The 230,686-nt window shown below is 59.0% G+C and carries 201 protein-coding genes, 6 tRNA genes, 3 rRNA genes and 1 pseudogene (2 of these 211 running past the window's edge); 155 read left to right on the top strand and 56 right to left on the bottom strand.

Annotated elements, in window-relative coordinates:
- Positions 1–893, bottom strand: the 5' portion of a protein-coding gene (locus ACMTA2_RS29800) for an alpha/beta hydrolase family protein (RefSeq protein ID WP_413792923.1). The gene continues 100 nt to the left of window position 1, outside the view; only the first 893 of its 993 coding nucleotides appear in the window; its start codon is at positions 891–893; the stop codon falls past the left edge of the window.
- Between the two features lie 74 nt (positions 894–967).
- Between ACMTA2_RS29800 and ACMTA2_RS29795 the strand changes: the two genes are divergently transcribed.
- From ACMTA2_RS29795 to trpE, 10 genes are all read left to right on the top strand, one after another.
- Positions 968–3,364 carry a PAS domain-containing sensor histidine kinase gene (locus ACMTA2_RS29795; protein ID WP_413792922.1) on the top strand — a complete coding sequence of 799 codons (2,397 nt, stop codon included), beginning with the start codon at positions 968–970 and terminating at the stop codon, positions 3,362–3,364.
- 111 nt (positions 3,365–3,475) lie between these two features.
- Complete coding sequence (locus tag ACMTA2_RS29790; RefSeq protein WP_003206156.1) at positions 3,476–4,105, top strand: response regulator; 630 nt, start codon at positions 3,476–3,478, stop codon at positions 4,103–4,105.
- A gap of 344 nt (positions 4,106–4,449) precedes the next feature.
- Positions 4,450–5,574: an ABC transporter ATP-binding protein gene (locus tag ACMTA2_RS29785; protein ID WP_413792920.1), complete on the top strand. Its 1,125-nt coding sequence runs from the start codon at positions 4,450–4,452 to the stop codon at positions 5,572–5,574.
- A gap of 49 nt (positions 5,575–5,623) precedes the next feature.
- Entirely contained in the window at positions 5,624–6,667 is a 1,044-nt protein-coding gene (locus ACMTA2_RS29780) for an ABC transporter substrate-binding protein (protein ID WP_413792919.1), read from the top strand.
- Positions 6,668–6,868: 201 nt separating this feature from the next.
- Positions 6,869–8,116, top strand: coding sequence for an ABC transporter permease (locus ACMTA2_RS29775; RefSeq protein ID WP_413792918.1), 1,248 nt, complete (start codon positions 6,869–6,871; stop codon positions 8,114–8,116).
- A 14-nt stretch (positions 8,117–8,130) separates the two neighbouring features.
- A complete protein-coding gene (locus ACMTA2_RS29770) occupies positions 8,131–8,955 on the top strand; it encodes an ABC transporter permease (RefSeq protein ID WP_413792917.1) in 825 nt (274 codons plus the stop codon).
- A gap of 203 nt (positions 8,956–9,158) precedes the next feature.
- Positions 9,159–10,307 (top strand): iron-containing alcohol dehydrogenase, encoded by a 1,149-nt coding sequence (locus ACMTA2_RS29765; RefSeq protein ID WP_413792916.1) that lies wholly within the window; start codon positions 9,159–9,161, stop codon positions 10,305–10,307.
- A 78-nt stretch (positions 10,308–10,385) separates the two neighbouring features.
- Positions 10,386–11,060 carry a ribulose-phosphate 3-epimerase gene (gene rpe / locus ACMTA2_RS29760; RefSeq protein ID WP_060740371.1) on the top strand — a complete coding sequence of 225 codons (675 nt, stop codon included), beginning with the start codon at positions 10,386–10,388 and terminating at the stop codon, positions 11,058–11,060.
- A complete protein-coding gene (locus tag ACMTA2_RS29755) occupies positions 11,057–11,875 on the top strand; it encodes a phosphoglycolate phosphatase (protein WP_413792915.1) in 819 nt (272 codons plus the stop codon). Before rpe ends, ACMTA2_RS29755 begins: the two co-directional genes overlap by 4 nt.
- A 70-nt stretch (positions 11,876–11,945) precedes the next feature.
- A complete protein-coding gene (trpE, locus tag ACMTA2_RS29750) occupies positions 11,946–13,427 on the top strand; it encodes an anthranilate synthase component I (RefSeq protein WP_413792914.1) in 1,482 nt (493 codons plus the stop codon).
- A gap of 126 nt (positions 13,428–13,553) precedes the next feature.
- On the opposite strand, the gene estP is transcribed toward trpE, so the two are convergent.
- The gene (gene estP, locus ACMTA2_RS29745; protein WP_413792913.1) at positions 13,554–15,461 is read right to left on the bottom strand and encodes an esterase EstP; all 1,908 of its coding nucleotides are present in this window, start codon (positions 15,459–15,461) and stop codon (positions 13,554–13,556) included.
- A 411-nt stretch (positions 15,462–15,872) separates the two neighbouring features.
- On the opposite strand from estP, the gene ACMTA2_RS29740 reads away from it, so the two are divergent.
- The 4 genes from ACMTA2_RS29740 to ACMTA2_RS29725 are packed head-to-tail and all read left to right on the top strand — an operon-like array spanning position 15,873 to position 19,063.
- Positions 15,873–16,466, top strand: a complete 594-nt coding sequence (locus ACMTA2_RS29740; RefSeq protein WP_413792912.1) for an aminodeoxychorismate/anthranilate synthase component II — start codon at positions 15,873–15,875, stop codon at positions 16,464–16,466.
- A 9-nt stretch (positions 16,467–16,475) separates the two neighbouring features.
- Positions 16,476–17,525 (top strand): anthranilate phosphoribosyltransferase, encoded by a 1,050-nt coding sequence (gene trpD / locus ACMTA2_RS29735; protein WP_413792911.1) that lies wholly within the window; start codon positions 16,476–16,478, stop codon positions 17,523–17,525.
- Positions 17,522–18,358, top strand: coding sequence for an indole-3-glycerol phosphate synthase TrpC (gene trpC, locus ACMTA2_RS29730; protein ID WP_413792910.1), 837 nt, complete (start codon positions 17,522–17,524; stop codon positions 18,356–18,358). The genes trpD and trpC overlap by 4 nt, the downstream gene beginning before the upstream one ends.
- Positions 18,359–18,361: 3 nt before the next feature.
- A complete protein-coding gene (locus tag ACMTA2_RS29725) occupies positions 18,362–19,063 on the top strand; it encodes a lipoate--protein ligase family protein (RefSeq protein ID WP_413792909.1) in 702 nt (233 codons plus the stop codon).
- On the opposite strand, the gene crp is transcribed toward ACMTA2_RS29725, so the two are convergent.
- Positions 19,060–19,704, bottom strand: coding sequence for a cAMP-activated global transcriptional regulator CRP (gene crp / locus ACMTA2_RS29720; RefSeq protein ID WP_413792908.1), 645 nt, complete (start codon positions 19,702–19,704; stop codon positions 19,060–19,062). The genes ACMTA2_RS29725 and crp overlap by 4 nt on opposite strands.
- Before the next feature lie 234 nt (positions 19,705–19,938).
- Here crp and ACMTA2_RS29715 point away from each other — a divergent pair, with 234 nt between their 5' ends.
- Positions 19,939–20,361: an OsmC family protein gene (locus ACMTA2_RS29715; RefSeq protein WP_042730268.1), complete on the top strand. Its 423-nt coding sequence runs from the start codon at positions 19,939–19,941 to the stop codon at positions 20,359–20,361.
- 133 nt (positions 20,362–20,494) lie between these two features.
- Here ACMTA2_RS29715 and coq7 read toward each other — a convergent pair whose 3' ends face one another.
- The 6 genes from coq7 to hemJ form a co-directional block, all read right to left on the bottom strand.
- Positions 20,495–21,142: a 2-polyprenyl-3-methyl-6-methoxy-1,4-benzoquinone monooxygenase gene (coq7, locus tag ACMTA2_RS29710; protein ID WP_413792907.1), complete on the bottom strand. Its 648-nt coding sequence runs from the start codon at positions 21,140–21,142 to the stop codon at positions 20,495–20,497.
- A 75-nt stretch (positions 21,143–21,217) separates the two neighbouring features.
- Entirely contained in the window at positions 21,218–21,556 is a 339-nt protein-coding gene (locus ACMTA2_RS29705; RefSeq protein WP_072389633.1) for a histidine triad nucleotide-binding protein, read from the bottom strand.
- 84 nt (positions 21,557–21,640) lie between these two features.
- Entirely contained in the window at positions 21,641–22,429 is a 789-nt protein-coding gene (locus ACMTA2_RS29700) for an SDR family NAD(P)-dependent oxidoreductase (protein WP_413792906.1), read from the bottom strand.
- A gap of 62 nt (positions 22,430–22,491) precedes the next feature.
- Positions 22,492–23,451 carry a DUF805 domain-containing protein gene (locus ACMTA2_RS29695; RefSeq protein WP_413792905.1) on the bottom strand — a complete coding sequence of 320 codons (960 nt, stop codon included), beginning with the start codon at positions 23,449–23,451 and terminating at the stop codon, positions 22,492–22,494.
- Between the two features lie 50 nt (positions 23,452–23,501).
- Positions 23,502–24,470 (bottom strand): NAD(P)H-dependent flavin oxidoreductase, encoded by a 969-nt coding sequence (locus ACMTA2_RS29690; protein ID WP_413792904.1) that lies wholly within the window; start codon positions 24,468–24,470, stop codon positions 23,502–23,504.
- Positions 24,471–24,505: 35 nt separating this feature from the next.
- Positions 24,506–24,937 (bottom strand): protoporphyrinogen oxidase HemJ, encoded by a 432-nt coding sequence (gene hemJ, locus ACMTA2_RS29685; RefSeq protein WP_413792903.1) that lies wholly within the window; start codon positions 24,935–24,937, stop codon positions 24,506–24,508.
- Positions 24,938–25,071: 134 nt separating this feature from the next.
- Here hemJ and argC point away from each other — a divergent pair, with 134 nt between their 5' ends.
- Positions 25,072–26,106, top strand: a complete 1,035-nt coding sequence (gene argC / locus ACMTA2_RS29680) for an N-acetyl-gamma-glutamyl-phosphate reductase (protein ID WP_413792902.1) — start codon at positions 25,072–25,074, stop codon at positions 26,104–26,106.
- A gap of 149 nt (positions 26,107–26,255) precedes the next feature.
- Complete coding sequence (gene erpA, locus ACMTA2_RS29675) at positions 26,256–26,606, top strand: iron-sulfur cluster insertion protein ErpA (protein ID WP_003177727.1); 351 nt, start codon at positions 26,256–26,258, stop codon at positions 26,604–26,606.
- 66 nt (positions 26,607–26,672) lie between these two features.
- Here the strand turns inward: erpA and ACMTA2_RS29670 are convergent, their stop codons facing one another.
- Complete coding sequence (locus tag ACMTA2_RS29670; protein WP_413792901.1) at positions 26,673–27,764, bottom strand: anhydro-N-acetylmuramic acid kinase; 1,092 nt, start codon at positions 27,762–27,764, stop codon at positions 26,673–26,675.
- 3 nt (positions 27,765–27,767) lie between these two features.
- Positions 27,768–29,186 carry a peptidoglycan DD-metalloendopeptidase family protein gene (locus ACMTA2_RS29665; protein WP_413795743.1) on the bottom strand — a complete coding sequence of 473 codons (1,419 nt, stop codon included), beginning with the start codon at positions 29,184–29,186 and terminating at the stop codon, positions 27,768–27,770.
- A gap of 212 nt (positions 29,187–29,398) precedes the next feature.
- Between ACMTA2_RS29665 and tyrS the strand changes: the two genes are divergently transcribed.
- The 56 genes from tyrS to bfr all read left to right on the top strand — a co-directional run bounded on the left by tyrS (position 29,399) and on the right by bfr (position 73,136).
- Entirely contained in the window at positions 29,399–30,598 is a 1,200-nt protein-coding gene (tyrS, locus tag ACMTA2_RS29660) for a tyrosine--tRNA ligase (protein ID WP_413792900.1), read from the top strand.
- A 561-nt stretch (positions 30,599–31,159) separates the two neighbouring features.
- Positions 31,160–32,696 (top strand): 16S ribosomal RNA (locus tag ACMTA2_RS29655).
- A gap of 160 nt (positions 32,697–32,856) precedes the next feature.
- A tRNA-Ile gene (locus ACMTA2_RS29650) sits at positions 32,857–32,933 on the top strand.
- A 10-nt stretch (positions 32,934–32,943) separates the two neighbouring features.
- Positions 32,944–33,019, top strand: a tRNA-Ala gene (locus tag ACMTA2_RS29645).
- 245 nt (positions 33,020–33,264) lie between these two features.
- Positions 33,265–36,156 (top strand): 23S ribosomal RNA (locus ACMTA2_RS29640).
- 157 nt (positions 36,157–36,313) lie between these two features.
- Positions 36,314–36,429, top strand: a 5S ribosomal RNA gene (gene rrf, locus ACMTA2_RS29635).
- Together the 16S, 23S and 5S rRNA genes with 2 tRNA genes alongside form the textbook arrangement of a ribosomal RNA operon.
- A gap of 133 nt (positions 36,430–36,562) precedes the next feature.
- The gene (gene birA / locus ACMTA2_RS29630) at positions 36,563–37,519 is read left to right on the top strand and encodes a bifunctional biotin--[acetyl-CoA-carboxylase] ligase/biotin operon repressor BirA (protein WP_413792899.1); all 957 of its coding nucleotides are present in this window, start codon (positions 36,563–36,565) and stop codon (positions 37,517–37,519) included.
- A complete protein-coding gene (locus tag ACMTA2_RS29625) occupies positions 37,509–38,258 on the top strand; it encodes a pantothenate kinase (RefSeq protein ID WP_413792898.1) in 750 nt (249 codons plus the stop codon). The genes birA and ACMTA2_RS29625 overlap by 11 nt, the downstream gene beginning before the upstream one ends.
- A 7-nt stretch (positions 38,259–38,265) precedes the next feature.
- Entirely contained in the window at positions 38,266–38,721 is a 456-nt protein-coding gene (locus ACMTA2_RS29620; RefSeq protein WP_413792897.1) for a hypothetical protein, read from the top strand.
- Between the two features lie 142 nt (positions 38,722–38,863).
- Positions 38,864–38,948 (top strand) — tRNA-Tyr (locus ACMTA2_RS29615).
- Between the two features lie 24 nt (positions 38,949–38,972).
- Positions 38,973–39,046 (top strand) — tRNA-Gly (locus ACMTA2_RS29610).
- A gap of 26 nt (positions 39,047–39,072) precedes the next feature.
- Positions 39,073–39,148: transfer RNA gene (locus ACMTA2_RS29605), tRNA-Thr, on the top strand.
- A gap of 84 nt (positions 39,149–39,232) precedes the next feature.
- Positions 39,233–40,426 (top strand): elongation factor Tu, encoded by a 1,194-nt coding sequence (gene tuf, locus ACMTA2_RS29600; RefSeq protein ID WP_003186103.1) that lies wholly within the window; start codon positions 39,233–39,235, stop codon positions 40,424–40,426.
- A 53-nt stretch (positions 40,427–40,479) separates the two neighbouring features.
- A tRNA-Trp gene (locus ACMTA2_RS29595) sits at positions 40,480–40,555 on the top strand.
- 45 nt (positions 40,556–40,600) lie between these two features.
- Positions 40,601–40,969: a preprotein translocase subunit SecE gene (secE, locus tag ACMTA2_RS29590; protein WP_413792896.1), complete on the top strand. Its 369-nt coding sequence runs from the start codon at positions 40,601–40,603 to the stop codon at positions 40,967–40,969.
- 9 nt (positions 40,970–40,978) lie between these two features.
- Entirely contained in the window at positions 40,979–41,512 is a 534-nt protein-coding gene (nusG, locus tag ACMTA2_RS29585; protein WP_003186097.1) for a transcription termination/antitermination protein NusG, read from the top strand.
- Positions 41,513–41,629: 117 nt separating this feature from the next.
- Positions 41,630–42,061 (top strand): 50S ribosomal protein L11, encoded by a 432-nt coding sequence (gene rplK, locus ACMTA2_RS29580; RefSeq protein ID WP_003176435.1) that lies wholly within the window; start codon positions 41,630–41,632, stop codon positions 42,059–42,061.
- The gene (rplA, locus tag ACMTA2_RS29575) at positions 42,061–42,756 is read left to right on the top strand and encodes a 50S ribosomal protein L1 (RefSeq protein ID WP_003186095.1); all 696 of its coding nucleotides are present in this window, start codon (positions 42,061–42,063) and stop codon (positions 42,754–42,756) included. Before rplK ends, rplA begins: the two co-directional genes overlap by 1 nt.
- Before the next feature lie 198 nt (positions 42,757–42,954).
- Entirely contained in the window at positions 42,955–43,455 is a 501-nt protein-coding gene (rplJ, locus tag ACMTA2_RS29570; RefSeq protein WP_003206099.1) for a 50S ribosomal protein L10, read from the top strand.
- A gap of 78 nt (positions 43,456–43,533) precedes the next feature.
- Positions 43,534–43,899, top strand: coding sequence for a 50S ribosomal protein L7/L12 (rplL, locus tag ACMTA2_RS29565; RefSeq protein ID WP_007970414.1), 366 nt, complete (start codon positions 43,534–43,536; stop codon positions 43,897–43,899).
- A 220-nt stretch (positions 43,900–44,119) separates the two neighbouring features.
- Entirely contained in the window at positions 44,120–48,193 is a 4,074-nt protein-coding gene (gene rpoB, locus ACMTA2_RS29560) for a DNA-directed RNA polymerase subunit beta (protein ID WP_413792895.1), read from the top strand.
- A gap of 64 nt (positions 48,194–48,257) precedes the next feature.
- Positions 48,258–52,457 carry a DNA-directed RNA polymerase subunit beta' gene (rpoC, locus tag ACMTA2_RS29555; RefSeq protein WP_413792894.1) on the top strand — a complete coding sequence of 1,400 codons (4,200 nt, stop codon included), beginning with the start codon at positions 48,258–48,260 and terminating at the stop codon, positions 52,455–52,457.
- Between the two features lie 216 nt (positions 52,458–52,673).
- Complete coding sequence (rpsL, locus tag ACMTA2_RS29550; RefSeq protein ID WP_003186084.1) at positions 52,674–53,045, top strand: 30S ribosomal protein S12; 372 nt, start codon at positions 52,674–52,676, stop codon at positions 53,043–53,045.
- A 102-nt stretch (positions 53,046–53,147) separates the two neighbouring features.
- A complete protein-coding gene (rpsG, locus tag ACMTA2_RS29545) occupies positions 53,148–53,618 on the top strand; it encodes a 30S ribosomal protein S7 (RefSeq protein ID WP_003186074.1) in 471 nt (156 codons plus the stop codon).
- Between the two features lie 30 nt (positions 53,619–53,648).
- Positions 53,649–55,754, top strand: a complete 2,106-nt coding sequence (gene fusA / locus ACMTA2_RS29540; RefSeq protein ID WP_413792893.1) for an elongation factor G — start codon at positions 53,649–53,651, stop codon at positions 55,752–55,754.
- A gap of 31 nt (positions 55,755–55,785) precedes the next feature.
- Positions 55,786–56,979 carry an elongation factor Tu gene (gene tuf, locus ACMTA2_RS29535; protein ID WP_003186103.1) on the top strand — a complete coding sequence of 398 codons (1,194 nt, stop codon included), beginning with the start codon at positions 55,786–55,788 and terminating at the stop codon, positions 56,977–56,979.
- Between the two features lie 156 nt (positions 56,980–57,135).
- Entirely contained in the window at positions 57,136–57,447 is a 312-nt protein-coding gene (gene rpsJ / locus ACMTA2_RS29530; RefSeq protein ID WP_003186070.1) for a 30S ribosomal protein S10, read from the top strand.
- An 80-nt stretch (positions 57,448–57,527) separates the two neighbouring features.
- Positions 57,528–58,163: a 50S ribosomal protein L3 gene (gene rplC / locus ACMTA2_RS29525; protein ID WP_003186059.1), complete on the top strand. Its 636-nt coding sequence runs from the start codon at positions 57,528–57,530 to the stop codon at positions 58,161–58,163.
- A gap of 12 nt (positions 58,164–58,175) precedes the next feature.
- Entirely contained in the window at positions 58,176–58,778 is a 603-nt protein-coding gene (gene rplD, locus ACMTA2_RS29520) for a 50S ribosomal protein L4 (RefSeq protein ID WP_003186057.1), read from the top strand.
- On the top strand, positions 58,775–59,074 hold the full coding sequence (rplW, locus tag ACMTA2_RS29515) for a 50S ribosomal protein L23 (RefSeq protein ID WP_002555488.1): 300 nt from the start codon (positions 58,775–58,777) through the stop codon (positions 59,072–59,074). Before rplD ends, rplW begins: the two co-directional genes overlap by 4 nt.
- 14 nt (positions 59,075–59,088) lie before the next feature.
- Positions 59,089–59,913: a 50S ribosomal protein L2 gene (gene rplB / locus ACMTA2_RS29510; protein WP_003186055.1), complete on the top strand. Its 825-nt coding sequence runs from the start codon at positions 59,089–59,091 to the stop codon at positions 59,911–59,913.
- Between the two features lie 16 nt (positions 59,914–59,929).
- On the top strand, positions 59,930–60,205 hold the full coding sequence (gene rpsS, locus ACMTA2_RS29505; protein ID WP_002555486.1) for a 30S ribosomal protein S19: 276 nt from the start codon (positions 59,930–59,932) through the stop codon (positions 60,203–60,205).
- An 11-nt stretch (positions 60,206–60,216) separates the two neighbouring features.
- The gene (rplV, locus tag ACMTA2_RS29500; protein ID WP_003103908.1) at positions 60,217–60,549 is read left to right on the top strand and encodes a 50S ribosomal protein L22; all 333 of its coding nucleotides are present in this window, start codon (positions 60,217–60,219) and stop codon (positions 60,547–60,549) included.
- Positions 60,550–60,562: 13 nt separating this feature from the next.
- Positions 60,563–61,249: a 30S ribosomal protein S3 gene (gene rpsC, locus ACMTA2_RS29495; RefSeq protein ID WP_003176422.1), complete on the top strand. Its 687-nt coding sequence runs from the start codon at positions 60,563–60,565 to the stop codon at positions 61,247–61,249.
- A gap of 12 nt (positions 61,250–61,261) precedes the next feature.
- Positions 61,262–61,675: a 50S ribosomal protein L16 gene (gene rplP, locus ACMTA2_RS29490; protein ID WP_003186052.1), complete on the top strand. Its 414-nt coding sequence runs from the start codon at positions 61,262–61,264 to the stop codon at positions 61,673–61,675.
- Entirely contained in the window at positions 61,675–61,866 is a 192-nt protein-coding gene (gene rpmC / locus ACMTA2_RS29485; RefSeq protein WP_002555481.1) for a 50S ribosomal protein L29, read from the top strand. Before rplP ends, rpmC begins: the two co-directional genes overlap by 1 nt.
- Positions 61,867–61,868: 2 nt before the next feature.
- Positions 61,869–62,135, top strand: coding sequence for a 30S ribosomal protein S17 (gene rpsQ / locus ACMTA2_RS29480; RefSeq protein WP_003194644.1), 267 nt, complete (start codon positions 61,869–61,871; stop codon positions 62,133–62,135).
- A gap of 23 nt (positions 62,136–62,158) precedes the next feature.
- Positions 62,159–62,527, top strand: coding sequence for a 50S ribosomal protein L14 (gene rplN, locus ACMTA2_RS29475; RefSeq protein ID WP_002555479.1), 369 nt, complete (start codon positions 62,159–62,161; stop codon positions 62,525–62,527).
- A gap of 11 nt (positions 62,528–62,538) precedes the next feature.
- The gene (rplX, locus tag ACMTA2_RS29470; protein WP_003186046.1) at positions 62,539–62,853 is read left to right on the top strand and encodes a 50S ribosomal protein L24; all 315 of its coding nucleotides are present in this window, start codon (positions 62,539–62,541) and stop codon (positions 62,851–62,853) included.
- Between the two features lie 20 nt (positions 62,854–62,873).
- Positions 62,874–63,413 (top strand): 50S ribosomal protein L5, encoded by a 540-nt coding sequence (gene rplE, locus ACMTA2_RS29465; RefSeq protein ID WP_003186044.1) that lies wholly within the window; start codon positions 62,874–62,876, stop codon positions 63,411–63,413.
- A gap of 13 nt (positions 63,414–63,426) precedes the next feature.
- A complete protein-coding gene (gene rpsN, locus ACMTA2_RS29460; protein WP_003186042.1) occupies positions 63,427–63,732 on the top strand; it encodes a 30S ribosomal protein S14 in 306 nt (101 codons plus the stop codon).
- A 210-nt stretch (positions 63,733–63,942) separates the two neighbouring features.
- Entirely contained in the window at positions 63,943–64,335 is a 393-nt protein-coding gene (rpsH, locus tag ACMTA2_RS29455; protein WP_017848802.1) for a 30S ribosomal protein S8, read from the top strand.
- A gap of 12 nt (positions 64,336–64,347) precedes the next feature.
- Positions 64,348–64,881: a 50S ribosomal protein L6 gene (gene rplF / locus ACMTA2_RS29450; protein ID WP_053125864.1), complete on the top strand. Its 534-nt coding sequence runs from the start codon at positions 64,348–64,350 to the stop codon at positions 64,879–64,881.
- Positions 64,882–64,891: 10 nt separating this feature from the next.
- Positions 64,892–65,242, top strand: coding sequence for a 50S ribosomal protein L18 (gene rplR, locus ACMTA2_RS29445; RefSeq protein WP_003186037.1), 351 nt, complete (start codon positions 64,892–64,894; stop codon positions 65,240–65,242).
- Positions 65,243–65,245: 3 nt separating this feature from the next.
- Positions 65,246–65,746 (top strand): 30S ribosomal protein S5, encoded by a 501-nt coding sequence (gene rpsE, locus ACMTA2_RS29440; protein WP_003186035.1) that lies wholly within the window; start codon positions 65,246–65,248, stop codon positions 65,744–65,746.
- A 2-nt stretch (positions 65,747–65,748) separates the two neighbouring features.
- The gene (gene rpmD, locus ACMTA2_RS29435) at positions 65,749–65,925 is read left to right on the top strand and encodes a 50S ribosomal protein L30 (RefSeq protein ID WP_003186033.1); all 177 of its coding nucleotides are present in this window, start codon (positions 65,749–65,751) and stop codon (positions 65,923–65,925) included.
- A 3-nt stretch (positions 65,926–65,928) separates the two neighbouring features.
- Complete coding sequence (gene rplO / locus ACMTA2_RS29430; RefSeq protein WP_003186032.1) at positions 65,929–66,366, top strand: 50S ribosomal protein L15; 438 nt, start codon at positions 65,929–65,931, stop codon at positions 66,364–66,366.
- Positions 66,367–67,695 carry a preprotein translocase subunit SecY gene (gene secY / locus ACMTA2_RS29425; protein WP_018612224.1) on the top strand — a complete coding sequence of 443 codons (1,329 nt, stop codon included), beginning with the start codon at positions 66,367–66,369 and terminating at the stop codon, positions 67,693–67,695.
- A 30-nt stretch (positions 67,696–67,725) separates the two neighbouring features.
- Positions 67,726–67,842, top strand: a complete 117-nt coding sequence (rpmJ, locus tag ACMTA2_RS29420) for a 50S ribosomal protein L36 (protein WP_002555468.1) — start codon at positions 67,726–67,728, stop codon at positions 67,840–67,842.
- 130 nt (positions 67,843–67,972) lie between these two features.
- On the top strand, positions 67,973–68,329 hold the full coding sequence (rpsM, locus tag ACMTA2_RS29415) for a 30S ribosomal protein S13 (protein ID WP_003194635.1): 357 nt from the start codon (positions 67,973–67,975) through the stop codon (positions 68,327–68,329).
- A gap of 30 nt (positions 68,330–68,359) precedes the next feature.
- Positions 68,360–68,749, top strand: a complete 390-nt coding sequence (gene rpsK, locus ACMTA2_RS29410; protein WP_002555466.1) for a 30S ribosomal protein S11 — start codon at positions 68,360–68,362, stop codon at positions 68,747–68,749.
- Positions 68,750–68,767: 18 nt separating this feature from the next.
- Positions 68,768–69,388 (top strand): 30S ribosomal protein S4, encoded by a 621-nt coding sequence (rpsD, locus tag ACMTA2_RS29405; protein ID WP_003176404.1) that lies wholly within the window; start codon positions 68,768–68,770, stop codon positions 69,386–69,388.
- A gap of 22 nt (positions 69,389–69,410) precedes the next feature.
- Positions 69,411–70,412 (top strand): DNA-directed RNA polymerase subunit alpha, encoded by a 1,002-nt coding sequence (locus ACMTA2_RS29400; protein ID WP_003186012.1) that lies wholly within the window; start codon positions 69,411–69,413, stop codon positions 70,410–70,412.
- Between the two features lie 42 nt (positions 70,413–70,454).
- The gene (rplQ, locus tag ACMTA2_RS29395) at positions 70,455–70,841 is read left to right on the top strand and encodes a 50S ribosomal protein L17 (RefSeq protein ID WP_003186009.1); all 387 of its coding nucleotides are present in this window, start codon (positions 70,455–70,457) and stop codon (positions 70,839–70,841) included.
- 223 nt (positions 70,842–71,064) lie between these two features.
- The gene (locus ACMTA2_RS29390) at positions 71,065–72,513 is read left to right on the top strand and encodes a catalase (RefSeq protein WP_413792892.1); all 1,449 of its coding nucleotides are present in this window, start codon (positions 71,065–71,067) and stop codon (positions 72,511–72,513) included.
- Positions 72,514–72,671: 158 nt separating this feature from the next.
- Positions 72,672–73,136, top strand: a complete 465-nt coding sequence (gene bfr / locus ACMTA2_RS29385; protein ID WP_058543338.1) for a bacterioferritin — start codon at positions 72,672–72,674, stop codon at positions 73,134–73,136.
- A 162-nt stretch (positions 73,137–73,298) separates the two neighbouring features.
- On the opposite strand, the gene uvrA is transcribed toward bfr, so the two are convergent.
- Complete coding sequence (uvrA, locus tag ACMTA2_RS29380) at positions 73,299–76,133, bottom strand: excinuclease ABC subunit UvrA (RefSeq protein WP_413792891.1); 2,835 nt, start codon at positions 76,131–76,133, stop codon at positions 73,299–73,301.
- 179 nt (positions 76,134–76,312) lie between these two features.
- Between uvrA and ACMTA2_RS29375 the strand changes: the two genes are divergently transcribed.
- From ACMTA2_RS29375 to ACMTA2_RS29340, 8 genes are all read left to right on the top strand, one after another.
- Complete coding sequence (locus tag ACMTA2_RS29375) at positions 76,313–77,710, top strand: MFS transporter (protein ID WP_413792890.1); 1,398 nt, start codon at positions 76,313–76,315, stop codon at positions 77,708–77,710.
- 9 nt (positions 77,711–77,719) lie between these two features.
- Positions 77,720–78,235: a single-stranded DNA-binding protein gene (locus ACMTA2_RS29370; protein WP_024778338.1), complete on the top strand. Its 516-nt coding sequence runs from the start codon at positions 77,720–77,722 to the stop codon at positions 78,233–78,235.
- A gap of 144 nt (positions 78,236–78,379) precedes the next feature.
- Entirely contained in the window at positions 78,380–79,600 is a 1,221-nt protein-coding gene (locus tag ACMTA2_RS29365) for a tyrosine-type recombinase/integrase (RefSeq protein ID WP_413792889.1), read from the top strand.
- Positions 79,597–81,111, top strand: coding sequence for a site-specific integrase (locus ACMTA2_RS29360; RefSeq protein ID WP_413792888.1), 1,515 nt, complete (start codon positions 79,597–79,599; stop codon positions 81,109–81,111). The genes ACMTA2_RS29365 and ACMTA2_RS29360 overlap by 4 nt, the downstream gene beginning before the upstream one ends.
- Complete coding sequence (locus tag ACMTA2_RS29355; RefSeq protein WP_413792887.1) at positions 81,104–83,110, top strand: integrase; 2,007 nt, start codon at positions 81,104–81,106, stop codon at positions 83,108–83,110. The genes ACMTA2_RS29360 and ACMTA2_RS29355 overlap by 8 nt, the downstream gene beginning before the upstream one ends.
- 3 nt (positions 83,111–83,113) lie before the next feature.
- Positions 83,114–83,527: a hypothetical protein gene (locus ACMTA2_RS29350; RefSeq protein ID WP_413792886.1), complete on the top strand. Its 414-nt coding sequence runs from the start codon at positions 83,114–83,116 to the stop codon at positions 83,525–83,527.
- Positions 83,527–83,967 carry a VPA1267 family protein gene (locus ACMTA2_RS29345; protein WP_413792885.1) on the top strand — a complete coding sequence of 147 codons (441 nt, stop codon included), beginning with the start codon at positions 83,527–83,529 and terminating at the stop codon, positions 83,965–83,967. The genes ACMTA2_RS29350 and ACMTA2_RS29345 overlap by 1 nt, the downstream gene beginning before the upstream one ends.
- Positions 83,964–86,255 (top strand): ATP-dependent DNA helicase, encoded by a 2,292-nt coding sequence (locus tag ACMTA2_RS29340; RefSeq protein WP_413792884.1) that lies wholly within the window; start codon positions 83,964–83,966, stop codon positions 86,253–86,255. The genes ACMTA2_RS29345 and ACMTA2_RS29340 overlap by 4 nt, the downstream gene beginning before the upstream one ends.
- 57 nt (positions 86,256–86,312) lie before the next feature.
- On the opposite strand, the gene ACMTA2_RS29335 is transcribed toward ACMTA2_RS29340, so the two are convergent.
- Entirely contained in the window at positions 86,313–86,723 is a 411-nt protein-coding gene (locus ACMTA2_RS29335) for a helix-turn-helix domain-containing protein (protein WP_413792883.1), read from the bottom strand.
- Between the two features lie 352 nt (positions 86,724–87,075).
- Between ACMTA2_RS29335 and ACMTA2_RS29330 the strand changes: the two genes are divergently transcribed.
- The 6 genes from ACMTA2_RS29330 (at position 87,076) to ACMTA2_RS29305 (ending at position 89,736) form a co-directional block, all read left to right on the top strand.
- The gene (locus tag ACMTA2_RS29330; RefSeq protein WP_413792882.1) at positions 87,076–87,417 is read left to right on the top strand and encodes a hypothetical protein; all 342 of its coding nucleotides are present in this window, start codon (positions 87,076–87,078) and stop codon (positions 87,415–87,417) included.
- 22 nt (positions 87,418–87,439) lie between these two features.
- On the top strand, positions 87,440–87,844 hold the full coding sequence (locus tag ACMTA2_RS29325; RefSeq protein WP_413792881.1) for a DUF6957 family protein: 405 nt from the start codon (positions 87,440–87,442) through the stop codon (positions 87,842–87,844).
- A 78-nt stretch (positions 87,845–87,922) separates the two neighbouring features.
- Positions 87,923–88,486 (top strand): hypothetical protein, encoded by a 564-nt coding sequence (locus ACMTA2_RS29320; RefSeq protein ID WP_413792880.1) that lies wholly within the window; start codon positions 87,923–87,925, stop codon positions 88,484–88,486.
- Between the two features lie 60 nt (positions 88,487–88,546).
- Positions 88,547–88,741 carry an antitoxin VbhA family protein gene (locus ACMTA2_RS29315; protein WP_413792879.1) on the top strand — a complete coding sequence of 65 codons (195 nt, stop codon included), beginning with the start codon at positions 88,547–88,549 and terminating at the stop codon, positions 88,739–88,741.
- A gap of 42 nt (positions 88,742–88,783) precedes the next feature.
- On the top strand, positions 88,784–89,320 hold the full coding sequence (locus ACMTA2_RS29310) for an HAD domain-containing protein (RefSeq protein WP_413792878.1): 537 nt from the start codon (positions 88,784–88,786) through the stop codon (positions 89,318–89,320).
- Positions 89,321–89,379: 59 nt separating this feature from the next.
- The gene (locus ACMTA2_RS29305) at positions 89,380–89,736 is read left to right on the top strand and encodes a hypothetical protein (protein WP_413792877.1); all 357 of its coding nucleotides are present in this window, start codon (positions 89,380–89,382) and stop codon (positions 89,734–89,736) included.
- Positions 89,737–90,079: 343 nt separating this feature from the next.
- Here ACMTA2_RS29305 and ACMTA2_RS29300 read toward each other — a convergent pair whose 3' ends face one another.
- Together ACMTA2_RS29300 and ACMTA2_RS29295 are read right to left on the bottom strand one after the other, a co-directional pair.
- Positions 90,080–91,849 (bottom strand): ATP-binding protein, encoded by a 1,770-nt coding sequence (locus ACMTA2_RS29300; RefSeq protein WP_413792876.1) that lies wholly within the window; start codon positions 91,847–91,849, stop codon positions 90,080–90,082.
- Entirely contained in the window at positions 91,846–93,129 is a 1,284-nt protein-coding gene (locus tag ACMTA2_RS29295) for an SIR2 family protein (protein ID WP_413792875.1), read from the bottom strand. The genes ACMTA2_RS29300 and ACMTA2_RS29295 overlap by 4 nt, the downstream gene beginning before the upstream one ends.
- A gap of 844 nt (positions 93,130–93,973) precedes the next feature.
- On the opposite strand from ACMTA2_RS29295, the gene ACMTA2_RS29290 reads away from it, so the two are divergent.
- From ACMTA2_RS29290 to ACMTA2_RS29250, 9 genes are all read left to right on the top strand, one after another.
- A complete protein-coding gene (locus tag ACMTA2_RS29290) occupies positions 93,974–94,570 on the top strand; it encodes a DUF1819 family protein (protein ID WP_336464275.1) in 597 nt (198 codons plus the stop codon).
- The gene (locus ACMTA2_RS29285; protein WP_413792874.1) at positions 94,561–95,139 is read left to right on the top strand and encodes a DUF1788 domain-containing protein; all 579 of its coding nucleotides are present in this window, start codon (positions 94,561–94,563) and stop codon (positions 95,137–95,139) included. The genes ACMTA2_RS29290 and ACMTA2_RS29285 overlap by 10 nt, the downstream gene beginning before the upstream one ends.
- Before the next feature lie 14 nt (positions 95,140–95,153).
- Positions 95,154–98,822 (top strand): BREX system P-loop protein BrxC, encoded by a 3,669-nt coding sequence (brxC, locus tag ACMTA2_RS29280; protein ID WP_413792873.1) that lies wholly within the window; start codon positions 95,154–95,156, stop codon positions 98,820–98,822.
- Between the two features lie 9 nt (positions 98,823–98,831).
- Entirely contained in the window at positions 98,832–100,568 is a 1,737-nt protein-coding gene (locus ACMTA2_RS29275) for a DUF262 domain-containing protein (protein WP_413792872.1), read from the top strand.
- Between the two features lie 27 nt (positions 100,569–100,595).
- Positions 100,596–101,219: a hypothetical protein gene (locus ACMTA2_RS29270; RefSeq protein WP_413792871.1), complete on the top strand. Its 624-nt coding sequence runs from the start codon at positions 100,596–100,598 to the stop codon at positions 101,217–101,219.
- The gene (pglX, locus tag ACMTA2_RS29265; protein WP_413792870.1) at positions 101,216–104,857 is read left to right on the top strand and encodes a BREX-1 system adenine-specific DNA-methyltransferase PglX; all 3,642 of its coding nucleotides are present in this window, start codon (positions 101,216–101,218) and stop codon (positions 104,855–104,857) included. The genes ACMTA2_RS29270 and pglX overlap by 4 nt, the downstream gene beginning before the upstream one ends.
- Positions 104,858–105,312: 455 nt before the next feature.
- On the top strand, positions 105,313–107,934 hold the full coding sequence (pglZ, locus tag ACMTA2_RS29260) for a BREX-1 system phosphatase PglZ type A (protein WP_413792869.1): 2,622 nt from the start codon (positions 105,313–105,315) through the stop codon (positions 107,932–107,934).
- Positions 107,918–109,972: a protease Lon-related BREX system protein BrxL gene (gene brxL, locus ACMTA2_RS29255; protein WP_413792868.1), complete on the top strand. Its 2,055-nt coding sequence runs from the start codon at positions 107,918–107,920 to the stop codon at positions 109,970–109,972. Before pglZ ends, brxL begins: the two co-directional genes overlap by 17 nt.
- An 874-nt stretch (positions 109,973–110,846) precedes the next feature.
- Positions 110,847–111,731, top strand: a complete 885-nt coding sequence (locus tag ACMTA2_RS29250; RefSeq protein WP_413792867.1) for a hypothetical protein — start codon at positions 110,847–110,849, stop codon at positions 111,729–111,731.
- A gap of 646 nt (positions 111,732–112,377) precedes the next feature.
- Here the strand turns inward: ACMTA2_RS29250 and ACMTA2_RS29245 are convergent.
- Together ACMTA2_RS29245 and ACMTA2_RS29240 are read right to left on the bottom strand one after the other, a co-directional pair.
- On the bottom strand, positions 112,378–113,238 hold the full coding sequence (locus ACMTA2_RS29245; protein WP_413792866.1) for a hypothetical protein: 861 nt from the start codon (positions 113,236–113,238) through the stop codon (positions 112,378–112,380).
- Positions 113,239–113,408: 170 nt separating this feature from the next.
- On the bottom strand, positions 113,409–115,334 hold the full coding sequence (locus ACMTA2_RS29240; protein WP_413792865.1) for an MAC/perforin domain-containing protein: 1,926 nt from the start codon (positions 115,332–115,334) through the stop codon (positions 113,409–113,411).
- A gap of 211 nt (positions 115,335–115,545) precedes the next feature.
- On the opposite strand from ACMTA2_RS29240, the gene ACMTA2_RS29235 reads away from it, so the two are divergent.
- Positions 115,546–118,845 (top strand): AAA family ATPase, encoded by a 3,300-nt coding sequence (locus ACMTA2_RS29235; protein WP_413792864.1) that lies wholly within the window; start codon positions 115,546–115,548, stop codon positions 118,843–118,845.
- Positions 118,846–118,926: 81 nt separating this feature from the next.
- On the opposite strand, the gene ACMTA2_RS29230 is transcribed toward ACMTA2_RS29235, so the two are convergent.
- Entirely contained in the window at positions 118,927–119,481 is a 555-nt protein-coding gene (locus ACMTA2_RS29230) for a cysteine hydrolase family protein (RefSeq protein WP_413792863.1), read from the bottom strand.
- Positions 119,482–119,578: 97 nt separating this feature from the next.
- On the opposite strand from ACMTA2_RS29230, the gene ACMTA2_RS29225 reads away from it, so the two are divergent.
- The 3 genes from ACMTA2_RS29225 (at position 119,579) to ACMTA2_RS29215 (ending at position 123,325) form a co-directional block, all read left to right on the top strand.
- Complete coding sequence (locus ACMTA2_RS29225) at positions 119,579–120,577, top strand: GlxA family transcriptional regulator (RefSeq protein WP_413792862.1); 999 nt, start codon at positions 119,579–119,581, stop codon at positions 120,575–120,577.
- A gap of 896 nt (positions 120,578–121,473) precedes the next feature.
- Positions 121,474–122,577, top strand: coding sequence for a DUF3182 family protein (locus tag ACMTA2_RS29220; protein WP_413792861.1), 1,104 nt, complete (start codon positions 121,474–121,476; stop codon positions 122,575–122,577).
- The gene (locus tag ACMTA2_RS29215; protein WP_413792860.1) at positions 122,567–123,325 is read left to right on the top strand and encodes an alpha/beta hydrolase family protein; all 759 of its coding nucleotides are present in this window, start codon (positions 122,567–122,569) and stop codon (positions 123,323–123,325) included. The genes ACMTA2_RS29220 and ACMTA2_RS29215 overlap by 11 nt, the downstream gene beginning before the upstream one ends.
- A gap of 138 nt (positions 123,326–123,463) precedes the next feature.
- Here the strand turns inward: ACMTA2_RS29215 and ACMTA2_RS29210 are convergent, their stop codons facing one another.
- The 5 genes from ACMTA2_RS29210 to ACMTA2_RS29190 form a co-directional block, all read right to left on the bottom strand.
- Entirely contained in the window at positions 123,464–124,465 is a 1,002-nt protein-coding gene (locus ACMTA2_RS29210) for a lysylphosphatidylglycerol synthase domain-containing protein (protein ID WP_413792859.1), read from the bottom strand.
- Positions 124,452–125,750, bottom strand: coding sequence for a cardiolipin synthase ClsB (gene clsB / locus ACMTA2_RS29205; protein ID WP_413792858.1), 1,299 nt, complete (start codon positions 125,748–125,750; stop codon positions 124,452–124,454). The genes ACMTA2_RS29210 and clsB overlap by 14 nt, the downstream gene beginning before the upstream one ends.
- The gene (locus tag ACMTA2_RS29200) at positions 125,747–126,559 is read right to left on the bottom strand and encodes an endonuclease/exonuclease/phosphatase family protein (RefSeq protein ID WP_413792857.1); all 813 of its coding nucleotides are present in this window, start codon (positions 126,557–126,559) and stop codon (positions 125,747–125,749) included. The genes clsB and ACMTA2_RS29200 overlap by 4 nt, the downstream gene beginning before the upstream one ends.
- The gene (locus tag ACMTA2_RS29195; protein WP_413792856.1) at positions 126,556–127,482 is read right to left on the bottom strand and encodes a DUF72 domain-containing protein; all 927 of its coding nucleotides are present in this window, start codon (positions 127,480–127,482) and stop codon (positions 126,556–126,558) included. The genes ACMTA2_RS29200 and ACMTA2_RS29195 overlap by 4 nt, the downstream gene beginning before the upstream one ends.
- Positions 127,483–127,719: 237 nt before the next feature.
- Positions 127,720–132,030 (bottom strand): DEAD/DEAH box helicase, encoded by a 4,311-nt coding sequence (locus ACMTA2_RS29190; protein ID WP_413792855.1) that lies wholly within the window; start codon positions 132,028–132,030, stop codon positions 127,720–127,722.
- Positions 132,031–132,398: 368 nt separating this feature from the next.
- On the opposite strand from ACMTA2_RS29190, the gene ACMTA2_RS29185 reads away from it, so the two are divergent.
- Together ACMTA2_RS29185 and ACMTA2_RS29180 are read left to right on the top strand one after the other, a co-directional pair.
- Positions 132,399–133,283 (top strand): sugar nucleotide-binding protein, encoded by an 885-nt coding sequence (locus tag ACMTA2_RS29185; RefSeq protein WP_304555599.1) that lies wholly within the window; start codon positions 132,399–132,401, stop codon positions 133,281–133,283.
- Positions 133,276–134,205 (top strand): NAD-dependent epimerase/dehydratase family protein, encoded by a 930-nt coding sequence (locus ACMTA2_RS29180; RefSeq protein ID WP_413792854.1) that lies wholly within the window; start codon positions 133,276–133,278, stop codon positions 134,203–134,205. The genes ACMTA2_RS29185 and ACMTA2_RS29180 overlap by 8 nt, the downstream gene beginning before the upstream one ends.
- A 135-nt stretch (positions 134,206–134,340) precedes the next feature.
- On the opposite strand, the gene ACMTA2_RS29175 is transcribed toward ACMTA2_RS29180, so the two are convergent.
- The 5 genes from ACMTA2_RS29175 to ACMTA2_RS29155 all read right to left on the bottom strand — a co-directional run bounded on the left by ACMTA2_RS29175 (position 134,341) and on the right by ACMTA2_RS29155 (position 138,522).
- Positions 134,341–135,039 (bottom strand): OmpW/AlkL family protein, encoded by a 699-nt coding sequence (locus ACMTA2_RS29175; protein ID WP_413792853.1) that lies wholly within the window; start codon positions 135,037–135,039, stop codon positions 134,341–134,343.
- Between the two features lie 260 nt (positions 135,040–135,299).
- Positions 135,300–135,818, bottom strand: coding sequence for a DUF3299 domain-containing protein (locus ACMTA2_RS29170; protein ID WP_413792852.1), 519 nt, complete (start codon positions 135,816–135,818; stop codon positions 135,300–135,302).
- An 11-nt stretch (positions 135,819–135,829) separates the two neighbouring features.
- Complete coding sequence (locus tag ACMTA2_RS29165) at positions 135,830–137,095, bottom strand: ABC transporter permease (RefSeq protein ID WP_413792851.1); 1,266 nt, start codon at positions 137,093–137,095, stop codon at positions 135,830–135,832.
- A gap of 1 nt (position 137,096) precedes the next feature.
- Complete coding sequence (locus ACMTA2_RS29160) at positions 137,097–137,807, bottom strand: ABC transporter ATP-binding protein (RefSeq protein WP_413792850.1); 711 nt, start codon at positions 137,805–137,807, stop codon at positions 137,097–137,099.
- Positions 137,808–137,943: 136 nt separating this feature from the next.
- Positions 137,944–138,522 (bottom strand): DUF2796 domain-containing protein, encoded by a 579-nt coding sequence (locus ACMTA2_RS29155; RefSeq protein WP_413792849.1) that lies wholly within the window; start codon positions 138,520–138,522, stop codon positions 137,944–137,946.
- 120 nt (positions 138,523–138,642) lie between these two features.
- Between ACMTA2_RS29155 and ACMTA2_RS29150 the strand changes: the two genes are divergently transcribed.
- Complete coding sequence (locus ACMTA2_RS29150) at positions 138,643–138,990, top strand: hypothetical protein (protein ID WP_413792848.1); 348 nt, start codon at positions 138,643–138,645, stop codon at positions 138,988–138,990.
- On the opposite strand, the gene trxA is transcribed toward ACMTA2_RS29150, so the two are convergent.
- The 3 genes from trxA to ACMTA2_RS29135 form a co-directional block, all read right to left on the bottom strand.
- Positions 138,984–139,856 (bottom strand): thioredoxin, encoded by an 873-nt coding sequence (gene trxA / locus ACMTA2_RS29145; RefSeq protein ID WP_413792847.1) that lies wholly within the window; start codon positions 139,854–139,856, stop codon positions 138,984–138,986. The two genes, ACMTA2_RS29150 and trxA, sit on opposite strands and share 7 nt — an antisense overlap.
- Positions 139,857–140,054: 198 nt before the next feature.
- The gene (locus ACMTA2_RS29140) at positions 140,055–140,711 is read right to left on the bottom strand and encodes a class I SAM-dependent methyltransferase (RefSeq protein ID WP_413792846.1); all 657 of its coding nucleotides are present in this window, start codon (positions 140,709–140,711) and stop codon (positions 140,055–140,057) included.
- A complete protein-coding gene (locus tag ACMTA2_RS29135; protein ID WP_413792845.1) occupies positions 140,708–141,172 on the bottom strand; it encodes a YbaY family lipoprotein in 465 nt (154 codons plus the stop codon). Before ACMTA2_RS29135 ends, ACMTA2_RS29140 begins: the two co-directional genes overlap by 4 nt.
- 127 nt (positions 141,173–141,299) lie before the next feature.
- Between ACMTA2_RS29135 and nrdR the strand changes: the two genes are divergently transcribed.
- The 12 genes from nrdR (at position 141,300) to ACMTA2_RS29075 (ending at position 150,066) form a co-directional block, all read left to right on the top strand.
- Entirely contained in the window at positions 141,300–141,764 is a 465-nt protein-coding gene (gene nrdR / locus ACMTA2_RS29130; RefSeq protein WP_013694316.1) for a transcriptional regulator NrdR, read from the top strand.
- On the top strand, positions 141,761–142,894 hold the full coding sequence (gene ribD / locus ACMTA2_RS29125; RefSeq protein ID WP_413792844.1) for a bifunctional diaminohydroxyphosphoribosylaminopyrimidine deaminase/5-amino-6-(5-phosphoribosylamino)uracil reductase RibD: 1,134 nt from the start codon (positions 141,761–141,763) through the stop codon (positions 142,892–142,894). The genes nrdR and ribD overlap by 4 nt, the downstream gene beginning before the upstream one ends.
- A gap of 46 nt (positions 142,895–142,940) precedes the next feature.
- Positions 142,941–143,618 (top strand): riboflavin synthase, encoded by a 678-nt coding sequence (locus tag ACMTA2_RS29120; RefSeq protein ID WP_413792843.1) that lies wholly within the window; start codon positions 142,941–142,943, stop codon positions 143,616–143,618.
- 16 nt (positions 143,619–143,634) lie between these two features.
- A complete protein-coding gene (gene ribBA / locus ACMTA2_RS29115) occupies positions 143,635–144,726 on the top strand; it encodes a bifunctional 3,4-dihydroxy-2-butanone-4-phosphate synthase/GTP cyclohydrolase II (protein WP_413792842.1) in 1,092 nt (363 codons plus the stop codon).
- A gap of 184 nt (positions 144,727–144,910) precedes the next feature.
- Positions 144,911–145,387 (top strand): 6,7-dimethyl-8-ribityllumazine synthase, encoded by a 477-nt coding sequence (ribH, locus tag ACMTA2_RS29110; protein ID WP_003206025.1) that lies wholly within the window; start codon positions 144,911–144,913, stop codon positions 145,385–145,387.
- A complete protein-coding gene (gene nusB, locus ACMTA2_RS29105) occupies positions 145,384–145,884 on the top strand; it encodes a transcription antitermination factor NusB (RefSeq protein ID WP_053125809.1) in 501 nt (166 codons plus the stop codon). Before ribH ends, nusB begins: the two co-directional genes overlap by 4 nt.
- 18 nt (positions 145,885–145,902) lie before the next feature.
- Positions 145,903–146,868, top strand: coding sequence for a thiamine-phosphate kinase (thiL, locus tag ACMTA2_RS29100; protein WP_413792841.1), 966 nt, complete (start codon positions 145,903–145,905; stop codon positions 146,866–146,868).
- Positions 146,865–147,368, top strand: a complete 504-nt coding sequence (locus tag ACMTA2_RS29095; RefSeq protein WP_003206020.1) for a phosphatidylglycerophosphatase A family protein — start codon at positions 146,865–146,867, stop codon at positions 147,366–147,368. Before thiL ends, ACMTA2_RS29095 begins: the two co-directional genes overlap by 4 nt.
- A gap of 11 nt (positions 147,369–147,379) precedes the next feature.
- Complete coding sequence (locus tag ACMTA2_RS29090; RefSeq protein ID WP_413792840.1) at positions 147,380–148,138, top strand: substrate-binding periplasmic protein; 759 nt, start codon at positions 147,380–147,382, stop codon at positions 148,136–148,138.
- A 109-nt stretch (positions 148,139–148,247) separates the two neighbouring features.
- Positions 148,248–148,865 (top strand): GTP cyclohydrolase II, encoded by a 618-nt coding sequence (gene ribA / locus ACMTA2_RS29085; protein ID WP_014340439.1) that lies wholly within the window; start codon positions 148,248–148,250, stop codon positions 148,863–148,865.
- A complete protein-coding gene (locus tag ACMTA2_RS29080) occupies positions 148,862–149,284 on the top strand; it encodes an MFS transporter (RefSeq protein ID WP_413792839.1) in 423 nt (140 codons plus the stop codon). Before ribA ends, ACMTA2_RS29080 begins: the two co-directional genes overlap by 4 nt.
- Positions 149,281–150,066 carry a cobalamin-binding protein gene (locus tag ACMTA2_RS29075; RefSeq protein ID WP_413792838.1) on the top strand — a complete coding sequence of 262 codons (786 nt, stop codon included), beginning with the start codon at positions 149,281–149,283 and terminating at the stop codon, positions 150,064–150,066. Before ACMTA2_RS29080 ends, ACMTA2_RS29075 begins: the two co-directional genes overlap by 4 nt.
- A gap of 126 nt (positions 150,067–150,192) precedes the next feature.
- Here ACMTA2_RS29075 and ACMTA2_RS29070 read toward each other — a convergent pair whose 3' ends face one another.
- The 5 genes from ACMTA2_RS29070 to ACMTA2_RS29050 form a co-directional block, all read right to left on the bottom strand.
- Complete coding sequence (locus tag ACMTA2_RS29070; protein WP_413792837.1) at positions 150,193–152,073, bottom strand: TonB-dependent receptor domain-containing protein; 1,881 nt, start codon at positions 152,071–152,073, stop codon at positions 150,193–150,195.
- Between the two features lie 147 nt (positions 152,074–152,220).
- The gene (dxs, locus tag ACMTA2_RS29065) at positions 152,221–154,119 is read right to left on the bottom strand and encodes a 1-deoxy-D-xylulose-5-phosphate synthase (RefSeq protein WP_413792836.1); all 1,899 of its coding nucleotides are present in this window, start codon (positions 154,117–154,119) and stop codon (positions 152,221–152,223) included.
- A 115-nt stretch (positions 154,120–154,234) separates the two neighbouring features.
- A complete protein-coding gene (gene ispA, locus ACMTA2_RS29060) occupies positions 154,235–155,122 on the bottom strand; it encodes a (2E,6E)-farnesyl diphosphate synthase (RefSeq protein WP_413792835.1) in 888 nt (295 codons plus the stop codon).
- A complete protein-coding gene (locus ACMTA2_RS29055) occupies positions 155,119–155,361 on the bottom strand; it encodes an exodeoxyribonuclease VII small subunit (RefSeq protein WP_003185917.1) in 243 nt (80 codons plus the stop codon). Before ACMTA2_RS29055 ends, ispA begins: the two co-directional genes overlap by 4 nt.
- A gap of 128 nt (positions 155,362–155,489) precedes the next feature.
- On the bottom strand, positions 155,490–156,626 hold the full coding sequence (locus tag ACMTA2_RS29050) for a Fic family protein (protein ID WP_413792834.1): 1,137 nt from the start codon (positions 156,624–156,626) through the stop codon (positions 155,490–155,492).
- A gap of 269 nt (positions 156,627–156,895) precedes the next feature.
- On the opposite strand from ACMTA2_RS29050, the gene ACMTA2_RS29045 reads away from it, so the two are divergent.
- The 13 genes from ACMTA2_RS29045 to ACMTA2_RS28985 all read left to right on the top strand — a co-directional run bounded on the left by ACMTA2_RS29045 (position 156,896) and on the right by ACMTA2_RS28985 (position 173,152).
- Entirely contained in the window at positions 156,896–157,684 is a 789-nt protein-coding gene (locus ACMTA2_RS29045; RefSeq protein ID WP_413792833.1) for a YfaP family protein, read from the top strand.
- Between the two features lie 30 nt (positions 157,685–157,714).
- A complete protein-coding gene (locus tag ACMTA2_RS29040; RefSeq protein ID WP_413792832.1) occupies positions 157,715–159,424 on the top strand; it encodes a DUF2138 domain-containing protein in 1,710 nt (569 codons plus the stop codon).
- Complete coding sequence (locus ACMTA2_RS29035; protein ID WP_413792831.1) at positions 159,409–160,068, top strand: DUF1175 domain-containing protein; 660 nt, start codon at positions 159,409–159,411, stop codon at positions 160,066–160,068. The genes ACMTA2_RS29040 and ACMTA2_RS29035 overlap by 16 nt, the downstream gene beginning before the upstream one ends.
- Positions 160,065–164,633, top strand: coding sequence for an alpha-2-macroglobulin family protein (locus tag ACMTA2_RS29030; RefSeq protein ID WP_413795742.1), 4,569 nt, complete (start codon positions 160,065–160,067; stop codon positions 164,631–164,633). Before ACMTA2_RS29035 ends, ACMTA2_RS29030 begins: the two co-directional genes overlap by 4 nt.
- A gap of 1 nt (position 164,634) precedes the next feature.
- Positions 164,635–166,254 carry a DUF2300 domain-containing protein gene (locus ACMTA2_RS29025; RefSeq protein ID WP_413792830.1) on the top strand — a complete coding sequence of 540 codons (1,620 nt, stop codon included), beginning with the start codon at positions 164,635–164,637 and terminating at the stop codon, positions 166,252–166,254.
- A gap of 3 nt (positions 166,255–166,257) precedes the next feature.
- On the top strand, positions 166,258–167,082 hold the full coding sequence (locus tag ACMTA2_RS29020; RefSeq protein WP_413792829.1) for a YfaP family protein: 825 nt from the start codon (positions 166,258–166,260) through the stop codon (positions 167,080–167,082).
- 406 nt (positions 167,083–167,488) lie between these two features.
- On the top strand, positions 167,489–168,070 hold the full coding sequence (locus ACMTA2_RS29015; RefSeq protein ID WP_413792828.1) for a YjfI family protein: 582 nt from the start codon (positions 167,489–167,491) through the stop codon (positions 168,068–168,070).
- A gap of 22 nt (positions 168,071–168,092) precedes the next feature.
- Positions 168,093–168,791: a PspA/IM30 family protein gene (locus ACMTA2_RS29010; protein WP_413792827.1), complete on the top strand. Its 699-nt coding sequence runs from the start codon at positions 168,093–168,095 to the stop codon at positions 168,789–168,791.
- Positions 168,792–169,109: 318 nt separating this feature from the next.
- Complete coding sequence (locus ACMTA2_RS29005; RefSeq protein WP_413792826.1) at positions 169,110–170,144, top strand: ion channel; 1,035 nt, start codon at positions 169,110–169,112, stop codon at positions 170,142–170,144.
- Positions 170,131–170,817: a DUF2491 family protein gene (locus ACMTA2_RS29000; RefSeq protein ID WP_413792825.1), complete on the top strand. Its 687-nt coding sequence runs from the start codon at positions 170,131–170,133 to the stop codon at positions 170,815–170,817. Before ACMTA2_RS29005 ends, ACMTA2_RS29000 begins: the two co-directional genes overlap by 14 nt.
- A gap of 15 nt (positions 170,818–170,832) precedes the next feature.
- Positions 170,833–171,261, top strand: a complete 429-nt coding sequence (locus ACMTA2_RS28995) for a DUF350 domain-containing protein (RefSeq protein ID WP_413792824.1) — start codon at positions 170,833–170,835, stop codon at positions 171,259–171,261.
- Between the two features lie 19 nt (positions 171,262–171,280).
- Positions 171,281–171,982: a DUF1190 domain-containing protein gene (locus ACMTA2_RS28990; RefSeq protein WP_413792823.1), complete on the top strand. Its 702-nt coding sequence runs from the start codon at positions 171,281–171,283 to the stop codon at positions 171,980–171,982.
- A 12-nt stretch (positions 171,983–171,994) separates the two neighbouring features.
- Positions 171,995–173,152, top strand: coding sequence for a glutathionylspermidine synthase family protein (locus ACMTA2_RS28985; RefSeq protein WP_413792822.1), 1,158 nt, complete (start codon positions 171,995–171,997; stop codon positions 173,150–173,152).
- Positions 173,153–173,390: 238 nt separating this feature from the next.
- Here ACMTA2_RS28985 and ACMTA2_RS28980 read toward each other — a convergent pair whose 3' ends face one another.
- The 6 genes from ACMTA2_RS28980 to ACMTA2_RS28955 are packed head-to-tail and all read right to left on the bottom strand — an operon-like array spanning position 173,391 to position 179,135.
- Positions 173,391–174,323: a phosphatidate cytidylyltransferase gene (locus tag ACMTA2_RS28980; RefSeq protein WP_413792821.1), complete on the bottom strand. Its 933-nt coding sequence runs from the start codon at positions 174,321–174,323 to the stop codon at positions 173,391–173,393.
- 1 nt (position 174,324) lies between these two features.
- Positions 174,325–174,945: a lysophospholipid acyltransferase family protein gene (locus ACMTA2_RS28975; protein WP_413792820.1), complete on the bottom strand. Its 621-nt coding sequence runs from the start codon at positions 174,943–174,945 to the stop codon at positions 174,325–174,327.
- 9 nt (positions 174,946–174,954) lie between these two features.
- Positions 174,955–175,410 (bottom strand): hypothetical protein, encoded by a 456-nt coding sequence (locus tag ACMTA2_RS28970; RefSeq protein ID WP_413792819.1) that lies wholly within the window; start codon positions 175,408–175,410, stop codon positions 174,955–174,957.
- The gene (locus ACMTA2_RS28965) at positions 175,400–176,743 is read right to left on the bottom strand and encodes a phosphatase PAP2/dual specificity phosphatase family protein (protein ID WP_413792818.1); all 1,344 of its coding nucleotides are present in this window, start codon (positions 176,741–176,743) and stop codon (positions 175,400–175,402) included. Before ACMTA2_RS28965 ends, ACMTA2_RS28970 begins: the two co-directional genes overlap by 11 nt.
- Positions 176,743–178,500 carry a bifunctional alpha/beta hydrolase/class I SAM-dependent methyltransferase gene (locus ACMTA2_RS28960; protein WP_413792817.1) on the bottom strand — a complete coding sequence of 586 codons (1,758 nt, stop codon included), beginning with the start codon at positions 178,498–178,500 and terminating at the stop codon, positions 176,743–176,745. Before ACMTA2_RS28960 ends, ACMTA2_RS28965 begins: the two co-directional genes overlap by 1 nt.
- 11 nt (positions 178,501–178,511) lie before the next feature.
- Positions 178,512–179,135, bottom strand: coding sequence for a CDP-alcohol phosphatidyltransferase family protein (locus tag ACMTA2_RS28955; RefSeq protein ID WP_413792816.1), 624 nt, complete (start codon positions 179,133–179,135; stop codon positions 178,512–178,514).
- A 520-nt stretch (positions 179,136–179,655) separates the two neighbouring features.
- Here ACMTA2_RS28955 and ACMTA2_RS28950 point away from each other — a divergent pair.
- The 18 genes and pseudogenes from ACMTA2_RS28950 (at position 179,656) to ACMTA2_RS28865 (ending at position 205,721) form a co-directional block, all read left to right on the top strand.
- Entirely contained in the window at positions 179,656–184,494 is a 4,839-nt protein-coding gene (locus ACMTA2_RS28950) for an RHS repeat-associated core domain-containing protein (protein ID WP_413792815.1), read from the top strand.
- Positions 184,495–184,497: 3 nt separating this feature from the next.
- The gene (locus tag ACMTA2_RS28945; RefSeq protein WP_413792814.1) at positions 184,498–184,899 is read left to right on the top strand and encodes a hypothetical protein; all 402 of its coding nucleotides are present in this window, start codon (positions 184,498–184,500) and stop codon (positions 184,897–184,899) included.
- 341 nt (positions 184,900–185,240) lie between these two features.
- Positions 185,241–186,494 carry a cystathionine gamma-synthase family protein gene (locus ACMTA2_RS28940; protein WP_413792813.1) on the top strand — a complete coding sequence of 418 codons (1,254 nt, stop codon included), beginning with the start codon at positions 185,241–185,243 and terminating at the stop codon, positions 186,492–186,494.
- Positions 186,495–186,645: 151 nt separating this feature from the next.
- Positions 186,646–188,076: an amino acid permease gene (locus tag ACMTA2_RS28935; protein ID WP_413792812.1), complete on the top strand. Its 1,431-nt coding sequence runs from the start codon at positions 186,646–186,648 to the stop codon at positions 188,074–188,076.
- Between the two features lie 59 nt (positions 188,077–188,135).
- Positions 188,136–189,020: a LysR substrate-binding domain-containing protein gene (locus ACMTA2_RS28930; protein ID WP_413792811.1), complete on the top strand. Its 885-nt coding sequence runs from the start codon at positions 188,136–188,138 to the stop codon at positions 189,018–189,020.
- Positions 189,021–189,050: 30 nt separating this feature from the next.
- The gene (gene thrC, locus ACMTA2_RS28925; protein WP_413792810.1) at positions 189,051–190,415 is read left to right on the top strand and encodes a threonine synthase; all 1,365 of its coding nucleotides are present in this window, start codon (positions 189,051–189,053) and stop codon (positions 190,413–190,415) included.
- An 11-nt stretch (positions 190,416–190,426) separates the two neighbouring features.
- Positions 190,427–190,864 carry an Lrp/AsnC family transcriptional regulator gene (locus ACMTA2_RS28920; protein ID WP_053125728.1) on the top strand — a complete coding sequence of 146 codons (438 nt, stop codon included), beginning with the start codon at positions 190,427–190,429 and terminating at the stop codon, positions 190,862–190,864.
- Positions 190,865–191,373: 509 nt separating this feature from the next.
- Positions 191,374–192,432, top strand: a complete 1,059-nt coding sequence (locus tag ACMTA2_RS28915; protein ID WP_413792809.1) for a homoserine dehydrogenase — start codon at positions 191,374–191,376, stop codon at positions 192,430–192,432.
- Positions 192,429–193,841, top strand: coding sequence for an aldehyde dehydrogenase family protein (locus ACMTA2_RS28910; RefSeq protein WP_413792808.1), 1,413 nt, complete (start codon positions 192,429–192,431; stop codon positions 193,839–193,841). The genes ACMTA2_RS28915 and ACMTA2_RS28910 overlap by 4 nt, the downstream gene beginning before the upstream one ends.
- Positions 193,842–194,069: 228 nt before the next feature.
- Entirely contained in the window at positions 194,070–195,068 is a 999-nt protein-coding gene (locus tag ACMTA2_RS28905) for a hypothetical protein (protein ID WP_413792807.1), read from the top strand.
- Between the two features lie 490 nt (positions 195,069–195,558).
- The gene (locus ACMTA2_RS28900; protein WP_413792806.1) at positions 195,559–195,918 is read left to right on the top strand and encodes a DUF6124 family protein; all 360 of its coding nucleotides are present in this window, start codon (positions 195,559–195,561) and stop codon (positions 195,916–195,918) included.
- A 275-nt stretch (positions 195,919–196,193) separates the two neighbouring features.
- Positions 196,194–197,315 carry a protein adenylyltransferase Fic gene (fic, locus tag ACMTA2_RS28895; RefSeq protein ID WP_413792805.1) on the top strand — a complete coding sequence of 374 codons (1,122 nt, stop codon included), beginning with the start codon at positions 196,194–196,196 and terminating at the stop codon, positions 197,313–197,315.
- A gap of 399 nt (positions 197,316–197,714) precedes the next feature.
- Positions 197,715–198,074 (top strand): DUF6124 family protein, encoded by a 360-nt coding sequence (locus ACMTA2_RS28890; protein WP_413792804.1) that lies wholly within the window; start codon positions 197,715–197,717, stop codon positions 198,072–198,074.
- Between the two features lie 641 nt (positions 198,075–198,715).
- A pseudogene (locus ACMTA2_RS28885) lies at positions 198,716–199,282 on the top strand (type I restriction-modification enzyme R subunit C-terminal domain-containing protein); the annotation flags it as partial.
- 35 nt (positions 199,283–199,317) lie between these two features.
- Positions 199,318–201,096 (top strand): class I SAM-dependent DNA methyltransferase, encoded by a 1,779-nt coding sequence (locus ACMTA2_RS28880; protein WP_413792803.1) that lies wholly within the window; start codon positions 199,318–199,320, stop codon positions 201,094–201,096.
- Positions 201,096–203,093, top strand: a complete 1,998-nt coding sequence (locus ACMTA2_RS28875; protein ID WP_413792802.1) for a restriction endonuclease subunit S — start codon at positions 201,096–201,098, stop codon at positions 203,091–203,093. The genes ACMTA2_RS28880 and ACMTA2_RS28875 overlap by 1 nt, the downstream gene beginning before the upstream one ends.
- A 1-nt stretch (position 203,094) precedes the next feature.
- Positions 203,095–204,846 carry an AAA family ATPase gene (locus ACMTA2_RS28870; RefSeq protein ID WP_413792801.1) on the top strand — a complete coding sequence of 584 codons (1,752 nt, stop codon included), beginning with the start codon at positions 203,095–203,097 and terminating at the stop codon, positions 204,844–204,846.
- Positions 204,843–205,721 carry an HNH endonuclease family protein gene (locus tag ACMTA2_RS28865; RefSeq protein WP_413792800.1) on the top strand — a complete coding sequence of 293 codons (879 nt, stop codon included), beginning with the start codon at positions 204,843–204,845 and terminating at the stop codon, positions 205,719–205,721. Before ACMTA2_RS28870 ends, ACMTA2_RS28865 begins: the two co-directional genes overlap by 4 nt.
- A gap of 541 nt (positions 205,722–206,262) precedes the next feature.
- On the opposite strand, the gene ACMTA2_RS28860 is transcribed toward ACMTA2_RS28865, so the two are convergent.
- The 9 genes from ACMTA2_RS28860 to exaC all read right to left on the bottom strand — a co-directional run bounded on the left by ACMTA2_RS28860 (position 206,263) and on the right by exaC (position 216,532).
- The gene (locus ACMTA2_RS28860) at positions 206,263–206,994 is read right to left on the bottom strand and encodes a LexA family transcriptional regulator (protein WP_413792799.1); all 732 of its coding nucleotides are present in this window, start codon (positions 206,992–206,994) and stop codon (positions 206,263–206,265) included.
- 194 nt (positions 206,995–207,188) lie between these two features.
- A complete protein-coding gene (gene ppa, locus ACMTA2_RS28855) occupies positions 207,189–207,716 on the bottom strand; it encodes an inorganic diphosphatase (protein ID WP_003205933.1) in 528 nt (175 codons plus the stop codon).
- Between the two features lie 111 nt (positions 207,717–207,827).
- The gene (locus tag ACMTA2_RS28850) at positions 207,828–208,640 is read right to left on the bottom strand and encodes a M90 family metallopeptidase (protein WP_413792798.1); all 813 of its coding nucleotides are present in this window, start codon (positions 208,638–208,640) and stop codon (positions 207,828–207,830) included.
- A 6-nt stretch (positions 208,641–208,646) separates the two neighbouring features.
- On the bottom strand, positions 208,647–209,303 hold the full coding sequence (locus ACMTA2_RS28845) for a DedA family protein (RefSeq protein ID WP_413792797.1): 657 nt from the start codon (positions 209,301–209,303) through the stop codon (positions 208,647–208,649).
- 1,077 nt (positions 209,304–210,380) lie between these two features.
- Positions 210,381–210,842, bottom strand: coding sequence for a GNAT family N-acetyltransferase (locus ACMTA2_RS28840; RefSeq protein WP_413792796.1), 462 nt, complete (start codon positions 210,840–210,842; stop codon positions 210,381–210,383).
- A gap of 107 nt (positions 210,843–210,949) precedes the next feature.
- Positions 210,950–211,774: an ethanolamine ammonia-lyase subunit EutC gene (eutC, locus tag ACMTA2_RS28835; protein ID WP_413792795.1), complete on the bottom strand. Its 825-nt coding sequence runs from the start codon at positions 211,772–211,774 to the stop codon at positions 210,950–210,952.
- A 9-nt stretch (positions 211,775–211,783) separates the two neighbouring features.
- Positions 211,784–213,178 carry an ethanolamine ammonia-lyase subunit EutB gene (locus ACMTA2_RS28830; RefSeq protein ID WP_413792794.1) on the bottom strand — a complete coding sequence of 465 codons (1,395 nt, stop codon included), beginning with the start codon at positions 213,176–213,178 and terminating at the stop codon, positions 211,784–211,786.
- A 203-nt stretch (positions 213,179–213,381) separates the two neighbouring features.
- Positions 213,382–214,752, bottom strand: coding sequence for an ethanolamine permease (eat, locus tag ACMTA2_RS28825; protein ID WP_027692988.1), 1,371 nt, complete (start codon positions 214,750–214,752; stop codon positions 213,382–213,384).
- Between the two features lie 259 nt (positions 214,753–215,011).
- The gene (exaC, locus tag ACMTA2_RS28820) at positions 215,012–216,532 is read right to left on the bottom strand and encodes an acetaldehyde dehydrogenase ExaC (protein ID WP_413792793.1); all 1,521 of its coding nucleotides are present in this window, start codon (positions 216,530–216,532) and stop codon (positions 215,012–215,014) included.
- 481 nt (positions 216,533–217,013) lie between these two features.
- Between exaC and ACMTA2_RS28815 the strand changes: the two genes are divergently transcribed.
- From ACMTA2_RS28815 to ACMTA2_RS28800, 4 genes are all read left to right on the top strand, one after another.
- A complete protein-coding gene (locus ACMTA2_RS28815; RefSeq protein ID WP_413792792.1) occupies positions 217,014–218,918 on the top strand; it encodes a sigma-54-dependent Fis family transcriptional regulator in 1,905 nt (634 codons plus the stop codon).
- A gap of 350 nt (positions 218,919–219,268) precedes the next feature.
- Complete coding sequence (mpl, locus tag ACMTA2_RS28810; RefSeq protein WP_413792791.1) at positions 219,269–220,618, top strand: UDP-N-acetylmuramate:L-alanyl-gamma-D-glutamyl-meso-diaminopimelate ligase; 1,350 nt, start codon at positions 219,269–219,271, stop codon at positions 220,616–220,618.
- On the top strand, positions 220,615–221,247 hold the full coding sequence (gene ubiX / locus ACMTA2_RS28805) for a flavin prenyltransferase UbiX (protein ID WP_413792790.1): 633 nt from the start codon (positions 220,615–220,617) through the stop codon (positions 221,245–221,247). Before mpl ends, ubiX begins: the two co-directional genes overlap by 4 nt.
- Positions 221,240–221,524, top strand: a complete 285-nt coding sequence (locus tag ACMTA2_RS28800; RefSeq protein WP_413792789.1) for a YceK/YidQ family lipoprotein — start codon at positions 221,240–221,242, stop codon at positions 221,522–221,524. Before ubiX ends, ACMTA2_RS28800 begins: the two co-directional genes overlap by 8 nt.
- 343 nt (positions 221,525–221,867) lie before the next feature.
- Here ACMTA2_RS28800 and ACMTA2_RS28795 read toward each other — a convergent pair whose 3' ends face one another.
- The 3 genes from ACMTA2_RS28795 to ACMTA2_RS28785 form a co-directional block, all read right to left on the bottom strand.
- Positions 221,868–222,509 carry an oxidoreductase gene (locus tag ACMTA2_RS28795; RefSeq protein WP_413792788.1) on the bottom strand — a complete coding sequence of 214 codons (642 nt, stop codon included), beginning with the start codon at positions 222,507–222,509 and terminating at the stop codon, positions 221,868–221,870.
- 27 nt (positions 222,510–222,536) lie between these two features.
- A complete protein-coding gene (locus tag ACMTA2_RS28790; protein WP_413792787.1) occupies positions 222,537–224,255 on the bottom strand; it encodes a C13 family peptidase in 1,719 nt (572 codons plus the stop codon).
- A gap of 102 nt (positions 224,256–224,357) precedes the next feature.
- Positions 224,358–224,813: a MaoC family dehydratase gene (locus ACMTA2_RS28785; protein WP_053125683.1), complete on the bottom strand. Its 456-nt coding sequence runs from the start codon at positions 224,811–224,813 to the stop codon at positions 224,358–224,360.
- A gap of 191 nt (positions 224,814–225,004) precedes the next feature.
- Here ACMTA2_RS28785 and ACMTA2_RS28780 point away from each other — a divergent pair, with 191 nt between their 5' ends.
- From ACMTA2_RS28780 to ACMTA2_RS28770, 3 genes are read left to right on the top strand one after another with little or no spacing between them, the layout of a single operon-like run.
- Complete coding sequence (locus ACMTA2_RS28780; protein ID WP_413792786.1) at positions 225,005–225,370, top strand: CidA/LrgA family protein; 366 nt, start codon at positions 225,005–225,007, stop codon at positions 225,368–225,370.
- Positions 225,367–226,083, top strand: a complete 717-nt coding sequence (locus tag ACMTA2_RS28775; protein WP_092444060.1) for an LrgB family protein — start codon at positions 225,367–225,369, stop codon at positions 226,081–226,083. Before ACMTA2_RS28780 ends, ACMTA2_RS28775 begins: the two co-directional genes overlap by 4 nt.
- Before the next feature lie 10 nt (positions 226,084–226,093).
- Positions 226,094–226,684, top strand: a complete 591-nt coding sequence (locus tag ACMTA2_RS28770) for an LON peptidase substrate-binding domain-containing protein (protein WP_413792785.1) — start codon at positions 226,094–226,096, stop codon at positions 226,682–226,684.
- Between the two features lie 177 nt (positions 226,685–226,861).
- On the opposite strand, the gene ACMTA2_RS28765 is transcribed toward ACMTA2_RS28770, so the two are convergent.
- Positions 226,862–228,178 (bottom strand): bifunctional DedA family/phosphatase PAP2 family protein, encoded by a 1,317-nt coding sequence (locus ACMTA2_RS28765; protein ID WP_413792784.1) that lies wholly within the window; start codon positions 228,176–228,178, stop codon positions 226,862–226,864.
- 197 nt (positions 228,179–228,375) lie between these two features.
- A complete protein-coding gene (locus ACMTA2_RS28760) occupies positions 228,376–229,053 on the bottom strand; it encodes a DNA-3-methyladenine glycosylase (protein WP_413792783.1) in 678 nt (225 codons plus the stop codon).
- Positions 229,054–229,211: 158 nt separating this feature from the next.
- Here ACMTA2_RS28760 and ACMTA2_RS28755 point away from each other — a divergent pair, with 158 nt between their 5' ends.
- Both ACMTA2_RS28755 and nadD read left to right on the top strand, forming a co-directional pair.
- The gene (locus tag ACMTA2_RS28755) at positions 229,212–230,519 is read left to right on the top strand and encodes a glutamate-5-semialdehyde dehydrogenase (protein WP_413795741.1); all 1,308 of its coding nucleotides are present in this window, start codon (positions 229,212–229,214) and stop codon (positions 230,517–230,519) included.
- Positions 230,520–230,562: 43 nt separating this feature from the next.
- Positions 230,563–230,686 carry the beginning of a nicotinate-nucleotide adenylyltransferase gene (gene nadD, locus ACMTA2_RS28750; RefSeq protein ID WP_413795740.1) on the top strand. The gene runs 521 nt beyond the window's last position, so 124 of the gene's 645 nt are visible here — the first part of the coding sequence; its start codon is at positions 230,563–230,565; its stop codon lies beyond the right edge, outside the window.

Raw genomic sequence — 230,686 nt, 5'->3', positions numbered from 1 at the left:
CTGAAGGTCGAACCTTTCAGGCGTTTGCTCGCCTGCAAGCGCTCCAGCGCCGCGTTGCGATCCAGCGGCTTGTCCATGTAGAAGAGGTCGGCGGTCGCCAGTTTCAACGTCGGGGTCAGTTCGGCCAGGTCGGGCTTGGCAGTGATCGGCGTCTGGGCGGCCACCATCACGAAGCGTTCGACTTGCGAGGGCTGCTTTTCACTCAAATAACGCGCGACCCAATAGGCGCCGGTGCCATGGCCGAGCAGCACGATCCGGCGTGCGCTCTGCTGCTCGGCGTAGGCCAGCGACGCATCGATGCGGGCGAAGATGCGCTCGGCATCAGCATTGACATGTTCTTCATCGGTTTGCGCAACGACGGGATCCACCGCATCAGCCTCGCCGCCAGCGACCTGCTCGATCGGCGCCGAAGTGGTGGCGTCCGGTGCCGCGGCAGCGGTGTCGGCCGGTTTGGTCTCGGGGGCAGCTTCCTCCACGCGCGGTGCAATGACGTCGCTTTGCAGGTCCGGCAGGGTGATACTCAGGCTGCTCCACTCAACATCAGGCAGTTTTTTACGCAATGGGCCGACGACTTGAGGCCAGTCAGCTGTTTCACCGGTGCCGGGGACTATGATGACTGCACCCCTGGGTTCACTGGTATTGGCCGGTTTCCACAATGCCAGGAAGGTGTCGCTGCCGGTCTGCAACTGTTGCTGTTCCTGGGCCGGGACTGTTCGTTCAAGTGCAGCCGCTTCTTCCTGGCTACGCTCGAGCAACGGCTGGCGTTCGACGGGTTTTTCCCCGGCAGGTTGTTCGGCGGCGGGGGCCGTTTCGCTGGCCAGGACAGAAAAGGCACTTGGCAGGATCAGCGACAGGCACAATGCTGGCAACGCCAGGCGATAAACAGAGGGCATCGGATATTCCATGACCAGAAGTATTTCCGGCAGCCTAATGGGTTGGTCAGTATTTGTCAGTGCATGAGACTTCGATGATGCGTTTTTGCTGCCTGTGGGTTATCGGCTGTTTATGGCTTCCCTTGATGGCGTGGGCCGCGCCCGCGCCGTCGGCGCCGGGGGTGCAACTCAATGCAGAGCAGCGCCAATGGCTGGTGCAACATCCGCAATGGCGGGTCGGCCTGGTCTTGCAGGCGCCCTACGCGCAATACGATCGGCGCTTGCAGCGGTTGTCCGGCACCAACGTCGAGTTGATGCAATGGCTGGGCAAGGCGTTGAACGTCGAACTGACCTGGCGCAACTTCCAGGACGTGGCGCAACTGGAGGCGGCGGTGCGCGCCGGCGAGGTGGACGTCGCTCCGGGCCTGACCCAATCCCCGGGCGGGCTCAAGCTCTGGCAGTTTTCCGATCCCTACCTGCGCGTGCCGCAATTGATTGTCGGTGCGCAGAAGGGGGCCGAGGGGGTGGAGTTGGAGAAGATCGACACCCGGGCCCGCGTCGCGGTGCGCATGCCCAGCGCCACGGCCGATTACCTGCGCAGCAACTACCCGACGCTGAACCTGCAAGGCGTGCCGATGGAGCGCGAGGCCCTGCAATTGTTGCTGACCCAGCAGGCCCGATACGCGGTGGTGGACGAGGCGCAGCTCGGGCGGTTGATGGTTGAACCTGAATTCGCCGAACTGGCGGTGGTGGGCGACATCGGTCTGCCGCAGTTGCTACGGGTTGCCACGCGTCGGGACTGGCCGCAACTGGCGGACATCATCGACAGCGGCTTGCAGGCGATCCCGGCCAAGGAGCTGGAACAACTGCACAGCCGTTGGCTCAAGCCAAAATACCCGCGCCTGACCGAAACCCCCGGTTTCTGGCAGAACCTGACGCTGTTGATCCTGGCCCTGCTGCTCAGCAGTGTCGCCATCGTGTTCTGGCAGCGTCGCCAGCAACGTGGGCTGGAGCGCCGTCTGCGTGCCGCGAAGGAGGACATCGCCCAGCGTGCTGCCAGCGAGGAGGCCTTGCGCCTGACGCAATTTTCCATTGATCAAAGCACGGTGGGTATCCTCTGGGTCAATTGGGACAGTCACGTGCGTTACGCCAACCGAGCGGCCGAAACCATGCTCGGCTACGCCTCGGGCGCCATCATCGACCGGCCCTTGATCGACTTCGAGCCGGGCTTGCACATGGACCGCTGGCTGAGCTTGTGGAAGCGTGCCCGGGCCAGTGAAGAAGGGCCGCAGAGTTTCGAGACCGAATGCGTGCGAGCCGATGGCAGCATCCTGCCGGCCGACGTGTCCCTGAGCTTCCTGCGTTTTCGTGATGCCGAATACCTGGTGGTCTACCTCAATGATGTGACCGAGCGCCGACGTGCGTTGGCGGCGTTGCGCGAAAGCGAGGCGCGCTTGCAAGGCATCGCCGCCAATGTGCCGGGCCTGGTCTTTCGCCTGGAACGGGCGCCGGTGACCGGCCAGATCGACTTTGCCTACATCAGTGAAGGCAGCGAAAGCCTGGTGGGTTACTCCCCCGCAACCCTGGCTCGCAGCGATACCGGACTGCGCAGCCTGGTGCACCCGCAGGACAAGGCCGATTATCACCGTACCCAGGATCAGGCGCTGGACACCGACAGTGACTGGTCATGGCAGGGCCGCATCCTGACTCGCGAAGGCCAGGAGCGTTGGGCCGAGATCAAGGCAATCACCCGTCGCCTCGAGGATGGCGCCTATGTCTGGGATGGTATCGTCTGGGACATCACCGAGAGCAAGCGCATCGAGCTGGAACTGGCCAGTTCCCGGGAGCAGTTGCGCGAGTTGTCGGCGCACCTGGAAAGCGTGCGGGAGGAAGAAAAGGCGCGCATTGCCCGGGAAGTCCACGATGAGTTGGGCCAGATGCTGACGGTGTTGAAACTTGAAACTTCCATGTGTGAATTGGCCTATGCGCAACTCGACCCGGGCCTGCATGATCGGCTCAACAGCATGAAGCGCCTGATTGCCCAGTTGTTCCAACTGGTGCGGGACGTGGCGACGGCGTTGCGCCCGCCGATCCTGGACGCGGGTATTGCTTCGGCCATCGAATGGCAGGCCCGGCGCTTCGAGGCGCGTACGCAGATCCCTTGCCTGGTGCAGGTGCCGGACAACCTCCCACCCCTGAGCGATGCCAAGGCCATCGGCCTGTTTCGGATTCTCCAGGAGGCGCTGACCAACGTGATGCGTCATGCCCAGGCGCATACGGTGGAGTTGACGCTGGTGCGCGAGGGCGATGAATTGTGTCTGACCGTCAGTGACGACGGTGTAGGATTCATCGCAGCGACAGGTCGGCCGACATCCTTTGGCCTGGTAGGCATGCGTGAGCGAGTGCTGATCATGGGCGGGCGATTGTCCCTGGAAAGCCACCCGGGGGAGGGGACTTCACTGGCGGTATGGGTGCCGTTGGAGGAAAGCTGAAGGTGTTGACTGGCTGGGCTGCCTTCGCGAGTGGGCTCGCTCCCATAGGGGAGCGCCTCGGTCAATATGGGAGCGAGCGGGCTCGCGAACGATTCTGAACAGGAGAAAAACGTGATCCGTGTACTGGTAGCCGAAGACCACACCATCGTCCGCGAAGGCATCAAGCAGTTGATCGGCCTGGCCAAGGATCTGGTGGTGGTGGGGGAGGCGAGCAATGGCGAACAGTTGCTCGAGACCCTGCGCCACGTGCCCTGCGAAGTGGTGCTGTTGGATATTTCCATGCCGGGTGTCAACGGCCTGGAGGCGATCCCGCGGATCCGTGCGCTGAACAATCCGCCGGCCATCCTGGTGCTGTCGATGCATGACGAGGCGCAAATGGCTGCCCGTGCGCTGAAGGTCGGGGCCGCTGGCTACGCGACCAAGGACAGCGACCCGGCCCTGCTGCTCATGGCGATTCGCAAGGTCGCGGCCGGCGGGCGCTACATCGACCCGGACCTGGCTGACCGCATGGTCTTCGAAGTCGGCCTGACCGACACGCGGCCGTTGCACTCGCTGCTGTCCGAGCGCGAGTTCTCAGTCTTCGAGCGTCTGGCCCAGGGCGCCAACGTCAATGACATCGCCCAGCAACTGGCGCTGAGCAGCAAGACCATCAGTACCCACAAGGCGCGGCTGATGCAGAAGCTCAACATCACCTCCCTGGCGGAGCTGGTGAAATATGCGATGGAGCACAAGCTGCTCTAACCCCACAACAATCTCCTGTGGGAGCGAGCTTGCTCGCGATGGCGGCAGCACATTCAATATTGATGTTGTCTGACACTCCGCGATCGCGAGCAAGCTCGCTCCCACAGGGTTTGGTGTCGGCATATCCATTTGCGACACGTCCCAACACCGCTTTTCGCCCCTGCTTGCAGCTTGCTGCTCGTAACTTGCTGCTGCCCTTATCCAATCCCGCCATCCTTGTAGGGCAATCCCTACCCCGGCTCCTCCATCTGGCTGAGGCGATTCTCTCCTGCGCCCCGATTTGCGCGGGCCCCAGGCTCCACTAGGCTTGATTCACAAGCAGTCATCAAACAAAAGGTGCGGGTATGAGCCAGGTCGATTCAAGCGCGGGGGCCAGTGATGTGCTGGTCAGCTTTCGTGGTGTGCAAAAGAGCTACGACGGCGAGAACCTGATCGTCAAAGACCTCAACCTGGACATTCGCAAAGGCGAATTCCTGACCCTGCTCGGGCCTTCCGGCTCCGGCAAGACCACCAGCCTGATGATGCTCGCCGGGTTTGAAACCCCAACCGCCGGCGAGATCCTGCTGGCCGGGCGTTCGATCAACAATGTGCCACCGCACAAGCGCGACATTGGCATGGTGTTCCAGAACTACGCCTTGTTCCCGCACATGACCGTCGCCGAGAACCTGGCCTTTCCGCTGACCGTGCGCGGCCTGAACAAGAGCGACGTGAGTGATCGGGTCAAGCGCGTCTTGAGCATGGTCCAGTTGAACAGCTTCGCCCAACGTTACCCGGCGCAATTGTCCGGCGGCCAGCAACAACGGGTGGCCCTGGCCCGGGCGTTGGTGTTCGAGCCGCAATTGGTGCTGATGGACGAACCCCTCGGTGCGCTGGACAAGCAACTGCGCGAACACATGCAGATGGAAATCAAGCACCTGCACCAGCGTCTTGGCGTGACCGTGGTCTACGTGACCCATGACCAGGGCGAAGCCTTGACCATGTCCGATCGCGTGGCGGTGTTCCACCAGGGCGAAATCCAGCAGATCGCGCCACCGCGCAGCTTGTATGAAGAGCCGAAAAACACCTTCGTCGCCAACTTCATCGGTGAAAACAACCGTCTCAATGGTCGCCTGCACAGCCACACCGGCGATCGCTGCCTGGTTGAGCTGGCGCGCGGCGAAAAAGTCGAGGCCCTGGCGGTGAACGTCGGCCAGCCCGGCGAGCCGGTGACCCTGTCGATCCGTCCGGAACGGGTGAGCCTCAACGGCGTCAGCGAACAATGTGTCAACCGCTTCTCAGGGAGGGTGGCGGAATTCATCTATCTGGGCGACCACGTCCGGGTTCGCCTGGAAGTCTGCGGCAAGAACGACTTCTTCGTGAAACAGCCGATTGCCGAGCTCGATCCCGCGCTCGCCGTCGGGGACGTGGTTCCGCTTGGCTGGCAAGTCGAGCATGTGCGTGCGCTCGATCCCCTTCTAGAGGCGAATTGATCGCCCCCTGCTGTACCAACACCAACCCTGCACGTGGAGAGAACAATAAATGTTGAGATCCCTGAAGTTCACAGCCCTGACACTGGGCATGATGGGTGCGGCAAGCGCGATGGCGGCGGGCCCGGACCTGACCGTGGTGTCTTTCGGCGGGGCGAACAAGGCGGCTCAGGTCAAAGCCTTCTACGCACCGTGGGAAGCGGCCGGCAACGGCAAGATCGTGGCTGGCGAGTACAACGGCGAAATGGCCAAGGTCAAGGCCATGGTCGACACCAAGAGCGTTTCCTGGGACTTGGTGGAAGTCGAGTCTCCGGAATTGTCCCGCGGTTGTGACGAAGACATGTTCGAACAACTGGACCCAGCCCTGTTCGGCAAGGCCGAAGATTACGTCAAGGGCGCCATCCAGCCTTGCGGCGTAGGTTTCTTCGTATGGTCGACTGTGTTGGCCTACAACGCTGACAAACTCAAGACCGCACCGACCAGTTGGGCGGACTTCTGGGACACCAAGCAGTTCCCAGGCAAGCGTGGCCTGCGCAAAGGCGCCAAGTACACCTTGGAGTTCGCCTTGATGGCCGACGGCGTAGCGCCGAAAGACGTCTACAAGGTACTGGCCGGCAAGGATGGCCAGGATCGCGCCTTCAAGAAGCTCGATGAACTCAAGCCGAACATCCAGTGGTGGGAAGCCGGTGCCCAGCCACCGCAATACCTGGCGTCCGGTGACGTGGTCATGAGCTCGGCCTACAACGGCCGGATCGCCGCGGTACAGAAAGAAAGCAACCTGAAAGTGGTGTGGAACGGCGGCATCTACGACTTCGACGCCTGGGCCATCCCGCGCGGCCTGGACAAGACCCGCGCCGAAGCGGCGAAGAAATTCATCGCTTTCTCGGTGGCACCGCAGCAGCAGAAGACTTACTCGGAAAACATCGCCTACGGCCCTGCCAATACCCAGGCTGTGCCGTTGCTGGCCAAGGATGTCCTGAAAGACATGCCGACCACCCCGGAAAACATCGCCAACCAGGTGCAGATCGACGTCAGCTTCTGGGCTGACAACGGTGAGCAACTGGAGCAGCGCTTCAACGCCTGGGCGGCCAAGTAACCCGACGGTCTGAAGCTGGATGAGATCCCTGTGGGAGCGAGCTTGCTCGCGATAGCGGTTTGTCAGACACATCAATGTTGAATGTGCCGTAGCCATCGCGAGCAAGCTCGCTCCCACAGGTTCTTGCTCCAATCGGGTGTTTCACAAGAACAGAGGCGGCTCGCCGCCCCTGTAACGATAAAAAGATTTGCGGAGTTCGCCATGGCCATCGCCGTTCCACTGAACGCGGGCACCAGCCCCACCCTCAAGCAGCGGCTCAAGCATGCCGAGCGGGTCAACCGCTGGAAGGCCCAGGCCTTGATCGCGCCATTGGTGCTGTTTCTGTTACTGGTGTTCCTGGTGCCGATCGTGGCGCTGCTGTTCAAAAGCGTCAGCAACCCGGAAGTGGTGGGCGCCATGCCGCGCACCGTCGCTGCCGTCGCGGCTTGGGACGGACGCGGTTTGCCGGGCGAGCCGGTGTACAAGGCCGCCAGTGAAGACCTGGCCGAAGCCCGCAAGAATCAGACCCTGGGCGACTTGTCCAAGCGCCTGAACATGGAACTGGCCGGCTATCGCAGCCTGCTGACCAAGACAGCCAGGGCGTTGCCGTTTGCAACCGAACCGGCCTCCTATAAAGAAGCCTTGGAAAACCTCGATGAGCGTTGGGGCGACCCTGCGTACTGGCAGGTCATCCGCCGCAACACCAGCGATGTCACCCCGTATTATCTGCTGGCGGCTGTCGATCACCGCATCGATGACCTCGGCGAACTGGCCCCGGCCACCCCTGACCAGTCGATCTACCTCGACATCTTCGCCCGCACGTTCTGGATGGGCCTGGTGATCACCGCCATCTGCCTGGTACTGGCCTATCCGCTGGCCTACCTGCTGGCGAACCTGCCGTCGCGCCAGAGCAACCTGCTGATGATCCTGGTGCTACTGCCGTTCTGGACTTCGATCCTGGTGCGGGTGGCGGCGTGGATCGTGCTGCTGCAGTCGGGCGGCTTGATCAACAGCGCCCTGATGGCCATGGGTGTGATCGATAAACCCCTGGAGCTGGTGTTCAACCGCACCGGTGTGTACATCTCCATGGTCCATATCCTGCTGCCGTTCATGATCCTGCCGATCTACAGCGTGATGAAAGGCATCTCGCCTACCTACATGCGGGCGGCGATTTCCCTGGGCTGCCACCCGTTTGCCAGTTTCTGGCGGGTGTACTTCCCCCAGACCTATGCCGGTGTCGGCGCCGGTTGCCTGTTGGTGTTCATTCTTGCCATCGGCTACTACATCACGCCGGCGCTGCTGGGCAGCCCGAACGACCAGATGGTCAGCTACTTCGTCGCCTTCTACACCAACACCAGCATCAACTGGGGCATGGCCACGGCGCTCGGCGGGCTGCTGTTGCTGGCGACCATCGTGCTTTATCTGATTTACAGCTGGCTGGTGGGCGCCAGTCGCCTGCGCCTGAGCTAAGGGGAGATCGAAAAATGGTAAGTCCTTACATGTCCCCCATCGAGCGGGTGTGGTTCTACAGTCTGCGCATCCTCTGCGGGTTGATCCTGTTGTTCCTGATCCTGCCGGTGCTGGTGATCATTCCACTGTCGTTCAACTCCGGCAGTTTCCTGGTGTATCCGCTGCAAGGCTTCTCGATGCAGTGGTACCACGATTTCTTCGCCTCGGCCGAATGGATGCGGGCGTTGAAAAACAGCATCATCGTGGCTCCGGCTGCGACGTTGCTGGCGATGATCTTCGGCACGCTCGCGGCGATCGGCCTGACCCGTGGTGATTTCCCGGGCAAGGCGCTGGTGATGGCTCTGGTGATTTCGCCCATGGTGGTGCCCGTGGTGATCATCGGCGTGGCCAGTTATCTGTTCTTCGCACCGTTGGGGATGGGCAACAGTTTCTTCTCGCTGATCGTGGTCCACGCCGTGCTGGGTGTGCCGTTCGTCATCATCACGGTGTCGGCGACCTTGCAGGGGTTCAACCACAACCTGGTCCGCGCCGCCGCCAGCCTCGGGGCCTCGCCACTGACGGCGTTTCGTCGGGTGACCCTGCCGCTGATCGCCCCGGGTGTGATCTCCGGTGCATTGTTCGCCTTCGCGACGTCTTTCGATGAAGTGGTGGTGACCCTCTTCCTGGCCGGCCCCGAGCAGGCCACCTTGCCCCGGCAGATGTTCAGCGGCATCCGCGAAAACCTCAGCCCCACCATCGCGGCGGCGGCGACGCTGCTGATCGCCTTCTCGGTGATCCTGCTGCTGACCCTGGAGTGGTTGCGCGGGCGCAGTGAGAAGCTGCGCACTGCCCAGGTCTGAAGGTTCAGCGTTGTCCAAATGTGGGAGCGAGCTTGCTCGCGATAGCGGTGGAACATTCACTATCGATGCTGAATGTCAGTGCGCTATCGCGAGCAAGCTCGCTCCCACAGGGACCCAAGGTGTATTCATAAGCTGAATGGCAGACAACCCTCAATACCGAGCTATCCTTGTGCCAGCCCATACTCGAACAAGAGGCCGCGCACATGAGTCTTTCCTCATTCAAGATCGCCCATAAACTGATCACCGGTGCCGCTGCCATCGAGCAACTGGCCGCCGAGCTGACGCGGCTGGACGTCGACAATCCGCTGATCGTGACCGATGCGGCGCTGGTTCAGTCCGGGACTGTGGAGCTGGCCCTGCAACATCTGGGCGGGCGCGACTACGAGATTTTCGACCGGGTCATGCCGGATCCGGAAATCGCCATCGTCGAGGATTGCATGCAAGCCTACCGCGACGGTGGACATGATGGCCTGATCGGCCTGGGCGGCGGCAGTGCCATCGACATCGCCAAGTGCGTGGGCGTCTATGCCGGGTACCACGGCGAGCTTCAAGATATGTTCGGTGTCGACCAGGTGCCGCGCAAAGGCCCGCCCATGATTGCCATCCCCACCACGGCCGGCACCGGTTCGGAAGTCACCAACGTGGCGATCCTCTCCGACAAGGCCGCGCAACTGAAAAAAGGCATTGTCAGCGACTACTTGTTGCCAGACGTCGCGCTGGTCAGTCCACAGATGACCCTCACGTGCCCCAGGGGCGTAACGGCCTCCAGCGGTGTCGACGCGCTGGTCCATGCCATCGAGGCCTACCTGTCGCTCAATGCCTCGCCGATCACCGACGCCCTGGCCATTGGCGCAATCAAGCTGATCAGCCGGGCATTGCCCAAGGCCTACGCCAACCCCTCCCACTTGCAAGCCCGTGAGGACATGGCCACCGCCAGCCTGATGGCCGGCATGGCGTTCGGCAACGCCGGGGTTGGCGCAGTGCATGCGCTGGCCTACCCATTAGGCGGGCGCTTTCACGTTTCTCACGGTGTCGCCAACGCGTTGTTGCTGCCGTATGTCATGGCGTGGAACAAGATGGCTTGCGTCGAGCGCATGCGTGACATCGCCGAAGCCATGGGGATCAGGACAGCCCATCTGAGCGATATGGAGGCAGCCGACGAAGCCGTGGAAGCCATGGTTGCCTTGTGCGCCGCCGTGGAAATCCCCCAGGGCCTGAGCAGCCTGGGCGTGACCGAGGACGTGATTCCGTCCATGGCCCTGGAGGCCGTGGGCATCGAGCGGTTGATGCGCAACAACCCCCGCAAACTCAGCGCCAGCGATATCGAGAAGATCTACCGCGCGGCGTATTGATCGACGGTCACGGTGGGCGCGCCAAATCTTGAGGTATACAATGCGCGCCATCGTGATTTCGCTCAAAACAGGTGCGTCATGCAGCCCTTTGCTATTGCTCCGTCGATTCTCTCCGCCGACTTTGCCCGCCTGGGCGAGGAAGTGGACAACGTTCTGGCCGCTGGGGCCGACATCGTGCACTTCGATGTCATGGACAACCACTACGTCCCCAACCTGACCATCGGCCCGATGGTCTGCGCGGCGCTGCGCAAGTATGGCGTCACCGCACCGATCGACGCGCACCTGATGGTCAGCCCGGTGGACCGCATCGTCGGTGATTTCATCGAGGCCGGTGCCACCTACATCACCTTCCACCCCGAAGCCACGCTGCACATCGACCGCTCCCTGCAGTTGATCCGCGAGGGCGGTTGCAAGGCCGGCCTGGTGTTCAACCCGGCCACGCCCTTGGACGTGCTCAAGTACGTGATGGACAAGGTCGACATGATCCTGCTGATGAGCGTCAACCCTGGCTTCGGCGGACAGAAATTCATCCCGGGCACTCTCGACAAGCTGCGCGAAGCCCGGGCGCTGATCGATGCCTCGGGCCGTGACATCCGCCTGGAAATCGACGGTGGCGTGAACGTGAACAATATCCGTGAAATCGCCGCGGCTGGCGCCGACACGTTTGTCGCGGGCTCGGCGATCTTCAACGCGCCCGACTACAACGAGGTGATTGCAAAAATGCGCGCCGAACTGGCCCTGGCGCGCCCATGAGCGGCTTCGAGCAGCTGTTTCCCGGCAGCCTGCCACGTTTGGTGATGTTCGACCTCGATGGCACATTGGTCGATTCGGTCCCGGACCTCGCGGCGGCCGTGGACACGATGCTGCTCAAGCTCGGGCGTCCGCCCGCCGGCATTGACTCGGTGCGCCACTGGGTGGGCAACGGTGCGCCCATGCTGGTGCGCCGGGCCCTGGCCAATGACATCGATGCCCAAGGGGTCGACGATGTCGAGGCCGAGCAGGCGCTGGCGTTGTTCAACGAGGCCTACGAAGGTGATCACTCGCTGACGGTGGTCTACCCCGGCGTGCGTTCCACCCTCAAATGGCTGAAAAAACAGGGCGTGGAAATGGCCCTGATCACCAATAAGCCGGAGCGCTTCGTGGCTCCGCTGCTGGACCAGATGAAAATCGGCCGCTATTTCCGCTGGATCATCGGTGGCGATACCTTGCCGCAGAAAAAACCTGACCCGGCGGCGCTGTTCTTCGTGATGAAAATGGCCAATATCCCGGCCTCCCAATCCTTGTTCGTCGGCGACTCGCGCAGCGATGTGCTGGCGGCCAAGGCGGCGGGGGTCAAATGCGTGGCGCTCAGTTACGGCTACAACCACGGCCGACCCATCGCCGAAGAGTTTCCGACGCTGGTGATCGACGATTTGCGCCTGTTAATTCCCGGTTGCCTGGACCCGGCCGCTGAGATAACGTTGCCCGACGCTGTTCAATCCTCTCCTGGAAACGCCATCGTGGTGGTCACTCGCAAACTCTGGATGAAAGTCATGAAGGCCCTGGCCCGCTGGCGTTGGCGCACCTGACGTGATCCTGGCCGGTTATCCGGCGCATTTGCATACCTGACTGTCAGCTCCTCTTGCCACGAGGCACCCCATGATCCGCGAAGAATTCCTGCGTCTAGCCGCTGCCGGCTACAACCGCATCCCCCTTGCCTGCGAAACCCTGGCCGACTTCGATACGCCGTTGTCGATCTATCTCAAGCTGGCTGACCAGCCCAACTCCTACCTGCTCGAATCGGTACAAGGCGGGGAGAAGTGGGGGCGTTATTCCATCATCGGCCTGCCGTGCCGTACGGTGCTGCGGGTCCATGACCATCGCATCAGCGTGACCCACGACGGCATCGAAATCGAAAGCCAGGAGGTTGAAGACCCGCTGGCCTTCGTTGAAGCCTTCAAGGCCCGCTACAACGTGCCGACCATTGCTGGCCTGCCGCGTTTCAATGGCGGCCTGGTGGGGTATTTCGGCTACGACTGCGTGCGCTATGTGGAGAAACGCCTGGGTACTTGTCCGAACCCCGACCCACTGGGCGTACCGGACATCTTGCTGATGGTCTCCGACGCGGTCGTGGTCTTCGATAACCTCGCTGGAAAGATGCACGCCATCGTTCTGGCCGACCCTTCCCAGGAAGATGCCTACGAGCAAGGTCAGAAAAGCCTGCAGACATTGCTGGAAAAACTCCGTCAACCGATCACCCCGCGCCCTGGACTCGATTTCAGCAAGCAGTCGGCGGCCGACCCGGTGTTCCGTTCCAGCTTCACCCAGGACGATTACGAACGAGCCGTCGATACCATCAAGGAATACATCCTCGCCGGCGACTGCATGCAGGTGGTGCCATCGCAACGGATGTCCATCGACTTCAAGGCCGCGCCCATCGACCTCTATCGGGCGCTGCGCTGTTTCAACCCGACGCCCTACATGTATTTCTTCAACTTTGGCGACTTCCACGTCGTCGGCAGTTCACCGGAAGTGCTGGTGCGGGTCGAAGACAACCTGATCACCGTGCGACCGATCGCCGGCACTCGTCCTCGTGGCGCTACGGAAGAGGCTGATCGGGCACTGGAAGAAGACCTGCTGTCGGATGACAAGGAAATCGCCGAGCACCTGATGCTGATCGACCTGGGCCGCAACGACACCGGGCGGGTCTCGGAAATCGGTTCGGTGAAACTCACCGAGAAGATGGTCATCGAGCGTTATTCCAACGTCATGCACATCGTCTCCAACGTCACTGGCCAGTTGAAGGCCGGGCTCACCGCCATGGACGCCTTGCGGGCGATCCTGCCGGCGGGCACCTTGTCTGGCGCGCCGAAAATCCGCGCGATGGAAATCATCGACGAACTGGAGCCGGTCAAGCGTGGGGTGTACGGCGGGGCCGTGGGTTATTTCGCCTGGAACGGCAACATGGACACAGCCATTGCCATTCGCACTGCCGTGATCAAGAACGGCGAACTGCACGTGCAGGCCGGCGGCGGTATCGTCGCTGACTCGGTGCCGGCATTGGAATGGGAAGAAACCTTGAACAAGCGCCGGGCCATGTTCCGCGCCGTAGCGTTGGCCGAGCAGACTTCGAGCGATTGAAACCCCTTCAACAACTCGATCAATGTGTGGGAGCGAGCTTGCTCGCGATGAGGCCGTCATATTCAACCAACCAGTTGACTGACAGTCCGCAATCGCGAGCAAGCTCGCTCCCACAGGTTCTCTCGATCAGAAATCCAGGCTGACGCCCAGGCTCACCCCTTGCTGGGTCATGTCATCATCCTTGCGCAGCGTATAACCGCCCCGCAGCGCCAAGTCGCGGGTCAACTTGTGGCTGACCCCCAGGCTCAGGCGATTGAGGTGGCTCTGTGGCGTATAACCTTCCAGCGTGAAGTCATTGGCCGGCAGGCTGTTGAGGGCGATGTTGACCTTCTGCGTGTCGTCTTCGTACTCGCGTTCGTGGGCATATTCGCCAAACACCTGGGTCTGGCGGGTGATGTTGTATTTGCCCTGCAAGCCAATGCCCAGGCGTTTCGAGTCGCGGGTCTGGTCATCGAAAGTCAGGGCCGTGGAGCGGCTGCTCTTTTCCGAATAACCATCGACCTCCACCTTCGCGTAGTCAGCGCTGACAAATGGCGAGAGATGCCACTCGCTGCCCGGCTGTGCGATGTCGTAGCCCACCCGCGTGCTGAATGCCCACAGATGGCCGTCCGTGTCGCCTTTCTCCTGCGCCTCGTTGACGCCCAGGTCGAACTTGCGTTCCAGGTTGTCGTAGTCGAGCTTGCCGCCGGTCAACGCCGCGTCGGCCCACCAGCGATTCTGCTGGAACTGGGCGAAAGCGGTCGCCAGGTAGCTGTTGAGCTTGTAGCTCGAGTCGTTATGGCCAGCGTCCATGTCCTGGCGATAGAGGCCAGCCGCTACGCCCACGCGCCAGGCGTCGTTGAGGCGATAGCTGCCGCCGACGTTCAGGCTGTAGCCGCTGCCATCGGCACTGGCACCGCTGCCCTGGCTGTCCATGTCCAGATGCTGGCCGCCACCGGCGACGATGGCTCGCCACTGGCCGACCGCCTGCCAGTCCTCCCAGTCCGATTGCCACTGGCTGCGCAGCTCATCCTGGTGGGCGCGCAGGGTCGAGTGGGCCATTTCCGGTAGCAACGTCAGCTCCCAGGGTGCCGCGAGCAGGGAATAGGCGTAGTCGGCGATCAGCTTTTGCCCGGTTTCGGTTGGGTGAACCGAATCGTTGTAGATCAGCTTGGTGGGGTCAGGCGTGGCACTGTTGATGCCATAGGTGGCGTTTTCCGTGCAGCCATTGCCGCTGAAGCAGGTTGCGGTGAGGTTTTCTCCTGTGGCGAGGCCGAATCTTGCCGGGTCGGCGAAGCTTTCCTTCAGCAACAGCGGAATGTTCAATGGAATGATTTCAGCGTCGATGCCTTGCAAGCGCGTGACCAGTTGCTGGTTGAAGTCGTTGCCCAGTTGCGAGAAGACGTCTTGCAGCGGGCCGCCATTGAGCGCCGGGGTCAGGCCCAGGTCGGGCAGCAGCCAGACCATCACATAGCGGGCCCCGGCGATTTGCAACACTTGGACGCTGTCGGCCAGGCGATCGGCGGCGGCCTGCGCCTGAGCGGTGTTCAGGACCCGGCCTTGGAGAAAGTCGTTGCCACCACCGGAAAGGTAATACAGCGCATTCGGATCGGCACGCAGGCCATTGGATTGCAGGTAGCCGGGACGGCTGCGCTCGCCGGTGTCGGACACGCCGGTAATGGATTCGAGGATCTGGTCGGTACGATAGCCGCCCACCGCCCAATTATTGCCATCTGCCAGCCCCTCGCTGGCGCGGACCGCCGACGTGGAAGCGGCGGTCTCGTCGGCGGAATAACCCAGGCGCCCACCGAGCAACTGGGTGGAGTTGGCGGAGTACGCCTCGCCGCTGCCGTCGGTGTAGATCGGACCGGTTCTGTTGGTATAGCGCTCGGTCGAGCCGGGCGGGCCATTCGGGTCGGCGAATTGACCCGCGTCGTTGAGGCTGTCGCCGAACACGATGAACTTGGAATAAGGGTTGGGGGCGGCACTCGCCTGGGCGCAGGCCATCGCCAGCACGCAACTGGCAATTGGTACGAACAGCGTCTTTTTGATCATGAGAAAGTCCGTTTTTATCTTATTTTTGTTAGAAAACGAAACGACAGTACCAAAAACTTCCGGCGTTTTGCCATCCATCTTGAGCGTCGCGATTGTTTCAAAGCCCTTCGGGAACGGTCATATTGCGTGCTCCGCCCAGCTAAGCTACTGTGCCGGGACGTATAAACGAGACTTTTCCTGTGTCGATTGTCAGCAAACTTCTGGATCAAATGATCAAGGCACACGCCCGCTGGCGTTGGCGCGCCTGAACATTCTCCGCCGGCCGCGCCGGACCTGTACCGATTTGCCTTCTTTACCCGCTTGTAGAGCCGCTTCGCCGGGGCACCAATCGCCTCGCCAAGCGCAGCAGCGTGCGGGTCACTCTCTGAAGGCTGTATTTAAAGTCAGTGAATTCAATAGGTTATTTACGCCATGTTGCTGATGATCGATAACTACGACTCTTTTACCTACAACGTTGTGCAATACCTCGGTGAGCTGGGCTCCGAGGTCAAGGTCGTGCGTAACGACGAACTGACCATCGCCGAAATCGAAGCCCTCAAGCCTGAGCGCATCGTGGTTTCGCCCGGCCCATGCACGCCGACCGAAGCGGGCATTTCCATCGACGCCATCAAGTATTTCGCCGGCAAACTGCCGATCCTGGGGGTTTGCCTGGGGCATCAGTCGATCGGCCAGGCATTCGGTGGCGATGTCGTGCGTGCCCGACAAGTCATGCACGGTAAGACTAGCCCGGTATTTCACGAGGACAAGGGCGTGTTCGCGGGACTGAATCGTCCGCTTACCGTAACCCGCTACCACTCCCTGGTCGTCAAGCGCGAAACACTGCCCGACTGCCTGGAGCTGACGGCCTGGACCCAGCTTGAAGACGGCTCGGTCGATGAAATCATGGGGCTGCGTCACAAGACGTTGAATATCGAGGGTGTGCAATTCCATCCCGAGTCTATTCTCACCGAGCAGGGCCACGAGCTGTTCGCCAACTTCCTCAAACAAACCGGCGGCACGCGCTAAGGACTTTTCATGGATATCAAGACAGCCCTGAGCCGTATCGTCGGCCATCTCGACCTGAGCACCGACGAGATGCGCGATGTGATGCGCGAAATCATGACCGGCCAATGCACGGATGCGCAGATCGGCGCGTTCATGATGGCCATGCGCATGAAGAGCGAGAGCATCGATGAAATCGTCGGAGCGGTGTCGGTGATGCGCGAACTGGCGGACAAGGTCGAACTCAAGACCCTGGACGGCGTGGTCGATGTGGTCGGCACCGGTGGTGACGGCGCCAATATTTTCAATGTTTCCACCGCGTCGTCGTTTGTCGTTGCCGCGGCCGGTTGCACCGTCGCCAAGCATGGCAACCGCGCAGTCTCAGGCAAGAGCGGCAGTGCCGATCTGCTGGAGGCGGCGGGTATTTATCTGAACCTGACACCTGTCCAGGTGGCACGCTGCATCGATAACGTCGGTATCGGTTTCATGTTTGCCCAGACCCACCATCGCGCCATGAAACACGCTGCCGCGCCGCGCCGTGACCTGGGGTTGCGTACGCTGTTCAACATGCTCGGCCCGCTTACGAATCCGGCCGGCGTGAAGCATCAAGTGGTTGGGGTATTCAGCCAGGCGTTGTGCCGGCCGTTGGCAGAAGTCCTGCAACGCCTGGGCAGCAAGCACGTGCTGGTGGTTCATTCGAAGGATGGCCTGGATGAGTTCAGCCTGGCTGCACCGACATTCGTGGCCGAACTGAAAAATGATCAGATCAGCGAGTATTGGGTCGAACCTGAAGACCTCGGCATGAAGAGCCAGAGCCTGCACGGCTTGGCGGTTGATGGCCCGGCCCAGTCGCTCGAGTTGATTCGCGATGCCCTGGGGCGCCGCAAGACCGAGAACGGCCAGAAAGCCGCGGAGATGATCGTGCTCAACGCCGGCGCTGCGTTGTACGCCGCCGACCACGCCAGCAGCCTCAAGCAAGGTGTGGAACTGGCCCATGATGCACTGCACACTGGGCTGGCGAGGGAGAAACTCGAAGAGTTGGGTGCATTTACCGCCGTATTCAAAGTGGAGAACGAAGGATGAGCGTGCCAACGGTTCTGGAAAAAATTCTGGCTCGCAAGGCCCAGGAAGTGGCCGAGCGCAGCGCTCGGGTCAGTCTGGCCGAGCTGGAAAGCCTGGCGCGTTCAGCGGATGCGCCGCGCGGCTTTGCCAAGGCGCTGATCGATCAGGCCAAGAAAAAACAGCCGGCGGTGATTGCCGAGATCAAGAAGGCCTCCCCTAGCAAGGGCGTGATTCGTGAGCACTTCGTCCCGGCCGACATCGCGCGAAGCTACGAGAAAGGCGGTGCGACCTGCCTCTCGGTGCTGACCGACGTCGACTTTTTCCAAGGGGCCGACGACTACCTGAAACAGGCGCGTGCGGCGTGCAAGTTGCCGGTGATCCGCAAGGATTTCATGATCGATCCATACCAGATCGTCGAGGCGCGGGCGCTGGGGGCCGATTGCGTGCTGTTGATCGTCTCCGCCCTGGACGACGTGAAAATGGCCGAATTGGCGGCAGTGGCCCAGAGCGTCGGGCTGGATGTCCTGGTGGAAGTCCACGACGGTGACGAGCTGGAGCGGGCCCTGAAAACCCTCGATACCAAACTCGTCGGCGTGAATAACCGCAACCTGCACACCTTCGAAGTGAGCCTGGAAACCACCCTGGACCTGTTGCCGCGCATTCCGCGCGATCGCTTGGTCATCACCGAAAGCGGCATCCTCAACCGGGCCGATGTCGAGCTGATGGAAGTCAGTGATGTGTATTCGTTCCTGGTAGGCGAAGCGTTCATGCGCGCCGAGAACCCGGGTACGGAATTGCAGCGACTGTTCTTTCCTGAGCGTGGCCTGCCGGTGAGCGGCTCGACGCTGGACTGATCCATGTCGCCTGTGATTTCTCTCTCCGTCGAAGCTGGCCTGCAAGCCGAACAGGATCTGTTGGCCAGCATCTGCGCGGGCGACGCCGAGTTCGGCCTGCTGTTCTGGCAGCCCAATGACCGTGCGCTGGTCATGCCGCGCCGTTTGAGTCGCCTGCCGGGGTTTGAATACGCCTGTGACGTCTCGGCCGCTCATGGCTGGCCTGTCTTGTTGCGTGAAACAGGTGGCGAACCAGTGCCGCAGTCGGCCGCTACGGTCAATATCGCCCTGGTCTACGCCCCACCGCGCAGCGAGGGCGACCATGGCCGCATCGAAACAGGGTATCGCCGGTTGTGCGACCCCATCTGCCAATTGTTGGATGAGTTGGGCGGGGTGGCTTCGCTGGGAGAAGTGGAAGGGGCTTTTTGCGACGGGCGTTTCAACGTGAACCTCGACGGCCGGAAAATGGTCGGCACCGCTCAACGCTGGCGCCAGAGCAAGGGCGGTCAACGTCCGGTGGGCCTGGTTCATGGCGCGCTGTTGCTGGAGAACGAGCGCGAACCCATGGTCGCGGCGGTCAATCGCTTCAATGAGGCCTGTGGCCTGGCGCAGCGCGTGCGTGGCGAGAGCCACATTGCCTTGCGTGAAAAATTCCCGGCGCCTTACGCGTTGGAGCGGCTCGAGACGCTGTATCGGGAAATGCTGATCAGGCTGCTGGGCGCTTAACGCGTTCCGAACACCACCATGGTCTTGCCTTTGACGCTGACCAGGTTGCGCTCTTCCAGGTCCTTGAGTACGCGACCGACCATTTCACGCGAGCAGCCGACAATCCGACCAATTTCCTGGCGGGTCACCTTGATCTGCATGCCGTCCGGGTGGGTCATGGCATCGGGTTGCTTGCACAGTTCCAACAGGCAGCGTGCGACACGTCCGGTGACGTCGAAAAACGCGAGATCGCCGACCTTGCGCGTGGTATTGCGCAGGCGCTGTGCGATTTGTCCGCTGAGGACGTAAAGAATGTCCGGGTCTTGCAGGGACAGTTCTCGGAATTTGGCGTAGCTGATTTCCGCAACTTCACATTCAATCTTGGTCCGCACCCAGGCACTTCGTTCCTGTTCCCTGCCTGCCTGTTCGAACAATCCCAACTCGCCAAAAAAATCTCCGGAGTTGAGGTAGGCGATGATCATTTCCCGACCGTCATCATCTTCTATCAGGATAGTGACCGAGCCCTTGATGATGAAAAACAGCGTGTCGGAACGGTCTCCCGCACAAATGATGTTGTGTTTGGCTGGGTAGCGGCGGCGCTGACAATGCATCAAGAGTTTGTCGAGATTCTTGATCTTGAACGTGGGAGTAATGGCAACCATGGTTGTATCCCGAAAAACTGCGCGGTGTGGTGGTTTGGTTTTTTTATGGAGGCGAATGGCTATCGCTGAAAGATGGCCATGCGCCAGCGAGTTGGCGCCAGCTTAACAGAGGCATCCTTAATAGATTTGAGAATTTACCTACAGCCAGCGGTTAACGTCTCTTCAGACGAAGGGCGGTCATGGCGGAGTGCTGTGCTAAGCTGGCGACCCTTTTTTAACAGTGGAGTCTTGGCGATGAAGGCACGCATCCAATGGGCTGGCGAAGCCATGTTCCTCGGTGAGTCAGGCAGCGGTCATGTGGTCGTCATGGACGGCCCGCCAGATGCCGGTGGACGGAACCTGGGTGTTCGACCGATGGAAATGCTCCTGCTGGGCGTTGGCGGTTGCAGCAATTTCGATGTGGTCAGCATTCTCAAGAAGTCCCGCCAGGCCGTCGAGAGCTGTGAAGCCTTCCTGGAAGCGGAGCGTGCCACCGAAGATCCAAAGGTCTTTACCAAGATCCACATGCACTTCGTGGTGAAGGGGAGAGCCTTGAAGGAAGCCCAGGTCAAGCGTGCCATCGAGCTGTCCGCCGAGAAGTACTGCTCGGCTTCGATCATGCTCGGCGCTGCCGGGGTCGAAATCACCCACGATTATGAAATCATCGAGTTGGGTTGAGTCGATATCAATGGCGAAGCCTGCAACTCGCCGAGTTGAAGTCCTGGTTTAAAGAAAAAGGCGACTTCCACTGGAAGTCGCCTTTTTTATGGGCGTGGGAATGAGGATGGGGGTATCCAGTCCCCAATCGCCGTCAAATCCGATAAGTGCTTTTGGTCATGACCTTGGCCAGCAGGCTCATGCCAAACTTCACCGGGGCCGGAAAACGGAAGCCTCCGGCGTCAAGGGCACTTTCGGCATGGTGTTCTTCATCCACGCGCATCTGCTTGAGGATCGCCCGGGACTTTTCATCCTCTGCCGGCAATTGCTCCAGATGTTCATTCAAGTGCTTGCACACTTGATGCTCGGTCGCGGCTACGAAGCCGAGGCTGACTTTGTCGCTGATCAGCCCGGCGACGGCGCCGATCCCGAATGACATGCCGTAGAACAGCGGGTTCAGGACACTGGTGTGACTGCCCAATTGGCGAAGCCGTTGTTCGCACCAGACCAGATGATCGATTTCTTCCTCGGCGGCGTGCTCCATTGCCTCACGCACCTGCGGCAGCTTGGCTGTCAGCGCCTGGCCCTGATACAGCGCCTGGGCGCAGACCTCGCCGGTGTGGTTGATACGCATCAATCCGGCGACGTGGCGGGTCTGCTCGTCACTCAGTTGCGCGTCCGGCTGCACGATAGCCGGTGATGGGCGGTACGGCTGGCCACTGAAGGGCAGCAGCGTGCGCATCGCGGTATCGGCTTGCAGCAACAGACGGTCAATCGGCGAGTAGTGACGTTGGGTAGTCATGCTTACCTCCGGGAAAAAACACAGCGGCCAGTTTAACCCAATCGGCCGCCGAAGATTTGCGCTGGGTCAGGGGTATCAGCCCGGCGGCCAGTTCATCTGGCGTTGACCCAGCACATGCATATGAATGTGATAGACCGTCTGCCCACCCAATTCATTGCAATTCATCACCACGCGAAAACCTTCTTCACAGCCCAATTCCAGCGCCAGGCGCTGGGCAGTGAACAGAATGTGCCCGGCCAGGCCTTTGTCTTCTTCGGTGAGGTCGTTGAGCGTGCGGATCGGTTTTTTCGGAATGACCAGAAAATGCACGGGCGCCTGCGGGGCGATGTCGTGGAAGGCCAATACCTGGTCATCCTCGTAGATGATCTTCGCCGGGATTTCCCGGTTGATGATTTTGCTGAACAGAGTGTCCACCGTTGTTTTTCTCCGTTGGGTTCGTCGAATTCGGGTGTCGTGAAGGCTCGGGTTGAGGTGCCTGGTTGCTAAAACTCGAAGGGATCAGCGCGGGCAATAAGCCTTGTTGATCATGCCAGCGATGGTCCTGACCAGCCATCGCGATCCCAACCGCGGCAGTGCGGCCAGCCAGCGGTTGCGGCGTCCGGGAATGATGATGGCGCGGTTCTTGTCCAGCGCGCGCACGGCGTACAGGGCCACTTCTTCCGGGCTCATCAGCAACTTGCTGTCGATGAGTTTCTGTTCGTCCATCTGCGCCCTGGAGAAAAAGCCGGTCCGGGTCGGGCCAGGGCAAAGCACCGAGACTTTGATCGCGCATTTCTTCAGTTCAACCCGCAGGGCTTCTGAGAAGTGCAGCACATAGGCCTTGCTGGCGTAGTAGGTACTCATCCAGGGACCGGGTTGGAACGCGGCGATCGAGGCGACGTTGAGGATCTGGCCACCGCCAAGCAACGCCATGCTATTGCCGATGGCGTGACAAAGCCGTGTCAGGGCGAGGATGTTGACTTCGATCAGGTCCTGCTCGGTCATCCAGTCCTGGCCCAGGAACGGTCCGCTGGTGCCGATGCCAGCACAATTGACCAGCAGGTCGATCTGCCGCTCGCCTTCCTCCAGTTCCAGCAGAAAGCCAGAAAGCCTCAGCGGTTCGCCCAGGTCACAAGCCCGGAACAATACCTCCACGCCAAACCGCTGAGTCAGTTCGATTGCAATACTTTCCAGCCGATCACGTTGTCGAGCCACCAGTATCAGGTTGCGGCCGCGCCGGGCCAGCGCTTCAGCCATGGCCAGGCCAATGCCGCTGGAAGCGCCAGTGATCAGTGCGTAACGGGTCATGCAGTTCTCCATCGCAACAGCCCGCCGCCAAATGACTGAGCTGTCACCGGCATGAAGCGCGCTTATTGTTCCTCTTCTTCATAGTCTACAGAAGGCGGAGCGGGCTCGGCTGCCTCGACGGCGGGCTCTTCAGTGGTTTCGCTGGGCTCGCTGCTTTCATAGCTGCTCAGAGTGCTGCTGTCGTAGTCCTCCTGAAGGGCTCCGAAGATACCGGCAAACGTGGCCATGAAAATCAAGACGATCATCACCAGCCAGAGCGAGGCCAGCAATTTGACCGCCGTGGTATTGCGCGGCGGTGGCGGGCCATATTGGTTTGCGCCGGTATTGCCTGGGGCGATGATGAGGATGAACGGGAAGATGCCGCCCACGAATGGAACGAGGTTGATCAGCCACAACCACCCCGACCAGCCGAGATCATGCAGGCGCTGGACGTTGAACTGGATGCTCACGAAGGCAAAGGCAAGCACGACGACTGTAGCGAGCAGGCCGCCGACGATGAGTCCCGCGATCGAGTCGGAAGCCAGCAGCCATGCCGAGGCCAGCCAGAAACCAATGCCGACCAGAGGCAATATGGCCAGGGTCAATACCATGGTCCAGGCCAAGTAGCGCAGACGCCCGATACGCCCTTCGAAGCTGAAGGGCTTGAGGGTGCTGTACTCGGCCAGCGTTTCACCGACTTCGGCGCGGGGAGGTGCGTAAGGCGATACGGGCTCGACGATCGACTCGGGGTGGCGTCCACTCGGTTGCCGTGGCGCCTCTTGTACCTCGCCAAGGTTCAATTGAACGGTGGGTTCGGCTTCGATCCTGGCATCGATTCCGGTTTTGCTGAGCGCTTCCAGATACTGCTGCGCCTCGCTCTGGGACAAATTGCTTTTAAGGGCCACCCTGCGGCCGGTGAACAGCCGTTCAATGGCGCTGACATCGCTTTTGAACAGCTCGGCGAGGTTGAGTTTGGCGGTGGTGGTATCGACGCCCGGCATCAGGCCGCCGTCGAATACGATATTGAAACGGGTTTCGCTCATGCCCGGCATCCTTGTCTCTGAAAGTTAAGTCGTTGTTTTGTTCGGGCTGGTTAGCGGGGCCATTGCCCGCCAAGCTGCGCCGCCCGGGCGTGTGCCTGACGGTATTCTTCATCCAGGCGCGCCACCAACTGATCGACGCTGGGCAAATCATCGATTTCACCCACGCCCTGGCCTGCGGACCATACGGTTTTCCAGGCCTTGGCTTCATCGTTCAGTGGTTTGAGTTTCGAGCCAAAATCCACCGCGCCCTTGTTTTGCAGGGCGGCGAGATCGAAGCCGGCGTTCTCCAGGCTCTGGCGCATGAAACTGGCCGGCACCCCGGATACAGCAGGAGTATGCACGATGTCTGCGGCTCGGGATGTGAGCAACATCTCTTTATAAGCGTCAGGTGCCTGGCTTTCGCTCGTACCAATAAAGCGTGTGCCGAAGTAGGCCAGGTCCGCGCCGAGCAGTTGTGCGGCCAGGATCTGATGGCCGTGGTTCAAGCATCCCGCCAGCAGCACGGTCTTATCGAAAAACTGCCGGATCTCGGCAATCAGTGAAAACGGGCTCCAGGTCCCGGCATGTCCGCCTGCGCCGGCGGCCACGGCGATCAAGCCATCGACTCCGGCTTCGGCGGCTTTCTCGGCATGGCGTCGGGTCGTCACGTCATGGAACACCAGGCCGCCATAACCATGAACCGCGTCCACCAACTCTTTCACCGCACCCAGGCTGGTGATGACAATCGGTACCTTGTGTTCGATGCAAATGGCCAGGTCGGCTTGAAGCCGCGGATTGCTGTGATGGACGATCAGGTTTACCGCGTAGGGCGCTGGGTTTTCCAGGGTAGCCAAGCCTGCTTCGATTTCTTCCAGCCACGCCTTGAAGCCGCTGCTTTCACGCTGGTTCAACGCCGGAAAGCTGCCGACGATACCGTTGCGGCAGCAGGCCAGCACCAGTTGTGGATTGGAAATCAGGAACATGGGCGCCGCCACGACGGGCAGGCGCAAGCGTTGTTCAAGCAGAGCGGGCAACGACATTGGAAGTACCCCGGATAATGGATGCTGATTGGAGATTAGAACGGTCGGACGACGACCAGAATTACGATAGCCAGCAATATCAGAACCGGCACTTCATTGAACCAGCGATAAAAGACATGGCTGCGGGTGTTTTCGCCACGGGCGAAGCGCTTCACCTGGGCGCCGCACATATGGTGGTAACCGATCAGCAGCACGACCAGGGTCAACTTGGCGTGCATCCAGCCCCCCTGGGTGAAGTAGGCGCCGGCATTGAGGCTGAGCAACCAGATGCCGAATACCAGGGTGGCGATCATCGCCGGCCCCATGATGCCGCGGTACAGCTTGCGCTCCATGACACTGAAACGTTCTTTGCTGACGCTGTCGTCGCTTTGGGCGTGATAGACAAACAGGCGAGGCAGGTAGAACAGGCCGGCGAACCAGCAGACCATGCTGACGATGTGAAGTGCTTTGAGCCACAGATAGAGCATTTTTAGTTATTCCTGGATTCACGGTAGCCCGATAGTAGAGGTTAGAGCGGCCACACGTCACCTTGACGGTTGTCGCCACGCCCTGCGGCCCCTATCATCGACGGCTTTCCAGTGGGTTCGTTGAGGGCAGGTTTATGGTCAAGGTCGGTATCGTCGGCGGCACGGGTTACACCGGTGTCGAACTGCTGCGTCTGCTGGCACAGCATCCGCAGGCTGAGGTGGTGGTCATCACCTCGCGATCCGAGGCCGGCCTGGCCGTCGCCGACATGTATCCGAACCTGCGAGGCCACTACGATGGCCTGGCGTTCAGCGTTCCGGACGTCAAGACCCTCGGCGCCTGTGATGTGGTGTTCTTCGCCACGCCCCATGGTGTCGCTCACGCCCTGGCCGGTGAACTGCTGGCCGCCGGAACGAAGGTGATCGACCTGTCGGCGGACTTCCGTCTGCAGGACGCCGATGAGTGGGCCAAATGGTACGGCCAGCCCCACGGTGCACCGGAGTTGCTCGAGGAGGCTGTCTATGGCCTGCCGGAAGTCAATCGCGAGAAAATCAGGCAGGCTCGACTGATCGCCGTACCGGGTTGCTATCCAACCGCTACGCAGTTGGGCTTCTTGCCGTTGCTTGAGGCTGGTCTTGCCGATGCTTCGCGCCTGATTGCCGACTGCAAATCCGGTGTCAGCGGTGCCGGGCGTGGTGCCAGTGTCGGCTCGCTGTATTCCGAGACGTCGGAAAGCATGAAGGCCTACGCGGTCAAGGGGCATCGCCACCTGCCGGAAATTCGCCAGGGGTTGCGCCGGGCAGCGGGCAAGGACGTCGGCCTGACCTTCGTGCCGCACCTGACGCCGATGATTCGTGGCATCCATTCCACCCTGTATGCGACCGTCGTCGATCGTTCGGTGGACTTGCAGGCATTGTTTGAAAAGCGTTACGCCAACGAACCGTTCGTCGATGTAATGCCGGCCGGCAGCCATCCGGAAACCCGTAGCGTGCGCGGCGCGAACGTTTGCCGGATCGCCGTGCATCGTCCGCAGGATGGTGACCTGGTGGTGGTGTTGTCGGTCATCGATAACCTGGTCAAGGGCGCGTCCGGCCAGGCGGTTCAGAATCTGAACATCCTGTTCGGGCTGGATGAGCGTCTGGGGCTGTCCCATGCGGGAATGCTGCCTTAACAGTAGCGACAAGCTTTACGTTGGCAGCTACGAGCCTGAAGCTTGTAGCTCGCCGCAGCGCTTCTAAATAGTTGACCAATTTTCTAGGAGAAGCGGATAATGCCCGCCATCACGCATTATGGCGGCGTAAGCGCCGGGAGATATTCAGCATGAGCGTCGAAACCTTCACCCCCACGGCTTTGCAATTCACCCACGGTGCTGCGCACAAGGTGAAGAGCCTGGTCGATGAAGAGGGCAATGATCGTTTGAAGCTGCGCGTATTTGTAACGGGCGGCGGTTGTTCCGGTTTCCAATATGGGTTCACTTTCGATGAAGAAGTGGCCGAAGATGACACCATCGTCGAGCGCGAAGGGGTCAGCCTGGTGGTCGATCCGATGAGCTTCCAGTACCTGGCTGGTGCCGAGGTGGATTATCAGGAAGGTCTGGAAGGGTCGCGTTTCGTGATCAAGAACCCGAATGCGACCACGACTTGTGGGTGCGGTTCTTCGTTCTCGATCTGAGTGCTTCAATAAAAAAGCCGCAGTGCCTTAGGGCCCTGCGGTTTTTTTTGTCCGTCATTATTGGGTTCAGGCTGGGTAGATGGCGCCGAGTACCCGCAGCCCGCGTGCACCGGTGACACTTGGGCGGTTGCCTGGAATGCCTTCAAGGCAACAATGGGCAAGCCAGGCGAAAGCCATGGCTTCAACCCAATCCGGGTCTACGCCGTACACCGCCGTACTGCTGACTTTGGCATCCGGCAGCAAGTCAGCCAAGCGCTGCATGAGCGTCTGGTTGTGCGCGCCGCCGCCACAGACCAGCAACTCTTGAGTATTGGGCTGGGCATGTTGAAGGGATTCGACGATAGTCAGGGCGGTCAGTTCGAGCAACGTTGCCTGTACGTCTTCCGGGGCGAAGGCTGGCAACTGCGACAAATGCTGTATCAACCAAGGCAGGTTGAATACTTCGCGCCCGGTACTTTTCGGCCCCTTGGTGATGAAGAAGGGGTCGCTGAGCAGCGTCTTGAGTAGAACTGGTTCGACCTTCCCGCTGGCAGCCCATTGGCCGTCGCGATCGAAATGCTCGCCTCGTTGTTGGTGTATCCAGGCATCGAGCAGTACGTTGCCTGGACCGCAGTCGAAACCGGCCACGGGTTGTGCGGGCGCTATCAGGCTGAGATTGCTGAAGCCGCCGACATTCAGCACGGCACGATTACCGACCCGTTCTTCGAACAGGGCTTCGTGAAACGCCGGGACCAGTGGAGCGCCTTGTCCACCCGCGGCGACATCCCGGCTGCGGAAATCGCCGACGACGGTGATCCCGGTCAATTCGCTCAACAGTGCCGGATTGCCGATTTGCACGGTAAATCCACGGGCCGGTTCATGTCGAATGGTCTGGCCGTGGCTGCCAACTGCCGTGATGTCTTCAGGCTGAAGTTTCTGTTCGTTGAGCAGGGTATGGATACCCTGTGCGGCCAACCTCACCCAACTTTGCTGGGCAATGGCGGAGCGGGCGATCTCATCGTGCCCGCTGCTGCACAATCCGAGCAGTTCGGCGCGCAGGCTGGCGGGCATGGGGATGTAGTGGGTTGCGATCAATTTGATCGCCGGGGCCAGTTCTATCAGTGCGATATCCAAGCCATCCAGGCTGGTCCCGGACATCACACCGATATAGAGCGCCATGGCTTAGCGCTTGCTCGAGGCCAGCATGGTGGCTTTCTCTTGATCCATGCGAGCCATCAAGGGTTGGCTTTGTGCCAGGAAGCGCGCGCGCTCGCCCTTGGCAATCGGATCGGCCATTGGCAACTTCTGGCCAAGCGGATCGACGTGAACGCCATTGACCTGGAATTCATAGTGCAAGTGCGGGCCGGTGGACAGGCCGGTGGTGCCGATGTATCCGATAACCTGGCCTTGCTTGACAGTGCCGCCAGTCTTCACGCCTTTGGCGAAGCCCTGCATGTGCCCGTATAGCGTGCGGTAGGTATTGCCGTGCTGGATGATCACGGTATTGCCATAACCGCCACGTCGTCCTGCCAACAACACCTTTCCGTCGCCGGCGGCTTTGATGGGCGTGCCGCGGGGGGCGGCGTAGTCGACACCTTTATGAGCGCGAATCTTGTTCAGGATCGGATGCTTGCGACCGGCGGAGAACTTCGAGCTGATGCGAGCAAAATCAACCGGTGTACGGATGAATGCCTTGCGCATGCTGTTGCCGTCGGCGGTGTAGTAGCTGCTGTTGCCTTGCTTGTTGGTGTAACGCACCGCGGTGTACGTCTTGCCACGGTTGGTGAAGCGTGCAGAAAGAATCGGGCCATTGCCGACGCTCTTGCCATTGACCACTTTCTGCTCATAGATAACGTCAAATTCGTCACCTTGGCGAATGTCCTGGGCGAAGTCGATGTCGTAGCCGAATACGCTGGCCATATCCATGGTCAGGCTATGGGAAAGGCCTGCGCGGGCAGCCGACTGAGACAACGAGCTGTTGATAACGCCATGGACGTAGGCTGAGCGCGTGGTAGGTTTGGTGGTGACGCGGTTGAATGCATAGCCCTTGTCATTTTTGGTCAGGGTGATGCTTTCCAGGTCGCTCAGCTTGGTGTGCAGATTGGTCAGCTGTCCGTCCGGGCTGAGTTCGAATTCGAGTTTCTGGCCACGTTGCAGTTGAGCGAATTGCTTGGCTTGCTTGTCGCTGGCCAGGATTTCGTGGACCGACGTCGAGGGTAGGCCTACTTTTTCGAAGAGGCTGGAGAGTGTGTCGCCCTTGGCAACAATCACTTCGCGATGGTCCGGGCCCTTCTTTTCTTGCGCAACCGGGGATTCGGCCTGGGCGGCGCTCTTTGCAGTGTCTTCCGGGCTGTTTTCAATCTGCGCAAAAGGAGAGGCGGCCGGTTCGTTTGTGGCTTGAACGGCTTCGGCGGCGTCTTGTTCTTGTGTCAGTTGTTCAGCAGGGCTTTCCAGTTCAAGACTCAGAGTCGTCTTTTTGGCTTCAACATCGCTGGAAGGAAACACCAGGAGCGCCAGGCTGAGGAGGGCTGCGATGCCACTGGCGGCAAGCAGGTGGGTCTTTGGGTAAAGCGGCGGCGCTTTAGACGGTTCTGTGGTCATAAGTAATTTTGACTTTTGAAAAAATGAATTGGAAAAGATGAATGACATGATGAAGATGAAATAACTGTATAAAATATAACCAAAACCCCCGCGAAGCAAGCCCGCGAACGCTCTGTTCTGTGGATTGGCGCCCTTGCGCTTGGCAAACCTTGTATTTGGTGCGCGATCTTGTATGGTTGGGGCCCTTTGAATCTGAGCCTTACGGGTCTGTTATGAAGTCGGTTGAAGAGCAGCTAGCGCTGATCAAACGTGGTGCGGAAGAACTGTTGGTCGAGTCCGAGCTGGTCGAAAAGCTCAAGCGCGGGCAGCCGCTGCGTATCAAGGCCGGTTTCGATCCGACGGCACCCGATCTTCACCTGGGTCATACCGTGCTTATTAATAAGCTGCGTCAGTTCCAGGAGCTGGGACATCAGGTCATCTTCCTTATAGGGGATTTCACCGGCATGATCGGTGATCCGAGTGGGAAGAGTGCTACGCGTCCACCACTGACCCGTGAGCAGGTTCTCGATAACGCCGAGACCTACAAGACGCAGGTGTTCAAGATTCTTGATCCGGCCAAGACCGAGGTTGCTTTCAACTCTACCTGGATGGATCAGATGGGGCCGGCGGATTTCATTCGCCTGACGTCCCAGTACACCGTGGCTCGCATGCTCGAGCGCGATGACTTCGACAAGCGCTATAAATCCAACCAGCCGATCGCCATTCATGAGTTCCTCTATCCACTTGTTCAGGGTTATGACTCGGTCGCGTTGCGCGCGGACGTTGAGCTCGGCGGTACTGACCAGAAGTTCAACCTGTTGATGGGGCGTGAGTTGCAGCGTGGCTATGGTCAGGAGGCGCAGTGCATTCTGACCATGCCATTGCTGGAAGGTCTGGATGGCGTGAAGAAGATGTCCAAGTCGCTGGGCAACTACGTAGGTATTCAGGAAGCGCCAGGCGTCATGTACAGCAAACTGGTCTCCATTCCTGATGTGCTGATGTGGCGTTACTTTGAGCTGCTGAGTTTCCGGTCCATGGATGAGATCAATGCGTTCCGTGCCGATGTCGAGGCGGGGGCCAATCCGCGAGACATCAAGATCAAGCTGGCTGAAGAGATTGTTGCTCGATTCCATGGTGAGGAGGCTGCGGCCAATGCTCATCGTGCGGCGGGTAATCGTATGAAGGATGGTGAGCTGCCGGATGATCTGCCGGAGATCGAGCTGGCGGCTGCCGAGGCTATGCCGATTGCGGCAGTCCTTAATAAAGCAGGCCTGGTCAAGAATGCTGCGGTGGCGCGAGATCTCCTGGGGTCGGGTGGTGTGCGTGTAGATGGTGAGGTTGTGGATCGCACCTATATATATGAGGTGGGTTCTACTCATGTATGTCAGGCCGGCAAGAAGGCTTTCGCGCGTATTACGCTTAAATCTGAATAAAGCTGAAATTAAGTGTTGACGGCAGATTCTGGACGTCTATAATTCGCCCCACTTCCGGCGCAGCCGAAACGGAAAACTCCTTGAGATTCAATGAGTTAAGTAGGTTTCGAAGGTGCAGGGCTTCAGTTCATCGAAGTCTGGAAGGAGCGGATAGAGCGGTGTGGTTTGGCTCTATCGGCGGTTCGATCTTCTCGGTCGAAAGCGGTGAAAAAGAGGTGTTGACAGCAGCGAGTAACGCTGTAGAATTCGCCTCCCGCTAACGAGAGATCGGAAGCGCAAGTGGTTGAAGTTGTTGAGGTTTACGAAGCGAAACTTTGAAAACTTCTTAAAATAACCGCTTGACAGATGCACGGGGCGCTGTAGAATGCGCGCCTCGGTTGAGACGAAAGAATCAACCAACCGCTCTTTAACAACTGAATCAAGCAATTCGTGTGGGTGCTTGTGGAGTCAGACTGCTAGTCAACAGATTATCAGCATCACAAGTTACTCCGCGAGAAATCAAAGATGTAACCAACGATTGCTGAGCCAAGTTTAGGGTTTTCTCAAAACCCAAAGATGTTTGAACTGAAGAGTTTGATCATGGCTCAGATTGAACGCTGGCGGCAGGCCTAACACATGCAAGTCGAGCGGTAGAGAGGTGCTTGCACCTCTTGAGAGCGGCGGACGGGTGAGTAATGCCTAGGAATCTGCCTGGTAGTGGGGGATAACGCTCGGAAACGGACGCTAATACCGCATACGTCCTACGGGAGAAAGCAGGGGACCTTCGGGCCTTGCGCTATCAGATGAGCCTAGGTCGGATTAGCTAGTTGGTGGGGTAATGGCTCACCAAGGCGACGATCCGTAACTGGTCTGAGAGGATGATCAGTCACACTGGAACTGAGACACGGTCCAGACTCCTACGGGAGGCAGCAGTGGGGAATATTGGACAATGGGCGAAAGCCTGATCCAGCCATGCCGCGTGTGTGAAGAAGGTCTTCGGATTGTAAAGCACTTTAAGTTGGGAGGAAGGGTTGTAGATTAATACTCTGCAATTTTGACGTTACCGACAGAATAAGCACCGGCTAACTCTGTGCCAGCAGCCGCGGTAATACAGAGGGTGCAAGCGTTAATCGGAATTACTGGGCGTAAAGCGCGCGTAGGTGGTTCGTTAAGTTGGATGTGAAAGCCCCGGGCTCAACCTGGGAACTGCATTCAAAACTGTCGAGCTAGAGTATGGTAGAGGGTGGTGGAATTTCCTGTGTAGCGGTGAAATGCGTAGATATAGGAAGGAACACCAGTGGCGAAGGCGACCACCTGGACTGATACTGACACTGAGGTGCGAAAGCGTGGGGAGCAAACAGGATTAGATACCCTGGTAGTCCACGCCGTAAACGATGTCAACTAGCCGTTGGGAGCCTTGAGCTCTTAGTGGCGCAGCTAACGCATTAAGTTGACCGCCTGGGGAGTACGGCCGCAAGGTTAAAACTCAAATGAATTGACGGGGGCCCGCACAAGCGGTGGAGCATGTGGTTTAATTCGAAGCAACGCGAAGAACCTTACCAGGCCTTGACATCCAATGAACTTTCCAGAGATGGATTGGTGCCTTCGGGAGCATTGAGACAGGTGCTGCATGGCTGTCGTCAGCTCGTGTCGTGAGATGTTGGGTTAAGTCCCGTAACGAGCGCAACCCTTGTCCTTAGTTACCAGCACGTTATGGTGGGCACTCTAAGGAGACTGCCGGTGACAAACCGGAGGAAGGTGGGGATGACGTCAAGTCATCATGGCCCTTACGGCCTGGGCTACACACGTGCTACAATGGTCGGTACAGAGGGTTGCCAAGCCGCGAGGTGGAGCTAATCCCACAAAACCGATCGTAGTCCGGATCGCAGTCTGCAACTCGACTGCGTGAAGTCGGAATCGCTAGTAATCGCGAATCAGAATGTCGCGGTGAATACGTTCCCGGGCCTTGTACACACCGCCCGTCACACCATGGGAGTGGGTTGCACCAGAAGTAGCTAGTCTAACCTTCGGGAGGACGGTTACCACGGTGTGATTCATGACTGGGGTGAAGTCGTAACAAGGTAGCCGTAGGGGAACCTGCGGCTGGATCACCTCCTTAATCGACGACCGCAGCTGCTCCATGAGCTCCCACACGAATTGCTTGATTCATTGAAGAAGACGAAAGAAGCAGCCAAAAGGGTTGTGGCTTGGTTGGTTAGAGCGCACCCCATGCTCTGTGGTAAAGAGCAGGGTGAGGTCGGCCTTAGTAGCTCGAAATTGGGTCTGTAGCTCAGTTGGTTAGAGCGCACCCCTGATAAGGGTGAGGTCGGCAGTTCGAATCTGCCCAGACCCACCAATTTTGTTATGGGGCCATAGCTCAGCTGGGAGAGCGCCTGCCTTGCACGCAGGAGGTCAGCGGTTCGATCCCGCTTGGCTCCACCACTACTGCTTCGATTGTATAAAGCTTAGAAATGAGCATTCCATCGGTTCGATGGTGAATGTTGATTTCTAGTCTTTGACTAGTTCGTTCTTTAAAAATTTGGGTATGTGATAGAAAGATAGACTGAACGTTACTTTCACTGGTAACGGATCAGGCTAAGGTAAAATTTGTGAGTTGCTCGTTGAGCAAGATCGAATTTTCGGCGAATGTCGTCTTCACAGTATAACCAGATTGCTTGGGGTTATATGGTCAAGTGAAGAAGCGCATACGGTGGATGCCTTGGCAGTCAGAGGCGATGAAAGACGTGGTAGCCTGCGAAAAGCTTCGGGGAGTCGGCAAACAGACTGTGATCCGGAGATGTCTGAATGGGGGAACCCAGCCATCATAAGATGGTTATCTTGTACTGAATACATAGGTGCAAGAAGCGAACCAGGGGAACTGAAACATCTAAGTACCCTGAGGAAAAGAAATCAACCGAGATTCCCTTAGTAGTGGCGAGCGAACGGGGACTAGCCCTTAAGCTTCTTTGATTTTAGCGGAACGCTCTGGAAAGTGCGGCCATAGTGGGTGATAGCCCTGTACGCGAAAGGATCTTAGAAGTGAAATCGAGTAGGACGGAGCACGAGAAACTTTGTCTGAATATGGGGGGACCATCCTCCAAGGCTAAATACTACTGACTGACCGATAGTGAACTAGTACCGTGAGGGAAAGGCGAAAAGAACCCCGGAGAGGGGAGTGAAATAGATCCTGAAACCGTATGCGTACAAGCAGTGGGAGCCCACTTTGTTGGGTGACTGCGTACCTTTTGTATAATGGGTCAGCGACTTATTTTCAGTGGCGAGCTTAACCGAATAGGGGAGGCGTAGCGAAAGCGAGTCTTAATAGGGCGTCTAGTCGCTGGGAATAGACCCGAAACCGGGCGATCTATCCATGGGCAGGTTGAAGGTTAGGTAACACTGACTGGAGGACCGAACCGACTACCGTTGAAAAGTTAGCGGATGACCTGTGGATCGGAGTGAAAGGCTAATCAAGCTCGGAGATAGCTGGTTCTCCTCGAAAGCTATTTAGGTAGCGCCTCATGTATCACTGTAGGGGGTAGAGCACTGTTTCGGCTAGGGGGTCATCCCGACTTACCAAACCGATGCAAACTCCGAATACCTACAAGTGCCGAGCATGGGAGACACACGGCGGGTGCTAACGTCCGTCGTGAAAAGGGAAACAACCCAGACCGTCAGCTAAGGTCCCAAAGTTATGGTTAAGTGGGAAACGATGTGGGAAGGCTTAGACAGCTAGGAGGTTGGCTTAGAAGCAGCCACCCTTTAAAGAAAGCGTAATAGCTCACTAGTCGAGTCGGCCTGCGCGGAAGATGTAACGGGGCTCAAACCATACACCGAAGCTACGGGTATCACGTAAGTGATGCGGTAGAGGAGCGTTCTGTAAGCCTGTGAAGGTGAGTTGAGAAGCTTGCTGGAGGTATCAGAAGTGCGAATGCTGACATGAGTAACGACAATGGGTGTGAAAAACACCCACGCCGAAAGACCAAGGTTTCCTGCGCAACGTTAATCGACGCAGGGTTAGTCGGTCCCTAAGGCGAGGCTGAAAAGCGTAGTCGATGGAAAACAGGTTAATATTCCTGTACTTCTGGTTATTGCGATGGAGGGACGGAGAAGGCTAGGCCAGCTTGGCGTTGGTTGTCCAAGTTTAAGGTGGTAGGCTGAAATCTTAGGTAAATCCGGGGTTTCAAGGCCGAGAGCTGATGACGAGTTACCCTTTGGGTGACGAAGTGGTTGATGCCATGCTTCCAAGAAAAGCTTCTAAGCTTCAGGTAACCAGGAACCGTACCCCAAACCGACACAGGTGGTTGGGTAGAGAATACCAAGGCGCTTGAGAGAACTCGGGTGAAGGAACTAGGCAAAATGGCACCGTAACTTCGGGAGAAGGTGCGCCGGTGAGGGTGAAGCACTTGCTGCGTAAGCCCACGCCGGTCGAAGATACCAGGCCGCTGCGACTGTTTATTAAAAACACAGCACTCTGCAAACACGAAAGTGGACGTATAGGGTGTGACGCCTGCCCGGTGCCGGAAGGTTAATTGATGGGGTTAGCTAACGCGAAGCTCTTGATCGAAGCCCCGGTAAACGGCGGCCGTAACTATAACGGTCCTAAGGTAGCGAAATTCCTTGTCGGGTAAGTTCCGACCTGCACGAATGGCGTAACGATGGCGGCGCTGTCTCCACCCGAGACTCAGTGAAATTGAAATCGCTGTGAAGATGCAGTGTATCCGCGGCTAGACGGAAAGACCCCGTGAACCTTTACTATAGCTTTGCACTGGACTTTGAATTTGCTTGTGTAGGATAGGTGGGAGGCTTTGAAGCGTGGACGCCAGTCTGCGTGGAGCCATCCTTGAAATACCACCCTGGCAACTTTGAGGTTCTAACTCAGGTCCGTTATCCGGATCGAGGACAGTGTATGGTGGGTAGTTTGACTGGGGCGGTCTCCTCCTAAAGAGTAACGGAGGAGTACGAAGGTGCGCTCAGACCGGTCGGAAATCGGTCGTAGAGTATAAAGGCAAAAGCGCGCTTGACTGCGAGACAGACACGTCGAGCAGGTACGAAAGTAGGTCTTAGTGATCCGGTGGTTCTGTATGGAAGGGCCATCGCTCAACGGATAAAAGGTACTCCGGGGATAACAGGCTGATACCGCCCAAGAGTTCATATCGACGGCGGTGTTTGGCACCTCGATGTCGGCTCATCACATCCTGGGGCTGAAGCCGGTCCCAAGGGTATGGCTGTTCGCCATTTAAAGTGGTACGCGAGCTGGGTTTAGAACGTCGTGAGACAGTTCGGTCCCTATCTGCCGTGGACGTTTGAGATTTGAGAGGGGCTGCTCCTAGTACGAGAGGACCGGAGTGGACGAACCTCTGGTGTTCCGGTTGTCACGCCAGTGGCATTGCCGGGTAGCTATGTTCGGAAAAGATAACCGCTGAAAGCATCTAAGCGGGAAACTTGCCTCAAGATGAGATCTCACTGGGACCTTGAGTCCCCTGAAGGGCCGTCGAAGACTACGACGTTGATAGGCAGGGTGTGTAAGCGCTGTGAGGCGTTGAGCTAACCTGTACTAATTGCCCGTGAGGCTTGACCATATAACACCCAAGCAATTTGTGAACTCGAAAGAGACCAGATTGCGGTGTGTGAAGACGAAACGAACCGAAAGTTCGAGAACGTCAGCGACAACACACAAACTATCGCATACCCATTCGCTGGAACGTGACCGCAAGGCACGCGCTGGCTACCGAATTTCTTGACGACCATAGAGCATTGGAACCACCTGATCCCATCCCGAACTCAGCAGTGAAACGATGCATCGCCGATGGTAGTGTGGGGTTTCCCCATGTGAGAGTAGGTCATCGTCAAGATTAAATTCCGAAACCCCTATCTGCTGACGCAGGTAGGGGTTTTGTTTTGTCCGCAGGAAAGTCATTGTGTGTTTCTATGCAACTGTCTTGCGCATGGCTATCATGCGGGCCTCATTATCAGGGCGCTGTCCGCATGCTCACGTTGCTAAAACTTCTGAAGGACGGTCGCTTCCATTCGGGGCAGGCGCTGGGTGTTGCACTGGGTATCAGCCGTAGTGCTGTATGGAAGCAGTTGCAGCACTTGGAGGCGGATTTAGGATTGTCTGTTCATAAAGTTCGAGGTAGGGGATATCAGTTGGCTAAGCCCCTGTTGCTTTTGGATTCGGCAGAAATCTGCGCAAAAGGCCTCCATGCATGGCCTGTCCATATATTTGACTCTATCGACTCCACTAACGCTGAGGCGTTGCGTTTCATCGAGCGTGGCGCGGCTGCGCCGTTCCTGGTCTTGGCTGAGCGGCAGATCGCGGGGCGCGGTCGTCGTGGTCGTAAGTGGGTCAGTCCATTTGCAGAGAATCTCTATCACAGCCTAGTGTTGCGCATTGATGGAGGGATGCGACAGATTGAAGGCCTGAGCTTGGTTGTCGGGCTCGCGGTCATGCATGTCTTGCGCGACATGGGCATCCCAGGGGTCGGGCTGAAATGGCCGAATGATGTCCTGGTGGGTAATAAAAAAATTGCTGGCATTCTGCTTGAGCTGGTAGGGGATCCTGCAGACGTTTGTCATGTCGTCCTGGGTGTTGGGATTAATGTGAACATGCAAGCGACTGATGAGGTTGATCAGCAATGGACATCTATGCGCCTCGAGGCAGGCAGGGATTTCGATCGAAATGAGCTGGTGGCACGATTGGGTGCGACGCTACAGCGATATCTGGCGCTTCATCATGCATCGGGGTTTGCAGCGATCCAGTCGGAATGGGAGCAATACCATCTGTGGCAGGGACGGGCTGTATCTCTGATTGCGGGTGTTAATAGAATCGACGGCATTGTGCTGGGCATTGATCACCAGGGTGCGCTGCGTTTGAAGGTAGATGGTGTGGAAAAAAACTTTAGCGGCGGTGAGCTCAGTTTGAGGTTGCGTGATGATTCTTGAGCTCGACTGCGGCAATAGCTTTATCAAATGGCGTGTTCTTCGCCCTGACGGGGTAACGCCGGTCGAAGGTGGAGTCGTTGGCTCTGACCACGATTTGTTGGCAAGCCTGAGTGATGCCGAGAAATTCCAGCTGGAGAAGTGTCGTCTTGTTAGCGTGAGAACTCTGGCGGAGACGGATGCGTTGGTCGCCTCGCTGGTTGATGTGTTCGGGGTGTCGGTCGTTCGCGCCGTGCCAGCCCGGGAGATGGCGGGTGTAAGAAATGGCTACGAAGATTATGAGCGGTTAGGCCTCGATCGGTGGCTTGCCTTGCTTGGTGGTTTTCATCTCGCTTCGGGGGCGTGCCTGGTTCTTGATTTTGGTACTGCTGTGACGGCGGATTTCGTAGCAGCGGATGGCGAGCATCTCGGAGGGTTCATTTGTCCTGGTATGCCTCTGATGCGCAATCAGTTGCGTACCCACACGCGAAAAATACGCTATGACGATATAGCTGCCGAGCGAGCTCATGAGAGTCTTGCGCCAGGTCGTGCCACTGTCGAGGCGGTGGAGCGCGGTTGCATGCTAATGCTCAGGGGGTTTGTCCTGACTCAGCTTGAACTGGCGCGGCAATATTGGGGAAAAGATTTCGTGGTGTTTCTTACGGGCGGGGACGCCAATCTGGTTTCTGGGGTCGTTCCCGATGCCAAGGTGGTACCTGACCTGGTTTTTGTCGGTTTGGCGATGGCGTGTCCTTTGTCCTGAGGTTTTTATGCGGTGGCTGTTTCTGTTGTTGCTGGTTTTGAATGTTTTCTATTACATCTGGCATCAGCAGGAGGCTCCGCTTCGTGCCAAGGATGTTACGCCGCTGAGTTTGTATCGCGGTTCGCAGCAGGATATTCATCTCTTGAGTGAAACGGCGGATGCCCTTGTGAGGCGTGATTCGGCCAGGTCTGGAGAGGGGCCTCAAAACTGTGTCTACCTAGGCGGCTTTGCTCGTCTGGAGCTGGCCAGGCAGCTGGAACAGCGTTTGGCGGCTTCGGGTGTCATAGGTCGGTTCGTGGCGTCGGGCTCACAGAATGTCCCTGATGGGGGTGGGTTCTGGGTTCTGGTTTCCCAGGAAAGCGCGGGAAAGGTGAATGAAACGCTGCTTCAAAACCTTTCTAAAGAATTCAATGAGTTAAAACATAAAATAATGCCATGCGAAGGGGTTGCACCCGCTGGGTAGTTTGCATAGAATGGCGCCCGCTTCGCAGCGAAGACCTTTTAAGGTAATCGATACGAAGTAGCGTCAACGCAGCTAACCTCAGGTTTTTAATGAGAAAATGCTTGACAGAAGGCTGGCATGATATAGAATGCCGGCTCGCTTAGGAGGGGTTCCCGAGCGGCCAAAGGGATCAGACTGTAAATCTGACGTCTACGACTTCGAAGGTTCGAATCCTTCCCCCTCCACCATTTTTAGCGTGAGCTGCAAGCTCCGCGGGTATAGTTTAGTGGTAGAACCTCAGCCTTCCAAGCTGATGATGCGGGTTCGATTCCCGCTACCCGCTCCAAGTTTGCAGGTTGTGCAAAGTGTTTTGCTCTTGTAGCTCAGTTGGTAGAGCACACCCTTGGTAAGGGTGAGGTCAGCGGTTCAAATCCGCTCAAGAGCTCCATATAACAAGGCAGATATGAAAATATCTGCCTTTGTTTTAATGGCTTGTGTGACTCGCTAAATTCTTCTCCTAGGGGTGATTTCGATGGCTAAGGAAAAGTTCGAACGTAATAAGCCGCACGTCAACGTCGGTACCATCGGTCACGTTGACCACGGTAAAACCACGCTGACCGCTGCTCTGACCCGCGTCTGCTCCGAGGTTTTCGGTTCGGCCAAGGTTGACTTCGACAAGATCGACAGCGCCCCGGAAGAGAAAGCTCGCGGTATCACCATCAACACCGCTCACGTTGAATACGATTCGGCCGTGCGTCACTACGCACACGTTGACTGCCCAGGTCACGCCGACTACGTAAAAAACATGATCACCGGTGCTGCCCAGATGGACGGCGCGATCCTGGTTTGCTCGGCTGCTGATGGTCCGATGCCACAAACCCGTGAGCACATCCTGCTGTCCCGTCAGGTAGGCGTTCCGTACATCGTTGTCTTCCTGAACAAGGCTGACATGGTTGACGACGCTGAGCTGCTGGAACTGGTTGAGATGGAAGTGCGCGACCTGCTGAGCACTTACGACTTCCCAGGTGATGACACTCCAATCATCATCGGTTCGGCTCTGATGGCCCTGAACGGCCAAGACGACAACGAAATGGGCACCACTGCTGTCAAGAAGCTGGTGGAAACTCTGGACAGCTACATCCCAGAGCCAGAGCGTGCTATCGACAAGCCGTTCCTGATGCCAATCGAAGACGTATTCTCGATCTCCGGTCGCGGTACTGTTGTGACTGGTCGTGTTGAGCGTGGCATCGTCCGTATCCAGGAAGAAGTTGAGATCGTCGGTCTGCGCGACACTCAGAAAACTACCTGCACTGGCGTTGAGATGTTCCGCAAGCTGCTCGACGAAGGTCGTGCTGGCGAGAACTGTGGCGTTCTGCTGCGCGGCACCAAGCGTGACGACGTTGAGCGTGGCCAGGTTCTGGTCAAGCCAGGCACCGTCAAGCCGCACACCAAGTTCACCGCAGAAGTTTACGTTCTGAGCAAGGAAGAAGGCGGTCGTCATACTCCGTTCTTCAAAGGCTACCGTCCACAGTTCTACTTCCGTACAACTGACGTGACTGGTAACTGCGAGCTGCCAGAAGGCGTTGAAATGGTAATGCCAGGTGACAACATTCAGATGACTGTTACCCTGATCAAGACCATCGCGATGGAAGACGGTCTGCGTTTCGCTATCCGTGAAGGCGGTCGTACCGTCGGCGCTGGCGTCGTAGCCAAAGTCATCGAGTAAACAGTTGTAATGTCTTTTTCGGGCCGGCATAATGGTCGGCCTGATTTTGTTTTAGGTCAGTAGCTCAATTGGCAGAGCGACGGTCTCCAAAACCGTAGGTTGGGGGTTCGATTCCCTCCTGACCTGCCAGATTCACTCAGTGTGTCTGGCTTTCTTTTCACAGGATCTTCATAGATGACTGCTAAAGCTGAAGCTCAAGGCTCTCGCTTCGATCTGCTCAAGTGGCTAGTGGTAGTCGCTTTGGTGGTTATTGGCGTTGTCGGCAATCAGTATTATTCTGCTTCGCCGATCCTGTACCGCGTACTTGCATTGCTCGCCATTGCTGCTGTTGCTGCCTTTGTAGGCCTGCAGACAGCCAAGGGCAAGTCTTTCTTTGTACTCGCTAAGGAAGCTCGCACTGAGATTCGTAAAGTCGTATGGCCGACTCGCCAAGAAACCACGCAGACCACGTTGATCGTTGTGGCTGTTGTTCTGGTAATGGCGTTGCTGTTGTGGGGGCTCGATTCCCTGCTCGGCTGGCTTGTTTCCTTGATTGTTGGCTAAGGGTGTCCCGTGGCTAAGCGTTGGTACGTTGTGCATGCTTACTCGGGTTACGAGAAGCATGTAATGCGCTCGCTGGTAGAGCGCGTAAAGCTGGCTGGCATGGAAGATGGCTTTGGCGAGATTCTGGTCCCCACTGAAGAAGTGGTTGAGATGCGTAATGGCCAGAAACGCAAAAGTGAACGTAAGTTCTTTCCAGGCTACGTGCTGGTACAGATGGACATGAACGAAGGGACTTGGCACTTGGTCAAGGATACCCCTCGGGTGATGGGCTTCATTGGCGGTACCGCCGACAAGCCTGCGCCGATCACGGATAAAGAGGCAGAAGCGATTCTGCGTCGTGTCGCTGATGGTAGCGACAAGCCGAAGCCGAAGACGCTGTTTGAACCAGGTGAGGTTGTACGTGTCACCGATGGTCCATTCGCTGATTTCAATGGCACGGTTGAAGAAGTTAACTACGAAAAGAGCCGGATCCAAGTGGCAGTGCTCATTTTCGGTCGCTCTACTCCGGTAGAGCTAGAGTTCAGCCAGGTCGAAAAGGTCTGATTGAACAGGTATCCCAACCCCGCAGCCCAAGGCTGTGGGGTTTTGTCGTCACTGGGATAAACGCGCAAGTAACCGGGGAGCCTTTCGAGGCGTTCGAACCCGTAATTGGAGTGCCTCATGGCCAAGAAAATTACCGCTTACATCAAGCTGCAAGTGAAGGCCGCTCAGGCTAACCCAAGCCCACCTGTTGGTCCTGCCCTGGGTCAGCACGGCGTGAACATCATGGAATTCTGCAAGGCCTTCAACGCCCGTACTCAGGGTCTTGAGCCAGGTCTGCCGACTCCAGTGATCATCACTGTCTACAGCGACCGTAGCTTCACTTTCGAAACAAAAAGCACCCCTGCTTCGGTTCTGCTGAAGAAGGCTGCAGGTTTGACCAGCGGTTCCGCTCGTCCAAACACCGTTAAGGTTGGCACCGTTACCCGTGCTCAGCTGGAAGAAATCGCGAAAACCAAAAACGCGGATCTGACTGCAGCTGATATGGATGCAGCCGTGCGTACTATCGCCGGTTCTGCTCGTAGCATGGGCCTTAACGTGGAGGGTGTGTAATGGCTAAGCTGACCAAGCGTCAAAAGGCTATCGCCGGCAAAATCGAAGCAGGCAAGGCCTACAACTTTGTAGACGCCGCCGCTCTGCTGGCTGAGCTGTCGACTGTCAAGTTCAGCGAGTCGTTCGACGTTGCTGTGAACCTGGGCGTTGACCCACGTAAATCCGACCAGGTCGTTCGTAGCGCTACCGTGCTGCCTCACGGCACTGGCAAGACCGTTCGTGTAGCTGTCTTCACCCAGGGCCCAGCAGCTGAAGCTGCTCTGGCTGCTGGTGCTGATCGCGTAGGCATGGACGATCTGGCTGCTGAAATGAAGGGCGGCGACCTGAACTATGACGTAGTGATCGCATCCCCGGATGCCATGCGCGTTGTAGGTCAGCTGGGTCAGATCCTCGGTCCACGTGGTCTGATGCCTAACCCTAAAGTCGGCACTGTAACGCCAGACGTAGCCACCGCGGTTAAAAACGCCAAGGCTGGTCAGGTTCGTTATCGCACAGACAAAAACGGCATCATCCACACCTCCGTTGGCAAGATCGGCTTCGACGCCGTCAAGCTGAAGGAAAACGTTGAAGCCCTGATCGCTGATCTGAAGCGCATCAAACCAGCTTCTTCGAAAGGTATCTACGTCAAGCGCGTTACCCTGAGCACCACTATGGGCCCAGGTCTGGTCATCGATCAGAGCTCGCTCGACGCGTAAGACTCAGGTTGGCGCGAGAAATCGTGCCAATCAACAAATTGGGGTCCCTGCCTGGCGGGGGCTGTCCAAGACCGTAGGCGACGCAAGTCTTAAACCACAAGCCTACGCAGATGGTGCTCCCGGTTCCTTACCGAATCAGACACCAAAACGACATTCGGTTTCGACCGGATGAAACGGTAACAAGCAGGAGTTAAACCCGTGGCAATTAAACTCGAAGACAAGAAGGCCATCGTCGCTGAAGTCAACGAGGCTGCCAAAGCTGCTCTGTCCGCTGTCGTGGCTGATGCCCGTGGCGTAACAGTAGGCGCTATGACCGGACTCCGTAAAGAGGCTCGTGAAGCTGGCGTTTACGTACGTGTTGTACGTAACACCCTGCTCAAGCGCGCCGTTGCTGACACTGAATACAGTGTCCTCAACGACGTGTTCACCGGCCCGACCTTGATCGCGTTTTCCACCCAACATCCAGGCGCTGCTGCCCGTTTGTTCAAGGAATTCGCCAAAGGTCAGGACAAGTTCGAGATTAAGGCAGCTGCGTTCGAGGGCAAGTTCCTCGCAGCTAACCAGATCGACGTACTGGCAACTCTGCCGACCCGTGACGAAGCAATTTCCCAGCTGATGAGCGTGATTCAAGGCGCAACCAGCAAATTGGCTCGTACTCTGGCGGCACTGCGCGACCAGAAAGAAGCTGCCGCAGCCTAAGGCTCGACACTCCTTTTCGCGTTTTTTGTTTATTTCGATGGTCGCGTAGGCCGTCCCCCAATCCAGGAATTTAGAGTCATGTCTATCTCTCAAAACGATATCCTCGAAGCCGTTGGCAACATGTCCGTAATGGAAGTTGTTGAGCTGATCAAAGCTTTCGAAGAAAAATTCGGTGTTACCGCTGCTGCTGCTTCCGCTGGTCCAGCTGTTGCTGCTGCCGTTGCTGAAGAGCAAACCGAATTCAACGTCATGCTGACCGAAGCTGGCGAGAAGAAAGTAAACGTGATCAAGGCAGTACGTGAGCTGACCGGTCTGGGCCTGAAAGAAGCCAAGGCTGTAGTTGACGGCGCTCCTGCCATGGTTCTGGAAGCTGTTGCCAAAGACGCAGCTGACAAAGCCAAGGCCGCTCTGGAAGAAGCAGGCGCTAAAGTCGAGCTGAAGTAAGCATCGACTTTGCGTCTCCAGCCCGAGCGTTAAGCGACAGGCTGATGGCTGGTGGCTTTTGCCACCGGCCTTTTTCCGTTATTGGCAGCCGACTGGGTCGGTGTCGATAGCGAGCTGTAACCACCCGATGTGGTGGCGCAAACCATGGGGTTTGCACGATTTTCTGGCTGCTCCCGTCGGGAGGGGCCAAACAAGCAGGTGACCAAGCTGGGGAACGCTGATGGCTTACTCATATACTGAGAAAAAACGTATCCGCAAGGACTTTAGCAAGTTGCCGGACGTCATGGATGTGCCGTACCTCCTGGCCATCCAGCTGGATTCGTATCGTGAATTCTTGCAAGCGGGAGCGACTAAAGATCAGTTCCGCGACGTGGGCCTGCATGCGGCCTTCAAATCCGTTTTCCCGATCATCAGCTACTCCGGCAATGCTGCGCTGGAGTACGTCGGTTATCGCTTGGGCGAACCGGCATTTGATGTCAAAGAATGCGTATTGCGCGGTGTTACTTACGCCGTACCTTTGCGGGTAAAAGTGCGCCTGATCATTTTCGACAAAGAATCGTCGAACAAAGCGATCAAGGACATCAAAGAGCAAGAAGTCTACATGGGTGAAATCCCCCTGATGACTGAAAACGGTACCTTCGTAATCAATGGTACCGAGCGTGTAATCGTTTCCCAGCTGCACCGTTCTCCGGGCGTGTTTTTCGACCACGACCGTGGCAAGACGCACAGCTCCGGCAAACTGCTTTACTCCGCGCGCATCATTCCTTACCGCGGTTCGTGGCTGGACTTCGAGTTCGACCCGAAAGACTGCGTATTCGTGCGTATCGACCGTCGTCGCAAGCTGCCTGCATCGGTACTGCTGCGTGCGCTCGGCTATACCACCGAAGAAGTGCTGGACGCGTTCTACACCACCAACGTCTTCCACGTGCAGGGTGAAAATCTCAGCCTGGAACTGGTGCCTCAGCGCCTGCGCGGTGAAATCGCTGTCCTCGATATCCAGGATGACAAAGGCAAGGTTATTGTCGAGCAGGGTCGCCGTATCACCGCTCGTCACATCAACCAGCTGGAAAAAGCCGGGATCAAAGAACTGCAAGTGCCGATCGACTACGTCCTGGGTCGCACCACGGCCAAGGTCATCGTGCATCCAGCCACCGGCGAAATCATTGCAGAGTGCAATACCGAGCTGACCACCGAGATCCTGGCGAAAATCGCCAAGGCCCAGGTCGTTCGTATTGAAACGCTGTACACCAACGACATCGATTGCGGTCCGTTCATCTCCGACACGCTGAAGATCGACTCCACCGGCAACCAGCTGGAAGCCCTGGTCGAAATCTATCGCATGATGCGTCCTGGCGAGCCGCCAACCAAGGATGCAGCCGAGACCTTGTTCAACAACCTGTTCTTCAGTCCTGAGCGCTATGACCTGTCTGCGGTCGGCCGGATGAAGTTCAACCGTCGTATCGGTCGTACCGAGATCGAAGGTTCGGGCGTACTGAACAAGGACGACATCGTTGCGGTCCTCAAGACCCTGGTCGACATCCGTAACGGCAAGGGCATCGTCGACGACATCGACCACCTGGGTAACCGTCGTGTTCGCTGCGTAGGCGAAATGGCCGAGAACCAGTTCCGTGTTGGCCTGGTGCGCGTAGAGCGTGCGGTCAAGGAACGTCTGTCGATGGCTGAAAGCGAAGGCCTGATGCCGCAAGACCTGATCAACGCCAAGCCTGTGGCTGCAGCGGTGAAAGAGTTCTTCGGTTCGAGCCAGCTGTCCCAGTTCATGGACCAGAACAACCCGCTGTCCGAGATCACCCACAAGCGTCGTGTCTCTGCACTGGGCCCGGGCGGTCTGACCCGTGAGCGTGCAGGCTTCGAAGTTCGTGACGTACACCCGACTCACTACGGTCGTGTATGCCCGATCGAAACGCCGGAAGGTCCGAACATCGGTCTGATCAACTCCCTGGCTGCCTACGCGCGCACCAACCAGTACGGCTTCCTCGAGAGCCCGTACCGCGTGGTGAAAGACGCCCTGGTCACCGACGAGATCGTGTTCCTGTCCGCCATCGAAGAAGCTGATCACGTGATCGCTCAGGCTTCGGCCACGATGAACGACAAGAAGGTCCTGGTCGACGAGCTGGTAGCTGTTCGTCACTTGAACGAGTTCACCGTCAAGGCGCCGGAAGACGTCACCTTGATGGACGTATCGCCGAAGCAGGTTGTTTCGGTTGCAGCGTCGTTGATCCCGTTCCTCGAGCACGACGACGCCAACCGTGCGTTGATGGGTTCGAACATGCAGCGTCAAGCTGTACCCACCCTGCGTGCCGACAAGCCGCTGGTCGGTACTGGCATGGAGCGTAACGTTGCCCGTGACTCCGGCGTTTGCGTCGTGGCTCGTCGTGGCGGCGTGATCGACTCCGTCGACGCCAGCCGTATCGTGGTTCGTGTTGCCGATGACGAAGTAGAAACTGGCGAAGCCGGTGTCGACATCTACAACCTGACCAAATACACCCGCTCCAACCAGAATACCTGCATCAACCAGCGTCCGCTGGTGAGCAAGGGTGATCGGGTTCAGCGCAGCGACATCATGGCCGACGGTCCGTCCACCGATATGGGTGAACTGGCGTTGGGTCAGAACATGCGCATCGCGTTCATGGCATGGAACGGCTTCAACTTCGAAGACTCCATCTGCCTGTCCGAACGTGTGGTTCAGGAAGACCGCTTCACCACGATCCACATCCAGGAACTGACCTGTGTGGCCCGTGACACCAAGCTTGGCCCAGAGGAAATCACTGCGGACATCCCGAACGTGGGTGAAGCTGCACTGAACAAGCTGGACGAAGCCGGTATCGTTTACGTAGGTGCTGAAGTAGGCGCAGGCGACATCCTGGTGGGCAAGGTCACTCCGAAAGGCGAGACCCAGCTGACTCCGGAAGAAAAACTGCTGCGTGCCATCTTCGGTGAAAAAGCCAGCGACGTTAAAGACACCTCCCTGCGTGTGCCTACCGGCACCAAGGGTACCGTCATCGACGTACAGGTCTTCACTCGCGACGGCGTTGAGCGTGATGCTCGCGCACTGTCCATCGAGAAGACTCAACTCGACGAGATCCGCAAGGACCTGAACGAAGAGTTCCGTATCGTCGAAGGCGCAACTTTCGAACGTCTGCGTTCCGCCCTGGTCGGCCACAAGGCCGAAGGTGGCGCCGGCCTGAAGAAGGGTCAGGAAATCACCGACGAAGTTCTCGACGGTCTTGAGCATGGCCAGTGGTTCAAACTGCGCATGGCTGAAGATGCTCTGAACGAGCAGCTCGAGAAGGCCCAGGCCTACATCGTTGATCGCCGCCGTCTGCTGGACGACAAGTTCGAAGACAAGAAGCGCAAGCTGCAGCAAGGCGATGACCTGGCTCCAGGCGTGCTGAAGATCGTCAAGGTTTACCTGGCAATCCGTCGTCGCATCCAGCCGGGCGACAAGATGGCCGGTCGTCACGGTAACAAGGGTGTGGTCTCCGTGATCATGCCGGTTGAAGACATGCCGCACGATGCCAATGGCACCCCGGTCGATGTGGTCCTCAACCCGTTGGGCGTACCTTCGCGTATGAACGTTGGTCAGATCCTTGAAACCCACCTGGGCCTCGCGGCCAAGGGCCTGGGCGAGAAGATCAACCGTATGGTTGAAGAGCAGCGCAAGGTCGCAGACCTGCGTAAGTTCCTGCACGAGATCTACAACGAGATCGGCGGTCGCAACGAAGAGCTGGACACCTTCTCCGACCAGGAAATCCTGGATCTGGCGAAGAACCTGCGCGGCGGCGTTCCAATGGCTACTCCGGTGTTCGACGGTGCCAAGGAAAGCGAGATCAAGGCCATGCTGAAACTGGCAGACCTGCCGGAAAGCGGCCAGATGCAGCTGTTCGACGGCCGTACCGGCAACAAGTTCGAGCGCCCGGTGACCGTTGGCTACATGTATATGCTGAAGCTGAACCACTTGGTAGACGACAAGATGCACGCTCGTTCTACCGGTTCTTACAGCCTGGTTACCCAGCAGCCGCTGGGTGGTAAGGCGCAGTTCGGTGGTCAGCGTTTCGGGGAGATGGAGGTCTGGGCACTGGAAGCGTACGGTGCTGCATACACTCTGCAAGAAATGCTCACAGTGAAGTCGGACGATGTGAACGGCCGGACCAAGATGTACAAAAACATCGTGGACGGCGATCACCGTATGGAGCCGGGCATGCCCGAGTCTTTCAACGTGTTGATCAAGGAAATTCGTTCCCTCGGCATCGATATCGATCTGGAAACCGAATAACACGTGACGCGAATCGAGAGCGGGGCTGTTTTGCCCGCTCTCTGCTCCGCCAGGAGGAAAGGCCTTGAAAGACCTACTGAATTTGCTGAAAAACCAGGGTCAAGTCGAAGAGTTCGACGCCATCCGTATTGGATTGGCATCGCCTGAGATGATCCGCTCGTGGTCGTTCGGTGAAGTTAAAAAGCCGGAAACCATCAACTACCGTACGTTCAAACCTGAGCGTGACGGCCTGTTCTGCGCCAAGATCTTTGGCCCGGTCAAGGATTACGAGTGCCTGTGCGGTAAGTACAAGCGCTTGAAACACCGTGGTGTGATCTGCGAGAAGTGCGGCGTTGAAGTTGCGCTGGCAAAAGTTCGTCGTGAGCGCATGGCGCACATCGAACTGGCCTCGCCGGTTGCCCACATCTGGTTCCTGAAATCGCTGCCGTCCCGTATCGGCTTGCTGATGGACATGACCCTGCGTGATATCGAGCGCGTTCTCTACTTCGAGAGCTATGTCGTTATCGATCCAGGCATGACCACCCTTGAAAAAGGTCAGCTGCTTAACGACGAGCAGTACTTCGAAGCGCTGGAAGAGTTCGGCGACGATTTCGATGCCCGCATGGGTGCCGAAGCTGTCCGCGAACTGCTGCACGCTATCGACCTGGAGCACGAGATTGGCCGTCTGCGCGAAGAAATTCCGCAAACCAACTCCGAAACCAAGATCAAGAAGCTGTCCAAGCGTCTGAAGTTGATGGAAGCCTTCCAGGGTTCCGGCAACCTGCCAGAGTGGATGGTGCTGACCGTTCTGCCGGTTCTGCCGCCAGACCTGCGTCCACTGGTTCCGCTCGATGGCGGTCGTTTCGCGACGTCCGACCTCAACGATCTGTATCGTCGAGTGATCAACCGTAACAACCGCTTGAAGCGTCTGCTCGATCTGTCCGCTCCGGACATCATCGTGCGCAACGAAAAGCGTATGTTGCAGGAAGCGGTCGATGCACTGCTCGACAACGGTCGTCGTGGCCGCGCTATCACCGGTTCGAACAAGCGTCCTCTGAAATCCCTGGCTGACATGATCAAGGGTAAGCAGGGTCGTTTCCGTCAGAACTTGCTCGGTAAGCGTGTTGACTACTCCGGTCGTTCGGTAATTACCGTAGGTCCGACCCTGCGTCTGCACCAGTGCGGTCTGCCAAAGAAAATGGCTCTGGAGCTGTTCAAGCCGTTCATTTTCGGCAAGCTGGAAATGCGTGGTCTGGCGACCACCATCAAAGCGGCGAAGAAGATGGTCGAGCGTGAGCTGCCAGAGGTCTGGGACGTTCTCGCTGAAGTGATTCGCGAACACCCGGTTCTGCTCAACCGTGCACCGACCCTTCACCGTCTGGGTATCCAGGCGTTTGAGCCGGTACTGATCGAAGGTAAGGCTATCCAGCTGCACCCGCTGGTCTGTGCTGCGTACAACGCCGACTTCGACGGCGACCAAATGGCCGTGCACGTACCGCTGACGCTGGAAGCCCAGTTGGAAGCGCGTGCGTTGATGATGTCGACCAACAACATCCTGTCGCCAGCCAACGGTGAGCCAATCATCGTTCCGTCGCAGGACGTTGTATTGGGTCTGTACTACATGACGCGTGAAGCGATCAACGCCAAGGGCGAAGGTCGTGTGTTCGCGGATCTGCAGGAAGTTGACCGTGTGTTCCGTGCCGGCGAAGCCGCACTGCACGCCAAGGTCAAGGTGCGGATCAACGAAACCGTGAACGATCGCGACGGCGGCAGCGTGACCAACACCCGTATCGTTGACACTACTGTCGGCCGTGCGCTGTTGTTCCAGGTTGTGCCAAAAGGTCTGTCCTTCGACGTCGTCAACCTGCCGATGAAGAAAAAGGCGATCTCCAAGCTGATCAACCAGTGCTACCGCGTGGTGGGTCTGAAAGAGACCGTGATCTTCGCTGACCAGTTGATGTACACCGGTTTTGCCTATTCGACCATTTCCGGCGTTTCCATCGGTGTTAACGACTTCGTTATCCCGGATGAAAAAGCCCGCATCATCGGTGCTGCTACCGAAGAAGTGAAAGAGATCGAAAGTCAGTACGCCTCCGGCCTGGTAACCCAGGGCGAGAAGTACAACAAGGTGATCGACCTCTGGTCCAAGGCGAACGACGAAGTGTCCAAGGCGATGATGGCCAACCTCTCGAAAGAGAAAGTCATCGACCGTCATGGCAACGAAGTCGACCAGGAATCCTTCAACTCGATGTACATGATGGCCGACTCGGGCGCACGGGGTTCTGCTGCGCAGATCCGTCAGCTCGCCGGTATGCGTGGCCTGATGGCCAAGCCGGACGGCTCCATCATCGAGACCCCGATTACCGCGAACTTCCGTGAAGGCTTGAGCGTACTCCAGTACTTCATCTCCACTCACGGTGCTCGTAAGGGTCTTGCGGATACCGCGTTGAAAACGGCGAACTCCGGTTACCTGACTCGTCGTCTGGTAGACGTTGCCCAGGATCTGGTCGTGACCGAGATCGATTGCGGCACCGAGCATGGCCTGGTCATGACACCGCACATTGAAGGCGGTGACGTGGTAGAGCCGTTGGGTGAGCGCGTATTGGGTCGTGTCATCGCCCGTGACGTATTCAAGCCGGGTACCGAGGACGTGATCGTTCCTGCGGGCACCCTGGTTGACGAGAAGTGGGTCGAGTTCATCGAACTCAACAGCATCGACGAAGTGATCGTACGTTCGCCGATCAGCTGCGAAACTCGCTACGGCATCTGCGCCAAGTGCTACGGTCGCGACCTGGCTCGTGGTCACCAGGTGAACATCGGTGAAGCGGTCGGCGTTATCGCTGCCCAGTCCATCGGTGAGCCGGGTACCCAGCTGACGATGCGTACGTTCCACATCGGTGGTGCGGCAAGCCGGACCTCCGCGGCCGACAGCGTTCAGGTGAAGAATGGCGGTACCGTCCGTCTGCACAACCTGAAGCACGTTGAGCGAGTGGATGGTCACCTGGTTGCTGTGTCCCGTTCCGGTGAGCTGGCCATCGCTGACGACTTCGGTCGCGAGCGCGAGCGCTACAAGCTGCCGTACGGTGCTGTGATTTCGGTGAAGGAAGGCGACAAGGTCGACGCTGGCGCCATCGTGGCCAAGTGGGACCCGCACACTCACCCGATCGTGACCGAAATGAAAGGTACCGTGACCTACGTGGGCATGGAAGAAGGCATCACGATCAAGCGTCAGACCGACGAATTGACCGGTATGACCAACATTGAAGTACTCGATGCGAAAGATCGTCCAGCTGCCGGCAAGGACATCCGTCCTGCTGTGAAGATGGTCGACGACAACGGCAAGGATCTGTTGCTGCCAGGCACTGACGTAATCGCTCAGTACTTCCTGCCAGCCAACGCCTTGGTCGGTGTTGCGGACGGTGCGCGGATCGCGATCGGTGATGTTATCGCTCGTATCCCGCAGGAAACTTCGAAGACTCGCGACATCACCGGTGGTCTGCCGCGTGTTGCCGACTTGTTCGAAGCCCGTCGTCCGAAAGAAGCCTCGATTCTGGCTGAAGTCAGCGGCACCATCGCGTTTGGTAAAGAGACCAAGGGCAAGCGCCGCCTGGTCATTACACCGAACGACGGTAGCGATCCGTACGAAGAGCTGATTCCGAAGTGGCGTCACCTGAACGTCTTCGAAGGCGAACAGGTAAACCGCGGCGAAGTTATCTCGGACGGCCCGAGCGATCCACACGACATCCTGCGTCTGCTGGGTGTGAGTGCGCTGGCCAAGTACATTGTGAACGAGATCCAGGACGTTTACCGTCTGCAAGGCGTGAAGATCAACGACAAGCACATCGAGACCATCCTGCGTCAGATGCTGCGTAAGGTCGAGATCGCTGAATCCGGCGACTCGAGTTTCATCAAGGGCGACCAGATGGAACTGACTCACGTACTGGTAGAAAACGAGCGCCTGGCGAATGAAGACAAGTTTGTCTCCAAGTTCACTCGCGTGCTGCTGGGTATCACCAAGGCGTCGTTGTCCACCGAATCGTTCATCTCGGCGGCTTCCTTCCAGGAAACCACTCGCGTACTGACCGAGGCGGCGGTAACCGGCAAGCGCGATTACCTGCGCGGCCTGAAAGAAAACGTGGTCGTGGGTCGTCTGATCCCGGCCGGTACCGGTTTGGCCTATCACAGCGAGCGCAAGCGTCGCCGTGATGCAGACAAGCCGTTGCGCGTAAGCGCCAGTGAAGTGGAAGCTGCACTGACCGAAGCACTGAACTCGAGTGGTAACTGAGTTCTGCGGTAATTGAGTGCCTGGCCCTGGTCACTCCGTTCGGCGGATCGAGACAAATTGTCGAGATCCGGCGGGCGGGGAGGTCGGGGCCTTGCCTTGACTGGGGACAAGATCCTCTTTAGACTCTTGATCCCCTAAATTTGGCGGGAATTCGTTCCTGCCATTTTGCTTTTCTTGTAAGACAATAGCGTCGCAAGACAACAGTGGAGCTAGTAGATGGCAACTATCAACCAGCTGGTACGTCAGCCGCGTAAGCGTATCGTCGAGAAATCCGACGTGCCTGCGCTGCAGAACTGCCCGCAACGTCGTGGCGTATGCACCCGTGTGTATACCACCACGCCGAAAAAACCTAACTCGGCACTGCGTAAAGTATGCCGTGTGCGTCTGACCAACGGTTTCGAGGTTTCCTCGTACATCGGTGGTGAAGGCCACAACCTGCAAGAACACAGCGTGGTACTGATCCGCGGCGGTCGTGTAAAAGACTTGCCAGGTGTTCGTTACCACACCGTTCGCGGCTCTTTGGATACTTCCGGCGTTAAAGGTCGTAACCAAGGTCGTTCGAAGTACGGTACCAAGCGTCCGAAATAATCGGCCGTTTAGCAGTTTTTAATTTTATTGAGTCGATAAGAGTAAGGTCGGGCAAGCATCTGCTGTCCCGGGCTAACCTGAAGACCGTTTGAGGGCTTATCAATGCCAAGACGTCGCGTAGCAGCCAAACGTGAGATTCTGGACGATCCGAAATACGGAAGCCAGATTCTCGCCAAGTTCATGAACCACGTAATGGAAAGCGGCAAGAAAGCCGTTGCCGAGCGTATCGTTTATGGCGCACTGGACAAAGTTAAGGAACGCAAGAACAGCGATCCCCTGGAAATCTTCGAGAAAGCTCTCGACGCCATCGCTCCGCTGGTCGAAGTGAAGTCGCGCCGTGTAGGCGGTGCTACTTACCAGGTTCCGGTCGAAGTTCGTCCGTCCCGTCGTAACGCCCTGGCAATGCGCTGGCTGGTAGACTTCGCCCGCAAGCGCGGCGAGAAGTCCATGGCTCTGCGTTTGGCTGGTGAACTGTTGGACGCTGCTGAAGGTAAAGGTGCTGCAGTTAAGAAGCGTGAAGACGTGCACCGTATGGCTGAAGCCAACAAGGCTTTCTCGCACTACCGCTTCTAATTTTAGCGTCACTCAATTTGCGAGGGCTTTATGGCTCGTACTACACCGATTAACCGCTACCGTAACATCGGTATCGTTGCTCACGTGGATGCTGGTAAAACCACCACCACCGAGCGCGTCCTTTTTTACACCGGCAAGAGTCACAAAATGGGCGAGGTGCATGATGGCGCCGCGACCACAGACTGGATGGTGCAGGAGCAGGAGCGTGGTATTACCATTACTTCCGCTGCTATCACCGCCTTCTGGAAAGGTTCCGAGAAGCAGTACCCGCACGAGCACCGCTTCAACGTTATCGATACCCCGGGCCACGTAGACTTCACCATCGAAGTTGAGCGTTCCCTGCGTGTACTCGACGGCGCTGTCGTTGTGTTCTGTGGTACTTCGGGTGTTGAGCCTCAGTCGGAAACCGTATGGCGTCAAGCCAACAAGTACGGTGTTCCACGTCTTGTTTACGTAAACAAGATGGACCGTGCCGGTGCCAACTTCCTGCGCGTGATCGGTCAGATCAAGCAGCGTCTGGGTCACACTCCGGTGCCGATCCAGCTGGCTATCGGTTCCGAAGACAACTTCCAGGGTCAGATCGATCTGATCAACATGCAAGCTGTCTACTGGAACGATTCCGACAAGGGCATGGTCCCTGTTCGCAAGGACATTCCTGCTGAACTGTTGGAAGAAGCCGAGCAATGGCGCAGCAACATGGTCGAGGCTGCGGCCGAAGCCAGCGAAGAGCTGATGAACAAGTACCTCGAAGGTGAAGAGCTCACCAACGAGGAAATCAAGGCCGCTCTGCGTCAGCGTACTATCGCTGGTGAGATCGTTCTGGCCGTTTGCGGTTCTTCTTTCAAGAACAAGGGTGTTCCCCTGGTTCTCGACGCCGTTATCGACTTCCTGCCTGCTCCTACCGACATTCCTGCTATCAAGGGTTCCAACCCGGATAACGAGGAAGAGGAAATGGAGCGTCACGCAAGTGACGATGAGCCGTTCGCGGCTTTGGCGTTCAAGATCGCTACCGACCCATTCGTGGGTACCTTGACCTTCGTCCGCGTTTACTCGGGCGTGTTGGCCTCCGGCGACGGCGTGATCAACTCGGTAAAAGGCAAGAAAGAGCGTGTGGGTCGTATGGTGCAGATGCACGCAAACGCCCGTGAAGAAATCAAGGAAGTGCGCGCTGGCGACATCGCGGCCTTGATCGGCATGAAGGACGTCACCACCGGTGAAACCTTGTGCAACGCTGACAAGCCAATCATCCTGGTTCGCATGGACTTCCCGGAGCCGGTTATTTCGGTTGCCGTCGAGCCTAAGACCAAGGACGACCAGGAAAAAATGGGTATCGCTCTGGGCAAGCTTGCTCAGGAAGACCCGTCTTTCCGCGTCAAGACCGATGAAGAGACTGGTCAAACGATCATCTCCGGCATGGGCGAGTTGCACCTGGACATCCTGGTTGACCGGATGCGCCGTGAGTTCAACGTCGAAGCCAACATCGGTAAGCCTCAGGTTTCCTATCGTGAGCGCATCACGAAGAACTGTGAAATCGAAGGTAAGTTCGTTCGCCAGTCCGGCGGTCGTGGTCAGTTCGGCCACTGCTGGATCCGTTTTGCTCCTGCTGATGAAGGTCAGGAAGGTCTGCAATTCGTGAACGAAGTCGTGGGTGGTGTGGTTCCTAAGGAATACATCCCGGCGATCCAGAAGGGTATCGAAGAGCAGATGAAGAACGGCGTTGTTGCCGGTTATCCGCTGATCGGCCTGAAGGCAACCGTGTTCGATGGTTCTTACCACGACGTCGACTCCAACGAGATGGCGTTTAAGGTGGCCGCTTCGATGGCAACCAAGCAACTGGCCCAGAAGGGCGGTGGTGAGTTGCTCGAGCCGATCATGGCGGTGGAAGTCGTTACGCCTGAAGACTACATGGGTGATGTCATGGGCGACCTTAACCGTCGTCGTGGCATGATTTTGGGTATGGAAGATACGGTTTCCGGCAAGGTCATTCGTGCCGAGGTCCCGTTGGGTGAAATGTTCGGTTACGCAACCGACGTTCGTTCCATGTCTCAGGGTCGCGCAAGCTACTCTATGGAATTCAAAAAATACAATACAGCTCCGTCGCATATCGTCGAGACTGTTACCAAAAAGCAAGGCTGATTCAGCCCCTTTAAGCTAGGAGTTAATTGTCGTGGCTAAAGAAAAATTTGAACGGAACAAACCGCACGTCAACGTTGGCACCATCGGTCACGTTGACCACGGTAAAACCACGCTGACCGCTGCTCTGACCCGCGTCTGCTCCGAAGTTTTCGGTTCGGCCAAGGTTGACTTCGACAAGATCGACAGCGCCCCGGAAGAGAAAGCTCGCGGTATCACCATCAACACCGCTCACGTTGAATACGATTCGGCCGTGCGTCACTACGCACACGTTGACTGCCCAGGTCACGCCGACTACGTAAAAAACATGATCACCGGTGCTGCCCAGATGGACGGCGCGATCCTGGTTTGCTCGGCCGCTGATGGTCCGATGCCACAAACCCGTGAGCACATCCTGCTGTCCCGTCAGGTAGGCGTTCCGTACATCGTTGTCTTCCTGAACAAGGCTGACATGGTTGACGACGCTGAGCTGCTGGAACTGGTTGAGATGGAAGTGCGCGACCTGCTGAGCACTTACGACTTCCCAGGTGATGACACTCCAATCATCATCGGTTCGGCTCTGATGGCCCTGAACGGCCAAGACGACAACGAAATGGGCACCACTGCTGTCAAGAAGCTGGTGGAAACTCTGGACAGCTACATCCCAGAGCCAGAGCGTGCTATCGACAAGCCGTTCCTGATGCCAATCGAAGACGTATTCTCGATCTCCGGTCGCGGTACTGTTGTGACTGGTCGTGTTGAGCGTGGCATCGTCCGTATCCAGGAAGAAGTTGAGATCGTCGGTCTGCGCGACACTCAGAAAACTACCTGCACTGGCGTTGAGATGTTCCGCAAGCTGCTCGACGAAGGTCGTGCTGGCGAGAACTGTGGCGTTCTGCTGCGCGGCACCAAGCGTGACGACGTTGAGCGTGGCCAGGTTCTGGTCAAGCCAGGCACCGTCAAGCCGCACACCAAGTTCACCGCAGAAGTTTACGTTCTGAGCAAGGAAGAAGGCGGTCGTCATACTCCGTTCTTCAAAGGCTACCGTCCACAGTTCTACTTCCGTACAACTGACGTGACTGGTAACTGCGAGCTGCCAGAAGGCGTTGAAATGGTAATGCCAGGTGACAACATTCAGATGACTGTTACCCTGATCAAGACCATCGCGATGGAAGACGGTCTGCGTTTCGCTATCCGTGAAGGCGGTCGTACCGTCGGCGCTGGCGTCGTAGCCAAAGTCATCGAGTAAGTCTCTTTTAGAGTCAGCTTGATGAGTTGAAAAAGCCCCCGCCTAGCGGGGGCTTTTTTATTGAGTTGACACCTATCAGGGGCGTCTATAGAATTGCGCCTCCTTTTAACGGGCGTATTGCGCCCGGTGGGAATAGCAGCCGGAGTCTGAAATCCAATGCAAAATCAGCAAATCCGTATCAGGTTGAAGGCCTTTGACCATCGCCTGATCGACCAATCCACCCAGGAAATCGTGGAAACCGCGAAACGTACTGGTGCTCAAGTGCGTGGTCCAATTCCACTGCCTACCCGTAAAGAGCGGTTCACCGTTCTGGTCTCCCCGCACGTCAACAAAGACGCGCGTGACCAGTACGAGATCCGTACTCATAAGCGCGTTCTGGACATCGTCCAGCCAACGGATAAAACCGTTGATGCACTTATGAAGCTCGATCTTGCGGCCGGCGTGGAAGTGCAGATCAGCCTCGGCTAAGACTCGGTCTTAGTCGTGTAACGCTCTGAAATGGGCGGCCATAGCGGGTGAAAGCCCCGTACACTCATGAGGTTTACAACATGACTATTGGTGTAGTCGGTCGTAAATGCGGTATGACCCGTATTTTCACCGAAGAAGGTGTCTCCATTCCGGTCACGGTCATTGAGATCGAGCCGAATCGCGTCACCCAGTTCAAAACTGAAGAGACCGATGGCTATCGTGCAGTGCAAGTCACTGTCGGCGAGCGTCGTGCTTCGCGTGTAACAGCAGCTCAGGCTGGCCACTTCGCCAAGGCGAACGTTGCCGCTGGTCGTACCGTAATGGAATTCCGCCTTGAGGAAGGCGAGTACCAGGCCGGCGATCTGATCAACGCTGAAATCTTTGCCGCTGGTCAGCTGGTTGATGTAACCGGTCAGTCCAAGGGTAAAGGCTTCCAGGGTACGATCAAGCGTTGGAACTTCCGCGGGCAAGATAACACCCACGGTAACTCCGTATCCCACCGCGTTCCAGGCTCTATCGGCCAGTGCCAGACTCCTGGTCGTGTATTCAAGGGCAAGAAAATGTCCGGTCATATGGGCGCTGAGCGCGTGACCGTGCAGTCCCTCGAAGTAGTGCGCGTGGACGCTGAACGCAATCTGTTGTTGGTCAAGGGCGCTGTTCCTGGCGCTACTGGCGGCAACTTGGTTGTACGTCCAGCAGCCAAGGCTCGCGGTTAAGGGGAAGCTGACATGCAATTAAATGTAAATGACGCTCAAGCGATCGAAGTTTCCGAACTGACATTTGGCGGCGAATTCAACGAGACGCTCGTTCACCAAGCAGTCGTGGCCTACATGGCCGGCGGCCGTCAAGGTAGCAAGCAGCAAAAGACCCGTTCCGACGTTTCCGGTGGCGGCAAGCGCCCATGGCGTCAGAAAGGTACTGGCCGTGCTCGTGCCGGTACTATCCGTAGCCCAATCTGGCGTGGCGGCGGTACCACTTTCGCAGCTCGTCCTCAGGATCACTCCCAGAAGCTGAACAAGAAGATGTATCGCGCAGCAATGCGTTCCATCCTTGCTGAGCTGGTGCGTACTGATCGTCTGGTCGTGGTTCAGGACTTCGCTGTTGAAGCACCGAAAACCAAAGATCTGCTGAACAAGCTGAACGGCATGGGTCTGACTGACGTCCTGATCGTGTCTGACGCTGTTGATCAGAACCTGTACCTGGCTGCTCGCAACCTGCCACACGTCGACGTTCGTGACGTGCAGGGTTCCGATCCGGTCAGTCTGATCGCATACGACAAGGTGTTGATCACCGTGTCGGCCGTGAAGAAATTCGAGGAGCTGCTGGGATGAACCAGGAACGCGTATTTAAAGTTCTGCTTGGCCCGCACGTTTCCGAGAAGGCTACGGTTCTGGCAGACAAGAAAGGCCAGTTCGTTTTCAAGGTTGCTACCGACGCAACCAAGCTGGAAATCAAGAAGGCCGTCGAAAGCCTGTTCAGCGTGAAAGTGGAGCGCGTGACTACCCTGAACGTTCTGGGTAAAAGCAAGCGCACTGCTCGCGGTCTGGGCAAGCGTAATGACTGGAAGAAGGCAGTTATCTCCCTTCAGCCAGGCCAAGATCTCGATTTCAGCAGCAGTGCTGAGTAAGGAAGGGGTGCATCATGGCAATCGTTAAATGCAAACCGACTTCCCCTGGCCGCCGTTTTGTGGTCAAGGTGGTCAACCAGGAGCTGCATAAAGGCGCTCCTCACGCACCGCTGCTCGAGAAAAAATCGAAGTCTGGTGGTCGTAACAACAATGGCCGTATTACCACTCGTCACATCGGTGGTGGTCATAAGCAGCATTATCGTCTGGTCGACTTCCGTCGCAACGACAAGGATGGCATCGCTGCCACCGTCGAGCGTATCGAATACGATCCAAACCGTACTGCTCACATCGCTCTGCTGCTGTACGCAGATGGCGAGCGTCGCTACATCATCGCCCCAAAAGGCGTGAGTGCTGGCGACCAGCTGATCGCAGGTGCCCTGGCGCCGATCAAGCCGGGCAACGCTCTGCAACTGCGTAACATTCCAGTTGGTAGCACCGTACACGGCATCGAATTGAAGCCAGGTAAAGGCGCGCAGATCGCTCGTTCCGCTGGTGCTTCGGCTCAGCTGATCGCTCGTGAAGGTGTCTACGTGACCCTGCGTCTGCGTTCTGGTGAGATGCGTAAAGTGCTGGCTGAATGCCGTGCGACCCTGGGCGAAGTCTCGAACTCCGAGCACAGCCTGCGTTCGTTGGGTAAAGCTGGTGCCAAGCGCTGGCGTGGCGTTCGCCCAACCGTTCGTGGTGTTGCCATGAACCCGGTTGACCACCCACATGGTGGTGGTGAAGGTCGTACCTCTGGTGGTCGTCATCCGGTATCGCCATGGGGCTTCCCGACTAAGGGCGCGAAGACTCGTGGTAATAAGCGTACCGACAAAATGATCGTCCGTCGTCGCAAGTAAATAGAGGGATACGACAGTGCCACGTTCTCTGAAAAAAGGTCCTTTTATTGATCTTCACCTACTGAAGAAGATCGAAGTGGCGGCGGAAAAGAACGATCGCAAACCAGTTAAGACCTGGTCGCGTCGTTCGATGATCCTGCCACAAATGGTCGGTCTGACCATCGCAGTACACAACGGTCGCCAGCACGTCCCAGTTCTCGTGAACGAAGACATGGTCGGCCACAAACTGGGCGAGTTCGCCGGTACCCGCACATACCGTGGGCACGTGGCTGACAAGAAAGCCAAGCGTTAAGGGGTAAGGAAATGGAAGTAGCCGCTAAGTTGTCGGGCGCTCGAATCTCCGCCCAGAAAGCCCGCTTGGTCGCCGACCAGATCCGCGGGAAGAAGGTGGGCGAAGCGCTCAACCTGTTGGCTTTCAGCAGTAAGAAAGCCGCCGAGATCATGAAGAAAGTGCTGGAGTCGGCCGTAGCCAACGCCGAGCATAACGAAGGCGCAGACGTTGATGACCTGAAGGTCAGCACTGTTTTCGTCAACGAAGGGCGTTCGCTGAAGCGCATCATGCCACGTGCCAAAGGCCGTGCTGATCGCATCGTCAAGCGGTCTTGCCATATCACTGTCAAGGTTGCTGACAAGTAACGGAGTCGAAGAGATGGGTCAGAAAGTACATCCCATTGGCATTCGCCTGGGAATCGTCAAGGAGCACACCTCCGTCTGGTACGCAGACGGTCGGACTTATGCGGACTACTTGTTCGCTGATCTGAAGGTGCGTGAGTATCTCCAAGACAAACTAAAAAGCGCGTCCGTAAGCCGTATCGATATCCATCGTCCGGCTCAGACTGCACGTATCACCATCCACACCGCTCGTCCAGGTATCGTTATCGGGAAGAAGGGTGAAGATGTTGAGAAACTGCGTCAGGACCTGACCAAGCAAATGGGTGTGCCTGTGCACATCAATATCGAAGAGATCCGCAAGCCGGAACTCGACGGTATGCTGGTTGCGCAGAGCGTAGCTCAGCAGCTGGAGCGTCGCGTAATGTTCCGTCGCGCTATGAAGCGCGCTGTACAGAACGCCATGCGCATTGGTGCCAAAGGCATCAAAATCCAAGTGAGCGGTCGTCTCGGCGGTGCTGAAATCGCACGTACTGAATGGTATCGCGAAGGTCGTGTGCCACTGCACACCCTGCGTGCCGACATCGACTATGCCAACTACGAAGCTCACACCACCTACGGTGTGATCGGTGTAAAGGTTTGGATCTTCAAAGGCGAAGTAATTGGTGGTCGCCAAGAAGAACTGAAGCCACAAGCACCAGCGCCTCGTAAAAAAGCTGCTAAGTAAGGGGTACGCCAAATGTTGCAACCAAAGCGTACGAAGTTCCGCAAGCAAATGACCGGTCACAACCGTGGCCTGGCATTGCGCGGTAGCAAAGTCAGCTTCGGCGAGTTCGCGCTGAAGTCTGTTGCTCGTGGTCGTCTCACCGCTCGTCAGATCGAGTCAGCGCGTCGTGCTCTGACCCGTCACGTAAAACGTGGCGGCAAGATCTGGATCCGTGTATTCCCGGACAAGCCTGTCACCAAGAAGCCACTCGAAGTTCGGATGGGTAAAGGTAAGGGTAACGTGGAGTACTGGGTTGCCCAGATTCAGCCAGGCAAAGTCCTGTATGAAATCGAGGGTGTTTCTGAAGAGCTGGCGCGTGAGGCTTTCGCCCTGGCTGCTGCAAAGCTGCCGCTCGCCACCTCCTTTGTTAAGCGGACGGTGATGTGATGAAAGCGAATGAACTTCGTGAAAAATCAGCACAGCAGCTGAACGAGCAACTGCTCGGCCTGCTGCGCGACCAGTTCAATCTGCGTATGCAGAAAGCAACTGGCCAGTTGGGGCAGTCTCATCTGCTCTCGCAAGTTAAGCGTGACATCGCTCGCGTGAAAACTGTGCTCAACCAGCAGGCAGGTAAGTAATCATGGCTGAAGCCGAAAAAACTGTCCGTACGCTGACTGGCCGTGTTGTCAGCGACAAGATGGACAAAACCATCACCGTTCTGATCGAGCGTCGCGTTAAGCACCCGATCTACGGTAAATACGTTAAGCGTTCGACTAAGCTGCACGCGCACGACGAAACCAATCAGTGCCACATCGGCGACAAAGTCACTATTCGTGAAACTCGTCCGATGGCCAAGACCAAGTCTTGGGCACTGGTTGATGTTCTCGAACGCGCTGTGGAAGTCTAAGGGCTAGGGGTCGGAGAAATTATATGATTCAGACTCAATCCATGCTCGATGTGGCCGATAACAGCGGCGCTCGCCGTGTTATGTGCATCAAGGTGCTGGGTGGCTCCCATCGTCGTTACGCTGGTATCGGTGACATCATCAAAGTGACCGTCAAGGAAGCAATTCCTCGCGGCAAGGTGAAGAAAGGCCAAGTGATGACTGCTGTCGTAGTCCGCACTCGCCATGGCGTCCGTCGCGCTGACGGCTCCATCATCCGCTTTGATGGCAACGCTGCTGTTCTGTTGAACAACAAGCAAGAGCCGATCGGCACCCGTATCTTTGGGCCAGTGACCCGTGAACTTCGTACTGAGAAGTTCATGAAGATCGTCTCGCTCGCCCCAGAAGTGCTGTAAGGAGATCCGACATGCAAAAGATTCGTCGTGACGACGAGATCATCGTGATCGCCGGCAAAGACAAAGGTAAGCGCGGTAAGGTGCTGAAGGTTCTTGCTGATAACCGTCTGGTTGTTGGTGGTCTGAACCTGGTCAAGCGCCATACCAAGCCTAACCCGATGTCGGGCGTACAGGGCGGTATCGTCGAGAAAGAAGCGCCATTGCACGCTTCCAACGTCGCCATCTTCAACGGCGAAACCAACAAGGCTGACCGCGTTGGTTTCAAAGTAGAAGACGGTAAGAAAATTCGTGTCTTCAAGTCGACCCAAAAAGCGGTTGATGCTTGAACACTGCTAGGTAGAAGACCATGGCACGACTAAAAGAGATTTACCGGAAGGAAATCGCACCGAAACTTAAGGAAGAACTTAAGCTTTCGAACGTGATGGAAGTTCCGCGCGTTACCAAAATCACCCTGAACATGGGTCTGGGCGAAGCGATCGGCGACAAAAAAGTCATCGAGCACGCTGTTGCTGACCTGGAAAAGATCACCGGTCAGAAAGTTGTCGTGACTTACGCTCGGAAATCCATCGCTGGCTTTAAAGTCCGTGAAGGTTGGCCGATTGGCGTCAAGGTGACCCTGCGCCGTGAGCGTATGTACGAGTTCCTGGATCGTCTGCTGTCGATCTCCCTGCCTCGGGTTCGCGACTTCCGCGGCCTGAATGCTAAGTCCTTCGATGGTCGTGGCAACTACAGCATGGGCGTTAAAGAGCAGATCATTTTCCCGGAAATCGATTACGACAAGATCGACGCTCTCCGCGGTCTGGACATTACCCTGACCACCACTGCTCGGACGGATGACGAAGGTCGCGCACTGCTGCGCGCTTTCAAATTCCCGTTCCGCAACTGATTGGAGTAGGAAAATGGCCAAGAAGAGCATGAAGAACCGTGAGTTGAAGCGTCAGCTCACCGTTGCCAAGTACGCCACCAAGCGTGCAGCGCTGAAAGCGATCATCGTTGATCTGAACGCAAGTCCAGAAGCGCGTTGGGAAGCTACCGTAGCCCTGCAGAAGCAGCCACGTGACGCAAGCGCCTCGCGCATGCGTAACCGCTGCCGCCTGACTGGTCGTCCGCACGGCGTGTACCGCAAGTTCGGCCTTGGCCGTAACATGCTGCGTCAAGCTGCAATGCGTGGTGACGTTCCAGGTCTGGTTAAAGCCAGCTGGTAAGCACTGTCAATGTCGCGGCGGTCGGGCTCGCAAGATCCTGACCGTCGGTGACCTTGAACTTGAATCAAGCCCCTTTTGGGGCTTGATTCATTTGTGGGGTGTGTCTAGAATACCCGGCTCGCCTGAGCCCGTGTTTTTATTGCACGGATGCGCTCGGCGACACGTACTAGCCGAAAGGCTAATTTTTTGTGTATTAGGAGCGTCTAGCCCATGAGTATGCAGGACCCGTTAGCGGACATGCTAACTCGTATCCGTAATGCCCAGATGGCTGAAAAGTCCGTCGTAAGCATGCCATCTTCTACTTTGAAGGTAGCTGTTGCCAAAGTCCTGAAGGACGAAGGTTACATTGCGGGTTATCAGATCAGCAGCGAAATCAAGCCACTGCTGTCCATCGAGCTGAAGTACTTCGAAGGCCGTCCGGTCATCGAGGAAGTGAAGCGCGTTAGCCGTCCTGGCCTGCGTCAGTACAAGTCCGTCGAGGATCTGCCAAAAGTTCGTGGCGGCCTGGGCGTGTCTATCGTCTCCACCAACAAAGGTGTGATGACGGATCGTGCTGCGCGCGCTGCCGGTGTCGGCGGCGAAGTTCTTTGCACTGTGTTCTAAGGGGGGATAAGCATGTCACGCGTCGCTAAGAACCCCGTTAAGCTGCCAGCCGGTGTCGAAGTCAAATTCGCAGGTCAACAGCTTTCGGTGAAGGGTGCCAAGGGCACTCTGCAACTGAACATCCATTCGTCCGTTGAGATCGTTGAAGAAGCTGGTGAGCTGCGTTTCGCTGCTCGCAATGGCGATCAACAGACTCGCGCAATGGCTGGTACCACTCGTGCGTTGGTAAACAACATGGTCCAAGGCGTAAGCCAAGGCTTCGAGCGCAAGCTCCAGCTGGTCGGTGTTGGTTACAAAGCGCAAGCAAAAGGCACAGTGCTGAACCTGGCTCTTGGCTTCTCGCACCCAGTGGATTATGAACTGCCGGAAGGCATCACCGCTGAGACTCCTAGCCAGACCGATATCCTGATCCGGGGCATCGACAAGCAGCTGGTAGGTCAAGTGGCCGCCGAGATCCGCGACTTCCGTCCACCAGAGCCGTACAAAGGCAAAGGTGTGCGCTACGCGGACGAAGTCGTCCGTCGTAAAGAAGCCAAGAAGAAGTAGGGCATAGCAAATGACCGACAAAAAAGTTACTCGACTGCGTCGCGCTCGCAAAGCACGCCTGAAAATGCACGAACTCGAAGTCGTGCGTCTCTGCGTGTTCCGCTCGTCGCAGCACATCTACGCCCAGGTCATTTCGGCCGACGGCAACAAAGTCCTGGCAAGTGCCTCGACTTTGGATAAAGAACTGCGTGATGGCGCCACTGGCAACATCGACGCGGCCACTAAGGTTGGCCAGCTGGTCGCTACGCGTGCTAAAGCCGCTGGCGTCTCGCAGGTGGCTTTCGACCGCTCTGGCTTCAAGTACCACGGCCGCGTCAAGGCGCTGGCTGATGCTGCTCGTGAAGCTGGGCTGGAGTTCTAAGTTATGTCAAATAACGACCAAAAGCGCGACGAAGGCTACATCGAGAAGCTGGTTCAAGTTAACCGCGTAGCCAAAACCGTTAAAGGCGGCCGTATCTTCACTTTCACTGCGTTGACCGTAGTGGGTGATGGTAAAGGCCGTGTTGGCTTCGGCCGTGGCAAGTCGCGTGAAGTGCCTGCTGCGATCCAGAAGGCAATGGAAGCTGCTCGCCGCAACATGATCCAGGTTGATCTGAACGGCACCACTCTGCAGTACGCAATGAAGTCCGCCCATGGCGCTTCGAAGGTGTACATGCAGCCTGCTTCTGAAGGTACCGGTATCATCGCTGGCGGCGCTATGCGTGCTGTCCTCGAAGTTGCTGGCGTTCAGAACGTTCTGGCCAAGTGCTACGGCTCGACTAACCCAGTAAACGTGGTTCACGCCACTTTCAAGGGTTTGAAAGCAATGCAGTCTCCTGAATCCATTGCCGCCAAGCGTGGCAAAAGCGTCAAGGAGATCTTCTGATCATGGCTACCGTAAAAGTTACGCTGATCAAAAGCATGACCGGCCGCATCCCTAACCACAAACTGTGCGTTAAGGGTCTGGGTCTGCGTCGCATCGGTCACACTGTAGAAGTCCTGGATACTCCCGAGAATCGCGGGATGATCAACAAGGCTTACTACATGCTGCGTGTCGAGGGTTAATCGATGAAACTCAATGATCTGAGTCCAGCGCCGGGTTCCCGTCGCGAAAAGCATCGTCCGGGCCGTGGTATCGGTAGTGGTTTGGGCAAGACCGGTGGCCGTGGCCACAAAGGTCAGACCTCCCGCTCCGGTGGCACCATTGCTCCAGGCTTTGAAGGCGGTCAACAGCCGCTGCATCGTCGCCTGCCGAAGTTCGGTTTCGTTTCCCTGAAAGCCATGGACCGCGCTGAAGTGCGTCTGTCCGAGCTGGCCAAAGTGGACGGCGACATCGTCACCGTGCAGTCCCTGAAGGATGCCAACGTGATCAACCAGAACGTTCAGCGTGTGAAAATCATGCTGTCGGGCGAAGTTGCTCGTGCTGTCACCATCGGAAAGGGAATCGGCGCCACCAAAGGTGCGCGTGCGGCTATCGAAGCAGCTGGCGGCAAGTTCGAGGAATAAATGGCTAAGCAAGGTGCTCTCTCTGCGCTCGGCAAAGGCGGTATGTCTGAACTCTGGGCTCGTCTGCGTTTTCTGTTCCTGGCGATTATCGTCTACCGAATAGGCGCACACATCCCGGTTCCAGGTATCAACCCGGACCGACTCGCGGACCTGTTTCGACAGAATGAGGGGACCATTCTTAGCTTGTTCAACATGTTTTCCGGCGGCGCGCTGGAGCGGATGAGCATCTTTGCATTGGGGATCATGCCGTACATCTCGGCATCGATCATCATGCAACTGATGTCTGCCGTCAGCCCGCAGCTGGAGCAGTTGAAGAAGGAAGGTGAAGCTGGCCGTCGCAAGATCAGCCAGTACACCCGCTACCTCACTGTCGTCCTCGCTCTCGTTCAGGCTGTTGGCATGTCCATCGGCCTGGCGGGGCAGGGCGTAGCGTTCACTGGTGACTTTGGCTTCCATTTCGTCGCGGTAACCACTTTTGTGGCGGGTGCGATGTTCATGATGTGGCTGGGTGAGCAGATTACTGAGCGTGGTGTTGGCAACGGTATCTCGATGTTGATCTTCGCAGGTATCGTCGCCGGTCTTCCGAGAGCGATCGGGCAGTCTTTCGAGTCTGCGCGTCAGGGTGATATCAACATCTTTGCCCTGGTTGCCATCGGTTTGCTGGCAGTAGCGATTATCGGTTTCGTGGTGTTCATTGAGCGTGGCCAGCGTCGTATTGCTGTTCACTACGCCAAGCGTCAGCAGGGCCGCAAGGTGTTTGCTGCGCAGACCAGCCACTTGCCGTTGAAGGTGAACATGGCCGGTGTTATCCCGGCTATTTTCGCGAGCAGCATCTTGCTGTTCCCGGCTTCGTTGGGTGCCTGGTTCGGCCAGTCTGAAGGTATGGGCTGGTTGCAGGACATCTCGCAGTCGATCGCTCCTGGTCAGCCGTTGAATATTCTGCTGTTTAGTGCAGGGATTATTTTCTTCTGCTTCTTCTATACGGCGTTGATGTTCAATCCGAAAGACGTAGCGGAAAACCTGAAGAAGTCCGGTGCCTTTATTCCGGGCATCCGTCCAGGTGAGCAGTCGGCGCGCTACATTGATGGCGTTCTGACTCGTTTGACCTTGTTCGGTGCTCTTTACATGACGGCCGTCTGCTTGCTTCCCCAGTTCCTGGTGGTTGCGGCAAACGTACCGTTCTACCTTGGCGGGACCTCGTTGCTGATCGTGGTCGTGGTTGTGATGGACTTCATGTCCCAAGTACAATCGCACCTCGTTTCGCACCAGTACGAATCCCTGATGAAGAAAGCCAACCTGAAGGGCTACGGCAGCGGCATGTTGCGCTGAGTAGCGTCCATAAGGTTCGAGGAGTTGGTGATGAAAGTTCGTGCATCGGTGAAAAAGCTGTGCCGTAACTGCAAGATTATTCGCCGCGAAGGTGTTGTTCGGGTAATTTGCAGCGCGGAACCGCGTCACAAACAGCGCCAAGGCTGAGTGTGATTGTGCTTTAAGCCCGGCAGCTAGTGCGCTGCCGGGTTGATTATTTGTTATTACAGCGATATTATCTCGCGCCCTATTTCTTGGCTTCCGGGGCGTAGGTAGCTGTCAATTGGAGTCCCACTGAATGGCCCGTATTGCAGGCGTCAACATTCCAGATAACAAGCATACTGTTATCTCGCTGACCTACATCTATGGTGTTGGTCGCACTACTGCACAGAAAATTTGTGCAGTGGCTGGGGTCAACCCAGCGGCAAAGATCAAAGATCTGAGCGACGAGCAAATTGAACAGCTGCGTGGCGAAGTGGCGAAGTTCACCACTGAAGGTGACCTGCGTCGCGAAATCAACATGAAAATCAAGCGCTTGATGGACCTCGGTTGCTATCGCGGTCTGCGTCATCGTCGTGGTCTGCCAGTACGCGGTCAGCGTACCAAGACCAACGCGCGTACCCGTAAAGGTCCGCGTAAGCCGATCCGCAAGTAATCGCCCCAGCGAATCGACAGGAATTTAATCATGGCAAAACCTGCTGCTCGTCCTCGTAAAAAAGTTAAAAAGACAGTGGTTGATGGCATCGCCCACATCCATGCTTCTTTTAACAACACCATCGTGACCATTACCGACCGTCAAGGTAACGCTCTTTCTTGGGCTACCTCCGGTGGTTCGGGTTTCCGCGGTTCCCGCAAGTCCACCCCGTTCGCGGCTCAAGTAGCTGCTGAGCGTGCTGGTCAAGCTGCGCTGGAATACGGCCTGAAAAACCTCGACGTCAACGTCAAGGGTCCAGGTCCAGGTCGTGAATCTGCAGTCCGTGCTTTGAACGGCTGTGGCTACAAGATCGCCAGCATCACCGACGTGACGCCAATCCCGCACAACGGGTGCCGTCCGCCGAAGAAGCGCCGCGTGTAATCCAGGAGATTGTAAAGAATGGCTCGTTACATTGGTCCAAAATGCAAACTCGCTCGTCGCGAAGGCACCGATCTTTTTCTGAAGAGCGGCGTGCGCGCGATCGAATCGAAGTGCAACATTGAAGCAGCACCTGGTATCCACGGCCAACGCCGCGGTCGCCAGTCCGACTACGGCACCCAACTGCGTGAAAAGCAGAAGGTCCGTCGTATCTACGGCGTTCTCGAGCGTCAATTCAGCGGCTACTACAAAGAAGCAGCTGGCAAGAAAGGCGCAACCGGCGAAAACCTGTTGCAACTGCTCGAATGCCGTCTGGACAACGTTGTATACCGTATGGGTTTCGGTTCTACTCGTGCCGAATCCCGTCAGCTGGTATCGCACAAGTCGATCAGCGTTAACGGTCAGACCGTAAACGTTCCGTCCTACCAGGTTCGTGCTGGTGACGTGGTTGCTGTTCGCGAGAAAGCAAAGAACCAACTTCGCATTGTCCAAGCTCTCGATCTGTGTGCCCAACGTGGCCGCGTAGAATGGGTAGAAGTAGACACTGAGAAGAAGTCGGGCGTTTTCAAGAACGTTCCTGCTCGCAGTGATCTGTCCGCCGACATCAACGAAAGCCTGATTGTCGAGCTCTACTCCAAGTAAGGGCTAGAAAATAGGTGCATCCATGCAGATTTCGGTAAATGAGTTCCTGACACCCCGCCATATTGATGTGCAGGTTGTCAGTCCAACCCGCGCCAAGATCACACTCGAGCCTCTCGAGCGTGGTTTCGGCCACACCCTGGGCAACGCGCTGCGCCGCATCCTGTTGTCCTCAATGCCCGGCTGTGCAGTAGTCGAGGCCGAGATTGACGGTGTGCTCCACGAGTACAGCGCCATCGAAGGTGTACAGGAAGATGTAATTGAAATCCTGTTGAACCTTAAAGGTCTGGCTATCAAGCTGCACGGTCGTGACGAAGTTACGCTGACCTTGTCGAAGAAGGGTTCGGGGGTGGTTACCGCTGCCGATATTCAGCTGGATCATGATGTCGAGATCGTTAACCCCGATCACGTAATCGCTAACCTGGCGTCTAACGGCGCCCTGAACATGAAGCTCACCGTAGCTCGTGGTCGTGGTTATGAACCGGCAGACTCGCGTCAGAGCGATGAAGACGAAAGCCGCAGCATCGGTCGCTTGCAGCTTGACTCTTCGTTCAGCCCGGTTCGCCGTATCGCATACGTGGTGGAAAACGCCCGTGTCGAACAGCGTACCAACCTGGACAAGCTGGTTATTGATCTGGAAACCAACGGTACCCTGGATCCTGAAGAGGCTATCCGCCGTGCTGCAACCATCCTGCAACAGCAGTTGGCTGCGTTCGTGGACCTCAAGGGTGACAGTGAGCCAGTGGTTGTCGAGCAGGAAGACGAGATCGATCCGATCCTGCTTCGCCCGGTTGACGATCTGGAACTGACTGTACGTTCGGCTAACTGCCTTAAGGCGGAAAACATCTACTACATCGGCGACCTGATTCAGCGTACCGAAGTAGAGCTGTTGAAGACTCCGAACCTGGGCAAGAAATCCTTGACTGAAATCAAGGACGTTCTGGCCTCCCGCGGTCTGTCCCTCGGCATGCGCCTCGACAACTGGCCGCCTGCAAGTCTTAAGAAGGACGACAAGGCGACTGCCTGATCGTCGTAATCACCGAACGTTGTGTTTGGTAAGGAATGAACCATGCGTCATCGTAAAAGTGGTCGTCACCTGAGCCGCACCAGCTCGCACCGCAAGGCCATGTTCCAAAACATGGCGGTGTCGCTGTTCGAGCACGAGCTGATCAAAACTACACTGCCGAAAGCCAAAGAACTGCGTCGCGTTGCTGAGCCGCTGATCACTCTGGCCAAGACAGATAGCCTGGCTAACCGCCGTCTGGCTTTCGACCGTACTCGTTCGAAAGCTATCGTTGGTAAGCTCTTCAACGACCTGGGCAAGCGTTACGCTACCCGTGAGGGTGGCTACCTGCGCATCCTCAAGTGCGGTTTCCGCGCTGGCGACAACGCGCCTATGGCGTACGTCGAGTTGGTTGATCGTGCTACCAGCGGTGAAGCTGTATCCGCTGAGTAAGTCGGCAACATACAAAAAACCGGGCCTTGTGCCCGGTTTTTTGTGCCTGATGGAAAAGTGCCAGGGCTGTTTCGCCTGGCCTGGCTATCGGCAAATCTTCAATATTAGATAAAGACTATCGACGCCCATGATTTAATGAATTTGGATACTGTCATTAACATGATCAATACTCCTTTCCAGCCGATTAGCCGGCAGTTCGAAGACCGACCCAGGAAGATTGAGCATGAGCCAGACCAAAACGCTTACGACCGCCAGCGGCGCTCCAGTCGCCGATAACCAGAACTCTCGCTCCGCCGGCCCGCGAGGCCCCCTGCTGCTCGACGATTTTCACCTGATCGAAAAGCTCGCTCACTTCAACCGCGAGAACATTCCCGAGCGTCGCGTGCACGCCAAAGGGTCGGGCGCTTACGGCACCTTTACCGTCACCCAAGACATTACCCGATACACCAGCGCCAAGTTGTTCGAGTCGATCGGCAAGCAAACCCCCACCTTCCTGCGGTTTTCCACCGTGGGGGGCGAGCGTGGTTCGGCCGACACTGAACGCGATCCGCGCGGTTTTGCCTTGAAGTTCTACACCGAAGAAGGTAACTGGGACATCGTCGGCAACAACACGCCAGTATTCTTCATTCGTGATCCGTTGAAGTTTCCAGATTTCATCCACACCCAGAAACGTCTGCCGCAAAGCAACCTGAAAAGTGCCCAAGCGATGTGGGATTTCTGGTCGCATTCGCCTGAGGCGCTGCATCAGGTCACCATCCTGTTTTCCGACCGCGGTATCCCGGACGGCTACCGCCACATGCACGGCTTCGGCAGCCACACCTACAGCCTGATCAACGCACAGGGGGAGCGGCACTGGGTGAAGTGGCACTACAAGACCATGCAAGGCATCAAGAACCTCGCGCCAGCGGAAGCGGCACGCCTGGCAGGTACCGACCCGGATTACGCTCAGCGTGACTTGTTCGAGGCCATCGAGCGCGGTGACTTCCCGAAATGGCGCGTCTGTATCCAGATCATGAGCGAGGCCCAGGCGGCGGCTCATTATGAGAACCCGTTCGACGTGACCAAGACCTGGTCGCAGAAAGAGTTCCCGTTGATCGAAGTGGGCGTGCTCGAGCTCAACCGCAACCCGCTCAACTACTTCGCTGAAGTCGAGCAGGCGGCGTTTGGTCCGAGCAACATGGTGCCCGGGGTGGGGCTCTCGCCGGATCGCATGCTGCAGGGCCGTGTATTCGCCTACGCCGATGCGCACCGCTACCGTGTGGGCACCAATCACCAGCAATTGCCGGTGAATGCGCCACGCAGTCCGGTCAACACCTACCAGCGTGACGGCGCCATGGCGTTTGGCAACAATGGTGGGGCGGCACCGAACTACGAGCCTAATAGCTATGTGGAGGCGCCGAAGCAGGCCCCTCGTTATGCGGAGCCGGCACTGGCCCTCAGCGGCGCGGCGGATCGATACGATCATCGCGAGGATACCGATTACTACAGCCACGCCGGTGCGTTGTTCCGCTTGATGAACGATGAGCAGAAAGCGCTGTTGATCCGCAACATCGCGGGTGCCATGGGCGGGGTGTCGGCAGATGTGGTCGATCGCCAGTTGCAGCACTTCTACAAGGCGGATACCGCCTACGGGGAAGGCATCGCAAAAGCCTTGGGTGTAGCGCTTAACTAAGTCTAAACGAGAAGCAGAACCGCCCTCATTAGGGCGGTTTTTGCGTTATTTAGCCTGGTTTTCTCGGATTTTCTTCGCTTTTGTTGCATCAGGGCAGTGACCTTGCGGTCAGCTTGGTTCAAACTACAACCTTTAGAAGCTTGTGGAGATGTAGGGCGATGCAAGGTCACCCAGACGTAATCGATTACCTCAACACGTTGCTGACCGGCGAGCTGGCAGCCCGTGATCAATATTTCATCCATTCGCGGATGTACGAGGATTGGGGTTTTACCGAGCTCTACGAACGTATCAACCACGAGATGGAAGAAGAGACCCAGCACGCCGATGCGCTGATGCGGCGGATCCTGATGCTCGAAGGGACGCCACGCATGCGTGCCGATGACCTGGACGTCGGGACGACGGTACCCGACATGCTCGCCGCCGACCTGCGCCTGGAATACAAAGTCCGCGCCGCGCTGTGCAAAGGCATCGAACTCTGCGAGCAGCACAACGACTACGTGACCCGGGAGATTCTGCGGATCCAGCTCAACGACACCGAAGAAGATCACACCTACTGGCTGGAGAAGCAGTTGGGGCTGATCAAGCTGGTCGGGTTGGAGAACTACCTGCAATCGCAGTTCTGATGTATTTATTGTGGGAGCGAGCTTGCTCGCGATAGCGGTATATCAGTCACGTTTGTGCTGGCTGATCCACCGCTATCGCGAGCAAGCTCGCTCCCACAGGGAAACAACAAAAAGCCCCTGTCACTGATGAAATGACAGGGGCTTTTTCGTGTTCGGGTGAAATCAGTCCCGATCACGTTCCAGCAAGGGCTTTAGGTAGTAGCCGGTGTGGGATTGCTTCATCTCGGCCACTTGTTCAGGGGTACCCACGGCGATGATCTGACCGCCCTTGGAACCGCCTTCCGGCCCCAGGTCCACCAGCCAGTCAGCGGTCTTGATCACGTCCAGGTTGTGTTCGATCACCACCACGGTGTTGCCATGGTCGCGAAGGCGGTGCAGCACGTCGAGCAATTGCTGGATATCGGCGAAGTGCAGGCCGGTGGTCGGCTCGTCGAGGATATACAGGGTCTTGCCGGTGTCGCGCTTGGACAGTTCGCGGGACAGCTTGACCCGCTGGGCCTCACCACCGGACAGCGTCGTTGCCGACTGCCCCAGCTTGATGTACGACAGGCCGACATCCATCAGCGTCTGTAGCTTGCGCGCCAGGGCCGGCACCGCGTCGAAGAACGCCCGGGCCTCTTCGATGGTCATCTCGAGGGTTTCGTGGATGTTCTTGCCCTTGTATTTGATTTCCAGGGTTTCGCGGTTGTAGCGCTTGCTCTTGCACACATCGCACGGCACGTAGATGTCGGGCAGGAAGTGCATTTCCACCTTGATCAGGCCGTCGCCCTGGCAGGCCTCGCAGCGCCCGCCCTTGACGTTGAACGAGAAACGCCCTGGGCCATAACCCCGTGAGCGGGACTCCGGCACGCCGGCGAACAGCTCGCGGATCGGTGTGAACAACCCGGTATAGGTCGCCGGGTTGGAGCGCGGTGTGCGGCCAATCGGGCTCTGGTCGATGTCGACCACCTTGTCCAGGTGCTCCAGGCCCTTGATGCTGTCGTGGGCGGCCGCTTCCAGGGTGGTCGCGCCGTTCAGGGCCGTGGCGCTGAGGGGAAACAGGGTGTTGTTGATCAGCGTCGACTTGCCGGAGCCGGACACGCCGGTGACGCAGGTCAGCAGGCCAATGGGGATTTCCAGGTCGACGTTGCGCAGGTTATTGCCGCGAGCCCCCTTGAGGGTCAGCGCCAGCTTCTTGTTGCGCGGCGTGCGCTTGGCCGGGACCTTGATCTTGACCCGGCCCGACAGGTATTTGCCCGTCAGCGAGTCAGGGTGCGCCATGACTTCGGCGGCCGTGCCCTGGGCGACGATGTGCCCGCCATGCACACCCGCGCCCGGGCCGATGTCCACCACGTAGTCGGCCAGGCGGATGGCGTCTTCGTCGTGCTCGACCACGATCACCGTGTTGCCGATGTCCCGCAGGTGCTTCAGGGTCCCGAGCAGCCGGTCGTTATCGCGCTGGTGCAGGCCGATGGACGGCTCGTCGAGGATGTACATCACCCCCACCAGGCCGGCGCCGATCTGGCTGGCGAGGCGGATACGCTGGGCTTCGCCACCGGACAAGGTGTCTGCGCTGCGATCGAGGGTCAGGTAGTCCAGGCCGACGTTCACCAGGAACTGCAGGCGTTCGCGGATTTCCTTGAGGATCTTGTCGGCGATTTCGCCGCGACGACCGGTGAGCTTCAAGCCGCCGAAGTAGTCGGTCGCGTCGCCAATCGGCAGGCTGGTCACCGCCGGCAACGTCTTCTCGCCGACCCAGACATGCCGCGCCTCGCGGCGCAAGCGAGTACCGCGGCAATCGGGGCAAGGCTGGGTGCTGAGGAACTTGGCCAGCTCTTCACGCACGCTGGCCGATTCGGTCTCGCGGTAGCGTCGCTCCAGGTTCGGCACGATGCCTTCGAACGGGTGGGAGCGCTTGACGATATCGCCGCGGTCGTTGAGGTATTTGAAGTCGACATTCTGCGAGCCACTGCCGTGCAGGATGAACTTCTGCTGGTCGGCGGGCAATTCGCTGAACGGCTTGTCCAGGCTGAACTTGTAATGGGCTGCCAGCGAACCGAGCATCTGGAAGTAATAGACGTTGCGCCTGTCCCAGCCGCGAATCGCCCCTTCGGCCAGGGTCAGCTCGCCATTGACCAGTCGCTTGGTGTCGAAGAACTGCTTGACCCCCAGGCCGTCGCACGTCGGGCAGGCGCCCGCCGGGTTGTTGAAGGAGAACAGCTTGGGTTCCAGCTCGCTGATGGCATGGCCGCAGATCGGGCAGGCGAAGCGCGCGGAGAAAATGATTTCCTCGCCAGGCTCGTCGTCCATCGGTGCGACCAGGGCGATGCCGTCGGCCAGCTTCAGCGCGGTCTCGAAGGACTCGGCCAGGCGCTGTTGCAAGTCGGGGCGGACCTTGAAGCGGTCGACCACCACGTCGATCGAATGCTTCTTCTGTTTATCCAGCTTCGGCAGTTCGTCCAGCTCGCACAGCTTGCCATTGACCCGGGCCCGGACGAAGCCCTGGGCGCGCAGTTCTTCGAAGACCATCAGGTGTTCGCCCTTGCGCTCGCGAATCACCGGCGCCAGCAGCATCAGCTTGCTGCCTTCCGGCTGGGCCAGCACGAGGTCGACCATCTGGCTGACGGTCTGGGCTTCCAGGGGAATGTCGTGGTCGGGGCAGCGGGGAATACCCACCCGCGCGTAAAGCAGGCGCAGGTAGTCGTAGATCTCGGTGATGGTGCCGACCGTCGACCGGGGGTTATGGGAGGTGGACTTCTGTTCGATGGAAATCGCCGGCGACAAGCCTTCGATGGTGTCGACGTCGGGTTTTTCCATCATCGACAAAAACTGCCGGGCGTAGGCCGACAGCGATTCGACATAGCGTCGCTGGCCTTCGGCGTACAACGTGTCGAAGGCCAGGGATGATTTACCGGATCCGGACAGGCCGGTGATGACGATCAGCTTGTCCCGTGGCAGGGTCAGGTCGATGTTCTTCAGGTTGTGGGTACGGGCCCCACGAATCAGGATCTTGTCCAAAGTGGCCTCGCTCGGCGGGCGTCGAAAACGTAGGAGTATACGGGCAAATACTGGATGGATGCACACTATTGGAGACGCGATTGCAGCCATACATGAAGACTGCGCGGCAAACGGTCGCCATATACCCTCTCAATCGATGGGACTGGTAGAATCGCCGCCGGTTCACATGAGGTTTTTCCATGCAAGATCCCCACAGCGAACGCATGAGTCGTGGCGAGACACGCGCAGCAAGCGGTCTGGCCCTGGTGTTCGCCTTTCGTATGCTGGGCATGTTCATGGTGTTGCCGGTGCTGGCGACCTATGGCATGGACCTGGCGGGCGCGACCCCGGCCCTCATCGGCTTGGCGATTGGTGCCTATGGCCTGACCCAGGCGATCTTCCAGATCCCGTTCGGGATCATTTCCGACCGCATCGGCCGACGTCCGGTCATCTACCTGGGGCTGATCGTCTTCGCCCTCGGCAGCGTGCTGGCTGCCAATGCCGACTCGATCTGGGGCGTGATCGCCGGACGCATCCTACAGGGCGCCGGGGCTATTTCCGCGGCCGTCATGGCGCTGCTGTCAGATTTGACCCGCGAACAGCATCGGACCAAGGCCATGGCCATGATCGGCATGACCATCGGTCTGTCGTTCGCCGTGGCCATGGTGGTCGGTCCCTTGCTGACCCGTGCCTTTGGCTTGTCGGGCCTGTTCCTGGCGACCGGTGCCATGGCCCTGGTGGGGATCCTGATCGTGGCGTTCATGGTGCCGCGGGCCACCGGGCCGTTGCAGCACCGGGAGTCCGGGGTGGCGCGCCAGGCATTGATCCCGACGCTCAAGCACCCGGACCTGTTGCGCCTGGACCTGGGTATTTTCGTGCTCCATGCCATGCTGATGTCCAGTTTCGTAGCCTTGCCGCTGGCGCTGGTCGAGAAGGCCGGCCTGCCCAAGGAAGAGCACTGGTGGGTCTACCTGACCGCGCTGCTGATTTCGTTCTTCGCCATGATTCCCTTCATTATCTATGGCGAAAAACGACGCAAAATGAAACGAGTTTTGCTCGGCGCCGTCGTGACGCTGATGCTCACTGAGCTATTCTTCTGGCAGTTCGGCGATAGCTTGCGGGCCCTGGTGATCGGTACGGTGGTGTTCTTCACCGCGTTCAATCTGCTGGAAGCCTCGCTGCCGTCGCTGATCAGCAAGGTCTCCCCGGCGGGCGGCAAGGGCACGGCGATGGGGGTCTATTCCACCAGCCAGTTCCTGGGTTCGGCGTTGGGCGGTATCCTCGGAGGCTGGCTGTTCCAGCATGGCGGTTTGTCGGTTGTGTTCCTGGGATGTGCCGCGCTGGCTGCACTTTGGTTAGTCTTTGCTGTTACCATGCGCGAACCTCCCTATGTGACGAGCCTGCGCTTGCCCTTATCGCCCGAGGCGATTCGTGAGGCTGGCCTGACCGAGCGTCTGAAGGCCGTCGTTGGAGTAACCGATGCAGTGGTGGTCGCCGACGAGGCGGCCGTGTATATCAAACTGGACACCGAATTATTGGATCGCGCGACGCTCGAGCGCCTGGTGAACAACCCGGCCCCGACCACGTGCGAAGCCTAGGAGAACGTTATGGCCCGTGGGGTTAACAAAGTCATATTGGTCGGTACTTGCGGCCAGGATCCCGAAGTTCGCTACCTGCCGAACGGTAACGCCGTGACCAACCTGAGTCTGGCGACCAGCGAACAGTGGACCGACAAGCAGACCGGCCAGAAGGTCGAGAAGACCGAATGGCACCGCGTGTCGATGTTTGGCAAGGTGGCCGAGATCGCCGGCGAATACCTGCGCAAGGGTTCGCAGGTGTACATCGAAGGCAAGCTGCAGACCCGCGAGTGGGAAAAAGACGGTATCAAGCGCTACACCACCGAAATCGTGGTCGACATGCAAGGCACCATGCAGTTGCTGGGTGGCCGTCCGCAGGGCGACCAGCAACAAGGTGGCAACAACTACCAGCAGTCGGCTCCGCGTCAGCAGGCCCCGCGTCCGCAGTCGGCGCCACAGCCACAACGTGAACGCCCGGCCCCACAACAGGCCGCGCCGCAACCGGCTCCGGATTTCGACAGCTTCGATGACGATATTCCTTTTTAGCGGTTACCGGAGACTTTTTTGTAAAGTTTCTCGCTGAAACCCCCGCCTTGCGGGGGTTTCGTCGTTTTGAGCCTGTAAAAAAATAGTTGACGATAAATTATTCGTCTCATACCTTGAATTTACGTAAAGAATTCGAGGTTCCACATGCCACTTTCGATTCGCAGTTTTCAGTCGGACAACGGGGAGCGATTCGCCATCCTGGTGGATGAGACGGGTATGCCTCCTTATTACCCAGCGCTGTATGTGACTGCCATCCTGAGAGGGGCATCGCTAGCTGTGAATACGATAAGGGCTGCCCTTACTGCAATTAAGGTTCTTCAAGCTTGGCAGGACTACTCTCACATTGACTTAGAGTCGCGGTTTAAGCGAAGCGAGCTCCTTCTCGATCACGAGGTGCACTCGCTACGAGACTTCATGCAGGAACCATTAGCAACAGCAGGACGCCGTGCGGGCAAAATTGCTTCGATAAAGCGCAGACCGAAAACGGTTAGCACTAAAAGCCAGTACAACCGGATGACCATAGCTGCTGAATACTTGGGTTTTCTAGCGGGCCGGCTGCAACCAGTATCAAATATCAGCAGCTCTGCCACGGCTTCGATGGTGGCTCGGATCAAGGCTAATCGTCCGAAAATCTCTAGTAAGTCAAATATTGATCGTGATGAAGAATATCTTGACGACGAGGTGCTCGACGCGATTGAGGAGGCTTTGAAGCCTGGCGTCGGAGCTTATTCGACAACAGACATTGGTTTGCAGATGCGTAATGCTCTGATGTTTACGATCCTTCGTCTCGCAGGGGTAAGGCGTGGCGAATTATTGAATTTGAAAATTGAGGATTTCGATTTCGGCAAAAACACGATGCGTATTGTGAGGCGGCCCGATTCTGAATCGGACTCTAGAGCGTACCAGCCTGTCGCAAAGACACGTCAGCGTACTATCCCACTCATGCCTGAGTTGATGCACCAAGTACACGAATACATCCTTAAGCACCGTAGGAAATTACCTGCGGCTCAACGGCACGGCTACCTCTTTATCAGCCATGCGGGCAAGACAAAAGGCAGTCCGCTATCCAACGCAGCATTCGGTAAATTTATCGGTGAGATATCGAAGGTTGCTGCTGAGTTCTCCGGTATTCACGCGCATGCCCTCCGTCATCACTGGAATTACTCTTTTTCGATTAGAGGTGATGCTTCGGGAATTTCGCCTGAGCGTGAAGCTAAGCTTCGCTCCTATCTCATGGGCTGGAGCGAAACCTCAGGTACTGCGGCGACGTACAACCGACGTCACATCAAAGAAGAAGCGGGCAACGCCGTTTTGGGAATGCAGAATAAGTATCTAACGAAGGAAGATAAAGGGAGTCAACAATGAAGTTGGGTTTGGCCGAAGATTATAAGCCGGGGGAGTTTTACTCTAAAGACGGTTACTTGGTTGTATTTGATACTCCGCGCTGGAAGCTAAATCGCGATATCGATATCCCAGTTTCAACGCTTACTTCTGCCTTAGGGACTGAGCTATATACCTCATTTCAGCGCGTGCTTGCTTTTTATGCGCAATCTCACGCGCCCTCTCATGTTAAGAATCTCTATGAACGGTGCAGGCACTACCTTCTAAATACATCGGGCCAACCACCATTTAGTGTTGAGTCAATGATTTCGTACCGGTCTCAATTAGATAGGCAAACTGACTGGTACTTAGGGACACTTCGTGGAATGATCCGAAAGTGGGCAGATTTGGGGTATACCGGTATCCCGGCTGAAACCTTAGCTCTTTTGGCTAAATGGAGGATTAAAGGCAACGAGAAAGGGTATGCAGTGCAGTCTATGTGTCCGGACAGTGGGCCTCTGACTGATATAGAGATGGAGACAGTAATTGGCGGTGTCTTGACGGGGTATGCTGAGGGGCGCCTGACATTAAGTGACACCTGCTACGCCATGATTTTAGCTATGACAGGGCGTAGACCTAGTCAAATAACTTCGCTGAGGATCAAAGATATTCTGATCGTGCAGGATAAATATTTTATAAATTTTCCTAGGGGTAAGCAAAGAGGCACCAGCTTTCGTTCTGTTTTTAAGAGGTTTCCTATTGTTGAAGACCTGTGGATGCTACTTCAGCAACAGTCAGCGGCTGTTATCAAGTTCTTTGCAGGTGTGATAGGGGCAGATGTGCCTGTTAGCTCGATTCCAGAGTTGCCGTTATTCCCTGCGGTAGATCAGTTTGATCCCGCTACCAATTTAGAGAGTCAGCTCGATGGTGATATTTTGCACGCTGCCTCGTCTTCCGTGTTGGATGCCATGGTGCGCCTAGAAACTAATATAAAGATGATCAGTGAGCGTACAGGGCTTCGTATCCATCTTAACCCGACTAGATTTAGATACACGCTGGGTACAAATTTGGCCAGAGAGGGCAAAGGTGAATACGTAGTCGCTGAGGGGCTAGATCACTCAGATAACCAAAACGCGGGTGTCTACGTTAGGAATGTTCCCGAGATCGTTGAGCGGCTTGATAAAGCGCTTGCGTTGCAATTAGCCCCAATTGCCCAAGCGTTTCAAGGAGTATTGGTTGTAAGCGAGAAGACGGCTCGCAGGGGGGGAGAGCCAGAGAGCAGAATTCGTAGTGGTGGTGGCAATGTTGGAAACTGTGGGAGCTATGGGTTCTGTGGCGCCTTGGCTCCAGTAGCCTGTTACACCTGCACTCATTTTCAGCCATGGCTGGATGGGCCTCATGAGTATGTACTCGATCAACTCATCAGTGAGCGTGACGATGTATATGAAGATACTGGCGACTTGAAAATTGCGTCTGTCAACGACAGACTTATTTTGGCTGTAAGCGACGTTGTAGCTCGCTGCAAGGCTAAAAAAAGTGAGATAACTGATGTCTGACATTTTCCTATTTACCCCCAAGGCTCAGCTCGATTGTCGGCAGAATCTCGAGCAATTTATTATCATGTGCCGGGATAGGCTTACAGTCTTTGGGAAAGAGCTTGATTGGTATAATAGTGCTTGGCCTGCGGTTGGTAATTTCACAAAAAAGGGTGCGTCGTCTCGCGGATACACAGCTGAGCAATTGCTGGATCAAGGAATTATGTCTTTTGCCAAGGCGTATGTTCGTTATCAGCAAGGGCATAACCCCAATAAGCTAAAGAACGAGTTTAAAGCTATTCGTTGTGTTGAGTCTGCGCTTCTTACAATCAAGGGTAAGGCGGATATAACGCTGACAGATATTAGCGTTCTTGATGAGGCTGGTAGGGTTGCAACTTCTTACGGCGCTAGCGGCTACCAAGCTGGTATAAGTTTAGTAAAGCTTGTTGGTTTTCTGAGTGAAAGTGGAATAATTCCAGCACCTCTTGTGTGGAAGAACCCTGTTAAAAAACCAAAAGAAAATATCGGGACGGATTTAGTTTCAAAGAAGAATCGCGACGATAAGATGCCACCTGCTGGATCTCTTGAGGCCATTGCTGAGATGTTTTTCAACGATCCGCAGGGCTCGAGAGATCGATTTACTACATCTATTTTTGCTCTCTGTCTTTGTGCTCCATCCCGTATTACTGAGGTTCAAGATCTTCCTGTCAATTGCTTACATTGGGACACTGATACGAAGGGCGTAGAGCGTTTGGGGTTGAGATTTTTCGCGGGAAAGGGATATGAGTCGGATATCAAATGGATACCTACGGTGCTCAAGGCCGTTGCTCGAGAAGCCGTGCGTCGCCTCACTGAATTGTCCGAGCCAGGCCGCGCTCTTGCAAAATGGCTGGAAGATCACCCGGATAAGTTTTACCGCCATGAGGATTGTCCGGATGTTGGTGAGAACCAGGAATTAAGCAATGAGCAAGCCTGCCAAGCACTGGGTCTAACTCCAGGGATCAACGCCAGAGATGCGCTCCGAAGCGGGCTCCGTGGATACAAACCTTACGAGGAGGTGTATGCAAAAAAAGGCAATGTAACGTTGGCTTTTCTTAATTTGTTCATCCGCAGCAAATTGCCAAAAGGATGGCCGTGGATGAATAAAGAGCGGCACATTAAATTTTCCGAGGCATTATGTTGCTTCCGCCAAAATGAACTGCGTATGGATTTTCCTCCTAGGCCAATCATACTCTGGACACCAGGTAAAAGTACTTTCACGACAGATATCAACTTTATTGATGGTCAAGAGCGAAGCGTTTGGGAGCGTAATGGCTACAAAAACTTGGATGGCACCCCTATCTCAATGGGCGCGCACCAGATCAGACATTATCTAAACACACTTGCCAATCGTGGCGATCTTGGACAAATGGACATTGCGAAGTGGTCTGGGAGGGCAAATATTCATCAGAATGCCACTTACAATCATATGACTGACGACGAGCATGTAGCAATGGCGAGGGAGGCGGGTGTAGGTGTCGCTCTTGGGAAGATTCAGCAAAATATCCCTGTTACATATGCCGATCTTGAAGCGGTAGGTGAGGGTATCGCTCATGTTACGCCTTACGGGTTCTGTGTTCATGATTATTCGATGGTGCCATGTCAGAAATACCGTGATTGCTTGAACTGCACAGAACAAGTCTGTGTAAAAGGCGAAACCGTTAAGTATGAAAGGTTAAAGACTCAACGAGATGGTATCCGTCTGCAATTGGACAAGGCTCAAGCCGCGAACAAGGATGGGATCTACGGTGCTGATCGTTGGAGCCAACACCAGATCAAAACACTAGAAAGAGTCGATCAGCTTATCGATATCCTAGAGTCGAAAGACATTCCAGACGGCACGGTCGTTCGTCTGAACAGCGATCAAGAATTTAGTCTGCTGAAACGTGCCATTGCATCTCGGTCGGCTACACCGCAACTTCCTTCACCTGAGGAATCCGAGCCTGACATGGACGAGCTCCGCGCTCTTTTGGGAGGCTAAGACATGGCTAAGCATTTAAGCGCTAAAGACCTTGATCTGATTGTTACATTGATCGATGCCTGGGAGGGGAAGCTTGGCTGGGAGCCGCTCTGTGATGCTATCGAGCCTTTGGTTGGGTCTAGACCTACACGTCAGACTCTAAACTCCCATGAGAGGATCAAGAGCGCTTTTACACACCAGAAAGCCAGGCTGAAGTCCGGTTTTGTTTCAACCAAGCGACCAGCGAGCCTCAGCATCGCTGAGCAGAGAATTCGTAGGCTTGAGGCTGAAAATCACCGACTAGAGCGTGAGAACGAACGGTTGTTGGAGCGGTTCATGCGTTGGCAGTACAACGCCCATAAATTCAACGTATCGGCGGACAAGCTTGATGCTCCGCTGCCGTTTGTTGACCGTGACTCCTCAGAGGCGAAATCCTGATGGCTAACGGGCAGCAGATTGCTGAACAAAACCACGCTTCATTTCTTGCCTGGGCAACCTCGAAGTCTGACGGTGACTTCAGAGAGTACGTTCACCGGGGCAAGCTGAAGCGTTCCGAAATCGCAACTGAGTGTGGGTTCGGGAAGAGTGCTCTCGTGCAGAATCCGGCCATCCGTTCGGCGCTGGAGAGCCTTGAAGCCGAACTCAGGGTCGCAGGGGTATTGCCTCCCATGGTGGCTTCTCTGCCATCGGGACAGAAAGTGGAGCCTGCGCTGAGAGACACTGATGCGAAGCAGCGGAGGCAGGACGGTCAGCGACTGAATTCGCTGGAGCAAGAGAACGCCGCGTTGCGCGCTGAGCTCCAAGCCGCCAAGAAGATGCTTGATCGCCACACGCTTATGAGCGAGTTTCTCGAAGAAACCGGAAGGATGCCCAGATGAATGCCATTGCCCCTATGCTGATCAACATCAGTGTACGCATCACCAGCATCCGTTCTGCTAATCGCAAGGGGTGTATCGCATTCGGTCATCGCATGGATGTTGTTCGGGGCATCAATGACCGATCGAGACCTGTGGTCATCAAGGTGGCGAAGGCTATCGCCAAGCTCTCCGACATCGCTGTAGGCGCCATCTTTGAGGTCTATGGCGAAGTCACCACTATCCTGAGGACTCATGGCGCGTTTGCGATCAATGAAATGACCGTTGATGCCCAGGATATTCGCCTTGTTCGCCCAAGCGGCTCTCAAGTAATCCAGTGGTTAGGTGACAACGTCAGAGGAGTTGGTGAGATTAAGGCTACTCGGCTTTGGGATACTCTGGGAGAGCGGCTTTATGAGGTGCTCGATCATGCTGATCACGAAGCCATAATGCTGATCATCCCGACTGAAGATGTTCGAGAGTGTATGTTCAAGCGTTGGGCTGAGGACGGAGATGCTAAAACACTCCGCTTCGTCCAGGACAAGCAAATTCCACTAGGCCTAGCCAGGAAAGCAATTCGGTTCCACAAGAAGAACACGATCTCCGCGCTGACCAATGATCCGTATCGGCTTCTCAGTTTCGCAGGGGTATGGGGGATGGTGGATGGCATCGCCAGAGATAGCTTTGGCGTGAGCATTGATGATTATCGAAGGATTGCTGCGGCATTGGAGGAGGCTCTGTATCGAGTTTCTGAGAAAGGCCACACATGCAGCTCACTTAGAGATCTTCAGGCCACCGTCGGGCAACTGATCAAACCCCATTCAGCTCCAAGCGCGGCGTTGGCAAAGGCCTTGTTGGCAGGCTCATCAGCCGGTCAGTTTGTATGCAAGGAGCTCGATCACCTAGGTGTGATGCTATTTGCACCTGGTTCATGGCTGATGGAGCGACGTTGTGCTCAGTTCATCCGAGACCTGATCGTTACGCCGTCGTTGCAGCCACAGCTGTTCGCTGTCGATGTAAGCGAGGTCATCACGCAGTTTGAGGCGGGGGAGAGGGTGCATCTGGGCCTTCCTGCATTCGGTTTGAACCAAGCTCAGAAGCTCGCAGTGACTACCTCGTTTGCCAAACGCTTCAGCATCATCACTGGCGGTGCCGGAGTAGGAAAAACCACTGTACTCAAGGCTCTGTACAAAGCCCTCGATACGACAGGTCGACCTCGATTCCAAATGGCGCTATCTGGCCGAGCCACCGCTCGAATGATTGAAGCTACGGGCGAGGAAGCGCGGACTATTGCAGGCTTTCTGAACAAGGTGACAGACAAAGAAATGGGGTCGGCGCCAATCATCGTTATCGATGAAGCGTCGATGCTTGATCTTGTCACGTTCTACCGAGTGGTTCAGAAGCTACCACCTGAAAGTCAGGTAATCCTAGTTGGCGACCCTTACCAACTACCACCCATTGGCGCCGGACTTATCCTGCACGTGCTGTGCAGCATGCCCGGAGTGCCGACCACTGAGCTCACCGAGGTTAAGCGGCAGTCGAAAGAGTCCGCCATACCATTGGCATCCCGCCAGATTCGCGTTGGATTACAGCCAACATTTAGCTCCAACGATACTGATGACGTAGTGTTTTTGCCTTGCTCCGATGATCAAATCATTTCGACTGTAATTCGGCTTTATGAGCAAGATACGGAAAATACACAGATCCTTTCTGCCACCAGATCATGCGCCTTCGCTGGGGTCGAGACGATCAATCGAACCTGCCACCTCAGATATGCTGACCACAGCCGTCCCTTGCTTGCGGAAAACCCTGAAACAGGTGAGATCGAGGCAACAGGCTTGTGCGTTGGGGATCTGGTTATGTACACCACAAACGACTGGATGCGGAACCTGCAAAACGGATCGCTTGGCCAGATTGATGAGGTGTTTGATAAACCGCAATCAGTAGACCTAGGGGATGAGAACAAACCTCGTATCGCCATAGCGCTGGGAATGGCGACCTTTGATGGTGTTCAACATTACATTCTGGACACCGACGTCGATTTAATAGAGCTTGCGTACTCCATCACGGTGCACAAGGCACAGGGGTCACAATTCAAGAGGGTTATCATCCCAGTCCGTAAATCGCGCATCCTCGACCGAACCTTCGTCTACACCGCAGTCACCAGAGCTCAGGTGCAGGTCATCCTGGTGGGCGACATCGATGCGGTGCGAGACGCTATCAGGTTGCCACCCAAGGCCTTTTCAAGGCAGGTTGGTTTGAAGGCGCTTCTTGAGGCCGAACTTCAAACGAGTGATAGCGAGACTTTGTAAATCCCAACGCGTCGAACGGAAAGCTGAATAACAGCGGCTGAATAACGGCCTGAGCTGCTAGTTTTGATTTAAATCCCTGCGCCATATTCTGCTGACGGTCGAAGCGGAAACACCTGTCGCTGCAACCGTTTCTTTTTGGGATAGGCCTTCTTCTCTGCACCGCAGAACAGCCCTGTGCTTATCTTCTGGCAGGCTTCGCCCGCTTCGCAGAGATTTGAGGGATCCCCCTTCCAGTTGCTCAGCCGCCCCCTTTAAAAGCCCAAGCTCAGTGAGGCGATCAAGTTCATCAGCGAGCATCCGCAAACGATTTGCATTGGTTAGTTGCATGTCTTGCGCTGATGCTATCAATAAAAGCGCAAGCGGGTCGCACCCGAGCGCCGTTGACAGGGCTCCCAGCTTTTCCAGCGTGGTTCCGCTTTTTGCGTTCTCGAGATCGTGGAGATAGGTCGGATGTATTTTGGAGACCAAGTCCTCTCTCGACGAGCCCGCAATTGAACGGGCTGCGCGGAGGACTGCCGCTAGCGACTGCCTCGTGACCATGACGAACCCTCAAAAGCGAGGATAGAGCCACAATGGTCATTTTCACGCCATCGGATATAGAATATGATGTGAAAACAATGGTGGTGCCACTTTCACGGTGGTCGGCATGGTCTTCGTTGCTGGTCGATTATATTGGCTGAACGATCACCATGAATTGGCTAGCTGAAGGCTGAGTAACGCTTCATAAGGGGAGTGCCTTAGGGTGCCGCCAATTTTGCTGTCTTCGGATATAGGACTGAAAGTGTTTTTAACTAACCGCAGCGAGCTTAGGGGTACCTTTGTGAAGCGCCCCGATGCGTTGCTCTTCTGGGACACAGTCAACCTCAGTCGCTGCAACTTTAGCTTCTTGATCGAGGGCATGGGGTTTGATGAAGACTGCATAGGCCCGATCGCACGACTGGTCAGCGATGTGGAAATCGTCAAGGCAGCTTATAACTGCGACAGTTCGGTGTTCATGCATGTGAACAAAGTCCATCTGATCACCTCACCAATGATGAATGCGCAGACTGGCTACGTGATGGAAGTGTTGGCCGAGATTCGCTTGCAACCTGGTACTGAAGCGCACCCCGTGTATGAGTTCGTCACTGATGCCGGACGAATCTACACGAGTGCACGCTTATGAGGGATAGAGCTCTGGAGGATCCATGGCTGCAACTCTAGATGAAGTCACCCGATTTCTTCATGCCTCAGAGGAAAAGGCTCCCGGTTGGCACGGCACTCAGAACGAGATGAAAAACCTCGCTGAGCAGACCTTCCCCGGAAAACCGTTCTGCCTGGTGAAGCAATGGATCATCGCCGACTTGCAACTCACCCAGGACGAGCACCAAAAGCTGTCATCCATGGGAATTTTGCCCCTAGTTGTCTATGCACATGAGGTAGTCCAAGACAGCCGGCAGCGATTTCCGCCGGGGCATTGGGTGCGCACAAATTTTGGAATTTCGCATGACCACCCGTGCATGTTTGAAACCAAAAGCACGGTCTACCTGTTGCTTGGTGATGGTGTAAGAACGCCAGCAGCACTGAGTACCGTTTTCTCGTTTCGAGCGTAACTCATCCGACACTTTCACCCTCACTGTCATTCAGGCAGTGCGATTAGCCACGCCTTTAAAAATTGCAGGAGCACCGTTTTGATTCGATTTGATTGCCGGCAGGTCACTGGAGTGATCGAGAAGCCACGAGTGATTGCTACTGCGCAGGGGGTTATGACCGCGCGCATCGTTATCGATGGGCAGGTGTTGCCGAATGTTTTGCTGCCAGGAATGATCTTTGAAGAGATTGAGGCGGGGGAGCGAGTGACCCTGTACGGCATCTTCACGAAGAAAAAAGACAAGACTGCAAACACAGCCACCATCTACGCCATGAAGGGCGAGAACGGCAAGCTGGTAGCTGCGAGGCAGTACCAGATCAAGGTGCCGGTGATGTTGATGGTCTACGCAGTACCCTTGATGATCTTGGCGTTCATTGCAGGGTGCTTCCTTTCTCCCTATCCGATTCATCTAGTGTCCGGAAGCGTTGACCCTGATTACCTAGTTCGGACGACCTTCGTTTGGGCGTTCTGGGAGGGAATCTTGGCAGGGTTGGTCATGGTGGGGATTGCGGTCAATTGGATCAGGATGAGCAATGATCCGGAGAGTTGGGCTGCGATTGACGCTGCATCGCTGTCTCAACGCTTCAGCAAGGCATTCAAATAAGTGCTTCACAGCCTGGCTTCCCCTTTGGTGGAGGCCTTCTAAACGAAGGGGAGGTGTCACATGCAAATCGATGATCTCGAGCGTGAGCGGCGTCGCAAAGCAGTGGCTGAGGTTCTTGGTTGTCAGGCACTCGAAGGTGTGAGGCATTCCTCTGCGCACCTTGCTGAGATGCAGCGATATGCCGATGGCCTCGTAAGTCTTGACGAGCTGCTGGCGGAGTTGATTACGAGCATACGGCAGTGCGCTTCACGGTAAGCAGCTAACTTCCAGGAAGGCCGGCTTTGAGAGATCTATACCGTGCTTGATTCGAACTGCCCGACAAGCAGCCTGCTGACGCCGAATGATCGAGTTCTATTTCTCGATTTTGATGGGGTGCTGCACCCGGACGACGTATACCGAAACCGGAGTGGTTTGGAATTGCGTGCACCCGGGCGACTGATGATGCACGCCAAAATCCTGATAGAGATACTGAAGGAGTTTCCTCTAGTCAAAATCAGCTTATCGACAAGCTGGGTACGCATCCTCGGTTACCGCCGTGCGCGCGCTGCCTTACCGCCGGAGTTGCAGGCTCTCACCGTGAGCAGTACATGGCATTCCAGAATGCCCAAGGCCCCGCTAGAGGGCTATGACATGTACAGCCGCTATCAGCAGATTCGTGCGGCAGTAACTAGAGCAGGCCTGACGAGTTGGATTGCCTTGGATGATGATCCTTTTGAAAGCTGGCCAGTTCACGATCGACGGCTGATTCGCACTGATCCTCACCTGGGTCTTAGCTCAGTGCCGACCCAAGAGGAGTTACAGGTCAAGCTGAGAGCATTGATGGAGTCGGAATGAATGGCCCATTCCGATGATCATCGCGGGTGCCTATTGAATCGTTTCGAAGGTGAAGTCGGATGCCAGAAGTAATCGAAATAGAGTTTCACAGCAAAGAACTGAGCGACTTCCGAATGAGACGCTTAGTGAGGGCGAATCTTCAAAAATTCAGCGTGCCGATCACCGCGTTTATCAGTGATGCGACGATTGCTGAGGACACAAGCTTAGGCGTCTCGTTCGATCACATTGAGCTTGACGACGTCTATCGCTCTGCAGATTACGCGATTCTTCGAACAGCAAAAATCCAGAGGATTTGGAAGGAAGGGAAGTTCTGGTTACTTAAAACGCGAGAGGGCAATTACGTCTTCTGCAGCTTCATGCGCGATGCCGGGCGGCGAAGTTTTCTTGCGTTGCTTCGCTCAGGCGAACGTCTCTGAATCACCTGACGCACTAACGTTAAAGCGGAGAGAACTCAACCATGCTCGAAACGAACGACGCAGGTCGCCTTGTCCGCCACTTAACCGACTTCCAATTACAAAGAATTATTTGCGCCCAACAGTGGCCTTACGATTCACCGATCACTGGATATCTTAGCGATGCGCTGTTCGTGGGCAATACGTGTATCGCCATAGTCATTGACCACTCACGAAAAGGGCCTCGTGAGCAGTTCAAGGACGGGCACATGATTCGAACCTCCCACATTTTATCTGTGCATAAAGAAGGTCGGTTCTGGGTTCTTACGACTCTTAACAGCTTGTACGTCATTGCCAGCTTCAAGCGTCAGTTGGGCAGGTCGACGTTTAAGAAATTGGATGCTTCGACTACTGGAGCCCCCCAAAGCGTTTGATAGCTGGGCCCATCTGAGAGCGGAGGCTGGGACGGCCTGTCGATCTGGATGGTAACGGGGATCGGAAAATCGACTCCTACGACGGCTACCTCGCCTTGCTTGAGGTTCGGAAGAAAGGCAGCAGCCGACCTATCGATTTCTCCACAAGCTCTTTCGACGACGTCGCGATCTCGATCATTGGTCAGACGATGAACCAACATCGTCCCCATTTGACTCAGTACTCCTTCAGTAATGTCACGAGGCCTTTGAGTCGCGAGACAGATGTTCAGGCCATATTTACGTCCCTCCTTGGCGATCATTTCAAATGCATCAAGGTTTTGCAGATCGTCCTCACTGCCCACCGACTTCCCTAAGAAATTATGTGCCTCGTCCAGGATCACCAGCAGCGGATTCGTGCGAAAAGCATCTGCCCTAGCACGCTGCAGAAGCATGCGGCCGATTGCGTTAGCGACGACTTCTCGGGCGTTGAACTCATAGCCGACAGCGCTGAGGCAAACCCGTAAAAGTTTGGCGTCACTGTTTAAGAATTCGTCCATTTGGGCTGACAGGCTTGGAAGTGCTGCGTCAGGATTGAAAACGCACGCAAGGGATGGTGATTCCATAACTCCTGTGATTCTTGTCAGAAGCGATGAGCAATATGAAAGCTCGTTGTTTGCCGGGCCGAATCGGTCTAATGCGTTTGTCCCTGCATCAGGGAAGCAGCATTCCTGAACGATTTGCCGAACTAAAAGGCTTATGTCAAAAGGCTGTGTCGGTTTGTTAACGAGGCTGGCGTTCCCATTAGTGTTTAGGGCTCTTCGGAAATTTTCCTTAGAGGTGCTGATTTTGGGAATGTAACCTTGTGGGAAAAGCTCCGGGGCGAGTGCGGCAAGTCGCAAGCTCCTAATGGCTTCTCTGAGTTTAGGGCCTTGAGTTTTCCCAGCAGGCTGGAAGAGGGCAATGAAGTCTCCTTCCGTGAAATTGGTCGGAGGAATGACAATTTCTACTGAGTTATCGTTCGCATGCAAGGGCGCCCCCAAATGGAGGTGAACGGTATCGGCACCGCTCAGTGATCTGTACTCACTGGTCGCGTCCAGCAATATCGTTTTTGAACGGTAGCGTCGACATTCTTCGATAATTTTCGAAGTAGTCCAACTTTTCCCACCTCCGGTAGAGCCCAAGATCGCGCAGTGCCGACCAAAAAGTTTTTCAGGGGTCACACAAATTGGGAATCCGCCTTCGCCTGACACCACGCCAAGATTAAGCGATACAGGTGGTGATTGGACGTTAATGCCCGCGCTGGTTAGCAGCGGGATCATCGATATGAATTCGCCTGGAGCCGAGTAAACCCTGTCGCCCAGGCGCGGATAGGAGGCGACACCCGCTTGGACTTTCAAGCTGATGGGGTGAACTGAACCAAGCAGCCGAATGAAGCCAATTGCGTCGACTTTTCTGAGCCCCGAAAAATCTTGAGATATCTCATTCCTATCTCTATCGGGCAGGCTGACTTCGGTGATTCGGCCCAGAATAATGGCCTGCTGGCCCTCGATTAGGACAAGCTCCCCAACTTCACCCTTACCATATCTTTTGCCACTCAAGTAGTGACCGCTGGCTTCCCCTGCATGAGCGAGATTAACCTTGACGTGCTGAGCCGCGACACTCGATACGACGCCGATTTTGAGATCTGCAAGCAATATCCCATCGGTCGATATGTTAACGGTCATTGCTGAACTCCATTGCCGAGTCTTCTCACGGCATTGGCCAACTGCTCTGCTGGGGAGACTGCGCGCAGGTACGGGATCTGATCTATGACGTCAGAAAAAGAGCCCCCAACAAAATGGACGTCAAATCCCTTTTGAGACAGTTCATGAAACTTTGTCCAATAGGTGCTTGAGCCGTGGTGCCCCTTGTTATGCACGTGCTCTATGCAGCGGTAGTCAGTCAGTATCAGTTTTAAACTGGGATTGGACTGGATCGCGGATAAAATGGGCTCGGATAAATGATCGTCATTAAAACCAAAGCCCGAGACAACCAGACAGCTGTTGGGCTGACGGACGAAGTCCAGAAAGCGAGATAGAAGCTCCAGGTGCGGTTGAATGAATGCTTGCTGATATTTTCCTTTCGCGGGGTATATCAAGCACGCATCGTCTGGATGAGGCGATCCGTCTTCGTAAATATCGTTTTGATGGCGAGTCCAGCTTACTGAACCGTGCAGCTTGTGAAGCTGGAATATGCCCTCTACAAACTCGTGCTTGTCGCTTTCCCTACGGACGATGTCGAAATCAAAATGACGCCCGTCAAATCTTCGTTTCCGGGTGTAGGAAAAACCGTCAACTACAACCATCCCCAGATCGGATGCCGCCGTTTCGAAGCACATGTCGTAATTGGTCGTGAAAACCTTCAAACGGGGGTCACGTACCCGGCGACGTGCAAGCTTTTGTAGTAAATGTCTGTAGGAAGATATGTCTGATTGAGCATGATTTAAGAAATCAGTACATAGATGCAAGATTACGGTTTTCACACCGCGAACAAATGAAGCGACCTCTTCACTCTCATTGAATGCTAAAAACGCATCGCACCGAGAAAGAAAATGCTCAATATTTGGAGATTCTAGTTCGACGTACCGCACTGTCTCACAAACGGCGGCTGCGCTTGCAGTGAGTGCATCACCTGTTGGATCCGTACACATGGCCGCTGTCCATAGCTGCCACATGCTAGGGCCACCCACTGGGGCAAGGGAGGTACCGCTACCGGCAAAGAATCCCAAATTTGGCATCTGTAAAGCGTTGCCAAAGAGGTCTGCCAAGGTTGCACGGTTGGATCGAACTCGCTGCAGCCCCGTGTCATCCATCTCCTCAACGCCATTCAACACTTTGAACGCCGTCTCTGTAATGGGTAACCATTCGGAGCTTCCGGGGCTTAAGTATGCTAACAGTCCATTGTGTGTGGGCGCCAAGGGCGCGGGAGGAGCTAACGGTATCGGAGGCGCTAAAGGAACGGTCATGACAAAAGTCCTATTCGTCGGAAATCAGAGTGCTGTAACCCGTACGCCAGGTACGCATGCAAGCAAGTCCATGCCATCCGTGACGAATTCTAGAATAGTGGCATATTGACGATCATGAGGTAGAAAGAAGATTCGCAGAGCCCTACTACCCCCACATTCAAAGCCGTCCTCTGATCCCCGATGCTGTGCTCCTGCCTTACTTTTCCGCCATCGGCGCCGCATTGATGCTGGCCATCTGCCTATGACGCCTAGTTATTCCGAATTATGACTGGGGAATAATTATTGTTCAGCCATAATTTTCATTGTGTTTAGCCTGGTCTGGTCTGGTCGGGCGTTTCTCCATGCCGGGCTCTCAAATGTCGGGCCAGCTGCCACTCTGGACAGCTCTCCAAACGGGCCAAGATAGTGGGCATCATTTTTAGTGGGCACTATCTTGGATACAGTTGCGCAGCCCGTGGTGTCCCGAGCTTTCCGCAGGGCCTTACACACCAAGTCGTTGAAGCCATCTTCTAGCCTGGCGTCTCCGTGTGGTTGATCGCTCGCGAGCATGACGTCAGAGCCAACCTGGTATGAAATTTTGATCCGGTACCAGCTTGAGAAAATTGTAACTGTCCAGGCAAGACACCTTCCTGGCGCCTTCGCTTAAGGCGATGGCAGCCGGGCTGCTGGCGAGTGAGATAACCGACCTGGTGCTGTGTTTGGCGGACGCCCGTTAAGTCGCGCAAGGTGAGTTGGCGGAACGGCCACACAAATTTAAATTGGCCTTCGGATATTCAGCGCTAGCGCTAGCCGGATCAGACTCTCAAAATAGGTCGCTTTACACGTTTGAAAACCAGAGTCATCCATGAGTAGTCCATACCAAGCCAACTTCACGCAGTGCTCTCTGATCGTGCCTGAGACCCGAATCGTTGCCGCGCTGTTGCTGCAGGGTGTAGACGTTCAGGAGTGGGGTAGGCAGATACACGAATTGAATGTGCTGCAAAAGCGTACGGCCAGGACTGCCGATACCTATGCCAATCTGGCCCGTTTACGCCTGCAAACCATGAGCTCTGATTTGTGGTCGCTTGTACGGGATGGTAGCGTCCCCGTCGCCACCCACGCTTCTCTCGCCGTCACGGTCAAGTTCTCGCCGTTATTCGGGGACTTCCTGCGTACGGTCGTACGCGATCAGTTCCGCCGTTTCGCCACCCACTTAGAAGCGCGCCACTGGGACGCCTACATCGAAGACAGCCTGCGTTCGCAACCGAATATGCCTACCCTCAGCGACTCCACTCGGGTTAAGTTAAGGCAAAATGCCATGCGTATCCTGGCGGAGGCCGGTTTCATCGAAAACACCCGCAATCTTCGCCTACGTAGTCAGCACATTGAGCCCGCAGTTCTTCATTATTTACGTCAACACAATGAGCAGTACGTGCTCGATTGCCTTCAGGTATGCCCGTGAACGACCTCGACGAACGCCTCAATAAAATCCTGGATAAGGTCACCTCTGATGACTTTCTCGGTGGCCAAGGCTTGGGCAACGAGGTGCCGTTCTATGCCTTCGATTATCTGCCGAAGGATGAAGTGAAGGTGCGTGAGCACGTCCGGTTTCTCCAAGGGGCGATTATCAAGCGCCGCCCTGATCTCAAGGCTGCCTTTATCAACCTGTTCGAGCTGATGCTCGACATGCTGAAAGACCGCAACAAATTGGAACAATCCATCGAGATGCAAGCTAAGAAAGGTGACGACTACATGCTCAAGGCCCTCAAGGCACCACTTGACGCAGGCAAGGTCGCCAAAGAACTGGCTGATCGCTATCCGCCAAGTGAGTTTGGCCTGCTGGTCATCAACGGTGTTGGCAGTGCATATCCGCTGATTCGCACCCACAACCTTCTGAATAACCTCCAGCCGTTTATGGGGCAGACCCCGTTGGTGGTTTTCTATCCCGGCCTCTATGACGGCCAATCGCTAAAGCTGTTCGGTCAGCTGGGCGAGAAACCCTATTACCGCGCTTTCCGACTGGTGAGCTGAACAGGATGTCCACCGTGCAAATCAAGAGTCTGTTTACCCGCTCTATTCACCGCTCGATCAACGGCGTGATCAAGGCTGACCAGGATGACGCTGAGTCCGTTTGGCAAGAGCTGGATGAGTACGTCATCACTCGCGAGTTGGATCAGCATCTGCGCAGCTTTTTTGAAAGCTACCTGGCGGCCCTGGACAACCCCCAGGATGCGTCGGGGCGAGTAGGGGTGTGGATCTCCGGTTTCTTCGGTTCGGGTAAATCGCATTTCTTGAAGATCCTCTCCTACCTACTGGAAAACAAACAGGTCAGCAAGGACGCCGTCACGCGCCAGGCCATAGATTTTTTTGAGCGCAAAATCGCCGACCCGATGCTCGCCGCTGATATCAAGCGCGCCATCGCCGCCGAAACGGATGTGCTGCTGTTCAACATCGACAGCAAGGCTGATAGCGGTGACGGCCGCGACGCCATCCTTCGTGTCTTTCTGAAGATCTTCAACGAGCGCCTGGGCTTCTGCGGCGATCACCCGCATATCGCTCACATGGAGCGTCACCTGGACGATCTGGGCAAGTTTGCTGGGTTCAAGCAGGCATTCGCTGACGCTTCAGGCTCCACTTGGGAAAATGAGCGCGACGCCTACCATTTCCAGGTTGATGCGTTGGCTACTGCCCTGTCGAAAACCCTTGGGCAGGAAATCAAGGATGCCGACGCTTGGGTGGAGCGTTTTGAAAACGACTTCAGCCTCAACGTCGAAAGCTTCGCCAAATGGGTGAAGGAGTACCTAGATAAGCGCGGCAAGGATCAGCGCATCGTGTTCCTGGTGGACGAAGTCGGCCAGTTCATTGGCCAGGACACCCACCTGATGCTCAGCCTGCAAACCATCACCGAAAACCTCGGTACGATCTGTGGTGGTCGCGCCTGGGTTCTGGTTACCTCGCAGGAAGACATCGACGCTGTGCTGGGTGAAGTACGCGCCTCCAAGGCTAACGACTTCTCCAAGATTCAGGGTCGCTTCAAAACCCGCTTGTCGCTGTCCAGCGGCAACGTCGATGAAGTCATCCAGCGCCGCCTGCTCGACAAAGAACCAGAGCCCAAGGATGCCCTGCGCAAGATCTACCGCGAGAAGGCTGACATTCTGCGCAACCAGCTCAGCTTCACCAACACTGGGCGCACATACAAAGCGTTCACCGACGAAGACAATTTCGCCGCCGTTTACCCCTTTGTGCCGTATCAGTTCCAGCTGGTGCAGCGCATTTTTGAAAGCGTTCGCAAGGCCGGCGCTACCGGTACCCACTTGGCCCGAGGCGAGCGCTCGCTGCTTGATGCGTTCCAATCAGCCGCCAAGGCCGTCAGTGATAACAACGTCGGCATTCTGGTACCGCTTTACCGCTTCTATCCGTCTATCGAGGGCTTCCTTGAGGGCGTGGTCAAATCGACCATTGACAATGCCGCCAGCAACCCGAGCCTGCAAGAACTCGATCCCCTTGTGTTGAAAACTCTGTTCCTCATCCGATATGTCGATGAGATCAAGGGCAACGTCGACAACCTGATCACCCTGTTTATCGATGAGATCGACGCTGACCGCCAAGGTCTGCGCAAACAGATTGAGGACAGTCTCCAGCGCCTGGAAAAGGAAACCTTGGTCAGTCGTAACGGCGATGATTTTTTCTTTCTGACCAACGAAGAACGTGACATCAGTCGCGAGATCAAGGACGTCGACCTCACTAGCGCCGATGAGGCCCGCGCGCTGGGTCAGTTGCTGTTTGATGAAGCGCTGCGTGGCCAACGCAAGTTTCGCTTCTCCGACAACGGCAAAGACTTTGGCCTCAACCGCCAGTGCGATCTGCATCCCCTAGGCCATCGCGTTGATGGCGACCTGCTGATATCGGTCATCAGCCCCCTGGTGGATGATCGTGGCACTTGGAATGAGCAACGTTGCATTCTTGAATCCAGTCAGGGGGAGGGCAGTGTGCTCTTGCGTCTGGAGGACGAGCGTGACTTGGCCCGTGAACTTCGTCTGTACCTGCAAACAGACAAGTACATCACGCACAAAAACGACGGCACGCTGCCGCACAACACCAAGCGCATCCTTCAGGATCGTGCAGAAGAAAACCGCCAGCGCCGCCAGCGCCTGAGCACCACCGTGGATCGTCTGTTGCGTGAGGCCGATGTGTATGTGGCAGGCAACAAACTTGAAACGAAGGCTTCCAGTGCACCGATGCTAGCGGAGGAGGCGCTCGACTACCTAGTGCGTAATACATTCAGCAAGCTGGGATACATCCAGCACCTGAGTAGTGACCCTCAGAAAGAAATTCAGGCCATGCTGGCCACGCCGCAAACGCCGGGCCTTGACCTGGAGAGCACTGGCGAAGCCAACCCGCGCGCCCTCAAAGAGGTTAGCCAGCACATTGAATTGCTTGCCTCACAATCGCGACGCATCGTCCTGCATGACCTAGCGGAGACCCACTACGGTCGTCGGCCCTATGGTTGGCCGGAATGGGAGACCGTACTGCTGATCGTGCGCCTGCTGCTCAAAGGCGAAGTCAGCCTGATCGGTAACGGTGGCCCGCTGGCACCGCAGCAAATATGGAGTGAAATGTCCACCCCGGCGCGCTGGCGCACCACCGAGATCCAGAAGCGTCAACAAGTCGGCTCCGGCGAGCTGCAAAAAGCCCGTCAGCAATTCAAAGAGGTGTTTCAGAAAATCGCCCCGGATGGCGAGGATAGCCTCTACAGCCTTCTTCAAAACAGTCTGGCTACCTGGGAGGTTGAGTTCAAACAGTGGCGCGCATTGGCTCAGACCGGTCAGTACCCGGGTTTGGACGACATCGACCAGGGCCTTAAGTTGATTGGCAAACTCAAGGCAGCCCCGGATAGCTTTGATGCCATTCAGCTGTTCCTCAAGGAGCGCAGCGCACTGCTCGACCTCTCTGACAGTTACGGCGACCTGGATAACTTCTACAGCAGCCAAAAAACCGCCTGGGACAAACTAGGTGCGGCTCAGCGGGACTTCCAGCCTAACCGGCCCAAGCTGGAGAAGGATGAAAAAGCCGCTCGTGCACTGGCTCGCATAGATGAAATCCTCAGTGCCAAAGCACCGTTCAATCTTATTCGCGAAGGTGAAGGGCTGATCCAAACGATCACCCAGATTAACGACGGCTTCCTCAGGGAGGCCCACGAGCGCGCGGATGCTTGGTTGGACAAGCAATTGGCCAAGGTCAACGCCGAACTGGATGACCTGCAAGCAAGCACGGATCAGCGCAACAAGAGCCTGCTCGCCCTGCAAAACCACCGGCAGAGTATTACCAAACAGCGCAGCCTGGCCCATATCAATGACATGTTGGATGAGGCCCGCGATCTGGCCGATGCCGCTATCGATCATCTGCATCTGTTGGCCGAACAGGCCGCCGCCAAAGCTAAAGTAGCAGCCAGCGCACCGGCACCACTGCCCGTGGCGTCTGGTAGCGGTAACCCTGGTCTGCCAGTAGCAGAGTCCACTACTCCGATTGTTAATACGCCTGCGGCAGTTGTAGCTCCGGCGGCGCCAGTCAAAAAACGCAGGGTAGTGGATGCTCAGCTGCTTGCTGGCTCCGGTTATATCGAGACCCAGGCCGATATCGACAGCTTCCTTGCCAAACTGCGTAATGAGCTTGAGCAGGCAATCGCTGACAATCAACGCGTTGAAATTCGCTAAGGAACAGCCATGTACAAACCAGGCGGTACCATCAAGCAACTGTTGAACAAGGTTGCTTCGCAGGAGTACATCCTGCCGGCGATTCAGCGTGAATTCGTTTGGTGGCCAGAGCAGATCTGCCGGTTGTTCGACAGTCTCATGCAGGGCTACCCCTTCGGCACTTTCCTGTTCTGGCGTATCGCACCGGAGAAGCGCCAGGAGTACCAGTTTTATGATTTTGTCCGTGACTACCATGAGCGCGACAACTATCACTGCGCTCTGCTGAAAGCCCTCCCCGAGCGGGATCTCGTCGCCGTGCTCGACGGCCAGCAGCGTATGACGGCGCTTAACATTGGCCTGCGTGGCTCCTACGCCTGGAAGCTGCCAGGCAAATGGTGGTCGAGCAATGATGCCTTCCCGACGCGTCATCTTTACCTGGATCTGCTGGGCGAGCCTGATGTGGAAACCGGCTCCGAGTACCGTTTTGAGTTTCTCACTGAGACCGCTACGGAACTAACGGTAGAAGGCCAACTGTGGCTTCGCGTTAGTCGCGTCCTGCTCGAGAGCGAGGATGATCTGATCGACAGCTTGGACGAGCTTGATCTCAGTGGTGAACAGCGCCGGCACGCGAAGAAAGTCCTCCGCCATCTTTTCCGCACCGTTCACCACAAAGAGCTGATTAGCTACTACGAAGAAGCAGAGCAGGATCTTGGGCGTGTCCTGAATATCTTCATTCGTATGAACAGTGGCGGTACACCGCTTTCCTACTCGGATCTATTGCTGTCCATTGCTGTGGCGCAGTGGTCGAAGCTTGATGCGCGGCAGGAGATTCATCAGCTCGTCGACCAGATGAACAAAGAGGGTGACCAGTTCAACTTCAGTAAAGACCTAGTGCTCAAAGCCGGTTTGATGTTGTCGGACATTGGCAGCGTCGGCTTCAAGGTGGAAAACTTCAACAAGGCCAACATGGCATTGCTGGAGGAAAACTGGTCACGCATACGCGAGGCATTGCTGCTGTCGGTTCGGTTGCTGGCCAGCTTTGGTTTCAACAGCCAGAACCTACGTGCCGACAGTGCCCTGTTACCCATCGCTTATTACCTGTTCGCCCGCCAACCTGGGGAGGGCTATTTGTCCCGCGTTGAGTATGCTCAGGATCGTGAAAATGTGCGTACGTGGCTGATTCGCAGTCTGCTTAAGGCTTCGGGGATCTGGGGCAGTGGTCTGGACACCCTGCTGACTGCTTTGCGTGAGCAGATTCGAACCCATGCGCAGACAGGCTTCCCTGTATCTCAGATCGAAAGCGTGATGTCTGCGCGCGGTAAGACGCTTTCCTTCACGGAGGACGAGTTGGACGAGTTGGTCGAGCTTCCCTATGGCGACAAGCGAACATTTGCCTTGCTCTCGCTGATCTTCCCAGGCTTCGACTTGTCCAGGCACTTCCATGTAGACCATATTTACCCGCAGGCTCGTTTCACCAAGCCTCAGCTGCGTAAAGCAGGTATCCCGGAAGAGTTGGTAGCAGAGGTTGCGGAAAAGGCTAACCGTCTGGCTAATCTCCAGTTGCTCGAAGGCAGCATCAACAACCAAAAGCGCCAGAAGATGCCACATGACTGGTACGCCCAGTTCAAACCAGATGCCCTCGCGCGCCAGCAGTATCTGGCGGGTCTTGAAATCACCGATCTCCCAGATGCGCTGGCGGAGTTCCCGGCGTTTTATGAACAGCGTCGTAAGGCGCTAAGGGCCCGAATCGTTTCAGCCCTTCAGTAGCCATATTTGCCGAGGAGAAATGCCATCATGGAAGAGCCGCTAAAGGCTACCGACTGGCAGCGAATTACCGATGAGGTAAAGACAACCTATACCTCACACCTTGAGCTCTACAGCTTCAAAAAGTACCCCGCACTCGATTATGAGACCTTCAAGAACACCTTCTCTGCGTTGGCAGAGAAGGTGGATCTATTGGCAGCGCTGCTGTGGAAGTGGGGGCACTGGGGCAAGGACGATTTTCCCTCCAAGCAAAAGTCCTTAATCAGCGAGATCGAGAGTCTGTGGCCTGTTTTTCGAGGCTGGGCGTTATCTGCTGGTGATCAATTCACCCCCGAAGCCACTTTTCAATGGTGGGATAAGCGTTTGGGTAGGCTGCGCTATATCACCAGCGCCTACCTGACTCACCTGATCCATCCGCTACAGGTGCCGATCATCGATCAGCATAATTTCCGCGCCATGAATCATCTGCGGCAAATCCCGTACGCCAAGAAAAAACCATCCACCTGGTGCGATATCGTCCAGCTCAAGCACTTCCTGCGTGAGGCGAGCAAACGATTTCAACGCCCAGAAACTGAATTCGACAAATACCTAATGATGTATGGCCGTGCGCTCAAGCCCCGCAAGGTCAGGTCGTCTCCTAAGGAACAGGCATGAACCGCTCTGCACTCAAGAAATACGCCCCTCAGGCCCGTCTCGACTTTATTGAGGCCGTTACCCTGCGTGCCCGTCGTCTGGGGCTTGATCCGGCAATGTCGGTCAGCGTCGAACAAACGGGCGACGTATTGCTGATTGGTGGCCAGCCGTTCCCGGCCAGCGTAGCCAATCAGCGCTCTGAGCTGGCTCGACGTATTCAGCAACAGGGCTTTAATGCTGTGATAGAGGCGCTGGCTTACACCTGGTTCAACCGCCTGGTAGCCATCCGCTTTATGGAGCTAAAGGGCTACCTGAGCCACGGCTACCGTGTGCTCAGCCACCCGCAAGGCCAACAGCCGGAGATTCTCGATCACGTTCAGCACCTAGATCTGCCAGGCTTGGACAAAGAGGAAGTTATTCGCCTGAAAACAGCAGGTAATCAGGATGAAGCGTTGTACCGCGAGATCCTCCTCGCTCAGTGCCATGAGCTTCACCGTAATATGCCTTTCCTCTTCGAGGCGCTAGACGATGCCACTGAGCTGCTGCTCCCGGACAACCTCCTGCGTACCGACTCGCCCATTGCAAACCTGATCCGCGAAATCGAAGAAGCTGACTGGCAAGAAGTGGAGGTTATTGGCTGGCTGTACCAGTTCTATATCAGTGACAAGAAGGAAGAGGTGACGGGGAAGGTGGTCAAGAGCGAGGATATTCCCGCCGCCACCCAGTTGTTCACTCCTAACTGGATCGTTCAGTACTTGGTGCAGAACAGCCTTGGTCGCCTCTGGCTGATGGCCAACCCCGGCTCCAGCTTGAAAGAAAAAATGCCGTATTACATTGAGCCCGCGGAGCAAACTCCTGAAGTCCAGGCCCAGCTCGATGCACTAATCAAGGTACGGGTGGATGAGGATGGAGGCACGCTCAATCCTGAGTCGCTGACCGTGCTCGATCCAGCCTGCGGTTCTGGTCATATACTGGTGGAAGCCTACAACCTGCTGCGCGCCATCTATGAGGAGCGCGGCTATCGCCTACGCGAGATTCCTCGGCTGATCCTGCAAAAGAACCTCTATGGCCTAGATATCGACGACCGCGCAGCTCAGCTTGCTGGTTTTGCACTGTTGATGAAGGCTCGTGACGATGATCGTCGGCTGTTCGATGATCAGGGAAATCCACCGCATCTCAACGTCATGGCCATTCAGCAAAGCGCGGGTCTGCCGGATGAGGAAATGGCTAGAGTCATCCTCAATGCCGCTATCCAGATCGAAGGTGGTGATGCTTTCCACTCTGGGCAGCTATTCGGCGGTGCTCAGCTGGAAACTCAGCATAGTTCGGGGCTGACTGTACTCGACCTGCGCCAGCTGATTAAGTTGTTTGAGCATGGAAAGACCTATGGCTCGCTGATAAGTGTGCCAGAGCCTCTCAAGGTGAAACTGGCAAAAATCGTTGACCTGCTTGACTGTGTTCGTAATCAGGGGGATGACCTGTCCCGCAGCTATGCCAGTCAGGTGCTGGAGCAGTTTGCTTGGCCGGCTAGCTTGCAGGCTCTCCAATACGATGCAGTGGTGGCGAATCCGCCGTATATGGGGGCAAAAGGTATGAATCTTGTCCTTAAGAACTTCGCAAAAAATGAGTTTCCAGCTTCCAAGGCTGACATGTTTGCGATGTTCATTGAAAAAGGGATTCAGTACGGTAAACATAGCTCGGTTGTTAGTATGGTCACAATGACAAGTTGGATGTTTTTAAGTTCATATGAAGACTTGAGATTAAAGTTTGTTAATAAATATTCTCTCATGGGGGCGGCGGATCTTGGTAGTCGAGCTTTCACAGAGATTTCTGGTCAAAAGGTACAAGTTGTAGCGTTTTCCGCTCTCAAACAATCGCTAGGCAACATGAGGCCACTATTTATAAAGGCTCATGCGGGCGGTGAGAACGATAAGAAGTCAGTGATTTTGGGTGGGGGTGACAGGTTTTGTTTATATAGCAATTCTGACTATTTAAAATTCCCTGGGTGCAGATTTGCTTACTGGGTCTCTCCCGCACAAACAGAGACATTCAAGGCCGAAAGATCCTTGGAAGATACTCTTAGTCCAAGGCAGGGCATGGCTACCTCAAAAAATGATTTATTTTTGAGACTATGGTGGGAGGTAGACCAGTCTAGGGTTTTAAGAAATGCAACAAGTGCTGAAGAAGCATTAATGTCTTGTTGCATGTGGTTTCCCTACAATAAAGGCGGAGCGGCAAGGCGTTGGTTCGGTAATAACGAGCATGTCGTTAATTGGGAAGAGGGTGGGCGTGATTTGCTTGCATTCGCTACCTCACTTTATGGCTCCCCGACAAGAACCATTAAAAATATTCCATATTATTTTAGAGAGTGTATAACCTGGGGTGATATAACCTTCAAGAATAAGTTTGGTGAGGATACTTTTGCTGCACGTTACTCTCCGGCTGGAGCGATATTCGATGTTAAGGGTTCGTCCGGTTTCCCGGCTTCCGAGGATTTACTATCTTTACTGGGACTATTAAATAGTAAGGTATTGCGCTCCTATATGGCAATGTTGAATCCTTCATCTACCTTTCAGGTTGGTGATATAAAATCTGTGCCATATGCTATAGGACGAGAGGCTAAGGCTCAGCTTGGTATTCTTGTCGAAAAGGCTGTCGAGATTTCTAGAGAAGACCACGCAAATCTAGAGTGCTCGCCAGAGTTCACAGGCGAATTTCTCAGTATGCCTGCTGCGCTCGGACTTGGTGACTTTGTTAGTGATTTTATGAAAAAAAGCCTGGCGAAACGAGAAAGCTTGAAAGGGGTCGAAGAAGAAATAAATAGGATCTTAATAAGTGAGTATGGGCTAAGTGGAGATATGTCCGAGTCTGTTGATGACTCGGAGATTACTTTGAATAGCCTATCTGAGGTGGAGTTTTCAGGTCTGCTCGTTTCTTACGCCATCGGCTGCATGATGGGCCGTTACAGTCTCGACGAACCAGGCTTGATCTACGCTCAGAGCGGTAATATCGGCTTGGATACCTCGCGTTATAGCAGGTTCCCGACGGATGCCGATGGCATCATCCCTATCACTGATGAGTCCTGGTTTGAGGACGATGCTGCCGAGCGCATGCGTGAGTTTGTCAAGGTGGTCTGGGGGGCAGAAGCCCAAGTGGAAAATATGGAGTGGCTGGCTGATAGCCTTGGCCGTAAGGCTGGTGAGTCCGCCGACGAAGCCATCCGCCGCTACCTGTCCACCAGCTTCTACAAAGATCACCTGCAAACCTACAAGAAGCGCCCAATCTATTGGCTGTTCTCCAGCGGCAAGCAAAAGGCTTTCGAGTGCTTAGTTTACCTGCACCGCTACAACGAGGGCACGCTCTCACGTATGCGCATGGAGTACGTCGTGCCGCTGCAGAGCCGCATGCAGGCCCGTATCGATAAGCTCACCGACGATATCGACAGCGCCACCAGCAGCATCCAACAAAAAGCCCTGCAAAAGCGTAAAGTTAAGCTCGCCAAGCAACTCGAAGAACTCCGCCGCTTCGACGAAACTCTGCGCCCCTTCGCCGACCAACGGATCACTCTCGACCTAGATGATGGAGTCAAGATTAACTACGGGAAATTTGGTGATTTGCTCGCAGACGTTAAGGTCATTACCGGCGGAAAAGAAGATTAAATATAGAATAATGGGCTACGAGGGGGCTTTACTGCCAAAGGGGTAGAGCCTTTGCTCCATTTGCACGTCAGTCTGTCAGGCTAGCAGCTTGGCCGCTGTGAATGGCTGAACTGGCGCGATAGACCGGTCTTGCTCAAGGACTTACTCGACATAGAGTAGGCTGTGCGAGCGGCATTTGCTGGGCTATGCATGCGAGCAGCCATACTGGGGATAGCGCTGACGCAAGCCGAGCAGGGTCTGCTGATGCGCCAGCAGTTTGAGAAATAGTTGATGCCGTCGGTTTTTGGTTCGTTACGACCACAATTCGAGGCGGCCTATGGCATTTTTTCCAGGAAGGCTAAGTTTTCGAGACGCGCTTTGACTGCCCGATGGTGGTGAGTCAGAGTGATTCATTTCTTTGATGGAAGGCGCTCCATAAGTGCTTTTTAGGTTTTAACCGCTGGGGGCGGTGATTGATGTCTGAGCTATCCGCGCAACTCGAAAGAATCATCGACAGCCTGCAACAGCAGTTTTCCGGCAGCCGAGTGGTTTGGTGGGAGGATCCGCAAGGAGAGTTCAGCGAAACCCTAGAAGCTCTGACGCTGCAAGACGTCCAGATTATACGGCGGTCTGCGACGCCGGCGTTGGCAATCAAGCAGCAAGTCGAGGTGCTTGATCCTGCAGGTCTTTTCCTCATTTATGAAGACAGCATCTGTCCTGAACCTGAACAGGACTGGTTGTTGGATATCCGTCTCTATGCCGCGCCATTTGCAGCAGATCGCACTTCCATGCTGTTGCAGGAACTGGGGCTGCGTCAGCACAGCTTACGTGAGCACTTGAAGGTGCGTAGGGCGTTCTTCGCCAGTAAAGAGCGAGTGACTCGGATTCATCGCCTACTCAGTCCCGATGACGATGAAGCGGCACTGGATCTGAAGATTCTCGCTGTGCTGGTTAAGGCTGAACAAGCCGAGCTGTTTGCCGTGCTTACAGCCATTTTTGCGACCTTGGCCGAAGCTGAGGATCTGGAGAATAACCAGCTGTGGGAGTCAATTACCAAATTCGACATGCAACCAGTTTTTTGGCAACTGATGCAAAAAGCATTTGGCTATCAGTATAGCGAACCGACACTGCGGCATTTTTTGGTGCGGTTGTTCGCCACCGATATGGGACATGCTTTGCATGCTCAGGTTCCGGCCAACCTCAAAGCTCTTCAGTTGAACCCGGCGCGTGCTGCGAATGTTGCTGTATTCTTGTCTCAATGGCGCGATAGCACCCTGCGTCAACATTCCTATGATCGGTTATCGAAGCGTATTGCTACTGATTTGCGTCCATCGGATCTGTTAGCGCAGGTGCCACTAGAGGCGTTAATGGCGGTCGGCACGTTTGTTGATGTTGAGCGGCTTATTGCTGAGCGGCTCCGGGATGCTGTGCTCAATAACACCAGCGAAGCTGTAGGCCAGCAATTGCGTGATATGGCTAGTAAGCGAATGGATGGCTACTGGGCAAACCCACGCTGGCCAGATAACGATGATGCCAATCGCTCTATCTGGTGCGGCTACTACCGTGCGCTGATTGCTGCTTCCGAGCTATTCGAGCTGAGGTTGCGCTACGCAGGCGGCTTTTCCTTTGCCTCGGCTGAGGCGTGTTACAGCGCTTATATCAGCGAGCTTTATCGTTTCGATCAGTTGTATCGGGCATATCACGAGGCTGCTGATGCAGTGTATGCACGCAGTCCTGATGCGCTGTCACCGCTGACCACCCGGGTTGAGCAGGATTATTTGAACGGGTTTCTGCAACCCTTGAGTCAAAAATGGGGCAATTTCCTTGACGCGGGTTTGCTGCAACAGTGGCAAATACCCGAGATATCCAATCAACAGAATTTCTATTCAGAGCATGTGGAACGCTATCTGAAGGGGGGCGAGGAGCGGCGGGTGTTTGTGGTGATCAGTGACGCACTGCGCTATGAGGTCGCACAGGAACTGAATGAATCGCTCAATGGCAAGTATCGTTTCTCCTCTGAACTGAGTAGCCAGCTAGGCGTGCTGCCTTCGTATACTAAGCTTGGGATGGCCAGTTTGTTGCCGCACAAAGCACTGAGCTACACCGATGCTGGCCTGGTACAAGTCGATGGTCTGAGCAGCGATGGTTTGGAGTCACGCAACAAAATTCTGTCGGGTGTAAATGGCCTAGCCCTGCGAGCCGAAGATTTTTTGAACATGAACAAGACCGATGGGCGTGTACTGATCAAGCCCTATCGCGTGATCTACATCTATCACAATAAAATTGATGCTGTCGGTGACTCCTCCAGCACCGAGAGCAGCACCTTCAGTGCCTGCCGCGAAGCCATCGAAGATCTGGAGTCTATCGTTAGTCGCATTATAAACAACCTTAATGGCCATCGCGTCCTGGTGACGGCTGACCACGGTTTTCTGTTCCAAGATTCTGCGCTTGAGGCGCTGGATAAGAGCAAGCTAATCGCGAAGCCGGTAGGCAGTATCGTATCGAAGAAGCGCTATCTGATTGGTCGCAATCTCGGTAGCAGTGATCAGGTACACGCGGGCTTTATTCGAGACACGGCAGGCATCAGTGATGACATGATGTTCTGGTCGCCGAAAGGGGTGAGTCGTTTCCACTTCGTTGGTGGGGCAAGGTTTATTCATGGTGGGGCGAGTTTGCAGGAAGTAGCTGTGCCAGTGCTGAAGGTGCAACAGGTAAGAGGGCAGAAGGCCAAGGAAACAGCCATACGCAAGGCACAGGTCACGGTGTTGGGGAACAATTTCAGCATCACCACGAATCGCTATGTGTTCAATCTGTTGCAAACCGAGCCTGTTTCCGAACGTGTGCATCCGGCAATTTTGCGCGTAGGGTTATTTGATGAGGCCGGCGAAGCCGTCTCGGTTGTTGAGCAGGTTTCCATGGACAGCGATTCGCAGAATCTCGACCAGCGTCAGCGAAAAGTGACTCTCACCCTGTTAAACCGGCCGTTCTCTTCGAGCGAACGTTACTACTTCAAGCTGCTGGACACTGAGACCGACGTCGAGCAGTTCCGCATTGATGTGCGTATCAACTTGGCGATTAGCAATGACTTTGACTTCTGACAGCGGCAACCCAGAGCTCGACCTAGATGCCCGGTTGAACCAGCATTTCACTGGCAAGGTGGTGCGCAAGGATCTGACCAAGCGCTTGAAGGAAGGCGTCAATGTTCCTGTGTATGTGCTGGAGTATCTGCTCGGCATGTATTGCGCCTCAGACAACGAAGAGGTGATTATTGATGGTCTGGAGACTGTAAAGCGCATCCTTGCAGAGAACTATGTGCGCCCAGATGAGGCTGAGAAGGTCAAATCCAAGATTCGGGAGCGTGGCAGCTTTAAGATCATCGATAAGGTTTCAGTCAGCCTGAACGAGCGCCGCGATATCTATCAAGCTCTGTTTATGAATCTGGGAGTCAAAGATGCCGAGATCCCCAGTCGCTTTATCAAGGAGTTCGAGAAGCTCCTGGCGGGAGGTATCTGGTGCATCGTAACGCTGAACTACCTCTTCGAAGAGGGCGCGAAAGGTTCGCCCTTCACTGTGCATGACCTCAAGCCAATTCAGATGCCCAACATGGACATGGAGGCGCTGCTGGAGTCACGTAAGAATTTTAGTGAAGAGCAGTGGATGGATGTGTTGTTGCGCTCGACCGGCATGGAGCCTGCTCATTTCAATGTGCGCACGAAATGGCATCTGCTCACCCGGATGATTGCCTTCGTCGAGAACAACTACAACTGCTGCGAGCTTGGCCCTCGCGGTACAGGTAAGAGTCACATCTACAAGGAAGTCAGCCCCAACAGCATTTTGGTGTCGGGTGGCCAGACCACAGTCGCCAACCTCTTCTACAACATGTCTCGTAGGCAGATTGGCTTGGTCGGGATGTGGGATGTGGTTGCCTTCGATGAGGTAGCGGGTATCTCGTTCAAGGACAAAGACGGGGTGCAGATCATGAAGGACTTCATGGCCTCTGGCTCATTTGCTCGTGGCCGTGACTCAATCTCAGCCTCTGCGAGCATGATGTTTGTCGGAAATATCAACCAACCGGTCGAAACCCTGGTGAAGACCAGCCACCTGCTGGCCCCATTTCCGAGTGCGATGATCGACTCTGCATTTTTTGACCGTTTCCATGCCTACATCCCAGGTTGGGAAGTCCCGAAGATGCGCCCCGAGTTTTTCACCAACCGCTATGGGCTGATCACAGACTATCTGGCGGAGTTCATGCGCGAGATGCGCAAGCGCAACTTTGCCGACGCCATTGACCGTTATTTCAAGCTGGGCAATAACCTCAATCAACGCGACACGATTGCAGTACGCCGGACGGTGTCAGGCCTGCTCAAGCTGCTACATCCGAGCGCTGACTATGACCGCGAAGCGGTACGTCGCTGCTTAGAGTACGCCCTAGAAAGCCGGCGGCGGGTGAAGGAACAACTGAAGAAGATCGGCGGAATGGAATTCTTCGATGTGCACTTCTCGTACATTGATGCTGATACCCTTGAAGAAACCTTCATCAGCGTGCCAGAGCAGGGCGGTGGTGGGTTGATTCCTGAGGGGCAAGGCAAACCAGGGGCAATGCACTTGGTATCCACTGGTGCTAATGGCCATCTGGGGCTGTACCGTCTGGAAACCCAAATCACCGCAGGCAGCGGCAAATTGAACATGTCAGGCCTAGGTAGCAGTTCTTCTGCAAAAGAAGCACTCAAGGTCGCTTTTGATTACTTCAAGGCCAACATCAATCGCGTCAGTGCTGCTTCAAAAGTCGGCGATCACGATTACCACCTACATGTCGTGGAGCTTCATAACACCGGAGCCCCAAAAGCGCTGACCTTGGCAGCTTTCGTCGCTTACTGCTCTGCTTTGATGCAGAGGCCGCTTCAAGCACAAATGGTGGTGTTGGGAGATATGAGCCTTGGCGGAAACGTGATACCCGTGGAGAACTTGGCCGAGTGTATGCAAGTGGCATTCGATGCGGGAGCAAAGCGTATTCTCTTACCGATGGCCAGCGTAATCGACATCCCTACCGTACCGGGTGAGTTGTTTGCCAAGTTCCAGACCAGCTTCTATAGCGATCCGGTAGATGCGGTTTTCAAAGCGCTTGGGGTTAGCTGAGTTTGGATGCATCCCTCCCTGCAAATCGCTGAAGGCAGCACTCATAAATGGTCAAGGTGTCGCTCAAAGCCTGCAGTTATCCGACAGATCATGCGTTACGTAGAGGATCTGTCGGTAGAGGCACTCCGATCCTTGATTGAGTCTGACCTGACAGGGATGAGGTGATTTGGCGGTGTAACTCACGGTTTCTGCAATGTGTGGGGGCTCTATGACTCGTACAACCCAGAAAAAATCTACATCACGGCGAGGCCGGCCCCGGCTCGAAACGCAGCGTACTATCTATCAAATCAAATTGTCCGGGTGGGAGTTCTCATGGTCATTCAGTCTAGCGCTTCCAAATAGTTTTAAGGCTGGCGAAGGCCATTATCATGAGAATTTGATCCTGACTCTGAAGGGCGAAGTGCTCTACCCGGAGAACTTCAAATACCCGGAGGTTGAGTGCCAGCTCTACGCGGATCCTCAATTGGTTCAAGACATAGCCCCCCCAAAAGGAATAGGGTCTATGACAGCAAGCGTGAAACGGTTGGTTGCGTATATAGCAGTGCCCCGCGAGCGGATTGACACCCTGGTTGGTGCAGCCGAACGACTACAGTCCTTAGAGTTGAACGCCACACCTCTGCATTACCGCCGTGCACTGGTTATGTCGATTAATTTGAGTACAGAGCCAGAGCCTGATTGGTGATTCCATTGAGGGCGTCCCTGATCCCCTTAGGCAGACTCCCCAGTGAAACCAATTCATTCAATTCAGTAACTATTTACCACTAGATATTTGTTTCTTTGCCTGTCTGGCAGTTCATTCATTCGTTTGGTTCACTGAGACGGATGTTCGCATACCCTGGACGTCTCTTTATCTGCTCGTTAGGACTCTATAAATATGAGCGACACCAACTACATTGACAAAATATTTGGCGCCGATGGTTCGCAATTTATGCGGTTCGCGCTGAAACTAATTGAAGACTTCGAGGGGGATTCGACTACCTACACGTACATGCCCCCGACCGAATTCGACTCGCTGATGCGGAACGACTGGAAATCTGGCACGAAGGTTTATTGGGAGGAAATGCTAGGGAGGGCACATCTCGCGGCAGCGGCATCCATAATTCGAGCATATCGATGGTCAGATGGAATGGTCGCATGTTACTCGAACAGTTTATTTTTACCTTTCTGTGCATGCTTTCGAGCACTTATTGAGTCCACCGCCGACACGTATGACGCTCTGGGCAATGTAGCTATTACTCTTGCTGAGTGCAGAGCTGATGTAAATTCAGCTCTACAGCTCATGGCAAAACATAGTGTGTTGGCTACAGAGCTAGAGAATAAGCTGATACATTTTTCTCATGCGAGGAAATTGTCCAAGCAGGAGGTGGCGCCGCCCTCTCACACTGCAAAGCAGGCCGCCGAGTATATACGCGCTTTGGAAAAAGCAAACTTGCCTGGTTTATATGAGTGCTATTTAGAACTTTGCCAATACACACATCCTGCTGCTCACAGTGTTGCAAGCTTACTGGTGCCCATTTCAGAAGATTCGTTCTTGTTAGCTCCGGCATATGATCAGATTCGGATTGAGGCGCTAATTGAGAAGCACAAGTCGCTCGTGTTACCGCTTTTGATGTTTGCCTTCAATCCCGGTGCTCTGGTGTTGAAGGTTTTGTTGCACTTCGATACACCGCAGTTCCATTCTCAAAGTATACGTAATATTGACCTTAGTGGGGTCAGTGGATGGGTTCGCTGTGCTAAAAAAATGGGAGTTCAGCCCTAGTTGGCTACAGCCGCACTCTGCCAAGAGTTCTTGATTACTAGCGTAAGGGGGATCTTGACCCGCAATCTTCGGAGGGTAGAAGGAATGCCCGGCCCTCCATCAGAGGCAGATTACTACTATTGAGGCCTCGTGGTGATCTTGAGGCCGTCCAGGTCGCCGGCACAAGCTCGCCATTCGACTTTTTAATGAGAATCGTTTCGCGCTCTGTGCTCGGAGGATTGATACCGTTCGTCTGGTTTTAAGCGAGGCTTAGAAGATCATCCTTAAAAAATAAGGTCGTCGGTTTTTGTAAAGTTTTGAGAGCGTTATGAGGCATAAATGTACGAAAAACATTACGATAATTGTCTATCTATATAGGCGTTGTCGGTAAAACACCCAATAAAATATGTCGTTTCACTCACTCACCCATCCGACTTATTGGCTTTCTGGTGTTCATAACCATTCTGACGGGTTGAGACTACTCCGCCAAAAGTTTGAAGACAGGCCCCAAGCGCACGCTGCCCTTGGGGCTTTTTCATTTATTGGCGCAGGCCAGGTTCGTGGATCGAGGACACCGCGCGATCCAGGTCTTGGTCACAAGTCCAGATCCAATAACGCCTGCATCCCCCCCGCCAATCCAGTTTTTTCTGCCTGACTTGCCGTGCTATCACCCCCACGGTCGGTAATTTGCCGGTAACTCATGCCGTGTGGGTGTCTTCTCTTCGTGATAGTGCGGTTTGCCCTGGGGAGAATTCATCAAGGTCGAATTGGCCAGGATCGTCTCCGTCAGCAAACAGTCCTCGCCTTCCCCGAACCAGCAGGCCAGCGCCGAGTTTCGGTTGCCGTGCAGGTCCACGACGGCCGGCCAGTTTTCGATGCCGTGGGCGTCACTGGGGGCAATGTCGGGGTAATGCTTGGGCGGCAGGACCAGTGCATCACCGGGCCGCAGCCACAGGTCAGCCAGATAAATTTCCCTGGCCGCAGGACGCCAGCGGGCGACGCTGATCACCAGCGGCAAACGTCCGTAGCGGGAAAAGAACGCGTGGGGGAAGTTGTGGTATTCGAGGTCGGTCGGGTTGTAGGTCAGCAGCTCGCGCTGGCGCGCCGGGCCCAGGTAGGGAGATTGGTGGCCAGCCCATTTGCCGTAGGTGTATTGGCCCAGGATCAGTTGGTCGTACTCGAAACGCAGGCATTCGCCGTTGCCGAGCAGGGTCATGCCGAAGGCTTGCGCCGTTTCCTTGGTTGCCCAGATCGGTGCGTAGTGCACTTCGCTGGCGTGGAAGTCGAACGTCTTGATCCAGTAGGAGCCGCTGTTCGTTGCAACCTCACGGTCCCTCCAACTGATGCCGGAGTAGCGAGTACCCAGGGACAGGGCCGGGTTCTCGGGGCTGAGCTGGATCAGGTGGCCGCGCTCCTGGACGCTCGGTCGTGCCAGGCCATGGTCGTTGAACAGGTAGGGAAACCGGTGGGGATCGAGGGCTTTTTCCACGCCATCGCCGATAAAGGGAACACTGTTGAAGACTTGCATCGGATGGGGACCACGCACGCAAGAAGGCTAGAGGAAGGGCGCTCAATCGCCCGACGAACCTGTGGGAGCGAGCTTGCTCGCGATAGCGATGGGCCGGCTTGCATCAATGTTGAATGTGCCGCCGCCATCGCGAGCAAGCTCGCTCCCACAGGGAATATCACTGTCGGGTATCAACTGTACGGACGATGCTGCTCACGCAACCAGTCCATGCCGTGAGGTTGGCGCCACGGCCGGACGGCGGCGCGCTTTTCAACCTGGGTCAGGCACAAGGCGTCCATCCAGTAGTAGACCATCAACAGATGAAACACCTCATCGCCGCGCCGGTCCCAAATGACGTCATCCTGCTGGCGACCCGGTTCGATGGGCTTGAGCCGGCAGTCGCCCTGGTCGTGCATGCCCTGCAGGCAGGTTCCCGTCTCGTAGTTGATCAGCAGTACCGGGTGGCTGATTTCCGGGTAGGGTTTTTCCAGCTCGGGCATGTACCAGAATTGCCCTGGGTTGCACCTGTCCGGCGTCTGCATGGCGATACGGGTCCGGTTTTGCGGATCGACCGCCAGTGCCGGTTTATCCCCAGTATTGTTGCGCACGATGTACAGCGCGGTGCGAGAGTCTTCCTCGGTCGTTGCGGTTTTTACCAACTTGACCTTGCCGAACGAGTCGTGGGAAAGCCGAGCCTTGACCTTCACCGTTGGGTTGAGGTCCTTGCCTGCCTGGCCAAAGCCGGCAATGAGTCCATCGACACCGGGCACCTCGAAGTCATTCCCTGCCAGTACATAGGTCAGGCCGGACAACGGGTTGGGTTGCATGTGCTTGGTCAGCGTGTCCCAACGTGCGAGCGACACTTCGCTGGCGCCGTTGGCCAGCAGGGCTTCACGCATGGCATACGTCGGGTAGTAACGTGCGTCGCGCGGCCAGCGCTCAGTGGCCATCAGCAATTTTTGCCCGCTTTTTTGTCTCAGCAGCAGGGCCAGCGCATCCCAGAACTGTTCAAATTCCGTGGTCGATGCATCCGCGGCGGGTGGGTAGTGGAAGCTTTCGCTGGTTTCCTTGCTTTTGTTGTCGACGAACACCATTCGCAAGGCAGGGCGGGTTGCCGCGGCCTTGGAGGTGGCTTGCCGTCCGGAGCGGCCTAGGACCACCACCGACTCCTGCCAATTGGCTTCGATTTCCGCCTTGTAGCTGGTGTACCACTGGTAGGCCTGCTCCAGAGCCGTACGGGTCTCGCCTTCCTTGACGAAGCGATAGACCGGCGCGATTGCCAACTCCACGACTGTCGGGTCGTCGGGCAGCGATTCGCGCCATTTGCCGAACTCCGCATTGCAATTGCTCGGGTCCACTGTGTTGAACGCGATGGCGTGCGTGCCGCCCCGGGTGGTCAGGTTGGCGTTGCGATGGGCGATGTTTTTCTTGACCTTTTCCGAGATCGAGGTGGTCGCGCTGCCGCTGACAAAGGCGCCGTATTCGGCCTTGACCATGGCATCGAGGGTGTTGGTCTGGCTGAGGAAACTCTTGAGTGCAGTCATCGCATAGTTCAGCGAACCACCGACAGTCACTTCGCTGATGATATCGGCACCAAAGTCCACCAGGAAATTGAAGAACGGCGCCGGATTGCTCGGGTCGAAGGCCTTGGGCAGCTCGTCGATGCGCTTCTTGAACGCTTCCGTCGCATTGGCGGGGCTGACGTCGAGGGTCAGTTTCCATAACCGCACCGTGTGACTGTAGAGCGCGGCTTCGCGCTCTACGAGCGTCTTGATTTCGCTGCCGAAGGTGGCTTTGAAACCGGCGGAAAAGGCGCCGTATTTGCCGGAGGCTTCGACACTCGTCTGGGTATGTCTTTCGAACTCGTCGCGGGAGGCAAACGTCTCGGTTGAGAAATTGTCGTTGGCCACGACCGTGGACATGGTGACGTTTTTCCCCACGTTGTAAGACGTTTTCCGGTACGGGATGGCGCGTTTGCCCGACTCGGTATCACCGACCTTCTGACATTCCTTGCTATCGCCGGCCCAATCGAGCCGGTTCAGTCCACGCCCCAGCAGTTGCGAACCGCCGATATCCCGCACGTCATCGCCTGCGTTGCCCTTCAGTCCATCGTTCATCGTCTTTCTCCCATCGTTCAGGTGGTATCAACTGGGTGCCAATTGATGGGAGTGAGTATCGGGAGGGCCGTGATAACCGGACAGTCCAGAGCGGTGTCAGTCCGGTATCAGTTCAGTATCAGGCCAAATGCCATCTTTTCATTAACCCGCAGAGAGGCGCAGGAGTACACTCGACCGGCTGCCGTTGTCCCAGGGTAGAAGGGCTATCGACATGGACTCCCGACACAATACCTTTGTTGCCCTGCCCAAGCGTGATGCCTCGATATCCGACGGCCGTGTCCTGCTGGACGCGGTGTCGTTGAAAGGCCTGCGCAAACAGCATGGCCTGAGCCAGGAAACCCTGGCCGAGGCCTGCCTGAACCGGCATTTGTGCGTCTCGATCGCCTCCATCAAGCGGGCCGAAACCGGCAAGCCGGTGCTTTACCGCACGGCTCGGCACTTGGCGACGGCCTTCGGGGTCGATGTGAGTGAGCTGCTGAGCACTCCCGCCTCGGTGGCTTTGGCGCACATCCAACAGACGATGAGCGCGGTGTACCAGACGGCCTTAGCGCAACAGGCGCAGAAACAGGTCGATGACAGCATCATTCGCTACGTACTCGAACTGTCCTTTCGGATCGATGGGTTGCCAGGGGCGACGCTCATGGAGGAAGTCGAGCGTCTGGTGCGTCGGTTCGGAGGCGTTCCTCTGGGGATGACACAGGATGTGGTAATCGCCCAATTCGGCTCTCCCCAGGCGTATCGCAGCGATAGCGAACGGGGACTGCTCTGCGCGTTGGCGCTGAGCCGCGAGCAATTCGTCACGCCAGGGCATGCCTTGGTGCTGCGGCTTGTGCGCCTGAGTGCCGAAGCGACATACCCCCATGCCGAGCCTGCTTTGCTCGCGCAAAAGCCGTTGCTGGATCGTCACGGGAATGCGCCGGTGTATGTTGCGCAGAACCTGCTGGAACAACTCGCTGCCCGGTTTGAGTTTTCCGCCTCCGACGATGAGTTTCAGGCCTATCGCAAATGCCTGCGCCCGCGCAGCCTCGACGAAAACGCACCGCGTCCGTTGGTGGGGCGAGCCATCGAGCTGTTGCAGTTCAAGGCTGTGATCGAGGCCACCCAGGAATGTCAGGACGGGCATGTCGTGTATGTGCGCGGCATGGCGGGCATTGGCAAGACCCGGTTGGTCAGCGAGTTTCTCGAAATGGCTCGGCAGCGTGGCTTTGCCTGCCATCGCGGCGATGTGCTGGATTTCGGCATGGACAACAGTCTGTGGCCCCTGGGGCAATTGGTGGGCAGCCTGCTCAATCTCGGTGGGACGCCGCCCATTAGCGCGTCGCTGTTGGACGCAGCCTTGTCCCGCCTGAAAGTGACCGCCGAACATCGCATGTTCCTGCACGTGCTGATGGGCGTGTCGTCTGCCGAACCGCCCATCCTGTATGGCGCGATGAGCAACCAGGCTCGTACCCAGGGGCTGTTCCAGGCTTTGCTCGACGTGTTGCTGCGCGTCGCGGTGCAACAGCCCTTGGTGATCTGCTTCGAAGACCTGCACTGGGGCGACACCACGCTGTTTACGCTGCTGGGCAAGCTGCTCGATGCCACTGACGAAGCGCCGGTTGTCTGGCTGCTGACGTCCCGCCCCGAAGATGACCCGCTGGGCGGCGAAATCCGTTCGTATTCCTCCAGCCCCATGAGTCTGCTCGACATCGCGCCGATCCGGGCGCGGGAGGCCACGGTGCTGGCGGAGCAATTCATCGATGTCGATCCGCGCTACCGGGCTGAATGTGTTGCCCGCGCCCAGGGCAATCCGCTGTACTTGACGCAACTGCTGTCGAGCCAGGAAGGTATTTTCCCCGACAGTCTGCGGCATCTGGTCCAGACCCGCTTTGACAAGCTGGCCCCCGAGCAGCGTCGTGCCTTGCATTACGCCGCGGTGCTGGGTAATCGTTTCGAGCTGACGCTGTGGCGCCAAGCGCTGGGGCAGCCCGGTTATCTGCCGACGGCGGACATGCGCCAGGGGCTGCTGCGGGAAATCGAGCCAGGCAGCTATCTGTTTGTCCACGACCTGGTCATGCACTGCCTCTACGACGCGATGCCTACGTTGCTTCGCGAGCAGTTGCACGGTGAGGTGGCGAGCCTCTACCGCGAGCGCGACCGGGTGCTCTATGCCCAGCATCTGCTGCGGGCCAACGATCCGGCGGCGTTCGACGCGTTGTTGCTGGCCATGGGCGAAAAACGCCTGGCCTGCCAGTACGACAGTGTCCTTGCGCTGGCACGGCAGTGCGCGGTGTTTGCCGAGCGTACGCAGGGCGATTTTTCCTTCGCGTTGCTGTGCGGCCAGGCGTGCTCGGGCCTGGGCCAGACCTTGGAAGCTCGGGCGCATTTCCAGCGGGCCTTGGCCTTGGCCGAGCAGCCACAGGATCAGATCGAGGTCGCGCTGGGGCTGGCAGCGGTCCTCAATACGCTCGATTGCCTGGACGAGGAGGAGCGCCTGATCGAGGGCATGTTGCCCATCGCCCGGGCCATGCAGGCGCATACGGCGCTGGCCCGGTTGAGTCACTTGCACGGGAACATCTATTTTCCACGAGGCGATTACGCCGAGTGTCGCCGGCTCCATGAAGAGGCCTTGTCCTGTGCCCGCATCGGTCGGGACCTGGAAACCGAGGCCAAGGCCTTGAGTGGCATTGGCGACTCCTATTACGCACAAGGGCGCATGCAGACCGCCTACGAGGTGTTCGATCAATGCGTACGCCTGTGCGAGCGCAATGGGCTGGCGCATGTGGAGGCGGGCAATCGCAGCGCCCGTGGATCGGCGCAGCTGTACCTGGGCCAGCCGGAGCAGGCTTTGCGTGACGCTATGGAGGCCATCGAATGCAGCACCCGGCTGGGCAATCATCGGGCACAGGTTTTCTCGCGGCTCACGGCGGCCTGGGTGCTGGTGGCGGGCGGCCAGGATGCCTTGGCGGAGCAAGAGCTGACCTGCGCCCTGGCACTGGCGCGCAACCTCGGCGCCAGCCGTTTCGAAGCGATCCTGCTGGAAGGGTTGGCGCGGGTGGCGTTGCGCCAGGGCGAGCGCGGGCTGGCGCAGACCTTGATCATGGAGGCGGCGAGCCTGGTGGAGCGCTTCGAACTGCAGCGCTACATCGGGCCGTGGGTCTACGGCAGTCTGGCGATGATCAGCGACGATGGGCCGCTCAGCCAACAGGCCTTGGCGAAGGGCGAAGCCCAGCTCACCCTGGCCTGCCTGGCCCACAACGCTTTGCGCTTTCGCGTGGCCGCCGCTGAAACCTGCCTGTTGGCGGGCAATACCGAACAGGCGATCTGGCATGGGCAACAGATGGCGGCATTGCCCGAGTCGGCGTCATGCGCCTGGATCACCCACCATGTGCGGTTGATCGACGTAGCGGGGCAGTGGCTGCGCAGCGCCGATCCAGCCAGCGGCGAAAACTTGAAAGGGATGGCGCGCGAAGCGCAGCAGATGGGATTCGTGGCGACGATGCCGCGGTTGTTGCACGTGCTGGAGACTTGATCGCCTCCAGGCACTCCGTTGATGCCTGAGACAAACCGCACTTGGGTGATGAAGCGCGGTTTCTTTAGCTGTCTCGTGTGTTTATTGATGGTCAGCCAGGAATTGCTCGGTACTCACCACGCTCGCATAAGCAAACCCCAGCGCCGCCATGAACGCCGCGTGCACCTGGGCAGCCGGAACGACGACCCCGTTGAATTCCAGGTCGAGGGTCGCGCAGGCATCGTGGATCACCGTGACGCCGTAGCCCAGGTCCGCCGCGGCCCGCACCACGCCATCGACGCACATGTGGCTCATGCTGCCGACCACCACCAGGTGTTCGATGCCGTGCTGGTCGAGAAGGGCTTGCAGCTCGGTTTCGCGAAACGAATTGACGAAGTGCTTGAGCACCACCGGTTCATCGGCGTGGTTGAGCACCTTGGGGTGCAACTGTGCGCCTTCGGAGCCCGGGGTGAAGAAGGGCGCGTCGTCGGAGGTGAATTCGTGGCGGATGTGCACCACGCTGTCGCCGGCCTGGCGAAAGGCTTCGATCAACCGTGCGGCGTTATCGGCGGCGGCATGGGCGCCGACCAACGGCCATTTGCCCTGGGGGAAGTAGTCGTTCTGGATATCGACTACGATGAGCGCTTGCTTGGACATGGGGGCTTCCTCGATCAGATGGGTGTGAAGCCAGTATTGGCTTTTGCCGTCGCTCCGAGGATTGGCCGCAACGACAATAAGCGAGGGAAAACTGACAATGACGCAGCAAAGGGCAGTCGCCGAGCTTGGGGTGCTCATCTACCCTGGCGCGCAACTGGCGGCGGTGCATGGCTTGACCGATCTGTTCGCCGTGGCCCAGCGGATCGCGGCCGAGCATGCCAGCGTGCAGTTGCCAACGCTGCGGGTGAGTCACTGGCGGGCGGAGGAGGGCAAGGCTCCGCTGCGGGTGTTCGACAGCGAAACCGGCCCGGCGGGCAAGCTGGTGGCATTGTTGATTCCACCGTCCCTTGCCGGTTTCAGTGAAGGCTTGGTCTCTCAGGCGCTGATGGATTGGCTGCGGGCGCAGCATGCCGACGGTACCGTGCTGGGCGGGGTTTGCGTGGGCTCGATCCTGCTGGCCGAAAGCGGCCTGCTCGACGGGCGCAGCGCCACCACCCATTGGACGTCCGCCAAAACCTTTGCCGCGCGTTACCCGAAGATCAAGCTCAACGCCGACAAGCCCATCGTCGACGACGGCGACCTGATCACCACCGCTGGGCTGATGGCCTGGTCGGAGCTGGGGCTGCGCCTGGTGGACCGCCTGCTCGGGCCCAGCATCGCCACGCGCACGGCGCAATTCCTGGTGATCGAGCACAGTGACAGCGCGAGCCAGTGCGGCAGTAATTTCGCGCCCATCCTGGGCCATGGCGACGGGGCGATTCTCAAGGTGCAGCATTGGTTGCAAAGCAACGGCGCGGTGGAAGTTTCCCTCGGGGCGATGGCCGAACGGGCCGGGCTGGAAGAGCGCACCTTCCTGCGCAGGTTCCGGGCCGCCACCGGCCTCAAGCCCACCGAATACTGCCAGCACCTGCGGGTCGGCAAGGCCCGGGAAATGCTCGAGTTCACCAACGGCACCATTGACCACATTGCCTGGACCGTTGGTTACCAGGACCCAGGGGCTTTCCGGTCGACGTTCAAGAAAATCACCGGGTTGGCGCCTAGCGATTACCGTGCGAGATTTGGGGTAAGTCCGCCGGGTGTTTCAAAGCCACAGTGAATGCTTTTTGTGGCGAGGGGATTTATCCCCGTTGGGCTGCGAAGCAGCCCCTGGCATGTGCGGTGTGTCAGGTGTGTGGGTGTTGATTGCGTTTGGGGCCGCTTCGCAGCCCAGCGGGGATAAATCCCCTCGCCACAGGAGCCTGCGTCTGCTGCTGGTCATCGTGCAATTAGCGGGATGCCAGGGGAGTGTCGTGAAGAATGAGACAAGCCCGATGCTATCAATTGCACACAATACGCCCACTTGACCCATCCATGCCGATGCCACCGTTAGCCTGATTCACCGGGTTGGCGCCTAGCGATTACCGGGCGAGATTTGGGGTAAGTCCGCCAGGTGTTTCAAGGCCACAGGAGCCTGCGTCTGCTGCTGGCCATCGTGCAATTGCGGGATGCCAGGGGAGTGTCGTGAAGAATGAGACAAGCCCGATGCTATCAATTGCACACAATACGCCCACTTGACCCATCCATGCCGATGCCACCGTTGGCCTGATTCACCGGGTTGGCGCCTAGCGATTACCGGGCGAGATTTGGGATAAATCCGCCGGCTGTTTCAAGGCCACAGTGAATGCTTTTTGTGGCGAGGGGATTTATCCCCGTTGGGCTGCGAAGCAGCCCCTGGCATGTGCGGTGTGTCAGGTGTGCGGATGATTGCGTTTGGGGCCGCTTCGCAGCCCAGCGGGGATAAATCCCCTCGCCACAGGAGCCTGAGTCTGCTGCTGGCCATCGTGCAATTTGCGGGATGCCAGGGGCGTGTCGTGCAGAATGAAACAGGCCTGATGCTATCAATTGCACACAATACGCCCGCTTGACTGACCCTTCCTTGCCGATGCCACCGTTGGCCTGATCTCTGCACCTGCCCCTATCTAAAGCCATCGAGCGCAGGAAAAAGGGCACCGCATGACATCAGTCAATCGCAACAAACGGGTCGTGGCCTATTCGGTCAATCCACAAGCGCCGCGCCATGAGGTCGAGACCAACCGTGCACTGGCCCAGTGGCTGGCGCAGATCCTGGAGTGGGAGTATGGCGACAGCCATGATCCCCAAGCCGGGCAAGATCCCTATCTGTTGCCCACGCAAACCCTGATCGGCACCGAGGCGCTGATGCGCCTGGGGATCAAGGGGCCGGAGGATGTGTGGGGCGGGTATGTCGAGCATGATTTTATCTGCACCAAGGCGATTACCCATGGTCTGCTGAATAAGGACGCGGTGGCGCCGAAAGGTTGGTCGCCGCTGTTCGCCAAGTTCACCCGAGGCGCGGTGCTCGATGGCGTGACGGTGTTTTCGCTCAAGGATGCCCGCCCGGCCGCTGAGCACTTGCTGTACACCGGGCCGATCCGCCTCAAGCCGATCCATGCCTGTGCCGGGCGTGGACAACGGTTGATCAAGAGCCTGGCGCAGTTCGATGAAATCGTCGCCGGGCCTGACGCCCAGGCACTGTTTAGCGACGGGGTGGTGCTGGAACAGCACCTCAACGAGGTCAAGACCCAGAGCGTCGGCCAGAGCTTTATCAACGGCAAAGTCATGAGCTACTGCGGCGTGCAACACCTGACCCACGACAACGAAGGGCTGGAAGTGTACGGCGGGTCCGACCTGCTGGTGGTGCAGGGCGGCTATATCGAGTTGCTCAGGCTCGAGCTGCCCGACGATGTGCGCGAGGCAGTGCGTCTGGCGCAAGTGTTCGATGACGCCGCCAACCAGGCCTACCCGAGCTTTTTTGCGTCGAGGCGCAATTACGACATCGCCCAGGGCCTGGATGCCGCCGGCCAGCCCCGTGGCGGTGTGTTGGAACAGTCGTGGCGCATGGGCGGGGCCAGCAGCGCCGAACTGGCGGCGCTGCAGGTGTTCGTCGAAACGCCAGAGACCAGCGCGGTGCAGGTGTCCTCGGTGGAAACCTACCTCGACCAACCGCTGCCAGCCGGTGCCAGGGAGGTATACCGCGGCGTGGCGGAAAAGGGTGACTTCCTACTCAAATACGTAACGGTTCAATCCTATGACGGCTAGAAGTGAAACCATTCAGATCGAGATCGACGATGAGCGCATGAACGGGACGTTCCTGAGTCCCAAGTCGAAGGTCCCCGGCGTACTGTTCGTGCACGGTTGGGGCGGCAGCCAGGAGCGGGACCTGGAACGGGCCAAAGGCATCGCCGGCCTCGGTTGTGTCTGCCTGACCTTCGACTTGCGCGGGCACACTGGCGGGGCGGGGATCCCCTTGTCCCGGGTCACCCGTGAAGACAACCTGCGGGATCTGTTGGCGGCCTACGACCGCTTGCTCGCCCACCCGGCCTTGGATACCTCGGCGATTGCCGTGGTGGGCACCAGTTATGGCGGTTACCTGGCCTCGATCCTGACGTCCCTGCGCCCGGTGCGCTGGCTAGCCCTGCGGGTGCCGGCGCTGTACCGCGACGAGCAATGGCACACCCCCAAGCGCGACCTGGACAAGACTGACCTGCTGGATTACCGCAGCACCCTGGTACACGCCAGCACCAACCGCGCCTTGCACGCGTGCTCGCAGTTCACCGGTGATGTGTTGCTGGTGGAGTCCGAGACCGATGCCTACGTGCCCCATGCCACGATCATGAGCTACCGGGCGGCGTGCCAGCAGACCCATTCCCTGACTCACCGGATTATCGACGGTGCCGACCATGCCTTGAGCGACCCCGTGTCACAACAGGCGTACACCTCGATCCTGGTGGACTGGATCACGGAAATGGTGGTGGGAGAGCGGTTGAGTATTATCCAGGAGCGGTAGATGTGTGGTGTTCAGGCGGGCCTCATCGCGAGCAAGCTCGCTCCCACAGGGGATATGTAGCGGTCGAGATATGTGTGTTCACAACAGATCCAATGTGGGAGCGAGCTTGCTCGCGATGGGGCCAAACCAGGCAACCCATCACTTGAGCCCAGGCTTGACCCGCAACGCCTTGGCCTTCGCCTCGATCACCAGGTACATCACCACGGTAATCAGCAATGGCAGGATGAAGTAGATCGCCCGGTAGGCGATCAACCCCGCCAGGAGGCTGCCCCGTGACACCTCATGTTGCAGGAGGGCAATGAACACTGCCTCCAACACCCCAAGCCCCGCCGGAATATGGGTGATGACCCCGGCAATACTGCTGATCATCAATACCCCGAGCACCACCGGGTAGTCCAGCTTGCTGGGTAGCAACGTGAAGATCACCGCCGCCATCAACGACCAGTTCAGGGCCCCCAGCGCCAGTTGCAGCACCGCCATGCGCGGCGACGGCAGGTTGATTTCCATGCCGCGAATGGTCCAGGCCCGGCGCTTGGAGAACCGGCAGGCCGCCAGGTAGCCGGCGCTCGCCAGCAACAACAGCACGCCCACGCCTTGCAATGCACCGCTGCTAAGTTTCCAGCCCGGCGGCATCGTCACCAGGCCGCTGCTGAACACCACCCCGGCCAGGGTCATGTAGCCGAACCAGTTGGTGGCCAGGCTCAGGCCGAGGATCTTGGCGATGTTCCCGGTGCTGACCCCCAGCCGAGAATACAACCGATAGCGCATGGCGATGCCGCCGACCCAGGCGCTGAGGTTGAGGTTGAAGGCATAGCTGATCACCCCCACCGGCAAGATCTGTCGCCAACCGAGTTTCTGACGGATATAGGTACGCCCGATCAGATCGAAGCAGGCGTAGGTGATGAAGCTGGTGATGGTCAACGCGGCGGCGATGATCAGGGTGCGCAGCTTGAAATCGGCCAGGGTGTCGAAGACTTCGGCCCAATCGATACGCCGGGCCAGGGCTGTGAACAGCACGATCAGCAGCAGGAAAAACACCAGGGTCAGCGGTCGTTTCCAACGGCTCCAGCGGGACGTGGGCTTGGCCTGTTCCGGCGCATGGGCATCTCTCGGCGCGGCGTGCGCTTCAGAGTGGTTCATGGGGTTCGCTCCGGACCGCCGTCGGCGGCGAAAAAGGTTTCAGACGCGGTTTATGGGCTGGCAGCCAGCCGGCCCAGGCCGGGAAATGGCGCAAGAAGTGGAACACCATGAAGCCGATGGTCATGCGCCACAGCAGGCCCCGCGGCGCATGGTTTTCGGGCATGGCGGTGCAGTGTTCGCGACTCAGGTGATCGAGGCGCTCGAACAGCTCGCGGTTGAACGCCCGATCGCGGATCAGCACGTTGGCTTCCAGGTTCAGCGACAGGCTCAACGGGTCGAGGTTGCTTGAACCGACGGTGCTCCAGTCCTCATCCACCAAGGCGACCTTGCCGTGCAGCGGCCGCTCGCAATACTCGTAGATCGTTACGCCAGCCTTGAGCAGATAGTTGTAGAGCATCCGCGCCGCGAGCTTGGCGATCATCATGTCCGGTTGCCCCTGCAGGATCAGCCGCACTTCCACGCCCCGCCGGGCGGCGTTGCGGATCTCGCGCAGCAACCGGTAGCCGGGGAAGAAATAGGCATTGGCGATCACCACCCGCCGCTGGGCACTGCGCAACACTTGCAGGTAGACCTCTTCGATGTCGGTCTGATGCTCGTGGTTATCCCGGTAGACCAGGCGCACCTGGCCGTCGTGGTCGCTGAACGCCAGCTCGTTGCGACGGCTGCGGCGGCGTTGCCACCAGTATTTGGCCCGGGCGGGCCGGCCGCTCTGCAGCAACGCGAAGTGATGGATGTCCACCACCGCCGGGCCTTTGACCTCCACGGAATAGTCCTGCTTGGCCTCGGGGCCGAAATCCCCCAGGTGGTCGGCGGAAAAATTGATCCCGCCGATGAACGCAATCACCCCGTCCACCACCACGATCTTGCGATGCAGGCGACGGAACCAGTTGGTGCGGATCCCCAAGTGCCGGGGCGCCGGATCGAACATCTGCAGGCGCACCCCGGCGTCGCTCAACGAGGCCAGGAAACCGGTGGTCAGCTCACCACAACCGAAGCCGTCGAGGTTGACGGTGATCCGCACGCCTCGTCGGGCCGCGTCCACCAGCAGGTCCCGCAGTTCAAAGCCGACCTTGTCTTCGAACAAAATGAAGGTTTCGAGGAGGATTTCTTCCTGGGCACGACGAATCGCCTCGAACACCCGCGGGAAATATGCCTCGCCATTTTCCAGCAGGGTGACACGGTTGTTGCCGTGCCAGCCGTATTCGATATCCGCCAGCGCCGGGTTGCGTTCGGTCGGCGGCACCTCGATTTTTTCCACCGTCGCCTTGTTCATCGTCGCGCTCATAATTCGATCTCCACCGACAGCGGTGCGTGGTCGGAAAGGTGCGACCAGGGGCGTACATTCAATACCTGGGCGTGATGGGCCTTGAGGTTGCGCACGTAGATACGGTCCAGGCGCAAAATCGGCAGGCGTGCTGGAAAGCTGCGGGCCGGCTTGCCCCATTGCTCTGCGAACACTTCCCGCAGGCCGCTGGGTTCGAGCCATTCACTGGCCTTGCCACGCCAATCGTTGAAGTCGCCGGCGACAATCACCGGCGCCTCGGGTGGCAATTCGTCCAGGCGTTGGCAAAGCAGTTTCAACTGCTCGGCGCGATGGCCTTCGCGCAGCCCCAGGTGCACACAAATGGCATGGACTTCCTGGCCTTCGCTACCCGGCAGGCGCAGTACGCTGTGGAGCATGCCGCGGCTTTCATGGCCGCTGATGGACACGTCCAGGTTGTCGTGGCGGATGATCTGGAATTTCGACAGCAGCGCATTGCCGTGGTCCCCTGCCGGGTATACCGCGTTGCGCCCGTAGGCGAACTGTGGCCAGAGGGTGTCGGCGAGGAACTCGTATTGCGGCATGCTCGGCCAGTTGCTGTAGCGCTGGGGATGGTGCTCGTGGGTTCCATGGACTTCCTGCAGGAACACCACGTCGGCGGACACACTGCGTACCGCTTCGCGCAGCTCCGGCAGGATGAAGCGCCGGTTCAGGGCGGTGAAGCCCTTGTGGGTATTGACTGTCAGCACGGTGAAACGGCTGACCCGGTCGAGGGCCTGGGCCTGTTGCCGGGGCGGCTCGTGGGTCGCTTCGGTGGTGTGCGGGCGGCTCATGGCAACACTCCTTCGGCCGGGCGCTCACCAGGCGTGGTGGTGAGGTCCTTGTCCAGATGCAAGTGTTCCAGCAAGTGGCGTGCGTCATAGGGCGCGCGGACTTTGATGTCGTTGTCGAAATAGCAGAACACTTCCCGACTCTTGCGTGCCCGGGGCTTTTTGTCCGGGTCGATCAGGTGCGCGTCGCTTGGCTGCTGGCCGTGGCTCCAGGCCTCGATCCGGTCGCCCCAGCGCTTCAGCGCCTCGTCGGTGTAGCCGCTGGCGTACAGCTCCTCGGCACCATGCAGGCGCAGGTAGACGAAATCGCTGGTGACGTCTTCGCGATAGGGCCATTTGCCGGCGGTGTCGGCGATCACCAGGGCCACGTCGTAGCGCTTGAGCAGGGTGACGAAGTGCGGGTCGATGAAGCTCTCATGGCGAATTTCCACGGCGTGGCGCAGCGGCCGTTTTTTATCGGCCTGGGTGCTGGCTTGGCCGTCCAGCCGCGGCTCGTGCTCCCGGGCCAGGGCGGCGGCGCCTTCGGTGTCGTGGGGCAATTGCTTGAGAAAGTTTTCGAACAGCTCGGGGTCGAATTTGAAGCTGGGCGGAAACTGCCAGAGGATCGCCCCCAGCTTTTCCTTGAGTTCCAATACGCCGGAGGCGAAGAAATTGGCCAAAGGCTTGCGAATGTCCCGCAGGCGCTTGATGTGGGTGATGAAGCGCGGAGCCTTGACGCTGAACACGAAGCCGGGCGGTGTCTCGGCATACCACTGGGCATACCGTTCGGGGCGTTGCAGGGCGTAGAACGATCCATTGATTTCGATACTGTTGACCGCGCGCGAGGCGAATTGCAATTCCCGTTTCTGGGTCAGCCCCTTGGGGTAGAAATCCCCCCGCCAAGGCGTATAGCGCCAGCCGGAAATGCCAATGTGGATCGCCGTCATGTATCCCTCCCGTGCCAATGACCTCGTACCGCTGGTGTCTTGCTGATGACTGTCGGGCGGCGCGGAAAGTTTCGCCGAAGCGCCGGGCGGTGAGGCTATGGGGCTTGAAGGCGCTTGTGGATAACCATTCGGCGGGGCACTTCGCGCGAACTTATCCACAGCAGGTGATGTTGCCCAGGCGGTTGGATACGCAAGTCGAAAAACTCAGCGCCTTCACCACGGGCGCTTGTGCCTGGCCTAAAGATGTTGAATCAGCTTGGCGCGTATCCCAGCCATTCCTTGAGCATCCAACTCCACCCAAAGATGCTGCTTGCCGGCCATCTGCGCCGCCACCGGCAAACCATCGCGATACACCAGCCGATTACTTGCCAGCGCTGGCACTTTTATCCCCGGCAGCAGGGTGCCGGCCAGGTTCAGCGGGTCGACCCCGCACACCGCCACCAGGCTGCCGTCGGCAGGACGGCGGCGGGTTTCGCGCAGCAGCGGGATGGCTTCGGGCAGGGCGAATTGTTCGCCCGCCAGGCCGCTGACAAAACGCCCGCCGCGAATCTCGCCCCGTGCCTCCAGGCGATGAAAGGTGCGCAGCAGCTCGCGCCAACTCGGCAGCCAGTCGGCCTCGCGCTCCAGCAGGCGCCAGAACACCACCCCGTAACGGCGCAGCAAGGTCATGGCGATGTGCTCTAACGTCTCCGGCGCGGTGGGCACGGGGCGGTTGTCCGCAGGCGCGGGTGGGCTGCGGCGCAACAAGGCCCAGCGCCCGGCGTCGTCCATGCCGCCGACAAACGCTCCGCGCCCGCGCCGGCTGCTGCGGGCCTGGCGTTTGCTGGCCGGGGTGATCAGCGCGCGCAAGCCAGCGAAGCTGTCGGCATTTACCAAGCCGGCGCCTACCAGTTCCTGCAAGGCGATTTCCAGTTCGCTGCGCAGCAGATGGGCCTCGTGGGCCAGTTCGTCGAAAAACAGCGCGCCGTGTTCGCTGAGGGCCTGATGGACTTTTTGCGTCTTGGGCGACAGCTCATCAAGGGCCGTTTGCCCGGCCAGGCTGCTCCACAACGCCACCTGACTGCGCGGCAGCAGCACCACCGGCGTGCTGCGCAGGGCGCTGGCGGAAGGCTTCTGGCGAGCACTCAGGCGCGTCCATATCCACTTGCCACTGCGGCACAACTCATCGAGCCAACTGGGCGAATAGTCCTTGATCCGCGCCGGCAACAGATCGCTGTCCCAGGCCGATGCGGCGACCGGGTAGCCTTCGAGCTGACTCAGTATCGACGGCAGCACGGCATTGCCCCGGCCCTGAGTGGACGATGACAGGTGCTGCCAGTCGAACAGGAACCGCATGAAGTCCTGCAACATCACCGGCTCGATTTCCCGGCGCAGGCGCTTGACCGTGTAGCGATGAATCCGCGCCAGCAAATGGCGCTCGCACCATTCCTCCTGGCCGGTGCCCGGCGTGAACCGCCCGCGCAGCACGTAGCCTTGTTGCTCAAGCTGCGCCAGGCCCTGGGTGACCTGCGGGGTCGACAGCCCCAGCGGGTAGGCAATGGCCTTCAACGGCAGCGGGCCAAAGGCACTGAGCCGGGCGCGGAGCACTTCCACCAGGGCTTCGTCGCTGGCCCAGGCTTCATCGAAACCGGCCAGGGGCGTCAGCACCGGTTGCCATTGGGCCTGTGGATAAAGGGCTTGCAGGCAGGTCAGGCGCTCCAGCGGCAGCCACAGACCACGCTCGGCACTGATCTGCAGGTGACTGGCGCGACCACTGGTGGCCAATGCCTGCAACCAATCCAGCCACGGCGCGTGGGCGTCGACTTCGCTGTCGGCGATGCAGGCCAGGCTCATCAAGGCTTCGTGCATCTCATCGAGATTGGCCGGCGTCGGCCAGGCCTCATCCCGGACCGACTGAATGGCCTCGGCATCCAGGGCGCCAAGGTCGTCGGTGGCCTGTGGATCGCTCCAGCGTCGGTTGATCACCGCTTGGGTGCGCCGTTCTTCCAGCGGCGCATCGTCGAGAAAGGTGTAGGGCCGGGCGCTGAGGATTTCTGCCGCCAGGGGCGAGGGCGCCGGCAGGTCGCGGCTGATCAGGCGAATCTCGCCCGCTTCCATGCGCCGCAACAACGTCAGCCAGCCTTCGCTGTCCATGGCCTCGTGCAGGCAATCGTCGAGGGTCTGTTCCACCAGCGGGTGGTCGGGGATCTCCCGTTCGCCGGCCAGGTTTTCCAGGCAGGCGATCTGGTCCGGAAACACGCTGGCAATCAGGTCTTCGCTTTTCATCCGCTGGATTTGCGGAGCGACTTTGCGCCCGCCGGTGTAGCGTGGCAAAGCCAGGGCCACGCCAGCGTTCCAGCGCCAGCGCACGCCGAACAGCGGCGCATCCAGCACTGCCTGGACCAGAATCTGTTCGGCGCTGTGGCTGTTGAGGTAGCGCCAGACCTCGTCCAGGTCGAAGCTGTGGCTGGTGGACAGCGACAGCACGATGGCGTCCTCGCTGGCGGCGGCCTGCAATTCGAAGTTGAAGGTGCGGCAGAAGCGTTTGCGCAGGGCCAGGCCCCAGGCGCGGTTGATGCGGCTGCCAAAGGGCGTGTGGATAATCAGTTGCGTGCCGCCGGACTCGTCGAAAAAACGCTCCATCAGCAGCGTTTCCTGAGACGGCAGGGCGCCGAAGGCCAGGCGCGCCGGGGCCAGGTAGTCGACCAATTGTTCGGCGCTGGCGAGGTTCAGGCGCAAGGTGCCGGTCAACCAGTCGAGGGCCGGTTGCAGGTTGCCCGGCGTGGCGCCGAGCAGTTGATCGAGCTGGGCTTGCAGGCGCGCCACGGCCAGGGACAGCTCGGCGCTGCGGCCCGGGGCTTCGCCGAGCCAGAACGGAATGGTCGGCGGCTGGCCCTGGGCGTCTTCGACCCGCACGCGGCCGGTCTCGACGCGAATGATGCGATACGACGTATTGCCCAACTGGAACACATCGCCGGCAATGCTCTCCACGGCGAAATCTTCGTTGACGCTGCCAATGTTCAAGCCCTGGGGTTCGAGCAGCACGCTGTAGTCGGCATTGTCTGGAATGGTGCCGCCGCTGGTCACCGCAGTCAGCTTGCTGCCCCGGCGCCCGCGCAGGGTCCGGGTCACGGCATCGCGGTGCAGGTAGGCGCTGCGCACGCCCTGGCGGCCATTGAGGCCTTCGGCGAGCATTTGCAACACCGCCTGGTAATGCCCTTCGTCCAGCTCGGCGTAGGGCGAGGCGCGGCGGAAAGTCTCCAGCAGCGCCTGCTCCGGCCATTCCTGGCAACTGACTTCGGCGACGATCTGCTGGGCCAGCACATCCAGCGGCGCCTTGGGGATGTGCAGGATGTCGAGTTCGCCACGGCGCACGCAGTCGAGCAGGGCGGCGCATTCGATCAAGTCGTCGCGGGTGGTGGCGAACAGGCGGCCCTTGGGGGTGCCGCCGACATGGTGCCCGGAACGGCCGACCCGTTGCAGGAACGCCGAGATCGAACGGGGCGAGGCGATCTGGCACACCAGGTCGACATCGCCGATATCAATGCCCAGCTCCAGGGACGCGGTGGCGATCAATACCTGCAGTTCGCCGCGTTTGAGGCGTTGTTCGGCGTCGAGGCGAAACTCTTTTGCCAGGCTGCCGTGGTGGGCGGCCACGGCGTCCTTGCCCAGGCGCTCGCTCAGATGACGGCTCAGGCGTTCGGCCAAACGTCGGGTGTTGACGAACACCAGGGTGGTGCGGTGTTCCCGGGCCAGCTCGGCGAGGCGGTTGTAGACCCGTTCCCACACGTCATTGGCCATCACCGCCGACAGCGGTACTGGCGGCACCTCTATGTCCAGGTCCCGGGGGCGGGCGTGGCCGATGTCGACGATTTCACAGGCGCGTCCCTCACCGACGAGAAAACGCGACACCGCTTCGATGGGCTTTTGCGTCGCGGACAGGCCGATGCGCACCAGCGGTTCGGCGCACAGGGCTTGCAGGCGTTCCAGGCTCAAGGCCAGGTGGCTGCCGCGCTTGCTGGCGGCAATGGCATGGATTTCGTCGACGATCACCGTGCGGGTGCTGGCGAGCATCTGCCGGCCGGAATCGGAACCGAGCAGTACGTAGAGCGACTCGGGCGTGGTCACCAGGATGTGCGGCGCGGTCTTGCGCATCGCCGAGCGGTCTTTCTGCGGCGTATCGCCGGTGCGCACGGCGGTGGTGATCGGCAAGGGCGGCAAACCCATCTGCTGCAATTGCTCGGTGATGCCGGCCAGGGGATTCTGCAGGTTGATCTGGATATCGTTGCTCAGGGCCTTGAGCGGCGAGACGTAGACCACCAGGGTCTGGTCCGGCAGGCCGCCTTGTTCCAGGCCGCGGTGCACCAGGTCATCGAGCACCGCGAGAAACGCCGTCAGGGTCTTGCCCGAGCCGGTGGGGGCCGCCACCAGGGTCGAACGGCGCTGGCCGATCAACGGCCACGCCTGGGCCTGGGCGGCCGTGACCGCCGGGAATGTCTGACTGAACCAGGCGCGGACGGCGGGGTGGAAGCCTGCCATGGCGTGGTCGGCTGCAACGGGCAGATTCATGGAGGCAGTTTAGGCGGGTGGGGTGGGGAGGATGCAAGTCCCGTCAGAAGTCCGTGCGGAACATGAGGTCCATACTGCCTGTGTGGCGAGGGGATTTATCCCCGCTGGACTGCGTAGCAGTCCCTTCATCGGCAACCAGGGCGGATCAGATTCACCCCATGTGCCTGTTTGGGGCCGCTGCGCAGCCCAGCGGGGATAAATCCCCTCGCCACAAGATAAGTTTCAGCCTTGAAAGTCGGTTAAACCCGAAGGTCCGCACTTTACGGATGACGGTTGCGCACTAAACCCGCAAAATGCAACGATTCCGACAACGCCTGCGGGCGTTGTCGATCAAATTCTTGTGCCAACAGACTGGGCCTGCTGACTTTATGCGAATGCGCCTTATGTTACTGGGCGGCGGAAATGCCCTTGGGCAGGCGCTGATTCGCCTCGGTGCAGAAGAAGACATCGGTTTTCTTGCCCCCCGCCCACCTGAAGACGGTTGGGATGCCGCGAGCCTCACACAGTTGCTCGACGACACCCGTCCGGACGCCTTGATCAACCTGGCGTACTACTTCGACTGGTTCCAGGCCGAGGCCGTCAGCGAGCAGCGCCTGGCCAGCCAGGAGCGTGCTGTCGAGCGTCTGGCCGAGCTGTGCCAGCACCACAACATCATCTTGCTGCAACCGTCGAGCTATCGGGTGTTCGACGGCTCCCGCGCCACGGCCTACAGCGAAAAGGACGAGCCGGTGCCCCTGGGCCTGCGCGGCCAGGCGTTGTGGCGGATCGAACAAAGCGTGCGCGCCACCTGCCCGCAACACGTGCTGCTGCGTTTCGGCTGGTTGCTGGACGACAGCGCCGACGGCATCCTCGGACGTTTCCTGGCCCGGGCCGAGCAGCCGGAAGAACTGCTGCTGGCCGACGACCGTCGGGGCAATCCGACGCCGGTGGACGATGCGGCGCGTGTGATCATCTCGGTGCTCAAGCAACTCGATTGTGCGGCGCCGCTGTGGGGCACCTACCATTACGCCGGGCACGAGGCGACCACACCGCTGGCGCTGGGCCAGGCGATCCTGACCGAAGCCCGGGCCCTGCATCCTCTGGCGATCGAGTCGCCTACGGCCCAGGCCCACGCGGCACGCCCGGACGCCGCGGAAGAGCCGCAGCACGCGGTGCTGGCCTGCAAGAAAATTCTGCACACCTTCGGGATCAAGCCCCGTGCTTGGCGCGCGGCACTCCCTGGCTTATTGGATAGGTTTTATCGCCATGGCTGACGGCCCTGTTCTAATCACCGGCGGCGCGGGTTTCATTGGTTCGCACCTGACTGACGCCTTGCTCGCCAAGGGGTATGCGGTGCGCATCCTCGATGACTTGTCCACCGGCAAGCGCAGCAACCTGCCGCTGGACAACCCTGCGGTCGAACTGATCGAAGGCGATGTCGCCGATGCCGCCCTGGTGGCTCGGGCCATGGTCGGTTGCAGTGCCGTGGCGCACCTGGCGGCGGTGGCGTCGGTGCAAGCCTCGGTGGACGACCCCGTGCGTACCCACCAGAGCAATTTCATCGGTACCCTGAATGTCTGCGAGGCCATGCGCCAGAGCGGTGTGAAACGGGTGCTGTTCGCCTCCAGCGCGGCGGTCTACGGCAACAACGGCGAAGGCCAGTCCATCGACGAAGACACCCCCAAGGCCCCGCTCACGCCGTATGCCTCGGACAAACTGGCCAGCGAGTTCTACTTCGACTTCTATCGCCGCCAGCACGAGCTGGAGCCGGTGGTGTTCCGCTTCTTCAACATCTACGGCCCGCGCCAGGATCCGTCCTCGCCGTATTCCGGGGTCATCAGCATCTTCAGCGAACGGGCGCAGAAAGGCCTGCCGATCACGGTGTTCGGCGACGGCGAGCAGACCCGGGACTTTGTCTACGTCGAAGATCTGGTGGATTTGCTGGTGCAGGCCATCGAGAAGCCCGAGGTGGAAGTGGGCGCGGTGAACGTCGGCTGGAACCAGGCCACGACCCTCAAGCAGTTGCTCCAGGCGCTGGCTGCGGTGGTGGGTGATCTGCCGCCAATCAGCTACGGTCCGGCGCGCTCCGGCGACATCCGTCATTCCCGGGCTGACAACCAGCGGTTGCTGCAGCGCTTCAGCTTTCCACCGCAAACCCCGATGAGCGTGGGGCTGGCGCGGTTGTTGGGCCGCTGAGATCACCGCCCCAAACAACTGTGGGAGCGAGCTTGCTCGCGATGACGGTGGATCAGCCAGCAATCATATTGACTGGCCCACCGATATCGCGAGCAAGCTCGCTCCCACAGGGATTTTTGTATCTTCAGGTTCGGGTTAGAACTTGTAGCCCAACCCCACCATGTAGATCCAAGGGTCCACATCGACATTCACCTTGGCCCGGGTACCGCCGGCCACGGCGTTGTTGTCCACATACGCGGTGGTGTCGATGTCGATGTAGCGAACCTGGCCGTTGATCATGATGTTGTCGGTCAACATGTAGTCAGCACCCACTTGCCACGCCATGCCCCAACTGTTGCTCGCGCGGAAGTTGCTGAAGCCGTTGGCGCTGGCTTCGCTGCCCACGTGTTCGTCGTAGATCCAGGTGTAGTTGATGCCCGCGCCAACATAAGGCTGGAACGTCGACTTGGCGTCGAGTGGGTAGTAGACCAGGCTCAGGGTTGGCGGCAGGTGCTTGAGGGTGCCGAGCTTGTTGTTGGCTGCGCCCAGGGCGGTGCCTTTGATTTTCACGTCGTGTTCGAACGGCGAGGCCGCCAGCAGTTCGATCCCCAGGTTGTTGGTGATCATGTAGGCGAAGTTCAAGCCCAACTGCGTGTCGCTGCTCATGGTCGCCTTGCCGCCCAGGTCGGCGCCGGCCAGCGGGCCGCGATCGACCTTGACGCTGGAGCTGTCGGCTTCCGGATTGACGGTGATGGCACCGGCGCGAACGATGATGTCGCCCGCCGTATGGGCTTGGGCGAGCGGGGCGGCGAGGGCGAGGGCAACGAGGGACGCGCTGAGCAAGGACTTGTTCATGGGGGCTCCAGAGGGCATCGAAATTTGATGTCCTATGGTACGAAGCCGTCTGGTCCGGTCTTTTGACACAGCTCAATGAGTCAGCGGGTGTTTAATTGACTCAGCTCAATAAAAGCGCTGATGAGAAAATTTGGGGGAACCATCGCGAGCAAGCTCGCTCCCACATGATTCGACCACATTCTTTCTGAAGAAACACGATCAACTGTGGGAGCGAGCTTGCTCGCGATAGCTATCTCATCAACAACACATCACTACCGGATTCACTCCGGCAGCTCATACACATAGATCTTCTCGGCCTCCATCTGATACCCGGCATCGGCCAGCTCACTGGTGGACGGCTTGACCTGCATCGGCCCTTCGACCCAGTACGGTTGGTACAGCTCGTCGAGCTTGACCCCCACTTCGCTTTTCACATGCACGATCTGGTTCGACGGCGGTGGCGGCACATGGATGCAGGCGCCGAAGTACGGCACCAGCAAGAAGTCCGTGGTGCGTCCTTCCTCGCTGACTTCCAGCGGCACGATATAGCCCGGCAAGCGAATCTGCTGGCCGTCCAGGGCCTTGACCACCGGGGCGTCGGGCAGGTCCTGCTTGGCCGCCGGTGCGGATTCGGCGGCCAGGGCGTCGCTCATCTTCGACAAGTCGTGCAGCGGGGTCATGTTCGGCACTTCCGGCGGCGCGTCCGGCGGGATCATTTCCGACCAGGCCAGGTCCCTCGGCTCGGCCGCCCACAGCGGCAGGGCGACCATCATCAATAGCGCGAGCAGGGCGCGGGGCATCTTCAAGGTCCTCATAGACGGATCGACAGGCCATCGGCCAACGATTGGCGATAGGCGCGCCAGGCCGGCACGCTGCCCATCAGCAGGGCGGCGACCAGGATGCCAGCCATGAGCGTCCATTCATACTCGCTCGGCCAGCCCAGTGGCAGGTACAAGCCGTAGGCCGACTGAACGTAGCCCTGGGCGGCGGCGATACCGATGTACAGAAGGGCCAGCCCGGCGCTCACCCCGGCCAGTGCCAGGGCAAAGGCTTCGAGCACCAGCAGCGTTGCGATGTGCCACGGCCGCGCACCCACCGAACGCAGGATCGCCATTTCCCGACGACGTTCGTTGAGGCTGGTGAGGATAGCCGTAAGCATGCCGATCAACCCGGTCAGGACCACGAACAACGAAATCACGAACAAGGCTTTTTCCGCCGTGCCCATCAGGCTCCACAATTCCTGCAGGGCCACGCCGGGCAGGATGGCCAGCAGCGGCTCGCCACGGAACTCATTGATCTCGCGCTGCAAGGCAAAGGTGGAAATCTTGCTGTTGAGGCCGAGCATGAACGCGGTGATCGCTTGGGGCGTGAGGTCCATGTTGCGGGCCTGGTCGGCGCTGATGCGGCCATTGCCCTGGGCCGGCACGCCGTTCTTCCAGTCGATGTGGATCGCCTCCATGCCACCGAGGCTGATGTGCAGCGTGCGGTCCACCGGGGTGCCGGTGCGCTTGAGAATCCCGACCACGGTGAAGGGCTTGTCGTCGTGCTTGACCAGGCTGATTGCCGCCACGCCGTGGGCCAGCACCAGCTTGTCGCCGAGCTTGTAGTGCAGCGCCTCGGCCACTTCGGCACCGAGCACCACTTCGAACGGATCGGTGGCGAACGCCCGGCCATCGGCCAGTTCCAGGTGTTGCTGGCGGCCGTACTGGTAGTGCTCGAAGTAGGCCTCGGTGGTGCCCATCACCCGATAACCGCGATGGGAATCGCCGAGGGACATGGGGATCGCCCACTTCACTTTCGGGTTATTGGCGAAGTGTTCGAAGCTGTCCCAGCGGATGTTGTTGGTGGCGTTGCCGATGCGAAACACCGAATACAGCAGCAGGTTCACGGAGCCGGAGCGGGCGCCGACGATCAGGTCGGTGCCGCTGATGGTGCTGGCGAAACTGGCCCGCGCCTCGGTGCGCACCCGTTCCACCGCCAGCAGCAGGCACACCGACAGGGCGATGGCAAACGCAGTGAGGATCGCGGTGAAGCGGCGGTTCGCCAGGCTGGCTATGGCTAGACGGAACAAATACATCTCAAACCTCGAGTGGCGTGGCGGCGCGATTGAGATCGGCCAGCGAGAGGTGGCGGTCGAACAGCGGCGCCAGGCTCTGGTCGTGACTGACGAACAGCAGGCTCGACCCGGCCTCGCGGCATTCAGCGAACAGCAGCCGCAGGAAGTTTTCCCGGGCGTCGTAGTCCAGGGCCGAAGTTGGTTCGTCGGCGATCACCAGTTCCGGTTGGCCGATCAATGCCCGGGCGGCGGCGACCCGTTGTTGCTGGCCGATGGACAGTGAGTCGGCGCGACGCTCCAGCAGGTTCGGATCGGTCAAGCCCAGGTGGGCCAGCAGCGTGGCGGCGGCTTGATCGACACTGCCATGGCGCTGGGTGGCCCGTTGCGCTCGTAGCTTCGAGAAGTGGCAGGGCAGTTCGACATTCTCGCGGACCGAGAGAAACGGCAGCAGGTTGAATTGCTGGAAAATGTAGCCAGTGTGGTCCACGCGAAAACGGTCGCGGCGGCCGGCGCCCAGTTCGCTGAGGTCCTGGCCGAGCAGGCGGATGCTGCCCCGGTCCGGTGTCTGCACCCCGCCCAGCAGCCCCAGCAAGGTGGTCTTGCCACTGCCGCTCGGGCCCTTGAGAAACAGCGTCTCACCGGCTTCCAGGCGAAACGCCGGGATATCCAGCAACGGCGGATGCCCGGGCCAACTGAAGCCCAGGTCGGACAGTTCGATGAGTGCTTGGGTCATATGAAACCGGTCAGATCAAGGTGAATCCCTGTGGGAGCGAGCTTGCTCGCGATAGCGATGTGTCAGGCGGTATAGGTGTTGGATGTGCCGGCCTCATCGCGAGCAAGCTCGCTCCCACAATGGGTTTTCGGTGTACTTAGAATTTCAGCGATGGCGCCTTGGCCGTCACTTCCACGCCTTGCTGGCCGCTCGGGCTGATCAGTTGTACCTGAATTTTCTGGGTGGCCGGGAAGGTTTTGAACAGGGTCGCCAGGTCCAGGTTCTTCAGTGCACCGGGGGCGGCGCAGGTGAATTGGTAGTGGGCATGAATCTCACTGTGCTCGCCGTGGTGCTCGTCGCCGTCTTCATCATGGTCTTCGTGGTCCGGTTCATCGCCGAACAATGGGCTTTCCAGTTCCTGTTGGGCCACGGTGCATTTGGCGGCGGCCGGCAGGGTGAACAGTGCCAGTGGCTTGTCCAACTGCGCGCGTACGGCGGCCACCTTGGCCTTGTCGGCATCGCTGGTGGCGGCATGTTCGAAGCCCACCAGGTTCATCGCCGGGCTTTCCAGTTCCAGCTCCAGGGTCTGGCCGTCCAGGGCGGCGTTCAACCGGCCCACACCGTGTTCGTGGGCACCAAGGCTGCCGTGCTCGTGGTCATGATCATGCTCGACCGCCGCATGAGCGACAGCCAATGGCAGCAGGGCGAACGGCAAAGCGAGAAGCAGACGACGCATGACGAGTCTCCGAAAAGGTTATGTAATCTTATAACGAAAGTACGGAGAGTTTGACCGTCTGCTTGGCGTCGCGCAAGGGCCATGGGAGCATGGGAACATGAAATATTCAGGAGCACGGTGATGTTGCGGATACGCGGAACCGTCGGCGAATGGCCGGTGGACTTGACGATCGACATGGATGAGGGCGATTGGGCGCAGCTCGGCGCGCAGTTGCAAGTGGCCAAGGCCGAAGTCACGGCGGTACCGACCGCCAAGCCGGCGAACCAGGACGATACCCAGTGGCAGATCGCCAAGGAACTGCTGCGCAAGGCCGGGAAACTGAGCGGCCCGGACCTGCTGGAACAGCTCGAAGGCCTGACCGGCAGCGCCTCGGCGGGCAAGCGTTTGTTGGTGCGCTTGCGCCATTGCGCCGAGGTCAAGGTGCTGAGCGGCGCCGATACGCCGCTCTATAGCTGGGTCGGTCAGTAAAGCGCGGCGAACAGCTTGCGACGATAGGTCGTCACCAGCGGATGGTCGTTGCCCAGCAGTTCGAAGACTTGCAGCAAGGTCTTGTGGGGCAGGCCTTCGCTGTAGCTGCGGTTACGCACGAACAGCTTGAGCAACGCCTCGAGGGCCGCTTCGTACTGCTGGCGCGCCAGTTGCTGGACCGCCAGTTGGTACACCGCTTCATCGTCCTGCGGGTCTTTCGCCAGGCGCGCCTTGAGGTCGGCGGCGTCCGGCAGGTGCTTGGCCAGGCCGAGGAACTGGATCTGCGCCTTGGCGCCGGCGAGGGCGGCCTTGTGTTCGTCGCTTTTCACCGCGTCGAGCACGGTCTGTGCTTCGTCCAGCTCGCCGCGCTCGGTCAGGCAGCGGGCATACAGGATCAGCGCCTTGGCGTTGGTATTGTCTTCACCCAGCAGCACCGTGAGCACGGCTTCGGCGTCGGCGAAACGGCCATCGTCGAACAGCGCCTGGGCCTGTTCGAACGGGTCGGCCGCGGCCGGCGGCGGCATCTGCACATGGGGTTCGAGCATCGTGCGTACCGCCGACTCCGGCTGGGCACCGGCAAAGCCGTCGACGGGTTGGCCGTCCTTGAACAACACCACCGTCGGCAGGCTGCGGATGCCGAAGCGGGCCACAATGTCTTGCTCGATGTCGCAGTTGACCTTGGCCAGCAGCAATTCGCCTTGATAGCTCTCGGCAATGGTTTGCAGCATTGGCATCAGCGCCTTGCATGGCGCGCACCACTCGGCCCAGAAATCCACCAGCACCGGTTTGTGGAAGGAGTTCGCGATCACCGACTGGTCGAAATCGGCCGTGGTGGCGTCGAAGATGTAGGGCGTTTCCTGAGTCATGGGCAATCCCGTAGAGCGCTTGAATGGGGCAACTATACGGCTTGGAGGGGGTGGCTGAAAGCGGGGAGGTCTTTCGCCCTGTGGTGTCTGACAGGACGCCTTCGCGGGCAAGCCCGCTCCCACAGTTGATCTCCAGTGGATACAACATTCGCGTTCACTCTAGATTCCCTGTGGGAGCGGGCTTGCTCGCGAAGCTTTTCAGGCGCGCCGCGCGTGATACAGGCTCACATGCCGAAACTCTTCCGGCTCGGCCAGGTCCGGCAAGGTCATGGCCTGGAGCATGTCGATGCGCCGGTACAGCGGATGCTGGAAATCCCGCACCCGGGAATCGGCCACCAACGCCTCACGACCACGGCTGAGGAATTGATCGAGCAGCGGCAGGTTGGCCCGGTCGTAGAGCACGTCGGCGACCAGGATCAGGTCGAAACGATCGGCCTCGGCGAAAAAATCCGTCGAATACCCCAGCTCCACGTCATTGAGCGCGGCATTGGCCTGGCAGGCGGCAATCGCCAGCGGGTCGAGGTCGCAGGCCACCACTTCCTGCGCCCCCGCCTTGACCGCCGCGATGCCCGCCACGCCGGAACCGGCGCCGAAATCCAACACCCGCTTGCCTTCGACCCACCGCGGTTGTTCGGCCAGGTAGCGGGCCATCGCCAGGCCGCTGGCCCAGCAGAAACTCCAATAGGGCGGCTCGTGAAGAATGCGCCGGGTTTCTTCCGGGCTGAAGGCGCGGTCCATGTTGTCGCCGTCGATCAGCCACAATTTCAAGTCGGTGCCCGGTAGCGGACAAGCGGCCAGGCGCGCGTCGCCCAGCAACTCGCCCAACGCTTGTTGCAGGCCTTGCGGTGCACTCATGGCGCTTTGACGAATTGCAGGGTGCCCAGGGCCTGGGTTGCCGGTTGGCTGATTCGCTGCTCTGGCAGGTGCAGGATCAACTGGCCGGACTGGCTGGCGCGACCCCGCAGTTCCACGCGGGCGCCCATCGGAAAAGCTTGCGGGTTGAAGCGCAAGCGGAAGGGCAGGGCCTGGTTGGTGCCGATCAGGCTGGAACTGGCGAGCAGTTGCTGTGGACGGTCTTTTTCGTCGATCACCAGCAGCGCCAGTTCCACTTCGGCCCCGGCCGGCACGCCTTGCAAGGTGCCGCTCAACTCGCGCTGGTGCGCCGGCAGCGGCCCCAGCTCGGTGGCCTGCCGGGCTTTTTCCTGGGCCTGTTTCGGCGCAGGGGCCGGGGCGGGCGCAGCGGGTTTGGGGGCATCGCTGCTGCACGCCATCAGCAGGCTGAAAAAACTGAGCAAAACGAGCGATCGTAGCGGCATGTGTGGCTCCAGCAAGGTGAATTCCATGGATCTGACGGTAAGCCCGTCTGTATACCGTAAACCCTATGGCTTGTCTTGCCAGTGGGATGCGCTACCATGGCCCTCCCTTTTTTTGTTGCCTGCCACCATGCACTGTCCCTTCTGCGGTGCCAACGACACCAAGGTCATCGACTCGCGACTGGTCGCCGAAGGCGAACAAGTCCGCCGCCGCCGCGAATGCCTGGCTTGCGGCGAACGTTTCACGACGTTCGAGACCGCTGAACTGGTGTTGCCGCGCCTGATCAAAACCGACGGCAGCCGCCAGCCGTTCGATGAAGAAAAACTGCGCGCCGGCATGCAGCGCGCCCTGGAAAAACGCCCCGTGAGCGTCGAACGCCTGGAAGCGGCGCTGGTGCATATCAAGCACAAGCTGCGGGCGACCGGCGAACGCGAGGTCAAATCCCTGGTGGTCGGTGAGCTGGTAATGGCCGAGCTGCAGAAGCTCGATGAGGTCGCCTACATCCGTTTCGCCTCGGTGTACCGGCGCTTCCAGGACCTGAACGAGTTCCGCGAGGAAATCGACCGCCTGGCCCGCGAACCGGTGAAAGAATGACCGGTGCGGCGCAGCAGGCCGTCCTCGACGCCCACTACATGGCCCGTGCCCTGGAGTTGGCGCGGCGCGGTCACTACACCACCCACCCCAACCCCCGGGTCGGTTGCGTGATCGTGCGTGACGGGCAGATTGTCGGCGAAGGTTGGCACATCCGCGCCGGTGAGCCCCATGCCGAAGTCCATGCCCTGCGCGCCGCCGGTGACAATGCCCGGGGCGCCACGGCCTACGTGACCCTGGAGCCGTGCAGCCATCATGGGCGTACGCCGCCGTGCGCCGATGCATTGGTCAATGCGGGTGTGGCGCGGGTGGTGGCAGCGATGCAGGACCCCAACCCGGACGTCGCCGGGCGCGGCCTGCAACGCCTGGCCCAGGCCGGCATCGCCACTGAAAGCGGCGTGTTGGAAGGCGAAGCGCGCAAGCTCAATGAAGGTTTTCTCAAGCGCATGGAACAGGGGCTGCCGTTCGTACGGGTCAAGCTCGCCATGAGCCTCGATGGCCGCACCGCCATGGAAAGCGGCGAAAGCCAGTGGATCACCGGCCCGGCTGCACGTTCGGCGGTGCAACGCCTGCGCGCCCAGGCCAGTGTGGTGCTGACCGGTGCCGACACGGTGCTGGCGGATGACGCCCGGCTGACCGTGCGCGCCGATGAATTGGGGCTCGATGCCGAGCAGACCGCGTTGGCCATGAGCCGTCCGCCGCTGCGGGTGTTGGTGGACGGGCGCCTGCGGGTGCCGCTGGATGCGGCGTTTTTCAAGGCCGGCCCGGCGCTGGTCGCTACCTGCATGGCGGTGGAAGAACAATACGCCAACGGTCCCGAATGCATGATCGTGGCGGGAGATGACGGACAGGTCGATCTGCGTCGGTTGCTGGTGGAGCTGGCGGCCCGTGGCGTCAACGAGGTGCTGGTGGAGGCCGGTCCGCGCCTGGCGGGGGCTTTCGCCCGGCAGGGGCTGGTGGACGAGTTCCAGATTTTCATCGCCGGCAAGTTCCTCGGTTCTACGGCGCGACCGCTGCTGGACTGGCCGCTGGCGCAGATGAAAGATGCCCCGCAGCTGAAAATCACCGAAATCCGCGCCGTGGGCGATGACTGGCGAGTCATCGCCGTTCCCGTTCCACCGGCCAGCGTATAATTCCCGGCTTTCGCTCACGCGGCGGCCCGTTCTCGAGGAGGACTCCATGTTTACCGGCATCATCGAATCCATCGGCAGTATCCGTGCACTCACCCCCAAGGGCGGCGATGTGCGGGTCCATGTCGAAACCGGCAAGCTCGACCTGAGCGACGTCAAGTTGGGCGACAGCATCGCGGTAAATGGCGTCTGCCTGACCGCCGTCGAATTGCCGGGCAACGGCTTCCTGGCGGACGTCAGCCGTGAAACCCTCGACTGCACGGCCATGAACGACCTCAAGAGCGGCAGCCCGGTCAACCTGGAAAAGGCCCTGACCCCCACCACTCGCCTGGGCGGGCACCTGGTCAGCGGCCATGTGGACGGCGTTGGCGAAGTGGTCTCGCGCACGGATAACGCCCGGGCCGTGGAGTTTCGCATCCGCGCCCCGAAAGAATTGGCCAAGTACATCGCCCATAAAGGCTCGATCACCGTCGACGGCACCAGCCTGACGGTCAATGCGGTGGATGGCGCCGAATTCCTGCTGACGATCATCCCCCATACGTTGAGCGAAACCATCATGGCTTCGTACCGGCCAGGTCGCCGGGTCAACCTGGAAGTCGACTTGCTGGCCCGTTACCTGGAGCGCCTGCTTATGGGAGACAAGGCCGCAGAGTCTGACTCTTCACAACGGCGGGCCGGTAACATCACCGAAAGTTTTCTGGCCGCCAACGGCTACCTCAAATCCTGACCCAAGGGGGTGCCGAGTGGCGCTCAATAGCATCGAAGAACTGGTTGAAGACATCCGCCAAGGCAAGATGGTCATCCTCATGGATGACGAAGACCGCGAGAACGAAGGCGACCTGATCATGGCCGCCGAGTGCTGCAAGGCCGAGCACATCAACTTCATGGCCAAGCATGCCCGCGGCCTGATCTGCATGCCGATGACCCGCGAGCGCTGCGAGCTGTTGAAGCTGCCGTTGATGGCGCCACGCAACGGCTCGGGCTTCGGTACCAAGTTCACCGTGTCCATCGAGGCCGCCGAAGGCGTGACCACCGGGATCTCCGCCGCCGACCGCGCACGCACCGTGCAGGCTGCCGCTGCCCGGGATGCCAAGGCCGAAGACATCGTCAGCCCCGGCCACATCTTCCCGCTGATGGCCCAGGCTGGCGGCACGCTGGCCCGCGCTGGCCACACCGAAGCGGCGTGCGACCTGGCGCGCATGGCCGGTTTCGAACCCAGCGGCGTGATCTGCGAAGTGATGAACGACGACGGCACCATGTCCCGTCGCGCGGAACTGGAAACCTTCGCCGCCGAACACAACATCAAGATCGGCACCATTGCCGACCTGATCCACTACCGGATGATCCACGAGCGTACCGTTCAGCGGATTGCCGAGCAGCCGCTGGACAGCGAACTGGGCCAATTCAACCTGGTGACCTACCGCGATTCGGTGGAAGGCGACGTGCACATGGCGCTGACCCTGGGCACCGTGTGCGCCGAGGAACCGACCCTGGTGCGTGTGCACAACATGGACCCACTGCGCGACCTGCTGATGGTCAAGCAACCCGGTCGCTGGAGCCTGCGGGCCGCCATGGCCGCGGTGGCCGAGGCGGGCAGCGGTGTGGTCTTGCTGCTCGGGCACCCGCTCGATGGCGACGTGCTGCTGGCGCACATCCGCGAAACCGCCGACCAGGCAGCGGTGAAAAAACCGACCACCTACAGCATCGTCGGCGCCGGTTCGCAGATCCTGCGCGACCTGGGCGTACGTAAAATGCGCCTGATGAGCGCACCGATGAAATTTAATGCGATATCCGGTTTCGATCTGGAAGTTGTAGAATACGTGCCCTCCGAATAATGGCCCGGAGATTCCGGCATTGTTGTTCTCTTGAGGGATTCATTTGTGGCGAGGGGATAAATCCCCTCGCCACAAAGATGCGCAAGTGAGCGGCAATGCGGGATCTGCGGGTGCTGTAATTCGAGACTAATATCACTGAGGAGCGCGTATAGAACGCGCTCTGGCTCTTTAAGAGATCTGACGAATGACCCTGAAGACCATCGAAGGTACCTTCATCGCCCCCAAAGGCCGCTACGCTCTGGTAGTGGGCCGTTTCAACAGTTTCGTGGTCGAGAGCCTGGTTGGCGGTGCGGTCGATGCCCTGGTTCGCCATGGCGTGAGCGAAAGCGACATCACCATCATCCGCGCCCCTGGCGCCTTCGAAATCCCGCTGGTTGCGCAGAAAGTCGCTCAAAAGGGCGAATATGCGGCGATCATCGCCCTGGGCGCGGTCATTCGTGGCGGTACCCCGCACTTCGAATACGTGGCTGGCGAATGCACCAAGGGCCTGGCCCAGGTGTCCATGGAATTCGGCGTGCCGGTCGCTTTCGGCGTGCTGACCGTTGATTCCATCGAGCAAGCCATCGAACGTTCCGGCACCAAGGCCGGTAACAAAGGTGCCGAAGCTGCCCTGTCCGCCCTGGAAATGGTCAGCCTGCTGGCGCAGTTGGAGGCCAAGTGATTAGCGACGAAAGCGATCGTTTCAACCCGCGCGACCCAAAGCCTGCGGATGCCGGCAAACCGTCGAAAAGCGCCAAGCGTCGCGAAGCCCGCCAGCTTGCGACCCAGGCGCTGTATCAGTGGCACATGGCCAAGCAATCGCTGAACGAGATCGAGGCACAGTTTCGGGTCGATAACGATTTCAGTGATGTCGACGGTGCGTATTTCCGCGAGATCCTGCACGGGGTCCCGCAGTTCAAGACCGAAATCGACACCGCGCTTACACCTTGCCTGGACCTGACCATCGACGAGCTGGACCCGGTTGAACTGGCGGTTCTGCGCCTGTCCACCTGGGAACTGCTCAAGCGCGTCGACGTACCGTACCGCGTGGTGATCAACGAAGGGATCGAGCTGGCGAAAGTCTTCGGTTCCACCGATGGCCACAAGTTCGTCAACGGTGTGCTCGACAAACTCGCCCCGCGCCTGCGTGAAGCTGAAGTGAAGGCGTTCAAGCGCTGATTGGCGCTTGTTATCCCAATGGGTGAGTTCGAGCTGATCCGTAATTACTTCGCCGCCGCGCCTTGCGCGCAGGGTGGCGAGGGCGTTGCACTGGGGATCGGCGACGATTGCGCCTTGCTGGCCGTTCCTCCCGGGGAACAGCTGGCGGTGTCCACCGACACGCTCGTGGCCGGTGTGCATTTCCCAGACCCTTGCGACCCGTTCCTGCTCGGCCAGCGCTCGCTGGCCGTGGCGGTCAGCGACCTGGCCGCCATGGGCGCCAAGCCTCTGGCCTTTACCCTTGCCCTGACCTTGCCGACGGTGACCGCCGATTGGCTGCAAGCCTATGCCCGCGGTTTGAACCAGATGGCCCAGGCCTGTGGCGTGGCGCTGGTGGGAGGGGACACCACCCGTGGGCCCCTGAGCCTGACCATGACCGTGTTCGGCCACGTACCGTCCGGCCAGGCCTTGACCCGCGGCGGCGCGCAGCCCGGCGACCTGCTGTGTGTCGGCGGCGAGTTGGGCAACGGCGCCGGCGCATTGCCACTGGTGCTCGGCGAGCGTCGCGCTGAACCGGCGATCGCCGAGCCGCTGCTGGCTCATTATTGGTCGCCTCGACCGCAGATCGATCTGGGCCTGGCGTTGCGGGGCAAGGCCAGCGCGGCGATGGATATATCCGATGGCCTGCTGGCCGATTGCGGGCATATCGCCCTGGCGTCCGAAGTGGCCTTGCAAGTGGAACGGGACCGACTGCCGCTGTCCAACGCTTTGGTCACGTTTCTTGGCCGCACGGATGCCGCGCAGGCTGCCCTGAGCGGCGGCGACGATTACGTGCTGTTGTTCGCCGTGCCACCGAGCCGATTGTCGGCGTTGCAGGCCGAAGGCGCTCCGATCCACGTGATCGGCAGCGTACTGGCCGGGCAAGGCGTCACGCTGGTCGACAGCGACGGGCATGACATCACCCCGCAAGTACGGGGCTACCAACATTTTCGGGAGACACCGTGACAGATCATCCCAACCAGGTCCCGGCAGAGTTCGTTCCGCCTTCGGTCTGGCGCAATCCCTGGCACTTCCTGGCATTTGGCTTCGGTTCGGGCACTTTACCCAAAGCCCCGGGCACCTGGGGCTCGCTGGTTGCGCTACCCTTCATACCGTTGTGGCAGATGTTGCCGGACTGGGGCTACTGGTTGATGCTGGGCATCACCATGCTGTTTGGCTTCTGGCTGTGCGGCAAAGTGGCGGATGACCTGCGGGTGCACGACCATGAAGGCATCGTCTGGGACGAAATGGTCGGCATGTGGATCACCTTGTGGCTGGTACCGGAAGGCTGGTATTGGTTGCTGGCGGGATTTCTGGTGTTCCGCTTCTTCGATATCCTCAAGCCGTGGCCGATCCGCTGGATCGACCGGCATGTGCACGGAGGTGTCGGTATCATGCTCGACGATGTATTGGCCGGGGTCTTCGCCTGGCTGGCAATGCAAGGATTGGTGTGGTGTTTCACCTGAAGGAGCCAGGCATGGGCGTAAGCCGCGCACTACTGCTGTTGCTGTGTTTAGGCGTCTGTGTGGGGGCAGGGATGGCCCAGTCGGCGCCGCTGCCTGACAAGGTCCGCGCGGCCAGCGAGGAGTGGGCCGATTACACCCAGGCCGATGGCCAGGGCATGGGTTGGGACATCTTGCGTGCGGTGTTCGAGCCTGAAGGCGTCAAGCTGGAAATCCGCAGCGTGCCTTACACCCGCTCGATCGGGTTGGTGCAGCGCGGCGAGGTCGACGTGCAGGTCGGTGCCTATCGGGACGAATCCGAAGGCGTGCTTTACCCGAAGTGGCACTACGACGTCGATCACATCTACGCCCTGGGGCTGGCCTCCAAGCCGACGCCCACCCTGGCAACGATTGGCAACTATCGGTTGGTATGGATGCGTGGGTACGAATACAACAACTATTTGCCCAACATCCGGCGTTTCAATGAAATCCATCGGTCGGTGGGTATCTTGCCGATGCTGCTTCATGAGCGAGCGGATTTCTACATCGATGCCTCGATGGAAATCGAAGAAGTGCTGGCCAAGGCCGATGATCCGAAGCGGTTCAAGCTCTCGCCCCTGATCAACTTGCCCCTCTACCTGGGCTTTGCCAATAACGCCAACGGACGGGCGTTGAGCGAGCTGTTCGACCGACGGATGGAGGTGCTGGTGAAAAACGGCCAGCTCAAGCCGATTTTCGAACACTGGAAACAACCCTATCCCTTCGACGAGCACGGCAGGCCGCCGAGGCCTTGATCAAACTTTTCGATGGCAATAGCCGATAATTCAGCCTAAGCGTCTGTCGGATCGTGCTGTTACAATGCCCGCCTCTGCGAATCTCCAGTACTAGATCAGGAGCACACCGGTGCCTGTCGTTTTTGTTGCCGCTTCCAAGCTGCCAACGCCCTTTGCGCAATTCACCATGCATGGTTTTCTCGATGAAGCCACCGGCCGCGAGCACGTCGTGCTGAGCCTGGGTGATTTCGCCGACGGTTCTCCGGTGCTGGGCCGCCTGCATTCCGAATGCCTGACTGGCGACGCCCTGTTCAGCCAGCGCTGCGATTGCGGTTCGCAACTGGAGGCCGCGCTGCAGGCCATCGCCCGCGAAGGCCGTGGCGTGTTGCTGTACCTGCGCCAGGAAGGCCGCGGCATTGGCCTGTTGAACAAGATCCGCGCCTATGAACTGCAAGATGGCGGCGCCGATACCGTGGAAGCCAACGAACGCCTGGGCTTTGCCGCCGACCTGCGTGACTACAGCATCTGTCTGCCGATGCTGGAACACCTGGGCGTGAAGTCGTTGCGCTTGATGACCAACAACCCACGCAAGGTCAAGGCGTTGACCGACATGGGTATCGTGGTGGCCGAGCGTGTGCCGCTGCACACCGGTCACAACCCCCACAACAAACTCTACCTGGCGACCAAGGCCAGCAAGCTCGACCACATGATGGGTAACGAGCACCAAGGCGAGGTTGACCGGGCATGACGCGCGCACAGGTCTGGCGGCGGCTGTCGGTCAGTTGGTGGAAATACCTGGCCCTGGCCTTGCTGCCAATGTTCGTGATCAACGCGGTGTTCGGCCAGGGCGAAGCGATTCTGCCGGTGCTGGCGATGCCGCTGTTCATTGCCGGCGCGGCGTCGATGTTTGTCAGCCTGCGATTCTTCGGGCCGTACAGGCAAGCCCTGATCGACACCCAGAAAGCCCTCGACACGCCCGAAGAACCCCAGGCCTGGATTGACCTGGCGGCCCGTCGCCGCTCAGCCTTCCTGGTGGCCGGGCTACCGGCCTGGGTCGGTGCCCTTGCGGTGTTCGTGGGCCTGGAAGCGGTGCCATTGATGCTGCTTGCCTTGTCGACCGCCGTGTTGTTCTACCTGTACCGCATCCCGCGCATACTCTGCAGATGAACCGCTGGCTGGCGGTCTTGCTGCTGGCCGTCAGCGTCTCGACGATGGCGGCTTCGCGGGTCGTCAGCCTCGCGCCGTCGTTGTCGGAAATCGTCGTTGAACTCGATTCCGCCGACCTGTTGGTGGGCGTCCTCGATGGCGGTGATCGTCCGCCGTCGCTCAAGGATGTGCCCTCGGTCGGCCGTTACGGGCAACTGGACATGGAGCGCTTGCTCAGCCTCAAGCCCGATCTGCTCCTGCTCTGGCCCGGCAGTGTCGGCCCGGCCCAGCGCGCGCAGCTCAAGGGCTTGGGTATTCCCGTTTATGTCGCCGAGCCCCGCAGCCTCGACCAACTCATCGCGCAAATGGAAGAGATTGCCATGCAACTCGGTCGCCCGGAGCGCGGCGCGACGCGGGCGGAGCAGTTGCGCGTGCGTCTGGAGGCGTTACGCCAGCGCTATCGACGGGACCCGCCGTTGCCGGTGTTCTACCAAGTCTGGGACCGGCCGCTGTACACCGTCGGGGGCGGGCAGATCATCAGTGATGCCCTGGCGGTGTGCGGGGCCCGCAACATCTTCTCAGACCTGAGCGTGCCGGCCCCGCAGGTGAGTGTGGAAGCGGTGCTGCAACGCAATCCGCAGGCCATCCTGGCCACGGAGCAGGCGCAGCTCGATGCCTGGAAAACCTGGCCGGTGGCGCAGGGGCGGTTGTTGTTGGTCAATGACAAGGGGCTGGAGCGGCCCGGTGGGCAGATGATCGAGGCGACGGCGCGGTTGTGCGAATTGATTGCGCCAGACAGATAGACCGCGGCGCGCCCTTCGCGAGCACGCCCGCTCCCACAGTTGACCGCGTCCTAGCCGGCAACATCGATCAACTGTGGGAGCGGGCTTGCCCGCGAAGAGGCCAGTCCAGGCACCACAAGCTCTGGATCAGAGTGACGGTGTCCAAGTCACCCCAAACAACCACGTCCGACCTTCCTCCCGATACCCATACTGGGCGCCATCATGGCTATACAGCGCCCGGCTGTAACCCTTGTCCAGCAGGTTATCCACCTTCATCTCCAGCTTCACCTCCCGGGTCAACGCCCAGCTGCCGCGCAACCCGAGCAGGGCATAGCCAGCCAGGGCGTTGCGGTTGTTCTCATCGTCATAGCTGCCGCTGACCGCTTGCCAGGTGGCGCCCAGGCCGAGGCGGTCGAATTGCCGGTCCAGGTCCAGGCTCAAGGTCCGCCGGGCGCGGCGGGCCAGGGTGTGGCCGCTGTCGCGGTCGCGTGGGTCGATGATGGCCAGGGCCAGGTTGCCCTGCCAGCCGAACAGATCCTGCAGGTAGGCCATTTCAAAGCCGTTGATCCGCGCCGAGGCGACGTTCTGCGGGCGTGAATCGCGGCCAAAAATGATCGCGTCTTCCAGGTCGGTGCGATACACAGAGGTTTCCAGGCGGGCGCTGTCGGTCAGTTGGCTGCGCCATTGCAGTTCGTAGCTCTTGGCCGTCTCGGGCTTCAGGTCGGGATTGCTGAAGTCCGGGTAGTACAGGTCATTGAAGGTCGGTGCGCGGAAGCTCTCGCTGTAGGTCAGCAACAGGTCGTTGTCCGGATTGATCGGCAGGGTGAGGGTGCCGCTCCAACTGTTCTGGCCGCCAAATTGCTGGTTCTGGTCGCGACGCAGGCCCAGTTCGGTGGAGAACGTTTCGGCCTGGAAGCGGTGCTGGATGAACGCGGCACGGTTCCAGCGGCTGTCTTCGTCAAACGGCGTGCTGCTGTTGACCCGGTCCTGATACCAATCGCCGCCGACGATCAGGCTGTTGCGTTCGTCCAGCGTCACGTCGTTCTGCCAGGTCACGGAATCGCGGTAGGTGTTGAACACTTCGCGGACGTCACTGAGCTTGTCGAAGGTCTTTTCACGGTTCTCGCTGTGGCTCAATTCCAGGCGTGATTTCCAGGCGGCGTTGATTCGTCCGTCCACGTAGGTGCTGAAGCTGCTCACCGCAAACTCGCTATAGGGTTGCTGGGGCAGGGACTCGAAGGTGGCCGGGTCGAAACGGCCGAACGGGTTGTCGTATTCGCTCTTGCCGCGGTTATCCAGCAGGTTCAGGCCGACTTCCAGGTCGTCGCTGGGGGCATGACTCAGGCTCAGGCTCAAGGATTGGTTGCGGTTGGCATCGTCGTCACGATCGCTTGCGTAGGAATCGTGGGTCCGGTTGCTGCCGGCGCTGTCGTCGAGGCTGGCGCCGAGGTTGAAGCGGGTCTGGTCGTCGCCGCCGGACAGGCCCAGGCTGCGCTCCCAGGTCCGGTGGCTGCCGACACCCACATGCAGGCGCGGCTGCAGGCCTTGCGCGTTGCCGCGCCGGGTGAAAATCTGAATGACGCCGCCCACCGCATCGGCACCGTAGATCACCGAGCGCGAGCCACGCAGCACTTCCACCCGCTCGACCTGGTTGATGTTCAGGCGTTGCAGGTTGCTGTCGCCAGAGGTGGCATTGCCGATGCGCTGACCATCCACCAGCACCAGGCTCTGGGCCGATTTGGTGCCGCGGATGTAAATCCCCGGCAGGCTGCCGCGCCCACCCAGCGGCGCCACCTGTACCCCCGGCACACGGCTGAGCAAGTCCGTGACACTGGCCGGCTGCAAGCGATCGATGTCATCGCGGGTGAACACGGTATTGGCGGCGCTACTGTCGTTGCGGGCCTCGACCTGGCGGTTGGCGCTGATCACGATGTCGGGCAGCTTCAGGGCCTGGTCGCGTTCGAAGGTATCGGCCAGCAGGTCGGGGGTTGGCAGCAGGGTCAGGGTGAGGGCGAGGCGCAGTTTCATGGGTGTTCCGTGATTATTTTGTCCACACAAAACCAATGTGGGAGCGAGCTTGCTCGCGATAGCGGAAGATCAGTCCATTAACCCATTGGCTGAGACACCGCTATCGCGAGCAAGCTCGCTCCCACAGGGGGTTGTGTGGTCTGAAAATTATAGGCCCAACAACTGCAACCGCTGGCGCACCGCCGCTTCGATGCCGGCCTCGTCCAGCCCGCATTCGGCCAGCATCTGCGCCGGCTTGGCGTGTTCGACATAGAGGTCCGGCAAGCCCAGGTGCAGCACGGACTTGAGGATGTTCTCCCGCGCCAGGCATTCGCTGACTGCCGCGCCGGCGCCGCCCATGATGGCGTTTTCCTCGAGGGTCACCAGCAGGTCATGCTGGCTGGCCATTTCGCGCACCAGGGCTTCGTCCAGGGGTTTGACGAAGCGCATGTCCACCACGGTGGCGTCCAGGGTCTCGGCGACTTTCAAGGCTTCGGCCAGTTGCACGCCGAACACCAGCAGGGCGGTTTGCTTGCCCTGGCGGCGAATCACGCCCTTGCCGATTTCGATGGGCTCGAGGTCGGTCGAGATCGTCGCGTTCGGGCCGGTGCCACGGGGGTAACGCACTGCCGCCGGGCCATTGAACAGGTGGCCGGTGGTGAGCATCTTGCGCAGCTCGTTTTCATCGCTCGGGGTCATCACCAGCATGCCGGGGATGCAGCGCAGGAACGATAAATCGAAGCTACCGGCGTGGGTCGGGCCGTCTTCGCCCACCAGGCCGGCGCGGTCGATGGCGAACAGCACGTCGAGGTTCTGCACCGCCACGTCATGGATCAACTGGTCGTAGGCCCGTTGCAGGAAGGTCGAATAGATCGCCACCACGGGCTTGGCGCCTTCGCAGGCCATGCCGGCGGCCAGGGTCACGGCGTGCTGCTCGGCAATCGCCACGTCGAAATAGCGCTGCGGGTAGCGTTCGCTGAAGGCCACCAGGTCCGAGCCTTCCTTCATTGCCGGGGTGATGCCCACCAGGCGTGGGTCGGCCGCGGCCATGTCGCACAGCCACTGGCCGAAGACGCCGGAGTACTTCGGTCCGCCAGCCTTTTTAGGCGCGGCGGCCGGGGCGTCCAGGGGTTCGAGCTTGGTGATGGCGTGGTAGCCGATCGGGTCGACTTCCGCCGGGGCGAAGCCTTTGCCTTTCTTGGTGACCACGTGCAGGAACTGCGGGCCCTTGAGGTCGCGCATGTTACGCAGGGTGGCGATCAGCGTCGGCAGGTCGTGGCCGTCGATGGGGCCGATGTAGTTCCAGCCCAATTCTTCGAACAGCGTGCCGGGGACCAGCATGCCCTTGGCATATTCTTCGGTGCGGCGGGCGATTTCCCAGGCGCCGGGCAGGCGCGACAGCACTTTCTTGCTGCCTTCGCGCATGCTGGCGTAGGTGCGGCTGGAGAGGATCTTCGCCAGGTAGTTGGACAAACCGCCAACGTTGCGCGAGATCGACATGTCGTTGTCGTTGAGAATCACCAGCATGTTGGCGTCGACTTCAGGCGCGTGGTTCAGCGCCTCGAAGGCCATGCCGGCGGTCAGTGCGCCGTCGCCGATCACGGCAATGGCCTTGCGCTCGCTGTTTTGCAGACGGGCGGCAATCGCCATGCCCAGGGCGGCGCTGATGGAGGTGCTGGAGTGACCGACGCCAAAGGTGTCGTATTCGCTCTCGGAGCGACGCGGGAAGGCGGCGATGCCGTCCTTCTGACGTAGCGTGCCCATGCGCTCGCGACGACCGGTGAGGATCTTGTGCGGGTAGGCCTGGTGCCCGACGTCCCACACCAGCCGGTCGTCCGGGGTGTCGAACACGTAATGCAACGCGATCGTCAGCTCGATGACGCCCAGGCCCGCGCCGAAGTGCCCACCGGTCTGGCCGACCGTGTAGAGCAGTTCCAGGCGCAACTCATCGGCCAGGGTTTCCAGCTCGGCTTCACCCAGGCGACGCAGGCCGTCCGGCGTGTTGGCGCGGTCCAGCAGGGGCGTGGTCGGGCGCTTGCGGGGAATCTCTTGAAACGTCGTGGGCATCAGGCGAATCGTTATAGGTATAGAAAGAGGCGGCAGTTTACCTTATGCATCGCAAGCTGCCCACGCGTAGGCCGGAACTTGGCCGATACGCACTTATGAATGGGTTGACCCTGTCTCAGCTGCGTCGTTCGACGATATACCGCGCCAAGTCGCGCAACGGCTCGGCCGCCGCGTCAAACGGTCGCAACGCTTCCAGGGCCTGGTCGCGCAATTCCAGGGCGTAGGCCTTGGCGGCATCGAGGCCCAGCAGGGCCGGGTAGGTCGGCTTGTCGCGGGCGATGTCGGCACCCTGGCGCTTGCCCAGGGTCTGGGTATCGCTTTCGACATCGAGGATGTCGTCCTGGACCTGGAACGCCAGGCCGATGGCCTGGGCGTAGGTCTGCAAGGCTTGCAACTGGACGGGCGTGGCCCGGCCGCTGGCCAGGGCGCCGAGCTTGACGCTGGCCTCGATCAGCGCGCCGGTCTTGTGCCGGTGCATGTATTCCAGGGCACCCTGGTCCAGTTTCAGGCCCACCGAACCCAGGTCGATGGCTTGGCCCCCGACCATTCCGGCAGGGCCCGCCGCCAGTGCCAGGGCACTGACCATGTCCAGGCGAATCTGCGCCGGGCAATCGCTCAAGGCCGGGTCCAGCAGGGCGCTGAACGCCAGGCTCTGCAAGCCGTCGCCGGCCAGGATCGCGCAGGCTTCGTCGAATTGCTTGTGGGTGGTGGGCTGGCCGCGACGCAGGTCATCATCGTCCATGGCCGGCAAATCGTCGTGCACCAGCGAATACGCGTGGATCAGCTCCACCGCGCAGGCCGCGCCGTTGGCCTGTTCGGCCTGGCCGCCCAGGGCTTCGCACGCGGCGTAGGCCAACAGTGGCCGCACACGCTTGCCGCCGTTCATCACGCTGTAGCGCATGGCTTCGTACAAGCGCGCCAGTTCCGGGCTCGGGGCGCTGAACAAGGTGTCCAGGGCCGCATTGACCCGGGCCTGGCTGCTGGCCTGATAAGCGCCGATCATTCAGGTTGTTCCGCGTCGAAAGGCTCTTCGGTCAACTCACCGTCGCGTTCGAGCAGCAATTGCACCTTCTGCTCGGCCTGGGCCAGCGCCGCCTGGCAGTCGCGAGTCAAGCCGATACCCTGCTCGAAGGCGGTCAGCGAGTCTTCCAGCGACAATTCGCCGTTCTCCAGTCGTTCGACCAGCGTTTGCAGGTCGGCCAGAGATTGTTCGAAATCCAGTGCAGCTTTTTTGCGGGCCATGGCGGCTATTCCGGTTGACTGTTAAACCGGCGCGACACTAGCAGACATGGGGTGTTCGGGCAAATCAGGGCAGGGGATCGAAGCGGGGCAGCGGGCTTGCACCGACCTGCTCCCTCGCCACAGGGTGTTCAGTCGGCTGGATAGTTGATCTGGTAACGGGTACTGCGCCCCCCGCCGGGCATCCTCCGAAGGCAACCCTTCTCCAGCAGCTCGGCCAGATGGCGCGTTGCCGTTGCCTTGGAGACCTTGGCCACGGCCTGATATTGAGCGGCGCTGATTCCATGCTCGAAGCCTTTTTCGCCGCCATCGAGCAACCGGTTCAGCACTTTGCTCTGTTCAGGTGTGAGCGCCAAAGCGCGATGGGCCTGCCAGAACCGCGTCTTGCCCAACACGCTTTCGATCTGCGTCATCGCTTTGTGCAAGCTGCGCAACAGCGTCTGGAGGAACCAGGTCAGCCAGTCAGTGATATCCAGCGTGGCTTTCTGACTGGTTTCGAGGATCCGGTAATAACCGGCGCGGTCATCCAGGATGCTCACTGACATCGCATAGAAACGAATCGCCTGGGCTTCGCCCTGGGCCAACGCCAAATCGGTCAGGGTGCGGGTCAAGCGGCCATTGCCGTCGTCGAACGGGTGCAGGGTGACAAACCAGAAATGCGCGATACCGGCGCGCAGCAAAGGATCGAGGCCGGCCTGGTGGCGGCTGGTCTCGAACCAGTCGATGAACGTTTGCAATTGCTGTTCAAGACCCAGGCGTGGTGGTGCCTCGAAGTGAACAGTCGGTCGGTCCAGCCTGCCAGAGACCACTTGCATCGGTTCGTCGCCGCGCAATGCGCCCACGCGGATCTGTCGATGGACAAGGCCCTCGGCCTGTCCGGGAAACAGCCACTCATGCCATTCCTGCAGTCGCTCGAACGTCATGGGTTGGTTGAAGTGCCGCGTTGCGTCAAGCAACAGGTTCGCCAAGCCTTCGCTGCGTTGGCTGACCGGAGTGTCCTCGACGTGTTTGAGTCCCAGGCGGCGAGCCAGGGACGAGCGCACCGAGCCGACATTCAATTGCTCTCCTTCGATGGCCGAAGAAGTCACGATGTTTTGCAGTAGCGCATCCAGTTCGTTCTGGGCACTGAGCGAAGCCGTGACTGCCCCTGTCATGCCGAGCAACTGACCTTGGGCTTTCACGCACTCGCGAAGCAGCGGTGCCAATGCTTCGGTTCGCCAATGAAAATCGGGCCAATCGGGCTGTTGCCAGATCCAGTGAATGCTCATGTGTCTGTCCCAAGCGTGGATGAGCCGAATATTAGCGCTATTCGGCTCATTCTGTGAGCCGAATAAATGCCCTATTCGGCTCACGCCCCTTCGGGACGTGATTTCCCACACAGAATCACGCGTTCCCCGATTGTTAATAATTGGCCGAATCGCTAACCTTCGCGCCATCTACGGCCCCCTTGCGACGGGGCCTTCAGACGAAACCTGAATAATGACAAGCGCGCTGAGGATTAGCGCCGGGTTGCGTCGTGCATGAGCAGGAGGCATACGTGCGTTTTCTTTCTTTACTGATCGTGTTGCTTGGCGCGCCGTTGGCGTGGGCGCAGCCTTCTGCCGAGATGTCGGAGCCGGTGGGCGGTTGGCGCTACAGCGGCTTGCTCGATCGCACCGAAAACCCGCAAGTCGCCTATCCCACGCCGCCGATCGACCGGGGCGTGCAGCGCAACCGCACGATGATCGAAGGCCGTATCAAAGCCATGGGCACGGCTCGCCAGCCCCACAGCCTGGCGGTCAACGGTAATCCACTGAATCTCTACACCGACGACGAGGGGCGTTTCGCCCGGCCGTATGCGTTCGGCGCCGGTTCCAACAGCGTCGAGGTGCGCAGCTCCGAAGGCCAGTCCCTCAAGCGCGTGCAATTCTATGAAGCCAACAACCTGCGCACCCCGGCGCAGATCCGCGTGGTGCTGGGCTGGGACGATCCCAAGGCCGAACTCGACCTGCATATCGTCACACCCGACGGCCAACATGCGTTCTTCGGCCGGCCGGCGCTGAGCAACGGCGGCGGTCTCGACCCGGACGGCGTCGACGGCCCCGGCCCCGAAATGTTCACCATGACCGCGCCGATGCGCGGCACCTACCTGGTCTACGTGAACTATTGGGGCAACTACGGCAGCGGCGGCTACAACTTCGACGAGACCAGCAACCAGAACGAGGTGATCACCTCGCAGATCAACCTGGTGCTCAACGAAAACACCGTCGATGAAAAACGCGAGACCTTTGTCGTGCCCCTGCGCGCCATTGGCGATCTGTTGCTGGTCAAGACTTTCAACTACTAACGCTCCACGGATGAACAGGCCCTTGTGAATATGAGCGACAACACTGCTTCCCCGACCACGCCGACACCTGTCGCCAAACCTGTGCGCCGCTGGCCGGCGATACTGATCGGGCTGTGCCTGGTCGCCGGTGTGGCCGCCGGGCTGGGCTGGTTCATGAACAAGCCCAAGGCACCGCCCATGGAACTGGCGTTGGAAAAGCTCGGCCTGAGCCGCCCCGACGGCTTGCTCGAGGCCCATTCCTTGAGCCAGTTGCCCAAGGACCTGTTGGCGGTGCCGTTTCTCAAGGCCACGCTCACCGAGGACTTCGTCTTCTATTACGAAGCCCATGCCGACCGCCTCGGGCTGATCGGCAGCCTGCGCCGGATCATCTACGAGCATGACCTCAAGCTGCAGGACAGCCTGATCGAAACACTTTTCGACCAGCCGGCCGATGTCGCGCTGTGGCGCGGTGCGGACGGTCGCCTCAAGGATTTCCTGTTGGTGATGGATCGCGGCGGCCTGGCGAAGGTGCTGGAACCGTTGGCGAAAGTCGCATTGGATGACAGCCAATTGAGCAAGCTCGGCGACCTGAAGGTGGGGGGCGACGAAGTCGCGCTGTATCAGCTCAACTATAACGCCAGCAAATCCCTGGTCTTCGCCTCCCACGGCGACAAACTGGTCGTGCTGTCCAACCCGACCAAGCTCTACGACAAAGGCAATGGCCCTACCGACGAACGGGGCATGGTCTCGACCCAAGCCCTGGAGGCGCTGCTGGCCGGGGAAAAACTGTTTCCCGAAGCCTTCGGCCTGCCGCCCAAGGCGCCGGAAGTCAAGCAGCGCATCTCGGTCAATGCCAGCGTGCTCGCCATGGGCTACCAGCGTTTCATCCCGAACTTCGCCGGCTTGCGTTTCGACATGGACGACAAGGGCTGGCACAGCTTCCTGGCCATGGACGAACTGGAGAACCAGCCGGACTTCGACTTCAAGCCGATCTGGCAAGCCATGCCCATGGGCGCCAGTGCCTGCGTGGCCTTGCCCCTGGCCGCCGAGCAACAGAAACCGCTGCTGATCAGGCTCGGCGCCGACGAAAAGGCCGCCCAGGCCATGGTCGACCATGTGGCCGGCGCCGCAGGCCTGTGCTGGTACGCCGACTCGCGGCTGTACACGCCGCTGCTGGTGGCGAGCCTGAACGAAGACGATGGCAAGCTCGACGCCGACCTGGGCAACCTGTTCGGTTCGATGGTGGGCGCCTATGAAAACAACGTCGCCGAACATGCCTTCCCGGTGGTGGAGAAGCAACAAGGCACGACGCACCAGTGGCTGCGTCAGGTCAGCTCGAACTTCGGCCCTTACCCGGCCAAGGACGCAGAGCAGCCCGAGGCGATCACCGGCAAGGCGTTCCTGCGGGTCAGCCTGGCACGCCATGGTTCGACCTTGCTGTTTTCCCTCGATGACAAATTGGTGGACAAGGCCCTCGGCACCCTCGACAAACGCTTCCCGCCCATGGCCGACATGGTGCCCAAGGACCTGCTGATGCCGGTCTATTTCGGCCCGGATTCCATGGCGCAATTGATGCAGCGCGAAACCCTCGACAGCCTGCCCCAGGACATGGAACCGGTGTTCTACAACGCTGCGCAAACCTACCTGATCCCGAAACTGCGCACCCTCGGCGGCTACGGCAAATACGCCCTGACCTTGCCTGAAGGCAGTGAGCCGGACGGTCATTGGCAGTGGCTGCCGCTGGAATGGAAAGCGCTGTGACGGCATTGATCCGCAACCCCGCGTGGGCGCTGTGGCTGGCACTGCTGCTCGGCGGGCCTGCGCTGGCCGTCGAGGCGCCGGCGCTGGATGTGCAGCAATCCCAGGTCTTTCGCGCCTGGTTCGTGCGCATCGCCCAAGAGCAACTGACCAAAGGCCCGAGCCCGCGCTGGTACCAGCAGGACTGCGCCGGGCTGGTGCGCTTTGCCGCCAACGAAGCGCTCAAGGTCCACGATGAAAAATGGCTGCGCAGCAATGGCCTGTCCAATCGCTACCTGCCGCCGGAGCTGCCGCTCAGCGATGCGCAACGGCGCCTCGCCCAGCAATGGCAGCAGGGCGGCGGCAAGGTCGGGCCCTACGTCAACGCCATCAAGCTGATCCAGTTCAACAGTCGCCTGGTGGGCCGCGATGTCGCCCAGGCCCGCCCCGGCGACCTGATGTTCTTCGATCAGGGCGACGACCAGCACCTGATGATCTGGATGGGCCGCTACATCGCCTATCACACCGGCACCACAACCCCTACCGACAACGGCATGCGCTCCGCAAGCCTGCAACAACTCATGAACTGGAAGGACACCCGATGGATACCCGACGCAGCCAACCCCAACTTCATCGGCGTCTATCGACTCAACTTTCTCTCCCAATGACCGGTGCCCGCATGCTGCGCTTGTGTTCAAAATTGCCCCTGCTGTTTGCCTTGTTGCTGGCACCTGTCGTGAACGCCGAAGACACGGTGGAGCCCAGCGGCTACACGCCGGTGTCCGGTGAAAGTTTCTTCCTGCTGGCCGACAGCAGCTTTGCCAGCGACGAACAGGCCATGGTCCGCCTCGAAGCGCCGGGCCGCGACTACCGTCGGTTTCGCATGGAGCCCTACGGCGGCGCCGATATCCGCGTCTATCGCATCGACAAGCCGCTGGATTTCCTCAAGCGCCAGAAGAACCTGCACCGCGTGGTCAGCGACGGCCAGTTCAAGGGCGAAGGGCTGTCGAACACCCTCGCGTACCTGTGGGACAACTGGTACCGCAAGTCTCGCCGGGTGATGCAGCGGGCGTTCTCCTACGAGTCCCGCCAGCAGGTCACCGAAGAAGTGCCGGAGTTGAAGATCGGCGATGCCCTCGTGGCGCCGACACCTTATGAGGCTCCGGCTCAATTCGCCTTGATCCCGGGCTTGCCGGTGGTCAGCCAGTTCCGTTATCCGCTGTGGCAGGCCAAGCCGATCCAGCCGCCGGCCGGAGTCAACCTGGCCGGTTCGTCCAGTGAATTCGTCAGCGTCGCCCCGGGCAACGTCTATGTGCCGCTGGGCCAGTTGAAGCCAGGCCTGTACCTGGTGGAAGCGCTGATCGGCAAATACCGCGCGACCACCATGGTCTTCGTCTCCAACACCGTGGCCGTGAGCAAGATTGCCGGCGATGAATTGCTGGTCTGGGCTGCACGCAAGCATGAAGGGCGTTCGGTGCCCAAGGTCAACGTGCTGTGGACCGACGGCCTGGGCGTGATGAGCAGCGGCGCCACCGATGAAGACGGCCTGCTGCGCCTCAAACACGTCAGCCCGGAGCGTTCGTTCGTGATCGGCGAAGACGAGGAGGGCGGGGTATTCGTCTCGGAAAACTTCTATTACGACAGCGAGATCTACGACACCAAGCTCTATGCCTTCACCGACCGGCCGCTCTACCGGCCGGGGGATTGGGTGTCGCTGAAAATCGTCGGTCGCGAGTTCAAGAACGCCCGTGATTCGGTGCAACCGACGGCCGCCGACGTCAATGTCAGCGTGCTGGACGCCACTGGCACCGAGCTGCAGACCCTGGCCCTGAAGCTCGATTCCAAGGCCGGCACCCAAGGCCGTTTCCAACTGCCGGAAAGCGCTGTGGCCGGTGGCTATGAACTGCGCTTGCGCTACAAGGACCAGCTCTACAGCAGCGCCTTTCGTGTCGCCGAATACATCAAGCCGCACTTCGAGATCGCCCTGAACCTGGCCAAGCAGGATTACCGCACCGGCGAGCCGGTCAAGGGCAACCTGGTGCTGTTGTACCCGGACGGCAAGCCCGTGGTGAACGCCAAGGTGAGCCTGAGCCTGCGCGCCCAGCAACTGTCGATGGTGGATAACGAGCTGCAATACCTGGGGCAATTCCCGGTCGAGCTGACCAGCAGCGAAGTGACCACCGATGCCAAGGGCAACGCGACCCTCGACCTGCCGGCCGCCGACAAGCCGAGCCGCTACACGCTCACCGTGTTCGCCAGCGATGGCGCGGCGTATCGGGTCAAGACCACCAAGGAAATCCTCATCGACCGTGGCGCGGCGAATTTCCGCCTGAGCGCTCCCCAGCGGTTCAGCGCCGCCGGCCAGAAGGTGTCGTTCAGCTACGCCAACGAAGGCGGCAACGAACAGGCCAAGGCTGTGACGCCAGGCAGCTACGCCTGGGTGCGCCTGGAAGACCAGAGCACCGGCGAAGGCAAGCTGACGGCCAAGGACAAGGGCTTCAGCCTGACCTTCGAACGCCCCGGCACCTACAACCTGACGCTCAAGGACGACCACGGCCGGGTCATTGGCGCCGCCGCCCATGCGGTGACCGGTGAAGGCATCAAGGCCGTGCCAGGCACGGTCGAGATCGTCTTCGATAAGTCCGAATACAAGACCGGTGACGAAGCGCTGGCGCTGATCACGTTCCCGGAGCCGGTCAGCGATGCGCTGCTGTCCTTGGAGCGGGACAAGGTCGAGGCCACGGCGCTGCTGTCCAAGGGCGGCGACTGGCTGAAGATGGAAAAACTCAGCGACACCCAGTACCGCGCGCGCATTGCCGTGAAGGATAGCTTTGCGCCCAACCTGACCTTCTCGGTGCTGTACACCAAGGGCGGCCAGTACAGCTTCCAGAACGCTGGCATCAAGGTGGTTACGCCGCAGATCGACGTTGCCGTCGTCACCGACAAAGCCACCTACCGCCCAGGTGACACGGTGACCGTGGACCTGAGCACCCAGTTCGCCGGCAAGGCAATCCCGGCGCACCTGACGGTCAGCGTGGTGGACGAAATGGTCTACGCCCTGCAGCCGGAAGTCGCGCCGACCATCGACCAGTTCTTCTATCACCCGCGCCGCAACAACGTGCGCACCAGTGCCAGCCTGTCGTTCATCAGCTACGATGTGGCGCTGCCCGGCAGCCCTGGCGCGCCAGGCAAGGCCAACCGCAGCGAACGTGGGGTCAAGGTGCTGGAGCGGCCGCGGCGTGAAGACGTCGACACCGCTGCGTGGCAACCGGAGCTGGTCACCGATGCCAACGGCAAGGCCCGCTTCACCTTCAAGATGCCGGATTCCCTGACCCGCTGGCGCATCACGGCCAAGGCCATTGCGGACGACGGCCAGGTGGGCCAGAAAAAGCAGTTCATCGCCTCGGAAAAACCGCTGTACCTGAAGTGGAGCGGCCCGACCCGTTTCCGCACGGGCGACAAGCCGCAACTTGGCCTGTTCGCGTTCAGCCAGTCGGAAAAACCGCTGAAGGCCGAGCTGCTGATCCGTTATGCCGGCGCTGAACAGCGCGTGGTGGCGGACCTGAAAAACGGCATCAACTACGTGGCGCTGCCGGCCCTGGAACTGAGCAGTGGCGACTTGAGCGTGCAGTTGCAATTGAACGGCGAAACCCAGGACGCCCTGGCCCTGCACTTGAACGCCAGCGGCAATGGCTGGCAAGTCACCCAGAGCCAGCGCCTCGATGTGGCGAGCGGCGACACCCCGCTGACCCTGCCGGCCGACGCCAGCGATATTCGCCTGCGCCTGGACGACAGCCCGCAAGCGCTGTTCCGTTCGGCCCTGGACGACCTGCTGAGCTACCCGTACGGCGGGGTAGAGCAGACCGCCAGCCGTCTGTTGCCACTGAGCATCGCCTATCCGACCCTGGCGTCGAACCCGCAGATCCGCGACCGCTTGCGGTTGATCATGCAAAACAGCCGCTTGCGCCTGGTGCAAATGGCCGGACCGTCGGCGAGCTTCACCTGGTGGGGCCAGGACGGTGAGCCGGATGCGTTCCTCACCGCCTATGCCTATTACGCCGACTGGCACGCCAGCCAGGCCCTGGACCTGAGCCTGCCGCCGGAGCACTGGCAGCGGGTGCTGGAGGTCTACGCCAAGCAGGCCGGTGATACGCCGCTGCTGCAGCGTGCGCTGATCCTGTCGTTCGCCAAGCAGATGCAACTGCCGGTGAGCACCTTGCTCAGCGGCCTGATGGATGATCTGGCGAAGGCCAGTGAAGACAGCACCGAGAGCGTGCTGGACAGTGGCGAAGACAGCCTGGTGATGTACGCCCCGGATTCCGCCCTTGGGCTGGCCAGTGCCCGTGTGCTGACCGCGTCCCTGGCGAAACAGGCGAAGGTGCCGTTGCCGGCGGCTTTCAGCCGTCAGGCAGACGCCGCGCAGCAGCAACTGGAACTCAGCTCCCAGCCGTTCGTCGAGGCGTTGGTGTTGTCGTTGCAGACCTTTGATCAGGCCCGCGCCACCGCACTGCTGGAGCGCGTGCTGCCGCAGCAGTCCACCCTGGAACGGGCCCTGGCCCTGACCTGGTTGCAGCGCAGCATCGAACAGGCGGCACCGGCCGTGGCCCTGGCGCCGGGCGAAGGCTGGGCGGCCAAGCAAGGCGTGACCGGTGAAACCTACTGGCAGTGGCAGGGCGCGCAGCTTCCAACGATGCTGACCCTGACCGGCGCCCAGGAGCGTCCACTGCAAGCGGCGCTGAGCTTCCAGAGCCAGCAACCGCCGCTAGCACCGATGGCCGTGTCCATCACCCGTCGCCTCTCGCGTCTGGTGCCGGGCGACGAGGCCTTCACCTTCAAGCTCGAAGCCGTGGGCAACAAACCGTTGTCCAGCGATAGCCTCTATTTGGATGAGGTGATCATCAACAGCAAGGCCCCGACGCCTCTGCGCTACGGCATGCTCGAAGTGCCGCTGCCGCCGGGCGCCGATGTGGAGCGCACCACCTGGGGCATCCAGTTGATGGGCAAGGCCGACAGCGAACCGACGTCCCTGGAAAAGGCCCGTTTCGAGCCCGGCCAGATGGCGTATGCGGTGCCGGTGGATGCCCTCAGTGGCGAGCTGCGCCTGCGGCACTTGGTGCGTTTCTCCCAGAAGGGCCAGTTCACCTTGCCGCCGGTGCGCTTCACCCAGGTCTACGCGCCGCAACATCAGGCGCGGGAGCAGAAACCGGCGCTCGGTCAGGTCACGGTCAACTGATATGCGTTGGCCGCTGGTTGGGTGGCTGTTGTGCTTGATCCCTGCGCTGGTAACAGCGCAGGACGAGCCGTTGCGCCTGGCCTTCGACGGTCAATTGCTGCGGGTGAACCAGACCCAGGTGCTGGATCGCCAGCCATTGCCCGACACCTTGCAAGCGCCACTGGGCAGCCTGTGGAAGCTGTTTGTCTACGCCTGGCTGGTGGACACCGACGCTCGCGAGCCGGTCTATGAATGCCGCGGCGAGTCGAAGGAAGAAGTCTATTGCTGCAATGCCGGGCAGAGCATCGGTCGCGACCAGGCGCTGGTGAAGTCCTGTGGCTTGTATTTCGAGCCGCAGCGGCTCGGGCTGTCGGCCTCGAGCTGGCGCGACTACTGGCAGGCCCGCCAGGCACCGACCTGGTTGTCGGACCTGCCGACCTTGCAACCCCAGACGCAGGTGCCTGTGGCGGAACTGCTCAAGGCCCTGGCCACACTGCCGGCCCAGGACCAGGCCCGTCGGGTGCTGCTGGATGTGGTGCTCGGCGCGGCGGACGGGCGGCTGGTCGGCGAGTTGGGCAGTCGCCTGCGGGTCAAGACCTGGAGCTGGCTGGGTGACCAGGGCCCTTCATCGCGACAGGGCGGTTTTGCCGGTTGGCTGGCCGATGGCACGCCGGTATGGGCCGGTGGCCGTGGCACCAGCCAGCAGGTCCTGAAGGTCTATGGCGAAGGGTTGGCGGCGGCATTGCCATCGCGCTGGCCGGCGGAAACCGGGCGTTGCGTGGAGGTCGGCCTGTTTGCCCGCTACCCTTTGCAGCGGGTGATGGCCGGTGACCGGCCTGCCGCGCCGGGCCAACTGCGCGGTGACTACCGCGTTGCGTTCGCCAATGGCAACCAACTGGATATCCACAGCGACGGCGAATTGTTCCTGATGTCCGGCAAGCTGGTGGCGCGCCTGGACCGGGAGGAGTACGTCGCCCGGGTCCTGCAACGCGAAGCCAAGGCTGAACCCGCAGAAGCCGCCAAGGCGTTGGCCGTGGCGATCCGTACTTATTTGCTGCAGAACGCCCAACGCAACGGTGACTGCCTGAGCATCGACGACAGCAGTCATCGCCAGCGCGTCGCGCCACGTCCGGCGGCGCCTGAAACCCGCGCCATCGCCGCCTGGACCAGTGACCTGGTCCTGGCCGGCACCGATGTGACGTATCACTCCGACCAGCCGGGCCCGGACAAGCTGTCCTGGGCGCAAGCGGTGGCGCAAGCCAACGCAGGCCAACGCTACGACGCCATCCTGCTGCACGCCTACCCGCGTGCCAGCCTCAGTCGCTGGGACAACCCGGTGGCGTCCTGCGAAGCACTGCCTGCCGCCCAGGACTGGCTGCTCAAGCAGCGCCGGGGCTGGCGTCAGCGGTTGGAAAGTGAAGTGGGCTACAACGAAATCAGCGCGTTCGCCGTCTGCCGCGTCGCCTTCGGCCGGCCTTATGTCGACCGCGAGCGCCAGCGCATCTACGTGCGCGGCGTGCTGTCGCTGCAGGATCGTCTCGACCTGACACATGAATATCTGCACCTGGCCTTCGAAGCTCACCCCAACGGCCAGGACGAAACCTATATCGAAGGGCTCGCCCGTCACCTCTTGCTGGAATAGACCATGACACTCCGTTATCCACAGGTCTTGCTGTTGCTCTGCGCCCTGACTGCGTTGCCACCGGCCATGGCCGCCGACTCCATCACGCTCGACACCCCCGTCGGCGGCTGGCGCAGCGGTGCGCCGGGCGGTGAAGGCGAAAGCTTCAGCCAGACCGTCAACTACCCGGCCTCGTCGGTCAACACGCCCCCAGGCCAGGCCAACACCGCGCGCATTACTGGGCAGATCAAAGGCGCGCCCAAGGACAGCAACGCGCCGGGCCAACTCATCGTCAACGGCGTCAGCCTGCCGCTGAAACTCGATGAGCAAGGTCGCTTCGACCGGCCGTTCTCGTTCCCCAACGGCAGCAACAGCGTTGAAGTGCGCAGCGCCGATGGCCAGCAGCGCCGCCGCACGCAATTTCTCAACACCAGCGGCGGCGCCACGCCGGCCAAGCTGCGGGTCCTGCTGACCTGGGACAGCGACGGCACCGACCTTGACCTGCACCTGGTCACCCCGGACGGCGCCCACATCTGGTACGGCGACCGTGCCGTCGCCAACGGCGCCGCCCTCGACGTCGACGTCACCACCGGCTATGGCCCGGAAATCTTCGCCATGCCCGCGCCGATCAAGGGCCAGTACCTGGTGTATGTGAACTACTACGGCGGCGGTTATCGCTATCAGGACGACGGCGAGGACGGTGGAGAACAAGCGCAGCAAGCCCTGACCACCGCACAAGTCACCGTGATCACCGAAGAAGGCACGCCGAACGAGAAGATGGAAACCTTCGTCGTGCCGATGCGGGCGGTGGGTGAGCTGACGTTGGTCAGAAGTTTTAGCTATCCGTAAGTCGCCATCATCAGTCACAACTGATGTCGCGGCCTGAGGAGATCCCCCTGTGGGAGCTGAGGATCGATGGTGGACGCCTGATCTGTGAACGCTCAAAAAAATCTGTGGGAGCGAGCTTGCTCGCGATGGCGTCGACAGATCCAACATCTCTGCATGCGGATGTACCGCCATCGCGAGCAAGCTCGCTCCCACAGGGAGGATGAGTCGCTAAAAAATCTCACGCGTGAGCTATTGTGAGGTTTCGAAAGTACCTGTAGTGTTTCTCACGCGTGAGTTTTTTACAGTGGGGTTCAGCACCATGCAAAGTAGCTCCCCAGCAGATCCGCCTGACGGGTCTGTGACCGATACAGCGAACCGCAAGGGAGAGCGCTCGAAATCCTCTGCGAAAAAACCATCGAGCTTCTACATGAAGCAGATGCGCGCGGGCCTGAGTGCCGCCGGGTATGTGAAACACGAGACTTGGGTGCTTCCCGAAAACCGAAGCCTGCTCAAGCAAATGGAGAAACAGCTACGCCAACCGATTCTGGCTGGCTCATTCATGTCGGAGAATTACATGAGCGCAGGTAATAACTGGAACATCGATCGCCTCTACAGCGCCCTTCAGGCCCTGGACGAAGTGGTCGCGAACGACATCACCCTCTCCCTCATTCAAGGCTCCGAATCCAGCATCAAACTGGAAATGAATGACTTCGGCGGCTTGCCGATCTACATCGCGGTGGTCGGCGACCAGATCATCGTCGATACCGTCCTGGTGGACGTCGAGTCGATCAATGACGTGGCGGCCTTCAACGACGCCGTGTTGCGCAGCCGGGAGATGTTCCCGCTGTCGTCCATCGGCATCGAGACCATGCCCAATGGACAGGTCGTCTACAACATGTTCGGTGCGTTGAGCGCCGACTCCAGCCTGACCAACGTCGTCACCGAGGTCAAAACCCTCGTCGACAACGTCCAGCGCGCCAGCGAAGCCTTCGAACGCTTCTTCATCTAATTCGCCGAATAGGAACCATCCAATGACTCAGTCCATCTGGAGCAAGTTGTTCACCGCACTGCGTGGCGGTGCCAGCGAAGTCGGCGAAGCGATCGTCGACCAGCAGGCCCTGCGCATCCTCGACCAGGAAATCCGCGATGCCGACAGCGCGCTGGCCAATGCCAAGCGTGAACTGGTCACCATCATGGCCAAGCACAAGCTGGCGACCGATCGTGTCGGTGAATACAACGCCAAGATCAAGGACCTGGAAGCCAAGGCCCTGGCTGCGATCCAGGCCAACCGCGAAGACCTGGCGCTGGAAGTGGCCGAGGCCATTTCGACCCTGACCAACGAACTGGAAGCCGAGCAGAAGCACGCGACCGAATTTGGTGGTTATGCGAACAACATGCGCAAGGACATCACCAAGGCCGAAAGCCGCATCAAAAGCCTGCGTCAGCAAGTGGACATGGCCAAGGCCCGCGAAAGCGTGCAGAAGGCCCAGGTCAGCGCTTCGATCGCCAGTGGCGGCGCCAATGGCAAGCTGGAAACCGCCGTTGGTACGCTCAACCGCCTGCAAGCCAAGCAACAGCAACGGGCCGCTGAACTCCAAGCCCAGGACGAACTGGCCGAGGCTTCGACCGGCTCGGACCTGGAGCGCAAGCTGCGCGATGCCGGCATCACGCCGAACGAAGGCAGCGCCAATGCGATCCTGGAACGGTTGAAGAAAAAATCGGCTGAGTGATCGGGTGGACATTGCCTTGGTGAAGATCAGCCAAGGCAAGCCAAACCAAGCCAGCCAAACCAAGCCAAACCAAGACAGGCCAGGCCAGGCACAGAACCTGTGGCGAGGGGATAAACCCCCTCACCACAAGCTTGTGCTCGGCATCAGGGTTTTGTGCTCGAGTCCTGTTTTCCTGGAAATTACCGGGTGTATTGTCACCGAAGTACTTTTATCCAAACCCCACAGCAGGTTTAATGCTGTCCGGCCACCACGCTCGAGCTCTCAGACGCCAGAGCGATGAGCCCACCAGGAACCAAACCCCACGGAGTCAGGGACGCGATGTCGATTTTCCTTTTGTTGCGCACGTACGCGTCGTCCTTCTTCCATCGGTTCGGCTGGGCGGGCCTGGCCATTGCGTTGGGCGTGCACCTGGCCACGGCCTGGATCGGCCTCGTGCTGCTGGGCGAGCAACACCTCATCGCCGCCGCCACGTTTATCTACTTCTATCTCACCACCACGCTCACCGTCGGCTATGGCGATCTGTTGCCACAGACGTCCGCCGGGCGAATTTTCGTGGCGACCTGGATCATGCTCGGGGGCATTGCCCTGTTGACGACGGTCATCGGCAAAACCACTAGCAGTGTCATCGATGTATGGAGAAAAGGCATGAAGGGCAAAGGCGATTTCACCGGCAAGGTCGGCCACACGGTGCTCATTGGTTGGGAGGGCGCCTCCAGCGAGCGGGTCATCGAATTGCTGCTGCTGGACGAAACCTCCAATGACAACCTGATCGTCATCTGCGATTGCGATCTCGAAGAAAACCCCATGCCCGGCAAGACCTCGTTCATCAAGGGCGACAGCCTGTCCTCCGTCGCGCTGTTGCAGCGTGCCGGCGTACCGGGTGCCGAACGCGTGCTGGTGCGCACCCATTCCGACGACCTGACCCTGGCCACCGTGCTGGCGGTCAACCAATTGGAGCCTGCCGGGCATGTGGTCGCCCACTTCAACGACAGCGAAATCGCCGCCCTCGCCAGCGCCTATGCACCGAGCCTGGAATGCACCTCCAGCATGGCCATCGAAATGCTGGTTCGGGCTTCCCAGGACCCGGGCTCTTCCGTGGTCATCAATGAGTTGCTCTGTGTGGGCGAAGGCGCCACCCAGTACCTGATGAAACTGCCCGAGGCGTTTGAAGCGACGTTCGGCGACCTCTACACCCGGATGAAAGAACAGCACAACGCTACGCTGATTGGTTACCGCGCCAAGGGCGCCCGACACCCGGCGATCAACCCGCCCGGCGCCACGCGCGTCGTGGGTGGAGAACTCTTCTACATCGCCTCCGCGCGTCTCAAGGAAATGTCCCATGGGGTGGTTTAATCAGTTGATGGGGCTTGAGGCCCGGAACGCGAACACGAAAACGAACACGAACACGAACACGACAGCCGGCGATCACTGGCCTACCACCGGGCCCCTGGGCCTGGCCCCCGGCAAGCAGATCATGTTCGATACCACGCTCAAGTTGTTGTTCGATGGCAACAGCACCGTGGTCGTCCCAGGCACCCAGCAGGTATGGGGCCTGGGCATCATCGACCTCTGGCAGTCGAACTGGCTGTTGCGCTACTACATGAACGACCAAGACTACTGGCTGCAAGTGCACACCAGAGGCGACATCGTCGGTCAGGTCGAGTCGGTGATCCTGTTCAATTACCTCAGCTGCGTCGGGATCAACACAGAAGAGGAGTTGCGCCGCCTCGCCGGCCCAGAAAGCCTGATTGGCCTGCCGACCTACACCTACGACGGCGTCGAGTACACCCGCGAATGGGGCACCGAGGCTGGCCAGACAGAGCTGGTGGCGTTGAGCGAGAGCGTAAGCGGTTTAGACGAGTCCTACATCATGCAACATCATTCGATGTTGTATTCCCGCGACACTGGCCTGACGGATCGCCGGGAATTCCTGCTGTTCTCCGTCGAAGAGGACGCCGAAGGCTTCGTCGCCCTGAGCATTTCGCTGGGTATTTCGCTGTACACCACTGACCTGAACACTTTTTGAACAAGGAAGAAGTCCATGCTTGAAGCGCTCTCCATTTCCCTGAACAAAGCCGCCGTGCTCGGCTTTGTCATGTACATCCTCGGCGCCGCCGTGCTGTTCGCGCTGTTCCAGTTCATCTACACCCGCATCACGCCGCACAAGGAGTTCGAACTGATTCGCTCGGGCAACGTGGCCGCGGCCATTGCCCTGGGCGGCGCCGTCATCGGTTTCGCCATTCCGGCCAGCAACGTGATCGCCTACTCGATCAACATGCTGGACTTCGTCGTCTGGGCGGTGATCGCCGCTGTCGTCCAGTTGCTGGCGTTCCTGGTGACCAGCCTGGTGCTCAAGGGCGCCTCCGCGCGCATCAAGAACGGTGAAATCGCCGCGGGTATCTACATCGCGGCCGTGGCCATCAGCGTCGGCATGTTGAACGCCGCGTGCATGACGCCTTCCACGAACTGATTGCGCCACGGAGAACCCGATGAAACGAAGCAAGTACGTCCAGCTTTCGCTGGCCGCGTCGGTCGCCCTGGCGATATCCGGCTGCGGGCCAACGGAAAAAACCTACAAGTTGCAGAAGAAGTACAACTTCCAGTCTGTCCAGCAATGTGTCGATGAAAAGCTGCCGGTGGACATTTGTTCCAACGCCTACATGACCGCCTTGTCTGAGCATCGTCGCATTGCCCCGGTATACGACAGCCAGGCCGATTGCGATGCCGACTTTGTTCCCGATTGGTGCCAACAGGACTCGGCCGGCAAGTTCATTCCCAAGCTGGGCGGTTTCGAGTTGAGTGCCGATGGCGAGGTCACGCAATCCGAGGTCGACGCCGCCCGGGCCCAGTTGCCGGCTTCGGAAGCGAACGTGGGTGGTTCGGGCTTCGGCAACCTGCTGACCGGCATGCTGATCGGCAACATGTTGAGCGGCCACCGCAGCAGTTATTACTCCGAGCCGGTCTACCGTTACCGCGATGATCGCGGCAACTTTGGGTCCTCGACGCTCAACCAGCGGGTGTCCAGTGGCTCGACCTTTACCAAGTCCAACCAGGCGCGGTATGGCAGCTACACCGACTCCGTCAAGAGCAGCAAGGCGATATCCGTCGCTTCGTCCACGTCTCGCGGTGGCTTCGGCAGCCAGTCCAGTGCCCGCAGCGGTTGGGGCGGTTCGAGCCGCTCCGGCGGTTGAGGAACTGGCACCATGAAGAAGATCCATTGCGCAGAGCGTCCTGACTGGAAGCAGACCGCCGAGCAGCTCGGCTTTCTGTTCCACACCATCGACGACGAACCCTATTGGGACGAAAGCGCGTACTACCAGTTCACCCTCAAGCAGATCGAGGACGACCTGGAAGACCCGACCACCGAGATCCATGAGATGTGCATGGACCTCGTGGCCCGGGTGGTCCAGAGCGAAGAATTGCTGGAACGCCTGAGCATTCCCGCGTCGTTCTTCGACCTGGTGCGCACGTCATGGCTCGAAGGCCACCCGCACCTGTATGGGCGCATGGATTTCTCCTACAACGGCACGGGCCCGGCCAAGTTGTTGGAGCTCAACTACGACACGCCGACCAGCCTCTATGAGGCGGCGGCGTTTCAGTGGGGCTGGCTGGAGCAATGCATCGAGCGCGGCATGCTGCCGGCCCATGCCGACCAGTTCAACAGCATCGACACCAAGCTGCACCAGGCCTTCGCCCAGTTGCAGATCAAAGAGCCGTTCTATTTCGCCTCGATGAAAGGCTCGGTGGAAGACAAGGGCACCACGGACTACTTGCGCCTGATCGCGGAAAAGGTCGGCATTGAATCGCGGCACATCGATATCGAAGACATCGGTCTCAACAGTGATGGGCGTTTCGTCGACCTGGAAGAGCGCTGGATGGCGCACCTGTTCAAGTTGCATGCCTGGGAGTTCATCTTCCACGAGCCGTTTGGTGAAGCGATCGCCCAGTGTGATACGCAGTTTTTCGAGCCGGCCTGGAAGTCGATCATCTCCAACAAAGGCATCCTGCCGCTGCTGTGGGAATTCAACAAAGGCCACCCGAACCTGCTCGCGGCCCACCTGGATACCGACACCCGCAAGGCAGTGCCCAAGGGCTGGGTACGCAAGCCATTCTTTTCCCGGGAAGGCGCCAACATCGAGCTGCAGACCGCTGATGGCCTGATCGTAAAAGAAGACGGCCCCTACACCGACGCGCCGTTCATCCTCCAGGAATTCGCGCCATTGCCGAAGTTTGGCGACAGCTACACGCTGATCGGCTCCTGGGTCATCGGCGACCAGGCGGCCGGCATTGGAGTGCGGGAAGACAACAGCCTGATCACCAAGGATTCCAGCCGGTTCCTGCCGCACCTGATCCTCGACTGACCGATTGCCATCCGCTCTTGGGGCGAGGGGTTTATCTGTGGCGAGGGGATTTATCCCCGCTGGGCTGCGAAGCAGCCCCAAGAGAACTCAACTCAATCTGTCTGCAATACCGAGGTATGGCTTTTTAGGGCTGCTTCGCAGCCCAGCGGGGATAAATCCCCTCGCCACAAGAGTGCTTGGCAGTGTGCCAGTGTAGAGGCAAGCGACGCCCCCTGTGGGAGCTCGCCTAAGACTTTCCTCAGGTCCACCAGTACCGCACCAAATGAAAGAAGATCGGCGCGGCGAAGCACACCGAGTCCAACCGGTCGAGCATGCCGCCGTGGCCTTCGATCATGTGGCCCCAGTCCTTGACGCCGCGGTCGCGCTTGATCGCCGACATGACGATGCCGCCGGCAAAGCCCAGCAGGTTGATCAGCAAGGCGATGAGGAACGACTGCCAGGGGTTGAACGGCGTGATCCACCACAGCGCGCCACCGATCAGCGAGGCCAGGAAGATGCCGCCGACAAACCCTTCCACGGTTTTCGAGGGCGACAGGTTCGGCGCGATCTTGTGTTTACCGAACAGCTTGCCGCAGACGTACTGCAACACATCCGAGAGCTGCACCACGATCACCAGGTAGGCGATCAGCAACAGGTTGCGCCCTTCGAAACCGGCGATGTCCAACGTCAGCAGGGCCGGGACGAAGGAGATGCAGAACACCGCGATCATCAAGCCCCACTGAACCTTGGAAGCGCGCTCCAGGAAGTGCGTGCTGTCGCCGCCCAGGGAGGCCAGGATCGGCAGCAGCAGGAACACATACACCGGGATAAAGATCGAAAACAGCCCGTACCAGTCGTAGTAGATCAACAGGTACTGCAGCGGCAGCGCCAGGTAGAACGCGGCCACCAGGGCCGGGTAGTCACTGCGCCGGGTGGGCGTGAGGGTGAGGAATTCCCGCAGGGCATAGAACGACACGGCGTAGAACAACAGGATGACCGCCGCGTTGCCGAGCCAGAACGCCACGCCGATCACCAGCACCATGATCCACCAGGCATTGATCCGGGCGTTGAGGTTGTCGATGACCGAGTTCGGCGCGCCGCGGGTCTTGAGCCTGAGCATGAAACCGATCAACGAAGCCAGCACCAGAATGGCGCCGATCCCGCCAAACAACATCAGGGTATATCGATCCATGTCAGACGTGCTCCGGGGCCAGGGCCAGCAGCGCGGCGCGGCTGCGTTCAAGGAATTGCTCTTTGCTTTCACCTGCTTCGATGCACAGCGGCGCGCCGAAACTGGTGGTGCACAACAGGGGCAGGGGCAGGACGCGACCCTTGGGCATGACGCGGTTGAGGTTGGCGATCCACACCGGGATCACTTCGACCTCGGGATGAGCCTTCATCAAGTGATAGATCCCGCTCTTGAAGGGCAACAGGCCTTCCTCCGGATTGCGCGTGCCTTCCGGGAAGATGATCAGCGAGTCGCCGTTTTCCAACGCATCGAGCATCGGCTGCAATGGGTTGTACGCAGGGTCCTTGCGCTCGCGGTCCACCAGCACGCCGTTGAACACCCGGTTGATGATGTAGCGCCGCACCGGGCTGGTTTGCCAATAGTCGGCTCCCGCGACCGGACGGGTGAGCTTGCGCAGCGCCGGCGGCAGCGAGGCCCAGAGCAACACGAAGTCACCGTGGCTGCTGTGGTTGGCGAAGTAGATCCGCTGCACCGGCGTCGGCGCACAGCCGAGCCACAGGCTGCGAGCGCCCGTGACCATGCGGGCGGCGGAGGTGATGAGGTTGGCGACCACGGGTTCGAACATGAGGATTCCTTATCCTGAGAAAGCTAGCCAGGGACTGGCCAGGATGAAGCCCAGCGTCAAGACCACTTGTGCGGCCAGCAACCGCGATTGCCGACGCAGCAGCAACAACGCGCCGTGCCGGCGTTCGGTCCAGAGACGGCCGGCGCGTTCGGCCGGTTGCAGACCCAGCGAGGTGAGGGCCTGGTCCAAGGTATAGGTGCGCTCGGCCAGGGACTGGGTGCTGTCCGCCATGCGCTGGAACAGGTCGGCGTCAAACGCCACGCGCAGCGCCCAGTATTTCTCCAGCACGCCGATGACGATCAGTGCGGTACTCAACAGCAGCAACCACGGATCGATAACGCCCACCAGCCACTGCCCGAACCCCAGCAGTACCGCCAGCAGCGTGAGCCCGGTGGACAGCTGATCCAGCGAATGGCCCCGGCGCAACAGGCTCGCCACGGTGTGGAGCTCCATATCAGTGATCATGGACATTCCCCTGTGCTGTGGATAACTGCTCCAACGCGCGACGGTGTGCCGCGTGCAAGACGATACGCGGTCGAGCGCGCTGGATTTGCACGATCGCCGCATCAAAGCTCGCTGCCCGGCCGCTGTGCAGCAACCAGGCCACCACCGCCGTGGCGCTGCGCGAATAACCCAGGGCGCAGCAGACCAACACCGGCCCATGCTGGCGCAGGCTTTCGATCGCTTCAGCCGCTTGCAGGCATTGCTCGGCGGTCGGCGCCGTCAGGTCGAGCACCGGCAGTGAGCGATAGGCGATGCCCGTGCTGTCCATGGACAGTTCCGCGCAGAGGTCGAGGACCCCGGTAAAGGCGCTGTCCTTCAACTCCATCGGCGTGGGGACTCGTCCCAGCCAGACGTTCTCCGCTATCAGGTCCGGCTGCGGATGTTTGCGTGTCCAGCCGCGAGAATTGATCCACGCCGCCGCCAGGTAAGGCGCCATCAACCAGCGCGCCGCGGGACTCAAGCGACCGTCGGCACGTTTCTGGAAACCGTCGGCACCGAACGCCAGGTAGTTCAGCGCCACCATGAGCACCGCGACCGCCGGCCAGATCAGCCAGAGCCACGCGCCGCCGAAGGCAAACGCCGGAATGAACAGCGCAGTGGCGCCCAAGCCACAACGCAAGGCCAGGCGTCGGCGGGCAGGGTCTGTCGTCAGGCGGGCACTCAGCAGCGGACTCGGTCGGTCCAGCGGCCACAGCCAGACACACAACCAACCGGCCAACGCACCCGTGGGCAGGTCAATGAAATGATGTTGATACGTGGTCAGCACCGACACGCCGATCAACGCGAACCAACCGTGCATCAGCCAGCGCCAGACACCCTGCAGATGCCGCTGATAGCAGACCCACAGCACCACCAGCAACGCGATGTGCAGCGACGGAGCCTGGTTGAACGGTTTGTCGAAACCCGCCAGCACTTCGAACAACCAACCAAACACCCCGTCCATTTCCGGGCGAGGGAAGGTGAAGCGCAACGGCCAGAGCAGGAAGCAACTGACCGCGATCCCCTGGGCCGTGAGCAGGCGCAAGGCGTGGCGCTTGAGTTCGTCGCGGCTGGTGGGCAACAGCAAGGACAGGCCGTACAGCAGATCGATCGACCAGTAAGGCACGATGGTCCAGGCCATGAACGGCATGTGGCTTTCCCAGGCGAACACCAGCGTGCCGACGTCGTCACGCTGGGAGGTGACCCAGGTGGCGAAGCCGTAAGTGGTGAAGAACAGCGGCGCCAACAACAGCAGCCACAGCACCGCCGGTTTCAGCAGTGCGGGCTCGCGGGCCGGGGCGATGACGGCGCTCATTACTGCACTCGCTGGGCCAGCGAAACGCTGAAAATGCCCCATTCATCGACCCGCAGGGTGATCTTGCGGAAGCCCGCCGCCTCGACCAGTTGATCCATCTCCGCCTGGGTGCGTCGACGCATCACCCAGGCTTGCCCTGCGCGGTGGCTGGTGAGGGCGCGGGCGATCAGTTCCAGTTGCGGGTGCCATGGCTGGCCGGTGTAGACCAGGAAACCGCCCGGCTCCACGGCTTCGGCCAGGCCCGCGAGGGAGCCGCCAACCAGTTGGTTGTCGGCAAACAGCTCGTACAGGCCCGACACCACGGCGAGGGTCGGCTTGGGTTCCAGCGCCGCCAGGTCCTGGCGATCGAAGGCATCGCCTTTGACGAAGCGGGCGATGTCGCCCAAGCCTTTTTCCGCGATCAGCGCACTGCCGTCGCGCACATTGATGTCGCTGTAGTCGCGCAGCAGGATCGACTCGGGCAACGGGCTGACGCCTTGCAGCGCTTCGAGAATGTAGCGGCCATGGCCGGCGGCGATGTCGACGATGCGCACCTCGCGGTCCTGGGCGCGCAACTCGCCCATCGCCAGGCGCAGCAGCTCTTCGACGTGCAGCTTGCGCTGGCGAATGCCGCGCCAGCCGATGGAGTTCAGGTAATTCTGGTCAATCATCTTGCCCAGGGCCGAGGTGCCGGTGGGGCGGTTGCGGTAGACGTAATCCAGGGTGCTGCCGGAGTCGAACCCGGTGTCGAAACCCAGCTTCACCCCGGCCGACAACTTGCTGCCAAAGCGCATGCTGGCGCGGGTCATGCGCCAGTAGAGGTCGCGCAGCGAGTTGTGCGGCAGCGGCGTGGCCAGGGTTTCGGCTTCGGCGCAGGTCGCGCCCAGGCGATCGGCGTCCAGCAGGCAAGGGCGGTCCAGCGGGCGGGCGAAGTTTTGCAGGATGAAGCGACGGGCACTGGCAATGGCCGGCGCACGGTTTTTCTCGCCGAGGGTGTCGTGGAAGAAGCCCGGCAGGACGTGCTTCTCCTTGTGCAGGCTGCCCAGGCGTTCGAAGAACTGCTCCTGGGGTTTGCGGTGCACGACAAAGTCCGAGCCCGAGATCAACAGCTGCGTCGGCACCTGGATCGCCTGGGCATCGGCCACCACACGGTCGGCGGCTTCGTACAGGCCCAGCAGCACGTTCACCGAAATGGCCTTGGTGATCAACGGGTCGCTGTCGTAGGACGCCACCCGCTCCGGGTCATGGCTGAGGAACTTCGCCTTGACGTAGCTGTTGACGAAGAAATTACCGCGAAACTTGCGCATCAACGCCAGGCCCGGACGGGCGAACGGCACGTAGAGCTTGACCTTGAATGCCGGCGACGCCAGCACCAGGGCGCGAATGCGCGGCGCGTAATCGTGGACCCAGGTGGACGCGATCACCGCGCCGACGCTTTGCGCGACCACGGCGATATTCGCTTCGTCGATCTGATGCGCCGCGCCGATGTGATCGCAGAAGGTCTGTACGTCCCGCGCACTGGTGGCAAAGCTCGGGCTGTCCCCCCGTTCGCCCGGCGACTGGCCATGGCCACGGGCGTCCCAGGCAAAGAAGTCGAACCCGGGCAGGTCCAGCTCATCCACCAGGTGCGCGATGCGCCCGGAGTGTTCATGGCCGCGATGGAACAACAACACGGCCTGGCGGGGTTCACTCGCTGTCGCGTCGACAGCGGACCAGTGTTGGTAGAACAGCTCCACGCCATCGTGGGTGGTGAAAGTCCGGTGTTGGGCTTCGCGCATTGCAAGTTCCTTTATGCTGAGGGAGCGTTTTCCTTCACTTGGCCCAGGCCATGACGCACCCGATTGACCAAGGTATATACCAACAGGGCGGCAACCACCGCCATCACACCATCGACCCAGGGCGCCCCGAGCCAACCCAGGGCGACACCGGTCGCCAACACGCCAAACACAAAGGCCCGATCACTTTTGCCCATCGGCCCGTCATACCGCCGCGAAGCCCCGACCATCGCCCCCAGCACGCCGGCGTATTCGCTGAACAACGCCAACAGCGTGACCAACAACACGAGCAACAGACTGGCATCGGGAATCAGGGCAAAAGGCAGGATCAAGGCAGTGTCGGCGATGATATCGCATAGCTCATTGAGGTAGGCGCCCAGATGCGATTGCTGGCCAAACTCCCGGGCGAGCATGCCGTCCACCGCGTTCAGGGCCATGCGCAGGAACATCCAGATGGGCACCAGCACGAACACCCAAGGGTGACTGGCGAACCCGGCGATCACCGCCCCCACCCACACCGAAATGACGCCTGCCAGCAGCGTCACCTGGTTGGCGGTGACACCCTTGTCGTAGAGCCGCTGGACCGTGGGGCGCAGCAGGTTTTGGAAGGCGGGTTTGAGCTGGTAGATGGAAGGCATTGGGTATATCTCGGCCGATTTTGGGGCAGGGCTTATGCTGGTGCGAGATTACGATAGGTTGAGGGGTTGCTGGCGGGTATTTCTTTGGAATGAGCGCGGGTCGGCATCTAAAACGAAATTTGCCGGTGGACAACCACCTGGGAGCGGGCTCAACTGTCCTTTTGTGGTGGGGGGATTTATCCCCGTTGGGCTGCGCAGCAGCCCCAAAACCAACGCGGTGCATCAAACAAAAAGATCTTCAGCCTGCTGGCCGCCTGCATCCACAGTGGCGGTAAAACCGACTCAAACCCTCCCGCCAGGGCAAATGAACAAGGAGTGTTTCAATGCTGCGAATGGATTGGCTCGCTGATCACATGGATAAATGCTATGGCGCGGTGTTTAGAGTCATCCATGGAGCTCCCACGCCAAGCGATTAAAATTTAGCGAATCGCCCTACATCCTTAGTCCCCTTCCCCTGACTTAATTCCCCTGTCATCCCCGGCAGAGTCTCGCGTTCGTCCCCGCACCGCGAGATTCCTGCATGTTTGCCCCCGACAAACTCCTGGCCCTGAACAACACCATTGGCTTGCTGGTGGTGGCGGCCATGGACCCCGAACAGCCGGATGTCGATGCGGTTTTCCAGGATTTTCGCACCTGCCTGAACGACTACGACGCCTGGGCTGAAAGCTTCTGGACCGGTTGGGCGTTGGATCTTGAGCAAGTGTTCAAGGTCGGCAACGAGGTGTCCCTGGCGGCGCCAAAAAACCTGGACACACCCATCAGCGCCGCGGTGGTGGCCTGCCCGGCGGAGGGGCCGCTGACGCTGGTGCACATGTTCCAGGCGGCGCGCTTCGTACCGATTGGCGACACCCCGGTGATGCTGGAACCGGTCATCGATGGCGAGCCCGGGCAGGAAACGTTTGGCGAGCCGATCCATCACGTGATCGGCCCCAGCGGCATCCTGGAAGTCCGTGAGTGTTGGCGGGGGCAGCGTTATCGCATCACCTTTTTTCCCCATGTGACGGCTGCTCACGTCAAGGCGTTGTACGCGTCTTACCAAGGCGTGATCGACGAACTCGAGGGTTGGCTGAAAGCGGAGTGGGAACAGTTTCAACCGCTGTGGAAGGCGTTTTCCGACGCCGGGTTTCTCGAGCGTTACGGCGTGTTGCAACAGGCCGATTGGCACGGCTTCGAAAAGGCCCTGCACCAGCTGTGGGACGACGTTAAACAGGTTTTCGGGTTGCTGGCCGATCTCCAGGCCAACAGCGAAAAGCTCTTGGAGTACCTGACCCGGGCCGAGCTTGAGCAATTACTGAAGGCTTCATCCGAGGCCATCGCCAAAGGGCTGATGGTGTTGAGCGACGAGCCGTTGCTCTTCGTTCACATGGCGGCGTTCGCCAGTTGGCTACGGATGCTGCCGCCCCAGTATCTGGCTGAAGTCGTCGCAGAGCTGCGCGCTTCGGTGCTGATCAATTTCCTGCTGATGCGTTTGACCGGGGGGCTGGGCCTGGGGCTGCGCATGAGCGGTAACGTCCTGGGCCGGGTCCGCTCGGAGCGGGCCCGGGCATGGTTGCTGGCGTCGAGCCTGAGATTGGGCCAACTCGCCCCCGACCGGCTCAATCAGCATGCCGATGTGCTCAAACCGTTGGTGGTCAGCCAGCGCGCGCCTCTAAAACCGACGCCTGTCGGACCTTTGCACATCACCCCTGAGCATTTCGCACCCCTGTCGGTCAGCAATCCGGCCGCCGTAGCGCGGGAAAAATCCCAAGCGTCTACCCGGCTGAGCAGGCACGAACCCCACGACGACGTCCCCGCCCAATCGAAAAACCCCAACGGCGACAGCGCCGACACCGCCGACCAGACCCAGACCAGCGGCTGCCCGGTGTCGATGGTCACCGGCGAGGAACTGCTGACCCTCGACGACGGCACACTCGATGGCCGCTTGCCGTTCGTCTTCACCCGTTTGTACCGCACCAGCGCCGCCGATCTGGACGTCGGACTCGGGCGTGGCTGGAGCCATGCCCTGGCCCATCGCCTGGAACTCCAGGGCGAGCAGGTCACCTGGGTCGACCAGGAAAACCGCCGCACGATCTTTCCACTGCCCAATGCCCTGCGTCCGGCGATCCATAACAGCCTGGCCCGGGCGGCGATCTACCTGGGCAGCGAGCCGGACGAACTGGTCATTGCCCAGCCCGGCGAAAACGCGCCTTTCCTGCACTTTCGCGACGGTCACCTGACCGCCCTCAGCGACCGCTACGACAACCGCCTGACCCTCCAGCGCAACATCCACGGCGACATCAGCCGCCTGGACAACGGCGCCGGGCGCTCCCTGCGCCTGCGTTATGAGCAGCGTCACCTGGTGGCCGTCGACTACCAGAGCTTCCACCCGGCCCTGACCCTCGACGACGCCTGGCGCACCGAACAGACGCTGGTGTCCTACCGCTACGACGGACGCTTCCGACTGATCGAAGCGACCAACGCCGCCGGTGAAAGCGAACGCTACGACTACGACGACCAGCACGTCATCCTCCAGCGGCAACTGGCTGGCGGGGCGAGTTTTTACTGGGAGTGGCAAGGCGTCGGACCAGCGTCCCGTTGTGTACGGCATTGGGCCTCGTTTGCGCAGATGGACAGCCGATACACCTGGGGCGAGGACGGCCGTGTCACGGTCCGGCACCTGGATGGCAGCCAGGAGGTGTATGTCCATGACGACCGGGCGCGGCTGGTGCGCAAGGTCGAGCCCGACGGCGGCGAGCACCGCAAGGCCTATGACGCACAGGGCCGGTTGATCGCCGAACAGGACCCGCTGGGGGCCGTCAACGAATACCGCTACGACGACGTCGGACGGCTGGTGGCGCTGATTCCTCCGGACGAGGCACCGACGTCCTACGAATACCGCAACGGTTTCCTGCACACCCGTTCCCGTGGCAAGGCCGTGTGGCGTTACCAGCGCAATGCCCGGGGCGATGTGGTTGCAAGCATCGATCCGGACGGCCAGCGCACGGAATATGCCTACGACGCCCATGGGCAACTGCTGACGAGGTATGACCCGGACGGTGGCGAACATCGCTTCACCTGGAGTCGCCTGGGCCAACTGACCGAAGAGCTCCTGCCCGACGGCGGTCGCCGGTGTTTTGCCTACGACGCCCTGGGGCGTTTGCTCAGCCGTCGGGACGAACACGGCGCCCTCACACATTACCAATGGGACGCCGTCGGCCGACTGCTGCAGGTGACCCTGCCCACCGGCGCCACCCGGGCCTGGAGCTACAACGCCTACGGCAAGGTCATCGCCGCGCGCGACGAAGAGGGCCGGATCACCCGCTACGAATACGCCGACGACCTGCACCTGGTCAGCCGTCGCCTGAACCCCGACGGCAGCGAGCTGAAGTACCGCTACGATTCGGCGCGGCTGTTGCTGACCGAGATCGAAAACGAATCCGGCGAAAAATATCAGCTGGACTACACGCCCAACGGCTTGATCCGGCAGCAAGTCGGCTTCGACGGCCAACGCACCGCCTACGCCTATGACCTCAACGGCCATTTGCTGGAGAAAACCGAGCACGGCGCAGACGGTTCGCAATGGGTCACCCACTACCAGCGTGACGCGGCCGGGCGGCTGCGGGTCAAGACCTTGCCCGACGGCCAGGCCATCGAGTACCACTACGACGCGTTGGGTCGGCTGGTCCACGTCGACGACGGCAGCGACCATCCGCTGGCCTTCGAATACGACGCCCAGGATCGGCTGGTCACTGAACACCAGGGCTGGGGCACCCTGCGCTATCGCTACGATGCCTGCGGGCGCCTCCACCACCTGCGCCTGCCGGACGACAGCCAGCTCGACTACCACCACGCCCCCGGTGGCGCACTGACCGCCATCGACCTCAACGGCGCGCGCCTGACCGAACACCGCGTTGACGGCGGCCGCGAACGGCAACGCCAGCAGGGCCAACTGCGCAGCGACTATACGTACGACGAACAGGGCCGCCTCAAGGCCCAGACCGTGTGGCAAAGCCCGCAGCAGCAACTGTTCTGGCGCGACTATGCCTACAGCCCCCGGGGCAACCTCCAGACCCTTTCCGACCACCGAAACCGCCGCAGCTACCAGTACGACCCGCTGGATCGCCTGACCCGCATCGACTTTTCCCACAGCGAGCCGCCGGAACACTTCAGCCACGACCCGGCCGGCAACCTGCTGATGCAGGACCGCCCCGGGCCGACCACCCTCAAGGGCAACCGCCTGCTGAAGGAGGGCGACCGCCACTACGACTACGACGCCTTTGGCAACCTGATCCGCGAACGCTGCGGCCAAGCCCTGGTCAGCGCCTACCGCTACGACAGCCAGCACCGCCTGATCGGCGTCACCAAGGCCGATGGCCGCGAAACGTCCTACCGCTACGACGCCTTTGGCCGACGCATCAGCAAGACCGTGGACGGCCTGACCACGGAATTTTTCTGGCAGGGCGACCAGCTCGTCGCCGAAAACAGCCCGCGCCACCACCGCAGCTACGTCTACGAACCGGGCACCTTCCGCCCACTGGCCCTGCTCGACGGCGAAGGCCCCGACGCCCGCCCGTTCTACTACCACCTCGACCATCTGGGCACGCCCCAGGAACTGACCAACCCCACCGGCCAGATCGTCTGGTCGGCGCGCTACAACGGCTATGGCCAACTCACCGAACTCCAGCACGGCAACGGCGAGCAACTGGAACAACCGCTGCGCTTCCAAGGCCAATACTTCGACCCGGAAAGCGGCCTGCACTACAACCGGCACCGCTACTACAATCCCGGGACCGGCCGCTACCTGACGCCCGACCCGAGCCAGTTGGCGGGTGGGCTCAATGGGTACCGCTACACGGTGAACCCGACGGGGTGGGTGGATCCGTTGGGGTTGGTGGATTGTCCGGGGAAGGGCGGGTGTCGGCCGGCGGTTGAGGAGCAGGATCCGGCGGTTAAGGTTGGGGTGGATGAGGGGGTAAAATCCCCTCCTAAACCTACATATCTTTATCGTGGAGACTTAAGGAAGCCAGAAGTCATTTTTAAAGAAGGTTTTATGAGCTTGGGGAAAAGCACTGATTTATTGCTTCATGTTTGGGATAACAGAAACCCGCCCAGTAATTTTGTCAGTACAACTACGGACGTTAATATTGGGACCTATTTTGGAACAAAATATAATACACGGAAAGGATATCTGTATATTCTAAAGAGAATTCCTGGGCGGGATGTGAACAAGGAGTTGCCTCGTAACGATGTTCCATATAGCTATGAGCGTGAGATTGCCATTCCTGATCGAGTAAAAACTGAAGATATTATCGGAGTCACTCCCTTGAATAAGGATGGTTCCTATGTTGGGTATTCTTTACCCAATCCTCAAAGGAAATAAAAAATGACGAAGCAAGTTATTCCGATTGTTAGAGATGGTCGAAGAGAAGAGGTGGTGCTTGATGTTAATGCAAGTAAATCAACCATCCTGCTGACTTTCAAAAGCGGTTGGTCAAAAAAATACTCTGGAGTGGATGTGTATGAGTGCCTTGGCAAAATTATCCAAGAGCACTCTGATTCAAAATTTTTATGCAAGGGAGCTAAACTGAGTGTGCGACCTTCTAGTATGTCCTCGCAAATGTCTTCAGGAATAGCTGCTTATGAACATGTCTTAGGTAAACGTGCATCGAGAGCGGATCTTGTTAATATATTCGATTATGAAGATCAAGATATAGTGAGTGACCCTCAGCTACAAAAAGATTATTTTTTTCTCTGGTTGGATTCTATAAAGGATGTGGATGAATAGAGTATGGATGTGTGGAGCAAGATATTTTGATCGATATTGCGATATAACTCGCGGTCCACTGCACAGTCAAAAGTCATCGAAGTCCCAATGTGGGAGCGAGCTTGCTCGCGATAGCAGAGTGTCAGTCACCATCAATAGCTACTGACCCACCGCTATCGCGAGCAAGCTCGCTCCCACAGGTTCATCAGTGACTTACAGGTCGCGGCTTCGCACTCAGCCATTAAAAAAAACACCCCTTTGGCACCGATAACATCGTTTCTCGGCCCCGCGGGTTTTCCCTATATTGGCCCTCAGATCCGGTGGATGGCTCAACGTCCACCCCCTCAGTGTGAGTAGCCTCAATGAACAATAAACCTGACAGCACAGGGCTTGATAACGCAGGCGCAGGAACCCGGGCGGTTTGGGGTGGGGAGCAAGTCAGGCACCCCTACAACGCCACGCAAACCCCCATCGTGGCCAGCGCCGCGTACGGTTACGACGACATCGACGTCTGGTACGACGTTGCCTTGGGCAAGGCCCCCGGCTTTATCTACAGCCGCATGAGCAACCCCACCGTCGAAACCCTCGAAGCCAAGATTCGCGAGCTGGAAATGGCCGAGTCCGCCGTGGCCTTCAGCAGCGGCATGGCGGCGATCAGCAGCGTGCTCTACACCTTCCTGGCCCACGGCGATCGCGTGGTGTCGACCAAGGACAGTTACGGCGGCACCAACAAGATCTTCGAAGAGTTCCTGCCGCGCACCGGCGTGGCGGTGACCTTGTGCGAGACCTTCGATCACGACGATCTGGAGCGTGAAATCGCCAAGGGTTGCCAGGTGCTGTACCTGGAAACCCCCACCAACCCGACCCTGAAAATCCTCGACATCCCGCGCCTGGTGGCAGCGGCCAAGCGTGTCGGTGCCGTGGTCGTGGCCGATAACACCTTCGCCACGCCGCTGAACCAGAGCCCGTTGGCGTTGGGGGTGGACGTGGTGATTCACAGCGCGACCAAATTCCTCAGCGGCCATGGCGACGTGCTCGGTGGCCTGGTGTGTGGCAGCGAAGCCTTGATGGCCCAGGTGCGGCATTATCGGGAAATCAACGGCGCGAGCCTCGACCCGTTCTCGGCCTACCTGATCATCCGTGGCATGAAGACCCTGGCCCTGCGCATGCGCCAGCAACAACACAGCGCCCGGGCCCTGGCCGAATTTCTCTGCACCGAACCGTTGGTGGAGGCGGTGAATTATCCTGGCTTGCCCAGCCACCCGAACCACGCCGTGGCTTGCGCGCAGATGTCCGGTTTCGGCGCCATCGTCAGTTTTGTCCTGGTCGGTGGCATGGACACGGTCAAGTTGCTGCTGCCACGCCTGCGCTTCGCCCATTGCGCGGGCAACCTGGGCGCGGTGGAAACCATCTATGGCCCAGCCCGCACCACCAGCCATGTCGAGAACACCTTGGAAGAACGCCTGGCCCTGGGCATCTCCGAAGGCTTGGTGCGGGTTTCGGTCGGCATCGAAGACACGGACGATCTATTGGACGATCTGAAACAGGCCTTCGCCTTCGTCAAAAAGACCCTCAATCCGCAGCTCAATGAAGCCCATGTCGAGGCCGCAAACTGAAGTTTGAAAGTTGGTACCCCACCACAAGGCCGTGAGTGGGGCGTTCATGAATAGGAATAATAATAAAGCTTAGTGGTGATGCACTTTTACTCTGCCCAATAACTTGTCGCGGACGTTGATGCGCGCCCTAACAACTTTCATGAGAACAACCATGTCCATAAAAGAACAACAACTTAATTCGCGTGCCGGTTTTAAACAGGAAATGCAGACGCGCCATATCGTCATGTTGGCGTTAGGCGGCGTCATTGGCACCGGGCTGTTCCTCACGTCCGGCTACACCGTCAACCAGGCCGGCCCCATGGGCGCGGTGATCGCATACATCATCGGCGCGCTCATGGTCTACATGGTGATGATGTGCCTGGGCGAACTGGCGGTGCAGATGCCCGAAACCGGTTCGTTCAGCACCTACGCCACGCGTTTCCTTGGCCCCGGCACCGGCTACACCGTGGCCTGGCTGTATTGGCTGACGTGGACGGTGGCCATTGGTTCCGAGTTCACCGCTGCCGGTATCCTGATGACCCGATGGTTTCCCGACACGCCGGTGTGGATCTGGAGCGCGCTGTTCGCCGGCGTGGTGTTCCTCACCAACGTGATTTCGGTGCGTTTGTTCGCCGAGACCGAGTTCTGGTTGTCGTTGATCAAAGTATTGACCGTGGTGGTGTTCCTGCTGATTGGCGGTGGCGCGATTCTCGGCCTGTTGAACATCGACCAGGCCCACAGCATCGGCTTGAGCAACTTCACCCGTGAAGGACTTTTCCCCACCGGCTTCATGCCGATTGCGATGACGCTGCTGGCGGTGTCCTTCGCGTTCTCCGGCACTGAATTGATTGGCATCGCCGCCGGTGAAACCAAGGACCCGCAACGCAATGTGCCACGCGCCATCCGCACCACGGTGCTGCGCCTGGCGGTGTTTTTCGTCGGGACCATTTTTGTCCTGGCGACCTTGTTGCCCCGCGAACAAGCCGGCCTGGTGGAGAGCCCCTTCGTCACAGTGTTCACCTACATCGGCATTCCGTACTCCGCCGACATCATGAACTTCGTGATCATCAGTGCCCTGTTGTCGGCGGCCAACTCCGGGTTGTACGCCGCCTCGCGGATGCTCTGGACCCTCAGCGACCAAGGCCACCTGCCCAAGCAGTTCTCGGCCCTGACCCGCATGGGCACGCCGCTCAACGCGATCATCGTCAGCATGGCCGGCGGCGCCGCCTCGTTGCTCAGCAGCGTGTTTGCCGCCGACACCATCTACCTGGCGCTGGTGTCGATTTCCGGCCTGGCCGTGGTGGTGGTGTGGATGAGCATCGCCGCGAGCCAGATCGCTTTCCGGCGCCACTATGTGGCCAACGGCGGCGACATTCGCAAGCTCAAGTTCCGGGTTCGCGGCTATCCGTGGGTGCCGCTGGGGGCGCTGGTGTGCTGCAGCCTGGCGTGCATCGGGATCGCCTTCGACCCTGAACAACGGGTGGCGCTGTACTTCGGTTTGCCGTTCATCGCCTGGTGTTACTTCGTGTATTACATTACCCGCAAAAGCCGCGAGCGACGCTTGTCGGTTGCCCTCGTGGCACAACCGTCCGACGCGTTCTAAGGCGCGTCGACGGGGCGGGCAAACGTGCCCGGTGCGTGGGGGTCAACGAGGTACAGATCATGAAGCAAAAAACGTTGCCCCCGTTGAACTGGCTGCGGGCGTTCGAAGTGTCGGCCCGCTGCCTGAACTTCACCCACGCCGCCGACGAATTGTTTTTGACCCAGGGCGCGGTCAGCCAGCAGATCCGCCAATTGGAAAGCCACCTGGGGGTGGCACTGTTCAAGCGCTTGCCCCGTGGCCTGGGCCTGACCGAGGAGGGCCAGGCCTACCTGCCAGTGGTGCAGGACGCGATCACGCGACTGGCGGTGGGCACCAACGAGATCTTTGGCCAGCACAAGCGCCGGCCAATCAAGGTGCGCGGCAGCCTGGCGTTTTTCGTGCACTGGCTGGCGCCGAAACTGGTGGATTTTCGCCAGGTGCATCCCCACGTCGACATCCGCTACATCAGCAACATCTGGGTCAAGGAACTGGACGGCGAAGACGACATGGAAATTCGCTGGGGCCATGGTCATTGGCCCGGCCTGGTGTCGCAACGCCTGACCTGGGACACCTTGTTCCCGGTGTGTTCGCCCGCCTTGATGACGACGCTGAAGGTGCCGGCGGACGTGGCCAGGCATCCATTGCTGCACGTGCTGGGCTACGAAGAGGGCTGGGGTTACTGGCTGAAAATGGTCGGTGCCGACTCGGTGGATTCCTCGACCGGCATGCAGTTCGACACGCTGGTCTGCACCTTGCGCATGGCCGAGCTGGGGCAGGGCATCGCCCTGGCGCGGTCGTCGATGGTCAGCGAGTTGCTGGAAGACGGGCGCCTGGTCGAACCTTTCGCCCAGCGCATCGAAGCCAGCGAATCGTTTTACCTGGTGCGCAGTTCCGGGGCCGAGCAACACCCGGACGCGGCGCGGTTTTCCACCTGGCTGGTGGAGCAGGCGCACCGTTTCAAGTGAGCCGTTTCAAATGAATATCCGGAGTTGACCATGCGCTATGTGAGTACTCGAAATTCAGCCGTGCAGGTCGATTTCGAAAAGGTCGTGCTGTCGGCCATCGCCGAGGATGGCGGCCTATTCGTCCCCGTCGAACTGCCGCAGTTCGAACCCCAGGACATCGCCAACTGGTCGACATTGTCCTATGACGAATTGGCCTACCGGGTGATGCGCCCGTTCGTGGGCGAGGCGATCCCCGAGGCCGAGTTAAAGCGGGTGCTCAAGGACGCGGGCAGCCAGTTCAGCCATCGCTCCCTGGCGCCGTTGCATCAGGTGGATCGCAACGAGTGGGTCCTGGAATTGTTCCATGGGCCGACCCGCTCCTCGAAGGACTTCGCCGCGCAATTGCAGGCGCGGCTGGTGCAGTACTTCCTGCGTAAGCGCGGGCGTCGCGCCGTGGTGATCGGCGTCACCAACGGCGACACCGGCCTGGCTGCCATCGAAGCCTTCAAGCACTGCGACGAGACCGACCTGGTGGTGATTTACCCCGAGGCCGGCGTGCCGCAGGACCAGCTTCAAGACCTGCAAGCGACGGTCCATCCGCGGGTCCATCAAGTGGCCGTCGATGGCAGTTTTGATGAATGCCAGACCTTGGTCAGCCAACTGTTCCGACAGCATGAGGCGATCAGTTTCAATTCCAGCAACTGGGTCAGCGTCATGGCGCAGTTGGTGTTTTATTTCCACGCTGTGTTGCAACTGGGCGGGGGGCAGCGGCCCATCGGTTTCAGCGTGCCGGCGGCGAGCTTTGCCGAAGTCTATGCCGGCTACATCGCGCAGAAAATGGGCTTGCCGATCACGCAGATGATCGTCGCCACCAACCAGAATGACGCGCTGCATCAGTTCTTTTTGAAGAACCACTACTCGCGATTGCGCGCCAGCAAGACCCTGTCGCCGGCCATGGATTTGTCGATTTTTTCCAACCTGGAACGGTTTCTCTGGGAGCTCTACGGCCACGATGATCAAGCGGTGAGCGCGCTGATGCACACCTTCGAAACCCGTGGCGAAATGACCATCGCCAACGAGTGCTGGCTACAGGCGCGGATGATCATCGACTCGTACGCGGTCAGCGATGAACAGACGCTGGAGGAAATCACCTCGCTGTATCGCGACACCGGCTACGTCATCGACCCCCACACCGCCACCGGCGTGCTCGCGGCGCGCTTGTATCGGCGCAGCCTGGTGGCACCGATGGTGACCTTGGGCGAGATCTCCCCGGTTAAATCGGCGCAGTTGCTCGGCGAGTTGGGGATCACCATTGCAGCGCAACAGCGTCCAGTTTCCGAGCATGGCCCTGCGCAGATTCATCGCATCCAGCCGGACGACCTCGGTGCCCTCCATCAACTGCTCGGCGCCCTATAACCGGAGGCCCCATGAAGCGAATTCTCGACCCCCTCGACGAACGCATCATCGCCGAACTGCGCCTCAACGCCCGCGCCGCCCACGCCGAACTGGCAGCCAAGGTCAACCTCTCGCGCAACGCCGTACGCCAACGCATCGAACGCCTCGAACGCGACGGCGCGATCCAGGGCTACACGGTGCGCACCGGGGAGGGCGCGCAAGCGTCGTCGAACATCAACGCGGTGATCTTCGTCTACCGCTACGACCGCATGCGCGGCGCCGAGGTATTGCAAGCCTTGCAAGCCATGCCGGAAGTGCTGCAGTGCGATGTGATGAGTGGTGAGTTTGATTTGATGCTGCGGGTCGGCGCGGCGAACCCGGAGCGGGTGCATAAGGTGTGGAAAGAGATCTCGGCGTTGCCGGGGGTGGAGAACACCGTGACGTCGTTTGTGCTGTCGTCGGTGGTCTAGGCGCGTTGTCTGGCCCACCCACAAAACCCTGTGGCGAGGGGATTTATCCCCGCTGGGCTGCGAAGCAGCCCCCCGCTTCTAGCACTCCCTTCATGACAACGAATTACTCTGTGGCGAGGGGATTTATCCCCGCTGGGCTGCGCAGCGGCCCCCCACTTTTAGCCCCCCCTTCATGACAACGAATTACTCTGTGGCGAGGGGATTTATCCCCGTTGGGCTGCGAAGCAGACCCGAAATCATCTGGCGCGGGGCACAAGGTTGATTGAGTTCAACCTTCTTGAGGGCCGCTGCGCAGCCCAGCGGGGATAAATCCCCTCGCCACAAATGGACCTCACCAACCTGAACTAAAAAAGCCACCCGACACTGGCTTTCCCAATGCCTGCCAGCCTGCCATTCCCCTGGTCAAAACGCCCAAGAAATAGAGCAAATTGGCATATTTCACTGCCCAGCCCACCCCCCTAACCTAGATCCCAACAACCTCATCACCCGGATCAAGGGACACAACAAAAATGACTGAATACAAACTCGCGCTGGTCGGCTTCGGCGGTGTAAACCGGGCATTGGCTCAATTGATTGCCGAGCGCAATCAGCAGTGGAAAACCGAACTCGGCTTCACCCTGAAAATCGTCGGCGTGACCGACCTGTTCCTCGGTTCGGTGATGGACCGCCACGGCCTCGACGCCGCGTCACTGGCCAAACTGCCCACCACCAAAGGCGCCATGGCCCAACTCCCCGGCGGCACCGTCGACGCCCTCAACGAAGCCGTGATCAAAGACTGCGGCGCCGACATCATCGCCGAAGCCACCTTCACCAATCCCGTGGACGGCGAGCCCGCCACCTCGTTCTGCCGCTGGGCCCTGGCGCGCGGCAAGCACGTGGTCACCACCAACAAAGGCCCCATCGCCCTGCACGGCGCCGAACTCAAAGCCCTGGCCCAACGCAACAACGTCGCCTTCGAATACGAAGGCTCAGTGATGAGCGGCACCCCCGTCATTCGCCTCGCCAAACAATCCCTGGCCGGCAGCTCGATCACCGGTTTCGAAGGCATCCTCAACGGCACCTCCAACTTCGTCCTGACCTGCATGGAAGGCGGCCTCGGGTTCGCCGAAGCCGTCAGCCAGGCCCAAGCCCTGGGCTACGCCGAAGCCGACCCAACGGCAGACGTCGCAGGCTATGACGTGCGCCTCAAGGTAGTCATCCTCGCCAACGAACTGCTCGACGCCAAACTCACCGTCAACGACGTCACGTGCAACGGCATCGCCTCCCTCAGCCTCGACGACATCGAAAAGGCCCGACAAAACGACGCCCGCTGGAAACTCATCGGCGCCGCCACCCGCAACGCCGACGGCTCCATCAGCGCCAGCGTCGAACCGCGCCTGCTGAACAACGACCACCCACTCGCCAGCATCAGCGGCGCCACCAACGCCGTGTCGTTCACCAGCGAACTGCTCGGCGCCGTTACCGTCTCGGGCCCGGGCGCAGGCCGTACCGAAACCGCCTTCGCACTGCTGTCGGACATCATCCACATCCACCAATCGGCAACCCGCAAACAGGAGCACAAACTGTGAACGTATCGCGCCTGGCCCTGGCGGTTGTCGAACCGCACATCGAAGTCCTCAACCCATTTGATGGCAGCATCGTCGGCACCGTCGCCGACGTGTGCGCCTCAGAAGTCCCGCAACTGCTCGAGACCGGCCGCAATGGCGTCAAAGCCTGCGCCGCACTGCCACGTCATCGCCGCGCAAGCATCCTCGAACAAGCGGCACTGAACATCGAACGCGACGCCAAAGCCTTCGCCCGGCTGATCGTCGACGAAGCCGGCAAGACCCTCAAACAGGCCGAAAAAGAAGTCAAACGCTGCGTCAACACCCTCAAGCTCTCCGCCGAAGAAGCCAAGCGCAACGCCGGCGAAATCGTACCGTTCGATGCCTACGAAGGCGCCGAATCACGCCAGGGCTGGTTCACCCGCGAACCCCTTGGCCTGATCGTCGCCATCACCCCCTACAACGACCCGCTGAACCTGGTCGCCCACAAACTCGGCCCGGCCATCGCTGGCGGCAACGCGGTGATCCTCAAACCGTCCGAGCTGGCGCCGTTGTCGGCCCTCAAACTGGTCTCGTACCTGGTCGCCGCCGGCCTGCCTGAAACCGTGGTCACCGTCGCCACCGGCGGCGCGGAACTGGGCAAAGCCCTGGTCGCCGCCCGCGACGTGCGGATGATCTCCTTTACCGGCGGCTTCGTCACCGGCGAACAAATCGCCCGCACCGCCGGCCTGAAAAAACTCGCCATGGACCTCGGCGGCAACGCCCCCGTCATCGTCATGGGCGACTGCAACCTCGACGCCGCCGTCGACAGCTGCGTCTCCGGCGCCTTCTGGGCCGCCGGGCAAAACTGCATCGGCACCCAACGCCTGCTCATCCACGCCCCGATCTACGCCGCCTTCCGCGAACGCTTCGTCAACCAGGCCCAAGCCCTCGTCGTCGGCAACCCACTGCTCGCCAACACCGACATCGGCCCGATGATCACCCAGCAGGCCGCGCAGAACGCCGAACAGGTCGTCAACGAAGCCCTGCAACAAGGCGCCACCTTACTCTGCGGCCACCGCCGGCAAGGCACCTGCTATGCCGCGACCGTCCTGGAAAACGTCGACCACACCAGCCGACTCTGGCGCAATGAAGCCTTCGCCCCGGTGGTGGTGTTGCAGCCGTTCGACACGTTCGATGAAGCCATTGCGTTGGCTAACGAACCTGATTACGCGCTTCATGCCGGGATTTTCACCAACGACCTGTCCACGGCTATGAGTGCCGCACGACGGATCGAAGCGGGGGGCGTGATGATCAACGACTCTTCGGATTTCCGGTTTGATGCGATGCCGTTTGGCGGTTCCAAGTACGGCAGTCTGGGCAGGGAAGGGGTGCGGTTTGCGTACGAGGAAATGACCCAGCCGAAGGTGGTTTGTTTGAATACGTTGGGGTGATGGGTTCGGGTTGTTGGCGTCGGGCAGGTTGGTCACCTGCCCGATTTTTTTGCGGCATCCAAAAAAGCCTCGATTCTTGCGTTTCACAAATATTTTTCAAGGGCTGTCGGCCAAATCATCCTGGCTCATCTAAGCTGAATTTTCCTGGAATATGCGCCAAGTGCCTTCTCACACGAATGCGGCCAACCCGGCTTGCGGCACCGCTCAGCAGCCAGGCGGGAGGAAAGGATGCCGAACTTACTGGTGGTGGTTTGGGAATTCGATACACGCAGATTAAGAATCCCCGTCGAGAACAGCCTTCTCTGCATACAGCTTAGAATCGGGGCTTTGCTGTACATGGCGAGAACTGCCTTCGCCAAACATGTCGATCAACATAAACTGAATTATTGCCTTGTCGTCGCCCCCGAGTATCTTTTCTCCAAGGAAATGCCTACCTCGTTTATTTCGGAGGAAGAAAAAGAAATCATCCGGGCAACATTGGCAGATATTTCAAACAGAAATCCATGGCTGATATTCGTCCCAGGCACGACGCTTTGGTTCAAGTCAATGCAGCGCCCAGACTCCAGGATGCGGAAAAGGGAAACCCAGCAGTTGAAATCGTGGGGTCAGGCCAGAAATATCAACAAGGCAAAATATGGTGTGGAAATGGATGCGGTCGTGAATGAAATCCCGGGGTGGGACCGCATGAACAAAGGGGTTTATGGCGATTATGCAGCGGCTACGAAGGAGCGGATCGCAGAAGGTTCAAAAGCCGGCGACGGAATCGTTAGAAACACAGGTTTCATCATTTGGAATGGAAACGTTTTTTACCAGCATAAACGTTACCCCAATATCGGAAACGATGGGCTGGAAGAGCTGAATGACGCGCAGTTCTGGGAAAACAAGATATTCATGCCGGGCAGCTATCGGGAAACCCCAGCGGTCCATGGGCTGCAGATGGCTTTGGAAATATGCGCAGAACATTTCATTGGCGCGACGGTTTTGCATAAGAACAACGTCCTGGATTTCCATATCCTGGTCTCGGCCAGTATTGCTCTCGATGAAACTCGTGTAGGCGTAAAGCCTGGGGGGTACGTGGTTCATGCGGATTCAGAGGGCAGTGCAGTTTACCGGCGCGAAGGCATGAACCTGGTTCAACTCCAAGCCATTGATGAAACCGAAATAGGCTTGTTGGGTGTTGAAGCCGGCCGCGTCAGGAGTTTTGTTTGCGCGATTGCACAAGCGTGAGTCTGATCCGCTCCCTGTGGGAGCGAGCCTGCTCGCGATATCAATATCTCTGCTCCCACCGCTCTCGAGTCTCAAGTCGCCACCAACAACATATCCCAATAACGTGTACCCAAAATCGACTTTTGGCGACATGACACCCTACACCTCGGTCAGATGTTTATCGTGACGCCTTAGGACCAGCCCTGACCCACACCGCCTTGCGCCATTGCCTACAACTACGCCAGAATCCGCCGGCTTGTGCGCCTTGGGTCACCTCGGTAGTTTGAATCCGTCACTGCTCATCAGTGATCGGGTTTAGTCGCCCGTCGTTGCTAAGTCGCTCAAGCGTCCATCAGTCAGGTATCCCCATTCCTGCACTCGATGGTGGCTGTGCGCAGGGCGCCTTCGGGCGCGCCGATTTCTTAGCTCGTCGGTCGACTAACCTGCGTACAGCTGCCTCCCATCGTTTAGTCGCGATCGGGTCGTGGCCTCAATCAAGAGAGCTAAGGCTATGGTCAAAATTACACCGAACCCCCCGGCTACAGACGAAACCGTTTCTCGCGTCCAATCCGCTCGTAACAAGAAACTCGATGAAGCTGCCACGCGTGCTTTGGATTTTTATCTGAAGCCTACGCCGAAGAATGAAACCTCTGACAAACCCAACACCATTTTACGTATCGCACCTGACGTTGATTCGGAATGTCTGCTTGCCAACCTCAGCGAGAACCTGGCTTCGGCCAATGCCATGATCAATGATCTGGCGTTTGATCTTGAGGGATCGCGACGACGTGTTGCGATGGGGATCTTGCAGGTGATTGAGGTGAGTGAACTGTTGGCGAATCGGGCTTTGGATATTGTTGAGGTGAGGTAGGGCTTGACGCCACTGTCCTCTGTCCTTGGGGGACTGAGGACAGTGGCCGTCAGAAAATCTCCGAATGGTCAATTGTGCAGAAGCCTGTCATGTCGCTAAAACACCATTTCGACGACACGTTCCATTCTCATGTCGCTGGCGACGACATGAGAATGGAACGTGTCGCAGAAATCGAAAAACAGCGACACGTTATCCCCTCGTGTTTACACTGACGACACGAGAGGGCGCCTGACTGAACGCCCTTGCCCTTTATTCCAAAGGACCAGGATCGCCCCATGACTGCAGCCCCTAATGTCTGGCAGGCCGATAAACCGTATAACCAAATACCGCCTCTGCCTCCGGCAGCCGAATTGGAAACCCGTGCAGTCCTCAAGCGCTGTATAGACGCTCGCACGGCCTTGGCCGAGTTGAAGCAGGCAGCCGAACTGATCCCCAACCAAACGGTGCTGATCAACACCATCCCCTTGTTGGAAGCCAAGGACAGTTCCGAAATCGAAAGCATCGTCACCACCACGGACTTGCTCTTTCAGCATGCCCAGGAGGGTGAGGGCCATGCCGATCCGGCGACCAAGGAAGCCCTGCGCTATCGCAAAGCCCTGCACCATGGCTATCTGTCACTGGCCGAACGCCCATTATCCACAGGCACGGCAGTTGAGATCTGCCGCACGCTCAAGGGCGTGAACATGGACATTCGACGCGTACCGGGCACCCAGCTGGCCAACGACCGTACCGGCGAAATCATTTACACACCACCGGACGGCGAAGATCATCTACGTGATTTGCTCGCCAACTGGGAGCGTTTCCTGCACAACGAGACGGACCTGGACCCGCTGGTGCGCATGGCCGTCGGGCATTACCAGTTCGAGGCGATTCACCCGTTCACCGATGGCAATGGCCGTACCGGGCGGGTACTTAATACGCTGTATCTGATTCAGGAGGGGTTGCTGAATCTACCGATCCTCTATCTCAGCCGTTACATCATTGCCCACCGAGCCGACTACTACCGTCTCCTGCTCGACGTCACCCGTGAACAAGCATGGGAGCCTTGGCTGCTCTACATGCTCAGCGCCGTAGAAGAAACCGCCCGCTGGACCTGCGCCAAAATCGCCGCTATTCGCAGCCTGTCCGAGCACACCACCCAATTCGTTCGTGAACGACTGCCGAAAATCTATTCCCGTGAGTTGGTGGATGTGATCTTCGAACAACCGTACTGCCGCATCCATAACGTCGTCGAGAAACAAATTGCCGGGCGTCAGGCCGCTTCTCGCTACCTCAAAGACCTCGTCGACATCGGCATTCTGCAAGAAGCGCAGGTCGGCAAGGAAAAGCTCTTTATCCATCCAAAACTGATGCAGTTGTTGGTTCGCGATAACAATGAGTTCAAGCCTTACGGCTGACCTTCTCAGCGGAAGGTGGTTTGTTTGAATTCGTTGGGGTGAGGGGACGGGTGTTTATTGGGGGAGGTGAGATCCAGGGACGGCTGACGTTGCCTTGCGCCATTGCCTACAACTACGCCAGAATCCGCCGGCTTGTGCGTCTTGGGTCCCCTAGGTAGTTTGAATCCGTCACTGCTCATCAGTGATCGGGTTTCGCAGCCCGGACTCTATAGGCGCACAACGTCACCTTCGAAAGCAGATCGCCCATGTCTGTGATTTCGTCTGAGGTGGCTGTGCGTGGGAGACCTTCGGGTCTGCCGGTCCCTAGAGTCCCGGTCTGCGAACCCGCGTACAGCTGCCACCCCATACTTCGTTTCGCAGCGAAGGGTGGTAGCTCCAACAGACTCTAGGAGCTTTACCATGGTCAAAATTACACCGAACCCGCCGGCTACCGACGAAACAGTATCTCGAGTTCAATCTGCTCGTAATAAGAAGCTTGATGATGCTGCGAACCGAGCTTTGGATTTTTATCTGAAGCCTACGCCGAAGAAAGAAACGTCTGACAAACCCAACGCCATCTTCCGAATCGCACCTGATGTTGATTCGGAATGTCTGCTTGCCAATCTCAGTGAGAACCTGGCTTCGGCGAATGCCATGATCAGTGATTTGGCGTTTGGCCTTGAGGGATCACGACGGCATTTTGCGTTGGGGATTTTGCAGGTGATTGAGGTGAGCGAGCTGTTGGCGAATCGGGCTTTGGATATTGTTGAGGTGAGGTAACAAGGGGCCGCGCTTACCCCGGATATGTAAAAAAGGTCTTGCATGGCAAGGCCTTTTTTACGTAAGGGCCGCTCGTCCAATGCACCTACGGGTGTTGCCAAGGCAATTGTGCAAGCACCTCCTGCACAATTCACCGCATCAAAGCGGCTGATCTATGCATGCTATGCGGCTGTTCGCCACGCATCCTATGTTAGTGAGCCTGCTTTATTAATTCACTGAGTCGCTGCCATTGCCGCGCAGGCTATGGCGACATCCTTTCATGTCGTTGATCGCGACATATTCGAAAAATATGTACCCGAAATCGAGTTTGACGACAAGACCGCTCATGGTCTAGCCAACCGTGAAGCTCGACGGCTGCCAACAGGCAACCCACACCGCCTTGCACCTTTGCCTACAACTACGCCAGAATCCGCTGGCTTGTGCGCCTTAGGGTGCGTCGGTAGTTTGAGTCCTGTCACTGCCATAAGTGATCGGGTTTGGTCGCCCGTCGTTGTTAAGTCGTTCAAGCGGCCATTGGACAGATTCTCCGTTCTTGTACTCGATGGTGGCCGTGCACAGGGCGCCCTCGGCGCACCGATTCCTTAGCTCCTTGATCGACTAATCTACAAGGGACTACCTGACGGCAGTGATGGCGAAGCCCAGTAAAATACGTGATTGACGATGTGAGCGTGAGATTGGCGGTAGAGCGCTCGCAATACCTTGATGCAGACGGAACTCGTCACAGAGGACTACCACGTCTTATTTGAGAATGCATAAAGAAAATCATGCAAGCTGAATTCGGAAGTCTTACCGACTTTTTACGTCGTTGGGGTAGTGCGGAGCGTAAATGGGCTGTACTTGAAGAGCTGGAGTACCGCTGGAAGTCCTGCGGCGGGCTGTGGCCATTGGCAATGAGCTGGATATTTTTGATTTGGTTTCTCATCTTGCCTTCGACGAGAAGCTACTCACTCGTCGACGGCGAGCTAACAACGTGAAAAAACGCGACGTTTTCGGAAAATACAGTGACCAAGCCCGCGCTGTGTTAGAAAACCTGCTTGACGAATTCGCGGAGCACGGCGTGCAGGATACTGGAGCTCCCGCCCTTCGATCAGTTCGGCAGAAAAACACAAATTCGGCGCGACATTTTTGGTGGCCTCGAGCAATACACCCAGGCCGTGCATGAGCTTGAGCAAGCGCTTTACGACAATTCCGAACAGAAGCAGGCTTGATCTCGTGTCAAGCCGAACAATAAGTGAATCAATCGATGAACCTCAGCAGTATCATTAAGTCCATCCAGGACATCATGCGCAAGGACGACGGAGTTGACGGTGACGCCCAGCGCTTGGCACAGCTTACCTGGATGCTCTTTCTTAAAGTCTTTGACCAGCGCGAAGAGGAATGGGAAGGCGACAATGCCCAATATCAATCTCCTATTCCAGAACGTTTCCGCTGGCGCAGTTGGGCTAAATATCTGCCCAATGCCGAAGGCAAGAAGAAACCGCAAATCGCTGGCAATGAGCTCATTGCCTTCATCAATAACGAATTGTTCCCAGCCCTTAAAGACCAGATCGATGCGAGCAAAAGCCCGCAGCACAAAGTCATCAAGCAGGTTTTTGAAGACGCCAATAACTACATGAAATCTGGCCCACAGCTGCTTGCAGTGATCGAAAAATTGGAAGAAGCGATCCACTTTGACGACTTCACACAGCGCGCCCAGTTGGGCGATGTCTATGAACAACTGCTGAATGATCTGCGCGGTGCCGGCAATGCGGGCGAGTTCTACACTCCTCGCGCCATCACCTCCTTCATGGCAGATCGCGTCAACCCGCGTTTGGACAAGCGCGAAGCCGTTTTGGATCCAGCTTGCGGCACAGGCGGCTTCTTGACCGCGGCCATCGATCACTTCCGTAATCAGCTCACAATCAAATCCAGTTCCGAAGACAAACGCGCTATTGAGGGGCTCATCCATGGCATCGAAAAGAAGCAGCTGCCCCACCTGTTGTGCACCACAAATATGCTACTGCACGGCATTGATGTGCCGAGCCAGATAGAGCACCGCAACACCCTAGGCATCGGTTGGAACGAGTGGAGTGCTAACGACCAAGTCGATTGCATCATTACCAACCCACCTTTTGGTGGTTATGAGGATGATGGCGTCGGCACCGACTACCCGGCCGACCTACGCACCCGTGAGACAGCCGATATGTTCATGGCCCTCATCATCAAGAAGCTGCTGAGGGAAAATGGTCGCGCTGCCGTGGTGTTGCCCGATGGTTTTTTGTTTGGCACCGGCGTTAAGGATGTCTTGAAAAAACTGCTGCTGCGCGACTGCAAGCTGCACACCATTATCCGTTTGCCCAAAGGTGTTTTTGCTCCCTACACCACTATCAAAACTAACCTGCTTTTCTTCACCAAAGGCGCCACAGTGGACAATGGCACAGAGCATTTCCACACAGACACTATTTGGTTCTACGAGCACCCCTATCCGAAGGGCTACAAGAGCTATTCCAAAACCAAGCCCATTCAGTTTAAGGAATTCAAAGCCGAACAGGAGTGGTGGGGCCATGAAGCTAATGACTTTGCTGACCGAGTGGAAAACGAATTTGCATGGAAGGTCGATTTCAAGGCCAAGCATGAACAAGCCGAAGCCGCCGCACAACCGTACTGGCAGCGTGCTGAAGCGCTGAACAGTCAGGCTGCCGCGCTGGAAGGTGAAGCTAACGACTTGCGGAAGAGCCTAGTCGGTACCACCGACGCATCTTATCGTGAGAAGATTGACGCCCAAATCGTCGAACTGCGCGCGGAAGCTGAACCGCTGCGCCTGCAAGCCCGCGATGCGCAGCTTGCAGGTGATCGTATCTACTGGCCTATCTTCAATCTCGATGAGCCAAATCCAAACAAGCTGCAAGAAGAAACTCACGATCCCGACCTGCTTCTGGAGAAATACAGAAAGCTGCTGGGCGAAATCGAGGAAACCGAAAACCAACTCAAAAGCGAACTCGCCGCTGCGCTGGCGCATCATTTTATCGGTGAGGACGACTGATGGACGCGCAGCAGTTTTTGGCCGAGTTTGGACATATTGCAAATGCGCCGGGGGGAGTGGCGCAGTTACGGAAATTGGTGCTTCAGCTCGCAATCTCCGGGCGACTTACTGAACGTGTGGAATGCGACACCAACGCACTTGAGTTGATAGAGGCGAACAGAGATTCTCAGAAGTCCTTGGTTGCACAAAAGGCTCTCAAGCGGCAACCAGCCCCGAAGCCCGTTATAAGAAGCGATCAGCCATGGATGCTGCCAGAGGGGTGGGCTTGGACGCGTCTAGGTTCGGTTACCAACTATGGGGCTGCACCCAAGGTTGAGCTCGATGATGTGAAAGAGGACACATGGGTGCTTGAGTTGGAAGACATCGAAAAAGGCACTTCGAAGCTATTATCAAAGGTCTTCGCTCGCGAGCGTAAATTCAAAAGCACGAAAAACGGTTTCCCTGCTGGGGCAGTGCTTTATAGCAAGCTACGCCCCTATCTCGATAAAGTCTTGATAGCCGAGTCGTCGGGTGTCTGTACGACCGAGATTATTCCAATTTCATACTTTGAAAATATCAACGCTGGATACTTACGTTGGTATTTAAAGTCACCTTACTTCATTGCTTATGCGGATGGCTCGACCTATGGAATGAATCTTCCACGGCTCGGTACCGATGCGGCGCGAGAGGCGCTATTTGCTTTTCCTCCCCTAAAAGAGCAATCCCGTATAGTGGCCAAAGTCGACGAGTTGATGGGCTTGTGTGACAAGCTGGAAGAACAACAAAAATCCCGACGCATACTGCAAAACAATCTGCGCCAATCCACCCTACAAGCCGTCGCTTGCGCCACCAGTCCGCATGAGCTGCAAACTACCTGGGCACGCGTTGCCTACAACTTCGGGCAGCTGTTTCATGTGCAGGAGGATGTGGTAGCGTTCAAGGGGGTGATTCTTGATTTGGCGGTATCTGGCGAATTGCTAAACACTGAACATTGCGACGCTAATATTGGTGGTGCCGACTTGCTCAATGCAATTGCAGCGAAACGCATCGAGTGGTCAAGAGAGTCTGTTGATCAGGAGCAAAAAGAAGCTTTGGCGATGTTGAAGAAGCTCCGCACTCAGCAAGTGTCTATTCCCGACGCTCCATTGCCTGAGCATTGGACTTGGGCGTCACTGCTACAGGTATCGCAAGCCGTTGTTGATTGCCACAACAAGACCGCACCATATGTCAACGAAGGCATTCACCTCATTCGCACCACCGATATTCGTAATGGTCGAATGGATCTGACTAGCACAAGAAAGATCTCAGAAGAAACCTATGCCTATTGGGCTCGGCGTATGCCGCCTAAAGGTGGCGACATCTTCTTCACGCGTGAAGCTCCGATGGGTGAGGCTGCGATCGTTCCTGATGGAGAAAGGGTGTGTCTCGGACAGCGCTCAATGCTAATTAGACTCTTTCACGAGCTGTTCAGTAATCGATTTCTTCTGTACGTAATTCAGAGCCCGAGTTTTCAAGCTCGAATGATTGATACAGCTATCGGAATGACGGTTAAGCATCTGCGGGTTGGTGGTGTTGAGGATCTGGTTGTTCCTGTTCCACCTAAGGTCGAACAAGATCGAATTGTTGCCGTTGTCGATGAGCTTTTCCGGATGTGCGATCAGTATGCAGATCAGTTATCTCGGAAACAGCGGATTGCAACCAACTTTGCAATGAGTGCTATTTCCAGCCTCACTGGAGTTGCCATCGCTCAAGAAGAGGAACCCATGAAAGTCCCACAAACCGAACTGCGTGCTCCGCTGCGCTTGGGAGTTGCGCCAGGCATTAAAGCTCAGGCTCCGCTGGCCACCATCTTGGCCCGTCACAACGGAGAAATGGGCGCTAAGGATTTATGGCAGCGCTTCGGCGGTGAAATCGATGCGTTTTACGCGCAACTGAAATTCGAGGTTGTTCACGGCTGGATTCTTGAACCTGCAGTGGCCGAAATGTGCGAAAAGCATGCCGAAGCGGTGAGTGCCTGATATGCAACTACAGCGTATCCGTATCACGGTTTTTCGTAATCTGCGCGATCTTAATATCGTCTTCGATTCACATTTGCAGCCTTCTGTGGTGGGAGCACTAGATGCACGGCCCAAGGCAATTCGCAGCCACGCTTTGATCGGCCAAAATGGCACCGGAAAGTCGAACCTTATCGAGGCGCTTATTACGATCTTTCGCGATGTGGATCTGGATCGCGAAGCGGCTTTCGATTACACGCTGGAATACAGCATTCGCGGCCACGCCGTTCGCATCGAGGCCGACACCACTAAGCAAAAACGCCCCTTTGTATGGGTGGACGATAAGATCGAATCGCAAGGCTATCTGCTTAAAAACCGCGAACTGCTACCTGCGCATATTTTTGCCTATTACTCCGGACGTAATGAACGCATCGAAGCCTTGTTTCAGGAGCATCAACGCCGCTTTAGCCTGCGTCAGGAAATTACGACAGACGAAGTGCTTTCCGAGCATTTACTGGATAATTTTAGGGGTTCTGATTCCGATATTCGTGCAGTTGAAGAAGCCAAGCGTCGCCGCGAGTCTCGACTGAAGCAAGCGGGCGATGACCGCCTGCGCCGCTTATTTTACTGTCGCGGCGGACACAGCCAACTAGTGTTACTGGCGTGTTTGCTGTCAGACGACCCCGTGTTCAAGAAGGTGCTAAAGAATCTGCACATTGAGTCGCTGGAGTCCGCACTGTTCGTTTTGAAAGAACCACACCGCCTGCGTGAAAAGCGCCGTAGTGGCAAGTTCGACGAACAGGAACTGAATGAAGGTGATCCTCGTTTCTGGTATGCCCGCGGCAACGTAGTAAGCGAGTTCCTCGACAAGCTCTGGCAAGTGGCTTGGGCGCCCATCGAACAGGAAGCAACTAAACAGATTGATTTCCGTGGCCGCAGTGAGAAACAAAAGCAGCTCTATCTGTTCGTATCCAGCCAGGACAAACTCAAACAACTCGGTGAGCTGATAGGCGGCACCGATAGCTTCTTTCGTTATGCCGAAGGTGCGTATATCGGCGATCTGATCGATGAAGTACGCATCACCGTCAAAAAACGTGATGAGCACGGCGGCAAGGTTAGCTTTACCCAGCTTTCCGAAGGCGAGTTGCAGATGCTCACCGTGTTGGGGCTAATGCGAATCACTCGCGAAGATCAATGTCTGTTCCTGCTCGACGAGCCCGACACTCACTTGAACCCGATTTGGAAGCTTCGTTACTTTGACGACATCGAAGGGGTTCTGACGTCAGATGACGCATCGTCTGCGCAAGGTGAGTCGCAAATTCTTATCACCACCCACGATCCGATGATGGTCGGTAGCCTAAAACGAGAGCAGGTGCATATTCTGCGCCGTGATGGCAACCGCACGGTGGTGGACATTCCAGACGAACACCCACAGGGAATGGGAGTGACCGGGCTGCTCAAAAGTGAGTTGTTTGGCTTGTCCTCCACGCTGGACATTGAAACCGAGCGCCGCCTGTTCCGTCGTAATGAATTGTTTGTAAAGACGCCACGCACATCAGAAGAAGAGGCCGAGTTGAGCCGCCTATCGGCCGAACTGGCCGACTTGGGCTTTTCCACGGCTGATTTCCGTGATCCAGATTACGCGTTGTTCGTTCGTAAGATGGCGCAGCATCGTCGTTTCCGGAAACCGGTGTTGACTCCGGAGGAGCAAGCCGACCAAGACGCGATTGCTGACTTGATCATCGACGAGATTTTGCGTGAGGAGGGCGCTCAGTGATTTGGATCGACCTTAGGAACAAATTGCCTACTGCCAGCATCCCCAACTGGGATCCAACCGCTACAACCCAGCAGTGGGAGCCCTGGCCTCAGGCGAAGTGGGATGCATGGTTAGCCAAATCCGAACGGTTAGTTGCTGAGTTGGTGGCGTTGGACTCGGCGGGTGCACGTGAAGAGCGAAACTCTCTAATAGATAGTAATAGTGCGCACTGGGGGGCACTGAAGGACTGGTTACTGGCTCTGTCAGCAGGAAAATGCTGGTTCTCAGAAGTCCGTGAGTTGTATTCGCACTATGACGTTGAGCATTTTCGCCCTAAAAAAGAGGCAAAGGCGCTAGATGCCTCTGTGCGTGATGGCTATTGGTGGCTGGCCTTCGATTACATGAATTTCCGTGCCTGCGGCAATGTCGGTAACCGCAAAAAAGGCGGCTGGTTTCCGCTTAGGGATGGATCGTTGTGTTCATCCTTTGCTGATCCATGTGAGGAGTCGGAAACCCGATATCTCCTCGATCCTATTGACGACGACGACGTTGATTTAATCGCTTTCGACGAAGAGGGAAAGGTTATCCCTATGCCCGGTACATCTGAGTGGGATCAACAGCGTGTTCAAGAAACAGTTAGTCGACTGAAACTTAATGATCACGTCCCTCTGGCTGAGGAGCGTAGAAAAATTTGGCAAAAAGTGGATAGGCTGATTGAAGACTTCAGGACAGCTAAGGCACGTTGTGGGGGCAATAATCCAGCTGCCAAAGCGAAGTTATTAGAAGTACGCGCTCGGATTCGAGAAATGACCAGCCGTACTGCTGAGTTATCGGCCGTAGCTCGCTGGTGCGTACTTTTTCGAAACGAACCGCTCCTAACTAAGCTAGTGAGTTAGGCATGCACCGGCTCTAGTTAGGGACTGATTTAATTAGAGCCTCACTGGAAGGCAGCAAGGCAGGTGAGTAGCTGTTGTAGCTCAAAACGGCGTTGAAGAGCAACGGACAGGATATTCCTGAAGCGCCCGTGATAGCTAAGCTATCGGTAGTCGCATAGGATTATTTGGACAATTAAAAAGCCGGCTTATGGCCGGCTTCTCGTTGACTAACTCAGTTCGTTTTTGACAAACCTCACCAGCCTTCAAAACGTACATCCGGCTCTTGCGGCCGGCTGTGGGACTTGGTCAGAAAGTGATCTGCCTTGTCGGTGCGAGGCGTGGGCTCGCAAATGTGGGGCGGAGGATACGCGGGTTTTTGGCAGAATCCCAGTGGTAAGTGGTGTGGAATCATTGGGTTATCGGTGGTTCAGGTGGAAAAGCGGGGGCTGCTTCGCAGCCCAGCGGGGATGAATCCCCTCGCCACAGATTTGCTCACTATTGAGGTTTCTAGCCACTGAAGCCCAACCACTGGGGCTTCGGGGGTTGTCTTTTTGTGGGGTGGTCAATCGCACACCGGTGGTCTCTGTTTGTTGAGGGTGGACCACCAGAAGACCCAGCCGATGACGCGGATGTGTTGTGCGTCGATCTGTTCGGCGCTGAAGACTTCGTCCGGGTAAGCCGCGCTGTTGTGGCTGCGCAGGCGCAGGCGGTTGCCGGGGATGCGGTGCAGGTATTTGATGCGCAGCATGCCGTCGTGTTCGAGGGCGTAGATTTGGCCGTCGACGATTTGGGTCAGGCCGCGGTCGATGGCGAGGGTGGAGCCGTCTTCGATGCGTTCGGCCATGCTGTCGCCGACCATGGTGGTGCAGATGGCGTCGTTGGGGTTGATTTCGAGGGATTCGAGGTGGCTGCGGGGCAGGCGGATGGATTGGTCGGGGATTTCGGTGATGTGGGTTTTGGTTTCGCCGGGGGCGATGGGGACTTCCTTGTAGAAAGGCAGTTCGATGTCCGTGGGTTCCACCACGCTGTAGACGCCATCGTTTTCGGCCGCCTCATAGGTGGTGCCGGGGCCGAGGCCCAATGGGGTTTGCGGGCCTTCGCCGTGGGCGAGCCACTCGGGGCTGACGGTCAGCAGGCTGGCGATGGAGTGGATGCGCCCTGGCGGGATGCCACGGTTGAACCAGTTGTTCACGTGTTGGGATTTCACGCCGTATAACTTCGCGAAGTCGGCGGATCGGATATTCGCTTCTTTTAATAGGGCTCGGAAGCGGTCGCCACTGGAAAGTATTTTCATAAACGGAAAGTTTAGGGGCGACTGTGCTTTCGGCAATAAACATGTCGTTCAAATATATAAGACGATCTTTCCGATTGCAGGATTTGAAAGGCGCGGGCTAAACGTGCTTACACAGTGTTAATACATCTTCGTATTAAGAACCATTAAGGCATAAAAAAACCCCGGGGCAACCGGGGTTCTTTATCAAGTTTGTTTCAGCCTTTGTAGGCGGCAACCGACTTGGTGATCGCTTCGCGGGCGGCGTCTGCGCCGGCCCAGCCTTCGATCTTGACCCACTTGCCTTTTTCGAGATCTTTGTAGTTCGCGAAGAAGTGTTCGATCTGCTGGATCAGCAGCGGCGGCAGGTCGGTGTATTCCTTCACATCAACATACAGCTGCGACAGTTTGTCGTGCGGTACTGCGATGACTTTGGCATCGCCGCCGCCGTCGTCGGTCATGTTCAGGATGCCGACCGGACGGGCGCGGATGACCGAGCCTGGGGCCACTGGGTAAGGGGTCACGACCAGCACGTCGAGGGGGTCGCCGTCGTCGGCCAGGGTGTTGGGGATGTAACCGTAGTTGGCCGGGTAGAACATGGGGGTGGCCATGAAACGGTCAACGAACAGGCAGTCGCTGTCTTTGTCGATTTCGTATTTGATCGGGGCGTGGTTGGCCGGGATTTCGATCGCGACGTAGATGTCGTTCGGCAGGTCTTTGCCAGCCGGAATCTTGCTGTAGCTCATTGGGCGGTGCCCCCGTTAGTTGACCAAATGACTGGTCGGATTGACCAAAAAGTGGCGGCGATTATAGGCATATTCGGCCGCTGTTGCCACGTTACCAGGGTCTTAGAGACCTTAGTATGACGCCTGATAGACCGGATCTTCGGCTTGAAGTTGCCGCAGCCGGGCCAGAGGATCCTGGCGGTAGAACGCCTTGAGCTGTTCGTAGACACGTGGATAGGCCTGGTGCAGCAGGTCCGGGGCGCTGAAGAAGTATTCGCTGGTGACGGCGAAGAACTCCGCCGGGTTTTCCGCGGCGTAGGGGTCGATGAGGGTTTCGGCGTCGGGGTTGTGGTCCAGTTGGCGGTCGAGGTCGTCGAAGGCCTGTTGCATGGCGTCAGCCCAGTCGCTGACGCGCATGTCGGCGTGCAGGGGCGGCAGGCCGTTGGCGTCGCCGTTGAGCATGTCGAGTTTGTGCGCCAGTTCGTGGATCACCAGGTTGTAGCCGTCCCAGCCGCCGCTGGCCATCACGCCGTCCCAGGCCAGGATGATCGGGCCCTGGGGCCAGGCTTCGCCGCTGTGTTCGCCGTCCCATTCGTGCTCGATGCCGCTGGCGTCGCGGTAGCGCTGGGGGCTGAGGAAGTCGTCGGGGTAGAGGACGATTTCGTGGAAGCCCTGGTACCAGTTCAAGTCGCCGAGGTGCATCAGCGGCAACTGGGCCTGGGCGGCGAGGAGCAGGCGTTGTTCCTGGTGCAGTTCGACGCCGGGCAGGGCGGTGAGGTGTTTATCGTGCAGGAACAGCACGCAGGCTTCCCGCAGCCATTGGTCCTCGGCGGGGCTGATGCCGTCGAGGAAGCTCAATTGTTGGCGCACCCGCTGCCAGGTGTCGTCGGCCACGGGGTGTTTGGCGAGGGTGCGTTGGCGACGCCAGTTGCTCAGGGACCACATGGGCGATCAGCGCGGCTGGGCGTTGGAGCCGCGCTGGCTCAGTTTGCTGCGCACCAGGCTGATGATCATCGGCAGCAGCGACAGCAGGATGATGCCCACCACCAGCAGCGACAGGTTCTGCTTGATGAAGGGCACGTTGCCGAAGAAGTAGCCGAGGGTCACCAGGCCGCCGACCCAGAGGACGGTGCCGAGGACGCTGAAGCCGAAGAAGCGCGGGTAGGGCATTTTCCCCACGCCGGCGACGAAGGGGGCGAAGGTGCGGATGATCGGCAGGAAGCGCGCCAGGGTCACGGTTTTGCCGCCGTGTTTGTCGTAGAAGTCGTGGGTTTGTTGCAGGTAGTCGCGGCGGAAGATTTTCGAGTTAGGGTTGCTGAACAGTTTCTCGCCGGCGGTGCGGCCGATGAGGTAGTTGGTGCTGTCGCCGAGGATCGCCGCGAGCATCAACAGGCCGCCCAGCAGCACGGGGTCCATGGCGCCACCGGCGGCCACGGCGCCGGCGATGAACAGCAGGGAGTCGCCCGGCAGGAACGGCATGACCACCAGGCCGGTTTCACAGAAGATCACCAGGAACAGGATGGCGTAGATCCACGTCCCGTAGTTGGTCACCAGCATGTCGAGGTACACATCGAGATGCAGAATGAGGTCGAGGGGGTTGAAATCCATGCATGACACCTGTGTTGGTGGCCTGGCTCGGCAGGCTTTGGGTCGGGCTTGGAGTATGGCCACAGAGTGTGTAGCTTTTTCTTACAAGCCGGGAAGAGCGGCATTATACGGGCTGGAGAGCGGGGAGCGGGGTGAGTTTGTAGCTAGGGATTTCGGTGGTGTTGTGGTTGGGTACCGGCTGGGTGAAGGCAGGGTGAAGGCTCTTGTGGCGAGGGGATTTATCCCCGCTGGGCTGCGAAGCGGCCCTAAAAGCAGGCAACTCGGTCAATCTGATACACCGCGTGCTTAGGTTTTGGGGCTGCTGCGCAGCCCAGCGGGGATAAATCCCCTCGCCACAGGGTGGGTAGTGTGTCAGGGGGATGGGGGGCGCGGGTTCTTGTGGTGAGGGGATTCATCCCCGTTGGGGCGCGGAGCGGCCCTACATCAGTTGAGTTGGTCAGTCTGATACAGCGCGTGCTTAGGTTTTGGGGCTGCTGTGCAGCCCAGCGGGGATAAATCCCCTCGCCACAAAGGGGTTGGTGTTGTGGCAGGGGGATGGGGGGCGCTGGTTCTTATGGTGAGGGGATTTATCCCCGTTGGGGCGCGGAGCGGCCCTAAATCAGTTGAGTCGGTCAATCTGATACACCGCATGTTTAGGTTTTGGGGCTGCTGCGCAGTCCAGCGGGGATAAATCCCCTCGCCACAAAGGGTTTGGTGTTGTGGCAGGGGGATGGGGGGGGCGCTGGTTCTTGTGGTGAGGGGATTTATCCCCGTTGGGGCGCGGAGCGGCCCTAAATCAGTTGATTCGGTCAGTCTGATACACCGCGTGCTTAGGTTTTGGGACTGCTGCGCAGTCCAGCGGGGATGAATCCCCTCGCCACAAAGGGGGTGGTGTTGTGGCAGGGGGATGGGTGTGCGCTGGTTCTTGTGGCGAGGGGATTTATCCCCGTTGGGGCGCGGAGCGGCCCTAAATCAGTTGAGTCGGTCAGGCTGATACACAGCGTGCTCAGGTTTTGGGGCTGCTGTGCAGCCCAGCGGGGATAAATCCCCTTGCCACAAAGGGGTTGCTGTTGTGGCAGGGGGATACAGCTACTGGGCTTAGAGTTCTTCGCTGATCGGCAGCACGTAGTTCTTGAATTCGGTGTCTTCCTTGAAGCCAATGGACTCGTAGGTTTTCTGCGCGACTTCGTTGTTGCTGCTGGTGGAGACGCGCATGCGTACGGCGTTGGTTTCCTTGGCCATTTTTTTCGCGGTGCGGATCAGGTTGTCGGCCACGAGTTGGCGGCGGGCGTCTTCGGCGACGTAGATGTCGTTGAGGATCCACACGCGCTTGAGCGACAGCGAGGAGAAGCTTGGGTAGAGCTGGCAGAAGCCCAGCAGTTTGGAGTCGTCGTCATCGGGCAAGGCCAGGTAGATCACCGATTCCTTGCGGCGCAGGCGCTTTTCGAGGAAGGCTCGGGACGAATCCGGGTAGGGCAGGGAGCCATAGAATTCCCGGTATTTGACGAACAATGGGGTCAGCAGGTCCAGGTGTTCCAGGGTCGCTTGGATAATCCGCATGGTAGGTCTCGTCTGCAAGGGTCGACAGATATTCAGACAACAACATCGCGCTGCCGTGCTTTTGATGCTGCCTGAAAGCGGATCAAAAACGCAATCGGATAAACGGATCAGTTTCGGGGCGGCGCCAGTAGGAAATTACCTTTCATATCGGCAGCGTTTTCCGAATCCAGAGTGTGAACCTGGGCTTCGTCCTTCAGATTGACCCCCGAAAGCTGGCGGCGGCAGGCCTCGCGCATCAGGTAGATCAGGCGGTGGGCGGCCATGCCGTAGCTCAGGCCTTCGAGGCGGACATTGGAGATGCAGTTGCGATAGGCATCGGTCAGGCCGACCTTGGGGGCGTAGGTGAAATACAGCCCCAGGCTGTCGGGGGAGCTGAGCCCAGGGCGTTCACCGATCAGGATCACCGACATTTTCGCGCCGAGCCGCTGTGCCACTTCATCGGCCACGGCGACGCGGCCCTGTTCCACCAGGATTACGGGCGACGTGGACCAGCCTTCGGCACTGATCTGTTCTTCCAGCCGCGCCAGGAACGGCAAGGTATGGCGATGCACCGCCAGCGCCGACAGGCCGTCGGCCACCACGATGGCCAGGTCCACGCCACCAGGATGGGCCGTAGCGTAGTCCTGCAGGATTTGCGCGGACGCGTCATCGAGCCGGCGGCCCAGGTCCGGACGCTGCAGATAACTGTGTCGGTCGGCCGCCGCGCTGTGGAGCAACAGGCTTTCGCGGCCGCGCTCGGTCAGTTGTGCGCGGATGCCCTGGTGATCGAACGCCAGGTGCACGGCATCGCGGGCCTGGGCGTGGGCGTATTGGAAGTCCAATTGCGCCTGGGTCGGCAGGCTGGTGCCGGTGCGGCCCAGGGCGATGCGGGCCGGGGTCAAGTTGCGCAGGTTGAGCCAAGGGTTTTGCGGATCGACAGGTGATTTATCCATGGGCAGGTCTTATCCCAGATGCGCCAAGGCGTGACGGAACGCCGGTGGCAGGTTGTCGCCAAACCGCACCCGGCCATCGGCCTGGGTGAAGATGCCCATGTTCGCCAGCCAGGTTTCGAACTCCGGCGCCGGTTTCAGGCCCAGGGTCTGGCGGGCGTAGAGGGCGTCGTGGAACGAGGTGGTCTGGTAGTTGAGCATGATGTCGTCGGAGCCGGGGATGCCCATGATGAAGTTGATCCCGGCCACGCCCAGCAGGGTCAGCAGGGTGTCCATGTCGTCCTGGTCGGCTTCGGCGTGGTTGGTGTAGCAGATGTCGCAACCCATCGGCACGCCCAGCAACTTGCCGCAGAAGTGGTCTTCGAGGCCGGCGCGGATGATCTGTTTACCGTTGTACAGGTACTCGGGGCCGATGAAGCCTACAACCGTGTTCACCAAGAATGGGTTGAAATGCCGTGCCACGGCGTAGGCCCGGGTCTCGCAGGTCTGTTGATCGACGCCGTGGTGGGCGTTGGCCGACAGGGCGCTGCCCTGGCCGGTTTCGAAATACATCAGGTTGTTGCCCAAGGTGCCACGATTCAGGCTGAGCCCGGCGTCGTAGCCTTCTTTCAAGACGTTCAGGTTGATGCCGAAACTGGCGTTGGCGGCTTCGGTGCCGGCGATGGACTGGAACACCAGGTCCAGGGGCACGCCGCGGTTCGCCGCTTCGATGGAGGTGGTGACGTGGGTCAGCACGCAGCCTTGGGTGGGAATGTCGTAGCGCTGGATGATGGCGTCGAGCATTTCCAGCATGGCGCAGATCGAGGCGGTGCTGTCGGTGGCCGGGTTGATGCCGATCATGGCGTCGCCGTTGCCGAAGAGCAGGCCGTCGAGGATGCTCGCGGCGATCCCGGCCGGTTCGTCGGTGGGGTGGTTGGGTTGCAGGCGCGTGGACAGGCGCCCGCGCAGGCCGAGGGTGCCGCGGAATTTGGTCACCACGCGGATTTTCTGCGCCACCAGTACCAGGTCCTGCACGCGCATGATCTTCGACACGGCGGCGACCATTTCCGGCGTCAGGCCCGGGGCCAGTGCCCGCAGGCTCTGTTCGTCGGCGGCGTCGCTGAGCAGCCAATCGCGAAAACCGCCCACCGTGAGGTGGCTGACGGTGGCGAAGGCTTGTTTATCGTGAGTGTCGACGATCAGGCGGGTGACTTCGTCGACCTCGTAAGGAATCAGCATTTCTTGCAGGAAATGGCTGAGAGGCAGGTCGGCCAGCGCCATTTGCGCGGCCACCCGCTCGCCATCGTTGAGCGCGGCGACCTCGGCCAGGAAATCCCCGGAACGCGCCGGGCTGGCCTTGGCCATCAGGTCCTTGAGGCTGTCGAAGCGGTAGGTCTGGGCGCCGACGGAATGGGCGAATGCGGCCATGGGGCGGTGTCCTCCTGATTCTCTAAATAACTCAAATACACCCCATACCCTGTGGGAGCGAGCTTGCTCGCGATAGCGGTGTGTCATTCAACACATGTGCCGGATGTTAGACCGCTATCGCGAGCAAGCTCGCTCCCACAGAGGGTTGGTGTGCACTTTTAAATAGCAGGCACCAGGCCTTCAGCCCGGTGCCGGTGCAACTTTCAGATACCTGTGAGCATAGCGTCCGCCGGTGCATCGGAGCGTTGCTTGGCAGTCAGTTGGAAATACAGGTAGCCGACCACCATGAACGCCAGGAACACCAGCCCGATCAGCATGTTGAACCATGCCATCGCCACCAGGCACACCACCGCCAGGAACAGCGCAATGCCCGGCACGATCGGGTAGCCCGGGGCGCGGAAGGTGCGTTCCAGGTTCGGTTCGGTCTTACGCAGCCTGAACAGGCTGAGCATGCTGATGATGTACATCACGATGGCGCCGAACACCGACATGGTGATCATCGCCGCCGTCAGCGTCATGCCTTGCAGGTTGACCAGGCCATCGCTGTAGATCGCCGCGATGCCGATGACGCCGCCGGCCAGGATCGCCCGGTGCGGGGTCTGGAAACGCGACAGTTTAGCCAGGCCACGGGGCAGGTAGCCGGCCCGGGCCAGGGCGAAGAACTGCCGCGAGTAGCCGAGGATGATCCCGTGGAAACTGGCCACCAGGCCGAACAGGCCGATCCACACCAGCATGTGCATCCACGTTGAATTGTTGCCGACCACGGCCTTCATGGCTTGGGGCAGCGGATCGTTGATGTTCGACAGGGTGCGCCAGTCGCCCACGCCGCCGGCCATGATCATCACGCCGATGGCCAGGAACACCAGGGTCAGGATGCCGCTGACGTAAGCGCGGGGAATCGTGCGTTTCGGGTCCTTGGCTTCTTCGGCGGCCATGGCCGCGCCTTCGATGGCGAGGAAGAACCAGATCGCGAAGGGGATCGCCGCGAAAATGCCCGGGATCGAGGCGAGGGTGAACTCGTTGGAGCCGGCCCAGCCATTGAGCACGAAGTTACTGAAGCTGAAGCCCGGCGCGACCACGCCCATGAACACCAGCAACTCGGCGACCGCCAGCACGGTGACCACCAGCTCGAAGGCGGCGGCGATGCTGACGCCGAGGATGTTCAGGGTCATGAACACGATATAGGCGCCGACCGCCGCCAGCTTGGGGTCCAGCTCGGGGAATTGCACGTTGAGGTAGGCGCCAATCGCCATGGCGATGGCCGGGGGCGCAAAGACGAACTCGATCAGGGTGGCGATCCCGGCGATCAAGCCGCCTTTTTCACCAAACGCCCGTCGACTGTAGGCGAACGGCCCGCCGGCGTGGGGAATGGCGGTGGTCAATTCAGTGAAGCTGAAGATGAAGCAGGTGTACATCAACGCCACCATGAGGGCGGTGACGAGGAAGCCCAGGGTGCCTGCGGTGCCCCAGCCGTAGCTCCAGCCGAAGTATTCGCCGGAAATCACCAGGCCGACGGCAATGCCCCATAAATGCAGGGTGCCGAGTGTGGGTTTGAGTTGGGTGGTAGAAGTCATAAGTCCTCTCTGTCTTTTTTATTGTTTGATCTGTTGGACTTTCGGGTTTGCTGTGGAGCGGGCACGCAAGGCTCATGCCAGAGCGGCAGGGCGGTGTTTCTGTGTGTGAATGAGGACGCCATCGCGAGCAAGCTCGCTCCCACAGTGGATCTGGTACCAACCCTGGAAAAGAGTTATCCACAGATCCCTGTGGGAGCGAGCTTGCTCGCGATAGCTGTCTAAAGGGCGACACAGGCTGACCTGCATCGCCCAATTGGGCTTAGAAGAACCCCAACGGATTGATGTCGTAGCTCACCAGCAGGTTTTTGGTCTGCTGGTAGTGGTCGAGCATCATCTTGTGCGTCTCACGCCCCACGCCGGACTTCTTGTAGCCACCGAACGCGGCGTGCGCCGGGTACAGGTGGTAGCAGTTGGTCCACACGCGACCGGCCTTGATCGCCCGGCCCATGCGGTAGGCGCGGTTGATGTCGCGGGTCCAGAGGCCGGCGCCGAGGCCGAACTCGGTGTCGTTGGCGATCGCCAGGGCTTCGGCTTCGTCCTTGAAGGTGGTGATGCTCACCACCGGGCCGAAGATTTCTTCCTGGAACACGCGCATCTTGTTGGTGCCCTTGAGCAGGGTCGGCTGGATGTAGTACCCGCTGGCGAGGTTGCCTTCGAGTTTTTCCACTTGGCCGCCGGTCAACAGCTGGGCGCCTTCGCCCTTGGCGATTTCCAGGTACGACAGGATCTTGTCGAACTGCTGCTCGGACGCCTGGGCGCCGACCATGGTGTCGGTGTCCAGCGGGTCGCCACGCTTGATCTGTTCGATCTTCTTCATCACCACTTGCATGAATTCGTCGTAGATCGACTCCTGCACCAGGGCGCGGGACGGGCAGGTGCAGACTTCACCCTGGTTGAAGAACGCCAGCACCAGGCCTTCGGCGGCTTTCTCGATGAAGCTCGGCTCGGCCTGCATGATGTCTTCGAAGAAGATGTTCGGCGACTTGCCCCCCAGCTCCACGGTGGACGGGATGATGTTCTCGGCGGCGCATTTCATGATGTGCGAGCCCACCGGGGTGGAACCGGTGAAGGCGATCTTGGCGATGCGCTTGCTGGTGGCGAGGGCTTCGCCGGCTTCTTTGCCGAAACCTTGCACCACGTTCAGCACGCCGGGCGGCAGCAGGTCGCCGATCAGCTCCATGAGCACGCAGATGCCCAGTGGGGTTTGCTCGGCCGGCTTGAGCACTACGCAGTTACCGGCGGCCAGGGCCGGGGCGAGTTTCCAGGCGGCCATCAGCAGCGGGAAGTTCCACGGGATGATCTGCCCGACCACGCCCAGGGGTTCATGGATGTGGTAGGCCACGGTGTTGCCGTCGATCTCGGCGGCGCTGCCTTCCTGGGCCCGCAGGCAACCGGCGAAGTAGCGGAAGTGGTCGGCGGCCAGGGGAATGTCGGCGTTGAGGGTTTCGCGCACGGCCTTGCCGTTGTCCCAGGACTCGGTGATCGCCAGGGTCTCGAGGTTCGCCTCGATGCGGTCGGCGATTTTCAGCAGGATCAGCGAACGGGCCTGGACCGACGTGGCGCCCCAGGCATCGGCGGCGGCGTGGGCGGCGTCCAGGGCTTTGTCGATGTCTTCGGCCGTGGAGCGCGGGAACTCGGCAATGGGCTGGCCATTGACCGGGGACGTATTGGTGAAGTACTGACCTTTGACAGGCGCGACGAACTCGCCGCCGATGTAGTTACCGTATTTGCTCTTGAACGAAACGATAGCGCCTTCAGTACCGGGGTGAGCGTAACGCATGATGAGTTCTCCTTGGCTTTTGTGCTTATACGGGAGGCCGCGCAAATTGAGCGCCGGTAATTAAGCCTAGAGCAAAGGTTGGGCCATTGCCTTGCAAGGCCCGGAAATCAAGACTTTAGGAGGAGTTCGTCGGACAAGCGGATGCCTTGTGTGGCGATAGCGATACAGGGGGTGTGACACTTTGTGCCATGGGCGAGACGGTCTGTGACTGACAGGTCGCGCCAGCATTGCATTGCCGGTTCAGCTGGAGGATGCTGGTTTTCACCCGATGGGCCTGCTAGACACCATTGTGGCGAGGGGATTTATCCCCGCTGGGGTGCGAAGCGTCCCCAAAGCAGCCAACTCGGTGAGTCTGACGCACGGTGCGTTCAGGTTTCAGGGCTGCTGCGCAGCCCAGCGGGGATAAATTCCCTCGCCACAGGTTAGGTGTTAAGCACAGGTTCGGTGTTCGACAGTTGCTCCAGCAGGAGAATAATAAGAAATGCACAGCAACCATTTGAGTCGCCATGCCCGGCAAGTCCTGACGGTCACCCAGGGCAAGGCCCATTTGCAGGGCCCTGGCAGCGATCCATCGATTGCCCGTTCCTGGCTGCGCTGCCTCGAGGATTATCACCTGGACCCGGCCCAGAACCTGGCGCCGACGGTGCTCGAACACGGTCGGGTGCTGGAGAGCCGCGAGCGCTTGCAGCAGGTGCTGCACATCGCCGGCAATGAAATGACCAGCCTGCACCAGCAACTGTCCGGCGCCGGCCACGCGGTGCTGCTGACCGACGCCCGGGGCGTGATCCTCAATTGCGTCACCGCCCCCAGCGAACGGAAGATTTTCGAACGGGCCGGCCTCTGGCTTGGCGCCGACTGGAGCGAGGCCTGCGAAGGCACCAACGGCATCGGCACCTGCCTGGTGGAACGCCAGGCCCTGACCATCCACCAGGACGAACACTTTCGTGGTCGCCACACCGGCCTGACCTGTTCGGCCAGCCCGGTGTTCGACCCCCAGGGCGAATTGCTGGCGGTACTCGACGTCTCCTCGGCCCGGCCGGACGTGTCGCGCCAGAGCCAGTTCCACACCATGGCCCTGGTCAACCTCTCGGCGAAGATGATCGAGAGCTGTTATTTCCTGCGTTGCTTCGACAACCAATGGCTGTTGCGCTTTCATTTGCAGGCCGAGTCCGTGGGGCTGTTCAGCGAAGGCTTGATGGCGTTCGACGGCGAAGGCCGGATCAGCGCCGTCAACCAGAGCGCCCTCAATCTCTTGGGGCATATCCGCGGCAGCTTGCTGGGCCAGCGGGTGGAAGACTTTTTCGACTGTTCACTGGACGAGTTGCTGGGCCGCGCCAGTGCCCAGGCCAGCGCCAGTTGGCCGCTGCGCACCCGTGACGGCCGGCATTTGTTCGCGGTGCTGCGTGGGCAGCCGCGCAGTGTGCCAGTGCCCGTCGCGCCTCTGCTCAAGGCCATCGAGCCCGCCCGCTTGCCGGGCATCTGCCTGGGGGATGTGGCGCTGCAGGAGCATTTCCGCAAGGCGCTGCGGGTGTTCGAGCGCGACGTGCCGCTGCTGATTCAGGGCGAAACCGGCTCCGGCAAGGAGGCGTTCGCCAAGGCCGTGCACCACGCCAGCCAGCGCAGCGGCAAGCATTTCGTCGCCCTCAACTGCGCGGCCATCCCGGAAAGCCTGATCGAGAGCGAGCTGTTCGGTTATCGCGGCGGCAGCTTCACCGGCGCCCGCAAGGAAGGCATGCGCGGCAAGCTGCAACAGGCTGACGGCGGCACGCTGTTCCTCGATGAAATCGGCGACATGCCCCTGGCTTTGCAGACCCGTTTGCTGCGGGTGCTGGAAGATCGCCAGGTGGTGCCCATCGGCGGCGAGCCCGAGGCGGTGAACGTGCGCATCATCAGTGCCACACACCGGCAGTTGCTCGACCGGGTGCGGGACGGCAGTTTTCGCGAGGATTTGTACTACCGCCTCAACGGCCTGGAAATCCCTTTGCCGGCGTTGCGCGAGCGCAGTGACAAGTCGCAGTTGCTGGATTTCCTGTTGGCGGAAGAGAGCGGGGCCGAGACGGTGTTCATCGACGAGCCGGCGCGCCAGGCGTTGCTGGGGTTCGACTGGCCGGGCAACGTGCGGCAACTGCGCAATGTGCTGCGCACCCTCGCCGCGTTGTGCGATGGCGGCCGGATCGGGGTGGAGGACTTGCCCGCGATGATCCGCCAGCGTCCGGTTGCGGTGATTGAAACGCCGGCAGAACGACCGCTGGAGGATGCCGAGCGCCTGGCGTTGCTCGATGCACTGGAGCGCCAGCGCTGGCACATGACCCACACCGCCGAACAACTGGGGATCAGCCGCAACACCCTCTACCGCAAGCTGCGCAAGCACGCCATCGCCCGATAACGCACTGACTGCTGTTGTGGCGAGGGGATTTATCCCCGCTGGGGCGCGAAGCGGCCCTAAAACAGTGAACTCAATCTGACTGGTACGCCGAGTTGCCTGATTTAGGGGGGGCGCTTCGCAGCCCGACGGGGATAAATCCCCTCGCCACAAAAGCCAGCTTGTACCTTCAATTGTGGGAGCGGGCTTGCTCGCGAAGGCGGCTGCACATTCAACATCACTGCAAGCTGATCCACCGCTATCGCGGGCAAGCCTTGCTCCCACAGGAGCCCATCTGTGCAGCGGGGTTTAAACACAAGGTGCGATTTCCCCCTCCCTAGGCTAACCTGCGGCCATGTTTTACGAGGTCGACTATGCACATTCATATTCTCGGTATTTGCGGCACTTTCATGGGTTCGATGGCGGTGCTGGCCAAAGAGTTGGGCCATCACGTGACCGGTTCCGACGCCAACGTCTACCCGCCGATGAGCACTCAGTTGCAAGCCCAAGGCATCGAGCTGACCCAAGGCTACGACCCGGCACAACTGGACCCGGCGCCGGACCTGGTGGTCATCGGCAACGCCATGTCCCGTGGCAACCCGGCGGTGGAGTACGTGCTCAACAAGGGCTTGCCGTACGTGTCCGGGCCGCAGTGGCTGGCCGATCACGTGTTGCAGGGCCGCTGGGTCCTGGCCGTGGCCGGTACCCACGGCAAGACCACCACCAGCAGCATGCTCGCCTGGGTTCTGGAGCACGCGGGCATGAGCCCGGGTTTCCTGATCGGTGGCGTGCCGCAGAATTTCTCGGTGTCGGCGCGCCTGGGCGGCACACCGTTCTTCGTGATCGAGGCCGACGAATACGACAGCGCGTTTTTCGACAAGCGCTCGAAATTCGTCCACTACCGTCCACGCACGGCGATCCTCAATAACCTCGAATTCGATCATGCCGACATCTTCCCTGATCTGCCGGCCATCGAGCGACAGTTCCACCATTTGGTGCGCACCATCCCCAGTGAAGGCCTGGTGATTCACCCGACCACCGAGCCGGCCTTGCAGCGCGTGATCGAGATGGGTTGCTGGACCCCGGTGCAGACCACTGGCGCGGGCGGTCAATGGCAGGTGAAGTTGCTCAAGGATGACGGTTCGCAGTTCGAAGTCATGTTCGAAGGCGTGTCCCAAGGCGTGGTCGAGTGGGACATGACCGGCCAGCACAACGTCGCCAACGCCCTGGCCACATTGGCGGCGGCCCGCCACGTTGGCGTGGTGCCGTCCATGGGCATCGCTGCCTTGAGCGCCTTCAAGAGCGTGAAGCGGCGGATGGAGAAAGTTGCCGAGGTGAACGGCATCACCATTTATGACGACTTCGCCCACCACCCGACCGCCATTGCCACCACCCTCGACGGTTTGCGCAAGCGCATCGGTGACGCGCCGCTGATGGCGATCATCGAGCCGCGTTCCAATTCCATGAAGCTCGGCGCCCACCGCGACGGTCTGCCGGAAAGCGTGGTCGATGCCGACCAGGTGATCTGGTACGCGCCGGCCAACCTGGGCTGGGACCTCGGCGCCACCGCCGCACTGTGCACGGTGCCATCGATCGTCAGTGATTCGTTGGAAGGCATCATCGAACGCGTGAAGAGCCAGGCCCAGCCCGGCACCCACGTGGTGATCATGAGCAACGGCGGCTTCGGCGGCCTGCACGGCAAACTGGCCGAGGCGCTGAAATGAGCACGGGTCCGGAACGCATCACGCTGGCGATGACCGGTGCCTCCGGCGCCCAGTACGGCTTGCGCCTGCTCGATTGCCTGGTGCGCGAAGATCGCGAGGTGCACTTTCTCATCTCCAAGGCCGCGCAACTGGTGATGGCCACCGAGACCGACGTGACCCTGCCGGCCAAGACCCAGATGATGCAGGCCTTCCTCACCGAATACACCGGTGCGGCGGCTGGGCAGATTCGTGTGTATGGCAAGGAAGACTGGATGTCGCCCGTGGCCTCGGGGTCCGGCGCGCCGGCGGCCATGGTGGTGGTGCCGTGTTCCACCGGAACGCTGTCGGCGATTGCCACCGGGGCCTGCAACAACCTGATCGAACGGGCGGCGGACGTGACCCTCAAGGAGCGCCGTCAGTTGATCCTGGTGCCGCGGGAGGCGCCGTATTCGAGCATTCACCTGGAGCACATGCTCAAACTGTCGAACATGGGCGTGACCATCCTGCCGGCCTCGCCTGGGTTTTATCACCAGCCGCAGACCATTGATGATCTGATCGATTTCGTGGTCGCACGGATCCTCAATCTGCTGAACATCCCCCAGGACATGTTGCCGCGCTGGGGCGAACACCATTTGAGCAGTGATGAATAAGGTCCTGCTGGTGGTGCTGGCGCTGCATCTGGCCGGCTGCGCCACCGTCCGCACCCTGGACGCCGCCAAGCCGGGCGCGCCGGTGGTGTACGCGGGCACGCGCCTGGACCTGTACGCCCTCAACGGTGGCTGCTGCGCCAAGGACCGCTTTGGCGCCGAGGCGCCGAGTTACCCCGGCGTCGACCTGCCGGGCAGCGCGCTGCTCGATACCTTGCTGTTGCCGTTGTCGCTGTTCACCGCGATGGGGGTGGGGTTCCGGGCGACTGGCGGGATGTGACGCCGCTGCACCCTGGGTGATGGGTTGATCTGGGGTGAAGGGTTTATCTGAGGTGAAGGGTTATCTGGGGTGAAAGGTTATCTGGGGTGAAAGGTTATCTGAGGTGAAAGGTTTATCTGAGGTGAAAGGTTTATCTGAGGTGAAAGGTTATCTGGGGTGAAAGGTTATCTGGGGTGAAAGGTTATCTGGGGTGAATGGGTTTTCTGTGGCGAGGGGATTTATCCCCGCTGGGGCGCGAAGCGGCCCTAAAACCTGAGCATGCGGTATACCAGGTAAAAAGGGGCCGCTTCGCAGCCCAACGGGGATAAATCCCCTCGCCACAAAAAGCATCGGCGATCCAGGTTCACTTACCCAGCTTGCGCAACTCATCCGACTCCACCACCCGCACCCCGTCCTGTTCTTCCAGCGCCAGACGCCACATGGCCCGTGCCAGTTGGCAGGCTTCGATGCCGTGGTACTTGCCCGGGATCAGCTTCGACAAGGGCCCGGCCAGTTGCTCGGCCAGGCGCGGTTCAACCCGGTCGCCCAGCAACAGGGAAGGCCGGCAAATGGTCAGTTGCGGCCAGCCCTGGGCCTTGAGGGCCGCTTCCATCTCGCCCTTGACCCGGTTGTAGAAGATCGATGACTTGGCGTCGGCCCCCAGTGCGCTGATCACCACCAGGTGCCGTGCGCCCAACTCTCGGGCACGCTTGGCAAACGCCACCACCAGGTCCAGGTCCACCGCGCGAAAGGCTTGCTCGGAACCGGCCTTCTTGAGGGTGGTGCCGAGGCAGCAGAAGGCGATGTCGACCTGGCCGCTGAGCTGGGGCAGCACCTGGTCCGGCTCCCCTACCGGGTTTTCCAGGCGCGTGTGTTCGGCCAGTGGCCGGCGAGTCGGGGCCAGGACCCGGGAGATGGTCGGCTCGTTGAGCAGCCGGTCCAGTAGGTGTTCTCCGGTCAGGCCGGTAGCACCGGCGAGCAAAACATGCTGAGGCGTCAAGTACATAGTGTTTCCCCCTTGATACGGTTCAGCTTAGTTGCTCTTTGTGCCCTCGTCGTTCAATGCCGCACTTTGCAACGCTTTACGGGCCTGCTGTTTGCGCAGCAGTTGCCAGTGGGAAAGGACCGTCCTGGGCGCCCATATCTGCGGTTCCGAGGCTTCGAAGTTGTCGGCCTGTTCCCGTTCGGCCACAGTGGCCTTGGCCCGTTTGAAGGCCTTCTCCAAGTCGTCGGTCTGGTTCAATGCCTGGGCAAACAGCGCATCGCCGAAGTAGGTGAAGTTGGCTTCCTCGGAGCAGCCGAAGGACACTCGGTCGGCCCGGGAGGCGGTCATGATCAGCGTGCGCTCATCCTTGAGTGCCGGGATGAAACCGCCGGAATAACAGGCCGAGATCACCACGATCTTGTCGCGGTGTTTCAGCGGCGCCAGGACCACGGCCAGTTCATCGGCGGGCAGGTCGGCCAGTTCCATGCGCGGCTGGTCGAGCACCAGCTCATGCTCGCTGGTGCCGTGGCTGGTCAGGTAGATGAAAATCAGGTCTTCCGGGCCACTGCGCTCGGCCAGGGTGGCGGCGGCGCGGCGCAGGCTTTCGCGGCTGGCCATGGGCCGGTCGCTGAGGTGGTCACGATGGTTCACCAGGCGGATCTGGCCGAACGCGCCGAAACGGCTGGCGAGCATGTTGGCGACGTAGTCGGATTCGCGCAGGAACACGCTTTGCTTGCCGTCGCCGCCCAGGGTCAGGCTGTACAGTTCCACCGCTGGGGTCGAGGCCGGAATGTTGGCCAGGGCATCCTCCAGCAGACGGCCCTGGGCCAGCACGCCGAGTTCGAGCACATCCGGCAGCAGCCTGCCGTCCCCGTCGCGCACCCGTTGCCCGTTGGCCCAGGTGCCGCTTTGTACGGTGCCATCGGTCAGCACCAGGGTGCCGCGCCCGTGGTAGCTGTCGTGTTCGAACTGGCCGATGTAGAAACTGCCGTCGGGCAGGTTCAGGCGGCCCTCGCCGGTAAAGCGCCAATCGTTGAAGCGACCGAGGTAGTGGCTGCCGTCGGCGCCAATCAGCTCGCCCTTGCCGGTCAGCGCGCCGTCCTTGAACTGGCCGATCCAGACATCGCCGTCGGCATTTTCGTAGCGGCCGCGCCCATTGAGCTGGTTGTTCTTGAAACCGCCGATGTAGACATCGCCCTCGGCGCTGTTGAAGGTGCCCTTGCCCTGCAGTTGCCCGTCGACAAAATGCCCGGTGAACTGGTTGCCGCTGGCGTCGAAGCGCTGGCCTTCACCGTTGGGCTTGCCGTTGACGAACGGGCCCTGGTACTGGCTGCCGTCGTCGAGTTCCAGGCGTCCGAGGCCGGAATAGCGGTCGGCCTTGAACTCGCCCCGGTAGGTCATGCCGTTTTCCTTGAGCGTCCCTTCACCGTCCCTGCGCCCCAGCTTGAAGCCGCCGGTGTAGCTGCTGGTGGGGGTGGTCAGGCTGCCCTGGCCGTCGAACAGACCCTGATGGAACTGGCCACGATAGACCTCGCCATTGCTGCCATGCCATTCCCCGGTGCCGTGCCATTGGCCCTTGTCGAACTGCCCGGCATACCAGCTGCCATTGGGGTAGTCGATGCGCCCCTGGCCTTGCAGCAGCCCGTCCACCAGATCGCCCCGATAGCGGCCGCCGTCGGGCAGGCGCGCGTCGGGAGGCAGCGGCGATTCGCCGTCGCCACAGGCGGTGAGCAACAGGGTCAGAGTCAGGGGGACGAATAGGCGCATAACGAAATCCAGGTCATCAGGCCCCGAGTATGCCGCAGCTATGCGCGCCAGATACAGTGAAGCGATGCGAAACTGCCTGAGCGGTTTCGCCACCGCACAGGTTTACACGAAGCAGAGCGACAGCGGCTCGGCGATGTAGGCCGGTTTTTCCGAGCCTTCGATTTCCAGGGTGGCGGTGGCCTTGAGCAGCCATTGGCCGGGTTTTTTCTCGGTGGCGTCCACCAGGTCGACCTTGAGCCGGACCTTGGAATCGACCTTCACCGGTTGGATGAAACGCACGCTGTCCAGGCCGTAGTTGACGACCATCTTCACGCCTTCGGGCAGGATCAGGATGTCTTCCATCAGCTTGGGCATCAGCGACAACGACAGGAAACCGTGGGCGATGGTGCTGCCGAACGGGGTCTGCGCGGCCTTGACCGGATCGACGTGGATGAACTGAAAGTCGCCAGTGGCTTCGGCGAACAGGTTGATGCGGTCCTGGTCGATGGTGAGCCATTCGGAACGTCCAAGTTCCTTGCCGACATAATCTTTGAGCGCTGCAACGGGGACGTAGGGCATTGAGACTCTCCTTGGGTTCATCGGTTTTGCTTTTTCTGGAACGGGGATTGGTGTCCCCGGAGAACCACTGTAGATCAACATGGCGCGCCGGGAAGGTCATCGACCATGCTTTTTACGAATGCCGAACCATAGCGCGGGCATGCTTATAATGCCGGCGCGTTCATTGGATCTGTTGCAGGGGGAGAGAGCGGATGTTGCTACGGGGCCTGACCTGGCTGGTGGTGTTTCAATTGCTGGGCACTGCGATCAATCATTTGTTCTTGCCGGTGCTGCCGGGGCCGATCATTGGCCTGCTGTTGCTGCTGGGCTATCTGGTGGTGCGCGGCGAAGTCAGCGAACCCTTGAACCTGGCCGCCGGCAGCCTGCTGCGTTACTTGCCCTTGCTGCTGGTGCCGCCAGCGGTGGGGGTGATGGTCTACGCCGGGGCGATTGCCGCTGACTTCTGGGCCATCGTTGGCGCGCTGACCTTGTCCCTGGTGCTGTCCGTGGCACTGACGGGCGTGCTGATGCAGCGCCTGGCTCGCCGTCACGTCGCCGCCCCGGAGGACAGCCAATGATGCTCGACTGGCAGGGCGCCTGGACGTCGGTGATCCACCATCCGCTGTTCGGCATCGGCATTACCTTGGGCGCCTATCAGCTGGTGTTGGCGGCGTTCGAAAAGACCCGCTGGGTGTTCCTGCAACCGGTGCTGATGTCGATGGTGCTGTTGATCGGCGTGCTGGTCGGCTGCGGCATCGGTTATGCCGAATACCGCAAGAGCACCGAGATCCTCAGCATTCTGCTGGGCCCGGCCACGGTTGCCCTGGCGGTGCCGCTGTATTTGAACCTGCGACGGATCCGGCAGTTGTTCTGGCCGATTTTTACTACGCTGGTGATAGCCGGGGTATTTGCCACGGGCTCTGCGGTTTTGCTGGGCTGGGCTTTTGGCGCCGAGCACATGATCCTGATGACCATGGCACCCAAGTCCGTGACCTCGCCGATCGCCATGCTGGTGGCCGAGCAGATCGGCGGCGTGGCAGCCATGGCGGCGGTGTTCGTGTTGATCACCGGGGTGCTGGGGGCGATCCTTGGCCCGAGTATTCTGACCCGGTTGGGTGTCCATAGCCCTGAGGCCCGGGGCATGGCCCTGGGGCTGGCGGCCCATGCGGTGGGTACGTCGGTGGCGTTGCAGGAAAGCGAGGAGTCGGGTGCCTTCGCGGCGCTGGCGATGAGTCTGATGGGTGTGGCCACGGCGGTGTTGCTGCCGTTGGTGGTGTCGATGACGGTTTAAGGAATTGGTTATGAGCTTGCCGCTTTTCCCGTTGAACACCGTGCTGTTCCCCGGTTGCATCCTCGACTTGCAGATTTTCGAGGCGCGCTACCTCGACATGATTGGCCGCTGCATGAAAAAGGGCGAAGGCTTTGGCGTGGTGTGCATCCTCGATGGCGAGGAGGTCGGCATCGCGCCTGAAGGCTATGCGCGGGTCGGTTGTGAGGCGCGTATCACCGATTTCTCCCAGCAGGACAATGGTCTGCTGGGGATCCGCGTGCAGGGCGGCCGACGCTTTATCGTCCATGGCAGCCGTGTCCAGGCGGATCAACTGACGGTCGCTGAAGTCGAGTGGCTGGAGGAGGAGCCGGAGCAACCGCTACAAGAGGAAGACGCCGACCTGGTGGCGCTGCTCAAGGCCCTGGCCGAGCACCCGATGGTCGAAGCGCTGAACATGGGCACCGAAGCGACCGGCCAGCAATCGCTGGCCAATCAACTGGCTTACCTGCTGCCGTTCAATGAGCTGGACAAGATCGACCTGCTGCAACTCGACGACCCGCAGCAGCGCCTGGATGCGATCCAAGCCTTGCTGGATGAGTTGCAAGGCGAACTCTTCGCCTGACCCAACGCATATTCACCGAACAGCACTGCCCCCCCTGTGGGAGCGAGCTTGCTCGCGATAGCGGTGGGTCAGCTTGCATCAATGTTGAATGTTCAGCGGTCATCGCGAGCAAGCTCGCTCCCACAAGGATTGCGTTCCAGCTCATTCCACTGTGGGAGCGAGCTTGCTCGCGATTGCCTAATAGGCATACCGCAACATCGCATGGGGCAAGTGCCGCAGCGCGAAGAAGCTGAACACCGCCACCATCGCCGGCAGGACCAGCCACCAGATTTTCGGTGGCATGGCCTGCAGTGGGGCCTGGCGTTGGCTCAGCCACAGGACGGCGGCGCAGACGCAGGCGGCGAGCATGGCGCCTGCGACGATGTCGCTCGGCCAATGGGCTCCCAGGTAGACCCGCGACAGAGCGATGGCCAGTGCCGGCAAGCAGCCCAGCAACAGCCAGGTCAGGCGCATGCGCGGCGGTTGTCCGCGCCCGGCCAGGATGGCGAGGCTCAGGAACAGCGCGAATGCGCCGGAGGCATGACCGCTGGGCATGCTGTAGCTGGTCAGTGGGTCGGTGAGGATCTCCGGGCGCACGCGGGCGAAGAAATGCTTGCTGCCGGTATTGGCCAGGGCGGTAAGCAGCATGGTGCCGCCGGCAAAGATTGCCTGGCGCCATTGGCGCGCCAGCAGCAACAAGCCGGTCAGCAGGGCGCTGAAAATCAGCATGTTGCGGAATTCGCCGATCAGCGTGAAGGTCACGGCGATTTCGTCCAGCGTTGGGCTGCGGTGTTCCTGGACCAGCGTCATCAGCCCCTGGTCGAAGGCCGTGAGGTAGCGAAAGCCGATGAACAGGCCGATCAGGATCACCAGCCCCAGGCCGGCTATCAGCGCCGTGGCGTGCCGGTGGCGGCGCATGCTGCTGTTGACGCTCAGCCCGATCATCACCGCGATGCTGCCGACCACCACCCCGGCCTGTGGCCAGAAACCTTCGGGCAATGGCAGGCGGAACGCCGCCCCGGTGGCCCAGCCGGGCAACAGGTACGCCACGGTCCAGCCCGCCGCGGCCAGCACGCTGACGGCGGCGAAGCGTGGGAATGGCATGTCGCACATCCCGGCCACCATCGGCAGCATCGGCCTTAGCGGGCCGATGAAGCGCCCGACCAGAAGGCTGGCGATGCCGTAGCGCTGGAAGTAGCTTTCGGCCGCGCTCATCCATTCCGGGTGGTGCCGCAGCCCCGGCAGGCGCCGGATGTTCTGGTGGAAATGACGGCCGAGGAAGTAGGACACCAGGTCTCCCAGCAAGCCCCCGAGCAGGCCCAGCAACAAGGTTTCGCCCAGGGACAGCGCGCCGCTGCCGGCCAGCACCGCGATCGCGAACAACAACACCGTGCCCGGCACGATCAACCCGGCAATCGCCAGGCATTCCACGCAGGCGACGATGAACACCGCCACCGCCAGCCATTGCGGGTTGACGGTCAACCAGCCGGTGATGCTATCGAGCCATTGGCCCATAAGTACAACTCCATTGAACAGTTATCGGCATGCTCTGAACCCCTGTGGGGTTCAGTTGTGAACACAAAAAACTGTGGCCACTGAAAATCAACTGTGGGAGCGAGCTTGCTCGCGATTGCGATGTGTCAGTCAACATCAATTCTGCTGACCCGGCGCCATCGCGAGCAAGCTCGCTCCCACAGGGTTGTGCGGTGTGTTCATGAAAGCAAAAAATAATCACGCCCTTCGACCTGCCCCCGTCGCAGCGGGTTCCGGGTGCACCACGGCGCATAGGCCGCATCGACAAAGCGGTAGGGCAAGTGCTCGTCCCGTCCCAGGGGAATGCCCAGGCGGGTGGTCTGGATGACATTGACCGTCGGCACGCCGACATCTTCCACCAGCAGACGCTCGGGGTCGAAGCGCTTGGCGTCCCATTCTGGCACTTTCAGTCCGAGGGCCTTGCATAACAGGGTCTGGCCGGCACAGAGTTTTTGCGCTGTGCGCGGCCGGCCTTGGGCGTCGGGGTTGTTCAACAGCATTTGCGCCAGGCTCGCCGGCCCGCAAAGGGCATCGACCCACGGGTAGGCCGATTTGATCAGCACCGCGTTGCCGGGGCCCTGGGCGCTGAAGTTCAGCGAATCGCCGCCCCGGGCGTAGTACATATAGATGTGCCCGCCATCCAGAAACAAAGCCTTGCGTTTTTCCGTGTAGCCCAGCGAGGCGTGGCTGCCTTTTTCGGCGAAGTAATACGCCTCGGTCTCGATGATCCGCGCACTGAGCCACAGGTCGCCGACCTTGTGGCGAATGACCTTGCCCAGCAGGTCCTTGGCAAGGACCTGGGCGTCGCGATCAAAAAAGGCAGGGGGCAGGGCGTTGGGCGATGGCAGATCGGTCATGGCGATAAACGAGTGAGGCCAAAGGAAGCGCGATGATAGCAATGGAAAGCTTAATCACCGCTGAACACTCGCTTCAACCTGCTGTTTACGCCTGTTTTACTTCTCCGCCGGTCACCCCTGCGAGTCCATGCTGTTAGTCGAGGGTTACGACAGCTATAATCTGCCGCTTTCCCACCGCCAAGACCACACAGACCATGACTGAGTCCGTTCTTGACTACATGACCCGCCTGGGTCGCGCCGCTCGCCAAGCGTCGCGCATCATCGGCCGGGCCAGCACCGCGCAGAAAAACCGCGCCCTGCAGGCCGCCGCCAATGCGCTGGACGCTGCGCGCGCCGAGTTGTCCGCCGCCAACGAACGGGACCTGGCCGCTGGCCGGGCCAATGGCCTGGAACCGGCCATGCTCGAGCGCCTGGCGCTGACCCCGGCCCGCATCGACGGCATGATCGTCGGTCTGCGTCAGGTCGCGGCCCTGCCGGACCCGGTCGGGGCGATCCGCGACATGAGCTACCGCCCGTCGGGCATCCAGGTCGGCAAGATGCGTGTGCCCCTGGGCGTGGTCGGGATCATCTACGAGTCGCGGCCGAACGTGACCATCGACGCCGCGAGCCTGTGCCTGAAGTCGGGTAACGCGACCATCCTGCGGGGCGGTTCCGAGGCCATCCATTCCAACCGCGCCATTGCCGCCTGCATCCAGCGCGGCCTGGCCGAGGCCGATCTGCCGGCGGCCGTGGTGCAAGTGGTGGAGACCACCGACCGCGCCGCGGTCGGCGCCCTGATCACCCTGCCCGAATTCGTCGATGTCATCGTGCCGCGTGGCGGCAAGGGCCTGATCGAACGGGTCAGCCGTGACGCCCGCGTGCCGGTGATCAAGCACCTGGACGGCATCTGCCACGTCTACGTCAGTGCCCACGCCGAATTGCCGAAGGCCCAGCGCATCGCCTTCAACGCCAAGACCTACCGCTATGGTATCTGCGGCGCCATGGAAACCCTGCTGGTGGACCAGGCCGTCGCCCAGGATTTCCTGCCGTCGATGGCCGCCCAGTTCCGCGAAAAAGGCGTCGAACTGCGCGGTTGCGAGCGTACCCGGGCGATCATCGAGGCCGTTGCGGCCACGGAAGAAGACTGGGACACCGAATACCTGGCGCCGATTCTGTCGATCCGCGTGGTCGACGGGTTGGAGGAGGCCATCGAGCACATCAACCGCCACGGCTCGCACCACACCGACTCCATTGTCAGTGAAAACCTGGGTGAAACCCGGCGCTTCGTGGCCGAAGTGGATTCGGCGTCGGTGATGATCAACACCCCGACCTGCTTCGCCGACGGTTTTGAATACGGATTGGGTGCCGAGATCGGCATTTCTACTGATAAGCTGCACGCCCGCGGCCCGGTGGGCCTCGAAGGGTTGACGTGCGAGAAGTACATCGTGGTCGGTGACGGCCAGTTGCGCGGACAGGAGCCAGCCTGACTTGGGCGACCTCGACCTGTCGACCGCTGTGACGACGACAACCTTGCCCCGGCGCATCGGTATCCTGGGCGGCACGTTCGACCCGGTGCACATCGGCCATTTGCGCGGTGCGCTGGAAGTCGCCGACGCCCTGGCCCTCGATGAGCTACGCCTGACGCCCAGTGCGC

The organism is Pseudomonas medicaginis, assembly GCF_965119365.1.
Classification (GTDB): domain Bacteria; phylum Pseudomonadota; class Gammaproteobacteria; order Pseudomonadales; family Pseudomonadaceae; genus Aquipseudomonas.
The sequence above is the reverse complement of the archived record's forward strand: the minus strand, read 5'-3'. Positions and strand labels throughout refer to the sequence as shown.

Coding starts and splice junctions, on each gene's coding strand:
- ACMTA2_RS29795 (WP_413792922.1), top strand. CDS start 968: ATGATGCGTTTTTGCTGCCTGTGGGTTATCGGCTGTTTATGGCTTCCC.
- ACMTA2_RS29785 (WP_413792920.1), top strand. CDS start 4,450: ATGAGCCAGGTCGATTCAAGCGCGGGGGCCAGTGATGTGCTGGTCAGC.
- ACMTA2_RS29780 (WP_413792919.1), top strand. CDS start 5,624: ATGTTGAGATCCCTGAAGTTCACAGCCCTGACACTGGGCATGATGGGT.
- ACMTA2_RS29775 (WP_413792918.1), top strand. CDS start 6,869: ATGGCCATCGCCGTTCCACTGAACGCGGGCACCAGCCCCACCCTCAAG.
- ACMTA2_RS29770 (WP_413792917.1), top strand. CDS start 8,131: ATGGTAAGTCCTTACATGTCCCCCATCGAGCGGGTGTGGTTCTACAGT.
- ACMTA2_RS29765 (WP_413792916.1), top strand. CDS start 9,159: ATGAGTCTTTCCTCATTCAAGATCGCCCATAAACTGATCACCGGTGCC.
- rpe (WP_060740371.1), top strand. CDS start 10,386: ATGCAGCCCTTTGCTATTGCTCCGTCGATTCTCTCCGCCGACTTTGCC.
- ACMTA2_RS29755 (WP_413792915.1), top strand. CDS start 11,057: ATGAGCGGCTTCGAGCAGCTGTTTCCCGGCAGCCTGCCACGTTTGGTG.
- trpE (WP_413792914.1), top strand. CDS start 11,946: ATGATCCGCGAAGAATTCCTGCGTCTAGCCGCTGCCGGCTACAACCGC.
- estP (WP_413792913.1), bottom strand. CDS start 15,461: ATGATCAAAAAGACGCTGTTCGTACCAATTGCCAGTTGCGTGCTGGCG.
- ACMTA2_RS29740 (WP_413792912.1), top strand. CDS start 15,873: ATGTTGCTGATGATCGATAACTACGACTCTTTTACCTACAACGTTGTG.
- trpD (WP_413792911.1), top strand. CDS start 16,476: ATGGATATCAAGACAGCCCTGAGCCGTATCGTCGGCCATCTCGACCTG.
- trpC (WP_413792910.1), top strand. CDS start 17,522: ATGAGCGTGCCAACGGTTCTGGAAAAAATTCTGGCTCGCAAGGCCCAG.
- ACMTA2_RS29725 (WP_413792909.1), top strand. CDS start 18,362: ATGTCGCCTGTGATTTCTCTCTCCGTCGAAGCTGGCCTGCAAGCCGAA.
- crp (WP_413792908.1), bottom strand. CDS start 19,704: ATGGTTGCCATTACTCCCACGTTCAAGATCAAGAATCTCGACAAACTC.
- ACMTA2_RS29715 (WP_042730268.1), top strand. CDS start 19,939: ATGAAGGCACGCATCCAATGGGCTGGCGAAGCCATGTTCCTCGGTGAG.
- coq7 (WP_413792907.1), bottom strand. CDS start 21,142: ATGACTACCCAACGTCACTACTCGCCGATTGACCGTCTGTTGCTGCAA.
- ACMTA2_RS29700 (WP_413792906.1), bottom strand. CDS start 22,429: ATGACCCGTTACGCACTGATCACTGGCGCTTCCAGCGGCATTGGCCTG.
- ACMTA2_RS29695 (WP_413792905.1), bottom strand. CDS start 23,451: ATGAGCGAAACCCGTTTCAATATCGTATTCGACGGCGGCCTGATGCCG.
- ACMTA2_RS29690 (WP_413792904.1), bottom strand. CDS start 24,470: ATGTCGTTGCCCGCTCTGCTTGAACAACGCTTGCGCCTGCCCGTCGTG.
- hemJ (WP_413792903.1), bottom strand. CDS start 24,937: ATGCTCTATCTGTGGCTCAAAGCACTTCACATCGTCAGCATGGTCTGC.
- argC (WP_413792902.1), top strand. CDS start 25,072: ATGGTCAAGGTCGGTATCGTCGGCGGCACGGGTTACACCGGTGTCGAA.
- erpA (WP_003177727.1), top strand. CDS start 26,256: ATGAGCGTCGAAACCTTCACCCCCACGGCTTTGCAATTCACCCACGGT.
- ACMTA2_RS29670 (WP_413792901.1), bottom strand. CDS start 27,764: ATGGCGCTCTATATCGGTGTGATGTCCGGGACCAGCCTGGATGGCTTG.
- ACMTA2_RS29665 (WP_413795743.1), bottom strand. CDS start 29,186: ATGACCACAGAACCGTCTAAAGCGCCGCCGCTTTACCCAAAGACCCAC.
- tyrS (WP_413792900.1), top strand. CDS start 29,399: ATGAAGTCGGTTGAAGAGCAGCTAGCGCTGATCAAACGTGGTGCGGAA.
- birA (WP_413792899.1), top strand. CDS start 36,563: ATGCTCACGTTGCTAAAACTTCTGAAGGACGGTCGCTTCCATTCGGGG.
- ACMTA2_RS29625 (WP_413792898.1), top strand. CDS start 37,509: ATGATTCTTGAGCTCGACTGCGGCAATAGCTTTATCAAATGGCGTGTT.
- ACMTA2_RS29620 (WP_413792897.1), top strand. CDS start 38,266: ATGCGGTGGCTGTTTCTGTTGTTGCTGGTTTTGAATGTTTTCTATTAC.
- tuf (WP_003186103.1), top strand. CDS start 39,233: ATGGCTAAGGAAAAGTTCGAACGTAATAAGCCGCACGTCAACGTCGGT.
- secE (WP_413792896.1), top strand. CDS start 40,601: ATGACTGCTAAAGCTGAAGCTCAAGGCTCTCGCTTCGATCTGCTCAAG.
- rplK (WP_003176435.1), top strand. CDS start 41,630: ATGGCCAAGAAAATTACCGCTTACATCAAGCTGCAAGTGAAGGCCGCT.
- rplA (WP_003186095.1), top strand. CDS start 42,061: ATGGCTAAGCTGACCAAGCGTCAAAAGGCTATCGCCGGCAAAATCGAA.
- rplL (WP_007970414.1), top strand. CDS start 43,534: ATGTCTATCTCTCAAAACGATATCCTCGAAGCCGTTGGCAACATGTCC.
- rpoB (WP_413792895.1), top strand. CDS start 44,120: ATGGCTTACTCATATACTGAGAAAAAACGTATCCGCAAGGACTTTAGC.
- rpsL (WP_003186084.1), top strand. CDS start 52,674: ATGGCAACTATCAACCAGCTGGTACGTCAGCCGCGTAAGCGTATCGTC.
- rpsG (WP_003186074.1), top strand. CDS start 53,148: ATGCCAAGACGTCGCGTAGCAGCCAAACGTGAGATTCTGGACGATCCG.
- fusA (WP_413792893.1), top strand. CDS start 53,649: ATGGCTCGTACTACACCGATTAACCGCTACCGTAACATCGGTATCGTT.
- rpsJ (WP_003186070.1), top strand. CDS start 57,136: ATGCAAAATCAGCAAATCCGTATCAGGTTGAAGGCCTTTGACCATCGC.
- rplC (WP_003186059.1), top strand. CDS start 57,528: ATGACTATTGGTGTAGTCGGTCGTAAATGCGGTATGACCCGTATTTTC.
- rplD (WP_003186057.1), top strand. CDS start 58,176: ATGCAATTAAATGTAAATGACGCTCAAGCGATCGAAGTTTCCGAACTG.
- rplW (WP_002555488.1), top strand. CDS start 58,775: ATGAACCAGGAACGCGTATTTAAAGTTCTGCTTGGCCCGCACGTTTCC.
- rplB (WP_003186055.1), top strand. CDS start 59,089: ATGGCAATCGTTAAATGCAAACCGACTTCCCCTGGCCGCCGTTTTGTG.
- rplV (WP_003103908.1), top strand. CDS start 60,217: ATGGAAGTAGCCGCTAAGTTGTCGGGCGCTCGAATCTCCGCCCAGAAA.
- rpsC (WP_003176422.1), top strand. CDS start 60,563: ATGGGTCAGAAAGTACATCCCATTGGCATTCGCCTGGGAATCGTCAAG.
- rplP (WP_003186052.1), top strand. CDS start 61,262: ATGTTGCAACCAAAGCGTACGAAGTTCCGCAAGCAAATGACCGGTCAC.
- rpmC (WP_002555481.1), top strand. CDS start 61,675: ATGAAAGCGAATGAACTTCGTGAAAAATCAGCACAGCAGCTGAACGAG.
- rpsQ (WP_003194644.1), top strand. CDS start 61,869: ATGGCTGAAGCCGAAAAAACTGTCCGTACGCTGACTGGCCGTGTTGTC.
- rplN (WP_002555479.1), top strand. CDS start 62,159: ATGATTCAGACTCAATCCATGCTCGATGTGGCCGATAACAGCGGCGCT.
- rplX (WP_003186046.1), top strand. CDS start 62,539: ATGCAAAAGATTCGTCGTGACGACGAGATCATCGTGATCGCCGGCAAA.
- rplE (WP_003186044.1), top strand. CDS start 62,874: ATGGCACGACTAAAAGAGATTTACCGGAAGGAAATCGCACCGAAACTT.
- rpsN (WP_003186042.1), top strand. CDS start 63,427: ATGGCCAAGAAGAGCATGAAGAACCGTGAGTTGAAGCGTCAGCTCACC.
- rpsH (WP_017848802.1), top strand. CDS start 63,943: ATGAGTATGCAGGACCCGTTAGCGGACATGCTAACTCGTATCCGTAAT.
- rplF (WP_053125864.1), top strand. CDS start 64,348: ATGTCACGCGTCGCTAAGAACCCCGTTAAGCTGCCAGCCGGTGTCGAA.
- rplR (WP_003186037.1), top strand. CDS start 64,892: ATGACCGACAAAAAAGTTACTCGACTGCGTCGCGCTCGCAAAGCACGC.
- rpsE (WP_003186035.1), top strand. CDS start 65,246: ATGTCAAATAACGACCAAAAGCGCGACGAAGGCTACATCGAGAAGCTG.
- rpmD (WP_003186033.1), top strand. CDS start 65,749: ATGGCTACCGTAAAAGTTACGCTGATCAAAAGCATGACCGGCCGCATC.
- rplO (WP_003186032.1), top strand. CDS start 65,929: ATGAAACTCAATGATCTGAGTCCAGCGCCGGGTTCCCGTCGCGAAAAG.
- secY (WP_018612224.1), top strand. CDS start 66,367: ATGGCTAAGCAAGGTGCTCTCTCTGCGCTCGGCAAAGGCGGTATGTCT.
- rpmJ (WP_002555468.1), top strand. CDS start 67,726: ATGAAAGTTCGTGCATCGGTGAAAAAGCTGTGCCGTAACTGCAAGATT.
- rpsM (WP_003194635.1), top strand. CDS start 67,973: ATGGCCCGTATTGCAGGCGTCAACATTCCAGATAACAAGCATACTGTT.
- rpsK (WP_002555466.1), top strand. CDS start 68,360: ATGGCAAAACCTGCTGCTCGTCCTCGTAAAAAAGTTAAAAAGACAGTG.
- rpsD (WP_003176404.1), top strand. CDS start 68,768: ATGGCTCGTTACATTGGTCCAAAATGCAAACTCGCTCGTCGCGAAGGC.
- ACMTA2_RS29400 (WP_003186012.1), top strand. CDS start 69,411: ATGCAGATTTCGGTAAATGAGTTCCTGACACCCCGCCATATTGATGTG.
- rplQ (WP_003186009.1), top strand. CDS start 70,455: ATGCGTCATCGTAAAAGTGGTCGTCACCTGAGCCGCACCAGCTCGCAC.
- ACMTA2_RS29390 (WP_413792892.1), top strand. CDS start 71,065: ATGAGCCAGACCAAAACGCTTACGACCGCCAGCGGCGCTCCAGTCGCC.
- bfr (WP_058543338.1), top strand. CDS start 72,672: ATGCAAGGTCACCCAGACGTAATCGATTACCTCAACACGTTGCTGACC.
- ACMTA2_RS29375 (WP_413792890.1), top strand. CDS start 76,313: ATGCAAGATCCCCACAGCGAACGCATGAGTCGTGGCGAGACACGCGCA.
- ACMTA2_RS29370 (WP_024778338.1), top strand. CDS start 77,720: ATGGCCCGTGGGGTTAACAAAGTCATATTGGTCGGTACTTGCGGCCAG.
- ACMTA2_RS29365 (WP_413792889.1), top strand. CDS start 78,380: ATGCCACTTTCGATTCGCAGTTTTCAGTCGGACAACGGGGAGCGATTC.
- ACMTA2_RS29360 (WP_413792888.1), top strand. CDS start 79,597: ATGAAGTTGGGTTTGGCCGAAGATTATAAGCCGGGGGAGTTTTACTCT.
- ACMTA2_RS29355 (WP_413792887.1), top strand. CDS start 81,104: ATGTCTGACATTTTCCTATTTACCCCCAAGGCTCAGCTCGATTGTCGG.
- ACMTA2_RS29350 (WP_413792886.1), top strand. CDS start 83,114: ATGGCTAAGCATTTAAGCGCTAAAGACCTTGATCTGATTGTTACATTG.
- ACMTA2_RS29345 (WP_413792885.1), top strand. CDS start 83,527: ATGGCTAACGGGCAGCAGATTGCTGAACAAAACCACGCTTCATTTCTT.
- ACMTA2_RS29340 (WP_413792884.1), top strand. CDS start 83,964: ATGAATGCCATTGCCCCTATGCTGATCAACATCAGTGTACGCATCACC.
- ACMTA2_RS29325 (WP_413792881.1), top strand. CDS start 87,440: ATGGCTGCAACTCTAGATGAAGTCACCCGATTTCTTCATGCCTCAGAG.
- ACMTA2_RS29315 (WP_413792879.1), top strand. CDS start 88,547: ATGCAAATCGATGATCTCGAGCGTGAGCGGCGTCGCAAAGCAGTGGCT.
- ACMTA2_RS29305 (WP_413792877.1), top strand. CDS start 89,380: ATGCCAGAAGTAATCGAAATAGAGTTTCACAGCAAAGAACTGAGCGAC.
- ACMTA2_RS29300 (WP_413792876.1), bottom strand. CDS start 91,849: ATGACCGTTAACATATCGACCGATGGGATATTGCTTGCAGATCTCAAA.
- ACMTA2_RS29295 (WP_413792875.1), bottom strand. CDS start 93,129: ATGACCGTTCCTTTAGCGCCTCCGATACCGTTAGCTCCTCCCGCGCCC.
- ACMTA2_RS29290 (WP_336464275.1), top strand. CDS start 93,974: ATGAGTAGTCCATACCAAGCCAACTTCACGCAGTGCTCTCTGATCGTG.
- ACMTA2_RS29285 (WP_413792874.1), top strand. CDS start 94,561: ATGCCCGTGAACGACCTCGACGAACGCCTCAATAAAATCCTGGATAAG.
- ACMTA2_RS29275 (WP_413792872.1), top strand. CDS start 98,832: ATGTACAAACCAGGCGGTACCATCAAGCAACTGTTGAACAAGGTTGCT.
- ACMTA2_RS29270 (WP_413792871.1), top strand. CDS start 100,596: ATGGAAGAGCCGCTAAAGGCTACCGACTGGCAGCGAATTACCGATGAG.
- pglX (WP_413792870.1), top strand. CDS start 101,216: ATGAACCGCTCTGCACTCAAGAAATACGCCCCTCAGGCCCGTCTCGAC.
- pglZ (WP_413792869.1), top strand. CDS start 105,313: ATGTCTGAGCTATCCGCGCAACTCGAAAGAATCATCGACAGCCTGCAA.
- brxL (WP_413792868.1), top strand. CDS start 107,918: ATGACTTTGACTTCTGACAGCGGCAACCCAGAGCTCGACCTAGATGCC.
- ACMTA2_RS29250 (WP_413792867.1), top strand. CDS start 110,847: ATGAGCGACACCAACTACATTGACAAAATATTTGGCGCCGATGGTTCG.
- ACMTA2_RS29245 (WP_413792866.1), bottom strand. CDS start 113,238: ATGCAAGTCTTCAACAGTGTTCCCTTTATCGGCGATGGCGTGGAAAAA.
- ACMTA2_RS29240 (WP_413792865.1), bottom strand. CDS start 115,334: ATGAACGATGGACTGAAGGGCAACGCAGGCGATGACGTGCGGGATATC.
- ACMTA2_RS29235 (WP_413792864.1), top strand. CDS start 115,546: ATGGACTCCCGACACAATACCTTTGTTGCCCTGCCCAAGCGTGATGCC.
- ACMTA2_RS29230 (WP_413792863.1), bottom strand. CDS start 119,481: ATGTCCAAGCAAGCGCTCATCGTAGTCGATATCCAGAACGACTACTTC.
- ACMTA2_RS29225 (WP_413792862.1), top strand. CDS start 119,579: ATGACGCAGCAAAGGGCAGTCGCCGAGCTTGGGGTGCTCATCTACCCT.
- ACMTA2_RS29220 (WP_413792861.1), top strand. CDS start 121,474: ATGACATCAGTCAATCGCAACAAACGGGTCGTGGCCTATTCGGTCAAT.
- ACMTA2_RS29215 (WP_413792860.1), top strand. CDS start 122,567: ATGACGGCTAGAAGTGAAACCATTCAGATCGAGATCGACGATGAGCGC.
- ACMTA2_RS29210 (WP_413792859.1), bottom strand. CDS start 124,465: ATGAACCACTCTGAAGCGCACGCCGCGCCGAGAGATGCCCATGCGCCG.
- clsB (WP_413792858.1), bottom strand. CDS start 125,750: ATGAGCGCGACGATGAACAAGGCGACGGTGGAAAAAATCGAGGTGCCG.
- ACMTA2_RS29200 (WP_413792857.1), bottom strand. CDS start 126,559: ATGAGCCGCCCGCACACCACCGAAGCGACCCACGAGCCGCCCCGGCAA.
- ACMTA2_RS29195 (WP_413792856.1), bottom strand. CDS start 127,482: ATGACGGCGATCCACATTGGCATTTCCGGCTGGCGCTATACGCCTTGG.
- ACMTA2_RS29190 (WP_413792855.1), bottom strand. CDS start 132,030: ATGAATCTGCCCGTTGCAGCCGACCACGCCATGGCAGGCTTCCACCCC.
- ACMTA2_RS29185 (WP_304555599.1), top strand. CDS start 132,399: ATGCGAATGCGCCTTATGTTACTGGGCGGCGGAAATGCCCTTGGGCAG.
- ACMTA2_RS29180 (WP_413792854.1), top strand. CDS start 133,276: ATGGCTGACGGCCCTGTTCTAATCACCGGCGGCGCGGGTTTCATTGGT.
- ACMTA2_RS29175 (WP_413792853.1), bottom strand. CDS start 135,039: ATGAACAAGTCCTTGCTCAGCGCGTCCCTCGTTGCCCTCGCCCTCGCC.
- ACMTA2_RS29170 (WP_413792852.1), bottom strand. CDS start 135,818: ATGCCCCGCGCCCTGCTCGCGCTATTGATGATGGTCGCCCTGCCGCTG.
- ACMTA2_RS29165 (WP_413792851.1), bottom strand. CDS start 137,095: ATGTATTTGTTCCGTCTAGCCATAGCCAGCCTGGCGAACCGCCGCTTC.
- ACMTA2_RS29160 (WP_413792850.1), bottom strand. CDS start 137,807: ATGACCCAAGCACTCATCGAACTGTCCGACCTGGGCTTCAGTTGGCCC.
- ACMTA2_RS29155 (WP_413792849.1), bottom strand. CDS start 138,522: ATGCGTCGTCTGCTTCTCGCTTTGCCGTTCGCCCTGCTGCCATTGGCT.
- ACMTA2_RS29150 (WP_413792848.1), top strand. CDS start 138,643: ATGTTGCGGATACGCGGAACCGTCGGCGAATGGCCGGTGGACTTGACG.
- trxA (WP_413792847.1), bottom strand. CDS start 139,856: ATGACTCAGGAAACGCCCTACATCTTCGACGCCACCACGGCCGATTTC.
- ACMTA2_RS29140 (WP_413792846.1), bottom strand. CDS start 140,711: ATGAGTGCACCGCAAGGCCTGCAACAAGCGTTGGGCGAGTTGCTGGGC.
- ACMTA2_RS29135 (WP_413792845.1), bottom strand. CDS start 141,172: ATGCCGCTACGATCGCTCGTTTTGCTCAGTTTTTTCAGCCTGCTGATG.
- nrdR (WP_013694316.1), top strand. CDS start 141,300: ATGCACTGTCCCTTCTGCGGTGCCAACGACACCAAGGTCATCGACTCG.
- ribD (WP_413792844.1), top strand. CDS start 141,761: ATGACCGGTGCGGCGCAGCAGGCCGTCCTCGACGCCCACTACATGGCC.
- ACMTA2_RS29120 (WP_413792843.1), top strand. CDS start 142,941: ATGTTTACCGGCATCATCGAATCCATCGGCAGTATCCGTGCACTCACC.
- ribH (WP_003206025.1), top strand. CDS start 144,911: ATGACCCTGAAGACCATCGAAGGTACCTTCATCGCCCCCAAAGGCCGC.
- thiL (WP_413792841.1), top strand. CDS start 145,903: ATGGGTGAGTTCGAGCTGATCCGTAATTACTTCGCCGCCGCGCCTTGC.
- ACMTA2_RS29090 (WP_413792840.1), top strand. CDS start 147,380: ATGGGCGTAAGCCGCGCACTACTGCTGTTGCTGTGTTTAGGCGTCTGT.
- ACMTA2_RS29080 (WP_413792839.1), top strand. CDS start 148,862: ATGACGCGCGCACAGGTCTGGCGGCGGCTGTCGGTCAGTTGGTGGAAA.
- ACMTA2_RS29075 (WP_413792838.1), top strand. CDS start 149,281: ATGAACCGCTGGCTGGCGGTCTTGCTGCTGGCCGTCAGCGTCTCGACG.
- ACMTA2_RS29070 (WP_413792837.1), bottom strand. CDS start 152,073: ATGAAACTGCGCCTCGCCCTCACCCTGACCCTGCTGCCAACCCCCGAC.
- dxs (WP_413792836.1), bottom strand. CDS start 154,119: ATGCCCACGACGTTTCAAGAGATTCCCCGCAAGCGCCCGACCACGCCC.
- ispA (WP_413792835.1), bottom strand. CDS start 155,122: ATGATCGGCGCTTATCAGGCCAGCAGCCAGGCCCGGGTCAATGCGGCC.
- ACMTA2_RS29055 (WP_003185917.1), bottom strand. CDS start 155,361: ATGGCCCGCAAAAAAGCTGCACTGGATTTCGAACAATCTCTGGCCGAC.
- ACMTA2_RS29050 (WP_413792834.1), bottom strand. CDS start 156,626: ATGAGCATTCACTGGATCTGGCAACAGCCCGATTGGCCCGATTTTCAT.
- ACMTA2_RS29040 (WP_413792832.1), top strand. CDS start 157,715: ATGAGCGACAACACTGCTTCCCCGACCACGCCGACACCTGTCGCCAAA.
- ACMTA2_RS29035 (WP_413792831.1), top strand. CDS start 159,409: ATGGAAAGCGCTGTGACGGCATTGATCCGCAACCCCGCGTGGGCGCTG.
- ACMTA2_RS29030 (WP_413795742.1), top strand. CDS start 160,065: ATGACCGGTGCCCGCATGCTGCGCTTGTGTTCAAAATTGCCCCTGCTG.
- ACMTA2_RS29025 (WP_413792830.1), top strand. CDS start 164,635: ATGCGTTGGCCGCTGGTTGGGTGGCTGTTGTGCTTGATCCCTGCGCTG.
- ACMTA2_RS29020 (WP_413792829.1), top strand. CDS start 166,258: ATGACACTCCGTTATCCACAGGTCTTGCTGTTGCTCTGCGCCCTGACT.
- ACMTA2_RS29015 (WP_413792828.1), top strand. CDS start 167,489: ATGAAGCAGATGCGCGCGGGCCTGAGTGCCGCCGGGTATGTGAAACAC.
- ACMTA2_RS29010 (WP_413792827.1), top strand. CDS start 168,093: ATGACTCAGTCCATCTGGAGCAAGTTGTTCACCGCACTGCGTGGCGGT.
- ACMTA2_RS29005 (WP_413792826.1), top strand. CDS start 169,110: ATGTCGATTTTCCTTTTGTTGCGCACGTACGCGTCGTCCTTCTTCCAT.
- ACMTA2_RS29000 (WP_413792825.1), top strand. CDS start 170,131: ATGGGGTGGTTTAATCAGTTGATGGGGCTTGAGGCCCGGAACGCGAAC.
- ACMTA2_RS28995 (WP_413792824.1), top strand. CDS start 170,833: ATGCTTGAAGCGCTCTCCATTTCCCTGAACAAAGCCGCCGTGCTCGGC.
- ACMTA2_RS28990 (WP_413792823.1), top strand. CDS start 171,281: ATGAAACGAAGCAAGTACGTCCAGCTTTCGCTGGCCGCGTCGGTCGCC.
- ACMTA2_RS28985 (WP_413792822.1), top strand. CDS start 171,995: ATGAAGAAGATCCATTGCGCAGAGCGTCCTGACTGGAAGCAGACCGCC.
- ACMTA2_RS28980 (WP_413792821.1), bottom strand. CDS start 174,323: ATGGATCGATATACCCTGATGTTGTTTGGCGGGATCGGCGCCATTCTG.
- ACMTA2_RS28975 (WP_413792820.1), bottom strand. CDS start 174,945: ATGTTCGAACCCGTGGTCGCCAACCTCATCACCTCCGCCGCCCGCATG.
- ACMTA2_RS28970 (WP_413792819.1), bottom strand. CDS start 175,410: ATGATCACTGATATGGAGCTCCACACCGTGGCGAGCCTGTTGCGCCGG.
- ACMTA2_RS28965 (WP_413792818.1), bottom strand. CDS start 176,743: ATGAGCGCCGTCATCGCCCCGGCCCGCGAGCCCGCACTGCTGAAACCG.
- ACMTA2_RS28960 (WP_413792817.1), bottom strand. CDS start 178,500: ATGCGCGAAGCCCAACACCGGACTTTCACCACCCACGATGGCGTGGAG.
- ACMTA2_RS28955 (WP_413792816.1), bottom strand. CDS start 179,135: ATGCCTTCCATCTACCAGCTCAAACCCGCCTTCCAAAACCTGCTGCGC.
- ACMTA2_RS28950 (WP_413792815.1), top strand. CDS start 179,656: ATGTTTGCCCCCGACAAACTCCTGGCCCTGAACAACACCATTGGCTTG.
- ACMTA2_RS28945 (WP_413792814.1), top strand. CDS start 184,498: ATGACGAAGCAAGTTATTCCGATTGTTAGAGATGGTCGAAGAGAAGAG.
- ACMTA2_RS28940 (WP_413792813.1), top strand. CDS start 185,241: ATGAACAATAAACCTGACAGCACAGGGCTTGATAACGCAGGCGCAGGA.
- ACMTA2_RS28935 (WP_413792812.1), top strand. CDS start 186,646: ATGTCCATAAAAGAACAACAACTTAATTCGCGTGCCGGTTTTAAACAG.
- ACMTA2_RS28930 (WP_413792811.1), top strand. CDS start 188,136: ATGAAGCAAAAAACGTTGCCCCCGTTGAACTGGCTGCGGGCGTTCGAA.
- thrC (WP_413792810.1), top strand. CDS start 189,051: ATGCGCTATGTGAGTACTCGAAATTCAGCCGTGCAGGTCGATTTCGAA.
- ACMTA2_RS28920 (WP_053125728.1), top strand. CDS start 190,427: ATGAAGCGAATTCTCGACCCCCTCGACGAACGCATCATCGCCGAACTG.
- ACMTA2_RS28915 (WP_413792809.1), top strand. CDS start 191,374: ATGACTGAATACAAACTCGCGCTGGTCGGCTTCGGCGGTGTAAACCGG.
- ACMTA2_RS28905 (WP_413792807.1), top strand. CDS start 194,070: ATGCCGAACTTACTGGTGGTGGTTTGGGAATTCGATACACGCAGATTA.
- ACMTA2_RS28900 (WP_413792806.1), top strand. CDS start 195,559: ATGGTCAAAATTACACCGAACCCCCCGGCTACAGACGAAACCGTTTCT.
- fic (WP_413792805.1), top strand. CDS start 196,194: ATGACTGCAGCCCCTAATGTCTGGCAGGCCGATAAACCGTATAACCAA.
- ACMTA2_RS28890 (WP_413792804.1), top strand. CDS start 197,715: ATGGTCAAAATTACACCGAACCCGCCGGCTACCGACGAAACAGTATCT.
- ACMTA2_RS28880 (WP_413792803.1), top strand. CDS start 199,318: ATGAACCTCAGCAGTATCATTAAGTCCATCCAGGACATCATGCGCAAG.
- ACMTA2_RS28875 (WP_413792802.1), top strand. CDS start 201,096: ATGGACGCGCAGCAGTTTTTGGCCGAGTTTGGACATATTGCAAATGCG.
- ACMTA2_RS28870 (WP_413792801.1), top strand. CDS start 203,095: ATGCAACTACAGCGTATCCGTATCACGGTTTTTCGTAATCTGCGCGAT.
- ACMTA2_RS28860 (WP_413792799.1), bottom strand. CDS start 206,994: ATGAAAATACTTTCCAGTGGCGACCGCTTCCGAGCCCTATTAAAAGAA.
- ppa (WP_003205933.1), bottom strand. CDS start 207,716: ATGAGCTACAGCAAGATTCCGGCTGGCAAAGACCTGCCGAACGACATC.
- ACMTA2_RS28850 (WP_413792798.1), bottom strand. CDS start 208,640: ATGTGGTCCCTGAGCAACTGGCGTCGCCAACGCACCCTCGCCAAACAC.
- ACMTA2_RS28845 (WP_413792797.1), bottom strand. CDS start 209,303: ATGGATTTCAACCCCCTCGACCTCATTCTGCATCTCGATGTGTACCTC.
- ACMTA2_RS28840 (WP_413792796.1), bottom strand. CDS start 210,842: ATGCGGATTATCCAAGCGACCCTGGAACACCTGGACCTGCTGACCCCA.
- eutC (WP_413792795.1), bottom strand. CDS start 211,774: ATGGATAAATCACCTGTCGATCCGCAAAACCCTTGGCTCAACCTGCGC.
- ACMTA2_RS28830 (WP_413792794.1), bottom strand. CDS start 213,178: ATGGCCGCATTCGCCCATTCCGTCGGCGCCCAGACCTACCGCTTCGAC.
- eat (WP_027692988.1), bottom strand. CDS start 214,752: ATGACTTCTACCACCCAACTCAAACCCACACTCGGCACCCTGCATTTA.
- exaC (WP_413792793.1), bottom strand. CDS start 216,532: ATGCGTTACGCTCACCCCGGTACTGAAGGCGCTATCGTTTCGTTCAAG.
- ACMTA2_RS28815 (WP_413792792.1), top strand. CDS start 217,014: ATGCACAGCAACCATTTGAGTCGCCATGCCCGGCAAGTCCTGACGGTC.
- mpl (WP_413792791.1), top strand. CDS start 219,269: ATGCACATTCATATTCTCGGTATTTGCGGCACTTTCATGGGTTCGATG.
- ubiX (WP_413792790.1), top strand. CDS start 220,615: ATGAGCACGGGTCCGGAACGCATCACGCTGGCGATGACCGGTGCCTCC.
- ACMTA2_RS28800 (WP_413792789.1), top strand. CDS start 221,240: ATGAATAAGGTCCTGCTGGTGGTGCTGGCGCTGCATCTGGCCGGCTGC.
- ACMTA2_RS28795 (WP_413792788.1), bottom strand. CDS start 222,509: ATGTACTTGACGCCTCAGCATGTTTTGCTCGCCGGTGCTACCGGCCTG.
- ACMTA2_RS28790 (WP_413792787.1), bottom strand. CDS start 224,255: ATGCGCCTATTCGTCCCCCTGACTCTGACCCTGTTGCTCACCGCCTGT.
- ACMTA2_RS28785 (WP_053125683.1), bottom strand. CDS start 224,813: ATGCCCTACGTCCCCGTTGCAGCGCTCAAAGATTATGTCGGCAAGGAA.
- ACMTA2_RS28780 (WP_413792786.1), top strand. CDS start 225,005: ATGTTGCTACGGGGCCTGACCTGGCTGGTGGTGTTTCAATTGCTGGGC.
- ACMTA2_RS28775 (WP_092444060.1), top strand. CDS start 225,367: ATGATGCTCGACTGGCAGGGCGCCTGGACGTCGGTGATCCACCATCCG.
- ACMTA2_RS28770 (WP_413792785.1), top strand. CDS start 226,094: ATGAGCTTGCCGCTTTTCCCGTTGAACACCGTGCTGTTCCCCGGTTGC.
- ACMTA2_RS28765 (WP_413792784.1), bottom strand. CDS start 228,178: ATGGGCCAATGGCTCGATAGCATCACCGGCTGGTTGACCGTCAACCCG.
- ACMTA2_RS28760 (WP_413792783.1), bottom strand. CDS start 229,053: ATGACCGATCTGCCATCGCCCAACGCCCTGCCCCCTGCCTTTTTTGAT.